This window comes from Bradyrhizobium sp. ISRA430 (genome assembly GCF_029909975.1).
Classification (GTDB): Bacteria; Pseudomonadota; Alphaproteobacteria; order Rhizobiales; family Xanthobacteraceae; genus Bradyrhizobium.
On the sequence record NZ_CP094516.1, the window covers coordinates 4358672 to 4584444 of the forward strand.

Sequence of the window (225773 nt, forward strand, 5' to 3'; positions counted from 1 at the left end):
CCTTCTTCGGGCTCATAGTCGGTTACCTCGTCGTCAACGGTATAAGCCTGCACATTCTCGCATCCGCACGAGAACGCGGTTTTCTCAATTGGACCGGAATGCACGCCAATGAGGTCGGCCTCATGGCGAATTTGGGGTTTGCGACCCTGCTTTACACGGCGGCCGCCACCGTCCAACCACTGCCGCGCCTGACGCTCTTTGCATGCGCCGTTGCCGCCGCCACGACAGCGGCCCTGACCTTTTCTCGAGGCGCTTTTTTCGGCCTTGCCATCATCGTTGGCTATTATCTGTTCAGCCGGCGCCGCGCAGGCCAGTTTGTTCTTGCGCTGTCGATCATCGTCGGTGTCGCCTTGATATTGCCCGACGCATTCGTCGAACGGGCGACGACGGGGTTCGCCACGGAGGATACTCAAGCAATCACGGCCGGTCGCCTCGACACAATCTGGCGCCCACTATTGCCAACGTTCTGGGAAGCGCCGATTCTCGGGCATGGCCTCAGTTCGACCCCGTGGGCCACTCCCAATCTCCGCGGAACCATGCTGCCGGTCGGACACCCCCATAGCGCCTATCTCGGCGTTCTTCTTGATCTGGGGATGGTGGGTGTCCCAGTCGTCGCAGCTTTCTTCTGGTCGGCTTGGGCCATGTTCAGGTGCCTCGCGAAGAACCATGCCGATCCCCTATGGCGTGGGGTTTTCGAAGGAGGCGCCGTTTGCCTGATATGCCTCGCCGTCCAGGGATTAACGGATGACCGATTTGTACCGACCTACCCGCAGGCGGCTCTTTGGTTGTGTTACGGGCTCGCCCTCGGCCAAGCCCAGTCAACCTGTTCGACTGAAAGAACGCATCCATGAAGGTATGTTTCGTCGGTCTTGAAAACCTCCCGGTCCTTGCCCCCGAATACAATCACCATGGTATTGGCGGGGAGGAGGTCCAACAGACGCTACTCGCGAAAGCACTCGCCGCTCGTGGATACCAGGTTTCCATGGTCGTTGGGGATTACGGTCAGTCCGACGCGGCCTCCTGGCACTGCGTCACCACCTACAAGGCATATCGCGCGGATGCGGGTCTTCCGGTACTTCGTTTTGTTTATCCCCGTTGGACCGCAACTTGGGCGGCGTTGATGCGGGCCGATGCCGACGTCTACTATACGAGTTGTGCCGGGATGCGTGTCGGCTTGGTCGCGATGTTTTGTCGTCGGCATGGACGCGGTCTCGTCCACCGACTGGCATCCGACGTAGATACCGATCCGGAGAAGGTGCTGATACGCTACGCACGGGACAAGAAACTCTACGAATACGGATTAAGGAGGGCTGATAGCGTCCTTTGCCAACACGCCGGCCAGCAACGCGCGCTCTTGGAAAATTACGGATTGACGAGCGTGGTCGCTGACATGCTGGTGGATCCGCCGGATCGGCAGCTGGATCGTGATCAGCGCGACTTGGAAATTCTTTGGGTCAGCAACCTGCATGGCCTCAAGCGACCCGAGCTCGCGATCGAGTTGGCGCGTCGCATGCCCTCTCGTCATATACACATGGTTGGCGGTCCACAACCGGGTTTCTCTGATCTGTACATTAAGATCGAGTCTGCTGCGAAGAGACTGCCGAACCTGACGTTTTGCGGTCGCGTACCTTATCACGACGTAGGTGACCTCTATGACCGCGCCAAAATTTTCGTCAATACCTCGGACACGGAGGGTTTTCCCAATTCCTTTCTTCAGTCCTGGCGTCGCGGCATTCCGGTAATATCATTTTTTGATCCTGATGGACTTATCAAGCGCGAAGGCCTTGGTGCCTCGCCCCAATCCATCGATGAGATGGCTTACATTGCCGACTACTTGATTGCCGATGAAACAGAATGGCGAAAGGCGTCCGAGCGATGCAGGAGCTATATGGACCGGATGCACGGCGATCACGTGGTGCTGAAGCCCTATGTCGCTGCAATCGAGGAAGCGGTTTGCCGAAGGAAGAAATGACGCGCGTCGAGCGAACCGGCGTGGCGTAGCGGCGACGCGAGCGAGCCGATGACGCATCTGTTGTGTCGGCTGCGTTCGCAACCGGCAACGCTTGCGCGCGATTAGACTCCTGATCGAGGGCGATGTATGCAGGAGAGATGGCATGCATGCGCGTAATGCGCGTCAGCGCGTCCATGGCCTCATTTCCTTATGCCCGATGCGCAGGAAGCACGAAAGCCTGCTGGACGAGGCGCACAGAGGGGAGGCGCGTGGCATGACGTCAGGGATTCGCCGCAAGGCAGGTTTTCTGGCCGGTGCAGGGCTGCTCGAGTATGCTCTGCAAATGGCGCTGCCGGTCATCCTGGTCCGCTACCTGACCAAGCAGGAGTTTGGAGACTACCGCCTGATGTGGTTGGTCGCCACGACAGGGTTGATCCTGTTTCCCCTTTTTCTGCCGCAGTCCCTGTTTTATTTCCTGCCGCGCGCTGCTCCCGGAACCCGGCCCAAGCTGGTGGGAAATACATTCGTAAGCCTGTTCGCGCTCGGCGGTCTCGCGATCCTCTTGCTTCTGGTGCTGATGCCCGTCTTGCCTGGCTCGATCGCGGGCTTGCAGCGCCACTCGCCGCTTGTGCAGATTTTCGCCGGCACCTGGATATTGGCGTCGATTCTCGACGTGCTGCCGAACGCGGATGGAAGAGCGGAGTGGCAGGCCTGCGCAACGGTCGTCCTTGCGACACTCAGGCTGGCCGCATTGTCTGGTTTGGCAGTCGCGTCCGGCGATGTGGGCTGGGTTCTGGTGGCCATGTGCGGCGTGGCTATGGTGAAGGTCGGAATAGCGCTCGGCTACGCCCTGTTTGCTGCGCAGGAAACGGGACTCGGATTCGACGGGGGGCTCGCACGCTTGCAATTGAATTATTCGTTGCCGTTTGCTGTCGCGCAAGGGCTTTTCGCTTTGCGCGTACAGGCCGACCAATGGATCGTGGCGGCGAATTTTTCGAACACGGCCTTTGCACTTATCTCGATTGCGTCGATGGTTCTGCTCGTCGGAGGATTGATCCGCCAGCCTCTGAATAATGCTCTTCTGCCCAATATCAGTTCCTTGCTAGGCGAAGGCAAGCTTGATGACGCCTGCGCGCTGATACAGAAAGGATACCTCGTGCTGGGACTTATGCTGCCCCCAGTCCTCGGATTGCTGATCTCGACCGCGGACGAGCTCGTGGAAGTTATATATACGCGCGAGTATCTGGGGGCGGTGCCGCTCATGCGGATTTATCTCTTGGGACAGGTGGCAACCGTCTTCGCGGCGGGCCATTTGCTTCAGGTATTTAGATTCGGCGGGCAGGCTGCAATGATCGGCGCAATATCTCTTGTGGCATCGATTGCTTTGAGTATTCTTGGTCTCCAGTTTTTCGGACTTGGCGGCGCGGTAGCAGGAAGCACCACAAGCCTTGTTCTTTTGGAGTGCTGGGCCTTGAACAAGGTCGCCAAAGCACTGCAAACCAGCATCGCTCAAATGATACGGCTCGATCAGACTTGGAGAGTCATCGTTGTGGTCGCAGTCGGTGTGCTCGTCGTCCACGTCCTCTGCTCCGGACTGGACGCATCCGTCTTTCTGCGTCTCTTCGTGAAGTCTTTGGTCTTTGTGATTGCCGTGCTGCTTGGGCTTGCGCTCACGAACATGCATCGGTCGCTCCTATCTTTCCTTCCTGAGCGGGACCAACGGAGGAAGCATGATCCTCTTTCAACTCGCTAGAAGCATGCAGCGTCACAATATTCGCGGCGGCAGCTTTCTAATGAGGCAATTAGCCGTATTCGGATTGTTGCGTCGGACTACGCAATATGACCTTGGAGGCGTCAGATTCAGCGTGCCGCTTCATAAGCTCACCTGGGATAGGAAAGATGTATTTGATTACGAAAGGCGGTTTATCGAAGCATTCCGGCAAGCGATCGCACCACTTGAAAAAGCAACGCTCATTGATTGCGGGGCGGATATCGGCACGTTTTCTACGCTTGTCTCCCTCAATTCCAAAATAGCCCGGATCATTGCGTTCGAACCGAATGCCGATGTCACCGATATTCTCAGAGACAATCTCTCTCGGCTGCCGCTCGCGTCTGAGGTAATCGGAAAGGCGGTCAGTAATTTTGTTGGCCGAGGATACTTAGAAAGACCATTTTATGATCCACATGATCACGCTCGTTTCTTGCAGCCGGGAGATGGGCCGATCTCCGTTACCAAAATCGATGCCCTGAATATCCGTGGCGATATCGCCGTTAAAATTGACATTGAGGGTGGTGAGCTTGAGGCGCTCCAGGGAGCGAAGGACACGATCGTCGCTGCAAGACGCTGTGTCATAGCATTCGAGGCTCACCCGATGGTCTCGAAGCGAATCGGCCGCGATCCGGTCGAATGTCTTCGGCTCTTGGCCTCGCTCAGGCCCTTCCGATTTCTGGTCTCCGAAACGGGAACATCGCCTCCTCTGTCAGAACCTCTCATGCGGCCGGGTCAAACTGAAGTCTGGAACGTGATCGCAACATCTTCCCTAAATTAACCTAGCAAATTGTCGGCCCAAGCGGCTTTGAAATTTCAAAAAACACTACACCCACTTACTGGCGGCGGTCGAGCGATCCCAGTCCCGCTACAGCCTAATGGTTCCGAATATCGAACAAGAGTTGCTGCACGGTTGCGCGCTCGTGTTAGGGCGCCCAAGCAAACTTCCATGGTGATGAAGATGAAGGACAAAGAGGCATAGCGCAGTGTTCACCAGCCCACCGACCTATCAGGATGGTGCTTAGCCGATGGAGGGCCGTTCCTCATGCGCTTGGCCCGTTTCATTATAGGCGCCGCAACGTATATTAACGGTCGAATACAAGGTTGCGTCCAAATGGCGGAAGATAGGGATCGGGGAGAAATGCCACTGCGTATTGCTATGAGGCGTTTGCCATGAGGTGTGGCTGAAGCACGTGACGCTGCTCTGGGCCAACGGCATGCGTACCATTCCCGATACGGTTGCCGAGCTAGGGCCGGGAGATTCGCTAGGGACCGGACTGGATATTGTGACCCAGCCTCGGGGAACTATGGCAGAAAACGACCGGGCGGAGGCGGCGAATTCGTGTGCGGTTCTGACGCTTGCTGCCAACCGCCTCCCCCCGGGACGCCGAGACCGTTGCGTTGCGGAACACCAGGGTGTCCCGGCATTGTTCGGACGGCGGGAGATGGACCTGTGGGAAAACTGGGGGCCGCTGTGATGATTTTCCTCAAATTCTGGGAGAACTGATGCGGCGCTTCGCTGAGCGGACAGACCGCGGGCAATGGGCGCTATTCCCAGAATGCTTGATGACGAGGCCAGAAATCGACAGGTCCACTCTCAAATTGAGATCGCGCGGGACGGATAGGCAAGTCAATATGAGCTGTCCTTTGTGGAACTTACGAGCGTATAATTGTGGGGAGCCGGGTGACGGAGAGCCGAATGTCCTCAGATGGGCGGCCACATGTGGCTGTTGTCGTGCCCCAAAATCGAGCGTGGATCTGGCATCGTAGGCTTATTTCGATACTTCAAGCCAGTTTTGAGGTGGATGTTTATACGAGCCCACACGCTCCAAGCTATCCGCCCTCCCTGAGATTATGGATGCGCGTCGAGGCCCACCTTGAAGAACTTGACCTCGTCAAGATGACAAGCATCTTAGGAAAACCGTGGCCGGACATTGCAAATAGTGCGTACTCACTCATCATAAATCTGTCCGAAGCGCCAATACTGGCCGCGTCAACTCCAATTCTCGAGCCTCGCTTTGATGAGTCCGCTGATAGTATCAGTCTGTTTGTTTCTTTGCTTAATCGTAAGAGTCCGTACCTGTCGATCTGTCTGGCGCGGAAGGTCGAGCCAACAGTCGCTTCCTATTTGGCGATAGAAAATCGAGCGGAATTAACTCGAGGGCTTCAGCTCTGCTTTGCGCGCCTTCTGGCACTTACGGAACGAGCGATTTATCATTTGTCGAAAGGCACACAGCCCGCCGTACCATCCAGACCAGCGAGTGCCGACCAAACCTTTTCCAAAGTGCTGGTCCTGCGCTTTGCGTTTCGGTTTTTCTTGGCGAAAGCCCTGGATTTTGTCTTAGGAGGGCTGAAACGGCGCGAGCATTGGTCTGTTGGACTCTTGTGGTCCGATAAGTGGGAAATCCCAAACGGGATCCCTCTGCATAAGTTTATAACGGTGCTTGACGATCGGCGGCGCTACTACGCTGATCCGTTCGTGTTCAGCAGTGAGGGCCAGAAGTGGCTGTTTGTCGAGGAGTTTAACTATCAAACCGGTAAGGGTATCATTTCTTGCATGCCGGTATCGACCGGACATAAGCAGACCACTCCTCAACCAACGTTAGTGCGTCCCTATCACCTATCCTATCCTTTCGTCTTTCGGCACGATGAAGTCATTTACATGCTACCTGAGACGGGGGGTAATCGCACAGTGGAGCTCTACCGAGCTCGATCGTTTCCATTCGATTGGGTTCTTCACCAAGTTCTTATCCGAGACGTTGATGTGTACGATGCGACGCTATTGCGGCACCAAGAGAGGTGGTGGATATTTGCTGCGATTGCACACAGAGATGGTTCGTCGCAAGACGAGCTTGGAATTTTTTACAGCGAACATTTAGAAGGGCCTTGGCGAGCGCACGAACTAAATCCCGTAAAATCAGATTGTCGATCGTCTCGTCCGGCAGGTCAGTTTGTCATATATGGCGACCGGCTCCTGCGACCTGCACAGGATTGCGAGAGCGGTTACGGGTCTGCTCTCGTGTGGTTAGAAATCGAAGAGCTTACCACAGACCGATTCAAAGAAAGAGAGATCGCCAGATGGCCAGGAAATGCCGCACTGGCGGATGGCATCCATACTGTTAATTTCGACCAAGAGCTTGGCGCAATTGACAGGAGACAAGCTGTTTGGAAATTCCCCTTTTTTTGGTCTTCACGTTAGGTGACTGAGCATCTGGCGCCTATTCTGGCGAGCCAAATGATGTCCCATTCGCGCATGCACGAGCAAAGGACTGCTTGCCCATCAGGCGGCAGAATGGCGAGTGCTAGCTGGTGCGCGACTGATGAAGCGCCGGCGCCGCTCCGATGACAAGGCTCTAGGCATTCTCGAAGATTGGGTCGGTTCGGCGCAGGCGATCGCCAGCGCCGCCTAGGCGACAATAACGTCCGGTGTTATCTCAGGTAGATTTGCGGATGTGCCCGCGTCCGCGCCACCCGCTCCCAGCGGGTCAAGGGCATCTCCGCGCCGATCGCGATCTGCGAATACGCACCGATCTGAGCGTTGTGCTACCAGGCGTTGTTGCCACGACCAGCTAACCGCTCACCGGCGCCTTCTTTATCGCCGGCGGCTAACCCCAAAGAGTTGGCCGAGGCCGTCCTGCGAGGATTAGGGTTTGTAGCCGGCAAGGTTTCGCGACCTATCAAGACGGGCCATATATAGCCATGTGGCAGCAGGGGAACGGGGTTGTGTTCGGAACCAGGCTGTGGCTCGCCGCAGCCGTCCTCGCGGCGACGTGGAGTCTTTTGGTGGCCATGTCCCTTCAGGAGGGGCCGGACCGGACCACGCGGGCGAACCAGGAGGTGGACGGCGGCGCGTCCGCATTGCGCAAGTCGATGTTGCACGATCAGGCGGCGCCGGTGGAGCGGGATCTAGCGGCGATGGGCCGCAACGTCGAACCGCAGACGGCCACGGCCACGAGGACCGTTGACGAGGTCAGCCCAGCAAAACAGCAGGAGAACGCAGGCTTGGCGGAGTTGCAAAACTCCTTGCAGCGGGAACGCGACCGCGCGAGCCGGCTGGAGCACGATCTTGCAGTGGCGCGGAGCGATGTCGCGACGCAGACCTCGCTGGCGGCCAAAGCGGGTGCTGACGCAGACGAACTGAAGAAGATGGCGGACGCAGGCGCGGATTTGCGCAAATCGCTGCAGCAGGAACACGACCGCGCGAGCCGGTTAGAGCAGGATCTTGCGGCAGCGCGGCGCGATGTCGAGACGCAGACCGCGCTCGCAGTCAAGGCGGGGGCCGAAGCAAGCCAACTGAAGAAGACAGTGGACGCACGCGCGGATTTGCGCAAATCGCTGCGGCACGAACGCGACCGCGCAAGCCGACTGGAGCAGGACCTCGCGGCGGCACGGCGTGATATCGCGACGCAGACCGCGCTCGCGGCTAAGGCGGGGGCCGAAGCAAGCCAACTGAAGAAGACGGCAGATGCAGGCGCGGATTTGCGCAAATCGCTGCGGCACGAACACGACCGCGCAAGCCGACTGGAGCAGGACCTCGCGGCAGCGCGGCGCGATGTCGAGACGCAGACCGCGCTCGCGACTAAGGCGGGCGAGGAAGCCGCGACGTTCAAACAAGCGGCGGAAAAAAGCTCCGCGGAGCTGAGGCAATCGCTCCAGCAGGAGCACGACAAGTCGGAGGCGCTGACACAGGAGCTCTCGACAGCGCGAACAAAGATATATGCCTACGAGGCTCAAGCGCGTCAGGCCAGCGATCAGGCCGCAGAAAGCGGCACAGCGGATTTGCGCAAATCGCTGCAGCAGGAACACGACCGCGCGAGCGGGTTGGAGCAGGACCTCGCGGCAGCGCAGCGCGATGTCGAGACGCAGACTGCGCTCGCGACCAAGGCGGGCCAGGAAGCCGCGACGTTCAAACAGGCGGCGGAAAAAAGCTCCGCGGAGCTGAAGCAATCGCTCCAGCAGGAGCACGATAAGTCGGAGGCGCTGACACAGGAGCTCTCGACGGCGCAAACAAAGATATACGCCTACGAGGCTCAAGCGCGTCAGGCAAGCGATCAGGCTGCAGAAAGTGGCACGGCGGATTTGCGCAAATCGCTGCAACAGGAACACGACCGCGCGAGCGGGTTAGAGCAGAATCTCGCAGCAGCGCGGCGTGATGTCGAGATGCATACCGCGCTCGCGACCAAGGCGGAAGCCGAAGCAAGCCAGCTGATGAAGACGGCGGACGCAGGCGCAGCGGAGTTGCCCAAATCCCTGCTGGAGCGCGATCTGGCGTCGGCACGAAGCAATGCGTCAGCGCCTTCGATTGTCGGCGTCGATCAGCTCAGCACGCAATACGAGGCGGAAGCAGCAAAGCCGATGGGAGCAGAGCAGCCAGCCGTCGCCAACACACGCGTCGACGCCCAGCCTACGGCCGAGGATGCCGCGAAAATCGCGAGGCTGCTTGCGCACGCGCACGTGCTGCTTGGTCGTGGCGACATCGGCTCAGCGCGAATTGTGCTTCAGCGCGCCGCCGAAATGGGCAGTGCCCAGGCAAACTTCACGCTCGCGGAAACCTATGACCCACTCATTCTTTCCAAATGGGGAACATCTGGGACGCGCGGCGACGCAAATATGGCGCTTGATCTCTATGCCAGAGCTCTGGCCGGTGGAGTCAAGGAAGCGCAGGAGCGGTCCGACGCGCTGCATCGATAGCGCAAGCCGGAAGAGCGCGGGCCCGATGTATGGCGTCGCGAGTGCGTCGTGGGTCTATAAGTTGGCCGATGAATAGGCTCGTGTGATGGTGCCCGCTTATGGTCGCAGCTTTGGCTGCGCTGTTCTTGGCCATTCCGCCTTCCCTGGTGGATGCGCAAGCGAAAAATGTTCGCCCCATAGCCGATCGCAGCGGCATGATCGCGCGGTCTGTGCGCCATCGGCTTGTTTCGGCGAGCGCGGCACGCGATGTCCGCCACGGCAGCGGTGGTGCTAGCGTCAATCTGCAGACGCTCCAAGGGAGCGCCTCTTTCGAGCAATCGTCAGTCTCTGCAGGCGAGCGTAAAATGCTTGTGCCCTTCGGGCTGTCCAGCCCCCTGCTTCAAGCCCGGAGGAGCAGGCGGCCCACCATATGTATACGCGTTGGTGGGGCCGCTGCTCGCTTCGGGAGACCGAACGATTGGCCATGATGGATCGCTCCAGATTGGTCTTACGCATGTGGAGGGGCAGAGACCACAGGTCGTCGCCACCCATCGCGAGGATAGCATTGTCCAACTGTAGGAGAACGCATGTTCGACGCCGAAACGACTGCGCTATTCACAGCAGTGCTTGAGGAAGTATGCGAGAATATTTCCGTGTATGAGACCGGCGCCAGAGCGCACGTCGCTTCCAAGATCCTCGAAACTGCGGCAAACGGTCAACTCTCAATAAATGTCTTGAAGGCAGCGGGCCAGAAGCCCTGAACGCGCCTACGATGTGACGCTGACTACTCTTCCGAGCACTAGCCGTCGCTGGCAGGCGCCCTTTCTCGCGCAAGCTCTGGAGGCAGGTTCACCGCGTCCTCGGTCATGGATGGTTCCTCGAATCGGGTTGGTGTCGCAACCCAAACCTTACCGATGAATCATCGGTGACCACTCGCAACGTCGCTCGCTACAGCGCGATGTGGGACTCGCGTCGCGAGCGGCTTTGCGGATTAAGGTGGAGAACCGCAGCCTCCCCTGCGATGGAGCGGAGCTCTCACGGTCGACGGCTCGGCACACTGCCCCCGCCGAAACGTGTGCCGAGCCTAGCCAGTCTTTCGCTGGTCGAATTCCCGACCGGCTGACATCGATATTGTCACAACCATGCGGTTCTGAAAATTGCGTGGCGGCAACACTCGCGAATTATCAGAACGCACATGGCGGGTAGCTTCGGCTCGAACGAATGGCGCCATGCATCGGCCGCTATCAGGCCCGAATCTCAGTTGTAAGCTCGGCGGGTCGGGGTTTTCGATCGATTTCCAGCGCTGCTGCGAATGAAGCTCCGTCTCCCGCTCCATCGCTATTCAGCCCCCAGCCCCAGATGGAGCGGGGTCTTGAGCGCGCAAACGTTGCGGTCTTCGACCAACAGGCCTGGGACGCGGCTACCACCTAAATCCGCGGCCATCAGGAGCACTGTACGGATGTCCCCTTGCCGTGCTGGAAGATTTCGAGATGAAATCATCCAAGCCGAAGGAATGGACTGATCTCGAACGTAGGAAGCTTTCGGCGATGATACGCCTGCGGTTCGTTGCGTCTGAAATTGCCGCCGCTCTCCGCCGGCATACTGGCTCAGTAAGGCGGATGGCGCGAGAGATGGGGTTGACGTTGAAGAAATGACGGCAAGCTTTCCCCGCACCGTCGATAAGCCCGAGAATTCGGCCCTCGGCAGACCTCGCGGCCGACCGTAAGCGCTCCTTACTTGTGACGAGATGTTCCCTCTTGACTCAGCTCGCCCTCAGTTCTGGCTATGCGGGTCGCGTCTGTCGGCCGGACGAGATCCGGCTCTGGACTCAAGCCGTGTCTCGTTCCCCGTGTTTCCAATCAGCGCAGAACGGCACTCCAGGTAGCTTTAGATCCCATAGTATTCGCGGTACCATTTGACGAACTTGCGGATCCCCTCCTCGGCGCTGGTCGATGGTCGAAAACCAATGTCCCGCGTCAGATCATCGATGTCAGCGTACGTCGCCGGGACATCGCCGGGCTGCATCGGAAGCATTTCCTTCACGGCAACACGACCCAGCTCCTCCTCGAGCAAGGAAACGACGTGCATGAGCTGCTCGGGCGTGTTGTTCCCGATGTTATAGATCTTCCAGGGCGCGGCGCTGCGTGAGGGATCCGGAGCGTTCGTCGGAGCCTGCTGCCCCGGCGCGGGCGGCCGATCGATCAGCCGGACGATGGCCTCCACGACGTCGTCGATGTAGGTGAAGTCACGCGACATTTGCCCGTGATTGAACAGCTTGATCGACCTGCCCTCCACGATCGCCTTTGCGAATATGAACAACGCCATGTCGGGCCGCCCCCACGGTCCATACACCGTGAAGAACCGCAGGCCGGTGGTCGGCAGCGAGAAGAGATGGCTGTAGGCATGAGCCATCAACTCATTCGCTTTCTTGGAAGCCGCGTAAATGCTGATCGGGTGATCGACGTTGTCGCGGACCGAGAACGGCAGCTTCTTGTTCGAGCCATACACAGAGGATGACGAAGCGTAGAGAAGGTGCCGACATTGGGTATGCCGACAGCCCTCAAGGACGTTCATGAAGCCTTGCAGGTTCGCGTCGACATAAGCGTGCGGGTTCTCCAGAGAATATCGCACGCCGGCTTGCGCCGCCAAATGCACGACGTGGGAAAAGCGGGATTCGGCAAAGAATGGAGCGATGGCCTCGCGATCGGCGAGATCCTTCCTGATAAAGCGGAAGGACGGAAACTCCCGCAGCACACGGAGGCGCCCTTCCTTCAGCGTCGGATCATAATAGTCATTGACGACATCGAGACCAACGACGTCCCGACCGGCCGACGCAAGCCGGTGTACGACGTGAAACCCTATGAAGCCGGCGGCACCGGTCACCAGAATCTTTTGATCAGTCATTGCGCCTGTTATCTGCTCAGGAGCTAAAGTCGCCAGAGTTCTATCTCGGCCGGCTTGCTCGCCCGCTCCAGCCGGGACTTGACGTCCAGGACTAGACCTTGTCCCTCTTTCAGGAGCGTCTGCAAGAATGGCCAGCCCAAATTGATGAAAGTGTCGTGCGCGACGGCGAGAACAACCGCGTCGGCCGGCTGCTGCTCTTTGTGATCGGAGAGTTCAATTCCATACTCGTCGAAGGCTTCGATGCGGTCCGCCCAGGGATCGCGGACCTGAACCTTGATGCCGAACGATTCCAGTTCGCGCACGATATCGATAACCTTGGAGTTGCGTAGATCCGGCAAGTTCTCCTTGAACGTCACGCCCAACACGGTGACAACGCCGCCGCGGGATCCTCTCTTCAGAAGACGCCGAACACACTCTCGCGCAATCCGTGCGCCCATGTCATCATTGATGCGCCGTCCCGCGAGGATGACTTGAGGATGGTACTTCGCTATCTCGGCACGATAGGTCAGATAATAGGGGTCGACCCCGATGCAGTGCCCGCCGACCAGGCCGGGCTGAAACGGGAGGAAATTCCACTTCGTGCGGGCAGCCGCCAGCACATCGCCGGTATCAAGATCAAGCGCATGAAAGATCTGCGAGAGCTCATTCATGAAGGCGATGTTGAGATCTCGTTGTGTATTCTCGATCACCTTGGCCGCTTCAGCGACCTTGATCGAAGGCGCCTGGTAGATGCCGGCCCTGACGACCGCGCCATAGACCTCGGCGACGATCCTGAGCGACTTGGCGTCTTGCGCAGATACCACCTTTTGGATGGTTTCGAAGCGGTGTTCCTTGTCTCCGGGATTGATCCGCTCGGGGGAATATCCGACGTGGAAATCAACGCTGGCCTTGAGACCGGAGGCACGTTCGAGAACCGGCACGCATTCCTCTTCGGTTGCACCGGGATAGACCGTCGACTCGTAAACGACGATGTCTCCCTTCTTCAATGCGCCACCGACGGACCTCGATGCACTCAACAGCGCGCGGAGATCGGGCTTGTTTGCGCCATCAATCGGAGTCGGAACCGTAACGATGAAAAAGTCGGCCGCGGCCAGATCACCCGGCTGGTCAGTGTATTCAATCCGGGCGGCATGCAGATCAGCCATCTCGATTTCGCGCGTCCGGTCCTGACCTCGACGCAACTCGGCGATCCGCTCCGCGTTGATGTCGAATCCGATGACGCGATATCCGGCCCGACCAAACGCCACCGCCACTGGAAGCCCGACGTAGCCGAGGCCTATGACGCCAATGTTTCGGATAGTTGGCAAACCTGTCCGCTCCCAGAACTGCGCTGCAACGTCTCGTTAGCTAGGAAGCACCTCAATTCCACTTCGAGAAATAGCTGATCAGCTGATAGGCGTTTCTCAAACTTCCAAATCGAAATTGGTAAAGAGCCGGAATTGATACCTCCGGAGCCACTCGAATGATATCGCGGCTGAACCGTCCCTTTCTCTGTAGGAGAATTCTGAACCGCTTAAGCATCTCCTCGCTGGATAGACCTTTGGTTCTCTTGCGGGCCGCGATGATGGCCTGCGCTTTCGCGAACAGCTCAGGACTGATCACCGGCTCGAAGGCACCGACTTTTCGGATCCACCGTTCGGGCGGGCCCGGCTTACACTGCTCTCGAGGACGAAACGAGTTCCGATTATAGACGATGTTGCCAGATTGATAAAGGTATCGTGCCGCGATGCCGCGGCGCTTCAGGACGACGATGACGTCCGCCATCTCCTCCGCCCCAATCATCCGATCGTCCCTTACCCTCTCTCCGGACACCCACATGCCTTCAACCGCAACGTGAACCTCCTCCGAATGAATGGACACCTGTAGTAGGCTCTGAGAGCCCGGAGTTGTCGAATGGAAGTGGTCAACGTCGGTCGTTCACGGCCGACTACAAGCGCTAGGCCGTTGAACTGGTGGTCTCGAGTGGTCGATCGATCCGGGTGGTCGCCAAGGAGCTCGGTCTGCACGATTCGGTATTGCGACGCTGGGTCGACAAGTTCCGGCAGGTGGCCGGCATCGGCGACGTGGCGCCCTATCATGCAGGCAACGCCGATGTCGGCGGACCAGGCTTCGGAGATCGCCAGGCTGCGCCAGGAGAACGAACGGCTGCGCATGCAGCGCGATATTTTAAAAAAGTCGATCGCGATCTTTGCCGGAACCCGGACATGAGCTTCCGCTTCATCGAGGACCATCGCGACAGCTATCCGGTGCGGTTGAACGTACCGTGCTCGAGGTCTCGCGATTACGCCGGGCGCGAGCGCCCGGAGAGCGCCGTACAACCTCCAATGCTGTGCTGCAGGCCGAGATCCGGCAGCTCCATCGCGAGAGCGGCCAGCGCTATGGTAGTCCTCGGGTCCACGCCGTCTTGCGGACGCAGGGACCAGCCGTGGCCGGATCGAACGGCTGATGCGACACGGCATGGCATTCGGGCGATCATGGCGCCGCCACGTCGGGTCCGCACCGTCACGATCTGCCGGTCGCGCCGAACCTGATCGCGCGCGACGTCACTGCCGCAAACCCAAACCGGGTCTGGCTTGCCGATATCACCTACATCCCGACAGCCGAGGGCTGGCTGTACTTGGCGGCCGTCATGGACCTCTTCAGCCGCAAGATCGTCCGTTGGGCGATGCGCCATCACATGTGGGTCGAACTCGTTTCCTCCGCGCTATCGATGGCGCTCCGCCAGCAGCGACCCGCTGCTGGATTGATCCATCATTCCGATCGCGACGTGCAGTACGCTTCACACAAATATCGCGCGGCCCTTGCCGTCGCCGGCATCAGCGCATCCATGATGCCGCAAGGCCGACTGCTACGACAGTGCGCCGATGGAGAGCTTCTTCTACACCCTTAAGACTGAGTTCGTCCGTCATCGCCAGTATCAGACCCGTGCCGAAGCCCAGCGTGATATCTTCGCCTTCATCCAGGGCTTCTACAATCGAACCAGGCTCCATTCCGCCATCGGATATATCCCTCAGATCGAGATGGAGCTAAAAGCCGCCTAAACCAGTCCACTTTTTTCGGGGGAAGATCATGTTGCATACTAGCGCAGGAATTCCGATGGGCCCTAAATTTCTAATGGAGGCACGACCTGAATTTCAAACGGCCCCAAGTGGGGGCCGCCAACCCGCTTGATGCGGGTTTTCCTCCAGCAGTTGGGGGGCACCTTTCGGCTGGGGGCCTCAAACAGACGCTTTGCCAAGCTGATTGTTCCCTACCCTCGTTCAGACAACGCGTTCCGGGCAGTGAGCGCCTCGAGGCAACCCCGCGAACAAGACACTCGCAACAACGCCGCCTGTTTGAAATTCCGACACGGCGCTGCTCCAGCCCGGGGGTGACCGCAAAATCCCGGTGAGGATTAGTCTGAATGGCTTACGCGAAGATTCAGTGGCCAGCGTGGTTGAGGCGGCCTTTATGAGTAGCGCAGGACGCCTACGTCATATCCATCCACAAAATGCTCACGTCGTTCACTCCACCTGAAGTCAGCGAACGCTTCGGGATCGCCGGTATGTTTTCGCCATAGGATACCGAGCCCGTTCAAATTTAAAGTGTAAATGGCTATTTGCGCTGACGTGCTCGGTGCGCTTCTCTGCGGACTATGACCACCAAGTTTCACGAGCACCTGTTTTTCAATACGATACCCGTGTCGGCTGACCGGTACTCCTAACTAAGCACATCACGCCGATCGTCGGCGAGGGCTTCCGACCGTCTGCTCGCGGACGTGCGCTGGAGACCGGGTTCGTCAATGGCGCGTCTTCCTTGGCTCGCCTTCAACTTCCTCGATGATCCCCTGTGCTCCAAGCGCGATTGGGGTGGTTCTCACACACCCACCCAAGGCCGCGACAGATCGGACAATTCGGGTCATTCAATGCGGGACTTCTCCTTCAGGTCGCGAATGCGGATTTCAGCCTCTTCTCGTGAGGTGACGATCTCTGACTCATCCGGCACGCGTGCTTCTTGCTGAGTCTCTTGAGCTCGGCGAGCTGTTCTTCCGTGAGCTTGTCCATCTTCAACTCCGCAATGGCCTCGACAAGATCGACCTTCCTCATCGAGCTACATCGGAGAAAACGCTTCTAGGAACGCCGCGCTCAGCCCCTTGAAGGAGCTTGCCCTTAGTAAGCCTTCGGATGTGATCTCCCGGTACTCGGCATAGTACTTCGGTTCGACCCATGTCGCCTTCGGCTTCTTAATCGGCTTCGTGAGCTTGGACTTCGGGCTCACCACCGCATCAAGGGCATTCCTAAATTGACGGGAGGTGGTCCGGCTCCAGCCCGTACCGACCTTTCCCATGTTGCGCAGTTCGTTCCCTTCTTTCTTGCCGAGGTAGAGCGCGGCAACGCCTGTGGGATCTTTGATGAAGCCGACGACGGAAACTTCTCACGCTTGACCGTCTTCACCCTGAGCCAGGCTTCAGTCCTCTCGGAACGGTACGGAACGTCGGCGCGCTTGGAGATAATGCCTTCAAAATTGAGCTTGTTGGCATGCTCGAAGAGCGCCTGACCGTCGCCTCTAGGTGCTCGCTGTAAAGTACAGGCGGTTTTAAGTCGTAATCGTCAAACAGCTTCTTGAGCTGCCGCTTGCGCTCTATCTGAGGCGTTTTGCGAAGGTCCTTGCCATCGATCTATACGAATCAAAGGCGTAATACAACAAGCGATCTTGGTCCCCTCGGGCGAGTTCTGCTTGCAATTCGGCGAGTCGGCTCGGCCTTCGTGGACAACAACGACCTCGCCGTCGATGATCGCCTGAACGGGTAGGTCGAAGGCACCGGCAATGTTGGAGAAGCGCTTGATCCAATTGAGCCGGTTGCGGGTGAATGCCTTGCCGGTGTTCGCCGTCAATATGGAGTTGGATACGGTAACCGTCGTATTTGATTTTGTGGAGCCAGTTCGCGCCCGAAGGTGCTTTGCTCCTAAGCGTGGCGAGCTGAGGCTTGATGAAGCCCGGCATCGCAGGTGCTTTGGTAACCTCGCCACTTATGCAACTCACAGAGCGCCCGCCGTCAGGGGCGACGGCGGGCAGTCTACAATACGAGACACAATGCACCGCCGCAAAAGCGAATCTCTTATTCGATCACTTCAGTGGCGCGCGCAAGAGCGCGCCGACGATGTGGCGCTGAGAACTCCTGCACACCCATGTGTGCGCCGGTTTGGAACGATGGCTCCATCCGCGATTTCCAGCGCAGCGCAGCTTGAGATTCAGACCGGCTGATCGCTCAACGGGAAAGCCCCGCGTCATCGCGGGCTTTTGGGTGGGCCGGAGGCACGGTGAGGCCGAGCGCCTTGGCGGAGGTTTATAACCGGCTCGTAGCCGGTGATATCTGTACCGGAAGCTCGGACGGCTTCTCGCCTCTTAAAATGCGATCCACGTAGGTGGCGGCACGCCGAAACTGATCGACAAAGTTGGGTCCATAGGAGATGAGTCCGCTATAGGGTACGAAGAAGTGGCTTTCGAAATAGACCGCAAGGCAGATTGCATCGGGCAGCCATCGTATAATCAGATCGCGATGCACTACTGCGAGTGGCGTCCCAGTCACGATCAAACCGCCATCCGGGGAACGGGCGAAGGCTTCAATAGCGCGTTCAATCGCGGTTGCCTCGTCTAAGTTGACGGCACTTACCTGCATGCCGATGGCTGGCGCCGCGGATTGGATAAAAGCGTACTGACCGGCCCCGGCGGTTGTGTTGGGATCCCGAAGGACCGCAGCTCGCGTCACGTATGGCGCGATCTCCTTGAGCAATTCCAACCATTTACCGGACAAGTCGTACTCGAACTATGAACCCAGTAGCATTGCCACCCGGGCGCGAAAGACTTTGGACAAAGCCAGCGCCGACGGGATCAGGAACTGTTACGAACACCACTGGAATGATGTGAGTTGCTGCGAGCGTAGGCCCGGCGGACGCGCTGCCACTAGCCAGGATGACATCCGGAGCGAGAGTGGCTAGTTCTGTTGCATATTTTCGCGCGTCGGCGGCACGTCCTGCCGACCAGCGGGCGTCGATATGCACGTTCCGGCCATCGACCCAACCCAATTGTAGGAGCCTTGCATGAACGCTGCATGCTGAGCCCGAGCGTCCAAATCGTCTCGGGCTAGTCCCGAGAGCACGCCGATGCGTCGTATTCTGTCGGCCTGCTGTGCGCGCGCGGCGTGCGGCCCCGCAGCGGCGCCGAATAGAGTGACAAAGTCCCGTCGCCTCATTAGTGGTGCCTGCCAACGGCAGATAGCCTATCACACCGTCAACTGGGGCCCTCATGTGCAAATCGGTAAATTCGGACGCCGACGTCTCAGGATGAGTCAAGAGCGCTGGTCTGAGCCTTGGCCAGGGACTTCAGGTTCCAACCTCAAATCCCGACTTCCCCAGCACCTCGGAAGCTGTAGCGAAGGGCCAACGCCGGACTGGACATCTTGGCCGCGCATGGTCGATCCTCGCCGCGGGCGACATAGCACGTTCGTGTGAGAACCCGATGAAGCGGACTATGATCTCCCTGCGGCTGAGGTGGGCCCCAATCCTAGTGTTGGTCGCATTGGCCGTGTTTGCGATCGTTGCTGTTCGCTCCGTCCGGGAGCCAGTTCTGCGAGCCGCTGGGTGGGCCCTCGTCGTAAACGAGGCGGTCGCGTCCGCCGACATCATCGTCCTATCAATCGATTCCGGTGGCGCTGGGTCGCTCGAAGCGGCTGACCTCGTGCAAAGCGGCATTTCAAAGCGCGTCGCGGTTTTTGTGGAGCTTCCAAATGAGGTAGAAGTAGAGTTCAGCCGCCGGGGACTGCCTTACGAGGATCCGGGGGCAAGGCAAATTCGCCAACTAAGATCGCTTGGCGTGACGGATGTCGTGCGAATATCCAGAGTCGATGGAACCGAAGGTGAAGGCGGGGTTCTTCCGCAATGGTGCGACGAGCATCAGTTCCGATCCATCGTGTTTGTGGCAACTAAGGATCACTCGCGACGATCGCGGCGAGTGATCAACCGAGTCATGAAAGGCCATCCGACACGTGTCGCGGTCAAACCCGCGCGTTACACAAACTTTGACCCCGACCGATGGTGGAAAACACGCAACGGCATCCGGATAGAAATCATCGAGCTTCAGAAACTCTTGTTCGACATCGTGCTGCACCCAATGTCATTTTGACATCGCGCCGTTCTTAGGGGCGCCTGGCGATAGCGATAGCCTTAGCCGCGCTTAGGCGGCATCTTAGCGGCTCAAAAGATCATTTTGGTCTGTGCTGAAGTCTGCTTCGCTGCTGCAACAACGGATTCTGGCTGATTTCGGTGCGCATCCGGCGACGGCCCTGGTTAACGAGATCAATCCGAAAGCAGAGTTGATCGACGTTATCGCCGGATTGCGATGAGATGCCAGGTCGGTTGGCATTGCACCTGAGAAATCGGAATCGGCGGTTCGTGGGGGCTGGCTCCAGAGGGGATGATCAGCGAGCACTGATCCTCTACGATTGCGAAGTCACCGTCATGGCCGAGGAAAACCTGTAATGACCAGGGACGAAGTGAGGGAGGCGCTTGAGGCGCTTGCCGAAGAGAACCACAAGATAATGAGGCGCGCGGCCATCGAAGCCGATCGCCGCTACGCTGAGGCCGCCAAAAAAGAGGGAGTGGCTAGAGCGCCAGCGGATAGCGACGGGCAGCCAGAACCTTAGATGCCATTGATCAACAGATCTCCGACCACTTCATAGATCTGTGGAGCTGTCTTACGCCGCGTGAGCGGCGTTCTGAAGCTGCCAATTCCATGGCATGAGTTCGTGGATGCGCTTGGCAGGGTGATCCGGTAGGCGCCAGCACGTCGGCGAGCCAAGCCTCCGGGTCGATGTTATTGGGTTTGGCGGTGGCGATGAGGCTGTAGATGGCAGCCGCACGCCGTCCGGTCCAATTTTTCGCCCCACGGCGACCGCCCGTAGCTCACGCTCGGCAGCATTGTTAAAGGGCATGATGCTGTCGACGCCTCGTTTCCGGGTTAGTTTGCCAAGGCCGGGATAGGGGCGTCTGGAGCATGAAACGGTGGCAGGCCGTCCTGTCCATGAGCTGCGAGCTCGCGTTGTTACTTGGCCGCCCCCTACGACTTGCCCGGCTGCGCTGTGAGCGCGGATCCGTAGATGTCGTGCAAGCCCCACTGGCTCCGAAACAAAGGAGAACCAAGCATGAGAATCGTCGGCATGGACATCCATCGATCCTTCGCCCAGGTCGCTATTCTGGAGGACGGTGTGATAACCCGACAACTCCGCGTAGATCTTGTCCACGATAGACTTGTCGCGTTCGCCAAAACACTCAGCCGAGAGGATGAAGTGGTCATCGAGGTGACGGGCAACAGCGCGGCGGTCGAACGTCTTCTGCGCCCGCATGTTAAGCGCGTCGCGGTCGCCAACCCGAGGCTTGTTCGAGCGATCGCCTATGCGCGGATCAAAACGGATAAGATCGATGCTGAAACCCTGGCAAAGTTGCATGCTGCCGGTTTCTTGCCTGAGGTCTGGGTTGCCGACGAGGATACCTACGGCCGCCGGCGCCAGATAGCGGAGCGCGCTGGCGTCTTGGCGCAGATCGTCAGAATTAAGGGACGCATGAAGGCAATCCTACATGCCAATCTCATACCGCCCTACAAAGGCCACCTCTTCGGCAAGTCCGGGCAACGTTGGCTCGAGAGTCTGCCTCTTCCACCGGAAGAATATGCGATGCTCCAGCGTCTGATCGCGGAACTCGAACGCGTGACAAAACAGCTGTTGGAGATCGACAAAGTCGTGGCGCAAGAGGCTCTGGATGATCCACGGGCCCTCAAGCTGATGACGATTCCCGGCGTGAGTTCGGTCGTTGCTTCGACTGTGCTGGCTTCGATCGGCGACATCGCACGCTTCCCGTCACCGGATAAGCTAAGCAGCTACTTCGGTTTGACCCGTCGGATTCGACAATCGGGAGAGCACCCGGCAAGGCATGGTCGCATCTCGAAACAGGGTAATCGTGACGCCCGCAAGATGCTGGTTGAAGCGGCCTGGTCAGCCAAGACGGCGCCAGGGCCGCTGCGGGCCTTCTTCAACCGCATTCAGAGGAAGCATGGGCCTGGAGTCGCGGCCGTCGCAACGGCACGTAAGCTCGCAGTGATGATCTGGCACATCCTGACGACCGGGAAAGATTATGCTTACGCGCGCCCAGCGTTTACAGCGATGAAACTCCGGAAGGTGGCACTCAAGGCTGGAGCGCCCCGTGCCTATGGCAAGGCTGGCCCGGGTCGGGACTACTGGATCAAGGATCTCCGCGAGCGGGAAGCTGGCTACGTCGCACGCGTCGAGCAGGCGTACGAGCGGATGGTGGCGGCCTGGAAGGAGAAGCCAAAAAAAGTTGTCATGAACTGACGGGAGGAAGCGGCTAAATGTGTCCCGCTTTGGCGCGAGCTACGGTTGCATTGAGCGCTGGCGCTACCCGCCCTAGGCCCCCGGAAGGACCCGAGGAATTGCTGGCAGCAACAGCGCCCCCTGCGGTGTTCATACGAACACCTTCACGTCCTTTTCGTGCGTCCCCGCCATCAGAACCGCCTCAAGATAATCCCGGTCCAGGCACTCCCTTGTCACGATCTTAAACCGGTCAGCAATGATCTCTTGCTCGTTGCGATCATCCTTAAGCGCACGCACATCGCACTTATTGATAGTTGCGGTGAGTAACTATCCATCCCCGTAGTCCTGCCACTTGCCGGCGAACCACTCCGCGGTCTCGCGAACCAGACCGTAAGATGGACGAAAGCGGTCAACTCGGCGAGAGATGAATGCTTTGACCTTGGAGACCTCGGGCTGGCTCATGGCATCGAGTTCGCCGAGCTCGACGCACCACACGCCGCCCACCTGCATCGCGGCATCTTTGCTGCCAAGGTCGCTGATGTCGTCCGTGAACCACGGATCGAACAGTGCCTTAATGGCCGTGGATTTCTTCAGCCCCCGTTCGCTCTCCAAGCTCGTCACCGTATCTACTTTACAGCCGGGATCGAAGATCCGAGCGACAGACTGATCCTCATGTTGCGGCCGACCAGCTTCGTGTACTCAGTCTGCTCCGAACCGAAATAAGTCGAGAACATCGTGTCGAGCCGAAACACGCCGTCATGTTCAATGTGATCGAGACAATCCTGCACGGGATGGAAGCTGCGATCACGGGCCACCAACTCGACCGCTTGTGCAGTCACAGCCGGCGACACGGTAATGATCTCCATGGTCTGCAATCAGTGCGTGACAACGAGATTATCCTGTTCGGTCTACGGCGCGGTTGGAAATTCGCAGCATCGATGAACGGCTGCCGCGGCGGCACGTCAATGAGCATCATTTGATGCGAAAACCAGCATTCCTTGCCAGCGTTGCTCCCCGCGCAGCGCGAGCGCTGCATTGGCGAACAGCGGCTTGGGGAAGTCGTTCTTGGCGCGGATCAATTCATGGCCGCTCGCAATCAATTCTCGATAGCGCTTAGCAGATACACGCGATGTTCGGATGCGGGCTCCGTGGAATGAGGCCAAGGCGTTGCAGCGGCCTGTGCCGGATGAGGCTGCTCAGGATCGTGATGCGCGGTGCGGATAAAGGAAGATCGGGCGGCGGCATAGGAGAAGGAACAACCCTCTTAAGTCCGAATTGGCTCATTGGATCATAAGTAAAATCGGCTGACGGGTCCCCTTTGTGCCTTCTGCCCAAGACGGGACCCGCGCTCCGGGAGAATTCATTGTGGCTTACCCTACAGAAGAGCAGATACGGAAACGCGCGTTCGAACTGTGGGAGCTGGCGGGCAAACCCGAAGGACGCGAGGACGAGTTCTGGCGCCAAGCGCAGAGAGAATTGCAGGACGCAGAGGAGCGTTGTGACCCAAACAAAGGTGCCGACATTTGACGCGAGATGACGCTAATGCGCTGGTGTGTGTAGCGAAAACCTAGACCCGGACGTAGTGGTGATGGAGTCCGCCCAGGATGGGGAACGATTTGATGCTCCCGGTCCGCTGAATCGGGCGAGAGACCGGCGCATCTTTATCCAATGATCGATGCGTTCTGACGTCGTTGTAATAGCGCGCGTAGGATCGAAGGATTCGACGTAGATGGGCCTCGCCGAAAACGACGATACGATCCAAGCACTCGCAGCGGATTGACCCGATCAGCCGTTCGGCATAGCCATTCTGCCAAGGTGAGACCGGTGCAGTAGGCTTGTCCCGAATGCCCATGGCACGCAATCGACGAGTGACGATTCCGCCATAAATGCGGTCGCGGTCTCGGATCATGTAGCCCGGCCCGCATCCCAAGAAATGCCTCCGTGATCTGACGGGCATCCGCCGTCGGATTATTTGTGACGTTGATCCAGATGAGGTCTCTGCGGGCTTTTTAGAAAGCTGGCCCGAGCCTCGCTTGTCTAAATTTGGTTGGTGAAGGATTCAGACTGCGAGGGACTCAAGGATTAGATTACCCAGACGTGAGGCCCGGGAGCCGCTACCAATTTGCTACAACCATCACGCATCCGACGCTAACGTCCGCGCTGTCTCTCATATGCGATTGTTTTTGAAAGGCTTTCTGGTAGCGGGGGAGGGACTCGAACCCCCGACCCCAGGATTATGATTCCCGTGCTCTAACCAGCTGAGCTACCCCGCCACAGGGCTCGCGCGGCCGAAACGGCCGATCTCGCGAACGCGCGGCATATAAGGAAGGGGATTGCGGGCTGTCAAGCAATCCGCCTGCGCCAGGGCTTCCGCCTTGGCTAAAGCTTCGGCGGACAAGTCGGGCGGGCCAATTCGGCCTTTTGGGCACTGAATCCGTCATGCCCGGGCTTGTCCCGGCCATCCAGGCCTTCATCCAAGGCCAGAGAACGTCATGCCCGGGACAAGCCCGGGCATGACGAGATTTTCGGATGGGGAACGGGCCCTATTTCGGCCTCACGTTCGGGTCGCCGCCGGGGCTGCCGGGGGGCGGGATCACCGGAGTGTTGCCGCCGTCAGGCGCAGGGGCGTGCATTTCGGGGTCGACGCCGGAGGGCGGGCAGATCACGCCCTCGGATTTGGCCAGCTTGTCGCCGAGCGGTTCCCTGGCCTGACCGGTGGTGGTGCCGTCGGGCTTGGCCGGGCTTTGCAGCCGGTCCTGGGGCGTGCAGTCGGTGACGTGCTGCGGTGACGGCGGCGCGGTCTGCTGCGGCGGCGTCGCCGGTGCTGGCGGTGCCTGCGCGATCGCGGCGCCGGAGGCGGCGATCGCAAGGCTTGCCAGGATGAATGTCGATGTCGTGCGCATAGAATGGAAACGCGCCAAGCTTGGCGCGCGTTCCTCCCTGGCACGATCACGATTTGCGGTAGCGGATCAGCGAAAAGTGCCCCATCGGCGGCATCGGCCGCCGCTCGGCGAGCGTGATGCCGCCGTGCCGTGCGGCCCAGTTGACGAGGCGGGCCCACGGGAATTCCGGACGCCAGCCGAGCCGGCGTGCGACCGGCGCAAAGGCAAGTTCGAACAGTTTTCGCGGCCCCGTCTCGGCGCCGATGTGGTTGACGAGGATCAGCTCGCCGCCGTGCCTGAGAACGCGCACGAACTCGTCAAGCGTGCCTTCGGGATCGGGCACGGCGGTGATGACGTATTGCGCGACCACCGCGTCGAAAAAGCCGTCGGGGAACGCGAGGTTCTTCGCGTCCATCACCGAGAGCACCTCGACATTGGAGAGCCCGAGCGCGCGCACGCGTGCCTGCGCTTTGCGCAGCATCGGCTCGGAGATGTCGACGCCGCAGATTCTCGTCGTGCGCGAGTAATCCGACAGCGACAGGCCGGTGCCGACGCCGACGTCGAGGATGCGGCCGCCGATCCGGTCGGCCTCCGCGATGGTCGACTGCCGCCCGGCGTCGAACACCTTGCCGAACACGAGATCGTAGACGGGCGCCCAGCGGCCATAGGCCTTCTCGACCCCGGCCCGCGAGATATCTGCTGCCATGCCCCCTGCCCTAAGAATATTTAGCCGCGTACCGCTTCCACCAGCGGCCTCACCGCGCTTGTCGCGACCTTCGCGGCGGCGCTTTGAATAAAGCCACCGCCGAGCACGCGCGCCTGCCCCGAAGGCGCGTCATAGAATACGCAGGCCTGGCCCGGCGAAACGCCCTCTTCGCCGGCGACCAGCTCGACCTCGTAATAGCCGTTGCCGCCGCGCAGCCAGGCCGGCTGCGGCGCACGGGTCGAGCGCACGCGCACGAACATCTCGAGGCCGCCGCCGATGGCGCGGTCGATATCGCCGTCGCCGATCCAGTTGACGTCGCGCAGCACGATGCGGTGCATCTTCAAGGCATCGCGCGGGCCGACCACGACGCGCCGGTTGGCCGCATCCAGCCGCACCACGAACAGCGGCGCGCCGGAGGCGATGCCGAGGCCGCGGCGCTGGCCGACGGTGAAGTTGGCGATGCCGTGATGCTGGCCGAGCACGCGGCCGTCGAGATCGACGATGTCGCCGGGATCCATCGCATTCGGCCGCAAGCGGGTGATGATGTCGGTATAGCGGCCCGTCGGCACGAAGCAGATGTCCTGGCTGTCGTGCTTGTCGGCAACCGCCAGCCCAAAGCGGCGCGCAAGCTCGCGCGTCTCGGTCTTGGCCATATTGCCGAGCGGGAAGCGTAAGTAATCGAGCTGCTCGCGTGTGGTCGCGAACAGGAAGTAGCTCTGGTCGCGCTCGGGATCCGCCGCGCAGGTCAGCGCGCGGGAGCCGTCCGCGAGGCGATGCGAGGCGACATAATGGCCTGTGGCGAGCGCGGTCGCCCCTAACTCGCGCGCAGTCCTGAGGAGGTCGCGGAACTTGACCGAACGGTTGCACTCGATGCACGGCACCGGCGTCTCGCCGAGCGCGTAGCTATCGGCGAAATTGTCGATGACGGACTCGCGAAAACGGTCCTCGTAGTCGAGCACGTAATGGGGAATCCCGAGCTTGGCGGCGACGTCGCGGGCGTCGTGGATGTCCTGGCCGGCGCAGCAGGCGCCCTTGCGATGGGTCGCCGCGCCATGGTCGTAGAGCTGCAGCGTGATGCCGACGACGTCGTAGCCTTCCGCCTTCAACAGCGCAGCCGTCGTCGAGGAATCGACGCCGCCCGACATGGCGACGACAACCCTGGTATCCTGCGGACGGCCTTCGAGATCCAGACTGTTGAGCATGGCTTAACGGCTGTTGAATGCGAGTGCGGCGGCTGGTGTTTCCGCGAGATTCTATTGGCTTTGGTCGGGACACCCGCGATCCCGGGGAACTCTGGTTCCCCTGGGAACGGCTTGCCCGGTCGAAAGCGGCTGAGAGCTACCCTTTAATATAGGCCGCATTCCGGTGAAGCAATCGCGCGCGGGAGCCGCTTTAAGGCAATTCTTGCCGGGGAGGCAGAAATGGCGGGGTTATTGGGGACCTGATGGAGCGACCAGAACTCCGACAACATATTGATATTATTGTATAAATCACTATTGCGCCGGACTGGCCCGCTCCTTGCTCACCCCTCATCCGAAGATGTTTGCAAGGGGTCGCCTGTGGTTGGTGTGACGTCAGATGTAGTTGCCAGCGTGCCTGTGCCGAGCGCGCCACAAAGGCCTGCCCGCTCGCAGAGCTCGCAAGACGCGTCCGCGAACGACTCCTTCGGCGCGCTGGTGGACAGCAACACACAGGCGATCAGCAACAACGCGTCGTCGCAGGCGCAGGACGCCGCGCCGCGCCGCTCCGAACAGGCGTCGTCATCCTCCGACAAGGGCTCGCGCGACACCTCCGCGACCGACCAGTCCACGCAGAGCAAGGCGAGCGACAATGCGGATTCATCGCCGCCGACGCACGACGATACCTCCGCCGCCAAGGCCAGCGACAAGCCCAAGGACAAGGCGGATACAACCAAAGCCTCCGGAAAGTCCGAGGCGAGCAAGGGCGACAAGAGCGACGATACCGACACCCTCGCCGCCGCCGTCGATGCCGCAACCGCCACGCAGCCGGACGCGACGCAGGCAGCCACGCCGGATCCGAACGCGATCGTCATTGCCGCGCCCATGGTCCCGACCGACCCGAACGCGGCGGCGAGCCAAGCCGGCAACGCTTCCGATTCGCCGCTGACGATCGCCGCTGCCGGCCTCGCCGCCAGCGCCTCGACCGCGGCGCAGATCGCAGGCCCCAAGACCGATACGGCCACGGCGAGCGACAAGAGCGCCAAGACCGCGGGTGCAACCGTGAGCGCGGACACCTCGGCGACGCTCGCGGATGCTGCCACCGGTGCGACCGACGCGACGGCGAGCGATGCCAAGACGAGCGGTGTACAGTTCGTGGCAATCGAACAGGGCACGCCAAAAACCTCATTCAAGGCCGCTGCGACCGCGCAGGCACAGACCGACGTCTCGAATATCGGTCAGGACGCGGGCAAGACGGGCGCCACCAGCGCACAAAATCCCGCGACGGCGACGAATCCCAACGCGGCCGCGCATCCGCAGGCCGCCAAGCCGCAGGCCGACGCCGGCGTGACCGATGCGAAGGCCGGCGCGTCCGACCGCACCGCCGACGCAACGCCGGGCGTGCCCACCACACACGCCCACGCCAGCGCACAGGCCAACGTCACTCCGACCGACACCAGCGCGCAGGCCGCATCGACCGTGCAGGCGCCGCTGACCACGACGACCTCGTCCGCGACCGCCTCCACCGCAACGCTCACCGCGACTGCAGCAACTGCGACCGCCGTGCCGATCAGCGGCCTGCCGATCGAGATCGCCGCCGCCGCGCGCGCCGGCAAGACGCGCTTTGACATCAGCCTCGATCCGGCCGAGCTCGGCCGCATCGACGTGCGCATCAATGTCGACCGCAACGGTCAGGTCACCTCGCATCTCACCGTCGAGAAGCCGGAGACGCTGTCGATGCTGCGGCAGGACGCGCCGCAATTGCAGCGCGCGCTCGACGATGCGGGCCTGAAGACCGGCAGCAACGGCCTGTCGTTCAGCCTGCGCGACCAGAATGCATCCAGCCAGAACTCCGGCAACAACAACGACAATGGCGGCAATGCCCGCCGGCTGATCATCAGCGACGAGGACGCAGCTCCTGCCGCGCCCGTGGGACGCAGCTATGGCCGCATGCTCGGTTCGAGCAGCGGCGTCGACATCAGAGTGTGAGGAGTATTCGACATGACCACCACGAATGCCGCCACCGCCCCTTCGGTCGTTTCCGGTACGACCCAGACGTCATCGTCGTCGTCCTCGTCGAACTCCCTGAGCTCGACGACGGGATCGACGCTGGCCGGCAACTTCCAGACCTTCCTGACGCTGCTGACCACGCAGCTCCAGAACCAGAACCCACTCGATCCGCTCGACACCAACCAGTTCACCCAGCAGCTCGTGCAGTTCGCCGGCGTCGAGCAGCAGCTCAAGACCAACGACTCGCTCGCCACCCTCGTCAGCCTGCAGCAGACCACGCAGGCAACCCAGGCACTCGGCTTCGTCGGCAAGACCGCGGTGGTCGACGGCACGACCGCGACGATGAAGAGCTCGTCCGCGACATGGCACCTCAACGTGCCGACCAGCGCGACAGTCGACATCTCGATCGCCAATTCCAGCGGCCAGACCGTCTTCACCGGCAAATACACCGCCGGCGCCGGCAGCGACATTCCGTTCACCTGGAACGGCCAGGGCAATGACGGCACGCAGTGGCCCGACGGCAAGTACACGATTACGGCGACCGGCAAGGACATCGCGAACAACAATGTCGGCATCGCCGCGCAGGTCCAGGGCACGGTCTCATCCGTCGACCTGACCCAATCGCCGCCGCTGCTGACCATCGACGGCAACAGCTACACGGTCAGCCAGGTCAAGAGCATCGTCGGCAGCAGCAACTGAGGCGACGCGCCGCTGCCGCACATTCAATGTCGTCCTGGCGAAGGCCAGGACCCATAACCCCAGGGAGTGGTTGTGGCGCGAAGCAGTAGCCCCGAGTCTTCGTAAGAACTACTCCCTGTGTGGTTATGAGTCCCGGGCGCGTGCTGCGCACGCCCCGGGACGACGATTGAGAGCCTCGCGACATCACGCGCGGGCCTTGTTTGTTAGTAAAGTATTTACCTTCTGCCCGCCCGGCCGGCCCGAACCATGCGCTCCGCCTGCCGGGCCGGCCGCGTTCCCGTCCGTTTCAACGAGAATTGTATTGAAGCCTTAGGCTTAGCCAATTTTTAAGCCGGGCGGCGTAGGGTTACGGCGTGAGTTCAGTGGTTGAGAGTTTGTGAGTACGCCATGACAGAACCCCATCGCCCGAGGGTAAAATACGTCATCGGGCCGGACGGCAGTCCGCTGACGATCGCGGATCTGCCCGCACCCGGCACCAAACGCTGGGTCATCCGCCGCAAGGCCGAAGTCGTCGCCGCTGTGCGTGGCGGACTTCTGTCCCTTGAGGAGGCCTGCAGCCGTTACACCTTGACGGTCGACGAATTCCTCTCCTGGCAGTTTTCCATTGACCAGCATGGTCTGGCGGGCCTTCGCACCACCCGCATCCAGCAATATCGCCAGTAAGCGATCCGGAAATTTGCGGCTTTTGACAAAAATCGGCCTCGCCCCGCGAGGTCGATTTTTTTCATGTCGCCACTTTTGTCCGACCTCTTAATCTTCGTTAACCATATCGAAACCATCACCTAGGCAATAATTGCCCAGTCGACCGCTCGGGAATGCGGATCGAATCTGTCGGGGCGGTTGCTTGCAAGGTCTGGTTGACTTCCTGAAGGGTCTGGGCGCGGCGCGATTCGCGGCGATGATTGCAGTCACCGCCGCGCTCATTGGCTTTTTCGCCTTCGTCATCATGCGCGTCACCACGCCGCAGATGACGACGCTGTTCACCGATCTCAGCGTCGAGGATTCCTCGAGCATTATCAAGGATCTGGAACGCCAGGGCATCCAGTTCGAGCTGCGCAATGAAGGCAGCATCATCATGGTGCCCAAGGACAAGGTCACCCGGCTGCGGATGAAGCTCGCCGAAGGCGGCCTGCCCAAGGGTGGCGGCGTCGGCTACGAGGTGTTCGACAAGTCGGATGCGCTCGGCACCACCAGCTTCGTCCAGAACATCAATCACCTGCGCGCGCTGGAAGGCGAGCTCGCCCGTACCATCCGCGCCATCGATCGCATCCAGGCGGCCCGCGTCCATCTCGTGCTGCCCGAGCGTCCGCTGTTCTCGCGCGAGGCGCCGGAGCCGTCCGCCTCGATCGTGCTGCGGGTGCGCGGCGCGCTCGAAGCGCAGCAGATCCGCGCCATCCGCCACCTCGTCGCCTCCGCGGTGAACGGGCTGAAGCCGCAGCGGGTCTCGATCGTCGACGAATCCGGCCAACTCCTGGCCGACGGCGCCGCCACCGATGCGGATCAGACCGTCGGCGACGAGCGCCGCGCCGCCTTCGAGAAGCGGATGCGCAAGCAGGTCGAGGACATCGTGTCCTCCGTGGTCGGTTCGGGGCGCGCCCGTGTGCAGCTCTCCGCCGATTTCGACTTCAACAAGATCACCCAGACCTCGGACAAGTTCGATCCGGAAGGGCGCGTGCTGCGCTCGAGCCAGACCCGCGAGGAATCGAGCCTCACCGCCGACAATAACGGCCAGGTCACCGTCAACAACGAGCTGCCGGGCAACCAGCAGAACAGCGGCGCTACGGCGAAGGACCAGAGCAAGAAGACCGAAGAGACCAACAATTACGAGATCTCCCGCACCACCAAGACCGAGGTGACGGAAGCCGGCCGCGTCAACCGCATCTCGGTCGCGGTGCTGGTCGACGGCATCTACTCCAAGAACGAGAAGGGCGAGCTCGTCTACCAGGACCGCACCAAGGAGCAGCTCGACCGCATCGCCACTTTGGTCCGCTCGGCGATCGGCTTCGACCAGAGGCGCGGCGACCAGGTCGAGGTCGTCAACCTGCGCTTTGCCGATGCGCCCTCCACCGCCCCGATCGGCGAACCCGGCGGCTTCCTCGGCATGCTGCAGTTCACCAAGGACGACGTGATGTACTTCGTCGAGCTCGGCGTGATGATGCTGCTCGGCCTCGTCGTGATGTTCATGGTGATCCGTCCGCTGGTCAAACGCATCCTGGCCTCCGACGAAGTCGCTGCCGCCATCAGCGGCGTGCTCGCCGGCCCCGCCGGTGACGAGGCAGCGCCGACCGCGGGCGGCCAGGCGCTGCTGCCGGGCGGCAGCGCCACCGCGAGCGCGATCGATGTCGCCACGATCCAGGGCCAGGTCCACGCCCAGTCCGTTCATCGCGTCGGCGAGCTCGCCGAGCGCAATCCCAACGAAACCGTCGCCATCATCCGCCAGTGGCTGACCGAACCCGCGAAATGATCCGAGTGAATTGACATGGCCGCCTCCTTGCAAAACGCCAACTCGCAAGACATCACCAGCGTGATCTCGACGCTGGGTGCCCGCGCCGGCAGCCGTGCGGGCGGCCCTGCGACTGCGCAATTGCCGGGACCGCGGCGCGCCGCGATCCTGATGCTGGCGCTGGGCGAGCAGTATGGCGGCAAGATCTGGTCGCTGCTCGACGACGAGGAGGTGCGCCAGCTCTCGCTGGAGATGTCGACGCTCGGCACCGTCGAGGTCGACACGGTCGAGGACATGCTGCTCGAATTCGTCTCGCGCATGTCGGCATCGGGCGCGCTAATGGGCAATTTCGACGCCACCGAGCGGCTGCTGCAGCAGTACCTGCCGCCGGAGCGCGTCAACGGCATCATGGACGAGATCCGCGGCCCTGCGGGGCGCAACATGTGGGAGAAGCTCTCCAACGTGCAGGAAGAGGTTCTCGCCAACTACCTGAAGAACGAATATCCGCAGACCATTGCGGTCGTGCTGTCGAAGCTGAAGCCGGAGCACGCCGCGCGCGTGCTCGGCATCCTGCCCGAGGAGCTCGCGCTCGACGTCGTCGGTCGCATGCTGAAGATGGAGGCGGTGCAGAAGGAGGTGATTGAGAGTGTCGAGAAGACGCTGCGCACCGAATTCATGTCCAACCTGTCGCAGACCCGCCGCCGCGACGCCCACGAGGTGATGGCCGAGATCTTCAACAATTTCGACCGCCAGACCGAAACCCGCTTCATCACCTCGCTGGAAGAGGAAAACCGGGAATCGGCCGAGCGCATCAAGGCGCTGATGTTCACCTTCGACGATCTCGTGAAGCTCGATTCCGGCTCGGCCCAGACATTGATGCGCAACGTCGACAAGGACAAGCTCGGCGTCGCGCTCAAGAGCGCCAACGAGGATGTCCGCAACTTCTTCTTCGGTAACATGTCCTCCCGCGCAGCCAAGATGCTCCAGGACGACATGGCGGCGATGGGCCCGGTCCGGCTGCGCGACGTCGACGAGGCGCAGGCGCTGCTGGTCAACCTCGCCAAAGACCTCGCCGCCAAGGGCGAGATCATGCTGACCAAGAACCGCGCCGACGACGAGCTGGTGTACTGATGGCGGCACCCGCGAAATTCCTGTTCGACACCGACTTCGCCGCGCCCGACCGGACGCGGGAGAAGGCCGCGTCGGCCGCCGAGATCGCCCAGAAGGTCGCGGAAGCCGAGGCGCGCGCCTACCAGGACGGCTTCGCCGCCGGTCAGCGCGAGGCCAAGGCGGAGAGCGACCGCCGCGTCGCGCTCGCGATGGAAGAGATCAACATCGCGATCAGGAACATCGCCTCCGGCATCGGCAGCATCGAGGCCAGGATGGAGACCGAGGCGGTCGACGTCGCGGTGGCCGTGGCGCGCAAGCTGTGCGCCGAGCTGGTCGCGGCCGAGCCGCTCGGCGAGATCATGGCGGTGGTGCGCGACTGCTTCTCGCACCTGGTCGCGACGCCGCATCTCGTCGTCCGCATTAACGACGCGCTCTACGACAGCGCACGCGAGAAGATCGAACGGCTCGCCAAGCAGAGCGGTTTCGAAGGGCGGCTGGTGATACTGGCCGAGCCCGAGATTGCGACCGGCGACTGCCGGATCGAATGGGCCGATGGCGGCGTCGTGCTGGACCGCGGTGCCATCGCGGCCAAGGTCGACGAACTGGCCGGACGCTATATCGCGTCCCGCAGGGGGAATTAAACCATGAGCGACACCGACGGACAGGTCCCGCTGCCCGATCTCAACGGCCCGATGGCGCCGGCCGGCGCCGATGTCGGCTACAACGAGGACGAATACGCGGCCCGCGTCGCCGCCGACCTCGAGGCGGTGTTCGACGTGCCGGTGCAGGTTTCGGCCGTGCTCGGCCGCTCCAAGATGGATGTCGGCGAGCTGCTGAAGCTCGGGCCCGGCACCGTGCTCGAGCTCGACCGCCGCGTCGGCGAGGCCATCGATATCTACGTCAACAACCGCCTAGTCGCCCGCGGCGAGGTGGTGCTGGTCGAAGATAAGCTCGGCGTGACTATGACCGAAATCATCAAGACCGAACGAGGTTGATTGTTTTGAGCATGATCCCTTCGGAACACGGACACGCCCTTTTCCGGATCATGCTGCAGCGAAAATCGCAGGGAATAGCGCGCGGCAGCGCGGACAGACGGACAGGAGACTGACATGCGGCTTCTCATCGTTGGCACACTGAAGGGCCAGCTCACCACCGCAACCAAGATCGCGATGGAGAACGGCGCCACCGTGACCCACGCCGAGGATCACGAGCAGGCCATGCGCGTCCTGCGCGGCGGCAAGGGCGCCGACCTGCTGCTGGTCGATGTGGCCCTCGACATCCGCGACCTCGTGATGCGGCTCGAGGCCGAGCACATCCACGCTCCGATCGTCGCTTGCGGCATCACCAACGACGCCCGCGCCGCGGTCGCCGCGATCCATGCCGGGGCCAAGGAATACATTCCGCTGCCGCCGGAGCCCGAGCTGATCGCCGCGGTGCTTGCAGCGGTCGCCAACGATTCCCGCGAACTCGTCTACCGCGACGACGCCATGGCGCGTGTGATCAAGCTCGCCCAGCAGATCGCCGGCTCCGACGCCTCGGTGATGATCACCGGCGAATCCGGCACCGGCAAGGAAGTACTGGCCCGTTACGTCCACATGCGCTCGGCGCGCGCCAAGCGTCCGTTCATCTCGATCAACTGCGCCGCGATCCCCGAGCATCTCCTGGAGTCCGAACTGTTCGGACACGAGAAGGGCGCCTTCACCGGCGCGGTCGCGCGCCGCATCGGCAAGTTCGAGGAGGCGACAGGCGGCACGCTGCTGCTCGACGAAATCTCCGAGATGGACGTCCGCCTGCAGTCGAAGCTGCTGCGCGCCATTCAGGAGCGCGTGATCGACCGCGTCGGCGGCACCCGGCCGGTGCCGGTCGACATCCGCATCATCGCGACCTCGAACCGCAATCTGGCGGAGGCGGTGCGCGAAGGCACCTTCCGCGAGGATCTCCTGTTCCGCCTCAACGTCGTCAACCTGAAGATCCCGCCGCTGCGGGAGCGTCCGGCCGACATTCTCGAACTCGCCCAGCATTTCGTGAAGAAATATGCGGACGCCAACGGCGTGCCGCTGCGCCCGATCTCGGCGGACGCGCGCCGCGTGCTCTCCACCAACCGCTGGCAGGGCAACGTCCGCGAGCTCGAAAACACCATGCACCGCGCGGTGCTGATGGCGCAGGGCGACGAGATCGGGGCTGATGCCATCATTACGCCGGACGGCGACCGCCTCGACATCGCCAGGACCGCGCCCGCCGTGGCCCATGCGACGATGGCGGCCGAGCAGGTGACGCGGGCGCTGGTGGGACGCACGGTGGCCGACGTCGAGCGCGACCTGATCCTGGAGACGCTGAAGCACTGCCTCGGCAACCGGACCCATGCCGCCAACATCCTCGGCATCTCCATCCGCACGCTGCGCAACAAGCTCAACGAATACGCCGACGGCGGCATCCCGATCCCGCCCGCCGGCACGCCCGGCGAATATCCGCGCATGCCCATGGTGGGGGCGTGAGGCGGCTACAGCGAATATTCTAAGCTGCGAATGCCCGGGCCCAAGTCCCGGGCATTCTTATTGTGGGCGACCACATCGGCCACACCCACGGTGTCGTCCTGACGAAAGCCAGGACAACGTTGGAGGAGCATTGTGCGTCCAAACCCGCGGATCGACAGCATAGCCGAGCCGCATTCGGCGACTAGGTCGGGCGCGAGGGACACCCTATAAGCGCAGGCGAGAACCACGCGAGGTGACAATGTCTGAGGCTCGAATCACGGAATGGCTGGCGTCGCAGCGGCAGGCGATGATCGATCTGTTGCGCGACGTCGTGAACATCGATTCCGGATCCTACGACAAGGAAGGTGTCGATGCGGTCGGCGCGCGGTTCGAGCGGCATTTTTCCGAGCACGGCATTTCCACCTGGCGGGAAAGCCACGGCACGTTCGGCGATGCGATCCATGCAGAGGTCGCCAAACCCGGCAGCAACGAGAAGCCGGTGCTGTTGATGGGCCATCGCGACACGGTCTTCTCCAAGGGCGAGGCCACACGGCGCCCGTTCACGATTCGGGACAAGCGCGCCTACGGTCCCGGCGTCGCCGACATGAAAGCCGGCCTCGTCATGAATGTGTTCGTGGCCGCGGCCTTCCAGAAATTCGGCGGCAGCCCGCATCCGATCAAGGTGCTGATCACCTCTGACGAGGAGATCGCCTCGCCCTCGTCGCGCCCGGTGATCGAGCGCGAGGGACGCGCCGCGCGCGCGGTCTACAATTCCGAGCCGGGCCGTCCGACCGGCAATATCGTCACCAGCCGCAAGGGCGGCATCTTCATGCATTTCGGCATCACCGGCAAAGCCGCGCACTCCGGCGCCAACTTCGCCGCCGGCGTCAGCGCGATCGGCGAGCTCGCGCACAAGATCGTCCAGATCCACGCGCTGACCGATCTCACCAAGGGCATCACGCTGAATGTCGGCCTGGTCGCTGGCGGCCAGTCCGTCAACACCACGGCGCCTTATGCGGAAGGCCAGATCGACCTGCGCTACATCGATCCTGCCGATCGTGCCAAGGTGATGGCCGAGATCGAACGGATCATGGCCACGCCTTACGTGCCCGGCACCAGCGCCGTGCTGACGGTCAAGGGCGAATTCCTGCCGGCGGTTCAGAGCGAGGACTCCAAGGCGCTGTTCGAAGGCTACCAGGCGGCGGCGAGAGAGGTCGGCCTCACCACGCTGCAGGGCGAGTTCTCCGGCGGCTGCGCCGATTCCGGTTTTACGGCGGCGGTCGGCACGCCGACCATCTGCGGCCTCGGGCCGGTGGGCGGCCTTGCGCATACGCCGGAGGAATATCTCGAGCTGGACAGCATCGTCCCGCGCGCGCAGGCGCTGGCGCTGGCGATTTTGCGGAGTTGAGTTCGTAGGGTGGTAACCCACCTCTTTGGTTTCCGCCGAAATAGACAGTGGTGGGTTACGCCTTCCGCCTTCGCTCGTGGAGCTACGGCGGACGTGGTCGGCTAACCCACCCTACGAGATCACGAATAACTCGGCGCGTCCGGCTTGCGGAAGATGTGGATAGGGTCGCCGGGAATGATGGGCTGGCCGCGGAAGGTCGCATAGGCATAGAGCGCGAGATAGGCGATCGCCAGCGCGCCGATGGCGTAGAAGGCCCAGGTCGCCACGCGCTTCATCGTTCCGCTCCCATGCCTTCCAGCGGGAAGGCTTAAGGCAGCGCTTCTAGAGCGATGACGGGGAAAAGGCCAGCCTTGCTCCGGTGATCAAATGCCGCGCCGGCCGCGCGCGGGAACGCTGACGTCAGCAAGCTTTGCCGCGTCCTCGTCGTGATCGACCGCCACATATTGGCCGTGCCAATAGGCCAGCGCGGCGCTGCGGGTGGAGCTCCTGATGTGCCTGACACGGCCGATGACGATGCCGTGCGAGTGCCGTTCGAGGATCTCCTCGACTTCGCAATCAAATGCCGACAATGCGCCGGCCAGCAGCGGAACCCCCGAGACGCCCGTCACCCACTGGGCGCCGGCGAAGCGATCGGCGCCCTTCAGCCCGCCCTTGCCGGCGAAGCGTTCGGCGATGTCGAGCTGGTCGGCATTGAGAATGTTTACACCGAAGGCACCGTGACGCCGGATCAGCGGGAACGAGGACGCGTCGCGATTGATGCTGACGAGCAGCGTCGGCGGATCGACCGTGAGCGAGGTCACCGAGGTCACCGTCATGCCGGTGACGTCCTTCCCGCGTCCGGCGGTGATGACGCTGACGCCGCCGGTGAGGTGGCGCATGGCGCCGCGGAAATCGGCGAACGAGACGGGAGTTTCGGTCATGAGATCGCGGGGAACTACATTCATGGCATGCTCCCCGAAGCGGGGTCTCCGTACATTTAGGTACGATCGTCCGCCGACAAAAGGTGGTTCAGGATCGAGCCTTCGAGGCCCGCAAGCTCGACCGAGCCACGCTGGCGCGGCCGGGCTGCGTTAACCAAGACGTCATGGGCAATGCGGCCCTCCTCGATCACCAGCACCCGATCGGCCAGCGCGACCGCTTCCGAGACGTCATGGGTGACCAGGATCGCGGTAAAGCCCTGATCGCGCCAGACGCGCTCCAAAAGCCGCTGCATCGAGATGCGGGTCAGCGCATCGAGTGCGCCGAGCGGCTCGTCGAAGGCGAGTACGCGCGGACGCGAGACGAGCGCGCGCGCCAGCGCGACGCGCTGCTTCTGTCCACCCGACAGCACCGAGGGCCACTGGCCACGCTTATCGGCAAGCCCGACCTCGCCCAGTGCCTTCTCGGCCCGCGGCTGCGCGTCGATGGAGGCGCGGTCGCGGCCGAGGCCGACCTCGACATTGGCGAGCACGCGCGCCCACGGCAGCAGCCGCGGCTCCTGGAACATCACGCGGATGTCTTCGGGCCGAATTTCATCGCCGAAGCTGATGCTGCCGGCGTCGATTGTCTCCAGGCCGGCAATCAGGCGCAGCAGCGTGCTCTTGCCGCAGCCGCTCTTTCCCACGATCGCGACGAACTGGCCGGCGGGAATATGCAGGTCGATGTCGCGCAACACTTCATTTTCGCCGAAGGATTTGCGCAAACCGCGGATGCTGAGCGGCAGGCCGCTCGCATGCGCCGGCCGCTCCTCGCGTGCGACGCGGGCCGTTGGTGCGAAATTGGCGCGGCTTGCGAGTTCGGTTTCGGGAAGGGAGGTACGAAGGGCTGTCTGCATGTCACTCTCAACGTTTCTGGGAGGCAGGGTGCCAGGCGAGCGTCAGACGCTCCAGCACGCGGGAGGCGCTGTCGGCGAGCTTGCCGAGCAGGGCGTAGATCAGGATCGACAGCACGACGACATCGATCAGCATGAACTCGCGCGCCTGCATCGCCATGTAGCCGAGGCCCGAGGAGGCTGCGATCGTCTCGGCAACGATCAGGGTCAGCCACATGATGCCGAGCGCGAAGCGGATGCCGACGAAGATCGAGGGCAGTGCGCCCGGGAAGATCACCCGGCGGAACAACTCGCCGTCGGTCATGCCGTAGATGCGGCCCATCTCGATGAGCTGGGGGTCGACGGTGCGGATCCCGTGCAACGTGTTGAGGTAGACCGGGAAGAACACCCCCAACGCCACGAGGAACAGCTTTGCGCTCTCGTCGATGCCGAACCAGAGGATGACGAGCGGGATCAGCGCCAGATGAGGCACGTTGCGCACCATCTGCAGCGTGGTGTCGGTGAGCTTTGCCGAGAGCTGCGACAGGCCGTTGGCAAGGCCAAAGGCGAAGCCGATGCTGCCGCCGATCAGAAAGCCGATCGAGGCGCGCCAGAACGAGACCCAGATGTTGCGGACGAGCTCGCCGGAGAGCAGCAGCTTCCACCCCGCCAGCACGACGTCGCTCGGCGCCGGCAACACCCGCGTCGGCACGAAGCCGGTGACGCTGGCCGCCTGCCAGATCGCGATGATGCCGAGCGGCGCGATCCATTGGATCAGGCCGCCCGCGCGCGGCAGGCGAACGCCACGCGGAAGCGAGATACTGTCGATGAGGCTCATGATTGCGATGCCTGTTTGTGCGGCCGGTAATCGTTGCCGATGGTCTCGCCGAACGGACCGTTGTTGGGATGCAGCCGCGTCACATTGCTGCCGTGCTCGAGCGAAAGCAGCGGGAAGACCAGCTCGGCGAAGCGATAGGCCTCTTCGAGATGCGGGTAGCCCGACATGATGAAGGTATCGATGCCGATCTCCTGATACTCCTTGATGCGCGCAGCCACCGTCTGGGCGTCACCGACCAGGGCCGTGCCGGCGCCGCCGCGCACCAGGCCGACGCCGGCCCACAGGTTCGGGCCGATCTCGAGCTTGTCGCGCTTGCCGCCGTGGAGCTGCGCCATGCGTTGCTGGCCGACGGAATCCATGCGCGCAAAGTTCTTCTGCGCCGCCGCGATGGTCTCGTCGCTGACATGCTTGATCAGCTCGTTGGCCGCCCGCCATGCAGCCTCGTTGGTCTCGCGGACGACAACGTGAAGGCGGATGCCGAAGGAGAGCTTGCGGCCGCGGGGGGCTGCAACTTCCCTCACCTTCGCGATCTTCTCGGCGACCTGCGCTGGCGGCTCGCCCCAGGTGAGGTACTTGTCGACAGTGTCGACGGCAACGTCGATGCCGGCATCCGATGAGCCGCCGAAATAGAGCGGCGGCCGCGGCGACTGCACGGGGTGAAACAGCAGCCGCCCATCCTCGATCCGGATGTGCTTGCCTTCGACATTCACCGTCTTGCCCGCGAGCAGGTCGCTATAGACGTTCAGGAATTCCCGGGTGACCTCGTAGCGCTCGTCATGGGGCAGGAAGATGCCGTCGCCCTTGTTCTCGACGGGATCGCCGCCGGTGACGACGTTGATCAGCAGCCGGCCGTTTGTGATGCGGTCGAGCGTCGACGTCATGCGCGCGGCGACGCTCGGCGATTGCAGCCCGGGCCTGACCGCCACGAGATAGCGCAGACGCTCGGTGAACGGCGCGACGCTGGAGGCGACGATCCAGGAATCCTCGCAGCTTCGCCCCGTCGGCAGCAGCACGCCGAAATAGCCGAGCTGGTCGGCGGCCTGCGCGATCTGGCGAAGGTAGTTGAAGTTGACCTCGCGTCCGCCGGTCGCAGTGCCGAGATAACGGCCGTCGCCGTGGGTCGGCAGGAACCAGAGGATGTCAGCGTCAGCTTGCTTGCTCATGCTCTTGCTCATGATCCTGGCCTCCGCGCCACGTCGGAAATCTTGATTGCTTTCGGGATCAGGTTGAGCGCGAGGAATGCGTCGGCAACCTGCTGTTGATCGGCGACGACCGTATCCGTGATCGGCCTGATGCCGTAGGACTGGCGCTTGAGCGCCACCTCGACCACGGGCACCGACAGTCCGATGGACGGGGCGAGCTGCTCGGCGACGGCATGGATGTCGCCTTTGGCCCAGTCGTCGACCGCGCTCAGCTCGGCGAGCACGGCGTCGACGATCTTCGGGCCCGCCTCGAGGAATTTCTTCGAGGAGAAATAGAACTGGTAGTTCGAGACGATGTTGCTGCCGTCGGTGAGCGTGCGCGCACCAGTTGCGGCTTCCGCCGCCGCCTGGAACGGATCCCAAATCACCCAGGCATCGACCGCGCCGCGCTCGAAGGCGGCGCGCGCATCGGCCGGCGCCAGAAACACCGGCTCGATTTCCGAATATTTGACGCCCGCCTGCTCCAGCGCCTTGACCAGGAGATAGTGGACGTTCGAACCCTTGTTCAGCGCCACCTTCTTGCCCCTGAGATCGGCGACCGATTTCAGCGGACTGTCCTTCGGCACCAGGATCGCCTCACCCTTCGGCGCCGGCGGCTCATAGGCGACATACTGAATCGGCGCGCCGGCGGCCTGCGCGAAGATCGGCGGCGCTTCGCCGGTGTTGCCGAAATCGATCGCGCCGACATTGAGCGCTTCAAGCAGCGGCGGGCCCGACGGAAATTCGGTCCACACCACCTTGTAGCCTTCGGCCGCGAGCTTCGGCTCCAGCGTGCCTTTGCTCTTCAACAGCACCAGCTTGCCGTATTTCTGATAACCGATGCGAACGACCTTGTCCCGGCCGAAGGACGTGCCGACCGCGGCGGCGACGATGCCGATCGACAGGACGATAGCCGCGATCAGACGCTGGATGATACGCCTCATGTTCAAACCCTTGTGCGTGGGAAGGCTGGTCGGCACGATCAGGTCGCCGTGCTGCGCCAGACGATGTCACGGATCGCGATCGGCTTCGGGATCAGGCCGAGCTTGTAGAAGCGATCGGCAACGCCCTGCTGGGTCGCAACGATGTCGTCGGTGACGGGGCCGACCACGAAGGCCGAGCGGTTGGCGGCGATGGTCTGGATGTCCAAGGGGATGCCGGTCACAGCGGCCAGCGATTTCGCGACCTCGTCACGGTGCTGTTCGGCCCATTTTGCGGTCGCGGTCGTCACGTCGACGATTTGTTGCAGGATGGGCCCGTGATTCTTCGCGAAATCGCGGTTGGCGATGTAGAAGGAATTGGTCTTGGTGACCTCGCGCGCATTGATCAGGATGCGGCCGTTCTGCTTGGTCTCGCCGATCGCGAAGTAGGGATCCCAGATCGCCCAGGCGTCGATGCTGCCATTGGCAAAGGCGGGGCCGGCGTCCGGCGGCGCCAGATACACCGGCGTGATGTCGGCATAGGTGAGACCAGCCTTCTCCAGCGTCTGCACGACGATGTTGTGGGCGCTGGAGCCCTTGGTGAAGCCGATGCGCTTGCCTTTCAGCTCAGCGATCGAGCGGATCGGCGAATCCCTCGGCACCAGGATGCCCTGGCCGTTGGTGATGGGCTGGCCTGCGGCATAAACCATCGCGGCGCCCGCAGCCTGGGCGAACACCGGTGGGGAATCGCCGACCGCGCCATAATCGACGCCGCCGACATTCATCGCCTCCATCATCGGCGGACCCGAGGAGAACTCGACCCATTTCACCTCAACGCCTTGCGGGGCGAAATGTCTTTCCAATGCGGCCTGCTGGCGCGTGATGACCAGCACGCCGTTCTTCTGGTAGCCGATACGAATTTCCTTCACGGCGCCTTGCGCCTTCGTGCGCGAGGCGAACGCAGCGATAGCTGCTGTTCCGACAGATAGCTTGAGAAAGTCCCGACGTTGCATTCAACACTCCCGGCCGCGCGCGGCCGTCATTCATTCGCATTGCGAGAATGATGGTGTGGCTTGGCGAAGGTGTCGAGACGCGCGGAAAAATAGCGATGCGCGCACTGCGCACGCGGCTGCGCGCATGACTAATGTTTCAAGCGGCGGAGCGAATGCAGAGAGAAATTTTCTGCACGCGAATGTGACGGTCGCGCGCATTGCACGAGCGCGTCATGGGAGCGCTTGGAATCACGAAGAAACCAGTTCGGCCCGAGGGTCCGGGCGACCGGATTACAAAAATATCGAAAACAACCCCATGCAAAGTAGCCGATGGGCCGTCTGCTCATGGCATACGCATTTTCCGAAGCCGTTTGACACGTCGGGCAAAACACCAGCATGATGTCATCATGCCGCGTGGAGTGGGGTCCGCTCTCGCCGCGCCTCGTGATGGTCGGCATAGTACTGCCTCATCAACCGTCGTCATTCCCCGCGAAAGCGGGGAATCCAGTATTCCAGAGACGTTAAACGTTCCACACGACTGCCGCGGCGTACTGGATCGCCCGCCCCAGTGCGCAAGTGCGCACTAGGCGGGCGATGACAGCAAGACTGTGGCGAGCGCGTGCCTCAGTCCCGTTGTTGCGAGCGCAGATCCCTTTGCGACCTACTGCAGCCATCTCACCGGCAGATTGAGCAGGCCGCGGAAGGCCCAGCCGCCGATGCGCACGGGTTCGTCGCCTGAGATCTCGATCCAGCTGGCGCGTGCGAACACGGTCGGCAGCGCGACGTCCGCGATCATGGCACGCGAGGCCCAGGCGCCGGCGCAGAAGTGAGGGCCGGCGCCGAAGGCCACGCTCTTGGAGACGTCTCGTCGCACGTCGAACTGGTCGGCGCGCTCGAAATGCTTCTCGTCGCGGTTGGCCGAACCGAACATCAGGAACACGCGCTCATCTAGCTCGAACGACACGTCGCGGATGGTCCACGGCTTCGCGATGCGCCGCGGCGACATGCCGATCGGCGAGATCCAGCGGGCATATTCCTCGAAGGCCTGGAGCCAAGACACCTCGCCCTTGCGCACGAGATCGAGCTGCTCGGGATGGGTCAGCAGCGCCCAGACCGTGCCGGCGATCGCCTTGCGCGGTTCGTTCTGGCCGCCGGAGATCGCGAGCTTGACGTTGGCGCGCACGCTCTCCATCGGCATGCCCGATGCGAGGAGGAAGCCGAGCAGACTCTGGTCGGGATGCTTGCGCATCACAGGCAGCATGTCGTCGATCGCGGCATCGATGCCGGCGGTCGCCGCATGGCAGCGCGCCTCGACCGCGGGATCGCCGGTGTAGTTGGCGATGCCCTCGATCATGCCTTGCGACCAGGCATCCATCTCGGCAAAGCCGATATTGGTAAGGCCGGTGATCGACTTCAGGCATTCGCCGGAGAACGGCAGCGCGAAGTCGGCCATGAAGTCGATCCGTGCGCCCGGCTCGATCCTATCCATGATGCGGTCGGCATGAGCCTGGAACTGCGCGGTCCAGTGCGCCTTCACCGTCCTCGGCGACACCGCGGGAAAGAACGCGCGCCGCTCGACCTGATGCGCCTCGCCGTCCTTGCGCATCATGTTGTGGCCCATCAGCCTGTTCATGAGCCCCTGCGGCTGATGCGAGGAGAACACGTCGATCTGCTTCTCGGAAATCGAGATGTCGTCGCGGCTCACCAGCAGCGTCGAGCCGAGCTGCGGCACGAAGGCGATCGGCGCCTCCTGTCGCATCCTCGCGAGCATCGGATAGGGATCGGCCCAGAACGAGGCCGGGTCGATGTCGATGCGCGGCGCGGTGCTCAAGGCGGTCTCCCCTGGATCGTTGTATCCTTAAGGCCAGACTATCGCACTGCGGCGCCGCAGTCTGTCCCTAGCGATAGGGACAGGCGGAATTGGGACGTGTGTTCATAAGTCCGAGGACGGAGGGCTGAGTTACTGGGCCTCGGCGATCTTCGGTCCGGATGACAGCATCTGCGCGTTAGCCGCCAAGGGCCGCTTCGACGGCGATGCAGGGTCCGGCAACCGGAAAGCGGCGTCGGGCGGCGCTCCCTGGGACGGTCGACGGGCAGCGGCTGCCGGAAGCACGATCACTTTCGCTCCGACTTTCACCCGCTCATAAAGGTCTGTGACGTCCTCATTGGTCAGCCGGATACAGCCGGACGAAACCCGCTTCCCGATCGTATCGGGGTTGTTGGTGCCGTGAATTCGATATTCGGTCTCGCCGAGATACATCGCCCGAGCGCCGAGCGGGTTGGTGGGACCGCCTGCCATAAACCGCGGCAGATAAGGCTGACGCGAGACCATCTCCACAGGCGGATGCCAATCCGGCCATTCTGCTTTACGGGCCACAGTCTGCTCACCGGACCATGTGAAACCTTCGCGGCCAACACCGATGCCGTAACGCATCGCTTGCCTGTCGTTCAAAACGAAATAAAGGAATGTGTTTCCGGTATCGATGATCACGGTGCCCGGCGCCTGGTGGCTGGCGTAGTCAACCACCTGCCGGACAAATGCGCCGGGAACGCCAGCACCGGCTTTTGGCGGTTCGACCAGAGGCGCCGGGGCCGGAATGGGAGCCGGAACTGGCGCTGATGCACGAACTGGAGTTGACACGTAAACCGGAGTTGACGACGCCTGGGCTTGTAGCGCGGACGGTTTTCGGTTCGGTTGCACGCTCGGGCGAGCCAGCAAACTGTACCCCACGATGGCGACGGCCACGGCGCCAATTGCAACTCTCGCGGCCATTGGTATTGCGAGCGTCTCTGCCTTTCGACGTTTGGCCCGCTTACTCATGTCTTTCCCCAAGATCACTATGCCCGGAAGAGGTACCCAGCAAAATTTAAGAAACTTCGAAGCGATTTCGCTCAGACGGGAACCGTTAGCGGTGGTTAACGCCGAACTCTTGTTCGGCAACATAAAAATTGCGAGTACCGCTTGATATTGAGGTAGCGACGTGGACGACGCGCTTCTCCTCGCGGAACGCGTCGAGGTCCGAATCGCCCGGCGGAGCGAACACGCTCCGACCTTGACCCGCTCTCAGTCCGACAGCCGACATTCTGGGGCCTGAGACGGAAGACTGCTAAGGGCCAGAAGGGGACCTACCGATCAGTCCTGGCCGATCGTTTCCTCGCGATCGATTTGCCGAAATGACAGCTCGGGTCGCCATTTCGTCAGACCAGATCGGTTCTTCATCTTCGCAGCAGCGCGAACCCGATATTCGGTCCGAGCTGCTGCGTGTAAGCGAGGTTGATCCACAGCATTGCCAACGGCTCAAGGTAGCGACTCATGGCCAGTGGGCCGGTGTCGATCGGGTCGAAACCGAGGTCTGCGACAAGCGCCATGACGATCTGCTTGGCGGGCGTATCGTCGCCGGCGAGTGCCATCATCAGCTTTCCACCGGGATAGTTGCTGTCTGCCATGTTGCGGGAGCCCGTGGTGCTGAATGCTTTGACGACGCGCGCGCTCGGCGCAAGCCGCGCTACGGTCTCGCCGCCTGAATCGCCAAATCCGATCGCAAGCTCCCTTCCGGATTTGAGAGGATCGGTCGTGTCGATCAACACTTTGCCGGCGACGTCACCCAGCGATCTTATCGTCGCCTCGACGGCGGCCCAGGGGACCGCGAGCACAATCACATCGGTACTGGTTGCAGCATCGTTCAGGAGGACAACGCCAAAACCCTGCTCTCTTAGCTCTGCGGCTTTGTCGCCGGCCACGTCGCGCGTCGCGAACGTCACGCGATGGCCGGTCTTGAGCCATCCGCCCGCCAGCGCACGGCCTACATTGCCCGAACCGGCAATCGTGATGTGCATGGTGTGCTCCCGTGCGATTCTGCCGAACATATACTGTCGTGTGCGGGCAAGAGCTACATCGGCTTAGGGTCAAAAGGCGACGATCCTGGCCGGCGGGCTGCCTATCCGCTGTGCTTTCGGAAGGAGGTATCGCGGACTTAGAATCCCCTCAGTTCAGGCCATGAGGCCCAGCGAGCAGGCTCAGCACGATCGAGAATAGTTCGTTCTGCGAGGAGATGCCGAGCCGCTCATAGGCACGCTTGCGGTAGGTCAGGGTCGAGTGCAGGCTGATGCCCAGTCCTTGCGAGATCGCCTCGGAGCTGAAGCCGAGGAGGATGCGGCGGCAGACCTCCCGCTCCCGCGGCGTGAGGCTGGCGAGCGGCGCGCACGTCGCAAACAACGTGGCAAGGGCCTGGTCCGGCGTTGCCGTCGTGCCGTGCTGGAAATGGCGCGCCACGCTCGCGCCGATCGCCGGTGAGATGGTCTCAAGACGCGCGAGCTGCGCCGCGCTGAAGCGGCCCTGGGACGCGATGCGATAGAAATTGACATAGAAGCAGGTGTCGTCGACCCAGATCGCGGTCGCACATTTGTCGACGATCCCGGAATCGTTGAAAAAGATCTTGCGGTAACGCGCGCCATACATGCGCGGCGCAAAGGACGGCAGCACGATCGGCGCGCTTTCCTCGCCTTCGAACAGCGCATCGCGATTGGGATCGGATTCGTGGAACTGGCCGGCATAGGCCGCGCCGAGGTCGCCGCCGATCGGGATGTTGCCGGCATCGAGCAGGCAGCGCGCCGCGCCCGTGCGCGTCAGCGCAAACACCATGCAATGGCCGACCCCGGCCTGCCGGCGCAGCGTGTCGATGAGGATCCTTGGAAAATCGGGGCGGCCGATGGCGAGCACCGCCGGCGTAACATCGCCAGCCGCCGGATTTGCGGGCACCGCCTGAGACCGCATTGCTTTCCTCCGCCAAACATTCTTTTGGCTGAAGATACCAGCAAGGGCGGCGCATCGGAAGGCGTCGCCCTCACCTGCCGCGTGGGTCCCGGCGCTGCGCTGCTGAGCCGGGGCCCATGCCGCTAGACGCGCCCTACCCAGCCGCCACTTTCGCCGGCGCGACGTTGATGGCGAGCTTGCCGTAGCGGTCGGTGAAGGCCTCTGTGTCGATTTCCTCGAGCTTGATCGCGCCGCTCATCACGCCCTGCTTCCAAGTGGCTTGCTCCGGGTCGTTCTGGAACTCCGGCATCACCTCGCGGGCGAACAACTCGAGCGATTCGCAGATGTGCTCGTGGCTGTTCTTGCCGGCCTGGTTGAGCAGGATCACCTGGTCGATATGCGAGGTCTGGAAACGCTTGAGCTTCTTGCGGATCGTCTCGGGCGAGCCGATCAGGCCGCCGCGCAGCGCGGCCTCCTGCGCCTCCGGATTGTCGCGCTTCCACTTGTTGTACTCGTCCCACATGTTGACGGTGCCGGGCGCGGGACGTTGGCGGTTCTGTGAGGCACCATAGAAGCGCAGCGCGAACTGGAAGAAGGTGGCGCCATCGGCGCGGGCACGTGCCTCCTCGTCCGTCTTGGCGCACATGAAGAACGACACCAGCGCCATGTTCGGGTTGATCTCGTAGTCGGCAAGCTTGTGCAGCCGCTTGGTCATGGCGTTGTAATAGGCATGCACCCAGGCATGCGCGGCATCGGCGCTGACGAACTGGAAGCCCAGGGCGCCGAAGCCATGGCGGCCGGCGCGCTCGATGGTCGGCAGTTGCGAGCACGCCATCCACAGCGGCGGATGCGGCTTCTGCACCGGTTTGGGCACGACGTTGCGCAAGGGGATGTCGAAATACTTGCCGTGATGCTCGCTGCCGCCGTCCTTGAACATTGGGAAGATCGCGCGCACGGCCTCCTCGAACACCTCCTTCTTGGACTCCATGTCGCGGGCGAACGGCTCGAGCTCGGTGATGGATGCGCTCTCGCCCATGCCGAATTCGCAGCGGCCGTTCGAGAGCAGATCGAGCACCGCGACTCGCTCGGCGACGCGCGCGGGATGGTTGGTGGTGAGCTGGAGGATGCCATGACCGAGCCTGATCCTCTGCGTGCGCTGGCTGGCGGCGGCGAGGAAGGACTCCGGCGAGGGCGAGTGCGAATATTCCTCGAGGAAGTGATGTTCGACGACCCAGGCGTGGTCGTAGCCGAGGCTGTCGGCGAGTTCCATCTGCGAGAGTGCGTTCTGGTAGAGCCTGAGCTCGTCGCCCGCCACCCACGGCCGTGGCAGTTGCAGCTCGTAGAAGATGCCGAACTTCATGACGCAGCTCTCCCAAGATTATTTTTGTTGCCGGCATTCTAGAGAACGAGCGAGCGCTGTCCATGCCGGTGCAATTCCGCCGCACGGGACGCTCGCACTTGCTCAATTTGGTCTGACAACGTTCAATCCAGCCCAACAACTTTAAGTAAACGATTGGAACCGGCAACCACTTAGGTGGTGCAATCAGCCTTGATCCATGTCAAGGTTGGCAACGCTCGGCTTGCCTAATCTGAGACTCTGCAAGGTAACGGCCCGGATGCCGTCCAGATTCTCATCACTGCAAGAGAGACCGAATATGTCGGCCCCTGGCGACGACACGACTGGGCGTTTGCGCCGCCGGCGCATGGAAATCTTTGCGTTCCTGTTCCTGACCGCGGTCGTGATGCCCGTCCTCGCAGTGGGAACGGTCGGCTCCTACGGCCTCGCCGTCTGGATCTACCAGATGTTCGCAGGGCCTCCCGGCCCGCCGCCCCCGCATTGAATTCCCCAAGCGAAAGACAGGCATCATGGCCCACATGACCCTCAACCGCCGCGCATTGATCACCGGCCGGGTGCTCACTGCCGAGCGCATCGTGCCGCCGCCGGGCGGCGAGATTGCCAGCATTTTGGTGCAGGCGCGCCCCGACCACCTCGCCGAGCTCGAGGCCGAAATCACTGCGCTCCCCGGCTGCGAGATCCACGGCCGCGATGCGCGCGGCAAGCTTGTCGTGGTGACCGAAGCACCCGACGCCGGCAGCCTCGGCACAATCCTCAACACCATCCAATCGCTGCCGCACGTCTACTCCGCGGCACTCGTCTTTCACGCCATCGAAACGGTTTAAGGCCGGGAGAGCCATCATGACGTCGCCCAAGCTCGACCGCCGCCAGATGCTGAAGCTCGAGGCCGCCGCAATCGCGGCCGCCGCCGCAGGAATGCCGGCGCCAGCTCTCGCCGCCAATCTCGTCTCCGAGCGCGACGCATCCGAATTGAAATGGGATAAGGCCGCCTGCCGCTTCTGCGGCACCGGCTGCTCGGTGATGGTCGCGACCAAGGACAACCGCGTCGTCGCCACCCATGGCGACATCAAGGCCGAGGTCAGTCGCGGCCTCAACTGCGTCAAGGGCTACTTCCTCTCCAAGATCATGTACGGCCACGACCGGCTGACGCAGCCGATGCTGCGCAAGACGAACGGCAAGTACGACAAGAACGGCGACTTCACGCCCGTCTCGTGGGACGAAGCCTTCGACATCATGGCCGAGAAGTGGAAGGACACGCTGAAAAAGCGCGGCCCGAGCGGCGTCGGCATGTTCGGCTCCGGCCAGTGGACGATCTGGGAAGGCTACGCTGCCTCGAAACTCTACAAGGCCGGCTTCCGCAGCAACAACATCGATCCCAATGCGCGCCACTGCATGGCCTCGGCGGTCGCCGGCATGATGCGCACCTTCGGCATCGACGAGCCGGCCGGCTGCTATGACGACATCGAAGCCACCGACGCCTTCGTGCTGTGGGGCTCCAACATGGCGGAGATGCACCCGATCCTGTGGACGCGCGTGGCCGACCGCCGGCTGTCCGCGCCGCATGTCCGTGTCGCCGTGCTCTCGACCTTCGAGCACCGCTCGTTCGACCTCGCCGATATCGGCATGGTGTTCGTGCCGCAGACCGATCTCTACATCCTCAACGCGATCGCCAACCACATCATCAAGACCGGCCGCGTCAACAAGGACTTCGTCGCCGCGCATACCGTGTTCAGGCGTGGCCAGACCGACATCGGTTATGGCCTGCGGCCCGACCATCCGCTGCAGAAGAAGGCGACCGGTGCGGCCAAGGCCAACGACTCCACCGAGATGAGCTACGAGGAGTTCGCAAAATTCGTGTCGGACTACACGCTGGAGAAAGCGGCAAAGATGTCCGGCGTGCCGCTCAATCGCCTCGAGGCGCTCGCCGAGCTCTATGCCGATCCCAAGACCAAGGTGGTCTCGTTCTGGACGATGGGGTTCAACCAGCACACCCGCGGCGTCTGGTGCAACAACCTCGTCTACAACATCCATCTGTTGACCGGAAAGATCTCGTCGGCCGGCAACAGCCCGTTCTCGCTGACGGGCCAGCCCTCGGCCTGCGGCACCGCGCGCGAGGTCGGCACCTTCTCGCACCGCCTGCCGGCCGACATGGTCGTCACCAACAAGGAGCACCGCGACAAGGCGGAGCACATCTGGAAGCTGCCCGAGGGCACCATTCCCGACAAGCCCGGCTATCACGCCGTGCTGCAAAGCCGGATGCTGCGCGACGGTCTGCTCAACGCCTATTGGGTACAGGTCAACAACAACCTGCAGGCAGGTCCCAACATCAACGAGGAGACCTATCCTGGCTTCCGCAACCCCGACAACTTCATCGTGGTCTCGGATGCCTATCCGACGGTGACGGCGCTCGCCGCCGACCTCATCCTGCCGACCGCGATGTGGGTGGAGAAGGAAGGCGCCTATGGCAATGCCGAGCGACGCACCCAGTTCTGGCACCAGCTCGTCACGGCACCGGGCGAATCCAAATCCGATCTCTGGCAGCTCATGGAGTTCTCCAAGCGCTTCAAGATCGAGGAGGTGTGGCCCGAGGAGCTGATCGTCAAGAAGCCGGACTATCGCGGCAAGACGCTGTTCGACGTGCTGTACAGGAACGGGCAGGTCGACAAATTTCCGACCTCCGAGATCGAGGAAGGCTACGCCAACGACGAATCCAAAGCGTTCGGCTTCTACGTGCAGAAAGGCCTGTTCGAGGAATACGCCTCCTTCGGCCGCGGCCACGGCCACGACCTCGCGCCGTTCGAGAGCTATCACCGCGAGCGCGGCCTGCGCTGGCCGGTGGTCAACGGCCAGGAGACGAAGTGGCGCTTCCGCGAGGGCAGCGATCCCTACGTCAAGCAGGGCACCGACGTGCAGTTCTACGGCTACCCGGACGGCAAGGCGCGCATCTTCGCGCTTCCTTTCGAGCCCGCGGCGGAATCGCCTGATAACGACTATCCCTACTGGCTCTCGACCGGCCGCGTGCTGGAGCACTGGCACTCCGGCACCATGACGCGCCGCGTGCCCGAGCTCTACAAGGCGTTCCCCGAAGCCGTGTGCTTCATGCATCCCGACGACGCCCAGGACGCAAAACTCCGCCGCGGCGACGAGGTGAAGGTGGTCTCGCGCCGCGGCTATATCCGAGCCCGCGTCGAGACCCGGGGCCGCGACCGGCCGCCGCGCGGATTGGTGTTCGTGCCGTGGTTCGACGAGTCCAAGCTGATCAACAAGGTGACGCTGGACGCCACTGATCCGATCTCGCTGCAAACCGATTTCAAGAAATGCGCCGTGCGCATCGAGCGGGTGTGACCATGCTGAAGCGAAGTGGAATTGTCCTGCTGGCGCTCGCGATTGCCGCGGGCGCAAGCGCGCTGACCGCGCAGACGGTGACCTCCGGCCTGCGCGGCCCTGCACCGCTCAACGACGAGGGTCCGGCGCCGCCGATGCTGCCGAACCGCAACACGTCCGAGAAGGAGGCGCGCAACTATCCGGAGCAGCCGCCGGTGATCCCGCACTCGATCGACGGCTACCAGATCGACCTCAACAGCAATAAATGCCTGTCCTGCCATGCACGCTCGCGCACGTCGGAGTCGCAGGCGCCGATGGTCTCCATCACGCACTTCATGGATCGCGACGGCCAGTTCCTCGCCTCGATCTCGCCGCGGCGCTTCTTCTGCACGGAGTGTCATGTGCCGCAGAACACTGCCACTCCGCCCGTCAGCAACGACTTCGTCGACATCGACACGCTGCTGTCGCGCGCAAGCCCCGGTGGCCGTCGATGACAACGGCCGCCGACGAACCCAATGCAAAGCCGGAGGCAAAGCGGAGCTTCCTCGCGCGGAGCTGGGATTTTGCGCTCGAACTCTGGCAGGTGCTGATCCGGCCGAGCTCGGTGTTCGGGCTCGGCGTGCTCGTGCTCGCCGGCTTCGCGGCGGGCGTGATCTTCTGGGGCGGCTTCAACACCGCGCTCGAATTGACCAACACCGAAAAATTCTGCACGAGCTGCCATGAGATGCGCGACAACGTCTTCGCCGAGCTGAAGTCGACCATCCACTTCACCAACCGCTCCGGCGTGCGCGCGACCTGCCCGGACTGCCACGTCCCGCATAACTGGACCGACAAGATCGCGCGCAAGATGCAGGCCTCCAAGGAGGTCTGGGGCAAGATTTTCGGTACGATCGACACCCGTGAGAAGTTCCTGGACCACCGGCTCGAGCTCGCGGCGCATGAATGGGCGCGCTTCAAGGCCAACGACTCCCTGGAGTGCCGCAACTGCCACAGCGCCGATTCCATGGACATCACGAAGCAATCGCCGCGGGCTTCGGTCGCGCACCAGCGCTTCCTGTTCACGGGCGAGAAGACCTGCATCGACTGCCACAAGGGCATCGCCCATCACCTGCCGGACATGCGCGGCGTTCCCGGCTGGCAGTAAGGTCCGCCGGAAGCAGGATTTGCGCCGCTTGAACCGGCGGTGCGAATGGTTAGTTTTGAGGGATCGCGAATCGCTTCGATTTCGCCCTCCTTCAAGACAAAAATGGCGACTTTCACCCCGCATCAGGATGCCGCGCTAAAAGCCGTTGGCGATTGGCTCAAGGCCAAGCCCGGCCGAGGCGGCACGCCGCCGATCTTCCGCCTGTTCGGCTTTGCCGGCACCGGCAAGACCACGCTGGCGCGGCACATTGCCGACGGCGTCGACGGCGAGGTGAAGTTCGCCGCCTTCACCGGCAAGGCCGCGCTGGTCATGCGCAACAAGGGCTGCGACAACGCCTCGACCATTCACTCGCTGATCTACCGCGCCCGCGAATCCGGCGAAGAGCAGCCGAGCTTCGAACTCTGGGACGACGCGCCCGCATCCAAGGCCAAGCTGATCGTGATCGACGAATGCTCGATGGTCGATGCCGAGCTCGGGCGCGACCTGATGTCGTTCGACTGCCCGCTGCTGGTGTTAGGTGATCCCGCGCAGCTTCCACCGATCCAGGGCGGCGGCTTCTTCACCAACACCGAGCCCGACGCAATGCTGACCGAGGTGCACCGCCAGGCTCAGGACGATCCGATCGTGCGGATGTCAATGGACGTTCGCGAGGGCCGCGAGCTCGAAATCGGCCGCCATGGCGAGAGCGAGGTGGTGTCGCGGAAAGAACTCGATCCCGACCGCGTCATGAGCGCCGACCAGATCCTGGTCGGCCGCAACAACACCCGCCGCGCCTACAACATGCGGGTGCGGCAGCGGCAGAACATCGAGGACCAGTTTCCCGTTGCCGGCGACAAGCTGGTGTGCCTGCGCAACAACCGCAAGAAGGGCTTGTTCAACGGCGGCCTGTGGCGCGTAAAGTCGCGCAATACCTCGCGCTCCAAATCGCGCATCCTCAGCATGCGGTTGTCGCCGGACGAAGACTTTGGACACAAGGTGACGAAGGTCTCCGTACGCGCCGACTGCTTCGAAGGCGGCATCGAGCAGATCGCCTGGGAGCAGCGCAAGCCCTATGACGAGTTCGACTACGGCTACGTGCTGACCGTGCACAAGTCGCAGGGCTCGCAATGGGACGACGTCGTGCTGTTCGACGAGAGCTTTGCGTTTCAAGACAGCCGGGCGCGATGGCTGTACACGGGCATCACGCGCGCGGCGAAGCGGTTGAGCGTGGTGGTGTGACGCTGCCGTAGGGTGGGCAAAGGCGCGAAGCGCCGTGCCCACCGTCCATCCAATGTGCCAACACATGGCGGGCACGCTTCGCTTTGCCCACCCTCCGGCTGCGGCGCTTGCGGCAAGGTCGCAGTCTCAAACTGGACAAGCGAAGCGCAGATCCAGGAACCATAACCAGGAGATTAGGTTTGGCGAAGACTCGGGGTTATCAGCTCGCGCCGCAACTTCTCCTGGGGTTATGGGCCTTCGCCGGGACGACACCGGATGTGGGCTCCTATCCGGCCGATTTCACGGACTCGTGTCCGCACTGATGTAACAAGCGTCCGGCCTGCCCGTATCTTCGGTGATTGAAAACGCCGCCGGGCCGGCTGTTCGCCCGACGTCAACGGTCCTAGACTGTCAGACCTTCCGCAAGAGGATATGCCATGCGCCGACCCGCACTCCTGTCCCTGCTCGCCGCCACCACCGCATTGACGCTGGCCTTTGCCATGCCGTCGAGGGCCGCGGAAGACGCGGTCGTGATCCCCGCCCCCACCGTGGATGCAACATCCGCGAGCGGCATCCAGACCGCCGTTGTCGCCGGCGGCTGCTTCTGGGGCGTGCAGGGCGTGTTCCAGCACACCGCGGGTGTCGTCAACGCCGTCTCCGGCTATGCCGGCGGCACCAAGGCGACCGCCGACTACCAGACCGTCTCGACCGGCACGACTGGGCACGCCGAGTCAGTCGAGATCAAGTACGACCCGAAGAAGATCTCCTATGGCAAGATCCTCCAGATCTACTTCTCGGTGGTGCACGACCCGACCCAGCTCAACCGCCAGGGCCCCGATGTCGGCACGCAGTATCGCTCGGCGATCTTCACGACCTCCGACGAGCAGAAGAAGGTCGCGGAGGCCTATATCGCCCAGCTCAACGACGCCAAGGTGTTCAGGAAACCGATCGTCACCAAGGTCGGCGCGCTGGAGGCGTTCTATCCGGCGGAAGCCTATCACCAGGACTATCTGACCCTGCACCCGCACCAGCCCTACATCGCCTATAACGACATCCCGAAGGTCGAGAACCTGAAAAAGCTGTTCGCGGATAACTATATCGAGAAGCCGACGCTGGTGAATTCCAGCAAGGCCACCAACTGATCGTCACTCACGTAAGTCAACGGGAGAGCCATGCCCGACGCCAAGACGAAAGCCACAGAAGACAAGGTCATCAAGAGCGAGGAGCAGTGGCGGCGCGAATTGTCGCCGATGCAGTACGCCGTACTGCGCGAAAAGGCGACCGAGCGTCCCTTCTCGGGCGAATATGAGCACGAGCATCGTCCCGGCACCTACGTCTGCGCCGGCTGCGGCAACGTGCTGTTCGAATCCGATGCCAAGTTCGATTCCGGCTGCGGCTGGCCGAGCTTCACCCAGCCCGCGGTCGAGAGCCATATCGACGAGGAGCGGGATACGAGCCACGGGATGATCCGCACCGAAGTGCTGTGCTCCAAGTGCGCCGGCCATCTCGGCCACGTCTTCCCCGACGGTCCGGGACCGACGGGGCTGCGCTACTGCATCAACTCCGCGGCGCTGAAGCTCAAGCCGCGATGAGGTCTCGCCCCGCCATTGGCGGTTCCGCGATGGAACCCGATGGCGGGATGTGCTTTTCTCTCCTGGCGGTGCGGCCGATTAGCGCAGCCCGGCGGCCGCCAGGGAGGATGCCATGACGCTTGGGACCATCCTGATCATCCTTGTGATCATCTATCTCGTCGGCGGCCTGTGGGGCCGGATCGGCGGCTATGGCTATGGCATGGGCCATTCCGGCATGGGGATTGGCGGCCTCGTGCTGGTGGTGCTGGTCGTGCTGCTGCTTCTTGGCAAAATTTAATCCAAGCAAGCCATTGATATTGTTATATTTATTTTGGATGCGGAGCTGGCATGCGCAGATTCATCATCTCCGTTCGCAGGGGTCGCAATTCTGTCAAATCGGCCTATATTAGAGAACGAGAATGACATGCACGGCGGGCTCGCCCGATTGCGGCCTTCGCCCTCTCAAACCCCACGCGCTTAAAGCCCCAGAGAAGATCACGAGGTCTTTGACCATGCGTCCAATGCGTCCGTTCAACTTCAACACCTCCGCCGAGCTGTTTCCTGCCGCGATCCGCAAGAAGAAGCGTGCAGGCTTCACCTATCGGCGCTTCGGCACCGCGGCGGAAGCCGTGCGCTTTGCGATCGAGGAGTTGCCGACGGATTCGTTGAACGGCGCCTATCTCCAGGTTGAGGAAGCCCGGTTCGACCAGAATGGCATCCGCTCGCTCTATGAGAGCGAGGCCTTCCCTCTGCCGCGCCGTCGCAAGTCGGCAGCAAACGCCGACGCCGACGCGGCGTAAGTTTCTTCGCAAGCCTCCGATGTGCGCTCAAAGCGCGATGGCCGAAAGGTCGTCGCGCTTTTTGTGTTTTGAGCCTCACATCCGAGGCTGCTTGTCGAGCCAGCGGCGCAACAGGCGCACGTTGCGCATGTTGGCGCGGAACATGACGTCGAAGGCGTCGCCCGCGAACGGGACCATGCCGACCACGCCGTCGACCGCGACATTGCCGAGCATGCGCGCGGTGATGTACCAGGGCGCGCCCAGCGCACGCGCCTCGCGCACCAGCCACAGCGAGATCGCGGTGGTGATGATATCGCCGACAACGGGGATCAGCCCGATCAGGCCGTCGATGCCATAGCGGATGTTGGTGCCGGGCAGAATGAAGGCGATGTCGAGCAGCTTTGCGATCGCCTCGAGCCGCGCCAGCCGCTGCTCCCGCGTCAGATTGCCGAACGGGTTGGCTTGACCGAATTCGAAGCGAAACTCGCGAAAGCCCTGCTCCAGAGTTTCGGGCCGGATCTCATGCCCCTCCTCGTCGATGATCGGCCCGCGCGCCTCGGCGCCTGAGAAAGTCGCGCGCGAGGTGCGCCCCGGCCGGGGACCGCGCCTTACAAGACTATCATCGTCGGACATGGTCATCGCCTGATGGAAACGCGCTCGTGCGGCCAGGGTTGCGGCGGCGCGTCCAAGGGCCGCGCGCTCAGGTTGGCGCCGCCGCCGGCTGCGGCTCTTCGACGAATCTGTGCACGAGCCAGGACGACACCGCCGCCGGCACGAAGCCGACCAGGCCGTACAGGACGAACTGCACGGCGCCCGAGTCCGGTCCGCGCGAGCTGTAAGTCAGCGAGGCCAGGATGAAGGCGAACAGGCCGACCAGCAGAATGCGCAGCACCGGACCGATCCGCCTGACGTGGATCAGGATGTCGTCCACCGCGCCGATCATCAGCGACGGCAGGAAGCCGAACAGGTAGCTGTATTGCAGGGTCTTGAAGAACACCACGAACAGCTTGCCGATCTCGCCGAGACTGGTCTGCGCCCAGTAGCCGGACTGATAGGTCGTCGTCAGCAAGAGCAGGAACCCGCCCAGGAACGGACCGACGAGCGCAAAGATCACATAGCGTTTCATCAAATACCCCTCACTCTGCGCACTTTATAACAGCGGGGCGGCGAACTTGGATAGCGGGGGTTGCAAGATGCGCCTCGCGCCCGCCGGCCCCGCACTCCGGCAAGGGGGAACAACTGGCAAGCGGACGAGTTCTGACAGGACCTGAAATTCGCGCCTCCTGGCAGATTGGGACCCGCCGATGCCCCGGAAACTCCTCCTGACGATGATTGCGATGATGGCCTCGAGCGGCTTGTCGAGCGCGCCGGCGCTCGCGCAAGGTCATGCCGGGACGCCGCAGGAGCAAAACGCCTGCTCGCGTGATGCCTCGCGTCTCTGCCGCAAGGACCTCGGCAATGACAATGCGGTGCAGAGCTGCCTGCAGGCCAACCGGAGCAGGCTGTCGAGGTCTTGCCGCAAGGTGTTCGAGAGCCACGGCATGTGAGGATACGGCCCTCCCCCGAAGATCGGAGACTTCAGCCATGCTGCGCGACGAAGAGCTTTCGATCCTGCGGGACATTAGTCAGTCCGTCGCCTTTGCCGACGATAGGCACGGCAAGATCGGACAATTGATCGCCGACGGCTATGTGATGAAGGACGGCGATCTGTTCGAGCTTACCGCGAAGGGCGTTACTGCGATCGAAGAACACGCCGCGGCGCTCGCGGAGAACGAAGCGGAGCAAGCATCCGCGCCATCCTATCGCCTCGTCTGACGCCGCACGCCGCGTTCTGCGTGACGAACGCGCAACAATTGCGAATTCCTTTTCATCCGCCATTGCAGCTTCGTGACAATCGCGCATACTTCGCTCGGGCGGCGCAGCACTTTCGATTCGAACACCAGAAGTAATCGAGCGACCACATGCCAGGACAGGTTTCCCGGCGTGACGGCTGTGACGTGCGGCAGAGCAAACCGCGTGCGGCGCCCCAAAAACAAAGCAATCAACGCCTTGCGGAACTTGGGGACGCATCAGCCATGACACGCTACCAATCGATTGCCACGCTCGTGGCCTTCGCCACCACTGCCATCGCATTCCAGACCTCACCCGGTCTCGCCTTCTCACCCGAAGCGCAACAGATGTGTTCGGGCGATGCCATGCGGCTTTGTTCCAGCGAGATTCCCGACATCCCGCGGATCACCGCCTGCATGGTGAGGAACAAGGCGCATGTCAGCCCAGGCTGCCGCGCCGTGATGGACCGCGAGCACGCCGCCGCCGCGGCCGCACGCAAGCGGGAAGCCGCGGCGCAATAAGACCCGATCGATTTCGATTGGATCGCCGCTAACGAGGGTGGCTCGCCTTACCCTTACCTCTCCCGTCGGGAGAGGTCGGATCGCATCGAAAGATGCGATCCGGGTGAGAGGTTGAGGTCTCACTGAGCGCTGCGGCCCCTCGCCCGGATTGCACTGGACGATGCTTCGCATCGCCATGCGCGATCCGACCTCTCCCCCGCTGGGGAGAGGTGAAGACCGACCTACGCTGCGGCTGAGATTTAATCCAACCACGCCTTGATTCAGGCGCGACTTGCTACTCGCCCCATTGCGCGAACGCGTCGTTGAAGGCGCGCTCGCCCGGGGCGCCCTTCTCGATCGCGATGATGGCGCGGCGCTGGTTGGCATAGACCAGCGGCACGTCGAACCAGGAGCGTTCCTTCAGGAGCTGGATGTTGCGCGTGCGGTCGGCATCGACATTGGAGAGGCCGACTAGGAAGAAGCCGTCGGTGACCTTGACCGCCAGCCCTGCGAGCGGGGTGCCGCGCGCCTGCTCGTTCGACTTCATCAGGATGCCGGGAACGTTGGAGACGCTGCCACCGGGGAAATCCTGCGGCAGGATGAAGGTCAGTTCCGCGGTGTGGCTCGCCGGCAGCGACGAATCGGTGTTGCGGCGGAACGACATCGTCATCTTGAACTTGCGATCGGGAATTTCGATGTCGGCGCGCACGGCGACATCGGCCTTCTGGTTGCCGGACGCCTTGATCGGCTCGAGCCGCCACACCACCGAGCCGACATATTGCTTACCCTTGGGATCGGACGGATCCTCGTCATAGAGCACAACCTTCTGCGCCACCGGCGCGACCGGCTGGTCGCTCGCCGACGGCTGGCCGACGCGATCCGGGATCTTCGGCTTGCTCTGCGGCTGGGAGGTATCCTTCGGCGCCTCCACGACCTGGGTGGGCGACGACTTGAACAGCCCGCTCGCGATCTGGACCAGCGGCTTGCCCCAGAGGATGCCGGCGCCGACCAGGATCAGCACGATGCCGACGGCGATCGCGCTCTTGAACGGGAAGGCCGAGCGGGAGCGGACGCGCTTCTTGACGTCGCGATCGGGCGCGACGCGCGAGCGCGACGACGGCGGCTGCGGCGCGTAGCGCTCGGCCTCCTCGAGCGATTCATCGTAGGAATAAGGCGCGTCCTGCTCGCCGGCGCGGTTCTCCAGGCTCGGTTCGAGCCGGTCGAATTCCGGCGAGGGCGAGGGCACGTTGGCGTAGGTGCGGCGCGCGGCACGGTTGGCCTGCGCGGCGGCGCCGCCGAGATCGTTGACATCAGCGGTGATGTCGCGGAAGCCGCGCACGCCCGGCGACTGCGGCGGCGGCGGCCCGGCTTCCGGCCCGCGGCGTGCGGCACGGTCACGCGGAGCCTCCGGCATTGGCGACGGCGGACCCGGCTGGCGCGGCGCGTCGAAACGCGGGGCGCGCGCGTGACGCTGGGTGTCGCGGTCGTCCTGATCATCGCCGCCGAGTGGCGGGCGATCGTTGCGCGGCGGCGGCACCGCCGGACGGGCGCGCGGCGGGCCAGCCGGTGAAGCCGCGGGCGGATTGCCCTCGGCGGTGCGGGCACTGGCCCGGCGGAAGGCATCGCCGCTGCCGCCACGCCCACCGCTGGCGCCGCCAGGGCGGGACGCTTCGCGCGCGCGCTGGGCAGCCTCTGATTCGACCTTGCGCACGGCCTCTTCGAGCGACAGCCGTTCGCGGGTGATCTCCGATTCGGACAGCGGCGGCTGCACGCTGCGGAGCTGGGCGATCAAGGCCGTGCGCGCCCGCTCATAGAGCGCACGACGGCTTTCGCCGGGAGCGTTGGGGTCCAGGGCGGCAATAGCGCGGGCGATCAGCGGATAGTAATCAGCCATTTCAACTCAACTATACGCACGTCCCGGTAAGATATCGTTAAGCCTCAAACGGATTTTGCACCAGGATAGTATCTTCGCGTTCGGGGCTCGTGGAAAGCAGCGCGACCGGGCATCCCACCAATTCCTCGATCCGGCGGACATATTTAATGGCCTGGGCCGGCAGGTCCGCCCACGACCGTGCATTGGCGGTCGGCTCTTTCCAGCCTTCGATCGTCTCGTAGATCGGCTCGACCCGGGCCTGGGCGCCCTCGCCGGCCGGGAAATGGTCGATCTCCTTGCCGTCGAGGCGATAGCCGGTGCAGACCTCGATCGTGTCGAAGCCGTCCAGAATGTCGAGCTTGGTCAGCGCCAAACCGTTGATGCCGCAGGTGCGGACGGCCTGGCGGACCAGCACGGCGTCGAACCAGCCGCAACGGCGCGGACGGCCGGTATTGGTGCCGAACTCGCGGCCGCGCTCGCCGATCCTGCGGCCGGTCTCGTTGTCCTGCTCGGTCGGGAACGGGCCCTGGCCGACCCGGGTGGTGTAGGCCTTGCACAGACCCAGGACATAGCCGACCGCGCCGGGCCCGAGGCCGGCGCCGGTCGCGGCCTGCGCCGCCACCGTGTTGGACGAGGTCACGTAAGGATAGGTGCCGTGATCGACGTCGAGCAGGGCTCCCTGCGCCCCCTCGAACAGCATGCGCTTGCCCTCGCGCCGCTTGATGTCGAGCAGCCGCCACACCGTCTCGGCATAGGGCAGAAGCTGCGGCGCCAGCGCGCTGAGCTCGCGCAGGATCTCCTTGCCGTCGAACTCCGGCAGATTGAGGCCGCGGCGCAGCGCATTATGGTGCGCCAGCAGGCGGTCGATCTTGTGCGGGAGCGTGTCGAGGTCGGCGAGGTCCATCAGGCGGATGGCGCGGCGGCCGACCTTGTCCTCATAGGCGGGGCCGATGCCGCGGCGGGTGGTGCCGATCGCGGTGGCCACGTTGGCGGATTCGCGATGCGCGTCGAGCTCGCGGTGCAGCGGCAGGATCAGGGTCACGTTCTCGGCGATGCGCAGATTGTCCGGAGAGACCGCGACACCCTGGGCCCGGAGCTTGGTCACCTCGTCGAGGAAGGCCTGCGCGTCGAACACGACGCCGTTGCCGATCACCGACAGCTTGTGCTCGCGCAGCACGCCCGAGGGCAGCAGCGCGAGCTTGTAGGTCACGCCGTTGATGACCAGCGTATGGCCGGCGTTATGGCCGCCCTGGAAGCGGACGACGATGTCGGCCTGCTCAGACAACCAATCGACGATCTTGCCTTTTCCTTCGTCGCCCCACTGGGCGCCGACGACGACAACATTGGCCATTCGCGGGTAATCCCTTTGAAGATTTTAGATGCGCCCAGCCCAATCCACGGCCGGGGCCGCTCGCACGCGAGGCAGCCAACCGGATAAAGGAAGCAGCCTCTCTAAGCAAGCAAGAAGGCGGCTTTTTCGAGATCCTAAACGCTATTTAAGCCTTTGATATCCCCGGAAAATCCGGAGGCCCTCCGGAGCCTCCCGCCGACCCCGACCAAAGCGCTAGATGCAGCATCTACCGCTGCATGGTCGCGATGCATCCCGCCCCCATTGATGCAACCTCGATTTCCGTGTCTTTGGACGGAGCCGGGGTTGCGAACCGGCCCGGACAGCGCCGGGCCGGCGGCCCCGGCGCCATCCACGCGGGGCCATAACAATCGCAATGTCCGCCACCGGCCAGACCACGGGCACTGAGGCGTCCGGTCACAACTGGATCGCCAACCAGCCTTATCTCCTCCTCAGCATCACCGCGCTGTGCTGGGCCGGCAATGCCATCGTCGGGCGGCTCGCGGCCGGCCATATCCCGCCGGTGACGCTGTCGTTCCTGCGCTGGTCTTTCGCCTTCCTGCTGGTGCTGCCGTTCGCCTGGAAGCATCTCGTTCAGGACTGGCCCGCGATCCGGAGCAAGCTCGGGCTGATGATCGTGCTGTCGATCACCGGCATCGGCGCCTTCAACACGCTGCAATATTGGGCGCTGGAGCACACCCAGGCGCTCAACACGCTGCTGTTGCAATCGGCCGCACCGCTGGTCGTGGCGCTGTGGTCGCTGATCATCCTCGGCATCCGCCTCACCGCCGCACAGGCCTTCGGCGTGCTGCTCTCGATGTGCGGCGTGCTGATGATCCTGCTGCACGGCGACTTCACCACGCTGTCGAACGTCGAGTTCAACAAGGGCGATCTGATCTTCATCGTCGCGCTGATCTTCTTCGCGCTCTATTCGGTGCTGACGTTGAAGCGGCCGGCGATGCACGGACTGTCGTTCCTCGCCTTCACCTTCGGCGCCGGTGCCGCCTGCCTGGTGCCGCTGGAGATCTGGGAGCTGTTCGCACGTCCCGTGATGAAGCTCGACGGACCGAACCTGCTGACGCTGTTCTACGTCGCCGTCTTTCCCTCGACGCTCGCTTATCTCTGCTTCAACCGCGGGGTACGCCTGATCGGGGCCAACCGCGCTGCCCCGTTCTTCCACGTGGTGCCGGTGTTCGGCTCGATCATGGCGATGGCGTTCCTCGGCGAACGCCCGCAGACCTTCCACTTCATCGGCTTCGCGCTGGTGCTGTCCGGCGTGTTCGTAGCTTCGCGCAAGCAGGCCACTTAAGACCGCTTTCAGATATAGCGCGCGGCGCCCATGCAGAGCGCGGTGATGCCGAGCAGCCCCGCCGCCACGCGCTGTGCGGTCGCGATGCGCGCACGCATAGCCGCTGGATCGCCGGCGCCGCGGCGCAAGGTTAGGACCGCGCGGGGGCCGATCGCCGCCTGCACGCCGACCGCGATCAGCGCACAAGCCGAGCCAAGCGCGAGCACCTGCTCGGTCGTGCCGAAGTTGCCGGCGTGAACGAGGTGGCCAAGATAGCCGCCGGTCAAAATCGCAATCATCGCCGCACCGAGTTGCGGAAAGACGAGCTGCTCGCCGGCGGCGCCGCCGATGCGCGCCAGCGCAAAGCTTGATCCGGCCCAGAACACGGACGACAAGACATGAAGCGACAGAGCGATCACGAGGGCAGTCTGCATGGCAAGCTCCAAACCGGCTTCTAAATTGGATTTACAATATGTATAGTCAATGCGTCAAGATGAAGGCAGGGCAATGCCGAAACGCAGCTATGTGAGCCCGGCACGAGCGTCGGCGGCGGCGGAGACGCGCGAGCGCATCATCGCGGCCGGCGCACGGCTGTTGCGGAAGGATGCCAGCATCGCGAACTTCTCGCTCGACGTGGTCGCGAAGGAGGCCGGTGTCACGCGGCTGACCGTCTACAACCAGTTCGGGTCGCGTCGCGGACTGCTAGAGGCCGTGTTCGACGACATCGCACGCCAGGGCGGGCTGTTCGAGCTCGCTGAGGTGATGACGATGGCGGACCCGCGGAACGCGCTCGACCGCATCGTCACGATCTTCTGCACCTTCTGGGCTCACGACCCCGCCATCGGCGGGCTGAATCAAGCGATCGCGACCGATCCCGAGTTCGGCGCGGCCCTGGTCGCGCGCAACGAGCGCCGGCGGGAGCTGCTGACCGGGCTTGTCACGCGCATCACGGAGAAACGCGCGGTCAAGCGAGCCGTGCAGGACGCGGTCGACCTGATCTTCGTGCTGACGAGCTATCCAACTTTTGCGGCGCTGAGCCCGCAGCGCTCGACCGCGGAGGTCTGCCGCTTGTTGCAGACGGCGTGCCACGCGGCCATCGACGCGTTGACGCCGGAGGCGCGTGGAGGTGCGGAGCGGAGGAAGTAAGAGTCACCACGACGGCGCCTTCCTCTTCCTTCTCCCTTCTTTAAGGTGGCGCGAACGAAGTTCGCGCGGGGAAGCGATGGCAGCGATCAACAAACGATTTCCTTGTTAAATCAATTACTTGCCAGACATGATCGCGCAGGACGTCGGATAGCGACCTAAGCCGCTTTGCGACGTTTCTGTTAATAGAGCGGTTCCCGATCAGGTTGGTTCGTATCCAGCGGCTGCGAAGTAGTTGGCGCATTCGCGCGGCGTGAAGCGATCGAGGCAGCGTCCGATTGCGTTCCACAAGCCTTCGACGGTGCGCTCGGCGGCCCTGCGCAGCAGCGCTTTCAGCTTGGCGAAGGCGTTCTCGATGGGATTGAGGTCGGGACTGTAGGGCGGGAGATAGAGGAGCTTTGCGCCGGCAGCCTCGATCGCTGCGCGCACGCCTGCGCCCTTGTGGCTGCCGAGATTGTCCATGACGACGATATCTCCTTCCCGCAATTCTGGAACGAGCACCTGGTCCACATAAGCCTGGAAGGCGAGCCCGTTGATCGGCCCATCGAGAACCATCGGCGCGACCATGCCCGACAGGCGCAGGCCTGCAACAAAGGTCGTTGTCTTCCAGTGGCCGTGCGGAATGGAGGCCCGCAGCCGCTCGCCGCGGGGCGCACGCCCGCGCGGGCGTGCCATGTTGGTTGACGCCCATGTCTCGTCAATGAAGATGAGCTTGTCAGGATCGAGGCCAATCTGGCCGTCGACCCACTCTTCTCGCTTCTTCAGGACGTCCGGCCGCTCTTGCTCAGTGGCGTATACAGTCTTTTTTTGAGCGTGATCTTGCGACGCTGGAAGAAGCGCGACAACGCGGAGACGCTGAAAGCGTGTCCATCGGCGGCGAGCGCCGCCTTCAGTTCCTCCAATGTGCTGTCGGGCTTGGCCGCAATCAGCGCGAGGATGCGTTCAGCTTGCGCTTCGATCGCCTGCGAGCGTCGATCGCCGCCCTGTGGCTTCGGCGTCACTTCGCCCGTCTCGCGCGCTTGCGCCATCCAGCGGATCGCACTCGACACGCCCACTCGAAAGTGCGCAGCGGCCTCCCGACACGACATGCCGCCCGCAACGGCGGCAACCACACGCTTGCGGAGATCAATCGAAAGAGGTGGCGCCATGCCCGCCGGCCTCCTTCGCCAGCAGGCAGTTTGAATCAGAACCGGCGTGATTTGGGAATCTTGAGGGTTCTGTGAGGTCGCGTGGCAGGCGCGAGCCGCGCGCTCTGTCGTGCGTGCGACCTCATAGAAGCCGGATTGAACGAAGCTGCGGAGTTGTGGGCGCTATGGGAATAGTGCAGCGGGTGCGGCTGCTGGGAAGGCGCTCCTGTGGTCGCCGCGCGTCGGCGAGACATTCATCGGATGTGAGCAGCCCGTTTGATAGGGCCAAGGGCGCGATCCAGCGAGCGACTTGCTGCGCTGGGATGCGTTGCCGAACGATTGGCGTGGTGTTCGGTGACGAGCGCGGCCGCGGCGACTTCGGACGTTGCCACCGCGAAGGTGATCACAGAGGAGGTGGATGGTGCAGGCGCTGGTCATGACGTATCACAACGAAACGGATGGTCGCGGGCGCAGGCTCGCGGGACGACATCGACGCGCCGCATGGTGCCGCCACAATGCGGGCAGACGGGGATCTTCCATTTGGTGAGGGGATCGTCGCCGGCTTCTTGATCAGTCGGAGGGTTGCGGACAGTAAGGAGTTGACGGCAGAAGGCGATTTTATCGCTGCGTCCGCCATTGGCGAGGAAACCATAGTGGCGGATGCGGTGGAAGCCGTCCGGCAGGGTGTGCAGGAGAAAGCGACGAATGAACTCATCGGCATTAAGCGTCATCACTTTGGCTTTGCGATTCTGCCGATAGTCCTTCCAGGAAAAGCTGACCTTGCCGTCGGCAAGCGAGATCAGCCGGCTGTTGGCGATGGCGACGCGATGCGTATAGCGGCCGAGATAAGCCAGCACCTGTTCGGGGCCGCCGAATGGCGGCTTGGCATAGACGACCCAGTCGGTCCGTCGGAGTTGAGCGAGGCGTTGGGTGAACGCGGCGGGATCCGCCAGATGCGCGAGATCGCCAAAGAAACCCAACTGGCCAGCCGCGAAGGCAGCTTGCAGCTCTTGCAGAAACAGGCGGCGGAACAACCGGGAGAGGACGCGTACTGGCAGGAAGAAGCCGGGCCGGCAAGCGACCCAGCGTGTGCCGTCGAGCGAGGGTCCACCGCCGGGCACGACGCAGTGGAGATGCGGATGGTGTTGCAGGGTCTGGCCCCAGGTGTGGAGGACGGCGGTCACGCCGAGCTGAGCGCCGAGATGCTTGGGGTCGGCCGCGATGGTGGCGAGCGTCTCGGCCGCGCAGCGGAACAGGATGGCGTAGACGACGGCCTTGTTCTGGAAGGCGATCTCTCCGGCGGGGGCCGGCAGGGTGAAGACGACGTGGAAATACGGTACGGGAAGGAGTTCGGCTTGCCGTTCGGCGAGCCATTGCGCGCGCGCCGCGCCCTGGCACTTCGGGCAATGCCGATTGCGACAGGAGTTGTAGGCAATGCGTGTGGCGCCGCAGTCATCGCACTGCTCGACGTGGCCGCCGAGCACAGCCGTCCGGCATGCCGTGATCGCGCCCATGACGCGCCGCTCGACGCGGCCCAGATGCTCGGCACGGGCTTGCCGAAACGCTTCGCCGTGGCGGCGGAAGATATCCGCCACTTCCAGAACCGGAGCCATCAGGTCCGCTCAGCCGGGCGGCACGACCTCCAGGCGGAGCCGGTCAAGCGGACTTGGCGTATTGCTGATGGTCTTGGTGGCGACTTGGGTATAGCGCGCCGTGCTGGCCAGACTGGCATGACCGAGCAGCACCTGGATGATGCGCACGTCGGCCCCGTTCTCCAGGAGATGGGTCGCGAATGTGTGCCGCAGCGTATGCACTGTCACCGACTTGCTCAAGCCGGCCGCAGCGCAGGCTGAACGGCAGGCGGCGTGCAGCACGTTGGGGACGAGCGGACGCTCGTCGTCTCGGCCGGGAAACAGCCATCGCTTTGGCCGAGTGAGCCGCCAATACGTCCGCAGAATCCTCAAAAGCTGCGGCGAGAGCATAACGTAACGGTCCTTGCCGCCCTTGCCGTGCTCGACCCGGATCAACATCCGTTGGCTATCAATGTCGACAACCTTCAAGAGGACCACTTCCGATACGCGCAAGCCTGCGGCATAGACGGTGGTCAGCGCGGTACGGCTCTTGAGGCTTGGGATTGCTTCCAGGAAGCGCACGACCTCGTCGGCGCTCAGCACGACCGGCAGTTTGCGCGGTTTACGCGCATAGGCGATGCGCTCCGGAACGGTGTCATGACCAAGGGTCACACCGTAGAAGAACCGCAGTGCGCAAACGATCTGGTTCAGCGCCGGCCAGGACATCCCCGTCGCAACCAGATGAACCTGGAAGGCACGGATATCCTCCAGGTCGAGGCGGTCAGGAGAACGACCGAAATATCGGCTCAACTTCGCTACGGCGTTGAGGTAGGATTGCTGCGTCGCCGGTGACAGATTGCGGACCGTCATGTCCTCGATCATGCGGCGGCGAAGTGGGCTGATCTCAGCCATCGGAAAACCTCCTGTCTAAAGGGTTGGGCTTCGAAAACCCGCAATCCTCTCAGACAGGAGGCAATCCTTGCTACGCCTCCCTACATGCCGCGCCAGCGGCTTCGTTCAATCCCTAACGATTCAATTTGGTCGGGAACCGCTCTAGCGGCCACCGCGCAAGACCTAAACGGATTGATTCAATTGTTGCAGACACGCCATAGTTGCGCGCTAATGGCGACTCAAATCCCTGCCCCCTATTACATTGCTTACATTGATGAGGCGGGCGACGCAGGACTGAAGGCTGTGCGCCCCATCGATCCGGTTGGCGCCACGGAATGGCTGTGCCTTGGTGCGGTGCTTATCAGAGCAAAGCATGAGTCCGAGGTGCAGAACTGGGTTCGAACAATCCTGTCCAAGATCGGAAGTAAGCGCAGTGATCTTCATTATAGGCATTTGTCGGCCGCTCAAAAGCGGACCGCGCTAGAGATGATCGCTCAGCTTCCCATTCGTGGATTCGTGCTTGCATCGAACAAAAAGAACATGCGCCGCTATCGTAATGAACGAGCGGAGCACGCCGGTGCGCAGCAATGGTTTTACAACTACTGTCTTCGTCTACTTCTGGAACGCGTAACAGACTTCTGTCATCGGCACGCCACTAAGGATCGAGCAAACAATCGCTTCGTGAAGATCATGTATAGCGAGCGGAGCATCCATTCCTAATGGCCTTAAGATCGGACACAGCACCGGCGACTTAAGATACTCGATCAATTTGGGCCTGAAGCTTCGAAATGCGGGCAAAATCCCTATTATTGCTCCGTACCTGCGCATCAAAGGGTCGTTCTGGGGCGTCGCTAACAACGTGTCGGATATTGTAAGGCCTCGCGCCGCGGCGGAAGAAATGATCGGCTTTTACGCAACGCGTGATACTCTCATTCACGTAGGCGACGAGATGACGCTTGCCGAACGGAGTACGGGTTTAGATTTTCGCTATACTGGCCAGCGGGACCTTCCATCAGCGATTGCCTTGCTTCGGAAGGATGGCTCCGAACAGAACTATCGGATGCTTCCTTTTGGCGAGATGACGACCCCGCTTAGAGACGCGACGGATCGGCTGGTCGAGGCTTCTGGTGTTTATGGCGCGGAAAACGCCCCGGTGACACCATTCAAGCTAACTATAGATAAACAGTCGTTGCTCGACCTTTTCTGTCGTGACGCAGGTATTGCAGCCCAGCTTTCTCAGCAAGCCTGACCTTATGCAACGCTGCAACCAAGTCGCTGTCCTCGCGCTGTTCCGCGGGATCACATACCGAGAAATTCGTGTGCGGAGAAAGCCCCGTCTCGCCGCTATCGCGGCGAGCCACCCTCTCCCACAAGGGGAGAGGGAAAAGACCGTGCCGTACGACAATAACCTGAATATCGCGCGTCAACGCACCTTGAACTTGCTGTACGCCTCGTTCGTCGCAATGATCACATGCTCGGCGCAGGCGTTGCGGCGGTGCGGGTCGGCCTCTGCCTCGTAGGCTTGTGACGTCATCATGTCGAGGAAGGCCGCGACTGACGGATAGTAAACCAGTGCGACGAAATCCCAGCCATTGCCCTGGTGGGGGCCGAGCGCAATGGCCTTTGCCTCGCCGGTCCAGAGCAGCGTGCCGCCGCGCGCCTTGATCATCGGCACGGTGATTGCGCTGTAGCGCAAGTAGGCGTCCCAGCCGGACCCGTCACCGTCGCGCGAGCGCGCGTTGAAGCGCATCAGGTTCAGCATCACCACCGGGGCATGTCGATCGAGCTGCTCCAGGCCTTCGATGTTCAACATATTAACCGCCAATGACACCTCCTCAGGTCTGCTTGCATTGTAGCATTGCGGCCGCGTGACTTGTGCTGCAACGAGAATCCGGCGCAAGCTCGCATCGAACGCCAATGACGATTGCTTCGCCCGCGCCACCGGCCTCGAATCCGGCCAGTTGGCTCAATAATCAGCCTTACCTGTTGTTGAGCCTGAGCTCGCTGTTCTGGGCCGGCAACATCGTGCTCGCGCGCCATGTCGGCGCGCATGTGCCGCCGCTGACGGTGACCACGATCCGCTGGTTCGGCGTGTTCCTGATCCTCTTGCCGTTCGCCTGGCCGCATCTCAAGCGCGACTGGCCAAGCTTGCGCAAGAGCCTGCCGCTGATGCTGTTTTTGTCGCTGGTCGGCTTCGCCTTCAACAACGCGATCTCCTACTGGGCCATGCAATACACGGAGGCGCTGAACGCGCTGCTGATCCAGTCGGCCGGACCGCTGTTCGTGGCGCTGTGGTCGCTGGTGCTGTTCGGGGTGCGGCTGACGGGTGCGCAGCTTGCCGGCATCGCGATCTCGCTCGCAGGGGTGCTGATCATCATCCTGCGCGGCGACCTGTCGGCGCTCGCAGGCATCAGCTTCAACCGCGGCGACATCATGTTCGCGTCCTCGCTGGTTGCCTTCGGGATCTACTCCGCCTTCATCCCGCGCCGGCCGAAGATCCACCAGCTCTCGTTCCTGTCTTTCACCACCTGCTGCGGCGCGACGATGCTGCTGCCCACGGCGGTTTGGGAAGCCTGGAGCGGCAACGTCCTGCAATTCGATGCGCTGACGCTGGCGACACTGGCCTACATCCTGATCTTCCCCTCGACGCTCGCCTATCTCTTCTTCAACCGCGGCGTGGCGCTGATCGGACCGAACCGCGCCGCGCCGTTCTTCCATCTGGTGCCGGTGTTCGGTTCGGCGATGGCCATCCTCTTGCTCGGCGAGAAGCTCCAGCCCTTTCACCTGATCGGCTATGCGCTGGTGCTCGCGGGCGTCGTGATCGCGTCGCGGCAGGGCTCCGCGGTGAAGTAATTCCGCGCCGCGGATGCGGGGCAAGTCGCGTGTCCCGGACGCGGCGCGGCATGCAATGACGCGACGCTGAGCCGGGACCGAGATTGCCGCAAGTATGGGCCCCGGTTCAGCAGCGCATCACGCCGCGAAGGGCGCACTGCGCCGCGCCGGGGCACGAGACCTGGCGACAAACTCACACCTTCCGATTTCAACGAGGAGACGCTAGGTTCCCGGCCAACGAAAAAGAGGGAACGTCCAGACATGCTGTCATCGCTGATTTCTGTCATCCGCACCGCCGGCGCTGCTGCGCTGTGTCTTGCCGCCGCATCTGCCGCGCAGGCCGACACTTATCCCAGCCGCAACATCACGCTGGTGCTGCCGTTCGCGGCCGGCAGCGGCACCGATACGACGACGCGGCTGATCTCCCAGCATCTGTCGCAGGCGCTCGGCGTCGGCATCGTCATCGAGAACAAGGCGGGCGCCAATGGCATGATCGCCGCGACCTATGTCGCGCGCGCTGCACCGGACGGCTACACGCTGCTGGTGACCACCAACACCACGCATTCGGCCAATCCCTACCTGCTGAAGAGCCTGACCTACGATCCCGTGAAGGACTTCACCCCGATCGCGCGCACCGGGGACCTGCCCTTCATGCTGGTCATCAATCCGGAAGTGCCAGCCAAGAGCGTCGGCGAGCTCGTCGCCTATGGCAAGGCCAATCCGGGCAAGCTGAGCTACGCCTCGGGCTCGTCTTCGGCGATCGTGTCGGGCGCAACCTTTGCGCATAATGCCGGGCTCGACCTGCTGCACGTGCCCTACAAGAGTTCGCCGCCGGCGCTCAACGACGTCATGGGCGGCCGCGTCTCGATGATGTTCGTCGACATTCTCACCGGCCTTCCCCACGTCAACGGCAACGCGCTCAAGGCGCTCGCCGTCACCACCAAGGACCGCTCGCCGCTGGTGCCGAATCTGCCCTCGATGCAGGAGGCCGGGGTGCCGGACTTCGACATCTCGTCATGGCAGGGCTATTTCGGCCCGGCCGGCATGCCGAAGGAGATCGTGACCCGGCTCAACGCCGAGATCAGGAAGATCATCGAGAAGCCGGAGATCAAGGCCCAGCTTGCGACCCTCGGCATGGATGCCTTCTCCGGCACGCCGGAAGAGCTCGGCACCTTCGTGGGCGAGCAGCTCGTGCTGTGGGAAAAGCTGATCAAGAACGCGGGGATCGAGAAGCAGTGAGGGCGGCCACCTACTCCGCCATCGCCCGGCTTGACCGGGCGATCCAGTACTCCGAGACGGTCGTGATTGAATCGATAAGCCGCGGCTACCGCATGCCCCGCCTTCGCGGGGCATGACCGAAGTGCTTACGCCGCCCGCACCTTGGCGAGGAAGCCGTCGACCGCGCTGCGCAGCGCACCGGACTGGTTGTCCAACTCGCGGGCGTTGGAGAGCACGTCGGTGGCCGCGCTGCCCGTCGCCTCCGCAGCCGAGGTGACGCTGCCGATATGGGCGTTGATCTCGCTCGAGCCGGCCGCGACCGACTGGATGTTGCGGGCGATCTCGCGCGTGGCCTCGCCCTGCTGCTCGATGGATGCCGAAATGCCGGCGGTGATCTCGCTCATCTCGGCGATGGTCTGGGTGATGCCGGCGATGGCGGACACTGCGTCGCTGGTCGAGGTCTGCATCGCCGCGACCTGGGCCGAGATTTCCTCGGTCGCCTTGGCGGTCTGGTTGGCGAGCGCCTTGACCTCGGAGGCGACGACCGCGAAGCCGCGACCGGATTCGCCGGCACGCGCCGCCTCGATGGTGGCGTTGAGCGCCAAGAGGTTGGTCTGCGCCGCGATCGAGTGAATCAGCTTGACCACCTCGCCGATCTTCTCGGCGCCGGAGGAGAGCACCTGCACTGTGGCGTTGGTGCGCTCGGCATCGCTGACGGCCTTGCTCGCAACTTCCGTGGACCGCGTCACCTGGCGGGAGATTTCCGCGACCGAACTCGACAATTCTTCGGCGGCGGCCGCAACCGTGCCGACATTGCCGGAAGCCTTTTGCGAAGCCGCACCGACGGTCGCGGCCCGCGCGCTGGCGTCGCTCGCGGTGGCGGTCATCGACTGCGCCGTGGTCTGCATGCCGGCCGCGGCCGAGGAGACCGAGCGGACGATGCCGTTGACGCTGCGTTCGAAGTCGCTGGCGATATCTTCCATCGCGCTGCGTCGTTCCGCCGCGGCGCGCTCTTTGGCCTGAGCCTCGGTCTGCTCGAGGTCGCGGATGCGAATCGCGTTGTCCTTGAAGATCTGGACGGTCGACGCCATCGCGCCAACCTCGTCGCCGCGGCCGACGCCGGGGATGTCGCCCTCGAGCTTGCCGTCGACAAGCTCCTTCATGCGCGTGCCGAGCAGCGCCAGCGGATGACTGATGCTGCGGCCGAGCAGCCAGGCGACGCTGCCGGCGACGATCACGATGCCGAGCACGGAGAGGCCGAGCAGCCAGTAGACCGGCCCCATCTTCTCGTCGATGTCGTCGAGATAGGCGCCGGTGCCGAGATACATCTCGAAACCGGGGACCGCGACGGCGTAGCCGAGCTTGCGGATCGGCTTCTCCTGGCCGGGCTTCACATATTCATAGAAGAGAAGGATATCGCCGTGGGCCTTGACGCCATCCATGATCTCACGGGAGAGCTTTCGCCCGTTGGTCTCGACGTCCATGCGGTTGGCGCCGATCTGCTTCGGATCGGGCGCGAGCTGCGTGATGCCGTCATAGGTGGTGCCGAACAGATATCCGGAGCCCTTGTCGTAGGTCATCGCATTGCCGTAACGGCGGAGTTCCGCGAGCGCGGCATCCTTCGTCATTTCGCCGGCGTTGACCCGCTTCATCAAGGTTGCCGCGTAGTTGCGGGCCAGCTCGACGATGGCCTTGGTCTGATCGATGCGCGCATGCACCATCTCGCGCTTCATCAGATAACCGGCGAGAACCCCGGAGATGCACAGACCGAACAAGGTGACGCCGACAAGAATGCCGAGCTTGGGGGCGATCTTCAGATTGCTCAACTTCACGGGAGGCTCCGAGGCAAAAGGGATACGGCACGCGAGTGAATCGATACAAATTGAATCAACTTCTAGGGCGAGACCAATTAGCAACCTGTTACGGGCAGCTCCGTAGAAGCCCGGATCGTGAGTGGAAAACCGACCGTTTCCACCGCCTCCAGCAACCGGGAATTGTACGCGATCGCCGCGATTTCGCGTAAAAGACGCAAAGGCCCGTCACGGGTGCGGGCCACAACAAGAACCGACAAACCAAATCGGGAGCAGGGAATGCCGAAATACAGGGTGGTGACGCCGAAGGGCGCGAGCTTCACGGTCGCCGGCAGCGATTATTCGTACGAGCGCGAGGCGCTCGATCCGATCGACGCCGAGATCGTCGAGGCGCCGGCCAACGAGGCCGAGTTCATTGCAGCCGCAAAGACCGCCGACGCCATCTATGCCAAGGGCATGCCGATCACCAAGACCGTCATCGACGCACTGGAGAACTGCAAGGTCATCACGCTCGGCTCGGTCGGAGTCGACAGCGTCGACGTGAAGGCCGCAACAGCGCGCGGCATTCCCGTCACCAACATCCCCGACACCTTCATCGAGGAAGTTGCCGACCACGCCATGATGCTGCTGCTCGCCGGCTTCCGCCGCCTGGTCGAGCAGGACCGGATGGTGCGCACCGGCCGCTGGGCCGAGGGCAGGCCTGCGCTGCTCAAGATCCCGCGGCTGATGGGCCAGACGCTCGGCTTCATCTCCTTCGGCCGCGTGGCGCGTGCAGTTGCGAAACGCGCAGCTCCCTTCGGCCTGCGCATGATGGCCTACGATCCCTTCATCCAGGAAACGCTGATGTACGATCACGGCGTGATGCCGGCGACGCTGAACGAGGTGTTGTCGCAATCCGACTTCGTCTCGATGCACGCGCCGGCTCGGCCCGAGGTGCATCACATGCTGACCGAGAAGCATTTTCGCCAGATGAAGAAGGGCTCCATCTTCATCAACACCGGCCGCGGCGCCACCGTGGACGAGGAAAGCCTGATCAAGGCGTTGCAGGAGGGGTGGATCGCGCACGCCGCGCTCGACGTGCTGGAGAAGGAGCCGCCGTCGCACAACAATCCCCTGCTCGACATGGAGAACGTGACCCTGACCGCCCATGTCGCCTCGGCCTCGGCACGCTTCGACGAAGCGCGCAAGCGCCGCGTGGGCTACGAATTGTCACTGGTGCTTCAGGGCATGTGGCCGGTAAGCTGCGTCAATCCGTCGGTGCTGCAAGACACCGCGCTCCGCCGCTGGCAGCCTGTCAGCATGGACCGCGGGCCGAACAGCTAGGCGGCCGGCGCAAAAACGCGCCGAAAGACCGGAAGACCCTTCACCGGCGATCAACGCCGGGAAGGGAGATAACAGGGAGGAACTGATGAGGAACGACCTCACACGTCGTGACGCCTTGGCGCTGGGCCTGTCCGCTGCGGCGCTCGCCGCAACCGGTGCTGCGGCGCAAACAACACCATCTCCGATCAAAGCCGCCGATGTTCCGGCGCCGAAGCTGCCGGTCGAGAAGGGCGCAACCTTGCGCATGCTGCGCCCGGTCCGCTTCGTGCAGCCGGACGAGGACGTATTCCGCGCCAACGCCAAGCGCTTCACCGACGCGACTGGCGTCGAGGTGAAGGTCGACTTCGTCGGCTGGGAAGACATCGCCCAGCAGACCGCGGTGACCGCGAACTCCGGCGCCGGCCCGGACATCATCATCGGCTTCTCCGACGCGCCGCATATCTATGTCGACAAGCTGATCGAGCTCACCGACGTCGCCGACTATCTTGGCAAGCGCTACGGCGGCTGGCTGCCGCTGGCGCAGAAGTACGGCATGAAGAGCAAGAGCGAGTCCTGGATCGGACTGCCGTTCGGCGCCACTGCCGGTCCCCTGATCTACCGCAAGTCGATCCTGCAATCGGTCGGCTTCGACAAGGTTCCGGAGGATCACGCCGGCGTTGTCGACCTCTGCCGCAAGCTGCACAAGGCCGGCAAGCCGGCCGGCTTCGCGCTCGGCAATGCCAAGGGCGACGGCAACGGCTTCGCCAACTGGGCGCTGTGGTCGCACAATGCCTCGCTGCTCGACGAGGATGGCAAGGTCGTCATCAACAGCAAGGAGACGATCGCCGCGCTGAACTGGGTCAAGGAGCTGTACCCGACCTTCATCGCCGGCACGCCGTCATGGAACGACGTCAGCAACAATCGTGCTTACTCGTCGGAGGAGATCTCGCTGACTGCCAACGGCGTCTCGCTGTACTTCTCGCTGAAGAACGATCCGGCGACCCGTGCCATTGCGGAGGACAGCGAGCATCAGTTGCTGCCGAAGGGCAACGCGAAGATCTCGCCGATGGCGGGTCTGACGCTGAACGCGATGGTGTTCAAGCACAGCCCGTATCCCAACGCGGCCAAGGCGTTCCTGCAGTTCATGCTGGAGAAGGACCAGTATGAGCCGTGGCTCAACGCCAACTCCGGCTACTGGGCCCAGCCGCTGGCCGCCTACGCCGAGGCCAAGGTCTGGACCGAAGATCCAAAGGTCGCGATCTTCAAGAACACGATGAACAGCACCTATTACGATGGCTACAAGGGGCCGATCTCCTCGGCGACCGGCGCCGTCAGCGCCGATTACGTGCTGGTGCAGATGTGTGCCTCCGTCGCGACCGGCGCGGCGACGCCGGAACAGGCGGCCGCCGAGGCGGAGCGCCGCTGCAAGCGGTACTTCCGGCGGTGACAGCGCACTAGCTGTTCTCCGTCATTCCGGGGCAATGCGACGGGACCGCGCGAGCGCGGCCCGGAGCATCGAACCCGGAAGCTCGAGATTCTCTGGTGCGCGATTGCGCACCAGAGTTCGGCGCTTCGCCGCCCCGGAATGACAGTCTCAAGCAGGACACACCCGAATGTCCGTGACCACACTCTCCTCTCCTGCCCTCGCGCTGCGGCAGCCGTCGTGGCTGGTGCGGCTGTTCGACTACAAGCCGTTCCTGATCGTGATGTGCCTCGCGCCCGCGATCGGGCTGCTCGCCGTCTTCCTCACCTATCCCCTCGGCCTCGGCATCTGGCTCGCCTTCACCGACACCACGATCGGACGGCGCGGCGTCTATGTCGGCCTCGAGAACTTCCAGTATCTGCTCACCGATCCCCTGTGGTGGAGCGCGGTGTTCTACAGCGTGTTCTATACGGCGGTGGCGACCTTCGGGAAGTTCGCGCTCGGCTTCTGGCTGGCGCTGCTGCTCAACAACCAGTTTCCGTTCAAGAGCCTGCTCCGCGCCATCGTGCTGTTGCCCTGGATCGTGCCGACCGTGCTCTCGGCGCTGGCGTTCTGGTGGATCTACGATCCGCAGTTCTCGATCATCTCCTATCTCCTGGTCGACGTGCTGCATTGGCGCTCGAGCAACATCGACTTCCTCGGATCGGCCTGGCCGGCGCGCTTCTCGCTGATCGCCGCCAACATCTGGCGCGGCATTCCCTTCGTCGCGATCTCGTTGCTGGCCGGCCTGCAGACCATCTCGCCATCGCTCTACGAGGCCGCGATGCTCGACGGCGCCAGCGCCTGGCAGCGCTTCCGCTACATCACCTTCCCGATGATGATGCCGATCCTCGCCATCGTCATGACCTTCTCGATCATCTTCACCTTTACCGACTTCCAGCTCGTCTATGCCATCACCCGCGGCGGGCCGGTGAACTCGACGCACCTCCTGGCCACCCTCGCCTTCCAGCGCGGCATCGCCGGCGGCGAGCTCGGCGAGGGTGCGGCGATCGCGGTCTCGATGATCCCGTTCCTGGTGTTCGCGACGCTGTTCTCCTATTTCGGTCTCGCACGCCGCAAATGGCAGCAGGGAGAGGGCAATGACTGACACCGCCGCGCAACCGTCCGCCGTCGGCAACGCCGCGCCCGACACCATGGCCTGGGATTCCGGGCTGCGGCGGCTGATGATGATCTACCTGCCGCTCGGCTGCTTCGTGCTGATCCTCTTGTTTCCGTTCTACTGGATGGCGATCACGTCGTTCAAGCCGAACGCGGAGCTGATGAACTACAGGGATCACAACCCGTTCTGGATCTCCTCGCCGACACTCGCCCACATCAAGCATCTGTTGTTCGACACCGCCTATCCGCGCTGGTTGAAGACGACGATGCTGGTCGCGATCGGCTCGACCACGCTGTCCCTGATCGCCAGCACGCTCGCGGCCTACGCCATCGAGCGCTTGCGCTTCCGCGGCAGCCCCTATGTCGGCCTCGGCATCTATCTCGCCTATCTGGTGCCGCCGTCGATCTTGTTCATTCCGCTCGCCACCGTCGTGGTGCAGTTCGGCCTGTTCGACAGCCCGATGGCGCTGATCCTGGTCTATCCGACCTTCCTGGTGCCGTTCTGCACCTGGCTCCTGATCGGCTATTTCAAGTCGATCCCCTACGAGCTCGAGGAATGCGCGCTGGTCGACGGCGCCACAAGGCTACAGATCCTGCGGCGGATCACGCTGCCGCTCGCCGTGCCCGGCCTGATCTCGGCCGGCATCTTCTCCTTCACCCTGTCCTGGAACGAGTTCATCTACGCCCTCGCCTTCATCCAGAGCGGCGCGAACAAGACCGTGCCGGTCGCGATCCTGACCGAGCTCGTCACCGGCGACGTCTATCAGTGGGGCGCGCTGATGGCGGGATCGCTGCTCGGCTCGCTGCCGGTTGCGATCTTCTACTCGCTGTTTGTGGACTACTACGTGTCCTCGCTGACCGGCGCGGTAAAGGAGTAGCAAACGCCTGCGGCGTTTGGTCCGCCTTCACACTACTGCAATACGCGATCCGCATAAGACGGCCTCCGTCAACAGGAGACGCACATGCGCGCGACCTTTCTCGCTTCCGTCGCAACCATCCTTCTCGCCGCGAGCCCCGCGCTCGCGCAGAACGAAGGCGAATTCCCCGCCAAGCTCGCCGGCCACGTGGTGATGCCGGCCGAATCGTTCATCGACGCGCCGGCGGATGCGCCGGCCGATCTCAAGACCTCCGGCAAATACACCACGGGCAAGCGCGTCGACGCGCTCGGCACCGTGATGGGCAAGTCCTATGAGCGGCCGACCGGCGTGTCGCTGCCGTTCAAGGGCCAGCCGCTGCAGGGCCATTCCGGCATCAAGTCGATGGGTGACGGCACTTTCTGGGTCATCACCGACAACGGCATGGGCGCGCGCGCCAACTCGCCGGATTCGATGCTGTACCTGAACCGCTACAAAATGGATTGGGCCAGCGGCAAGATCGAGCGGCTTGAGACGGTGTTCCTGCACGATCCCGACAAAAAGGTGCCGTTCCGCATCATGCATGAGGACACGCAGAAGCGCTACCTCACCGGCTCCGACTTCGACACCGAAGGTTTTCAGATCATCGGCGATGCCTTCTGGATCGGCGACGAGTTCGGCCCCTACATCCTGAAGGCCGACAAGACCGGCAAGATCCTCGGCGTGTTCGAGACCGTCGCCGACGGCAAGCCGGTGCGCTCGCCCGATCACTGGGCGGTGCAGACGCCGGGCGCGCCGGGCGCGACCTACACCAATGTCAATCTGCGCCGCTCCAAGGGTTTTGAGGGCTTTGCCTCCTCCAAGGACGGCAAGTTCCTCTATGGCCTGCTCGAGGGCCCGCTGTGGGAGGCCGACAAGAAGGATTGGGAGAAGGTCGACGGCAAGGAAGCCTCGCGCATCCTCGAATTCGACGTCGCCGCGGAGAAGTTCACCGGCCGCTACTGGCAGTATGTGTTCGAGCAGAACGGCAACGCCATCGGCGACTTCAACATGATCGATCCGAGCGCCGGCCTCGTCATCGAGCGCGACAACGGCGAAGGCACGCCCGACAAGGCCTGTCCGCAAGGCGCCCGCGGCGAGAACTGCTTTCCTGACGTCGCCAAGTTCAAACGCATCTACAAGATCGAGCTGTCGGACGCCAACGTCGGCAAGCCCGTGCGCAAGATCGGCTATGTCGATCTCTTGAAGATCAGGGATCCCGACAAGCAGGCTAAGAAGCCGCTCAACGACGGCGTCTACACCTTCCCGTTCTTCACCATCGAGAACGTCGACCGCGTCGACGAGACCCACATCATCGTCGGCAACGACAACAACCTGCCGTTCTCGTCGAGCCGCGATCCCAACAAGGCCGACGACGACGAGTTCATGCTGCTCGAGGTCGCCGACTTCCTGAAGGCGAAGTAAGGCGGTTACTCTCTCCAACCGTCATCGCCCTTGACCGGGCGATCCAGTACGCCGAGACGCCTGTGTGATACGGAAATGCCTCGGCGTACTGGATGCCCCGCCTTCGCGGGGCATGACAGCGGAAAGAGCTACCCGCACTGTGAATTCCGCTGGACTCTATCCCGCCGGCACGATCACCATGCCCTTGTCCTTCGGCCAGCGGATGCGCCAGGCGAAGTTGATGTCCTTGATCTCGCCGGGCTTGGCTTCGAACGACCATTCCAGCACGCCGCGCCTGTCGCGGATATTGCTTGCGGTCGGCGGCGTGGTCGAAGGCAGCATCTCGACGACGATGTCCTCGTTCTCGCTGACCGGCAATTGATCCTCGATCGCGACGTGAATCGGGAAATCATGACCGTTGCGGATGGTGGTCTTGAACGCGCGTTCGTCGGTCTTCGACGTCGTGACGAGCAGGCCGGCCGAGCCTTCGTTGCGCTTGAGCACCGCGCGCTCGATCTTGACCTTGTCGTCGGCGCCGAAGCCGAGCCGCACGGTCTCGTCCTTGGCGGAGGCCGAGATCTTGCCGCGGCCGACGAAGATGCCGTCGCGATAGATCGCGACCTTGCCAGGCAATAGCGTCGCCTCATCGGTCTGCTTGAAGCTGGCTTCGAGGAAGGCGGTTGGATCCAGCACCGGCGCGGCGCGCACCGCGAGATCGGCGGGCACCGTCATCGAGGCGATACGCAGGCTCTTGGTGCCCTCCGCGGCGCCGAGGCTGACGCGCCCCGGAATCTTGAAGGTCGCCTGGAAGTCGCCGATCTCGGCCACCGCCTGCTGCTCGTCGGCGCGCTCGGGCGCCTCGGCGGCTTTGGACATAGGTTCGAATTGCGCCGAACGCTGGCGGAAGCTCGGCGCGGCCCGCGCCAGGTCCGAGGCCGTGCCCAGGGCCAGCGGCTTCGGCACTTGCGGATACTGCGCGATCAGTGAGTTCAGCTCCGGCGCGCTGCCGCCGCGGCCGATGCGGACGGTGGAGACGCCGAGCGCGACATTGGACCAGTCCTCGCCGGTCGATTGCGTGACTTCGGCGCGGCGGACCAGCTCCAACTGCGGCTTGCGATCCTTGGCGCCGGTGTCGAGGCGCGCATCATAAAGCGGCGCCCAACGCGCGCTGCGCACGGCGTAGGTCACCCGTAGCGTCGCCTTGGTTGCGGCCGCTGCGGCAACGTCGATCCGCACCTCGAGCTTGCTCGGCGGCTTGGCGGAGCGCTCGGCTTCGAGTTGCGCGATCTGGCGATCGATCTCGCGCTGCTTTCGCGCGGCGTCACGGATCGCGGTGTCGGCGGTGGCGATCTCCTCGGCCACTGCAGCAAAAGCCGCGCGCCATTCCGTGATCGGACGAGCCTCGCCCTTGTCGCCGAGACCGGCCGGCGAGGCTTCGGCAAAGTGCTGGGCGAACTTGCGCCGGGCGGTGGCCGCATCGATCGACCCTTGCAGGTCGGCGCGCTGATCCTTGAGGTCTTCGATGCGCTTGTCGAGCTCCGGCAGGTTGACGGGTGGCGCCGCGCGAGGCGGCCGCGCATCGATGGTGCCGATGGTGAGCTTCGCCCCCGCTTCGCCCTCGACCCGCAGCGAAGACGGATCGAGCGAGAGCGGAAAGTCCTTGGCGACCAGCGTGCTATCACCGGAAGAGAGGTCCAGTGTGATGACGCGGGTGACGCTCGCGCCATCGGGGTAAACGGTGACGGTATCGATGGCCGATGTGGCGTTCACGTCGGCGGCCCAGGCCGGCAATGCGGCCGCTGTGGTCAAAAGGACCAGGCTCGTCGTCGCCAGACACTTCATAATCGTGCGCATGAAATTCCCTCCTGCCATCACGCGCCGCCAGCCGGACGCGTGATAAGTGCCACGCCATCGTTGTGAGACGCGGCGGGGGAGGAACCGGTTCGATTGGGGCTTCCGTGGGGCAGCGCTGCGGCAGGCCCGTGACCGCGGAACGCGTCTCCGCGTCTTTAGCTTTGATTAACCGTACCCTGGCCGTAGATGCGGCGGAGCAGATCGGTCACGTTCCTGGCGCCGGCCTTTCTGAGGATGGTGGCGCGGTAGCCCTCGACCGTGCGCGCGCTCAGTTGCATCCGGCGAGCGATCTCCTTGTTGGTCAAGCCGGCGGCGAGATGCTCGAGCACGTCGCTTTCGCGCTCGGTCAGAGGCTCGCACCCGGCCAGCCAGCGCTGACGGTTCGGCGTCGGCGGTACAAATTCGTCGATCGCAGCATCGATCCGCTCGACGATGTCATGCGTGCGGAACGGCTTCTCGATGAAGTCGAACGCGCCGCTCTTGATTGCGTCAACCGCCATGGCGATGCTGCCGTTCGCCGACGTCACCAGCACCGGCGCCATGCAATTCTCCTCGCGCAAGCGCTTGAGCACGTCGAGGCCGGAGCGATCGGACGGCATCTCCAGGAGCACGCAGGCTGGCATCCGCGCCTTCGCTTCCGACAGCAGGGACGCGCCGTCGGCAAAGCAGATCACGTCATACGCATTCTGCTGAAGCGCGAGTGAGAGTTGTTCACGCAATGCCGCATCGGTGTCGATGACGAATACCTCACCCCTGGAAAGCACGTTCCCTAGCATGATCCCGATCCAGCAATGTCTTGGTCAAATGGTCCGAGACGGCGGCCGGCGTTATCGCCCCGCCCCCGTCATGAGCACGGCATTTCCGCCGGTGCTTCGGTTTTCCCTTATGTATGTTCCAGCGGGTTCCCCGATTTGACGGACCGGGACAGAAAATTTACATTTCGGGACATCTGCGGGAATGGCTGGCAGGAACGGTTCGCATGACCGACCTCATTCGCAGCGCAGGCCTGACCTATTACCCGGAGGTCGCCCGGTCGGTGGGGCTCGACCCCAGGCAGATGATGCGCAAGGTCCGCCTTCCGCTGGCCTGCCTCGACAAGCCCGATATTCCCATTGCTGTCTCGGGGCTCCGTCGCCTGCTCGAACTGTCGGCAGACGTATCCGGTGCCGAGGATTTCGGCTTGCGCCTCGCCGAACGTGGCGGCCTGACCAATTTCGGCTCCGTCGGCCTGATCGTGCGCGAGCAGGCCACGATCGGCGATGCGATCGACGCATTCTCGCGGTTCATCCACGTCCATCACGACGGCATGAAGCTCGACGTCGTGCGCAACAGGACGACCGTGACCGTCACGCTGCATTTGCGTGGCCGGCAGCCGAGCGCCTCGCGCCAGTCCATCGACATGGCACTGGGCAGCATCCACCGCATCATCCAGTCGCTGTTCGGTCATGACTGGCGCCCGCAGGAAGTGCATCTGCACTATCCGCCGCCTCGCGACCGCCAGCGCTACCGCGAATTCTTCGGCTGCCCCGTGACCTTCAACGCCGGCGACGATGCGATCCTGCTGTCGGCCCACGACATGGACCGCCGGATCCCGAGCGCGCATCCGCTGATCGCGAGCTATCTGCGCAAGCGGATCGAGGCGATCGAGATGCGGCCCGCTAGCTGGGAGCAGAAGGTCGACGAAGTCGTGCGCACCCTGCTCGCCAGCGGCGACTGCACCGTCGAACGCGTGGCGGAGCACCTCGCCTGCACCCGCCGCACCATCCACCGCCGCCTCGCCGAAGCCGGAACCAGCTTCTCGGCCATCCTGGACGCGCGCCGCGCCGAGCTCGTGATCCAGTTGATCGAGGCCCCCGGCCGGCCGCTGTCGGCGATCGCCACACAGCTCGGCTTCTCCGCGCAAAGCGCCATGGCGCGCTGGTTCCGGAGCCGCTTCGGCTGCACCATCACCGAATGGCGCAGGGGCGTGCGGCCGCAGGCCTCAACGGCGACGGCGGCCTAAGTCAGCGCGCCGGCGCGACCGCGTACACTATAGCTAGCGCACGCAATCGGCTGCCGAGCAGCAGCGGACCGAACGCAATGGCAAAGCCGAGGAAGGCGGCGACCCAGCCGCAGGCGGCAACATGCAGCAGTACGTCGCCATGCGCCGGCCATACCGCCGCGGCGATCCGCGCCACCGCCGCGATGATGATCGCGACATAGATCGCCTGCGTCGCCCACGAGGCCGTCAGTGCCTGCCCGGTATGGCCGAGGCTCGCGCGGGTCATCACCGCGAGCGTCATGACACCGGCCGCGCCCGCCATCCAGGCGTGGATGCCGGCACTCGGCGGCAGGGCGCCGAAGGCGGCCGCCGCGTGCAGCAGAAAGCCGAGCGGGACGAAGACGTAACCGACATGCAGGATCAGGAGCAGCCGCTCGCGCGAGGTGCGGTCGCCGGCCCAGCGCGCAAGCCGCACCAGGTGCAAGCTGCCGACGACCATCATCGCAACACCGGTGACGGTGCTGAGCGGCGCCACGATCCACGCGATCAGCGCCAGCGCGCTGCATCCGATCACGGCGCCGTCGAAGCGGCCGAACGGCACTGGCAGGCGGCCGGGATTGACCTTGACCAGCCAGTTGCGGGTGAAGCTCGGGATGATGCGGCCGCCGATCAGCGAGATCAACAGCACGACCACCGAGATGCCGACGCGGATGCTGACATCGGCCGCGCCCTCGACATGCGCTTCGAGATGAAAGGCGACGTTGCCGGCGAGCAGCATGAGCACGAGCATCACCACCGGCAGGTTGCGCCAATTACCGCCGGCGATGATCTCACGGGTTGCGGCGGCGACGACCAGAGCCAGGAACGCGGCATCGACCGCGAGTGCAAAGGCCCAGCCGAGCTCGGCCGACAGGGTCATCGCCACGCGTCCGGCGAGCCAGACCACCACCAGCGCGCCCAAGGATCGACCCCGGATCGGCAGCCGCCCGGTCCAGTTCGGGATCGCCGTGAACAGGAACCCCGTGATCACCGCCGGCAGGAAACCATAGAGCATTTCGTGGACATGCCAGTCGCGCGGCGCAAAGGCCGATGTCAACGACACTTCGCCATAGAACATCGGCAGCCAGACCAGGATCGACAGCGCGGCCTGGATCGCGGCCAGAAGAAAGAAGGGGCGGAAACTATTCGCGAACAGCGGCCAGCCTTGCGAATTGCGGGATCGGGCGCCAGCCATGGGGCAACTCCAGGGAGATCAGATCGTTGTCAGGAAAAATATCGCCACCCGGCCGGCCGGTTTTGCGCTATCGCAAACTGTCGGACGATTGGAGGTGCCATCACACTCCGGAACACCGCGCATTGGAGGCGGGATGGCCAAGGTCGATACGTCGCTGGTTGCACATTTGCCGCTGTTTGCGGGCTTCAAAGCCGAGGAGCTCGAGGAGATCCTTCGCGAGGCCCGCTCGGCTCGCTACCCGAAGAACAGCGCCATCTTCGAGCAGGGCGCGGACGCGCACGCTTTCTTCCTGTTGCTGCACGGCCATGTCCGTGCCGCCAAGACCACGCCGACGGGCGAACAGATCGTGGTGCGCTATGTCGCGCCCGGCGAGACTTTCGGGCTCGCAATGGCGATCGGGCTCGCGCAATATCCGGCGACCGCGACCGCCGTCGACGACAGCGTTGTGCTGATCTGGCCGACCGCCGCCTGGCCGCGGCTGGTGGAGCGGTTTCCATCGCTTGCCGGCAGCACATTGCGGACCGTCGGATCGCGCCTTCAGGAAAGCCATACCCGTATCCTGGAAATATCGACCCAGCAGGTCGAGCAGCGCGTCGCGCACGCACTGCTGCGGTTGGCAAAGCAATCGGGCAAGAAACTCGACCATGGCATCGAGATCGATTTCCCGATCAGCCGCCAGGACATCGCACAGATGACCGGCACGACGCTGCATACGGTCAGCCGCATCCTGAGCGGCTGGGAGAGCCAGGGCCTCGTCGAGAGCGGCCGCCAGCGCATCATCCTGCGCGACCCGCACAGGATCGTCGTGTTGGCGGAACGGAATCCGGACAGCGGGCCGGCGTGAGGGTTGACCTCTCCCCGCATCCACCTTTCGCTGAAGCTTCGGCGGACAAGAGCGGGGCGAGGTCTGTCCTTACGCCGGCACGCACTCGCACAGCGCAGCCAGGAACTTGTCGCGGTCGATGCCGTGCTCGCGGCAGGCATCATCAACCGTGTGGAACGTTGCGATCGGACAGCCGACACAAGCCATCCTGAAGGCAAGAAACACCCGGATCGTGTGCGGCGCCGTACGCATGATGTCATCGACCAGATCGTCGGATCGGAAAGGCATGGACAACTCCGTTCCGAAACGACGATAGCGGAGGCGGCGGAGGTATCTTTGTCGAAGCGCAAGCTGGCGGAGGCTTCTCTCCCTCTCCCCGTTCTTACGGGGAGAGGGTCGGGGTGAGGGGCTGCTTCCGCATTCACGACAAGAGCTGGGCTCGCGGAGAGTCCCCCTCACCCGGAATTCAAGCTGGCGCTTGAATTCCGACCTCTCCCCGCAAGCGGGGCGAGGTGACTTTAAACCGCCCTGCTGTGCAACTGCTTCGCTGCATCGAGATGCGCGTCGAACGCGGCGGCGACGCTGCGGACCAGGAAGCGCGCATCCCGGGCGACGGCGAGACGGTCGCCGTCGAGGCTCACGACACCGTCGGAGACCAGCGACTTCAGCCGTGGTGCCGACTTCAGCATCGCTTCGGGCGCGGCGCCGTGGCGCGCGCAGATCGCGCCAAGATCGACACCGAACTCGCACATGATGCGCTCGATGATGTCGGCGCGCAGCCGATCGTCGTCGGTGAGCCCATAGCCCCTCGCGGTGGCGAAGCGGCCGGCGGCGATGCTTTGCGAATAGGCGCCGATCTGCACCTCGTTCTGGACATAGCCCTGCGGCAGATGTCCGATCGCGCTTGCGCCGAAGCCGAGCAAGACCTCGCTTGTGTCGGTGGTGTAGCCCTGAAAATTGCGGCGCAGCGTCTGCTTCCTGAAGGCTACGGCCATGGAGTCGTCGGCCTTGGCAAAATGGTCGAGCCCGATCTGCACATAGCCGGCCTCCTTCAACGCGGTGGCGATCGCGCAGGCCTGGTCGTGGCGCGCCAGGCCATCAGGCAAGGCGCTCTCATTGATCATGCGCTGGTGCTTCTTGAAATCAGGCACATGGGCATAGCCGAACACCGAGAAGCGCTCGGGTGCGAGCGTCAGCGCGCGCCGCACCGTATCGAGGCAGGAGGCAACGGTCTGATGCGGCAGCCCGTAGATGAGATCGAAATTGATTCCCTTGATTCCGGCCCGCCTCAGCATGTTGACGACTGAAGCGGTCTGCTCGAAGCTCTGCACCCGGTTGATCGCGCGCTGCACGACCGGGTCAAAACTCTGCACCCCGAGGCTGGCGCGGTTGACGCCGGAGAGCCGTAGCGCCTCCGCCATGTCGGCAGTCAGCGTCCGCGGGTCGATCTCGACCGCGATCTCGGCCGAAGGCAGCACGAAGAACGCTGTTCGCATCGTCGCCATCAGCTCGACAAAGGCGTCCGGCGCCATGATCGTCGGCGTGCCGCCGCCGAAATGGAGATGCTCGACCTTGATGCGGCGGCCAACCTTTTCGGCCACCAGCTCGATCTCGCTGCGGAGCATGCGCTGGTAGGCAGCGATGAGACCGTCGCGACGCACGATCTGCGTGTGGCAGCCGCAATACCAGCACATCTCGCGGCAGAACGGCACGTGCAGATAGAGCGAGGCGCTGGCGTTGGTCGGAATTTCGGCCAGCCATGTCGCATAGGCGTCTGCGCCGATGGCACGCGAAAAATGTGGAGCGGTCGGATAGCTCGTGTAGCGCGGCAGATGTTCCTCGCCGTAGCTCGCTGCGAGATCGATTCTCATCTCTTACCCACTCGCAAAATGCCGCCGCAGACGGGCGCGGCAAGTTCAGGAATGCATTCAGCTAGCCCTGATTTGAGGAACTGACCTTGCGCTCGCTCAAAGTCGAACCGCCGGAATACGGCCAGTGTGACGTTCAACCACATATCCCTTTCGGAGATGACGCCATGGCGCCGTTCGCGCTCGAACTCGTTCTCTGGCTGCTCGGCCTTCGCGGTCATATCCCGCGCTTCGACGACTTCCGCCCCGTGCCGGCAGCGCCCCCGAGCGGCACCGGCCATTTGATGCGCGTGCTGGCGATCATGGTTTCGATCATCGCAGCGCTGTCGCTTGCGGTCTGGGGGACGGTCTGGTTGGCGATCCGGCTGCTCTAGCGCCCGCGCGTCCAGACATTCGCAACCGTACGCAACTGAACATGCCAACGATTTGCTGCTGGCCCGACTGATGGCGCGCTGCGTGTCGTCGTGCCGTTCGCGTTACCGATGCTGCTCGGCAAGCCTCTTAGGCATCTTCACGGAGGCGAATTCGGAAAAAGTTTGTTGCAGCGCAAATCATCTTGCGGTGATCGGCGCACACTGCATCCCGTCATCAAAACCATTTCAGATGAAGGATGCTTCCGATGTTCACCCGCAGAGCCGCATTGATCAGCGCCGCCGCGACCGCCCTGATGCTGGCAGCGCCCGCCCTCGCCGCGAACGATCTCAAGCTGCCGCGGCAGAAGGTTGAGCTGGTCGCACCGCCCTTCGTGCACGCACATGAGCAGGCCACCACGCAAGGTCCCAAGATCATGGAGTTCACGCTCACGATCCAGGAGAAGAAGGTCGTCATCGACGAGAAGGGCACCACCTTCCAAGCGATGACCTTCAACGGTTCGATGCCGGGTCCGCTGATGGTCGTGCATGAGGGCGACTATGTCGAAGTGACGCTGGTCAATCCCTCGACCAACACTATGCCGCACAACATCGACTTCCATTCCGCGACCGGGGCACTCGGTGGCGGCGCGCTCACCCTCGTCAACCCCGGCGAGCAGGTGGTGCTGCGCTGGAAGGCGACCAAGACCGGGGTGTTCGTCTATCACTGCGCCCCGGGCGGCCCGATGATCCCCTGGCACGTCGTCTCCGGCATGAACGGCGCCGTGATGGTGCTGCCGCGCGACGGTCTCAACGACGGCAAGGGCCACGCGCTGAAATACGACAAGGTCTACTACATCGGCGAGCAGGATATGTACGTGCCGCGTGACGAGAAGGGCAACTTCAAGTCCTACGAGTCGCCCGGCGAGGCCTACACCGACACCGAAGAGGTGATGAAGAAGTTGACCCCGACCCACGTGGTGTTCAACGGCAAGGTCGGCGCGCTCACCGGCAAGAATGCGTTGACCGCGAATGTCGGCGAGAACGTGTTGATCGTGCATTCGCAGGCCAACCGCGACAGCCGTCCGCATCTGATCGGCGGCCATGGCGACTATGTCTGGGAGACCGGGAAATTCTCCAACGCGCCGGAGACCGGGCTCGAGACCTGGTTCATTCGCGGCGGCTCGGCCGGCGCTGCGATGTACAGATTTCTGCAGCCCGGCGTCTACGCCTACGTCACGCACAATCTGATCGAGGCGGCCGACCTCGGTGCCACCGCGCACTTCAAGGTCGAGGGCAAGTGGAACGATGATCTGATGATGCAGGTGAAGGCGCCTGCGGACATCCCGGCTCCCAACACCAACTAGAGCATGAAGGGGCCGGCTCGCCGGCCCTTTCTTCTTTCGGGGGACCACCATGCTGCTCGCATTCAAGCTGAAACTGATGCTCGCCTGCGCCGCCGGACTCGTCGCGCCCGTGGCCGTCGCGCCCTTGGTCACGGAGGTCGCCACACCAGGCGGGTTCACGGCGCCCGCGATCGTCGAGATCGCACGGGGCCACCTCTCCTATCGCGCCGCCGGTGATTTCACGCGCGGCGGCCGGCAGGCGGAAGCGCCGCTGCGCGACGTCCGCTTTGCAAAGCCGCTCGCGATCATGCGACAGCAGGTGTCATCCGCCGACTACCAGCTCTGCGTGCGGGACGGCGCGTGCCGTGCGCTCGACCGCGGCGTCCTGGTCGCGCCCGATCGCCCCGCAGTGCAGGTGAGCTGGCACGATGCGCAAGCCTATGCCGCCTGGCTGTCGCGCAGGACCGGCACGACGTGGCGGCTGCCGAGCGACGAGGAGTGGGCCTATGCGGCGGGCAGCAGGTTCAGGGACGACGGCCTGCCCGTCGATGCGAGCGATCCGTCAAAACGCTGGATCAGCCGCTATGAGCGCGAGTCCGATCGTGACCTTTCCGACACGACGGCCTATCCGTTCGGCCGCTTCGGCGTCAATGAGCACGGCCTCGCCGATCTTGCCGGCAATGTCTGGGAGTGGACCTCGACATGCTTCGTGCGCTCGCGGGTCGACGAGAGCGGCAAGCCCGCGCGAGAGACCGTGAACTGCGGCGTGCGCGTCGTCGAAGGCGCCCACCGCGCCTACGTCACCGACTTCATCCGCGACGCCCGTGCCGGCGGCTGCGCCCAAGGCGTGCCGCCGGCCAATCTCGGCTTCCGCCTGGTGCGCGAGGAGAGGTCGTGGATCGCGGGCGTGTCGGCGCGGCTCGGCAAGGTGTGGACGGCGCGGTCGTAACGTGTCCGCGCGTTGAAGCGTGAGTTGGAGGAGTGACACAGGCGCCTCACACTCCGTCATTGCGAGCGCAGCGAAGCAATCCAGAATCTTTCCGCGGAGACAACCTGGATTGCTTCGCTGCGCTCGCAATGACGAGATCGGGGGACGTGCATGCCCCGCTCTCGGTGTCATCGCCCGCGAAAGCGGGCGATCCAGTATTGCAGAGGTGGCGACGAATACGGATAAGCCGCGGCGTGCTGGATGCCCCGGTCAAGCCGGGGCATGACAGTGTCAAATGTGGAGACCGCGCGCGAACATTCGAAAGCCCGGTGCACCGATCAAAGCCTCGAAGGCGGGATCACGCCTCTCTTCCGCGGAGACAAATCCGGCCTTGCTGTAGCATCGCTCGGCCGCGTCGTTGCCGATAAGGAACGAAATGGTTGCCCGCGCAAAGCCAGCCGCTCTGCCGGTGTCCAGTGCACGCGCAATCAGCGCCTGCACCAGGCCGCGGCCGCGATAAGCGGGATCGGTCGCGACGTACTCGATCATCCAGTCGCCCTCGCCGCCCTGCACCCAGCAACCCCGAACATAGGCGCCGCGCTGTCGGATGGCTTCGAGCTCGGACGCGGCGAGCCCGGTCGCGGCGGCAACCTCCTCGATCGCGCGCCAGGCCGCAGGTCCCGTGCCGGCCGCAGGCAGCGCGCACAGCGCGGCGGCCGGCTTGCCGTCGACTTCAGCGATGAGGAATTGTGAGACGTGCCAGATCGACACCGCACGCGCGACTGCGATGCGTGCCATGAAATCGAGGCACTGCGCTTCGGGCCACCCGAGCGCGACGTCGAACCAGCCGCGCGGCCGATAGCCGCGCTGCGCCGACAGGATGGTTCTTGCGATGAAATCGGCGTCGTCGGGACGCGCAGACCGTATCGTCATACGCGCCCCATGACCGGTTGCCTTACATATTCTTCAGCGCGACGCGGAATTCCGCCTCGGTCTTGGCCTTGACCTCGTCGAGCGAAACGCCATCGGCGAGCTCGATCAGGGCCATGCCGCCGTCGCCGTGCTTGTCGATGGTGAAGACGGCAAGATCGGTGACGACCATGTCGACGACGCGCTCGCCGGTCAGCGGCAGGTTGCACTTCTTCAGGAGCTTCGGACCGTCCTTGGCGGAATGCTCCATCACCACGACGACGCGCTTGACGCCGGCGACGAGGTCCATCGCGCCGCCCATGCCTTTCACCATCTTGCCGGGGATCATCCAGTTGGCGAGGTCGCCGTTCTGGGCCACCTGCATGGCGCCGAGGATGGAGAGATCCATGTGGCCGCCGCGGATCATGCCGAAGGAGTCCGCGCTGGAGAAATAGGCGGTCGAGGGCAGCTCGCTCACGGTCTGCTTGCCGGCGTTGATGAGGTCCGCATCGACCTCGTCCTCATACGGGAACGGACCCATGCCGAGCATGCCGTTCTCGCTCTGGAGGCTGACATCCATCCCATCCGGGATGTAGTTCGAGACCAGCGTCGGAATGCCGATGCCGAGATTGACGTAATAGCCGTCACGCAATTCCTTCGCGGCGCGCGCGGCCATCTGTTCACGGGTCCAGGCCATGTCGTTCTCCTGATCTTAAGCTGCCGGGCGCGGGCGGGTGTTGCGGAATTCGATGCGCTTCTTGGCGGTGCCGACCTCGACGATGCGCTTCACGAAAATGCCGGGCGTGTGGATGTGGTCGGGATTGAGCTCGCCGGCCGGAACCAGATGCTCGACCTCGGCCACCGTGATCTTCGCGGCGGTCGCCATCATCGGGTTAAAGTTGCGCGCGGTCTTGCGGTAGATGAGGTTGCCGGCGGTATCGCCCTTCCAGGCGTGCACGATTGCGAGGTCGGCGAACAGGCCGCGCTCCATCAGATACTTCTCGCCGTCGAACTCCTTCACTTCCTTGCCTTCGGCGATCAGCGTGCCGACGCCGGTCTTGGTGTAGAACGCCGGGATGCCCGCACCGCCCGCGCGAATGCGCTCGGCGAGCGTGCCCTGCGGATTGAATTCGAGTTCCAGCTCGCCGGCGAGGAATTGCTGGGCGAACAGCTTGTTCTCGCCGACATAGGACGAGATCATCTTCTTGATCTGCCGGGTCTCCAGCAGGCGGCTGAGCCCGATCCCGTCGACGCCGGCATTGTTGGAGACCACTGTGAGGCCCTTGACGCCGGACTCGCGGATCGCGTCCGACAGCTCCTCGGCGATGCCGCAGAGACCGAAGCCGCCGGACATGATCATCATGCCGTCTTTCAGAATGCCGTCGAGGGCCGACTTCGCGTCGGGATAGACCTTGTTCATGCAGGAAACCTTCGGCTTGGAGGCGTCGCGCGCCCTTCATTCGCGGCGATTATTAGGCGAAATGGTCCGAGGCCGTCAATCATACGGGGTTCTCCGCCCCGCCGGTGGGTGATAGAAGCTGCCCACGCCGTGGGCATAACCAGTCCGCGGCCTTGAAAGCGACAAGAAAACCCATCAAGTTGCGGGGGTTGGGCGTGGGCGCGCAGGTTACCCGGCGCACCTTTCCGGCTCCAACGACCAACCCGATCAGGATATGCCATTGACCATGGCCCAAGGAATGAAGCGCCTCGGGACGCCGATCGCGGCGCTGCTCGGCGTCGCGCTGATCGCCCTGATCGCGACCTCATGGCTCATCAACCGCGACACGCTGCGCAGGGCGGTTGAGGCACAGATCCGCGACGTCACCGGGCTCGAGCTCACTGTCGCAGGTGCGATCGATATCTCGATCCTGCCGGCAAGCTACATTTCCTTCCACGACGTCGGCCTCAAGGGCGGCGGCACCAGCGATCCCGCACTTCATGTCGACGTGCTCACCGCCAATTTGCGGCTGCTGCCCCTGCTGCTGCAACGGTTCGAGATCGCCGACCTGATGCTGCTGCGGCCGCATATCCATGTCAGCCTCAAGCCGGACGGCGAGAGCAACTGGACGCCCTTCATCCAGACCATTGCGCGCACGATGAAACCCGGCGCCGACAACCAGGTCTCGTTCTCCGAGATCAGGATCCAGGACGGCGTGCTCAATTACGAGGACGTTGCGACCCACGCCACCGAGAAGCTCGAGGACATCGACCTGTCGCTGGCCTGGCCGTCGATCTCGCGGTCCTTTGCCGCCACCGGTCAGTTCGACTGGCGCGGCGAGCGCGTCGACGGCTCGATCAGCTTCGCCGATTTCGTCGCGGCGCTCTCCGGCGATCGCTCGGGGTTGAAGGCGCGCATCGCCAGCGCCCCGCTCAAGCTCGCCTTCGACGGCAGCGTCGCCAACCGCACCAGCCCGATGATGGAGGGCACCCTCACCATCGACAGCCCGTCCTTGCGCAACGCGCTGCGCTGGACCGGCCAGCCGCAGCCCGGCAGCGGCGGCTTCGGCCGCTTCGCGCTGAAAGCGCGGGCCAATGTCGTGGGCGCCTCGATCGCGCTCACCAACGTCAATGTCGAACTCGACGGTAACGTCGCCGAGGGCGTGATGACCTACGCCAATAATGGCCGGCAGACGCTCCAGGCGACGCTGGCCGCCGACGCACTCGACTTCACGCCCTACATCTCGACCTTCCGCCTGCTGGCGAGTGGCGCGCGCGACTGGAACAGGCAGCTCTTCGATCTCAACGGCCTGTCGAGCACCGATCTCGACATGCGCCTGTCGGCCGCGCGGTTGACGGTCGGACCGTCGAAGCTCGGCCGTACCGCGATCGGCGCGAACCTGCGCAACGGCACGCTGGCGCTCTCGGTCGGCGAAGCGCAGGTCTATGGCGGCATCGCCAGAGGCTCGTTTGGGATTGCACGATCCGACACCGTCGCCGACGTCAAGGCGCAATTCCAGTTCACCGATGTCGACCTTCAGGCCTGCACCTCCGAGCTGTTCGGCATCAACAAGCTGTCCGGCCGCGGCAACATCAACGTGTCGCTCGTCGCCTCCGGTTCGAGCCCGTTCGGTCTCGCCCAGTCGCTCGACGGCACTGCCACCGTGGTCGGGCACGACGGCGCGATCTCGGGCTTCAATGCCGAGCAGCTCCTGAAGCGGCTGGAGCGGCGGCCGCTGTCTGGCGGCGGCAATTTCCGCAACGGCTCGACGCCTTATAACAATCTCACCATCGCGGTGAAGTTCGCCGACGGGATCGCCACCGCCGAGGACATCCGCGTCGAAGGACCTTCGGCCAAGATCACGCTGGCCGGTACAGCCTCGGTCCCGACGCGCGAGTACGACATGAAGGGTGTGGCGAGCCTCAACACCTCCTCCGGCTTTGAGCTGCCCTTCGTGGTGCAGGGCCCCTGGGACGATCCCCTGATCTTCCCCGACCCGGAGAGCCTGATCCGCCGCTCGCCGGCGTCGGCTCCCCTGCTCGACATGCTGAAGGAGCGCAAGACCGGCGACGCCGTTCGCTCCGCAATCGAGCGCATCACCGGCGGAAAGCACCCGGCACCGGAGGGCTCGCCCACGGCGGACAACGGCAAGGCCGGCGCCAAGTCGAACTGAAACCAAATCGAACTGAAAATGCCGATCGACCTGTCGCGATCTGATCAACGCGAAATGATCCGGGCGAATTGATGCGGCGTTTGGATCGATGCGCGGCTGACGCATCTCCACAGCCCTTCACCCCAGACCTAGGTTGGACAAGAAGCCGCTAGATCGGCTAATGCCCATGCGCTAGTGTTTTAGCTAACCGGTTAAAAGGCCGGTCGTTTGAGGGAGAAAAACGTGAGATCCAGGGTTATTGGCGCATTTTCACTCGCGGTCGCTGCGGTCGGGCTGTTTGCCGCCACCGCACCCGCCTTTGCGCAGCAGAAGACGATCACCGTTTGGTGGGGCAAGGGTTTCTATCGATCTGAAGACGACGCGCTGATCGAGGCCATCAAGAAGTTTGAAGCGAAGACCGGCATCAAGGTCGAATTGTCGCAGTACGCGATTCAGGACATGATTCCGAAGACGGTGGCCGCGCTCGATGCCGGCACCGTGCCGGATATCGCCTATTCCGACTCTTATGACGTGCAGGCGCAGGGCAAGTGGGCCTACGAGGGCAAGCTCGAGGATCTGTCCGATGTCATGGAGCCGATCAAGGACAGGTTCGCGCCGAACACGCTGGAAGCGTCGATCCTCTACAACGACGTCACCAAGAAGAAGGCCTATTACGGCTTCCCGCTGAAGCAGCAGAGCATGCACGTCCAGATCTGGGGCGACATGCTGGAGAAGGCCGGCTTCAAGCAGAGTGACATCCCGACCGACTGGACCGGCTACTGGTCGTTCTGGTGCGACAAGGTGCAGCCCGCCATCCGCAAGGCGACCAGCCAGCGCATCTACGGCGTCGGCCAGCCGATGGGCGTGGAATCGACCGATGCCTTCCAGTCGTTCTACACCTTCATGGACGCCTACCATGTCAAGCTGGTCGACGACGACGGCAAGCTGCTGGTCGACGATCCCAAGGTCCGCGACGGCCTGATCAAGGCGCTGAAGGACTACACCGACACCTACATCAAGGGCTGCACTCCGCCCTCCTCAACGACCTGGAAGGATCCGGACAACAACGTCGCCTTCCACAACAAGACGATCGTGATGACGCACAACTTCACGATCTCGATCGCGGCGAAGTGGTACGAGGACTCCCAGAATCAGGCGCTCACGCCCGAGCAGCGCGAAGCCGGCAAGAAGGCCTATGAGCAGGACATCATCACCGCGTCCTTCCCGAAGGCGCCGGATGGATCGACGATCAAGTACCGCTCGGACGTCAAAACGGGCCTGATCTTCACCGCGGCCAAGAACAAGGCCGAGGCGAAGCAGTTCCTCAGCTTCCTGCTCCAGGAAGAGAACGTCCGTCCCTACATCGAGGGCGCGCTCGGCCGCTGGTTCCCGGTGACGAAGGAAAGCCAGGCAAGCCCGTTCTGGCAGGCCGACAAGCACCGCAAGGCGGTCTATAACCAGTTCATGGGCGGCACCGCGCCGTTCGACTTCACCAAGAACTGGAAGTTCACGATCCTGAACAACGAGAACGTCTGGGCCAAGGCGATGAATCGGGTGGTGAGCGAGAAGGTGCCGGTCGACAAGGCCGTCGACGAACTGATCGCCCGCATCAAGCAGGTGGCAGGCTAAATCATCCTCACCTCTCCTTGCCTCTCGCGGGGAGAGGTGCAAGACCATCACCGGCCGCCTAGTGCGGCCGGCAGTCCGTTCTAAAGAGTTCGAAAGAATGGCGATCACGCTCTCTGGCGATCAAACGATACCTTCAGCGCCCTTGTCGTCGCGGCTGACCCCGGCGCAGGTCTGGGGCATCGTGCTGCTCGCGCCCTATCTGCTCGTCTTCCTCGCCTTTGTCGTCTATCCCGTCGGCTACGGGCTGTGGCTGGCACGCGCGCCGGAAAACTATGTCGCGCTCTACAACGACCCGATCTTCGCGCGCGCCGCGGTCAACACGCTGATCTTCCTTGTCATCGGCATCAACATCAAGATGCTGATCGCGCTGTTCCTGTCCGGCTTCTTCGCCCAGCAGCGCACCTGGATCAAATGGCTCTCGGTGATCTTCATCCTGCCCTGGGCGGTGCCGTCGATCCCGACCATCCTGTCGGTTCGCTTCATGCTCAATCCCGAGTGGGGCATGGTCAACCATTTCATCTTCACCCTCACCGGTGACGACGGCCCGAACTGGCTGAACGATCCGACGGTGGCGCTGACTATGGCGATCGCCGTCCACATCTGGAAGTCGCTGCCGTTCTGGACGCTGATCCTGATCACCGGCCGCCTTGCGATCTCGCATGACCTGTTCGAGGCCGCCGAGGTCGACGGTGCGAGCTGGTGGCAGAAATTCCGCTACATCACCTGGCCGTCGATGCAGACACTCTACGTCACCTGCACGCTGCTCTCGATGATCTGGACGCTCGGCGATTTCAACAGCGTCTACCTGCTCACCGGCGGCGGGCCGGCCGACCTGACCCACGTGCTGTCAACGCTCGGCATCCGCTATCTCCGGCTCGATCAGCTCTCGCTGGCGATGGCCTCCATCGTCTGCGCGATGCCGTTCGTGCTGCCGCTCGTGTACTTCATGATGAAACGGTTGTCGCGATGAAGCTCCCTACCTTACGCGAAGTCGCGACCGAAGCGCGGCTATTGCTGATCGGCATTCCCGTCTTCCTTTGGACGATGATCCCGATCTACCACATGTTCCTGTTCGCGATCTCACCGAAGGAGGACGCGTTCTCGGGCAAGCTGTGGCCGGATCATCCGACGCTGCACAACTTCTCGATCGTGTTCAACCAGCAGCACTATTTCCTGCGCGACTTCTATGTGCAGTTCTGGAATTCGACGCTGATCGCGGCCGCCGTCGGCGTGCTGACGCTGTTCATCGCCACCGCCGCGGCGTTCTCGATCTCGCGGCTGCGCGTGCCCGGCGGGCGCGTGGTGATGAACCTGGCGCTCTTCACTTACTTCATCCCGGCGGCGTTCCTCGCCGTGCCGATGTACCGCACCATGGGCAATTACGGCCTGCTCAACAATCACTGGTCGCTGATCCTGGCGATGGTGACGATTGCCTCGCCCTACGCGATCTGGGTGCTCAAGCAGGCCTCCGACAAGCTCCCGGTCGAGCTCGATGAAGCCGCGGTGATGGACGGTGCCACCACGCTGCAGATCTTCCGCCTGGTCTACCTGCCGCTGATGATGCCCTCGCTGGTCGCGATCGGCACCTACGCGGTGCTGCTCGCCTGGAACGAATATCTCTACGCGTTCCTGCTGCTGTCGAACGACCGCGAGATCACGCTCCCCGTCGCGCTCGGCAACTTCCTCGCCGCCGACGACTCGCCCTGGGAGCTGTTGATGACCACCGGCTTCATCTACGCGCTGCCTCCAGCCGCGATCTACTACGCCTTCCGCCGCTACATGGTTGGCGGGCTGACGGCGGGCGCGGTGAAGTCGTAGGGCATTCGCAACGTCATTCCGGGGCGCGCCCCTTGGCGCGTCCCCGGAATGACCACTTAGAGCGGCGCCGCGCTCTCGCCTTGCGAGCTCGACAATTTCGAGGCGAGCGAGGCGATGACGATGACCACCGCGATTACGCCGATCACCAGCGTGCAGATAGCGTTGATCTCGGGCTTCACGCCAAGCCGCACCTCCGAATAGATCCGGATCGGCAGCGTTGCCGAGCCGGGACCGGTGGTGAAGCTCGCGATCACGAGGTCGTCGAGCGACAGCGTGAAGGCCAGCATCCAGCCCGCGACGATCGCGGGCGCGATCAGCGGCAGGGTGACGGACACGAAGGCGCGCACCGGATCGCAGCCGAGATCCATCGCTGCCTCCTCCAGAGAGCGATCGAGCGAACCAAGGCGGGACTGCACCACCACCGCGACGAAGCACATCGTCAGCGTGGTGTGGGCGATCGTCACCGTCCAGAAGCCGCGCTCGGCGTTGAGCGCCACGAACAGCAGCAACAGCGACAGTCCGGTGATCACCTCCGGCATCACCAGCGGTGCATAGAGCATGCCGGAGAACAGGGTGCGGCCGCGAAAGCGCTCACCGCGCGATAGCGCCACCGCGGCGAGCGTTCCGAGTAGCGTGGCAATCGTCGCCGAACCGACCGCGACGCGCAGGCTCATCCACGCCGCCTCGATCATGGCGCGGTCGTTGAAGAACTCGCGGTACCAGCGCAGCGACCAGCCGCCCCACACCGTCACCAGCCGCGAGGCGTTGAAGGAATAGATGACGAGGATGAGGATCGGCAAGTAAAGGAACGCCAATCCCAGCGCGAGCGAGGCGATGTTGAAGCGGGAAAGACGGGAGGGCTTGCGCATCTCACCGCTCCTCCAACTGCCGCCGCTGCAGCCGCTCGTACAGCAACAGCGGCGCCAGCAGCACGATCAGAAGCACGATGGCCGCGGCGGAAGCGACCGGCCAGTCCTTGTTGGTGAAGAACTCGAGCCACAGTGTCTGGCCGATCATCAGCGAGTTGGAGCCGGCCAGAAGATCCGGAATGACGAACTCGCCGACGATCGGGATGAAGCACAGGAGTACACCGGCGCCGACGCCGGGCAGCGACAGCGGAAAGGTGACGAGCCAGAACACTTTTAGCGGCGGGGCGCCGAGATCGGCGGCGGCCTCCTCCAGCGCCGCCTCCATCTTGGCGAGCGTGGCATAGAGCGGCAGGATCATGAACGGCAAGTAGGAATAGACGATGCCGAGATACATCGCGCTGTCGGTGGAAAGCCACACCACGGGCTCACTGACCAGATGCAGCGCCAGCAGGATCTGATTGAGCAGGCCGTCATGCTGCAAGATGTTGATCCAGGCGTAGATGCGGATCAGGAACGAGGTCCAGAACGGCACAATCACCAGCACCATCGCCACCGCCTGCCAACGCCGCGGCAGCCGTGCCATGCCGTAGGCGACGGGATAGCCGATCAGGAGCAGGAGCGCGGTCGCGGTGGCAGCAACGGTGAGGCTGCGCACATAGGCGAACACATAGATCTCGTCGGAGACGAGCAGCTTGAAATTATCGATCGACAGCGCGGCGAACGCGGTCTTGATTGCCGTCCAGCCCGCGGTGAGGTCGAACACGGGCTCGTAAGGCGGCTGCGCGATCGCCGTCTGCGACAGGCTGATCTTCAGCACGAAGCCGAACGGGACCAGGAAGAACAGCGCCATCCAGACATAGGGCGCGATCGCGGCAAACCGCGCCGGCCGGGCGAAGATGCGGCGCGCGCTCATCGGTCGAGCACCATGCAGTCATCGGGGCTGAACCAGGCAACGACGTGCTGGTTGAGGCTATAGGCATCGACGTCGAGACGCGCTGAGTTGGTCACCGAGGACCGCACCATGCCGCCGCCGTCGAGCTTCACCTTGTAGGTGGTAGAGCCGCCGAGATAGCAGATGTCAGCGATCACGCCGTCGAGCTGGTTGATTGCCGATGCCTCGCCCACCGGGGCGCGGCGCGACAGCTTGACCTTTTCGGGGCGGATCGCCACCGACAATCTGGTGCCATCGATCGGCTCGCGCGGCTCGGCCGTCACCAGCGTGCCGGCGTCGTCGGTGGCAATGACCAGACGATGACCATCGCGCAGTTTGAGCTCGCCGCCGAACAGGTTGATGTCGCCGACGAACTCCGCGATCCAGCGGGAGCGCGGAGTCTCGTAGAGCTCGCGCGGGCCTGCGACCTGATCGAGCCGGCCGGCATTCATCACGCCGATCCGGCTCGCCATCGTCATCGCCTCCTCCTGGTCGTGGGTGACGATGATGAAGGTCATGCCGAGCCGGCGCTGGAGCTCCATCAATTCGCCTTGCGTACTCTCGCGCAGCTTCTTGTCGAGCGCGGCGAGCGGCTCGTCGAGCAGCAGAAGCTGCGGTCGGCGTGCCAACGCGCGCGCCAGCGCCACGCGCTGGCGTTGGCCGCCGGAGAGCTGGTCGGGCTTGCGCGCCTCCATCCCTTCGAGCTTCACCAGCGCGACCATCTCCGCCACGCGGGCGGCGATGTCGGCGCGCGCCATGCCGGCGCGCTTCAGGCCGAAGGCGATGTTGTCGCGCACGGAAAGATGCGGAAACAGCGCGTAGTTCTGGAACATCATGTTGATCGGGCGCTCGTGCGGCAGCGCCTGCGCGATGTCCTTGTCACCGAGGAGGATGCGTCCCTCGTCCGGCGCCTCGAAGCCGGCGAGCATGCGCAGCAGCGTGGTCTTGCCGCAGCCGCTGGGACCAAGCAGGGCGAAAAATTCGCCGGCCTTGATGTCGAGCGACACGCCATCCACGGCTCGGAACGTGCCGAACGTCTTGGCGACGCCCTCGATGCGCAGCAATGGCCGGCCGGCCGCCGGCTGCACCTCTCCGCTGGCCGCGACCGCCACGACTTCTGTTCCAGGCACTTCTTCAGACATGTTCCTCGCCAACCCCGATGCCGCCGCACGCTAGCGGCGGATCGGCCTTTGCTCAACCGGTTCGAAATGTCACATGGCGTTGGCCATAAACGCGGCGAGCGCGTCGCGATCGGCCGGAGGCATGGTCAGGCCGAGCTTGGAGCGACGCCACAGGATGTCGTCGGGGAAGCGCGCCCATTCGTGGCTCATCAGATAGCGCACCTCCGCAGCCGTCAGTTCGGGACCAAAGGCGAGGCCGAGTTCGTCGCGGCTCTTGGCTTCGCCAAGCACCGCCGGCAATCGCGTGCCATAGGCCGCGACCAGCCGCTGCGCCTCTGGCTCGGCAAGAAACCGCCAGCGGTCGCGCGCAATGTCGACCTCGGTGTCGAAGCGGTGCCAGGCAAAGTCTCCGCCCGGGAGCGCGGCGCCGGCCGTCCAACGTGGCGACATCGGATAGAACGGCGTCAGCTTCGTCACGGCCCGCTCGGCGCGCAGCCGCGAGGTTGTGACGTCGCCGCCGAACAACGTGATCAACGGCGCCTTGCGGCGGCGCGCGTGGAACAGCGTCGTCCCGTCGCGCCCGCGCACGGAGGCCAGCGTCAGGTTGACGCCGGAGATGGTTCGCACCACGTCGGTCGGCGTGACCCGCTCGCGAAAATAGCGGCTTACCGCCTCGCACAGATAGGTGACGTCGGCGCCTCGTATCGCCACGATTGCAGGATCGCCCGTGAAGGCGTGCGTGACCGTGCCGATCAGCGTGAACTCGCGTTCGAAGGGGCTCGCGAAGATCAGCCGCCCGTCGCTGTTCTGAAACACATAGACGTTGTCGGACTCGAACAGCCGCGGCACGACAATCTGACTCATCTGCATCGCCGCCATGGGGGGCGACGGCTGGCGCAGCACGGTCTCCGCAACGAGCGGCGTCCAGCCGCCGGAGGCATTGGCGAGCGCGCGCGCCGTGATCACCCGGCGGTTGCCGCGATCGACCACTGCGAGCCGCCAGACGTCGGTTCTATCAGCGCGCACGCAGCGCACCCCGGTCCGGATCGCAGCGCCGCGCTCGGCTGCGTCCAGTGCCGTGAGCACCACCAGCCTGGAATCATCGACCACGCAGTCCGAATAATCGAAGGCGGTGCCGAACGGACGCTTCAGCGCGTTGCCGACCGGATGGTGGGTAATGTCGAGGGTCGTCGATCGCGGCAGGCCACTGCGATCGGCAAGGCTGTCATAGAGGAACAGGCCGGCGCGCAGCAGCCAGGGCGGCCGCTCGTCGGAATGCGCGGGGATCACGAAGCGCATCGGCCGGACCAGATGCGGCGCAATGGACAGCCAGATCCTGCGTTCGGCGAGCGCCCGGCGCACGCGCCAGAAGCCCCGACGTTCCAGCACCGACAGATCGCCATGGATCAGACGCGGCGTCGCCGACGATGCGGCGCCGCCCAGATCGCCCTGCTCGAACAGGATGACGCGCAGGCCGCGGCCGGCAGCATCGCGCGCGATACTGACACCGTTGAGGCCGCCGCCGATGATCGCGAGGTCGTAATCCGCCATGAAACCGTCGAGAGGGAGCGAAGCAAGCGTCCGCCCACCACTAGCCGGTCTTGAGTGCAAGCTCCATTGTCTCGGCACGTCCGATCAGGCCGGCATACTGCTCGATCGGCTTGGGCTTGCCGAGCAGATAGCCCTGCACGCCGTCGCATCCCTCCCTGGCGAGGAATGCGAGTTGTTCGACGGTCTCGACGCCTTCGGCGATGATCGACATTTCCAGGCCGTGGCCGAGATCGATCACGGCGCGGACGATCGCCGCCGATTGCGGGTTACGTCCGAGGTTGATGACGAAGGCGCGGTCGATCTTGATCTTGTCGAACGGGAACGCCTGGAGATAGCTCAGCGAGGAGTAGCCGCTGCCGAAATCGTCCATGGAGATGCGTACGCCGAGCGCCTTCAGCCGACGTAGCAGCGCAAGGCCCCGGTCGAAATCCTCGATCAGAACACCCTCGGTGATTTCGAGCTCCAGCCGACCGGGCGCAAGGCCCGTCTCAAGCAGAATGGAATGGACGAGCCCAACCACGTCGCCGTGCATGAACTGCGCCGGCGACAGGTTGACCGCGACCTGGAGCGGCTTCGGCCATGACGCCGCCTCGCGGCAGACCTCGCGCAGGATCCATTCGCCCATCTCGACGATCAGGCCGCTTTCCTCCGCGATCGGGATGAACTCCGCCGGCGAGACCTGACCTCGCATCGGATGCTGCCATCGCGCCAGCGCCTCGAACCCGATGATCTCGGTCTCGGCGACGCTGTTGCCCGCAATGCCCTGCGGCTGGAACGCCAGCGACAGTTCTCCGTTCTTGATCGCCTTCGACAGGTCCTGGTGCAGCACGCGGCGGTCGCGGATCTGCTGGTCCATCTCGGGCTGGTAGAGGCTGATCGAGCCGCGCGACTTCTGCTTGGCACGGAATAGCGCCGCGCCGGCGTTGGCGAGCAGCGAGGCGCCGTCCGCGCCATTGTGCGGGAAGATCGACATGCCGGTGGTGACACCGGCGCGGACCGCGCGGCCGTCGATGTGGAATTCCTGGGCCAAGGCGTCGCCGAGCTGCCGGGCCAGCGCAAGCCCGGTGTCCGGCTGCTTGCCGTCGATGATCAGGCCGAACTCGTCGCCGGACAGGCGCGCCACCACGCCGCCGCGCGCGGCATCCTGGAGCCGCTGGGCCACCTCGACCAGGAGCTTGTCGCCGACAGCATGGCCAAAGACGTCGTTGACCTCTTTCAGCCCGTCGAGGTCGATGCAAAGCACGGCGAACTCCTCGCCAGTGCCCTCACAGGCCTCGATCATCTGGGTCAGCGCCTGAAGGAACGCGGCGCGGTTCGGCAGGTCGGTGAGGCCGTCGTGATAGGCCATATGCGCCATCCGCGACTCGGTCTGGCGGCGGTCGGTGACGTCCTCGTGGGTCTTGATCAGATATTGCGGCTCGCCGGAATCATTGAGCACGGTGGCGCGGCGGGTCAGGAACAGCCGCAGGCCGTCCTTGGTGGAGATCGGATGCTCCTCGGTGATCATCCCGCGCTTCTTGATCGCCGCCTCGTCGCGCGCGATGATCAGCTTCGCCTCTTTGGCGTTGAAAATGTCGGCGGCGGTCAGACCCGTGGCTTCCTCGCGCTTGCGGTTGAGGATTGTTTCCGCGCTGCGATTGGCAAGCAGGTAGCGCCCGTCCTTGACCTGCTCCACGATCAGCGCCACCGGGATGTTGTCGACCACGAGGTCGAGGAATTTCTTGGCGCTCTCCAGCTCCTGCGACAGCGAGCGCCGGTCGGTGATATCCTCGAACACCACCAGCAGGAATTCCGGCTGATTGCTCTCGTTGCGGACCACGATCCGGATCGAGGCCACCATGCGCCGCGCCGCACCGCGCTCGACCTCGAACTGGTTGCGGAACTGTCCGTCGCTCGCTTCGAGCGCCGCCCGGTCGGTGGCCTCGATGGTGGCCGCCGAGGCGGGCGCGAACAGCTCGCTCGCATTCTTGCCGACGACCTGGTCCCGCGAGAAGCCCCAGAACCGCTCATAGGCGCTGTTCGCGAAGATGTAGCGGCCGTCCTCGATGTTCTTCGCGGCCACGCAGGCGGGCACGTTGTCCAGCACTGTTTCCAGGAACTGCTTGGTGGACGCGAGTTGCCGCGACAGCTTGCGCTGCTCGCTGACGTCGAGATGCGTAGCCACCGAGCCGCCGTTCGGAAGCACGAAGTACTTCACGAGGATGGCGCGCCCGTCCGGCAATTCGGTGATCAGGCCGTTCGGGCTGGACGCATTCTCATAGAACTCGTCGTCGGAAACACCGAGGACCCCGCGGTCGCGCCGCAGCTTGAGAATGTCGTTCCCGGTCATGTTGGCCCAGAGGTCCGAGCGCGATAGGCCGTAGATATCGAGGTAGCGGTCGTTGCAGAACATGATGCGCTGCTGCGCATCCGTCATCACCACGCCCTGGTTGAGATTGTTCATGGCGGAGGAGACGAACGCGTTACGGCGCAACTGCGACCGCTTGGCCCGGCGCAACGCCGAATGGATCCATAGTGCGATCGCGGCCAGGAAGGTGCAGACGGCAATGCCCCCGATCAGGGCCTCCCAGACCACACTGGGATCGAGCCTGCCGATATAGCTCGGCGGAGCGAATTGGTCGGACAGTGCAAAAGCGCGTGCAGGCGCAGCCGCGCAGGCCAGGCACACCGCGGCCTGCACAGGAATCAGTATCGTGCTGCCCGCGTGCCAGTTCTTGTCAGCCATCAGCCACCCGCGATTTCCACTGCGGATTGTCTGGCTTCACGGGTTTGGATCGGGTAAACGCCTGTACGCGCGACAGAAAAATGTGACGTGAAATACGGCAATTGCCCTGACATGATAAATGCTTCCTTAACGGAAGGCGGCCTTGTGGCCCGTTTTCCAGGCAAACAGGCCCTCGCGCCATCGGCGTTTCCAGCAAAAGCTCTGCACTTCCATGGATAGGGTCGACTGCGTCGTCATCGGAGCGGGCGTCGTCGGGCTCGCGGTCGCCCGACGGCTCGCCCAGGCCGGGCGCGAGGTGATCGTGCTCGAGGAAGCGGAGGCCATCGGCACCGTCACGTCCTCGCGCAACAGCGAGGTTATCCATGCCGGCATCTACTACCGCGCCGGGAGCTGGATGGCCCGCATGTGCGTCAGCGGCAAGCACGCGCTCTACCGTTACTGCGCCGAGCGCGGCATCCCGCACAAAAACTGCGGCAAGCTGATCGTTGCGACCACTCCGAAAGAGACCGAGAAGCTGCAATCGATCAAGGCCCACGCCGAAGCCAACGGCGTCCTCGACATGCAGTTGCTCGCGGGCGAGGCCGCCCGCGCACTTGAGCCGGCGCTCGCTTGCGATGCCGCGCTGCTCTCGCCTTCGACGGGCATCATCGACAGCCACGCCTACATGCTCTCGCTGCGGGGCGAGGCCGAGGCGGCCGGCGCGGCCTTTGCGTTTCACACGCCGCTGATCCGGGCCAAGGCCTCGGGCGGTGTCATCGAGATCGATGCCGGCGGCGACGCTCCGATGACGCTGCAATGCGCCTTGCTCGTCAACGCCGCCGGCCTCGCGGCGACCACAGTTGCGCGCCACATTGACGGAATGCCGCTGGAACGGATTCCGCCGGCCTATCTCGCCAAGGGAAATTACTTTAGCTGCAGCGCCAGGGCGCCGTTCTCGCACCTGATCTATCCGGTGCCCGAGCCAGGCGGACTCGGCGTGCATCTGACGCTGGACATGGCAGGCCAGGCGCGGTTCGGTCCGGACGTCGAATGGATCGAGACGGTCGACTACGCGGTCGACCCGTCGCGCGCCGAGCGCTTCTATCCGGCCATTCGCGAATACTGGCCGACGCTGCCTGACGGCGCGTTGATGCCGAGCTATTCAGGCATCCGTCCGAAGATCGTGCCGCCGGCGGTCGCCACGCAGGATTTCCTGATGCAGGGCCCGCGCGATCATGGCGTCGAGGGCCTGATCAATCTGTTCGGCATCGAATCGCCGGGATTGACGTCATCGCTTGCGATCGCGGATCACGTCGCCGCACTCGCAGGAATCTAAATCGCGCGCAATGATGATTGCGCGGTGGTCCTCACCGCAGGGACGAGCGCAACCGCGCTCATCCCTGCATGAAGGGATACGGTCAACTCTACGCTGTGTACGGGGATGACTAGTGAAGCGTGTCGTCCGAGTTGTGCTTCAACCGCTCGATCTGGTCCTTGACCATCAGCTTCCGGCGCTTCAACTCAACAATTTGCAGGTCGTCTGTTGAAAGGTGCACGAGTGCTTCGTGCAATTCGTTTTCGAGAAGTTTGTGTTTCCGCTCCAATTCAACCAGATGTGCCTGAATTGTCATTCGAAACCTCCTCGGTAGGGTTGAACCTTAGGATTCGATCCGGACGGCGAAGTGTACATCAGCGATTCCTTCTGTCGATGATTATCCGTTGTCGCACCGTCATTTTTGAAAATTCATATGTAATGAAGCGTGAGTACGGAACCGCCCCGGAAAAACCCGTGATATCAATGCGCTCGTCCAGTGCCGCAGCGATCTACTGCACCATGTTGCAAGAGAACGGTGCGTGACGACCGAGATCGCTTGCGATCACGCCGCGCAAGGACGATAATTTCCACAGGACGTCCACAGCCTTGTCTTAGCGCTCATCGGGTTTTTCGGCCACCGCAGATCATGACCAATGAAAATGAGCGCGAGCTCGAAGCCGAGCTCGCCCGGTTGCAGCAGGAACACCGAGATCTCGATGCGGCGATCGATGCGCTGCATCAATCGCCCGCCCCCGACCTATTGCGGTTGCAGCGCCTCAAGAAGCGCAAGCTGTTGTTACGCGACCGGATCGCGTTCATCGAAGACCAGATCACGCCCGACATTATCGCCTGATCGCGACGCGCCTTTCGTGGCGGCTCGCCTTCAAAAGCGCCGGCCATGTCTCCGAACCAATTGGTCTGCGAACATCTGGCGCGCAGCGCGGGATTCCGCTTGACTCACTTGGAACAAAAAGAGAACATTTGGGAGCCAACCGCCCCAGGAAAACACCCAATGCCAGCACCCCTTTTCGACAACAGTCACTATGAACAAGCCTGCGATCAGGCGATCGCGATGTGCGACGGCAACCTGCGCAGCACCATCAAGGCGCTGATCATGGCCAACGAATATCTGGAGGCGGAGCTCGAGGAATTGCAGGCGGCGATTTCGGCCGGCTGCATCCCCGAGACCTCGCGCGGCGAGATGCGGAGCAAGAGCAGCGCCGCCTGATGCCACCATCCGGAGCAACGCCATGTCGGATATCACCTACTACGTTGCAATGCCCTTCCTGATCGATGCCAGCGGATCGCCGGTCGCAGGCACCGCGGAGGAATGCCAGAATTCGGCGGCCGCCCTGCGGCGCGCCGAAATCCTGGCGCGCAGCGCAGGCCACATCGGCGCGATCGCGTTCAGCCGCAGCGGCGATCCCATGACCGGCGAGTTCGGCGACCCCAAGCTGCTGCGGAAATTCGGCAGCGTGCCGGAAGACCTCGGCGCCCTTTAGATCAGGTGCTGACCAGCCCGATCCGCGGCTCGTGGTGACGTTGGCTCGTGCCGCCGATGCGCCTTGCGTACATACATCGCGGCGTCGGCCTCTTCCAGCACACGGCCGGCATCGGACTGCGGCCCGAGCAGCGCCACGCCGGCGGACGCGCCCGCGTTCACACGCTGGCCGCGGAAGACGAACGACAGCTCGTCGATCGCCTGCTCAAAGGTCGCGGCCTTTGCCTTGGCGTCGGTTTCGCTGAGATTCCACAGCAGCAGCGCAAATTCGTCGCCACCGAGACGGCCGACCACATCGGACGCGCGCACCTGGCGCGTCAGTGTGGCGGCGATCACCTTGAGGACCTCGTCACCCGCGGCGTGGCCGAAGGAGTCGTTGATCGGCTTCAGCCGGTCGACATCGAGCACAATCAGCGCGCCGCTGGCGCGGTAGCGCTTCATGTAGGCGATGGCGCGCTGGAGCTCGCGCTCGAAGCCGCGCCGATTGGGAATTTCGAGCAGGAAGTCCGTATCGGCCACCGCCTCGAGTTCCGCCACCCGCTGCAGGGCCTCCTTGAGCTTGGTCCGCAGGCTGCGGATCGTCGCCTTGGCGCCGTCGCCGGCCGGCACGCGACGCCGCGCCAGCCCGGCCGGACGCTTGGCCGCGGTCTTGAACCGGCTCCCGCTGGTCTTTCGGCCCTTTTTGGCCTTCGCAGCGATAGCCCTTTTTGGTTTCTTCATGGGCATCCTGCTCAATGAAGGCTTGCGGGGATTCACCAAGACAGGATAGTGCATTCCCTTCTCCTTGCCACCGCCTTGCGAGCCGCCGGCCGGAACCGATAATCTGGCCTATGTTTCTGTATTCCCGAGCACAATTGACGTCATGACCGCGCCGATCGCCATCATCATGGGAAGCCAGTCGGACTGGGAGACAATGCGGCATGCCGCCGACACGCTCGCAGCGCTCGGCGTTGCCTGCGAGAGCCACATCGTCTCCGCGCATCGAACCCCGGATCGGCTGTTCGCCTTCGCCAAGGGCGCCAAGGCCGCAGGCTTCAAGGTCATCATCGCCGGCGCCGGTGGCGCAGCCCATTTGCCCGGCATGGCGGCGGCGCTAACGGAACTCCCCGTCTTCGGCGTCCCCGTCGAATCCAGGACCCTCAAGGGGCTCGACTCGCTCTACTCGATCGTCCAGATGCCGGCGGGCATCCCGGTCGGCACCCTGGCGATCGGCAAGGCGGGCGCGATCAATGCGGCGCTGCTCGCGGCCGCCGTGCTGGCATTGTCCGATCCGGCGCTGTCGAACCGCCTGGCCGCCTGGCGCAAGGCGCAGACCGAGGCGGTTGCCGAGCGACCGGAGGACAAGGCGTGACTGACACCAATCGGGTGAAGCTGAAGCCCGGCGACACCATCGGAATCCTCGGCGGCGGACAACTCGGCCGGATGCTGGCCATGGCCGCGGCGCGGCTGGGCCTGCGCTGCCAAGTGTTCTCTCCCGATCCCGATTCCCCGGCCTTCGACGTTGTGCTGAACGCGACTTGCGCCGAATATGCCGATGTCGAAGCGCTGGAGTTGTTCGCCAGCGACGTCGACGTCATCACTTATGAATTCGAGAACGTGCCGGCCGCCGCCGCAATGGTGCTGGACGCGCGCCGCCCCGTGCTGCCGAACCGCAAGATCCTCGAGACCACACAGGACCGGCTTGCCGAGAAGGATTTCGTGACGCGGCTCGGGATCGGCACGGCGCCCTATGCCGACGTCACCTCGGTCACTTCGCTGCGTGAGGCCATCGTCAGGATCGGGCTGCCGGCGGTGCTGAAGACCCGCCGCTTCGGCTACGACGGCAAGGGCCAGGCCATCATCCGCGAGGGCGACGACATCGCCAAGGTGTGGACCAGCCTCGGCACCAAGCAGGCGATCCTGGAGGCCTTCGTGCCGTTCGAGCGCGAGATTTCCGTGATCGCCGCGCGCTCGGCCGCGGGCCAGGTCGAATGCTTCGACGTGACCGAGAACGAGCACCGCGATCACATCCTCAAAGTGTCCCGCGCGCCGGCGCCGATTCCGGATTCGCTCGCGGATGAGGCACGCGGCATCGCCAGCAGGATCGCGAGCGCGCTCGACTATGTCGGTGTTCTCGCGGTCGAGATGTTCGTGCTCGCCAACGGCACCGGGCCAAAAGTGCTGGTCAACGAGATCGCCCCGCGCGTGCACAATTCCGGTCACTGGACGCTCGACGGCGCTTCGGTCTCACAGTTCGAGCAGCACATCCGTGCCATTGCCGGCTGGCCGCTCGGCAAGCCGGTGCGCCACGGTGAGGTCGTCACCATGACCAATCTGATCGGCGACGAGATCAGCGATTACGAGAAGTGGCTGACCGTCCCGGGCGCGACCGTCCACCTCTACGGCAAGGGCGCGCCGCGCCCCGGCCGCAAGATGGGCCACGTCACCGAGGTTCGACCGGCACGAGGCAAGTGACGGGATCGCGGCGCGTGCCTGCGATCACGCCGTCTTCACGCCTGCGACGACGCCCGTCGGCTCCTCGCTCAGCCAGCGATAGATCACACCGCCCAGCGCGCCGCCGATCAGTGGAGCGACCCAGAACAGCCAGAGCTGTGCCATCGCCCAACCGCCGACGAACAGAGCAGGCCCTGTGCTGCGCGCCGGGTTCACCGACGTGTTGGTGACGGGAATGCTGACGAGATGGATCATCACCAGCGCAAGCCCGATCGCGAGCGGCGCGAAGCCCGCGGGCGCGCGGCCGTGGGTGGCTCCCATGATGATGAACAGAAACATCATGGTCATCACCACCTCGGTGATGAAACATACGACCATGCTGTAATGACCGGGCGAGTGCGCATCATAGCCGTTGGAGGCGAAGCCCTTGCCGACGTCGAATCCGGCAGCGCCGCTCGCGATCACATAGAGAAGCGCGGCGGCCACGATTGCGCCCGCCACCTGTGCAATCACGTAAGGAAGGATCTGCCCGGCCGGAAAACGTCCGCCGGCAGCCAGGCCGACCGTGACGGCCGGGTTGAGGTGGCAGCCGGAGATGTGGCCGATGGCATAGGCCATGGTGACCACGCTCAGTCCGAATGCCAGAGAGACGCCGACCAGGCCGATTCCGACCTGCGGAAAGCCGGCTGCGATCACTGCACTCCCGCAACCTGCGAATGTGAGCCAGAAGGTGCCGATAGCCTCGGCGGCGTATTTTTTCATGTCCATGTGGCGTTTCCCCTGATTTCCAAGATTTCCGGAGCAAAGCTCCGGCTGCCGCCCCGTCCTTGGCGCCAAATCTCCCAAATCGGGGCCGCACAAGGGCACTTTCGCCTCATTTAGTGGCCGAACTTGGCCCGAAATGCTGGTTCGCAGGTGGACATCTCACCTTTTGTCTGATACATCCGCGCGCTCAAGGTTAAGGGCCGGGCGTTTTGCCACCCCCTTTGACTTACCAGAATTCAAATCCGATCCACTGAAGAGGATGCCGCGTGCAGGTTCTCGTTCGCGATAACAATGTTGATCAAGCCCTCAAGGCGCTGAAGAAGAAGATGCAGCGCGAGGGTATTTTCCGCGAGATGAAGCTCCGCGGCCATTACGAAAAGCCCTCCGAGAAGAAGGCCCGCGAAAAGGCTGAAGCCGTGCGCCGCGCGCGCAAGCTCGCCCGCAAGAAGCTGCAGCGCGAAGGCCTGTTGCCGATGAAGCCGAAGCCGGTGTTCGGCGCAGGTCCCGGTGGCGACCGCGGTGCTGGCGGCCGTGGTGGTCCGGGCGCCGGTCGCGGACCGCGCTGATTTTCCTGATCTGCACGACTGAGTTTTCGATGACGCGGGCCCCGGGCCCGCGTTATTAGTTTGTAGCGGTGCCTTTCCTGGGACGGGGCACTACAGATGCGGCACCAGCGCGAGCGAACCGTAGATGGCTTCCCCTTTCCCCGAGCGCCTGTTGGCGCGGTCGCGCCACGTATGGCGGCAGCCGCTCATGCTGGCTTTAGTGGGAATCATACTGTCCGGCTGCTCCTTCGATCTGGGATCGCTGATGCCTGAGAAGGACAAGCCGCAGGAGGCGCCCAAGGCGGCAGCCACCGACAGCGCCGTCAGTGCCGGCAATGTCAGCGAGGCTCAGGCCCACACCGCGAAAGGCCAGGCTCTGGCGAAGTCCGGAGAGACGGCTGCCGCACTCGACGAGTTCAATCGGGCGGTCGCGCTCGATCCCTATAACGCGCAGGCGCTCTATGGCCGCGCCCTGATCTACCAGGGCAACAACGAGCACGATTTCGCGATCGCCGATTTCGGCGCGGCGAGCGGGCTCAACCCGCAAAAGGCCGAGCCGCTGCTCGGCCGCGCCGTCAGCTATCTCGCGCTCGGCAAGGTCAAGGAGGCGGCAGCCGACCTCGATGAGGCGTCCGAGGCTGATCCGCACAATGCCCAGGTCTGGACGACGAGGGGGCAGGCCTACGAGCGGCTGGGTGACAAGGCCAAGGCTGCAGCGTCCTACACCAAGGCGGTCGCGCTTCGGCCGCGCGACGACGCCGCGCGCAGCGGCCTTGCCCGCGTCGGTGGCTGACAGGCCAGGCGCGGTGCTGGCGCCTTAATCCGGGGTGACGCCCTTCGGCAGGACGGCGTGGAACATCGACTTCATGCCAGACAGCATGTCGTCGGCAACATTGGTCTTGGGCCGCGGGCCAGCGGACCCGCCCGCGTCGGCACGCAAATCGAGCGGCGGCGGAAGCATCGGCACGGGAATATCAGCCGGCGGGGTCAGCCTGTTGGGATCGTCGTTGCCGACCGACGCCGTGTAGGGCGGGTTCGCCGACGACTGACCGTTGCCATAGGTTTCGCCTGATGGCGTCGACACCGTGATCGGCGGCGGCAGCGGCCGCACGGCCGATGGTCCCGCGGTGACTACCCGCGGCGTCTCCTGCGCCCGGGGCGCCTCGATCGCGTGGGCCGACTCCTGCGCCGCGGGCTCAGCCGACTTGTTCTCGGCCGACCTGCTCTCAGGCGATTTGCGCAGGCGCTCGATGGCGGCGCGCGCAAGATCGTTGGCATCCGGGGTTGCAGCCGTCGAGGCGGCCGCCGGAGCCGAATTGGCCTCGACGACCGGCGCGGCCGCAGCGGGAGCGCTAGCGGCGGGGGTGGACTTGGCGACGGCCTTCTCACGCGCCGACGGACGGCCGCGGACGTTTGTGGAGGCGGTCTCGGCGGGCGCTACATCCGCAGGCTTGGCATCTGCGGCCTTGGCATCCGCAGCCTTGGTCTCGGCCGGCCGATCGGCGGGTTTGTCGGCGGGCTTCTCAGCCGCCGGCTTGTCCGTCACGGATTTCTCGGAAATGCCCTTGGCCTTGACGCCCGGTGCGGGGAGATTGGCGACGTTGGCAGGTTTACCGTCCTTGCCGGGCTGGGCGGGCGCAATGGCCGCCGCGGGGGTGTCGGGGGCAGGCTTGGCGTTGATGTAATGATTAACGATGTACGCCCCGATGATCGTCGCGAGCACCGAGGGGAAAATATCCATCGAAATTTTAGCGAGGTATTTCAGCATTCCGGCCACTCCCCGCGCGATCTGATGCGGGAACTTTGGGGCATAGTAAGGGATCAACTGCGACGGATCGATGGCAATTGGTGAACGGGACTTACGGCTTCAGCTCGATCTCAAGGAACACGATCTCGGTTGCGGTTTCGTTAAGCACGTCGTGCTCGACACCCGCCTTGCGGAAGTAGGACTTCCCCGCCGCGAGCTGCGCCTTGGAGCGCCCGCCATCGGGCGCGACGATGGTCATTTCGCCGGCGACGACGGGAACGATCACGTAGTCCATCCCGTGGACGTGGTGCCCGGTCGCACTGCCCGGCGCCAGCCGCCACTCGGTCACCCGGACCTGCTCGTTGTCGATCTGGACCTCGGATTTGGCGGCAAGCATCGGAATTCTCCAGTGGCATGATCCGGAAAAGTGGGCAGCGGCTTTCGCGACAAACGCGGAACACGTTTGCGCGGAGATCATGCCCAAACAACAAACTGAAGCGCGATGAAGATTTATCCCAATCTCATCGCGCTTCAGGGCACGAAGACCATGAAGACGTAGACGGCAAATACCACCAGATGGACCAGTCCGAACAGGACGTTGGTCCGACCGGTCCCGAATGTCAGCATGCTCAGCAAAAATGTGAGGAACAGCAACGCCGTGTTCTGCGGGTTCAGGCCCAGCACGAGCGGCTGATCGAAGGCATAGGTGGCGAGCCCGACCGCCGGAATGGTCAGCCCGATGGTCGCAAGCGAGGAGCCGAGCGCCAAATTGATGCTCTTCTGGAGGTCGTTCTTGCGCGCCGCCGCGATGGCGGAGACGCCTTCCGGCATCAGGATCAGGAGCGCAACCAGAAGGCCCGCAAACGCGGGCGGAGCGCCGATCATGCCGGCGACGGCATCGACGACGAGCGAGAATTTCTTGGCGAGGAGAACGACGGTCAAGAGCGAGATCAGGAGCAGCACCAGGCTGAGCGCCAGCATCTTGCCCGACAGATGGCTCCCGCCACCATCGTCGTCCCCGGTCTGATTGATGAAATAGTCGCGGTGCAGGACGGTCTGCGTATAGAGGAATACGCCGTACAGTACGATCGTCACGAGGTCGACGAAGCCGAGCTGAAGCGCCGAGTAGAACGGGCCCGGCGTGGTCAGCGTGTAGTTGGGCATGATCAGCGTGATGGTCGCGAGCGCAATCAATCCGCTGAGATAGACGTTGGCGCCGGAGACCTGAAAGCCCTGCTCGCGGTAGCGCAGGCCGCCGATGAAGACACAGAGGCCGACCAGGCCGTTGCAGACGATCATCACGACCGCGAAAACCGTATCGCGCGCGAGTTCGGGCGCCGGCTTGTCGCCCAGCATGATCGTCGTGATCAGCGCGACCTCGATGATGGTGACCGACAGCGTGAGCAGCAGCGTACCGAAGGGCTCGCCGATCCGCTCCGCGATCACCTCGGAATGATGGACGGCCGCGAACACCGTGCCGAACAGGATCACCAGAAGGACGATCGCAAACACGAAGCCCCCGGCCGACAGCATGAAGCCGTAGCCGGTCGCGGTGACGATCAGGAACAACAGCACCGCCAGGGCGGGGAAAATCCATGACGACCGCGGCATCGGTCCGTGAGCGCTCATATAGACAAATCCTTAAATCGAGCCGGTGCGATTATGCGCGAGAAGATCGCGCGCGTCAGCCCTTAGCTGCCATTGATGAATTGTCGCGCGATCTCCATGGCCCCGAAGGCATCGAGATCGTTGTGTCCGCCACCGGAAAGTCGGACGAGGCGCTTGGGCTCGTGGGCGAGCGCGAACAGCCGCACCCCAAACTCGATCGGGATAGTCGGATCGTCTGTACCATGCATGATCAGAAGCGGCGCGGTAACGCGGGCGATGCGCTCGTCCGAGCGAAACTGGTCGCGCATCAACAAGCGGGCCGGCACGAACCGGTAGAGCGAGGCCGCGACGTCGGCCATCGACGTGTAAGGCGCCTCCAGGATCAATTTGCCGATCGTGTGCTCGGATGCGACCGCAATCGCCACGCCGGTCCCGAGCGAGAAGCCCCAGGCGACGATCCGCTCCGCGGCGTAGCGCGCGGTCGCGAAGGCGTAAGCGGCCGCCGCGTCACGCAGCAGGCCCTGCTCGCTCGGCGCACCACTCGAGCCGGCATAGCCGCGATAGGACAGCGCGACGAGACCACTGCCGTCGGCCGTCATGGCCTTGAAGCGACTGACAAGACCGGCGAGATAATCGCCATTGCCGTGAAAATAGAGGATCACGGGACGGCCGGGCTTGGCAGGCACGTGCCAGACGATCACCTTCTCGCCGTCCGACGTGGCCAGGAGGTGCTCCTCGGCCAGTGAAAATCCTGCGGCGGCCGGCGCCGTCCGTTCGACGGTCGGGATCGGAAACAGCATCTCGCGCTGCTTCGCATAGAGCAGGACGAGACCGGCGACATAGCCGGCCGCAGCGAGGATGGCGATCCACTTGATGAAGGTCATGCAGGCGACACGAGGCTGAGGCCCAATCCTTCGGCGGGACATCGCGAACGACGCAGCCTCGTCCGAAAGGGCCCGCCACAGGCCTCAAGGCTTGCGACGACTTCGCAGCAATTTCAGGACATCCGGCCGGATGCTCGCCGGAATGTCGCGGCAGCCGCATGCCGCCTTATGGGCCGCATGCCACGCGATGCGCTGCTCTCGCGTGGCCTTGGGCGGCATGCGATGGGACCGGTGCCACTCCTTGTTCAGGGCCACCGGTCCGCCTCTCTCGGTGCTACATCGCCTTGACGATGTTCTCGGTGACCTTCTTGGCGTCGCCGAGCAGCATCATAGTGTTGTCGCGATAGAACAGCGGATTGTCGATGCCGGCATAGCCGGACGCGAGCGAGCGCTTGATGAACATCACCGTGCCGGCCTTCCAGACCTGGAGCACCGGCATGCCGTAGATCGGCGAGGTCTTGTCCTCCTCGGCCGCGGGGTTGGTGACGTCGTTGGCGCCGATCACGAAGGCGATGTCGGCCTGCGCGAATTCGGAGTTGATGTCCTCGAGCTCGAACACCTCGTCATAGGGCACGTTGGCTTCGGCGAGCAGCACGTTCATGTGACCGGGCATGCGGCCCGCGACCGGATGGATGGCGTACTTCACCTCGACGCCTTCCTTCTTCAGCATGTCGGCCATTTCGCGCAGCGCGTGCTGGGCCTGCGCCACCGCCATGCCGTAGCCGGGCACGATGATGACCTTGGAGGCGTTCTTCATGATGAAGGCCGCATCGTCGGCCGAACCGAGCTTGGCAGGCTTCTGCTCGCCCGTGCCGCCGCCAGCAGCCGCAGTCTCGCCGCCGAAGCCGCCGAGGATGACCGAGATGAAGGACCGGTTCATCGCGTGGCACATGATGTAGGACAGGATCGCACCACTCGATCCGACCAGCGCACCGGTGATGATCAGCGCGGAATTGCCGAGCGTGAAGCCGATACCCGCCGCAGCCCAGCCCGAATAGGAGTTCAGCATCGAGATCACGACCGGCATGTCGGCGCCACCGATCGGGATGATCATGAGCACGCCGAGCGCCAGCGCGAGGATGACGTTCAGCCAGAAGAACACGACGCTGCCGGTGACGACGAGGCCGATGATGCAGGCGACCAGCGCAACCGCGAGCGCGATGTTGATGAGATGCCGCGCCGGCAGGATGATCGGGGCGCCGCTCATGCGCGCGGACAGCTTCAGGAACGCGATCACCGAGCCGGTGAAGGTCAGCGCGCCGATGGCGACGCCGAGCGACATTTCGACCAGGCTCTGGGTGTGGATGTTGCCGGGCGTGCCGATGTCGAAGGCCTCGGGCGCATAGAACGCGCCGGCAGCGACCAGCACCGCGGCCATGCCGACCAGCGAGTGGAAGGCGGCGACCAGCTCCGGCATCGAGGTCATCGGCACGCGGCGCGCGATCACCGCGCCGATCGCTGCACCGATGGCGATGCCGACGATGACGAGCAGCCAGGCGAGGCCGTCCGCCGGCGGATGGTTGGCGAGCGTCGTGGCGACCGCGATCGCCATGCCGATCATGCCGAGAAGATTGCCGCGGCGCGATGTCGCCGGGCTCGACAGTCCCCGCAGCGACAGGATGAACAGCACACCCGCCACGAGATACAACAATGCAGAGAGATTAGCGTTCATCTCAGGTCCCCATTATCCCATCAGCCCGAGGTGGCCGCTTACTTCGACTTCTTCTTGTACATCGCCAGCATGCGCTGGGTGACAAGGAAGCCGCCGAAGATATTGATGCAGGCGAAGATCAGCGCGATGAAACCGAAGCCCCGCGCCCAGCCTGACCCGCTCGATACATTCGCAACACCGCCCGCGAGCAGTGCGCCGACCACGATCACCGAGGAGATTGCGTTGGTGACCGACATCAGCGGCGTATGCAGCGCGGGGGTCACCGACCACACCACGAAATAGCCGACGAAGACGGCGAGGACGAAAATCGACAGCCGGAAGATGAAGGGATCGACGACCTGTGCAACATGCTCCATGACGGCTCTCCTTAGGCTTTCGGCTGGAAGTTCGGGTGGATGACGGCGCCGTCCTTGGTCAGCGCGGTCGCCTTGACGAGCTCGTCGTCCCAGTTCACGGCCAGCTTCTTCTCTTTCTTGTCGACCATAGTCTCGATGAAGGAGAACAGGTTGCGCGCATAGAGGCTGGAGGCCGAGGCCGCGACGCGGCCGGCGACGTTGGTGTAGCCGACGATCTTGATGCCATCGAGGTCGACGACCTCACCGGCTTTGGCGCCCTCGACATTGCCGCCGCGCTCGACCGCGAGATCGACCAGCACCGAACCCGGCTTCATCGACTTGACCATCTCGCCTGAGATGAGCTTCGGCGCCGGGCGTCCCGGAATCAGCGCCGTCGTGATGACGATGTCCTGCTTCTTGATGTGCTCGGCGGTGAGCGCGGCCTGCTTGGCCTGGTACCCCTTCGACATCTCCTTGGCGTAGCCGCCGGCGGTCTGCGCGTTCTTGAACTCCTCGTCCTCGACCGCGAGGAACTTTGCGCCGAGCGATTCGACCTGCTCCTTGGTCGCGGGCCGCACGTCGGTGGCGGTGACGACGGCACCGAGGCGGCGCGCAGTCGCGATCGCCTGGAGGCCGGCAACGCCGACGCCCATCACGAACACCTTCGCCGCGGGCACGGTGCCGGCAGCCGTCATCATCATCGGGAAGGCGCGGCCGAAGGCTTCAGCGCCCTCGATCACGGCGCGGTAGCCGGCGAGATTCGCCTGCGAGGACAGCACGTCCATCACCTGCGCGCGCGTGATGCGCGGCATCAATTCCATCGCGAAGGCGGCGATGCCGGCATCGGCCATCGCCTTCAGCGCTGCATCGTTGCCGTAAGGGTCCATGATGGCGATGACGAGCGCGCCGCGCTTGTACTGGGCGAGCTCCGATGCTTCCGGCCGCTTCACCTTGATGATGATATCGGCATCCTTCAGCGCATCGGCGCTGACGGTAGCGCCCACTGCGGTGAATTCGGAATCCGGAAGGCCCGATTTGAGGCCGGCGCCCGGCTCGACGGCAACCTCGGCGCCCAGCGCCTTGAACTTCTTCACCGTATCAGGCGAAGCGGCGACCCGCGGCTCTGACGGATCGATTTCCTTGGCAACGGCGATCTTCATAGGTCCTCCGGCGGGCGCGGGACAGCGCACGCACAAAAAAGTAGCGTTACTCCCGCGACGTTGGATACCGGTTTTGATACCGGCTTGGATGCAAATATTGTGGGCAGCCGCCGCCGCTGGCGTAGGCAGCTACCGAAGAAGGATCAGGTGAGGAAGATCGCCATCAGGATCACGATGAGCGCGACCGAGGCCGTGCCGTACTTCACCAATTTGATGAAGCCCTCATAGGTCTGCTCGTGCGCAACGTAGTCGTTGCCGTCGGCGGTGGTGTACGCCACTTCGCTATGTTCAGCCATGGATGTCCCCAGTCGAAAGTCCAATTCTTCGCTGGCAATACCGCAATAAACCGGACAGGGCAACGGCGCGGAGGCGCGGTTTTCCTGCAAATAGGCTCATTCGGAATCCCAATTGTCGCGGATCCAGCGCGTGAGGCTCCGCTCGCTGACTTCGCCTGCGGCGAGTGAGAGGATGATGATTGCAGCTTCCGCGGGATCGGGACTGAAGGCCGCGCTGTTCTTACCCAAGAACACCATCATCGCCATAAAAGCGATGCGCTTGTTTCCATCGACGAATGCAGGGTTTTTTGCGAGGCCGAATGCATAGGCTGCGGCGAGCTCGTCCAGTGGCGCCTGCTCATAGCGCCATTTGTTGATCGGCCGCTCCAACGCCGAGCGCAACATGCCTTCGTCGCGCAATCCTGGCGCACCGCCGAAACGGCGAAGCTGTCGACTGTGAATGGCGACAGCTTGCTCGTACGCAATCCAAAGCGGTTCCTGAGGCTCGCTCATGCGAGTGAGCCAACTATTTTGCAATCGCTGCTAGCGTGTCGCGATATTTGTCCATGATCTCGTCGGCGATTTCCATCGTCCGCTCGAAGTCAGGATCGTAGGGCAGTGCCTGGAAGCCGCCACCCGGCAACTCCACGATGTGCAGTTGCTGCCCGCGCTTGAGGTCGAGGCGCTGCATCAGCTCGCGCGGCAACAACAGCCCATCCGAATTGCCGATCTTCTTGATCTCGATCTTCATGGCCGTCTCACCGTAGATAGATGGCGTTATACATCTGTATAACGCCATCCGCGGCAGCAGTTCAACAGGTGTTTTACTACATCCTGCCTACAATTGAGGCATCTCCGCGCTCAGCCCATCGCCTCCAGCTCGTCGATCATGCCGGCAATGACCGAGAGCCCGCCGTCCCAGAATTTCGGGTCCTTGGCGTCGAGCCCGAAGGGGCGGAGCAGCTCGGAATAATGCTTGGTGCCGCCGGCGGCGAGCATGTCGAGATAGCGCTCGGCAAAGCCCTCGGCGGCGTTCTCGTAGACGGCGTAGAGCGAGTTCACGAGGCAATCGCCGAACGCATAGGCATAGACGTAGAACGGCGAGTGGATGAAATGCGGGATGTACATCCAGTAGTTCTCATAGCCCGCCTTGATCTCGATCGCCGGTCCGAGGCTCTCGCCCTGCACCGACAGCCAGATCTCGCCAAGCCGCGTCGCGGTGAGCTCGCCGTTCTTGCGTTCGGTATGCACGGCGCGCTCGAACGAATAGAACGCGATCTGCCGCACCACCGTGTTGATCATGTCCTCGACCTTGCCGGCGAGCATCGCCTGGCGCTGCTTCGCACTCTTGGTCTGCGCGAGCAGCCGCTTGAAGGTCAGCATTTCCCCGAACACGCTTGCGGTTTCCGCGAGCGTCAACGGCGTCGGCGCCATCAGCGCGCCGTTCTTGGCCGCCAGCACCTGGTGCACGCCATGGCCGAGCTCATGGGCGAGCGTCATCACGTCGCGCGGCTTGCCCTGGTAGTTCATCAGCACGTAAGGGTGCGCCGACGGCGTGGTCGGATGCGAGAAGGCGCCGGGCGCCTTGCCCGGACGCACCGGCGCATCGATCCAGCGGTCGGCGAAGAAGCGCTCGGCGATCTCGGCCATTGTCGGCGAGAAGCCGCGATAGGCAGTGAGCACCATGTTCCGCGCGTCCGGCCAGGCGATGGTGTCGGTCGCGGCAAAGGGCAGCGGCGCGTTGCGGTCCCAATAGGCGAGCCGCTTCTTCTTGAACCAGCGCGCCTTCAGCGCGTAGTAGCGATGCGACAGCTTCGGATAGGCCGCGCGCACAGAAGCGACCAGCGCATCGACCACCTCGCGCTCGACGCGGTTGTTCAGATGGCGGGAATCCGCGACGTCCTGGAAGCCGCGCCAGCGGTCGGCGATGTCCTTGTCCTTGGCGAGCGTATTGGTGATCAGCGCAAAGGTGCGCTCATTGGCCTTGAACGTCTTTGCCAGCGCTTCGGCGGCGGTCTTGCGCTTGGCGCCGTCGCGGTCCTGCAACAGGTTCAGCGTCGGCTCGATCGCGAGCTCCTTGGAGCCGACCTTGAAGCGCAGGCCCGAGATGGTTTGGTCGAACAGCCTGTTCCAGGCGGAATACCCGGTCTGCGCCTTCTCCAGAAAGAGCTGCTCCAGCTTGTCCTCGAGCTGGTACGGCTTCTCCTTGCGCAGGTCCTCGATCCACGGACGGTAATGCGCGAGCTCGGCGGTTTGCATCGCGCGGGTCAAAAGATCGTCATCGATGCGGTTGAGCTCGAGCGCGAAAAACAACAGATGCGTGGACGCCGCTGTCAGCCGTTCGGAGACGTCGCCGTAAAACTTTGAAATCTTGGGATCAACGCTGTCGCCGGCGTGGACGAGCCCAGCATAGGAGCCGAGACGGCCGGCGAGATCATCGATCGCCTCATAGCGTCGCACGGCCTCGGCGAGCCATTTTCCGCCATCTTCGTTTGCTGTCCCTGTCGCGAGCTTGCCCTTGTAGTCCGTCTCAAACGCGACGCAATCGGCGTCCATCTTCTCGAGATCGCGCGCCACTTCCGGCGCATCGATCCCGGAATAGAGATCGGCGAGGTTCCACTCCGGAAGCTTGCCGGTTTTGCTCGCCGGCTTTCTGGAGGACTTTGCTTTGGCGGCGTTTTTTTTGGTGTTCGGCTTGCGGAGAGCGGACGTGCTAAGAGCAGACTTGCTAAGTGCAGATTTGGAGCGCGAAGTCATTGTGCTGGAAACCTGTGTTCAACGATCGCAGAGATCATCAAGGTTTAAGAGTGCGTTAATCGGCTTCGGCCAGAGTGACCCGATTCGAGACAGATAGTTGTAGCGTGCGGGGAACACCATGGCTGCCAGTATTTTGATCGCCGACGACGACGCCGTAGCGCGCCGTCTGGTCGAGAACATGGTGCAGAAATGCGGCTATGAGACGGTCGTCGTGGACTCCGGCGATGCCGCAATCGCCGCCCTCACCGCGCCCGACGCGCCGGCCATCGACGCCGTGATCCTCGATCTCGTGATGCCCGGCCTCGACGGCATGGGCGTGCTGGCCAAGATCCGCGAGGCGGGGCTCAGCGTCCCCGTGATCGTGCAGACCGCCCATGGCGGCATCGACAACGTGATCTCGGCGATGCGCGCAGGCGCGGCCGATTTCGTGGTCAAGCCGGTCGGCATGGAGCGGCTTCAGGTTTCCTTGCGCAATGCGCTCAACGCCTCCGCACTCAAGGGCGAATTGCAGCGCATCCGCCACAGCCGCGAGGGACGCTTGACCTTCTCCGACATCGTCACGCGTGCCGAGGCGATGACGCCGGTGATGCGCGCCGCGCAGAAGGCGGCGGGCTCCTCGATCCCCGTGCTGATCGAAGGCGAGTCCGGCGTCGGCAAGGAGATGTTCGCGCGTGCCATCCATGGAAGCGGCGAGCGCAAGGCAAAGCCGTTCGTCGCGGTCAATTGCGGCGCTATCCCTGACAATCTCGTCGAGTCGATCCTGTTCGGTCACGAGAAGGGCGCCTTCACCGGCGCGACCGAACGGCACATGGGCAAGTTCGTCGAGGCCCATGGCGGCACGCTGTTTCTGGACGAGGTCAGCGAGCTGCCGCTGACCGCGCAGGTCAAGCTGCTGCGTGCGCTCCAGGAAGGTGCGGTGGAGGCGGTCGGCGGCCGCAAGCCCGTCAAGGTCGACGTCCGCATCATCTCCGCAACCAACCGCAGGCTTCTGGAGCGGGTGAAGCAGGGCCACTTCCGCGAGGACCTGTTCTATCGCCTGCACGTGCTGCCGCTGACGATCCCGGCGCTGCGCGCGCGGCGCGAGGACATCCCGCATCTGCTTCGTCATTTCCTGGCGCGGTTTGCTGCCGAGGAGAACCGCGCGATTACCGGCATCAGCGGCGAGGCGGTGGCGCACCTGGCGCAGCTCGATTGGCCCGGCAACATTCGTCAGCTCGAGAACGCCGTCTATCGCGCAGTGGTGATGAGCGAGGGCGACCAGCTCGGCCTCGGCGATTTCCCGCTGCTCAGCTCGCATCCGCATCCCGGGACGGAGATTCCGACCGCGCCGCTGATGCTCGAGCCGATTGCGGCGCCCACAATGGTATCGGGTAGCGAAATACCGATCGCCCCCCTGCCGTCGGCAGGCGCTCTTGCCATGTTGACCTCGACCGGCGACGTGCGGCCGCTCGAGGACATGGAGAACGAGATCATCCGATTCGCGATCTCGCATTATCGCGGACAGATGTCGGAGGTGGCCCGCCGCCTCAAAATCGGCCGCTCCACGCTTTACCGCAAACTCGACGAAGCCGGCGTGTCCGGACATGGCGGGAAAAGCGGAGAGGAGACGCACTAGGCCGCGCTGTGAACCGCGGTTTGCCTGACGCTCCGAGATGAGCGCAAGCCCTTTGGTTTACGGCATTTTCGACTGCGGCGTGAACCGTGACTTGGAAGTGACAGACAAAGGGAAAAGCGCGTGGCAGAGGCGCACAATCCGTTGCAAAGAGGCTTCCTTGAAGTCAGTTTGTCGTGAGTTGTCCCGGGTAGCGCTGGCTGCAAAATCGGGGCCTGTATATCGTCGGCGTATGAAGCGTTGCGTGCAGGCGTGCAACTTGCGAGAGGCCGGCGCGGTTAGCCGAAGCTGAAAAGACGATAACGAAGCTGTTCCATGAGGGACAGTTCGCCCGAGGGGTGTGACACAATGCTTGACTGTTCGAACCACCGTCGAGGCTTTGACCGCGTGCTGATGACGGTCGCGGCAACCTTCCTCACGGTGTCGGCCACTTCGGCACTGGCGCAGGATCAGGCGCGCAGCAGTGCTGCCGAGCTCGCGATCGAAGCCGCAATCCCGCGCCCCGAACCGGCAAACGTCCCGCCCCCCACCGCCGCCGACATCAAGCTCGACACCACGGCAGCGGTTCAGGACCCCGCCAAGGACGCAATGAAAGAGCCGACAAAAGCGGAAGCTGCTCCGGAGCCTGACAAGGTCGAGACCAAGCCCTCCGACGTCGCCACCACGCCGGCAGCCGACGCGCCGAAGAGCGAGACGGCCAAGACCGAGCCGACCAAATCTGAGCCGACCAAATCTGAACCTGCCAAATCTGACACCGCGACGGCAGTGCCGACCGCTCCCGCAGCACCTGCAGCCGCCGCAGCGGCCCCGGCCGAACCGCCGAAGGAGATCGCCAAGGAGCCCGCCGCCGAGCCGGTGAAGGCCGCGAGCAACGTGCCCGCCGCCGACCAGCCGGTCGCCGACAAGCTCAAGGACATGATCGGCACCAAATCTTCGCGTTATTTCGATCGCAAGAACGAGCGTGCCGCCGTCGAGAAGTTTTACGGCGCGCGCGAGTTCGCGCCGGTCTGGACGCAAGCAGGCAGCTTGACCGCCGCGGGCAAGGGCGTGATTGCGCGGCTGAAGGATGCAGCCTCCGACGGCCTCAATCCCGCCGATTACCCTGTGCCGGATTTCGCCGCCGCCACGACGCCCGATGCGCTCGCCGAAGCCGAGCTGAAGCTCACCGCCAGCATGCTCGACTATGCGCGTCAGGCGCAGAGCGGCCGGATGCACTGGTCGCAGGTCAGCGCCGATATCCTCTATCCCGAGCACCCGGTCGACCCGAACGAGGTACTGACCAAGGTCACGACCGCGGCCGACGCGTCCGCCGCGCTCGACAGCTACAACCCGCCGCAGAAGCTCTACAAGGAGTTGAAGGCGAAGCTCGCGCAGCTCCGCGGCCAGGGCGAAGGCCCGATGATCGAGATCGGCGACGGCCCCGCGCTGAAATACACCCCGGCCCGCGGCAAGAAGCAGGCCGAGGTCGTGGTGGAAGATCCGCGGGTGCCGCAGCTCCGCGCCAAGCTCGGCATTACCGAGAACGCCAACGATGCGCGCTACGACGCGACGGTTGCCGAAGCCGTGCGCAAATTCCAGGACGGCGCCGAGCTCAAGGCCACCGGCATCCTCGACGACAGGACTGTCAAGGCGCTGAACAGCCCGAAGCGCGACAGGCAGATCGACACGGTGCTGGTGAACATGGAGCGCTGGCGCTGGTTGCCGCGCGACCTTGGCGTCCCGTCGCTCGGCGACGCCTATGTCATCCTCAACATCCCCGACTACACTCTGAAGGTGATGCAGCGCGGCCAGCAGGTCTGGACCACCCGCGTCGTCACCGGCAAGCCGGGCCAGCATGCGACCCCGCTGCTCAGCGAGACGATGAAGTACATCACGGTCAACCCGACCTGGAACGTGCCGCCGTCGATCGTCTACAACGAATACCTGCCGGCGCTTCAGCAGGACCCGACCGTGCTCCAGCGCATGGGCCTGCGCCTCGAGCAGAACCGCGACGGCTCCGTGCATATCTCGCAGCCGCCCGGTGAAGCCAACGCACTCGGCCGCGTCCGCTTCAACTTCCCGAACAAATTCCTGGTCTATCAGCACGACACGCCGGACAAGTACCTGTTCGCCAAGGAGGAGCGCGCCTTCAGCCACGGCTGCATGCGCGTGCAGAATCCGGATCAGTACGCCTCCGTGCTGCTCAACATCACGATGCCGAACGAGCACTACACGCCCGAGCGCATCCGCAGCATGTACGGCTCGAGCGAGATCGATCTGAAATTCCCGACGCCGATCCCGGTCAACATCACCTACCAGACTGCGTTCGTGGATGACGCCGGCAAGCTGCAATTCCGCAGGGACGTCTATGGCCGCGATGCGACCATGATCAACATCCTGAAGAACAGCCGCGGCAAGGACCTCGAGAGCGTCGTCGCACATTCTCAGCCGAGCTATTCGCGCCCGGCGACGACGCTGCCGTCCGGCGTGGCGATCGCCAACAATGGCGGCGGCTTTGGCGGCTTCTCCTCGTCCGGCCCCTCGTTCTTCGAGCGCCTGTTCGGGGCGCCGACCCCGCCGCCGGCTCCGGTCGGCCGCAGGTCGCAGCGGGTGTTTACCCGCTGAGGCCATTCTCAGCCGCTTATTCCTTCGAATTTTGCAACAGAATCGGCGATCCCGTCCCCTGGTCGGGATCGCTTAACGTTAACCATTCTCTCACCCGAGGCCGGTCAGCCGGCGTTTTTTCGCCACAGTCAACCGCTTAGGTTTGTATTCAGACTTGGTTTGGGGGCGGGAAGGTACACCTCGAATTAACCTTCTCGCTTTAAGAAAGCGTTCATCCTCTTTCGCGCGCTAGCGGGGTTGGCGGGAGAGTCCATTTGAACGCTCGTCGACTGGGTGGGCTCATACGTGCTGGCTGGTTTCGCACGCAAAATTTCTGCGGTGTCGTTGTCCCATGCGGGAGTGAAGGCCGGATCCAGGATCGGCCTCGCCGCGCTGCTGCTGCTTGCCGCCGCCGGATCGGTTCATGACGCGGCGGCGCTGAACGAGACCCGCACGCTCTCCTTCCACCACACCCATTCCGGTGAAGATCTCACCGTCACCTTCAAGCGCGACGGGCGCTATGACGAGGCTGCGCTGAAGCAGCTCAATCACTTCCTGCGCGACTGGCGCACCCAGGACGAGACGGTCATGGACCGTCACCTCTTCGACATCCTCTGGGAAGTCTATCGCGACGTCGACGCCAAACAGCCGATCCAGATCATCTCCTCCTACCGCTCCCCCGCCACCAACGCCATGCTCCGCCGCCGCTCTTCGGGCGTCGCGCGCTTCAGCCAGCACATGCTGGGACATGCAATGGACTTCTACATTCCGGGCGTGCCGCTGGAGCAGATCCGCTTTGCCGGCCTGCGCCTGCAGCGCGGCGGCGTCGGCTTCTATCCGACCTCCGGCTCGCCCTTCGTGCATCTCGACACCGGCAGCATCCGGCATTGGCCGCGCATGACGCATGATCAGCTCGCGCGCGTCTTCCCGGACGGCCGCACGGTCCATGTGCCCGCCGACGGCACGCCGCTGAAGGGCTATGAGCTTGCCAAGGCGGACATCGAGCGGCGCGGCAATGGCGACGACGCCGCGACCGGCGGCAAGTTGAACTTCTTCGCTGCCCTGTTCAGGAGCAAGTCGGCTCCCAGCAGCGAAGAGGATGACGAAGGCGCCCACGCCGCGAGCGCGAAGCCGACGGCCCCGACCGTGGTCGCCGCCGCGAAGCCGGCCGATCCAGTGCCGACGCCGCGCGCCAAACCGCAAGCTGCTGCAACGCTCCAGCTCGCCTCGGCCGATGCGCAGATCGTTGCGCCGGCCAAGCCGAAGCCCGCACCCGTCGCCGACAAGCCGGCTGACGCCAAGCCGACCGACAAGCCGGAGACGCCGGCCGACATCATCAATGCCCGCGGCTTCTGGGATACGCCGGCAACGCCGCAGCAGGCGACGCCAGCCCAGGTCGCCGCGCTGAAGGCGCGCCAGGCGCTCGCCGCCGCCACCGATCCGCAGCCGACCGCGAGCGTCTCCTCATCCGCCTATGAGGCTCTGGCCTATGCGCCGGGCGACGCCTCCCAGGTTGACCACGCCAAGGTCGTCGCCGCCTCGGCACCGATCCCGCGCCCAGGCCGTCCGGTCTCCCGCAACCTCGCCCAGGCCACTGAAATCAACACGGTTGTGGCCAAGGGGTCCCAGGGCGCGATCGCGACCTCAGCCCGCCTCTCCGCCGCCAAGGGCGAGAGCCTGTGGCTCAAGATCGTGATGCTGTCGCCAAGCGCGAGCCGCGCAATGTCGGTGACGCTGATGGGCGAGATCGATATGGCTGCTATGCGCGCCTACTTCGTCAAGCCGCAAGCCGTGATCGCGATGGGCTTCACCGACGATCCAATGCAGGGCATGTCCTGCGACAGCTTTTCGGGAAGCGCGACGGCGAAGTTCGAGATGACGTCGTTCGTCATGCGCACGGCCGCACTGCGCTAAGGCCCGTCCGACTTTCGCTGTTTTCACAATTTCAGTTTGGTGGCCCGGATTTCGCTTCGCTCCATCCGGGCTACACGTTGCTTGCAATGGCGGAGGCCGGACGCCTCAGAGCATCCCCAGCGCCTGCATGTAGGTCTCGAGGATCGTCTCGGCCTCGGCGCGCTCGTTCGGGTCCTGCTTGCGCAGGCGCACGATGGTGCGCAGTGCCTTCACGTCGAAGCCGTTGCCCTTGCTCTCGGCGTAGACGTCACGGATGTCGTCGGAGATCGCCTTCTTCTCTTCCTCCAGACGCTCGATGCGCTCGATGATGGATTTGAGCTGGTCTTTTGCAAATTTCGTCGCGGGCTCGTCGTCGCGGACGGCGGCGGAGGTGGCCATCTTGTACTCCCAATGGAACTGGCAAAACGAGGTGACGCCGGCATCGTCACCGCGCGTGCTGCTTGACCCTTAGGGTTGGCGGCCGTTGCGTTCAAGGCAACAACACAATCGTCCACAGCGCGCCCACACCTTCCTGCGGGAGGATAAAGAAAGCTGTTGTGCTGTGCGCGACTCAGGCCACGGGCTCAGTGCCCGGGATGGACTTTCTTCATCGCCTCAAGCTGCTCCGGCGTGGCCGTGCCCTGGTACTTCGACTTCCAGGTCTCGTACGGCATGCCGTAGATGGCCTCGCGGCTCTCGTCCTTGCTGAGGGCCACCCCTTGCGCGTCGGCCGCATCCTTGAGCCAGTTGGAGAGGCAATTGCGGCAGAAGCCCGCCAGATTCATCAGATCGATGTTCTGGACGTCGGTCCGCGTCCGCAGATGCTCGACCAGGCGCCGGAAGGCGGCGGCCTCGAGCTCCGTTCTGGTTTTGTCGTCGATTGCCATAGCTGGATCCCTTGGCTCTGACCCGGTGGTTGGCTCATCCTTACGGGATCAGGTGGGGTCCTGTCACAGATTTTGCCATATCGCGGCGCAAACGGGCCGCCGAGGAGGTTCAGTACAGTAGCTCCGCCCCCTCTACGCGAAATCGTCAACCATCTGATATAGCTTCCGCGACAATGATCGCCGAATCTCCCCGTTCACCCCTCCGCCTGCTCGCCCGGTTGGTCCCGGTGCTGGCGGTTGCCCTGCTGTGCCTCTGGAGCAGCCCGGCATCGGCCGATTTCCGCCTGTGCAACAACACCGCAAGCCGGGTCGGTATCGCACTCGGCTACAAGGACGCCGATGGCTGGACCACCGAGGGCTGGTGGAACATCTCGTCCCGCTCCTGCGAGACGCTACTGCGGGGAACGCTGGTCGCCCGCTACTACTACATCTATGCGATCGACTACGACCGCGGCGGCGAGTGGTCCGGGCAGGCCTTCATGTGCTCGCGCGACAAGGAATTCACCATCCGCGGCACGGAGGATTGTCTGGCGCGCGGCTACGATCGGACCGGCTTCTTCGAGGTCGACACCGGCGAGCAGCGGGCCTGGACGGTGCAGCTCACCGACGCCAACGAGCAGCCCTCGCAGCAGCGGGTGCCGGGTCTGCCCGGACCAGTTGGCCCGGGCGGCGGCGTTCCGGGTTTGCCCAATAGCCCGCCGGGTGCTACGCCCCCGGGCTCGCCTGGTCTTCCGCCAGGTGCCCCTCCCCCGCCTGGGAATAAGCCATGAGGCGTCTTCGCCGTATCAAGATTCTCGCGACCCTCGGACCCGCCTCTTCAGACCTCGCGATGATCCGCCGGCTGTTCGAGGCCGGCGCCGACCTTTTCCGCATCAACATGAGCCACACCCCGCACGACAAGATGCGGGAGCTGGTGGCGACCATCCGTAACGTCGAGAGCAGCTACGGCCGGCCGATCGGCATCCTGGTCGACCTCCAGGGCCCGAAGCTCAGGCTCGGCGCCTTCGCCGACGGCTCGGTCCAGCTCCAGAACGGCCAGACCTTCACGCTGGATTCCGACAAGGCGCCAGGCGATTCCACGCGCGTCCATCTCCCCCATCCGGAGATCCTCGCCGCATTGCGGCCGGGGCATGCGCTCCTGCTCGATGACGGCAAGGTGCGGCTGATCGCGGAGGAAACCTCCAAAGAGCATGCGGTGACGCGTGTCGTGGTCGGCGGCAAGATGTCCGACCGCAAGGGCGTCAGCCTGCCCGATACGGACCTGGCGGTCTCGGCGATGACGCCGAAGGACCGTGCCGATCTCGAGGCGGCGCTCGTCACCGGCGTCGACTGGATCGCGCTGTCCTTCGTGCAGCGCGCCGATGACGTGATCGAGGCCAAGAAGATGATCCGCGGCCGCGCCGCCGTGATGGCCAAGATCGAGAAGCCGCAGGCCATCGACCGCCTCGCCGACATCATCGAGGCCTCCGACGCGCTGATGGTGGCGCGCGGAGACCTCGGCGTCGAGCTGCCGCTGGAGCGTGTGCCGAGCCTGCAGAAGCAGATGACGCGCATGGCGCGCCGCGCCGGCAAGCCGGTGGTGATCGCAACCCAGATGCTGGAATCGATGATCCAGGCGCCGGTGCCGACCCGCGCCGAAGTCTCGGACGTCGCCACCGCCGTCTATGAAGGCGCCGACGCCATCATGCTGTCGGCGGAATCGGCCGCCGGCAAATTCCCGGTCGAGGCCGTCTCGACCATGAACCGCATCGGCGAGGAGGTCGAGCGCGACCCGACCTATCTTTCGGTGGTCGCGGCGCAGCGCCCGTCGCCCGAGGCGACCGCAGGCGATGCCATTGCAGATGCTGCACGGCAGATCGCCGAGACGCTCGACCTGCCGGCGCTGATCTGCTGGACCAGCTCAGGCTCGACCGCCGTGCGCGTTGCGCGCGAACGGCCGAAGCCGCCGATCGTGGCAATCACGCCGAACATCACGGCCGGACGCCGGCTGGCGGTTGTCTGGGGCGTGCATTGCGTGGTCGCTGAGGATGCGCGCGACCAGGACGACATGGTGAGCCGCGCCGGCCAGATCGCGTTTCGGGATGGATTCGTCCGCGCCGGTCAGCGCGTGATCATCGTCGCCGGCGTGCCGCTCGGCATCCCCGGCACCACCAACATGGTGCGCATCGCCTCGGTTGGCCCCGAGGGCGAGGCGAATATGTGAGGCTCCTATGATTCCGGGGCGCGCGCGGAATGCGCGGGCGAACCCGGAATCTGGAGATTGCGGCGCATCTCCGGCGACGCTGGCCTGAGCCCAGCAAAAATATCGAAAACAACCCCATGCAAAGTAGCCGATGGCTGCTGGCGTGAGGCCTTGAGCGTGCTGCCGCTTTTCGAAAAGTAGCGCCTAAACAATGACTTAAGCGCAACGAGGTCTCATCCCGCTTCGATCACGCGTTGGCCTTGGTCAAGCCCCCACCAGCGCCTTCGTGGTCGGCAGCAGCGTCTGCTGCACCACGAGGCCGCGGGCGCGGGCGTCCATCACGCCGACCGCGCGCAGCGCGAGCAGCGTGACGGTCTGCACCGCGTCGCGCAGCTTTGCGGGATCTTCGAGATTGTCGGGGGCGAGCGGCCCGACCAGGGCCTCATGCAGCGCGCCGAGCAGCGCGGTCGCGGCAAGCGCGGTGTCCTGCGCCGGCAGATGACCGGCGCGCACGGCGGCTTCGATCCGGGCGGCGATCTCGCCCGCGATCTCGCGCCGGCTGGCTAGCCGGGAGGCGCTGACATCGACGTCGACCGGCTCGGCCAGGATGCCCCAGGCCAGCCGGCGCTGGGACAGGGTATGGACGGCAACCGTGGTGACGGCCGCCGCCAGCGCCGACGACGGGCCCGGCGCGGCGTCGGCTGCCCGGCGGATCGCGGCGAGCTCGTCGCGGGAGACCTCGGCGATCAATTCGGAGATCAGGTCGGCCTTGGAGGGGAAGTAGCGATAGACGGTGCCGGCCGCGACACTGGCCCGGACCGCGACCGGCGCGATCTGCACCGCCGCCATCCCGCCTTCCGCCGCCGCCTCGCGCGCCGCCGCGAGAATGGCGCTGCGCCGGGCCGCTAGGCGCTTAACCACTTGATGCGTCCGCCGATAAACCATGGCGCGCTTCCTGTCCCACCCACGCCGGCCGCACGCCCTGCGCCCGAACGCTTCGTCACCGATTTTCGCTGCAAATCGCCCCCAAGAACTGAACAACTATTCAGAGCGAATGACAAGAACCAAATGCGTGCCCCCGCAATCCACGCAAGACGGCCTGTACGACGAAAATGCAGCGGATCTCTTGGCGAAGGGCTAACCACGATTCTTACCGTCATCTTAAAGCGCGTTCGCGACTGTACGGCGTCAAATCTGGTGCAGCATGGTCGATACGGACGCCCGGACCGCCTGGCAGCTCTTCCACGTGAACTGGCTTCCCATCGCAGCCATGGGCAGCCTGCTCGCGCTCGGCCTGGCCTTCACCGGACTTCGGCTCGAGCCGATCGCCTTCGGCGTGACATTGGCGATCGCGGCCGTGCTGCTTGCGGTCGCCTATCGTCATCGCATGACGAAGGGCGAGCTCGCCGATCCGAAGCTGGTGTTTTCGATCGGCACGATCGGGCAAGTGATCCTCACCTGCGCCATCGTGGGACCGCTCAGCTACGTCGCGGCCAAGATGGGCTGGCCGCTGCAGGACCATGCGCTGCTTGCGATCGATCGCGCGCTTGGCATGGATCCCGAACCGATCGCACGCTATGTCAACGATCATCCCTGGCTCGCCGACGGCCTGTCGCGCTGCTACGGACTGATCAAATGGCCGCTGCTCGGCATTCCCGTCGTGCTGGCGCTGACCGCGCGCTATGTGCGCCTGCAACTGTTCGTGCTCGCCATGAATCTTGCGCTCGCGATCACCATCGCGATCTCGGCCGTCGTGCCGGCGATCGGCACCTATTACGGACTGCAATTGGCGGCCGCCCACTTCCCTGACGTCAACACGGCGATCTATGCCGGTCAGTTGCACGACATGCTGGCCTTGCGCGACGGAAGCCTGCGCGAGCTCGAACTGTTCAAGCTCTCCGGTATTGTCTCGTTCCCGAGCTTTCACGCCGCATCGGCCGTGCTCTACATGTGGGCGCTGTGGCCGGTGCGCGGCATCGGCGGCATTGCAGCCGCGCTCAACCTGCTGATGATCGCCGCCACGCCGGTGATCGGCGCGCACTACATGATCGACGTCTTCGGCGGCATTGCGCTCGCCGCAGCGTCGATTCTAGCCGCGAAACTCTATCTCGAACGGTTCGGCCGCTCACCGCAGGCTTCCGCACCGTCTGCTGCATCGCCGGTCTGGCGGCCCAGCCTCGCGGAATAGTGCGGCCATAGGTCGGCCCATTGCCGGCGGCCGCGGCATATCGAACGCGTCGACCAAAAGAAAAGAGCCCCGTCCAGGACGAGGCTCTTTCGATTTCCAGTTCGTCTGGCCTTACTTGAGGCTGGACGAGATCGCGCCGAACTTGGTGTTCAACGTGGTGCCAAGCTGATTGACGACGGTGATGATCGCCAGCGCGATGCCGGCAGCGATCAGGCCGTATTCAATGGCGGTGGCGCCGGATTCATCCTTCACGAAGCGCGCAACGAGGTTCTTCATAGACTGCTCCAAAGAGTACACAAGGCTACAACTAGTCTGGTCTCTCGGCTTCCCAGCGCCGTCCGACCATGGAACCGACTGTAAATGCAAAGAATTGCGCCGCAGTTAATTCGACCGCGTAAACACAGGGCGGTTTGCGTGTATTCGCCGATGGTAAATCGAAATTGAAAACGATCGGTTAAATCGTCGACGACGCGAGCGGGGTGCGCCGATTTACCCGAAGTTATGACCGCCATGGTCCAATGCCTTGCGCCCGGCCAACCGGACAAGAACACGCAGGACGACGAGGCGGCATGTCCCTCTCCTTCACCAACAGCATCGCGGTGCAGAGCCGCGCGCGAGCGCTGCTGCCGCTGAGCGTCGGCGCCGGCGCCTACCTCTTCTTCCTCTACGTCGGCAACACGCTGCTCCAGGATTCCGACTCGTTCTGGCAGATCAAGATCGGGCAATGGATCCTCGATCATCAGGCGCTGCCCTATACCGATTTCTATTCCTTCACGCGCCCTGGCGCGCCCTGGATCTCGACATCGTGGCTGTCGCAGGTGCTTTTCGCGCTGTCCTACGCGCACTGGGAATGGGCCGGCCCCGTGATCATCACCACGCTTGCGGTGGCATTGTCGGCTGCGATCTTCGTGTATCTGCTCGATGCGCATCTCGAGATCCCGCGCGCGGTACTGTTCGCGATGCTGGCGGTCGTGCTGTCGCTGCATCACATTCTGGCGCGGCCACACATCCTGGCACTGCCCGTCATGATCGCCTGGGCCGGCATGCTGATGACGGCGGCCGATCGCAAGGGCACACCATCCTGGTATTGGCTGCCGCTGATGTCGCTGTGGTCCAACCTGCATGGCGGCTTCGTGCTGGGCCTCGCGCTGATCGGCCCGATGGCGCTGGAGGCGATCTGGACGCTCGATTCCGGCAAGCAGGTGCGGCTGTTGCTGCGGTGGTTCCTGTTCGGCGTCGCCGCGCTGGCCGCGGCTTGCGTCACGCCCTATGGCTGGCGCACGCTGCTCGGCGCGACGAATATCCTCGATCTCGGCGAGCTGCTGTCGATCATCTCGGAATGGATGCCGCCGAACTTCGCTTCGTTCGGCACGTTCGAAGGCGCCGTACTGGGCCTCATCGGGCTCGGTCTGTTCTGTGGGCTCACGCTCTCCCTGCCGCGCATTCTATTGATCCTGCTGCTGACCTGGATGGCGCTGACCCATGTCAGGAACATCGAGGCCTTTGCCTTCCTGGTGCCACTGGTGCTGGCCAAGCCGCTCGGTGAGCAGTCGCCGCGGTCCCGGCCGGATTCACTGATTGGTGAGACCCGGCCGGCCCGCTACGTGACCGTAACAGGCGCGCTGATGATCGTGGGCGCAGCCTGGACCTCGACCTCGATCTACATGTCGCATCATCGCTTCAACTTCACCATGAGGCAGACGCCGGTCGCCGCGGTCGACCTGCTGGAGCAGCGCAAGGCGCAGCGCATCTTCAACGCCTATCAGTTCGGCGGCTATTTGATCTCGCGCGACATCCCGGTGTTCGTCGACGGGCGCGCCGAGCTCTATGGCGAGCGTTTCGTGATGGACTTCTTCAAGGCGGTGGAGGTCAAGAAGCTCGACAACCTGACCCGGCTGCTCGACGAGTACAAGATCGACGCCACGCTGTTGGTCGCGGACGCGCCGGCGGCCCAGGTGCTGGATCACATCAAGGGCTGGAAGCGGCTCTATGCGGACGACATCGCCGTGATCCATGTGCGCGACAACGGGGAAGCCGCGACCGCGACGTCGTCGAAGTGAGGACGTAGCTCCGGGGTACGCACACGTAAAATGAGATGCCCGCTTCAAAAGCGTGAAGCAGACTCGACCAAGGCACTCCGGCTGTGTCGCCGGTTGGCCCTGAGCCGACGTGCAGCGAAAGCCCGGCATATCTGCTATCAAAGACGAAGCGACCAAGTACTTATCAGTAGCCCCAGACTTCCGCTTCCGCCGCTCAGCGGGCCACGAACACAGATTGTTCGACTTCGAAGCCCTCAGATTTCGCAGCCGGTTGAATTCAAAGCCTTACGTAAGCCACCAAACGCCTTGAGCCGACAGGGTTCGCTATCGCTGGCGGCCTTTGAAGGCTGGACAATCGCGGTTCGCTTGACAACGGTTGCCTTCGGCTTCGACTTGGGGCCTGCAGCGGTAGTGACCTTCTTCGGATTGTGCCGATGACGGGCGATCGGGCTCGGAGGCTCCGAAGAACCGATACTGGCGTCTTCCGGCGGAGCAATGCGTTGGTCGACCGAAGCAAGCTGTGCTGGCCTCTCGCTGCTCACAGCGACGACTTCAAGGCGATCAGCCTTTGCCAATACGCCATGTGAATCGGAAATGCCGGCGTCTGGCTCAGCAAGGGGCTGGACGATCGCGACTGCGCTGCGCTGTGGAGTTCTGAACTCCATTGCCGACAGCACGCCTACACACAACGGGATAAGCAGGCCCAACAACACCATTCTCAGCATGATGCGCCTCTAACCTGAGTTAGTGCCGCTTAAAATTCTCCGCTCCAATGAGGCAACTTGTCGGCGGCTAGCTACCCACGCACGGATCATTTGCCGACAGGGTTAACGTCGGCGATGCCTCCCAAACGTACCGAGACTGCGCGCTGCCCATGTCGGTTTTTCGGGAGTAGACCGGATCTGGTTCAGGTCATGGCAGGAGGTCCGTTAGCGCCCCACAGCCGACGAGCTGAACTCTCGCCGCGAGAATAACAGTTGTCTAGCTTTGGGTGAACGGTAAGGCCACTTTCGACATTTCTGCAACGCCCGCTTTGCGAAGCCCGGCCAGCAACCGATCGAGACAAGCTGCGTCGAAAACGATGTAATCCCGCCGCACCTGCGCGATTGAAAAATCTGGCCGGTGTCTTCGCGTCTCGCGACTCTCCTGCTCCGCGCCTGTGTGGTCGCCGAGATGGCCGAGTGCCGACGTGATGATCATGTGCGGCGCCCACGTGTCGAATGAGTGGATGGATTCACGGGCGAGTTCAACCGCTTTAGCATCATTGCCTAGATAGAGATAACCGACGGCGAGGACGTTGAGGTACTGACGTGCGCTCGGCGCGAATGGACTCAACCGGAGCGCCCGTTCGGCCTGTCGAATACCTTCGTCGCAGCGGCCAGATTGGATCAGGAGCCGGCCAAGGATCGCATAGGCGTGCGCAAAGCTCGGATTGAGTGCGATCGCTCGCTTCGCCGCATCGATCGCGGATTCTGGTTGGCGACTGAAAGTCAGGCCCCAGGCCAACGCCAGATGCGATAGAGCGTCCCGGTCGTCGAGCAAGACGGCGCGGCGGGCACGGTTGAGAATGTCTTTCGGGTCATGTATCGCGTAGCAGAAGAAAAGATCCTCCGCCTGACTCCACGCGATTGCGGCGTGTGCGGGCGCGAAACTGGGGTGGAGCGCGAGCGAACGTTCGAGCAGCCGGCGCGCCTCGGCATTGCCGTCCCGCGTGCGTTGCGCGATCAACGCCATACCGCGATGGAACAGCTCCCAAGCGCCGAGGTTTTCCGGCGGCGTGGCCTTGGTCCGGTCGTATTCGGCGCGGCCCAGTTCCGGCTCGATCTGTCCGGCGATTTCCCGAGCTATCTCGTCTTGGATAGCAAAGATATCGTCGAGCTTGCGGTCGAACCGCTCGGCCCAGACGTGATTGCCGGTACTACAGTCGAGGAGTTGGGCAGAAATCCGGACGCGTCCGGCATCCCTGCGGACACTGCCTTCGACGACATAGCGTACGCCGAGCGTCGCCGCGATCTCGCGTACGTCAGGGAGCTCGCGCTTGTAACGGAGCGTCGCATTGCGCGCGATCACGAAAAATTGCCGGATGCGGCTGAGCGCCGTGATGAGGTCCTCCGTGATCCCGTCGATGAAGAAGTCCTGTTCGGCGTCGTCCGACATGTTGGTGAACGGTAGGACCGCTATCGACGGCCGATCCGGGAGTGCCATTGTTGTGGCTGAGGGGTCGGACGACCTCTCAACAGGCAAGGAATCGGTGACAGCAGGGCCCTTCTCCACCTCGCCAACGAACCGAACCCCCTTTCGCGCGACGGTGCGGATCAGTCGTTGTTGGTCGCCGTCGTCGCCGATAGCACGGCGCGCTGCATTGATGCGGCTGATCAACGTCGATTCAGAGACGAGGCGGCCGTTCCAGACGGCCTCCAGTAGATCGTCCTTGGTGACGACTCGGTGACGGTTCTCGATCAGATAGACCAGGAGGTCGAATACCTGCGGCTGCACCGGCACAGAGCTTTCGCCGTGCCGAAGCTCGCGCCGGTCGGTATCCAACACACACTTCTCGAAGTGGAGGCGCACGCTATCGCTCTCCGGCAGGCGGCTCCGGGCCGCTGTGAGCATATCAATGGAAAGAGCATGAAAAATCAATGCGGCTTCAAGGCCAATCTCCCGCTCCGAAACTAATCTGGCTGCGCTCCATACCTCATCGGGAGACCCCACCATGAACCAGCAAATCCAGTCGAAGGACTACAACGCGACGGTATCTGTAACGCCGGACGCTATCATGCAGCTCGGCTTCGCCTTTTGGGGTTCAAAGACGCTGCTGAGCGCAGTCGAACTCGGGCTGTTCACTTTGCTCGCCGACGGGCCGCTCAGCGCGGACGCCTTGACAACCCGGCTGAAGCTTCATCCACGCAGCGTACGCGATTTCCTCGATGCGCTGGTGTCGCTCGGACAGCTCGAACGTAACGATGGCCTCTACTCCAACACGCCGGCCGGCGCGCAATTTCTCGATCGACGCAAACCAACCTATGTCGGCGGAATCCTCGAAATGGCGAACGCGCGGCTCTATCCATTCTGGAGTGCGTTGACCGATGCGTTGCGTACCGGGGAACCGCAGAACGAGGCGAAGCAGGGCCGCGACCTGTTCGATGAGATATACCGCAACCCAGCGATCCTCTCAGACTTCCTCAAGGCGATGACGGGATTGAGCCTCGGCGCCGCGCACGCCATTGCAGAGAAATTTCCTTGGGCTGACTACAAGAGCTTCGCCGACATCGGCACCGCAGAGGGCGGCCTTGCAGTCGAGCTTGCTCGGGCACATCCCCATCTCTCTGGCATAGGCTTCGATCTGCCGGTGGTGAGGCCGCATTTCGACGCCTACGCGGCGCAGCACGGTCTCTCGGCTCGGCTTTCGTTCCACGCCGGTGACTTCTTCGCAGAGGCGATGCCCGCTGCGGATGTGCTGATCATGGGGCATATCCTGCACGACTGGAGCCTCGAGAAAAAACGGACGCTGATCCGCAAAGCCTACGATGCCCTGCCGTTCGGTGGTGCGCTGATCGTCTACGATCCGATCATCGACGATGACCGTCGGCGCAATGCCTTTGGATTACTGATGAGCCTGAACATGCTGATTGAGACCCGCGAGGGCTTTGACTTCACAGGCGCAGAGTGCGTGGATTGGTTCAAGGAGGCAGGCTTTACAGAGATACGCGTCGAACCGCTGGGCGGCCCAGACTCGATGGTGACTGGCGTCAAGTGAGAGAGACTTGCGGCGGCTTATGCTGCGACTGCTCACGGCAGCTCATGGCCCCGAAGGCGACATGCCGCCTTCACCGCGTTACACCACCATCAGGTCCTTGCCGACAATGATCTCGCCCTTGAAGTACTTCGCCACTGGGGCACGCCAGGTCTCATCGTCGATGCTGTCGCTGGCCGGAGTAAGGTGCGATAGCACGAGTGTTTTGACACCTGCGTCCTGGGCAATGCGGCCGACATCTTCGGAGGGTGTGTGGTCCGCCTTCATATGCGCCATGAATGCGTCGAACGTCACCGGCCAACCCTGAGCAATCCGTGCCCTTATGGCTGTCTCGACGGCTGGCACGTACATAATTTCGTGAACCAGTACGTCGGCGCCTTTCGCCATTTTCGCCACGGCTTCGAGTGGTGCTGTGTCGCCGGAAAATGCAATCGAGCGGTCCTTGAAGTCGAAGCGATAGCCCAGCGCTGGCTTCACTGGCGGGTGCTCTACAAGGATGGCCGACACCTTGACGTTGTCATCCTGCGTTACCGGACCAGCGGCGGAGACCTCCTGGACGTTGACTGACGTCAGCGGCTTCATCCGAAAATCCTCAGCCCAAAAATCGACGGTTTGCTTATAGGCGCGCATGAAATCCTCGGTCATTTGCTTCAGCGGTGGCGGACCAAAAGCGCGCACGTCGAGCGGCAATCCCTGTATCCAGCCGACGATCAGCAGCGGACCGTATTCAATGTTATGATCGGGGTGATGGTGCGTGATGAAGATCGATTTCAGCGCGTGAAAGGGAATCCCAGTGCGGGCAAACTGGTTGGTAACACCCATCCCGCAATCGAGCTCATAGGCCGCGCCGTTGCTCAGCATCACGTGTGAAGTCATTTCTCGCGAGCGGCCCGGCACTGGACCAGCGGCGGTGCCGAGTAGCACCAGCTTAGTGCCCTTATCCTTCAGGGCGGCTTGCGCTTGTTGCGGGGACCAGTGGGCCCCGTTGGCTTGCGCGGTGCCTGGCTGGACTGTGGCGGCGAGCGCCGGCGCGGCCAAAAGGCCGGTCAGGAGGCTGCGACGTGAGAGGGCGGACAGCGATGGTGTGTCTTGCATGGCCTTGTCCTCCCGGTTCCCAATGTCCATGGTCCGCTGTCGCCTAATGTAGCTGAAGGGGCATGCTATCGACTGTTCGATGACCGCACAATTGTTTGACGCCCGCTCTTGGCACTGCAGTCATTTCTCGTGCGTACACAACTAGGTCGTTTTCAGGTCAAAACGGACATCGGACGGCGGGCAGGACTGGCTGGCTCAGTCGAGAATGACCATTAGCTGACCTTCAGCAGGTCTGCTTTTCGGCGGCCAGTGTAGCTCCGCCGCGGCGCGGCCGCTGATGACTTGCGCAGAAGTTCATAGAGTAACGCTGTCTGCCACAGTCGAACGTCGCCATGGCGTAACCTCGTTCCTCAAGACTTCGCTGTTGCGGGCATCTGACCGGGCTCGAATGGACCCGGCTCGAAGAAGCCCTCGATCGATTCGACCTTTGCGTAGTTCTCGGCGATGCTCTCGGGTGTCAGATGTGGATCGTAGAAGCCAGGTCCCATGACGATAGCGATACGTTGGATTACTCCAGCTTCCACGTTGTAGATCCTGTTCGTCTCCGAACAACTATCGCTCGCGAGCCAGACGATCGCTGGCGCAACAGCCGCAACCGGCATTGTGGCTTCGCTCTGCTTCAGCCAAGCGGGATCCGCAACCGCTGCTGGGTGCATCCTCGTGTACCCGGCTGGCGAAATGGTGTTCACGAGAATCCCATGCTCAGCACCTTCAATTGCAAGAATGCGCATCAATCCAACTACTGCGCACTTGGCCGCAGCGTAGGTGGCTTGGCCACGTAACCCAAACAGGCCGCTGACTGACGTCGTGAAGATGATCTTCCCGTGGCGCTGTGCGGCCATATACGGCCAGGCAGCCTTCACCGTGTTAACCGGCCCGCCGAGGTGCACCCGCCAATAGTGATCGAAATCGTCAAGGGTGGCGGCCTCGAATAGCTGGCTTCTGCAGATACCAGCGTTGTTCACGAGGAGGTCTATTCTCCCGAAATGCTCGATGGTCGTCGCGATCAGGTCACTGCCACCTTCAGGGGTGGAAACGTTGCTGTCATTCGCGATTGCCTCGCCTCCACGGGATCGAATGAAATCGGCCACCTGTTCCGCGATCGTGGAATCCTTCCCGAACCCCGATACGTCGGTCCCCAGGTCATTCACAACCACCCGGGCGCCGCGCTCGGCGAGAAGTTCGACGTATGCCCGCCCAAGCCCGCGACCTGCGCCAGTCACAACCGCGACCTTTCCCTCCAACGAAATTCGTTCTGTCATCTCGCTATCCTCCTTCCGGCAAGATTGAATGCGTCTGCGCGCAACCGTGACACCAACTGCCGGGGCGCTATGTCCCTTTGGCAAAGCCAGATTCACGTCCCCCGCAATCGACAATGCGTCCGTTTTCGGGAAGTTCGCTGATGTCCGCTTATGGCCCTGGACACGCGAGGGCGAGTTGACCTGCTTCGCTCCTGGGGCCGCAGCGGACGTGACATGCGTTCGCGGGCCGATCGGACTTATGAGTACACGCCCGAGCGCGTCGAACTGAGTTCAGGCTGTCTAGTTCAACGTCCCAATGAGAGAGTAAGGCGATCCGAGTTCCGGGCGTACACTGATTCAACCAAAGCCGATCCCGCATTGGCCATCAATTCCCGGTCTGCAATTCGCCGAAGCGCTCCCAGCTCCTGCCGTTGAAGCGCATGAACTGCATCTGGTCGACGGGGACGTGATCGGTCGGACTGGTGTTGACCTTGATGCCGGGCAGGAGCATCGGCAGTTCGAGGTCATGGATCGCGAACGCCTGCTTCAGGATGTTCTCGGTCGACAGATCGTCGCCGCAGGCTTTCAACACCGCCTCGAGCGCCATCGCGCTGTTGTAGGAGTTGACATAGTTGGTGTCGTGCTGGTCGGCCTCCGGCACGTACCTGGTCATGAATTCGCGCCAACCTTTGACGCCCGGATCGTCCTTCCAGGCGGGATCGTCGGGATCCTTCACATAGGCGGTCGATAGAATGCCGGTGCCGGCTTCCAGTCCCGCAGGCTCCATGACGGTTGAGACCCATACCGCGACATTGGACAGGAACGTCATCGGCCGCCAGCCGATCTCGAAGGATTTGCGGATCGCTTGCGCTGCGAATTTTGGCGTCGCCGCGATCACGAACACGTCCGCGCCTGACGCCTTCAGCTTCACGATCTGGGAATCGATGGTCGGGTCCTGGATCTCGTAAGTGGCGCTGGTGACGATGGCGTCGTATTTCTCGCCGAGCACGTCCTTGAGACCGGCGAGATAGTCGCGGCCGTAGTCGTCGTTCTGCGAGATCACCGCGAATTTCGCGTTGGGATTCTTGGCCAGCGCATAGCGCGCATAGAGGCGCGCCTCGTAGCGGAACGGCGCCTGCACGCCCATCGTCGCCTGCGGATATTGGCTGACGTCGGCGAATTTCGAGGCCCCGGAGCCGATGAAGAGCTGCGGCACGTTCTTGGCCTGGAGATACTTCGCGATCGCCGTGTTGTGGGCGGTGCCGATCGAGGAGAAGATCAAGGCGACCTCATCGCTCTCCACCAGCTTGCGCGTCTGCTCGACCGATTTCGGCGGCGCGTAGCTGTCGTCCAGCGAGATGAGATTGACCTTGCGGCCGTTGATGCCGCCCTTCTCGTTCAGCATCTTGAAATAGCCGACCTCGCCCTTGCCGAGCGCACCGAACGCCGAGACCGGCCCGCTATAGGGCATGGTCTGGCCTATCCTGATTTCGGTTGGGGTGACGCCGCGCATTTCGGCGGCGATCGACGGGGTCGTCCATGTCGGAAATGAAAATGTCAGGAACGAAACGGCGCCAAGCGCGCCCCATGCCGTCGCAAAGCGCATCGGCTTCCCCTCCCCTTTGTCTGGCGCGGTCGGGCCGCACCTTATTGGAGAGAAGCATGCCATGACGGCCGCTCGGGCGCCATTGCCAATTCCGCGCGCCGCAAGCCGACAGGACGCACCGCGAGACAACAAAAAACGCGGCGTTGCCGCCGCGTTTTTCCATTTGCTCTGGCCGTTCGCGGTTACGCCTGCGGCTGCGGCTCCAGGCCGGGATCCGGATCGGGCCGCGGGCGCGACTTGCCGGCCGGCGGCACGGCGGAAGCGCGCGGCGTGGTCGGCTCGAGCACGGACTCACGATTCGGCTTCTTGCCCTTGAGGAGGTCGACGATCTCCTCGCCGGTCAGCGTCTCGAACTCGAGCAAGCCCTTGGCGAGCGTCTCGAGGTCGGCATGCTTCTCGGTGAGGATGCGGGTGGCTTCCTTGTAGCCTTCCTCGACCAGGCGCTTGATTTCGGAGTCGATCTTCTGGACGGTGGCTTCAGAAGCGTTCTGCGTCCGCGACACCGACATGCCCAGGAAGACCTCGTCCTGGTTCTCGCCATAGGAGACCGTGCCGAGCTCTTCCGACAGGCCCCAGCGCGTCACCATCATGCGGGCAAGGCGCGTCGCCTGCTCGATGTCGGAGGCTGCACCCGAGGTCACCTTCTCGCGGCCGAAGATCAGCTCTTCGGCGACACGGCCGCCCATCATGATAGCGAGGCGCGAGGTCATCTGCTCCAGCGACATCGAGAGCTTGTCGCGCTCGGGTAGCTGCATGACCATGCCGAGCGCGCGGCCGCGCGGAATGATGGTCGCCTTGTGGATCGGATCGGTCGCCGGCACGTTCAGGCCGACGATGGCGTGGCCGCCTTCGTGATAGGCCGTGAGCAGCTTCTCTTCCTCGGTCATGACGAGCGACTTGCGCTCGGCGCCCATCATCACCTTGTCCTTGGCCTCTTCGAACTCGGCCTGCGTCACCATCCGCTTGTTGCGGCGGGCGGCGGTCAGCGCCGCCTCGTTGACGAGGTTCATCAGGTCGGCGCCGGAGAAGCCGGGCGTGCCGCGCGCGATGGTCTTGAGGTTGATATCGGGCGCGAGCGGCACCTTGCGCACATGAACCTTCAGGATCTGCTCGCGGCCGACGACGTCCGGATTGGGCACCACGACCTGGCGGTCGAAGCGGCCCGGACGCAGCAGCGCGGGATCGAGCACGTCAGGGCGGTTGGTCGCGGCGATCAGGATCACGCCTTCGTTCGCCTCGAAGCCGTCCATCTCGACCAGCAACTGGTTCAGCGTCTGCTCGCGCTCGTCATTGCCGCCGCCGAGACCGGCGCCGCGGTGACGACCGACGGCGTCGATTTCGTCGATGAAGATGATGCAGGGCGCGTTCTTCTTCGCCTGCTCGAACATGTCACGGACGCGGGATGCGCCGACGCCGACGAACATCTCGACGAAGTCGGAGCCTGAAATGGTGAAGAACGGCACGTTGGCTTCACCCGCGACCGCGCGCGCGATCAGCGTCTTGCCGGTGCCGGGAGGGCCGACCAGCAGGACGCCGCGCGGAATCCGGCCGCCGAGCCGCTGGAATTTGCCGGGGTCACGCAGGAATTCGACGATCTCCTGCAGGTCCTGCTTGGCCTCGTCGACGCCGGCGACGTCCTCGAAGGTGACGCGGCCATGCGCCTCGGTGAGCATCTTGGCGCGCGACTTGCCAAAGCCCATCGCCTTGCCGGCGCCGCCCTGCATCTGCCGCGACAGGAAGATCCACACGCCGATCAGGGCGATGAACGGCAGCCAGGAGACCAGCAGCGAGACGAACCACGGCACGTTGTCGCCCGGCGGCTTCGCCGTGATCTGGACCTTGCTGTCATAGAGGCGCTTGACCAGCGTCGGATCGTTCGGCGCATAGGTCTGGAAGCTCGAGCCGTTGGTGAAGGTGCCGTGAATCTCGGGGCCCTGGATCACGACGTCGCGCACATTGCCCCGGTCGACTTCGGTCAGGAGCTGCGAGAAGGCGATGTCCTGTGAGGCCGCGCGCTGGCCCGGATTCTGGAAGAGCGTGAACAACGCCAACAGCAGCAAAACAATGATGACCCAGAGGGCGAAATTGCGCAGATTGGCGTTCATCGATCTTCCTTCGTGGTCGCGCGGATCGCGGCCCTGATCCTTCGGGAGTTACTTGGCCCAGCTACTTTGGGCAATACGAGGAAATCCCCAAGGAATCCTCTCGGTTAGATGCATACAATTTAGGTGCCGCCCCGGTCGCTGCCAAGGGAACGAGATGGGACTATTTATCCCATCTTAGCCCGATTCCTGCTGAAATAATGGCACCAGATCGGGGGTTTTTCCTGCCTGGTTAAGGTGCGCTGACGATGGTGGCTCGATCGACCGGTGTCATGATCCGCCCGTTGATGCGTTCTTTGGGCGCCGGGCGGGTGCCGGCACGATGTGGATTCGTCCCCCGGCAAGGCTGATCAGGGCTCCCGCAAGCGTCTGCTTCAGGAGCGGTCGGCCGTTGGCGCGTGCATGGGCAGCCCCCGCGATCGATTGATCAAGCGCGGCCATGAGGGTTTCGACCTTGCCGAGTTCCGCCGGCCCCTCATGCCCGAGCGCGTTGATGGCGCGCAGCAAGAGCCGCAGCCGGACCTCCTCCGGCAGCGCGGCGAAGGCTGACGCCTCGAAGCTTTGCGCGGCCGGGTCATGCGGCGCAACGCCGCGATCCCGTAACTTGAGGAAACGCTCGGCACCATCGGTCAACACCTCCACTGCAGCATTGGCCCGGGCCAGCCGCGCTGCGAGCCGCGCCAGACCTCGGGCATCGCCGCCTTCGGCCGCGAGCTGCGGGAGAAGTGCGCGCAGCCGCGGACGTGTGAAGGTGGTGTCGCGATTGGTGGGATCGTCCGCGAAACTAATCTTGGCCCGCTTCAGTGTCGCGACGAGCCGCGACTTCGGAACGTCGAGCAGCGGGCGCGCCAGGATGATTCCGTCGCGCTCGGTGACGCGCCCCATCGCAGACAGTCCGGCGATTCCGCTCCCGCGCAACAGGCGCATGAGAAGCGTCTCCGCCTGATCATCGCGGGTGTGCGCAGTCAGCACATGGCTTGCGCCGGCCGCACGCGCGGCCCGCGCAAGCAGGCGATAGCGAGCTTCGCGCGCGGCGGCGGGCAGACCCGTCTTCGGTTTCGGGCCGGTCCAGCGCATGGTCCGGTGCGTCAATGCAAGCGCCGTCGCCAGCCGCTTGACCTCGCGCGCCTCGCGCGCCGCCTCCGGCCGCAAACCGTGATCGACAGTGACGGCGACGAGGCGCGGGCCGTGCGCGAGGCTGCGTTGCCAGCGCGCCGCAAGCCACATCAGCGCGACCGAATCCGGCCCGCCCGAAACCGCGAGCACGAGCGCGGGCGCGTTCTTCAGATCGGCGAAGAGCAGCTTCGCCGCACGGGCCGAGATCGGCAAATTGTCGTCGTCTGACATGACGCTGCCCAGCAATCGTCGGCGGATGGCCAGAGACTGTCTAGCGCAGCACCATCCGCCTTGTCAGCGCTTCAACGCCGCACGTCAGCACTTCACCCGCTTCTGTTCGCGGTCGACGGCGGCTTTGACGCCGGCGGAGGCGCGCGGATATTTGCGACCGACCTCGCCGAAGGCGGCGCAGGCGGCCTCCTTCTCCTTCAGCGCGGCAAGCGACTGACCGAGCCGCAACAGCGCATCCGGGGCTTTGCCGGACTTTTCGTATTTGGTGGTGACGGCGAGGAAAGATTCCGCCGCGTCGCGATATTGCTGACGCTGGAAATAGCTCTCGCCAAGCCAATACTGGGCATCCCCGAGCAGTGGGTCGCTCGGATATTTCTGCGCAAAATTCTTCATGGTCTGCTCGGCGAGCGCGTAGTCCTTGCGCTGCATGTAGCCTATGCCGAGGTCGAACTCGTCGCGCGGCGACTGTGAGGGCGGCTGCGTGGTGAGGCCGCCGCCGGCCGGTGCCGGATAGCCCTGCTGCGCCGGGGCCGAATAGCCCTGCTGCGGGTAGCGGCCGCCGGTGTTGGCGAGGTCGAGAGGCTCGCCCGCGCCGCGGCCGCCGGGCGCGCCGACTGGAGCCGTCGCCATCGGCTGCTGGCCGCCGCCGAGCGCGCGCGGCGCGCCCGGGGCATTCGGGTTCTGGTTCGGGTCAAATGCATCGCCGCGGCGGCGGACGCCGGGTGCTCCCGGGGGCGGCGCCTCCTGAACGATCGGAGCGGGCGCCGCGCCCTGCGGCTCATAAGCGGGCTGGGCAGCCTGCTGCTGGCGATAGACCGGCGCGGACTGAGCGGGCGGCACGGCCGCCACGCTGGGCTGGGCCGGCGCATGTCCGGGCGCGCCTTGCGCACCGCCCTCGAGCTGCCGGATGCGCTCTTCGAGCTGGCGGTTGCGATATTGCAGTTCCTCGTTCTGGCCGGTGAGCTGGCGAAGCTGGTTTTCCAGCCGCTCGATCCGCATCTCGGGGTCGGCATCCTCCGACTGCGCGAGGACGGGCGAGCACAAAGAGAGCAGCGCGGCGATCGCCACGGTGCCGGTAATGACCTGAAATCTGGATGACATCTTGCCCTGACGACGAAAGCGACGTGGCGCGCGGCGGATCACTCGCCGCGCCACACATTGAGAGAGGGAGTACGCCAAAACTGTGACTGCTACCAAGGGGTTTCTATGCGCCCCGTGAAACGAAACCGGCGCCCGAGGGGGCGCCGGCATAATCCATGTCGGAAGCTGAACAGCGCGTGACTGACCGTCAGGAGCTCGCGTTCAGCACGGTGACGGCGCGGCGGTTCTGCGACCAGCACGAGATGTCGTTACAGACCGCGACCGGCCGCTCCTTGCCGTAGGAGATGGTGCGCATGCGGTTCGGATCGATGCCGCGAGAGGCCAGGAACGAGCGCACCGACTGGGCGCGGCGGGCGCCGAGCGCGATGTTATACTCGCGGGTGCCGCGCTCGTCGGCATGACCTTCGATGGTGAAGGTGTAGCGCGGATAGGTCTGCAGCCACTGCGCCTGCTTCTCCAGCGTCACGATCGCCTGCGGGGTCAGATCGGTCTGGTCGCTTTCGAAGAACACGCGATCGCCCACGTTCACGACGAAATCCTGCTGGCTGCCGGGCGTCGCGGCGTTGGCCATCGCATCCGAAGCAAGGTTCTTGTTGGCGCAGGCGCCCATCGACAGCGCGACCGCAAGCACTGCAGCCAGCTTCAATCCCTGGAGGATACGCATAGGATGTTTCATTCCGGAGCCTCCACGCTCGCGTTTAGTCCACTGCTGTCCGGTCTACAGGGGGTTGGTTAAGCGAACGTTCCGTCAACCTTGATGGGACGTTGCTAAAGCCGGTCAAATGCCCCCAATCGGCGAAAAGCAACCGCGATGGTTAATGAGTTGTAAATGTGGCGCGAGGGTGAAGGCAAGGCGTCTCGGCCGGCAGAAGCGTCGGTTTTGCCGGGAGTCTGGCCCTTAAGCAACAGGCCGGGGAACCCCGGTGCCGTGCCTAGCGGGCGGAACCGACCCATGACGCTGCTGCGTCCGGGTTCCGAGAGGTGGCCAGCAGCACGGGCCGGGGCGCAGCCTGGCGCGAGCTGGAGCGCTCGAACAGCATGCGTCGTTCGAAGGCGCTGGAGCGCATGATGGGAAAGCGCGTCAAAATCCTTTCGCGCGTCCTCGGGAAATCCGATGCCATCAAGACCGCCTTCTTCGTAGGCCAGCCCGGAAACCCACGCGGTTCGGTCAGGGTCTCCGACAGGAAGACGCGGCGATAGAAGGCCTGGTGATCGACACGCACCATCGAAAGTCCGACGTCGGCGTTGAAATGTTCGCATGCCACGAAAGGCAGCCGCACAGTCAGATAAGGCAGTTCTGGGAAGCGCTGCTGCATTTCGGGATCGGCAACAAACCGGCACGGATCGACGAAAAGCTCGCCGCGATCGAGGCGAGGATGCAGGACATCGCCGAACACCTCGGTCGTGTAGGACATCCGCCATTCGGACGTCAGAACGTGAATGCGGACGGCGCTGCAGAGTTCGTCGTCAACATAGACCCCGAAATTCCAGACATTGGGCGCATCGTCGAAGCGGTCGGTCACGCGCTGCGATTCTGCCGGCAAGATCAGTCCAGCCCGCAGATAGGCCCGGTAGCGCATCAAGTAGAGGCGATCTCTGTCCTCCGGCGTCTCGATGAGCCGGTAGTCGATGCGGTCAAACAGTGCGGCTCCCCGCGGAAGGAGCGCCGTATGCGGTTCGGCTCCGGACTTCATCTCTTACCCCTACAACTCCAGGCAACTTCCGCGAGTGCGGGAACATTAATAGTTCCTTAATAGAATTGCAAAGGCTTCGAAGTGTTAGGGTTAACCTTTGCGGCTCCGTAGAATCGCGGAGAGAGCGCAGGCGAGAGCTCTGATGACGCTCCAGTCCTATCGGAGAAAGATCAGGCGATGGATCGCGATGAGACCAGGGCGATCTGATCCTCGGCAACACGGCGACCGTGCGAGGCGTTGAGCAATTGGCGGATCCGCACCGCCGGGATCGGTCGGCTGAACAGATAGCCCTGCCCTTCGCTCACCGTACCATCGGCGTTGATCAGCGCGAGTTGCTCGTTGGTCTCGATGCCCTCGACCACGACCGACATGCCGAGGTCGGCGGACAGTCGCGCCACGCCGCGCAGCAGCGTCAGCGGGCGGTCGGTGTCGATGCCCTCGAGGAAGGAGCGATCGATCTTCACTTTCTGCATCGGGAAGTTGTGCAGGTAGCTGAGGCTGGAATAGCCGGTGCCGAAATCGTCGAGCGAAATGCGCACGCCGAGCGCATGTAGCTGTGACAGGATGTCGTGGGTGAGCTGCGTATTGCGCAACAGCGAGGATTCGGTGATCTCGATCTCCAGGCGATGGGCCGGCAGGCCCGAGACCTCGAGCGCGTAGCGGATTTCACTCAGCACGTCGCGCTGGTGGAATTGCTGCGGCGAGAAGTTGACCGCGACGCTGACGCTTTCGGGCCACTTCATGCATTCCATGCAGGCCCGGCGCAGGATCCAGCGGCCAAGATCGACGATCAGGCCCATGTCCTCGGCGACGGGAATGATGTCGACCGGCGAAACCGTGCCTCGCACCGGATGATTCCAGCGCAGCAGCGCCTCGCAGGTGGTGATCCTGCCGGTCTTCAGATTGACCAGCGGCTGGTAGAACAGCTCGAACTCCTCGTTGGCGAGCGCCTTGCGCAGGTCGAGCTCGAGGATGCGGCGGGCTTCGACGGTCGCCGCCATCTCGTCGCGGAAGAAGCAGAAGGTGCCGCGGCCGTCGGCCTTGGCGCGATAGAGCGCCATGTCGGCGTTCTTGAGCAATGTGTCGGCGCTGACATCGCCTTCCGGCGAGGTCAGTGCGATGCCGACGCTGGCGCCGATCTCGACCAGGTGATTGTCGATGCGGTAGCGCTCGCTCAGCCGCTCGACGATGCGGCGGGCGAGCGCCGCGGCATCTTCGGCCGAGTGGATGTTCTGCTGGAAAACGACGAATTCGTCGCCGCCGAAGCGGGCGACGAAATCCTCGGGCCGCAGCATCTCGCGCAGACGGTTGGCGACCGCGCAGAGGAGCTGATCGCCGCAGGGATGGCCGAGCGTGTCGTTGACCTGCTTGAACTGGTCGAGGTCGACGAAGAGCAGCGCGGAGAGGCACTCGGCATTGTGCGCAATGGCCAGGAGCCGCTCGATCTCGTCGCGAAAGCTGACCCGGTTGGGCAGCGCCGTGAGTTCGTCATAGCGGGCGAGATGGCTGATCCTCGCCTCCGCGTTCTTGCGCTCGGTGATGTCCTCGAGCAGCACGACCGTGCCGCCATCCGCCATCGGCTGGAGCGTCCATGACAGCGTCCGCCCCCGCGCGAGATCGGGATCGTTGGTGACGATCTCTTTCATCCGCGCATCAGAGATCTCGTTGAGGATCAGGTTGCCGCTTTCCGCCGAGATCGAGGCAGAGTTCACACACGCCGTGATGATGTCGGCCACGCCGGCGCCGCTCTGCGCGAGGTCGCCGGACAGATCGGTCATTTCACCGAACCGATGATTCATCACCGCGAGCTGCCCGTCGGCGCGGAACATGCACAGACCGTGCGGCATGTTGTTCAATGCCGTGTCGAACTGGCTGGCAAGCGCCGCCTCGCGCTCGCGCGCCACCACCGCTCGCAGGAATATCCTGTGCAGATTGGCCGATAGCTGCACCACCGCTAGAAGAAAGGCGGCGGATATGACCGACATTGCAATGTAGTAAGGTGTGCCGTGCAGCGCCAACGCCACCACTGCTGGACCGAATATCAGCAGGGCTTGCAGACGAAATATCGTTTGCCGTCCGTAGGCCCTGCCCGCGCCGCCCGCGACGATTCCGGTGGTCACGGAAACAGCGATCATGTGGGCGACGGCGTCGCTGCTGCTCAACAGCGTGGTGGAGCACCACAGGCCGATTGCAGCAGCCTGGATCAGCGCCCCGACCTGATAGCGCCTCTGCCAGTACGCGGCCTGTTCGGCGGTAACGTTCGATTCGCGGGCTTGGTATCGATGTAGATCGAATGCCCGCACAGCTCCCGCCAGGATGAGGAGAGGGACGAATCCCCAGATCAAGGTCTGTCCCGTCTTCAGCGCGGTCAAGGTTGCAGCGAAGGCAGAGAAGACGATGCCGGTCAGCACCGTGCCAGGAGCCTCGTACAACGAATCGATCAGCGCTGCCGAGATGGTCGGCGAGGGCTGCCGCTGGTCCGGCTCTCCGCTCTGATCTGCAAGCTGCATCTGGCCCTGTACGCGCGTCCTGTTTGGAGCGCAGTTTTACTGAGCCGGAGTGAAGTCTTTCTGAGGGAACATCGTTAAAGTCGAGTGTTTCTGAACCTCAGGCGATTGAAATACATCAATCAGATCAAGCAACTGGGAAAATTTTACCGAGCACAGCCTAAACGAAAGATTGATGCGGGCAAACATCTCGCAAATCTTTGCGAAAAAGGCGCGCATTCGGAATCGCGCGCCAAGACGGAGCCCAGACCGCTAGCCTGAGGTCGAAGACAACAGCGGCGACCACGCCGGATCGGACGCGAAGCCCGGCGTCGGCACCTTCAGCTCGTTGCGGCCGGAAATGTCGACCGTGAACAGCGACGGGCCGGAGTTGCCGCCGGGATCGCGGAAGAACATCACGACTCGGCCGTTCGGCGCGAAGGTCGGGCCCTCATTGTGATAGCCGGAGGTGAGGATGCGCTCGCCGGAGCCGTCGGGCTTCATGATGCCGATCGCGAACTGGCCACCGCCCTGCTTGGTAAACGCGATGTAGTCGCCGCGCGGCGACCACACCGGCGTCGAATAGCTGCCGTTGGTGTCGTCTTTCGAGAATGAGATGCGCTGCGCCGGTCCGCCGCTCGCCGACATCACGTAGATCTGCGGCTTGCCGCCGCGGTCGGACTCGAAGCAGATGCGGGTGCCGTCGGGCGAATAGGACGGCGAGGTGTCGATCGCGGGCGTATCGGTGAGCCGCGTGGTCGAGCGCGAACGCAGATCCATCGCGAACAGGTTGGAGTTGCCGCCCTGTTGCAGGCTCATGATGACGCGCTGGCCGTCCGGCGAGAAGCGCGGTGCAAAGGTCATGCCGGGGAAGTTGCCGACGATTTCGCGCTGCCCGGTCTCGATGTTGTAGAGATAGACCCTCGGATCGCCCTGGCCGAACTCCATGTAGGTGATCTCTTGCGAGTTCGGCGAGAAGCGCGGCGTCAGCACGAGGTCCGAGCCGCGGGTCAGATAGCGCACATTGGCGCCGTCCTGGTCCATGATCGCGAGCCGCTTGACGCGCCGCTCCTTGGCGCCGGTCTCGTCCACGAACACCACGCGGCTGTCGAAATAGCCCTTGTCGCCGGTGAGACGCTCGTAGATCTGGTCGGAGATGATGTGGGCGATGCGGCGCCAATATTCCGGAGAGGTGAAATATTGCTGGCCGGTGAGCTGCTGGCCCGAGGCCACGTCCCATAGGCGGAATTCAGCCTTGAGCCGGCCGTCCGGCTGACGCGTCATGCGGCCGGTGACGAGGGCCTGCGCGTTGATCGTCTTCCAGTTCTGGAACTGGGGCGCGACGTCGATATTGCTGATGCGCTCGATGAAGGCGGCCTGGTCGATCGGATTGAACAGCCCCGAGCGCTTCAGATTGTTGGTGATGACCTGGGTGACGCCGTTGCCGACCTCACCATCGGACGGAGAGCCCGCCACGAAGTTGGTGATCGCGATCGGCATCGGTGCGACGTTGCCTTCGGTGATCTGCAGCTTGGTCTGCGCGACCAACTGCGAGGGAAGCAGCAGCCCGGCGGCGGCACCGGCGCCACCGATGAGAAGCTGACGGCGATCGATCGGCAAAGGCGACAACGGCAAAGACTTCACGGACATTGCGGGCTCTCAGACATTAGCTGCGGAACATCGTCTTCGGATCGAAATCGATATCCATGTATTTCCACTGATCGTAGGTTTCCTGGCGCAACATTGTGTAGGGCTGGCCCTGCAACACGGCGCGAACGGCAGCGTCAGCCGCCGCCTGATAGCGCGGCGAGGAGCCGGTCGAGACCACCTGCGGCGGCTGCGTCAGTCGTCGATCCGGTCCGAGGTGAATGCGCACGGTCACGAACAGCTCTTCGGGATGCTCGATGCCGGGCTGCACGTTCCACAGGCTCGCGAGCCGCGCGCGCATCGCGTCGAGCTCGGACTGCGACAGCGTCGCGGCCGTGCCGCGCGTCGTACCGAGCGAGGCCGAGGCGTTCAGCGACGCGCCTGTGATCGACTGCCGGGTCGGATCGCGCTTGTCGAGCAGCGCCGCGATCTTGGTCTGGTCGAAGGTTCGCTCCTGCTTCGGCTTCGGAGGCTGCGGCTGCGCCTGTGCGGGCTTGGTCTCCTGCTTCGGCGTTGGCTTCTTGGCCTCCTGCTTCTTGATCGCTTCGGCGATCGGATCTTCCTTGGCCTGATCGGGCTTCTTCTCAGCGGGCTTCTGCTCTTCCTTCGGCTTGTTCTCGGCGACGGGCTTCGGCGGATCGGGCTTCTTCTCGACCGGCTTCTCCACCGGCTTCGGCGGCGGCTCGGGCGCGGACGAGGTGATGATCTCTTTCTTTTCGGTCACCTTGCCGATGGCATCCTCGACGGGCTTGGGCTCGGCGACCTTCTCGACCATCGGCTTCGGGTTGTTCTTGTCGCCGGTCTTGATGCCTTGCGTGATCTTGGACAGTTGATCGGCGGAGATGATGTCGACCGGCAGCGATTCCGGCGGCGGCGCTTCCATCGAGCGCGACGAAAAGGTGACCATCCCCCACCCAAGCACGAGGACATGGAGGGCAATCGACGCAACGAGTGTCTTGTCGACCTTCACCTTCACGATCTTACGACCCCTGATCCGCCTCGGTGACGAGCGCCAGCTTCTTGAAGCCCGCACCGGACAACAGGCCCATCACCCTGGCCACTGTTCCGTAGTCCGCCTTCTTGTCGGCCCGCATGTAGATGCGCTCGTCCAAGCCCCCGCGCGCATCCGTGATCGCCTTCAACTTCGGCACCAGCTCGTTGATGTCGATCTCGGCGTCATTGATGAACACCTTGCCCTTGATGTCGACCGAGAGCTGGATCGGCTTCTGGTCGTTCTGCTCGAGGCTCTTGGCCTGGGTCTGCGGCAGGTCGAGCGGCACGCCGACCGTGAGCAGCGGCGCCGACACCATGAAGATGATGAGCAGCACCAGCATCACGTCGACCATCGGCGTGACGTTGATTTCGGCCATGACCGGCTTGCGCCGGCTGCGGCGGCCGCCGCCCCCGGACGAACTTGCAACGTTCATGCCCATCGTCTGGTGCTCACGCTCTGGCCCACACTATACCGTCCACTAGCCTCGCTCGTCGATCTGACGCGACAGGATGGCCGAGAATTCATCCGCAAAACCCTCGAGCCGCTGGGCCTGCCGGTTCACTTCGGAGGTGAATTTATTGTAGAAAATAGTGGCAGGAATGGCGGCGATAAGGCCGATTGCGGTCGCAAACAGCGCCTCGGCGATGCCCGGTGCCACCACCGCCAGCGAGGTGTTTTTCGACGCCGCGATCGATTGGAAGCTCGACATAATGCCCCAGACCGTGCCGAACAGGCCGACAAAGGGGCCGGCGGAGCCGACGGTGGCGAGCACCAGCAGCCTGCGCTCCAGCCGCTCGACCTCGCGCGCGATCGAGACGTTCATCACCTTGTCGATGCGCATCTGCAGGCCGGCGACCGAACGCGCATGGCTCTCGAACGAGCGCTTCCACTCGCGCATTGCCGCCACGAAGCAGGCCGCCATTGAATGCGTCGGCTTGGCCGACAGCGTACGATAGAGCTCCTCGATCGACTCGCCGGACCAGAACGCCTGCTCGAAGCGGTCCATCGAGCGGCGGGTGCGCGCGTAGAGGAATATCTTGTCGATGGCGATCGCCCAGACCCACACCGAGCAAGACAAAAGCCCCAGCATGACCCCTTTCACGATCCAGTGAGCCTGCCAGAACAGCGCGATCAGCGACACGTCGGCGGAAGCGGCAACCGGAAGGGCTGACTGAGCCACGTCGGCCGGATTCATAAGCAGTATCCTCTCAAGGCGATCGTTCCATATCCTCCGGGAGCAAAATGGCTGCCGGTTCCCCAACGCCGCGCGGGTCACGCGCAGCTCACAAGCCTGCGCAAAGCCTTGTCTTTTTGGATTGCAGCGGCCCGTCCAAAGCCGGCCGTCTGCTTTCCCTGCCAAGATGTCAAAACTAAGGGCCTCGACTAAGCCTTTGGGCGCGACCTACCGACTTTTACCAGACCCCGGCGATGGTTAATGCGGGGTTACCGCGGACGAATTTGGCTGCGGGAAAGAGAGGCCGGGCAAGCGGTTGGACGAGGAAGGTGGGGCGGCGCTGCCAGACGCGGAGCGAGGTCGGTTCCCTACCCCTGCGGGCCCTTGCGGGGGAGGGCCAGGGAGAGGGGTGCCACACGGAGACCGAGCTCAATTTCAAATTCTATCGTCAGGCGACCAGCAAGATCGTCGGCCTCTCGGAGCATGCCGCGATGTTCCTCGGCACGCTCTTTTAGCTGCACCGCCGACCGGCCGCGCCGGTCAGCCAGGCTGCCTCTTTGCGGCAGAAACGGAGGAACCAGCGCTCGGGCCGAAAATTGTTCCGGAAAGTCATTTTCGATGAGGTTTTGCCATGAGCATCAACCCGAAGACGACTGCTGCGATCGGCGAGCACCCGATCCATCCGATGATCATCCCGTTTCCTGTGGCGTTCCTGGTCGGCGCGCCAATCGCCGATCTGGTCTTTATTGCAACCGGCGACGGTTTCTGGGCCCGCGCCGCGATGTGGCTGGTCGGCGCCGGCATTGTCATGGCGCTGGTCGCCGCCATAGCCGGCTTTACGGACTTCTTGAGCGAGTCCCGGATCCGCAGCCTGAACGATGCCTGGTACCACATGGTCGGCAACCTTGCGGCGGTCGTGCTGGCGCTGATCAACTTCTATCTCCGCTATGCGCAAGGCGCCGAAGCCGCGATCAAGCCGTGGGGCGTGGTGCTGTCCCTGATCGTCGTCGGCATCCTCCTGTTCACGGGATGGAAGGGCTGGGGGATGGTGTACCGTCACCACGTCGCGGTGGTCGACGCGCCGGGCCAGACGAGTTCAGAACCGGTCACGCCGCAGCATGGTGGCGAGAGCCACCGGCACGCCGCCTGAATGGGACGGCTCGGACGCACGCAACGAGCGTCTCATGAAAACCAAACCGCCCGCCTGCGACATGCAGGCGGGCGGCTTGGGGCCATCAGGACTTTGGGGGCATGCGCCTGAAGGCTTTGAGAGGTCGGATCAGCCCTGCGGCGGCTGATCCGTCGGTGGCGGCGTCGGACGGGTCCGGTGCTGCGCCATGAACTGGTCGAACTCTTCCTTGTCCTTGGCGTGACGCAGACGGGTCAGGAAATCCTTGAACTCGCGCTGCTCCTCCTCGAGCCGCTGCAGCGTTTCGGCGCGGTACTCGTCGAAGGCGCGGTTGCCGGAGGACGGCGGGCCGAAGCCGAAGCCAAAGCCGCGGCGCTCCATGCGGTCGCGCATGCGATCCATCTTGTACTGCATCCGCTCCATCTTGTTCTGCCAGCGATCTTGGTGGCTCCAGCACGACATTCTTCTGCTCCCGAGTGTGAAAAAGAGAAGGGCAAGGCCGATCGGCCACCAGATGATGAAGCCCAGGATGGTCACGGCGATCCAGCCGGGATGCCAGGGCGTGTCGAGCATGTGGGGGCGGTCGTAGGGTTGTTCCGAGGGGCCGCGCCATCGATTGACATCAGCGGTGTAGGCCATTTCCCATCTCCATCACGGCACCAGCGCCGTTGTGAATGTAAATAACATTTACATAGCTAGACCATCCCGCGTTTTTGTCAAGCCGGCCGCCCGATAGGCACGCCGATTTATTTGAGCAACTTTATTTCGGCTTGCCCCAGGGACCCGAGGGTGTACCGGAGGGGGCCTCCGGTGGAATGGGCGGCGGCTCGGCGCCTTTCGCCGCGGAACGGCGGTCGGTCGGGAAGCCGAGACCGCGCAGATAGATCAGCACTTCGGCTTCGAGCAGTTCATCGGGCGACATCGGCAGCTTCCGCCGCGCGGCATCGCCGCGCGAGAACAGCGAAGCAACGCCATGCGACATCGACCAGATATGCAGCGCCATCATCATCGCCGGCGGGCGCGGCGCGCCGGGCGGCGTCAGTGCAGCGAGGCGCTCGGCGGCGGCACGGATGACGCCGAACGCGCGTTCGCCTGCGGCCATCAGCGCCGGATTGGCATCCGTGGGAAGGCCTGATTCGAACATCGCGGCATAGAAGGCCGGCTCCTCGCGCGCAAAGGCGAGATAGGCCTTGCCGACGCGCTCGAACGCGGTGATCGTATCGGGCCGTCCGTCGTCCCAGGCCGCGGACAGCCGCGCCTCGAACTGCTCGAAGCCGCGCTGCGCGATCGAGGACAACAGTTCGTCGCGATCGCGAAAATGCCGGTATGGGGCGGCCGCACTGACGCCGGCCATGCGTGCCGCATCGGCGAAGGTGAAGCCGGCCGCGCCCTTCTCGGCGATCAGCCCGAGCGCAGCCTGCAACAAGGCTTCCTTCAGATTGCCGTGGTGATAGCCGCGCTCGGCGCGGCGCTGCTCCTTGCGCCAGCTCATGTGAACGGCTTTTACATGAGCCGCGCGCGAAGGTCACTAGCGGGAACGGGGTGTGATTAACCCCGTATTTGCACGGTCATTCCGAGCCGACGCGATGGGCCCGCGAAGCGGCCCAGAGCACGAACCCCAATCCGCAATTGCGAATTGTGGAATCTCGAGATTCCGGGTTCGGCTCTGTCGAGCCGCCCCGGAATGACTTTCGATTGCTAGCCGCCCGGGATCGGCAGCACCGGCATGATCTCGACGCGCTCGCCCGGGAAGATCGCGAAGTGCGGATGGTTTTCGAACATCTTCGTCGCCGCTTCGTGGGACGCGGCACGGACCACGGTAAAAGCGCCCATCTCATTGGCGATGTCGGCGACGCCCGTCCCATCGACCTTCTTGGTCTTGCCGAGCGGGCCGCCCATCGCCTGGATTGCGCCCTGGTGCTTCTCGACCCAAGCCTTCCAGGCCGCCATGCCTTCCTGCTCTTTCGCCTTGCGCTCGGCTTCTGACATCGCATTCCATGCGGCCCATTTCGGGCTGTTCTTGCTGCCGAGGAAAACGGCGAGATAGGTGTCGGTGCTCATCGGTTGCTTCTCCCTTGGGTGGTGATGATGACGGAAGCCGCGGCGTCGGCCGCGGCGGGTCGTCAAAGCCAGCGGCGGCCTCCTGCACGTCCGGCGGGAAGTCGCTCATCTCCTGGACCTGGCGGATCTCGATAACCTCGTTCGGCGAAGCCGGACACTTCTTGGCCCAGGCGATCGCTTCCTCGCGCGAGGCGACCTCGATCATCCAGTAGCCGCCCAGGACTTCCTTGGCCTCAGTGAACGGGCCGTCGGTCACGATCGGCTCGCCGGTCGCAAACGACACGCGCGCACCCATCGACGGTGGATGCAGGCCATCCAGCGTGATCAGAACGCCCGCGTCCTTCAGCGCCTCGTTGTAGCGCATCATCGCGGCGACGCGTTCGGGATCGAGCTGCACGTCCGGCGGTGCGGTCTCGTAGCCGAGAGGGATCATCAGCATCATGAATCGCATGGAGATATCCTTTTGCGTGGTCATTCCGGGATGCGCCGCAAGGCGCAGGCCCGGAAATCCATTCATCGACAGGCCGGCCTGACCCGCGCTCCCCAATAAGACGAACGCCGTTCTACCGAACCGACAGGGGAACGAAAATTATTTCGGCGGTCATGGCCGGCCATCGGCGCGGCAGCGGAAAGTCTGTCCCTATCATCCTGAGCACTCGCATAGCGCCCCTCCGGCAGCGACTTCAGGATCGGCGCCGCACCGGGACCGATCGGCATGCCCTGAAACCTTTCTCCGCGGGATGAAAGCGAAGTAGAAGGGGCCAAGCGCCCGCGCGCGACCAACCTTTCGAACACAGGACAGATCAGCAAATGCCGCAAGCCCCACAAAAAGTCGCCCTCGTCACCGGAGCCGCGCGCGGCATCGGGCTTGCGACCGCGAAGAAATTCCTGGCCGAGGGCTGGCGCGTGGCGCTGCTCGACATCGAGGGCGAGCTGCTCGGCCGCGCCGCGGCCGAGATCGGCAGGTACGATGCGACACTGGCGCTGACCTGCGACGTCTCCAGCGCTGCCGGCCTCAGCGCGGCGATGAAGGCGATCGAGCAGGGTTTTGGCCGCCTCGATGCGCTCGTCAACAATGCCGGGATTGCGGTGTTCTCGCCCTTGATGGAGACGTCGGATGCCGATTGGGGCCGCGTGCTCGAGGTCAACCTCACCGGCCCCTTCCTCTGCACCAAGGCGGCGGTGCCCTTGATGCGCGATGGTAACGGCGGCGCCATCGTCAACATCACCTCGATCTCGGCGGTGCGCGCCTCGACGCTGCGTTCGGCCTACGGCACCAGCAAGGCGGGGCTCGCGCATTTGACGAAGCAGCTCGCCGTCGAGCTCGCCTCCCTCAATATCCGCGTCAATGCGGTGGCGCCGGGTCCCGTCGACACCGCGATGGCCAAGCAGGTGCACACGGCGGAGATCCGCGCCGACTATCACGATGCCATTCCGCTCAACCGTTACGGCCTGGAGGAGGAACTCGCCGAAGCGATCTTCTTCCTCTGCTCGGACCGCGCGAGTTACATCACCGGCCAAATTTTGGCCGTTGATGGCGGCTTCGATGCGGCCGGCATCGGTCTGCCGACGTTGCGCGGGCAGCGCCGCAACGGATGAGACTTGTAGGGGGTTAGCGCAGCGTAACCCACCGGTTCTGACGCCGCGGATGCAAAAGTGGTGGGTTACGCTTCGCTAACCCGCCCTACGAATCGAGCTCGTGGAGGCTTCATGCAACACGCTGGCTTTGTCGGGACTGCGATGCTCGCTGCAGCCCTGCTCGCCGCCGCGCCTGCCTCGGCAGAAGTCCGCATCATGCAAAGTCCCGGCGGACAGGTCGGCCCGTTCCTCGATCTGTTCGAGAAGGTACGCGAAAGCGGCGACCGCGTGGTGATCGACGGCCCCTGCCTGTCAGCCTGCACGCTGGTGCTGAGCATCGTGCCGGGCGAGCGCATCTGCGTCACCCGCCGCGCGGTGTTCGGCTTCCATGCGGCGCGTTCGGTGGATCAGCGCGGGCGTTTCTATGCCGAGCCAGAAGCATCAGAAGCCGTGCTGCAAGCCTATCCCGGCCCGGTGCGCGACTGGATCAGCCGTCACGGCGGACTGAGCTCGCGACTGTTGCTGTTGAAGGGGCGCGAGCTCGCGGCGATCTATCCGCGCTGTCGATAGCGTTTTGGCGACCGCTCCACCGGCTGCAGATCGCGCTCGTTATTTGTCGGAACCTCTGCGTAGGTTTTAGCGCGCCGCGCCGGCAGAATGCGTCACAACTGTGAACCGCGTCACACTAACGCCAAGTTGGATTGGCATACCTGAAACCACACGACACGGATGTCTTCGGAGATAGTCATGACCAGCATCAGCACCGACGGACATCCCAGTAAACAAGCTCAGCCCTCACAGTTGCGGACATGGAAGGAGCAGGCTGTCACCACTGCGTTCCTGATCACGAGCGCAGTCGTAACCGTTGGCTGGCTCTACGTGCTCGCAGAGGGAGCCTTGGCCGTCGTGAACTGGCTGTTCTCCTAGAAGAGAATCTGGATCATCGGAGCCAGCTTCATGCTGGCGCAGATGAGCATCCCCCACAGGGCAAAGTTGATTTGTAGCGCCGCCGCCATCGGTCGCTCCCCTCTTAAGTGACGTCCACCCCAGTTTGTGATTCTTTGAGACGAAGCTATCGATTTTGACGGGCAGTTTACAGCCCAATATTGCGCCAATTGTTGTGCGATGCAGTCCACCTCATTCCGCGATGCGCGCTCACGCAGAATGAGGCGAAAGCAAGAGTCACATTCGGCATGACCGATATATCTTTATCCTGCTCGGCCTTCGTGCCGCGCTCGCCGGATGCGCGACCGCGCCGACCTCGGTGCGTCGCCCAATCGCGCGGGACGGACTCGGCCAAGACCCGAACCGGACCGCCGTCGCAAGGCATCGCCAGGCGCACCTGCAGAGAGCGACTCCAATCCGAATCTTGAAGGGCGCCGCAGGAGGACGTCACCGGATTGATCCGCTGAAGCAGCGCGCGGTCAACCTATCGCGGTGAGGGCTTGCTTGTGCGCTCTCTCGCGCCGTTGGCGCGAGAGAGCGTGCTTGTCAGCGCGTCATCGGCGCGCGCTCACATTTGGGCTTACATCCCTTCCGGGCAGTTCACCATCCAGGGGATGCCGAAGCGATCGACGCACATGCCAAAGCCCTTGGCCCAGAACGTCTTGCTGAAGGGCATGGTGATCGTGCCGCCGTCGGCGAGTGCATTGAACTTGCGCTCGGCCTCCGCGGGATCTGCCAGGGTCAGCGAGATCGAGAAGCCCTGCGGCTTCTGCGCATGCTCGGGCGGCGCGTCGGAGGCCATCAACACGCTGCCGTCGGGCAACGACATGCGCGCGTGCATGATGGTCTTCTCGCGGCCGGGCGCCGCGGGCATGTCCGCCGGCGCCTCGGAGGCGCGCATCATCGCCTCGATCTTTCCGCCGAGCGCCTTGACGTAAAAGTTGAACGCCGCTTCGCAGGTGTCCTGATAGAACAGATAGGGATTGAGCATCGTTTCTCTCCTTGGCAGTGAAGCGTTACTTCTCGGTGAGCTTCTTCAGGCTGGCGAGGCCGGTCTCGAAATCCTTGCCGATCATGCGGTCCATGTTGATGAAGACCTGCATCAACTTGGACAGGAACGGTGCCGGACCATACATTGCCCATGTGACCAGTGTGACATCACCTTGCGGCACAAAGGTGAACTCCGCGGTGTTGTGACCTTCGAACGGCCGCTCGAAATCGAGCTTGATCCGAAGCTTTGACGGCGCGTTCGCCTCGAGGATTTCCATATGGCCGGCGCCGACATTGTTGTTGCCGTCCCAGGCATAGGTCGCGCCCTTACCTTCCGCAGTTCCGCCGAAGCTGCGCTTCATCGCGGGATCGCGGCCTTCATAGGGCGACCAGCCGGTCCAGCGATGAAAATCGGCAACCAGCGGATAGATCGCCTCGGCCGGCGCCTTCACGGCGAGCGAGCGCTCGACACGGAACATGTCGGGCTTGGTGAGCGCGAGGACGAGGACGGCGGCCAGGCCGACCGCGATCACGACCGCGAAAATGGCAACAGCTTTCAGCATGAATGACTCCCTTGGGTATGGGCTAAGGACGAATGACGCTGCGCGAGATCGACACGATGGACGGATCTTTTTTTGCGCTGCCCGCCCCACGTCATGGCCGGGCTAGTCCCGGCCATCCACGTTCTTGGCGCGGATGGAAAAGGCGTGGATGCCCGGGACAAGCCCGGGCATGACGGGCGGACGGGATCCGCTCTAATTCGCCTTCGCGCCTTGCTTGGAACTCCCACTGGTCCCCGTCGGCTGGCTGTCCCTGATCAGGCGATCGAGATGCATGCGGATGTGGGCGGCTTCCGCCGAGGTGTTGGCGAGCGCAATGGCGCGGTCGAAGGCGACGCGGGCCTCATCGTTGCGGCCGAGCTGCATCAGGAAGGCGCCGCGCACGCCGTAGAAATGGAAATAGTTGGCGAGCTTCGGCGCCAGCGGCTCGATCATGTCGAGCGCAGCCTGCGGCCCGCGCACCTTCGAGACCGCAACTGCGCGATTGAGCGTCACCACCGGCGAGGGCTGCACCAGTTCGAGCGCGCCATAGAGCAGGTCGATCTGCACCCAGTCGGTCTCCTCCGGAGTCGAAGCTCGCGCATGCAGCGCAGCGATCGCCGCCTGGATCTGGTAGGGGCCGCTGCGGCGGTGGCGCATCGCCTTGTCGATCAGCGCCAGCCCTTCCGCGATCATGGTGCCGTTCCACAGCGAGCGGTCCTGGTCTTCCAGCAGGATCAGCGAACCGTCTTCGGCAAAGCGCGCGGCACTGCGTGCATGCTGCAACAAGATCAGCGCCGTGAGCCCCATGATCTCCGGCTCGCTCTGGAATAGTCGCAGCAAGAGCCGCGCCAGCCGGATCGCTTCCTCGCACAGCGGCTTCCTGATCTCGGCGGTATCGCCGCTCGCCGAATAGCCTTCGTTGAAGATCAGGTAGATCATCGCCGCGACGCCGGCGAGCCGTTCCGAGCGCTCGACCGCGCCGGGCGCCTCGAACGGCACGCCGGCCTCTGCGACCTTGGCCTTGGCGCGCGTGATGCGCTGCTCCATCGCCGTTTCCGAGACCAGGAAAGCGCGCGCGATCTGCTTCACGGTGAGGCCGGAGACGATGCGCAAGGCCAGCGCGATCTGCTGCGTCGCCGGTAGCTGCGGATGGCAGCAGATGAACATCAGCCGCAGGATGTCGTCGCGGTAGTGCGAGCCGTCGAGCCGCTCGGCGAGCTCGCCTTCGGCATCGTCGAGATCGGAGATCGCCTGGTCGTCCTCCGGCAGCGGCTCCTGCTTGCGGGTACGCCGCACCTCGTCGATGGCGACGTTGCGGCCGACCATGATCAGCCAGGCGGCGGGATCGCGCGGCGGTCCGTTCTGCGGCCAGGTTTTCAGCGCACGCAGGCAGGCGTTCTGGAACGCCTCCTCGGCGGTGTCGAGATCGCGGAAATAGCGGAGCAGCGCGCCCACCGCCTGCGGTCGCGCCGAGGTCAGCGCGGTCTCGATCCAGGCGGCATCGGTCTCGCTCACGTCAGATTCCCTCCGGGCCTGAACACGCCCACGGGGCGCACCTCATAGGCGCCGCCGGGATTGGCCGCGCCAAGCTCGCGCGCGACGTCGAGCGCGTCGTCGAGATTCTTGCAGTCCACGATGTAGAAACCGAGCAACTGCTCCTTGGTTTCGGCATAGGGACCGTCGAGCACCAGCGGCGGATCTTCCTTGCGCAGCGTCGCGGCCGCAGTCGTCGGCAGCAGTCGGGCCACCGGCCCGAGCCGGCCCTGTTTGGTGAGCTTCTCCTGCACCACGGCGAGCTTTTTCATCACGGCCTCGTCCTGGTCCTTGCTCCAGGAACCGACGAAGTCCTCATCGTGATAGCAAAGGATGGCATAGAGCATGGTCGACACTTTCCTCGTCTTGTTCTGAAGACGAGCCAATATGCCCTGCCCCGACAGCGATGCGGAAATAATTTGCGAGAAAAATCCGCTGGTTCGTGCCAAGGAAGGCCTTCAAAAGCGGAACCCGATGAGACACCTGGAATGAGCAAAGGCACACTGGCCGTCCTGATCAACAGCAGGTCGCAGAACTGGCTGCCGGCGCGCTGGAAGACCCGGTTCGAGGCGGTCTGCGGCGGCCGCCGCGTCGCGCTGCTGCCCGACGCGGGGCTCGATCCGTCCGAGGTCCACTATGCCGCGGTGTGGAAGCCTGCACCGGGCGAGCTGGCCGCGTTTCCGAACCTGCGCGCAATCTTCAATCTGGGTGCCGGCGTCGATGCGGTGATGGCCGATCGCAGCCTGCCCGACGTGCCGCTGGTCCGCGTCGCCGTGCCCGATTTGACCAATCGCATGACAGAATATGCCGTGCTGCACGTGCTGATGCATCATCGCCAGGAGCTCTACTTGCGGCAATCACAGCGCGAGAAGCGCTGGGAGCCGAAATATCAGTGGCCGGCGAGCGCTATCACAGTCGGCATCATGGGATTGGGCACGCTGGGCGCGGATGCCGCCGTGGTGTTGCGGCGGCTCGGCTTTCGCGTCGCAGGCTGGAGCCGCAATCCGCGGGCCGTCGAGGGGGTCGAGTGCTTCCACGGCACCGCGCAGATCGACGCATTCCTGCGCGCGACCGACATCCTCGTCTGCCTGTTGCCGCTGACGCCGGAGACCCACGGCATCCTCAACCGCGACGTCTTTGCCAAGCTCAACCGCAACAGTCCGCTCGGAGCGCCCGTGCTGATCAATGCCGGCCGCGGCGGCCTGCAGAACGAGGCCGACATTCTGGCCTGCCTCGACGACGGCACGCTTGGCGCCGCCTCGCTCGACGTGTTCGTGCAGGAGCCGCTGCCGCAAGACAGCCGCTTCTGGACCCATCCGAAGCTGGTGCTGACCCCGCACAATGCGGCCGACACCGATGCGGAGGCGATCTCCGCCTACGTCGCCGAGCAGATCGCACGGTTCGAGGCCGGCGGCGTGCTGGAGAATGTGGTGGATCGCGGCCGGGGGTATTAGGGCCTGGCTGAAAGAAAACCGATCGCGCCGCATAGTCGGGCGTCGTCCCGGCGCAGGCCGGGATGACGGCTCAAGTTTTGGCGCCAGCCCCCACCATCACGTCGATCGCGCCCGCCACGATCGCTTCCAGCTCCTTGCGCGGCACGCGGGCGCGGGAGCGGATGGCGATCGAGTGGACGGTGGCGGAGGCGAGCTGCGCCAGCGCGGCCGGATCCGCCGTCTCGGGCAACTCGCCCTTCTCCTTCGCCCTCCGGAAACAATTGGCAAAGGCCTTGTCGAGCTCGGTGAGCCCGTCGAGCACCATGGCGCGAATCTCGGGATCGCCGACGGCTTCCGAGGCTGCGGTCACCACGGTGAAGCAGCCGCGCGGGCCGGTGTCGCCGGAAAGATAGATGTTCAGTGCCGAGGCGAAGATGCGCTCCAGCCGCTGGCGCAGCGGCATCTCCTCGCGAAAGATCGCCACCATCGAAGCGCGCGCGTCCTCGCGGTAGCGCTGATAGCTCTTGATGTAGAGCTCGCGCTTGTCGCCGAAGGCACCATAGAGACTCGGCCGGTTCATCCCGGTCGCTTGGCTGAGATCGTCGAGTGAGGTCGCCGCAAAGCCCTGCTTGCGGAACAGGTCGAGCGCCTTCCCGAGCGCCACGTCGGGCTCATAGGCGCGCGGCCGGCCGCGGCGCTTGGGCTGTCCGGGTGCCGCCATCGGCTCTTTCGATTTTTGTACCATTTCGCAAAATAATCCTTGACCCGACTTATATTATGCAAGACAGTACAAAAATCAATCTGGCCAGGTTGAGCGACATCCCAAGGAATTGCCCAAGGAGGCTACAGATGGACCTTTATTTCTCGCCCCTCGCCTGTTCGATGGCGACCCGCGTCGCGCTGTATGAAGCCGGCGCCGAGGCGAACTATCTCGAAGTCGATCCGCCGACCAAGAAGGTGCTGAACGACGACTCCGACTTTCGCGCCGTGAATCCGATCGGCCTCGTTCCCACGCTGCGCACCGACGAGGGCGTGGTGCTGACCGAGAACGCGGCGATCCTGCAATATGTCGCCGACCGCTTTCCGCAATCCGGCATCGGCACGGGACCCGGCATCGATCGCACGCGGCTGCATCAATGGCTCTGTTTCATCGGCACCGAGCTGCACAAGGGCCTGTTCGTGCCCGTGCTCGACCGCAAGGCGCCGCAAGAGGCCAAGGCCTACGTGCTGGAGAAGAACCTGTCGCGGCTCGACTATCTCGACAATTACCTGAAGGGCCGCGACTTCCTGCTCGATCATTTCAGCGTCGCCGACGCCTATCTCGTCACGGTCATCAACTGGACCATGGCGACACCACCGATCGAGCTCGCGAAATGGCCGAACGTGAAGGCCTATTACGAGCGCCTGCGCCAGCGTCCCTCGATCGCGAAGGCGATTGCGGAAGAGTTCGAGTTGTACAAGGCCGAGCAGGCGCGGAAGAAGGCGGCGGCTTAAGGCCAAAGCCAAATCTGATATTTCGCATATCAGCGACGTCGTGCCGGATCGGCCCGGACGGCGTCGTTCTCTTGAGCAATTCAGCTCCTCGGCGCTTGCAGCACGATCCCATAGCGACCGTATATCCGATCGATCGCGCCTTCGTTCCGCAGCCGTTCCAGCGCTCCGTCGATGGCTTCGCGCAACGCATCATCCGGGCGGACCATGCCGACGGCGACATTCCAGTTGAGATCGGCCACGCTCTCGTCGCGATCGAGAATCCGCAGGGGCTTGTCCGGATGCATCAGATTGAAATAGCTCGCCGCTGTGGGGGTGACCGCGGCGGCATCGATCTCATGGTTCGACACGGCGTCGAGGCTGTCGCTCTCGAAGCCGAAGGTCGATGTGGGCACGCGCCGCTGACCGATGATCATGGCTGCGACAGATCCGACCTGCACTCCCACCTTGGTAGCCTCGTTGAGGCTCTTGAACGAGGTGAGCGTGCTGGATGACGGTACCGCAAGCGCGACGCCCGTCCGATAATAGGGCTTGGAGATCCTCAAGCGGGTTTCGCCTTGCGCTTCGCGATCGGCAATGACGTCCAGAACAATGTCACAGCCGGCGCTACGCATTTGGTACTGCGTGATGGTCCAGTCGAGTCTCAGCGACACGCCGAGTTCGCGTGCCAGCGCCCGTCCCAACTCGACCTGAAAGCCGGGCGGATCGCCGGCCTTGCGCGCAAAGGGAAGCGAGTTGGGATGCGCGCATAGCCCGATCTCGCCGCTCGAGCGGATCGCGTCCAGGGTTCGCGCCTGCGCCGGTCCCGATAACCCGATGGCGGCACCGACGATGAGCGGGACAATTGCCTTCATTCCGCGTCCTCATTTGGATGGATCGGGTTTCGGCGGTTCAGCCCTCGCGCGGCTTGAGTTGCCGGATGTATGTGATGATCTGGTCGATCTGCGCGTCGCTGAAGGTTTCGCCGAATGCGGGCATCGCACCTGGCTTACCGTTCTTGATGCGGCTGCGAAGATAATCATCGTCGTGGGAGTTATTCATGAGCTGCGGCCCCTTGCCGGCCGCGCGCCCCCCATCGGAATGACACCAGCCACAGGTGGTTGCAAACAACTGCCCGACGTCGAACGTCTCCTTGTCCGGCGCAGGAGTGGCGGACTGCGCATGGACCGGCACGGGACATGCCAGCAAGACGGCCAGTGCCGCCGGCAGTAACGTCATTGTCCCCAAATTCGATTTCACGGGATACCGCTCCGTTTTCGCAAAGCCTCATCAGCCACTGAAATGCGTGGGGAGCGGGAGTGTCCCCGCTCCCCGACAGGTCATCCGAACGACCTATTTCAAGCTGTAGACGATCAGCGCGCCATCGTCGCGAGGCATGCTCTTGTAGACGCCGCCGAAGGTCGGCGCGTAATCGTCCGACGCCATGCCGCCAAAGCCCGCGGTCACCGCGATGTACTGCTTGCCGCCTGCGGAGTAGCTGATGATTCCGCCCTGATGGCCGGTGCCGTCAGAGTGATTCCACAGCTCGGTCCCGGATTCGGCATCGTAGGCATGAAGGATGCCGCGGGAGTCAGGCACGAACACGAGATTGCCAGCGGTCGACAGGACGCTCGCGAGCGGCGGTTCGGGGAAGCGGACTTCCCACTTCTTGGCGCCGGTCACCGGGTCGCGCGCGTCGAGGTGCCCATAAATCTCCCCGCCCGGAGGAGGCGCAATCTTGAAATCGGCCCCAATGTTGAGCTGTGCTTGCGGGGCGACTACCGGCGTCGTCTTCATGACCTCGAGGGTCATGCACCATTCCTGGCCGAGCTTGTAGTAGAGCCCCGTCTTCGGGTTGTAGGAGCCGGAATTGAAGCTGACGCCGCCGGAGATGTGCGGACACAGCGGCTCATTTACCTTTCCGGCCGTAAAGTCACGCCGGCCAACCAGTTCGCCGGTCTTGGGGTCGATGTTCTTCACAAAATTGCTGTTCTGGGTGATCCGCCAGACGTTCTTCAAACCGAGATTGCGGTCATAGACGAAGATGTAGCCGCTCTTGTTCGGATGAACTACGAGCTTCTGGCCGTCGCGCTCGAGCATCACGAACTCGCCGACGGCGCTGTCGAAGTCCCAGGCATCGTGCGGCAGTTCCTGATGGTAGAATTTCAGCTTGCCGGTATCGATATCGAGACCGATCACCGAACTCGTATAGAGATTGTCGCCGGGACGCGCACCTTGCGTCTTGTAGTCAGCGCCTGACCAATCGTAGAGCGGCGCCGGGTTTGCGGTGCCCCACAGGATGGTGTTGGTCTCTGAATCGTAGGTGCCCGGCATCCAGCCGCCACCACCGCCGGTGCGCCAGGAATCGCTACCCCAAGTCTTCATGGCCTCGTCGGTGCCAGCGACAGTCAGGAACTCCCACTTCTTCTTGCCGGTGGCGGCATCCACGGCGAAGATCGGGCCACGGCCCGGCCATTCACCACCTTGCGCGCCGATAATCACGCTCCCCTTCGCGTAAAGCGGCGCGCCGGTGAAGCCGACCGTGAGCTTCTGCGAATCGATCAGCTTGGTGTCCCAGAGGACTTTCCCCGTCTTCGCATCCAGCCCGATGAGACGGCCATCCATCGTACCGACGAAGACCTTGCCTTCACCGATAGCTACGCCGCGGTTGTAGGGCGAGTGGGTCTGTCGGCTGATCAGCGCCTCATCCAGCTCCGGAAAGTACGACCAGATCACCTCGCCCGTCGCGCCGTTCAGGGCAAAGACCCGGCTGTAAGAACCCGAGTAATAGAGCACGCCATCGGCGACGAGCGGCATTGACTGCAGGCCGCGCGTCGATCGTCCGGGAATGTGGATCCAGGCTACGCCCAGATTGCCGACGTTGTTTGCATTGATCTGCGCGAGCGGGCTGTAGTGATAGGATTTGTATGAACCGTGATAGGTGAGCCAATCGTTCTGACCGCCGGCCTCGATCCGGGCCGTATCCACGGTTTGAGCCAACGCCGCCGACGCCGCAAGCGTCGCACCGACAAGAACAGGTAAACCCGAGTTAAGCCACTGCTTCCTCATATGCACTTCCTCCCGCTTTCGTGTTTATTGATTGCGTGATGAGCGCCGCTGCGAGGGGCGTTTGCAGTTCAGTACGCGTCGATTGCTCTCCATCGGACATGATCTGCCAACAGATATCCCTCTCTCTCGGCGCCTATCGCCAAAGAAGCTACGTTCACTGGAGTGGTTGCTGTTGCACTTCTGCTCGCCGTTGAAGACTACGCCGGATCGTAAGGAGTGCAAAGACGGAATGCGCGCATGGTATGAATTTGACGCGCGCGGGCGAATTTTTTGAAACGGCAGTGGCACTGACCGTTTCGTTTAACCTGCAAATCTCAGGCCGAAGCGAGTTACCCGTAAAGCACTTTCGGCAGCACCGTGACGATGCCCGGCCACAACGTCAGCAGCAGCACGAAGCCCACCATAATGAGGAGATAGGGCAGCGTGACGCGCGCGATGTAGCCGAGGCCGTCTTCGGTCAGGCCCTGGATCACGAACAGGTTGAATCCGACGGGCGGGGTGATCTGCGCCATCTCGACGGCGAGCACCAGGAAGATCCCGAACCAGACCTCGTCGAAGCCGGCCCCCTTCACGATCGGCAATACGATCGGCAGCGTCATCACGATCATCGAGAAGCCATCGAGGAAGCAGCCGAGGATCAGATAGAAGACGATCAGCACGACGATCAGCATGAAGGGAGACAGGCCAAGACCCTTCACGAAGGCGGCCACGGCCTGCGGGATGCCGAGGAACGCCGCGGCGTTGCCAAGGATCGAGGCGCCGAGCACGATCAGGGCGATCATCGAGCAGGTGACGACGGAGCCGATCAGCACGTCGCGCATCACCTGCTGCGACATCGACCCTTGCGCCCAGGCGACGAGCGCGGCCCCGAGGACCCCGACGGCGGCGGCTTCCGACGGCGTCGCAAGCCCGCCATACATCGAGCCGAGCACGCAGGCGATCAGGAACAGCGCCGGAGCCAGGTCCTTCAGTGCGGCGAAGCGCTCGCTCCAGGGCACCTGCGAGAGCTTTGCCTCCGTCTCCGGCACCATCGTGCCGTTGAGCGTCGAGTGTAGCATCACCCAGGCCATGAAAGTGCCGGCCAGCAGCAGGCCGGGCAGCACGCCGGCCGTGAAGAGTTTCAGGATCGAAACGTCGCCGAGCACGCCGTAGATGATCATGATGTTGGACGGCGGGATCAGGAAGCCGAGCGTGCCGGCGCCGGCGAGCGAGCCGATCGCGATGTCGCGCGAATAGCCGCGGCGCAAGAGCTCGTTGAGCGACATGCGGCCGATCACCTGCGTCGTCGCGGCCGACGAGCCCGATATGGCGGCAAAGATGGTGCAGCCGATCACGTTCACATGCAGAAGGCGGCCCGGAAGAAGTCCCGCCCAGGGCGCGAGCCCCTGGAACAGCGAGCGCGACAAGCGGGTGCGGAACAGCAGCTCACCCATCAGGATGAACAGCGGCAGCGCCAGCAGCTCCTGCGTGGTCAGGATGTTCCAGGCGTATTGCGGCAGCAGCTTGTCGAGCGGGATCGAGCGGAACATCGCGAGCAACAGCGTCGCGGTCAGCGCGAGCGTCAGGCCGATCCACACCCCGCCCGCCAGGAGCGCGAACAGGATCACGAACAAGGCGACGACTTCGATGGTCATGAGATCCGGTGTCCGATGGCGGGCGAGGGAACGTTCACGGCGTGCTCATTCGACGGGCGAGGCCTTCATGCGGTGATCCTCCAGCGGAAGCCCCAGCGCGGCCTGGATCGCGCGCGCCAGGAACTGAAGCGTGAGCAGCAGCATGCCGAAGGTGACGATCGCCTGTGGAAACCACAGCGGGGTATCGCTCGAGGTCGAGACCTGGCCGCGCACGAAGGCACCCCAGGCGAACCTCGCCATGGCGGAGGTCAGGAACGCCATGAAGGCGAAGCCGGCGGCGGCGGAGAGAATTTCGATCGCACGCTGCACCGGCGCCGGCACGTTCTTGAGCAGCAGGACGACGCGAATGTGACCGCCGACGCGCAGCGTCATCGCGGCGCCGAAGGTGAAGGACGCCGCCATCAGATAAGAGGAGTACTCCCAGGCGATCGAGATCGTCGGCGGGAAGAACGGCAGGAAGTTCGAGAGGAAGCGCGTCGCGACCTCGCACAACATGAGGAAGGTCAACGTCAGCAGACAGCCGCCGCCGATCCAGCCGTCAAGCCGGCCGAGGCGATCGATGCCGTCGAGCAGCATCCGCAGCGGCGCCGGCGCCGCCGCGTTGAGACTTTGCGGAGCCGCGGGCGATACGCTGACCATGGCCCGGTCCTCAGCGCTTCATTTCGGCGAGATAGGCCCGCACCGGCTTATCGGCCGCAGGCACGCGCTTGAGGAAGGCGTCGAGCTGCGGCGCGGTCTTGCGGCGGATCTCCGCCATCATCGCATCCGAGACCGGCACCACCTCCATGCCGCCCTCCTTGAGACGGTTGAGACTGTCGACATCGGCCTTGAGCGAGTTCGCCCAGAAGTCCGGCTCCATCTTCGCGGCAATGCCGGCGACGAGTTGCTGTTGATCGCTGCTGAGCGTTTTCCAGGAATCGAGGTTGACGGTGAGCATCTGCGACGACCAGACATGATTGGTCGGGTAGATGTATTTCAGGAACTCCCAGAACTTGCCGTCGACGCCCGACACCGCCGAGGTGGAGACGCCGGCGACCGCGCCGGAGGCGAGCGCGGGGATAGTCTCGCCCCAGGGAATCATCACCGGCGCCATGCCGACCACGGCCAGCATGTCGACGGCGTTCTTGTCGGGCACGCGGATCTTGATGTTCTTCAGGCCGTCGACGTCGGCGACCTTCACCTTGAGGTGCAGATACTGCGTCGGCCACGGCACGATGTAGAGAATCTTCTGGTTGTTGCGCGCGGCGACCTTCTCGTATTCGGGCCGCACATATTTGTGCAGCACCTTCAATTCGTCCATCGAGCCGCAGAGGAAGGGAATGCTCTCGACGCCCATGAAGGGCTCATCGCCCACCTGCTGGATGTTGAGCACGTCGGCGAGCGGCACCAGACCGTCGCGCACCGCGCGCAGATGTTCGGGCCCCTTGAAGCCGAGCTGACCGCCCGCCTTCACGGTGATGTTCACCGCACCGCCGGTCTGCTTCTTGACCTCCCCGGCGAAGGCCATCGCGTTCTGGGTGTGGAAGTTGCCATCCGGCCAGACCGTCGACATGTCCCAGCTCACCGTCGCCGCCCGCGCGCGCGTCGAGATGTGACTTGTGGCGAGCAGCGTCGCTGCGCCCGCGGTGAACGTTCGTCGCGTGATCATTGGCCCCTCCGTTCGCTATCGCGCACTAAGCTTCAGCGCGTCACCGCGCGTACCCATAAACCGCAGCCGCATTGTCGGCAGACACGAGGCCGCTCTCGACATCGTCGTTGATGGCCGCCCGATCGCGCTTCCTGGGATCGCCGATCCCGGCGCCGCCGGGTGTCAGCACCACGAGGCGGTCGTCGGGCGGGACCTGCTGAAAGCCCTTGCCGCGCAGCTTTCGTCCGGACTTCAGGCCGACATAGCCGGCCTCGCCGTTGCCTCCGCCGTCACGGCCGCGCGGCGGATGATCGATGCGGTCGAAGGCTGCGAGGATATCGAACGGCGCATCGACGCCGCTGCCGACTTCGATGATCTGGCCGAGGCCGCCACGGGTGCGCCCTGCCCCGCCGGAATCGGGACGCAGCTCCTTGCGCCAGAAGATCAGCGGCGTCTGCGTCTCCGCGATCTCCACCGGCGTACCACGCACGCCGCTGGGATAGGCCGTGGCCGACAGCCCGTCCTTGCCGAAGCGAGCACCGGTGCCGCCATTGCTGGTCACCGCCATCGAGAACCCGTAGTTGCCGCCGGCGCCGGAGCGCGTCTGTCCTCGCACGTTGAGATTCCACAGGCACGAGGTGCCTTCCGCCGGCACGCGCTCGGGGATGATCTGGCGCAGGCAGCCGAACACCACGTCGGGCAGCATCTGGCCGATCACGTGGCGCGAGGCGACCGGCGCGGGCTTTGGCGCATTGAGGATCGCACCCGCCGGCGCCGACACCGTGAGCGGCGACAGCGAGCCGGCATTGTTCGGGATCTGCGAGGCAACGACGCAGCCGAGGCCGAACACCGTGTAGGCGGTCGTATAGGACAACGGCACGTTGATGCCGAACTTCGAGGCGGCCGAGGTGCCGTCGAAATCGACGTGAATGCCCGTATCCGAGATCGTCAGCGTCGCGGCCAGCGTCACCGGCGCATCATAGCCGTCGACGACCATGCTGTTGCGCCAGCTTCCCTTCGGGAGTTTTGCGATCTCGGCGAGCACGGCCTCGCGCGAGCGGTCGCAGATGTAGTCGCCGAGCGCATCGAGCGTATCGATGCCGAACTCCTCCATCATCTCGACCAGGCGCTCGCAGCCGACGTCGTTGCAGCCGGCGAGCGAATAGGTGTCGCCCTCGGTGTCGATCGGCAGCCGCGTGTTGGTGCGGATCATCGCCATCAGCGTCTCGTTGACGACGCCCTGGTCGATCAGCTTCAGCATGGGGATGTAGAGCCCCTCCATGAACACGTCGGTGGCGTCGGGGCCGAAGCCGATGCCGCCGATGTCCATCAGATGACTGGTGCAGGAGAAAAGCGCGACGACCTTGCCGTCCTTGAAGCAGGGCGTGGTGACGACGAAGTCGTTGAGATGACCGGTGCCCATCCAGGGATCGTTGGTGATGTAGGCGTCGCCCTCCTTCATCGTCTGAAGCGGGAAATGCGCGATGAAGTGCTTGACCGATTCCGCCATCGAATTGACGTGGCCGGGCGTGCCCGTCACCGCCTGCGCCAGCATCCGCCCCTTGAGATCGAACACGCCGGCCGAGAGGTCGCCGCATTCGCGCACGATCGGGCTGAACGCAGTGCGGAGCAGCACCTGCGCCTGCTCCTCGACCACGGCGATCAGCCGGTGCCACATGATCTGGAGATCGATCAGGCTCGCGCCGTTTGCGTTGCTCATGATCACGCCGCCTTTCGTTCCATGACGATGCTGCCGGCACCATCGATATGGGCATCAAAACTGGTCGACACGAAGGTCGAGGTCTCATCCTCAGCGATCACGGCGGGGCCCGCGACGGTCGCACCCGGCGCCATGTCCTCGCGACGATAGAGCGGAATCTCGATGACCTCCCCGGCCCGGCCGTCGAAGAACTTTCGGCTGCCGGACGCCTTGCCGGCGGGCCTGCGCGCCACCGCAGCGACCACCGGCGGATTGCGCGGCTCGGTGGTGGCAAGCACCGACCAGCTCAAGACCTCGATCGCAGCGCCCGGGATCGCCCGCTCGAACATCGCCGCATAATCGGTCTCGAACTTCTGGCGCAGGCCGGCGAGATCGGCCGCCGTCAGCCGCCGGTTCGGCAACTCGACCGCGATCTCGTGACCCTGGCCGACATAGCGCATGAAGGCGGCGCGGCGTTCGTGCACCGTGGCGCCAGCGGCTCCGGGCTCGACCAGGGCCCGCGCCTCGGTCGCCATTTCCTGGAGCAGATCCGACACCACGTCCGTATCGAAATCATCGAGCCGAACGTGACGGCTGCGCACGAGCTCATAGGCGATGGGCGCCGCCAGGAATCCGACGGCCGAACCGACGCCGGCGTTGGAGGGCACGATCACCCGGGAGACGCCGATCTTCTCGGCGACGCGCGCCGCATGCAGCGGCGCAGCGCCGCCGAACGCGATCAACGTGTGCTGGCCGACCACGACGCCGCGCTCGACCGCATGCACACGCGCCGCACTCGCCATGTTCTCGCAGACGACTTCGTGCACGGCATAGGCCGCGGTTTCCGCCGACAGGCCCAGTGGCTCGCCGACGTCACGCAGCAGCGCCTCCTTCGACAGCTCGGGGCTGAGCTTGATCGTGCCGGCCGCAAAGGCGTCGGGATCGATCATGCCGAGCGCAACGTCGGCATCGGTCACGGCGGGACGCTGTCCCCCGCGGCCGTAGCAGGCGGGCCCCGGCTCCGACGAGGCGCTCTCGGGCCCGACGGTGACGCGCTTCATGGCGTCGACATGGGCGATCGAGCCGCCGCCGGCGCCGATCTCCACCATCTCGATCACGGGGATGCGCACCGGCAGGCCCGAGCCTTTGAGGAAGCGCGCGGCGCGATCGACCTCGAACACGCGCGAGGTCTCGGGCTGATACTCCTCGATCAGGCAGATCTTTGCCGTGGTGCCGCCCATGTCGAAGGACAGCACCTTGCTTTCGCCGAGACGCGCCGCGATCTGCGCCGCGAAGATGGCGCCGCCGGCCGGCCCGGACTCGACGAGGCGTACCGGAAAACGCCGCGCCGTCTCGATCGAGGTGACGCCGCCGCCCGAGGTCACGAGATAGATGGCACCGCGGAACTGCTCGACTTGCAAGGCATCAGCCATGCGCGCGAGATAGCCATCGATCAAAGGCTGCACATAGGCGTTGGCAACGGCGGTCGAGGTGCGCTCATACTCACGGATCTCGGGACATACTGCCGACGACATCGTTACGGAGACGCCGGGCATCTCCTCCCCGATAATAGCGGCGGCGCGCCGCTCATGCTCGGGATTGGCGTAGGAGTGCAGGAAGGCGATCGCGATGCTCTCGACATTCTGCGCGCGCAATTTCGGCACGAGCGCGCGGACTGCGGCTTCATCGAGCGGCAGGCGGACGGCACCATGCGCGTCGACACGCTCTGGCACGGTGAAACGAAGGCTGCGCGGCGCGAGCGCCTTCGGCTTGTCGATCGAGAGGTCGTATTGATCGTAGCGGCTCTCGGTGCCGATATCGAGCACGTCGCGAAATCCTTCGGTCGCGATCAGCGCCGTCTTGGCGCCGCGCCGCTCGATGATGGCGTTGGTGGCGAGCGTGGTGCCGTGAATGAAGACGTCGATATCGCTAATATGCACGCACGCATCGGCGAGAATGAGACGCATCCCGTCCAGCACGGCCTGTTCGGGCCGCGCCGGCGTCGTCAGCACCTTGCGCGTCTTGCGATCCTGCCCCACGTCCAGCACGATGTCGGTGAACGTGCCTCCGATATCGACGGCAAGCCGCACCTCGGCTCCCTCAAGCATTCCAAAATTCTCCGTGCTGATCGTCAAGACTGGGGTCCAAAGCGCAGCAATTTCCATGCCAGCGACGGCCACGGCAACGCTGCGCCCGGCTATTCTGCTTGGCACCTATGCGATAGGCAAGGCGTGTTCGCGTCGCGCGCGTTCAGAGCAGGAATGCAAGCGCTGCTTCGCAGCGCTCCTCGACCTTGAGCGCGAGCAGATCGTCGGCGCGGGTGCGTCCGAGGTTGACCGCGGCGATCGGGATCTGGCGCCGCGCCGCCATCTGCACGAAGCGGAAGCCGGAATAGACCATCAGCGAGGAGCCGACGACCAGCATGGCGTCGGCCTGCTCCAGATGCTCCTGCGCGGTGGCAACAACGTCGCGCGGGACATTCTCGCCGAAGAACACCACGTCGGGCTTGAGGATGCCGCCGCAGGATTCGCAAGGCGGCACGACGAATAATGCAAAGTCCGCGTGATCGAGATCGGCGTCGCCGTCCGGCGCGTCTGCGGCGTCGGGCATCAGCCATTCGGCATTGGCGCGACCAAGCGCATCCTGAAACTCGTTGCGCGGCGTCTTCCGGCCGCAGCCCATGCAGCGGACCAGATCGAGCCGACCGTGCAGATCGATCACCTGCCGGTGACCCGCGGATTGGTGCAAGCGGTCGACGTTCTGGGTCAGGAGCATCTCGCACCGCCCGTTCGCTTCGAGCCGGGCCAGCGCAAGGTGCGCATCGTTCGGACGGGCCTGGCCGAACCGCCGCCATCCGATCAGGCTGCGTGCCCAGTAGCGCTGGCGCGTGCGCTCCTCGGTCATGAAGGCCTGGTAGTTGACCGGCTGGGTCCGCTTCCAGTTGCCGTGGCTGTCGCGATAGTCGGGGATGCCCGAATTGGTGCTGCAGCCGGCCCCGGTCAGCACGAACAGACGTTCGTGCCGGTCAACAAACTCTTCGAGCGGACGTTTTGCCATGGGCGCAGATGTAGTCTGCACTGAACGGTTTTGCCAGATGTGCTGCGGGCCGCTGAGCATCCGCAACGGTCCGAGCCGGGAATATACGAGAAATGCGGATCAAGTCGCTGACCGCAACCACTCCGAGAATGCGCGGATGGCCTTCGCGCGCGGATGGCCCGCCCTGCGGATCACATGGAAACTGTAGCCAGGCAAACTCAGCTTGAACGCCTTCACGAGCGCGCCGGCGGCGAGTTCGCGCGCCACCAGCACATCGCTGAAAATTCCGATTCCCTGCCCGGCGATCACCGCTTCGATCGCGTGCAATTCCTCACGGAAGCTCAAGTGCTGCATGTCCTTGAATTGGGGCACTTCGCGCCACCTCCGCTGAGCCGCGGCAAGCCATCTCTGCCATGTAGGCGGCTCACGATCGGCTGGCGACCAATAGGAGTGGATCAGAACGTGCTTTGCGAGGTCGGCAGGTCTTTTCAAGCGTCCCGTTTCGAGCAAGCGCGGATTGCAGACGGGCCAGAATGTATCACTGAAGAGATCATCGGCGATCCCGTCTGACGGCACCAGTCGGCTGGTCGCATAACGAATGGCGACATCGCCGTCCCCAGCGCGCAGATCGAGCACGCTGTCCGTGCCGATGACCTCCAGCGGCACATCGGGGTGCAACTTCCGCCAGGCGGGCAGGCGGGGCACGAGCCAGCGGCTGGCAAACGCGTTCGTTGTCGTTACGCGAAGAGGCTCTTGCTCGCCATCGCGCTTGATGGCGGCGATTGCCGCGGCAAACAACTCAATCCCATCGCGAATCGCGGGGAAGAGCCGTGCTCCTGCATCGGTCAGCGAAAGAGGCCGCGGTCGGCGGCGGAACAGAGCGCGGCCACAATACTGTTCGAGCAGCCCGATCTGGTGGCTGATCGCCGTTGGCGTCACGCCGAGTTCTGCCGCAGCCTTGTTAAAGCTTAAGTGGCGGGCGGCAGCTTCAAAAGCGCGGAGCTCGATCAGGGGCGGCAGCTTGTGCATGTGGCCAGTGTAGATGAAATCAATTCATCTTCACCTGAATTCTTCAAGTTTGCTCCGAGACAGCCTCCGATCGAAGCTGTGGCGAGTTGAACGGGGAGTGTGTCATGTCGCCCATCGCATCCGTCGCCAACGCTGCCGCCGACCTTGGTGCCTCCTTCGGAGGACAACTCCTCAAGCCTGGAGACGAGGGCTATGAGGAGGCGAGAAAGGTCCACAACGGGCTGGTCGACAAGCGGCCAGCATTGATTGCCAGATGCCGCAGTGCAGCCGACGTCATGGATGCGCTCGATCTTACGACAAAGCTCGGCCTCGAGGTTGCGGTCCGTGGCGGCGGTCATAATGTGGCGGGACGCGCAACCACCGACGGCGGGGTCATGATTGACCTGTCACCCATGAGGGCAGTCCACGTCGATGTTGTCGGACGAACGGTGCGGGCGCAGGGCGGGACCACCTGGGGTGAGCTCAACCGCGAGACCCAACTTCACGGCCTCGCGGTCACGGGCGGCGTGGTCTCCACCACAGGGATCGCCGGGCTCACCCTTGGTGGAGGGCTGGGCTGGGTGATGGGCAAGTACGGCCTGGCACTGGATAATTTACGAGCTGTCGAACTCGTCACCGCCGACGGCAAGGTTTTGCGCGCCAGCAAGCAAGAGGAGCCCGACCTGTTCTGGGCCGTCCGCGGCGGCGGCGGAAACTTCGGGATCGCCACCAGTCTGGAATACGACCTTCATCCAATAGGGCCAACGGTCACTGGCGGCCCGATCGTGCACCCTATCGAACGCTCGCGCGAGGTGCTCGAATTCTACCGGGCCAGCACGCGGTCGCTACCGGACGAGCACACTCTGTTCGCGACGCTGACACATGCGCCCGACGGGTCCGGCACCGACGTTGTCGCTCTGGTTACCTGCCATTGCGGCCCAGTCGCCGACGCCGAACAGGCGATGCGGCCGCTGAAGCAATTCGGTGCTCCAATCCTGGACGCTGTCGGGCCGATGCCGTACTGCCAGCTCAACAGCATGCTCGACGCCAACTACCCCAAAGGGGCCCTCAACTATTGGAAGTCGAACTTCCTTACGGAGTTAAGTGATGCTGCGATTGCGACCATGATCGAATGCTTCGCGCGGTGCCCGACCCCTATGGGGCAGCTCCTTCTTGAGCACATCCACGGCGCCGCGACCCGTGTCGCCGCAATTGATACGGCCTTTCCGCATCGGCAACAGGGCTACAATTTCTTGATACTCGCGCAATGGATGCAGGCGAGCGAGACGAGCCGCTGCATTGCCTGGGCACGTGAAACCTATCAAAGGATGCAGCCCTTCTTCGCCGCCGGCCGCTACGTCAACTATCTCGACGATGACGAGACGGCCGATTCCATCGCTGCCGCATATGGACCCAACTACCGACGTCTGCAGCGGATCAAGGCCAAGTTCGATCCGAAGAACGTCTTCCGCATGAACCAGAACATCCGGCCGCTGGCCTGATCATCAAGGGAGGGCTTTGGAGAATTTGAAGATGCCTGTCGTGTGCCGACTTGCCCGCATGGAGGACCTGGAGCGAGCCGACCAAATCGTCGTCGCGAGCATCAATGAACTCACCGAGCGACGGGGCTTCGGACAGATGGCATCTTCTCATCCCCCGAATTTCCAAGCGTTCTCGCTGAGGGACGACGCCGAAGGGCTGTGGGCCGCTGATGATGACGGAGAAATCATCGGCTTCGCGTGGAGTTGGGTTTGCGGTGAACTCTGGTTCCTGGCGCAGCTTTTCGTATCGCCCGATCGCCAGAGCGATGGCATCGGCAATCAGCTCTTAGGCAAGGCATTCGCTCACGCACAAATGCGTGGAGCATCCATCAAAGCGCTGATCACGTTTGCATTCAACAACGTGTCGCAGGGCCTCTACATCAGCCATGGACTATTCCCGCGCTGTCCGATCTACATGGTCAGCGTGCCTCGTGATCGCCTCGCGTTGCGGCTGGCTGAGCCGCGGTTCCACCTTGAACCTCTCACGGCCAAGACGGCCAGGTTCGATGAACTGGCACGCATCGATGTCAGCGCTCTCGGCGTCTCCAGAGAGAAACATCATCGATATCTGCTGGGCGACAGCGCGACGAGCGGGTTCATCATCCACGCTGGCAGCGGGTGCGTGGGGTATGTCTATATTTCCGACGGGCACATTGGCCCGCTTGCAGTCGGCTGTCCCGGCGCAATGGGCGGCGCATTTGCTGCGGCGTTATCATTCGCGGCGCGGAGCAACGCTCAAACGATTTCGGCTTTCTTGCCGGGTGCGAGCGAGCCAGCCCTCAAGGCGGCGATAGACCACGGGATGCGCATCACGTTCCCGATGCTGCTGATGTCGAGCCGACAATTCGGAAATTGGAACAGCTATCTTCCGCGCAATCCGGGGTTCATGTAGTCCGGCGCAATTGAGTACATGCCTAGCTCGCCCAGTTCTCGCGAAATTCGGGAAACAGTGTCAGACCTCCGCAGGCGTAGATGGTCTGCCCGGTGATATAGCTCGCCTCATCCGAGGCGAGGAAGGCGAACACGGCGGCGATCTCTTCCGGCGTCCCCACGCGCCCGAGCGGGATGTGGCTGGCGACGACGCCGCGCTTTTCGGGATCGCCGGTCCAGGCGGCGTTGATCGGCGTGTCGATCGCGCCGGGCCCGACCGCGTTGACGCGGATGCCGCGCGCGGCGAATTCCAGCGCCAGCGTGCGCGTCAGATTGGCCATGCCGCCCTTGCTGATCGAATAGGCGAGATAGCCGGGCTTGGGGATGATCTGGTGGACGCTTGAGCAATTGATGATGGTGCCGCCTCCGCCGCGCCCGACGAAATGCGCGAGCGCCTTCTGCGCGCAGAGCACGGCGCCGTTCAGGTTGACGTCGATGATGCGGCGATAGGTTTCGACATCGAGCGCATCGCTCGGCGATTCCCGCTGGAATCCGGCATTGTTGACGAGGCAATCAAGGCGCTTCCACCGTGCCAAAATCGTCTCGAACATCGCGGCGATGTCCTGTTCATTGCCGACGTCGGCCTTGACGATGAAGTGATCGAGCTTGCCATGGCCACGATCGCTCGACGCCGTCCGTGCGGCCGCGAGCGTCTCCTCGGCCCTGCCGGCATGATCGAAATAGTTGATGGCGACGGTCGCGCCTTCCTGGGCGAGGCGGATGGCGACCGCGCGACCGATGCCCTGGGAGGCGCCGGTCACCAGCGCATATTGACCGACAAGGCGCGAGGGAAGTTGGGGTGAACGATCGGTTTGTGGCATGAGTTTTCTCCGGGACTCCTCATCATCGACGGAACGGGAATTTTGTTCCATCCCCGCAGCGCATCCCTGGGATTCATTCCGCGCGCCGCGCCAGCGGCGAGGAGAGGATCTGATAAAGGATGATGGCACCGAAGGTCGCGGTGCCGATGCCGCCCATCGCAAATGCGCCGAATTTGAGCGTGAGATCGCCGGCGCCGGCCGTCAGCGCGACGGCAACGGTGATCAGATTGGCGGGATTTGCGAAGTCGACCTTGTTCTCGACCCAGATCCGGCCCGCCATCGCGGCGATCAATCCGAACAGCACGATCGAGAGGCCACCGATCACGGGTCCCGGAATCGAGAGAATGAGCGCGCCGAATTTCGGCGAGAAGCCGAGCAGGATCGACACCGTGGCCGCAAAGGCAAACAGCAGCGTCGAATAGACCTTCGTAGCCGCCATGACGCCGATGTTCTCGGCGTAGGTGGTGACGCCGGTGCCGCCGCCGCAGGCGGACACAATCGTGGCGAGGCTGTCGCCGAGCAGCGCGCGGCCGAGGAAATCGTCGAGGCTCCGACCCGTCATCGCGCCGATGGCCTTGATGTGACCGAGGTTCTCGGCGACGAGGATGATCGCGACCGGTGCGATCAGGACAATCGCATCGGCATGGAAGCTCGGGGCCGTGAAGTTCGGCAGGCCGAGCCACGGCGCGGCCGAGAGCTGTGTGAAGTCGATCGGCTTGCCGAAGCCGAGGCCGTTCGCGAACAGCAAGTACAAGAGATATCCGCCGATCGCGCCGAGGATGATCGGCAGGCGGCGCCACAGGCCCGGAGCGGCAACGGCAACCACGCCGATCATCAGCACGGTCGCAAGCCCGATCCAGGTGTCGAACGCGCTGGCGCTCACTGCCTTCACCGCGACCGGCGCGAGGTTGAGGCCGATCGCAGCGACCACGGCGCCGGTGACAGCCGGCGGTAGCAGCCGCTCGACCCAGCCAACCCCAGACCACATCACGATCAGCGCGATCAGGCCGTACAGCACCCCGGCTCCGACGATGCCGCCGAGCGCAACGGACAGGTTCGGGTTCGGCCCTTGCCCGGCATAGCCGGTGGCGGCGATGACGACGGCGATGAACGCGAAGCTCGAGCCGAGATAGCTCGGCACGCGCCCTGCGACGATGACGAAGAAGATCAGCGTGCCGATGCCGGAGAACAGGACCGCAACATTGGGGTCGAACCCCATCAGCAACGGCGCGATGATCGTTGAACCCGACATTGCGACGCAATGCTGGAGACCGGAGACGATCGTCTGGCCCCAAGGCAAACGCTCCTCGGGCATGATCACGCCGGAGGTCTTCAGTCTCCAACGTGGAAAATAGCCTTGCGCCTGCTCTTCCGAGCCCGTTGTAGTCGACATGTTTCCCCCAAGTGCGACTCAAGTGCAGTGCAACGATCAACCTTCGCGCGAACCGACAAAAATGTGATTGTCGCTTCAGCGGCGGTCATCACATGATATCGATCATGCACGATCGATGCGTTCCGGGCACACATGATGACACAAGTTGCAATCCAGCCAGCCGTCCATCGCCGTCACCAGCCCTGGTACCGCATCCTCTACGTTCAGGTCCTGATCGCAATCGTGCTCGGGGTGCTGATCGGCTACTTCTATCCCGATCTCGGCAAGGCGCTGAAGCCGCTCGGCGACGGCTTCATCGCGCTGATCAAGATGATGATCGCGCCGGTGATCTTCTGCACCGTGGTGCACGGCATCTCCTCGATGGGTGACCTCAAGCGCGTCGGCCGGGTCGGGCTGAAGGCGCTGATCTATTTCGAGACCGTCTCCACCGTCGCGCTGGCGGTCGGCCTGCTCGTCGGCGAGGTGCTCCAGCCCGGACACGGCTTCAACATCGACCCGGCCACGATCGATCCGAAATCGGTTGCGACCTACGTCACGAAGGCCAAGGAAGAGGGCATCGTTGCCCATCTGATGGCGATCATCCCCGACAGTTATCTCGGCGCGATCGCGCGCGGTGACCTGTTGCAGGTGCTCCTGATCTCGATTCTCTCCGGCTTCGCGATCGCCTTCCTTGGCAAGGCCGGCGAGCCGATCGCGGAGGCAATCGACAAGGCCGCGAAGATGTTCTTCGGCATCATCCGCATCATCGTGCGCGTGGCGCCGATCGGCGCCTTCGGCGCGATGGCGTTCACCGTCGGCGCCTACGGCCTCGGCTCGCTGCTCAACCTCGCCGCCCTGATCGGCACGTTTTACCTGACCAGCATCCTGTTCGTGCTGATCGTGCTCGGCGCGATCGCGCGGCTCGCCGGCTTCTCGATCGTGCGCTTCATCGCCTACATCAAGGACGAGCTCCTGATCGTGCTCGGCACCTCGTCGTCGGAGACGGTGCTGCCGCAGATGATCCAGAAGATGGAACATCTCGGCGCCTCGCGCTCGGTGGTCGGCCTCGTCATTCCGACCGGCTACAGCTTCAACCTCGACGGCACCAACATCTACATGACGCTGGCGACGCTGTTCTTAGCGCAGGCCACCAATACCCATCTCACGATCTGGCAGGAGCTCGGCATCCTCGGCATCGCCATGATCACATCGAAGGGCGCCTCGGGCGTGACCGGCGCCGGCTTCATCACGCTCACCGCCACGCTCTCGATCGTGCCGGACATCCCGATCCAGTCGATCGCGATCCTGGTCGGCATCGACAAGTTCATGAGCGAATGCCGCGCGCTGACCAACCTGATCGGCAATGGCGTCGCCTGCGTCGTCATCAGCCTCTCCGAGGGCGAACTCGACCGCGACGCGCTGCACGAGACCATGGCTCATCCGCTGGAGATGGGCGAGGCGTTGGAGCCGGGCGGCGGCAGGTGAGACGCAGGCCCCGCGAACACAACTCTACGGAGTTCCAACGCGGTATTTTCCCGGAGTAGAAAATTGATGAGATGCGCGTCACAACAGACGCGTTGTGATCACCGGTTGATACTAAGTTTTTCCGCCCGACGCGCTGGGGGCAGAGCGTCGGGCTTTTGTAGTCGTTGCGAAGAATGACACCGCGCCCTCCAAGGCGAGGGCGCCGGACCTGATCAGCCCTTCAGCGCGGTCACGACCACCTCGATCAGTGCGCCGCCGCCGAGATCGGCGACGCCGACGGTGGCACGCGCCGGCAGATTGTCGCCGAAGAACTCGGTCCAGGCCGCATCCATCTCCTTCTTCTTGGAGAGATCGGTGACGAAGATCGAGGCGCTGACGACGCGCGAGGCGTCGGTGCCGGCCTCTTTCAGATAGCCGGCGATCTTGCCGAGGATGTTGCGGGTCTGCTCGCCCATCGAGACCGAGGTGTCGTCGGCGATCGTGCCGCCGACGAAGACGAAGCCGCCTGCTTCGACCGCGCGGTGCATGATGGGCGTGCGGATGCTGCGGGTAATGCTCATGATATCCTCTTCTTAGAGCAGGGAAGGATGGAAGCGGTCGATGCCGAGATCGCCGATGCGGGTCTGGGTGCCGCCGTTCACGATCAGCTCCGCCATGACGGCGCCGGCGCCGGGGCCGAGCTGGAAGCCGTGCAGCGAGAAGCCGAACTGGTGGTAGAGGCCCTTGTGTCGCGCGCTCGGCCCGAACACGGGCAAATCGTCCTTCATCTTCGCCTCGATGCCGGCCCAGGCGCGCATGATGGTCGCGCTGCGCATCACCGGAAACAGCTCGAATACGGTGCGGGCGCTGACGGCGAGGCTCTTCCAGTCCAGCACCGTCTCGTTACGGTCCTGATAGGGCGTTGCCAGATGGCCGCCACCGATCAGCACGGTGCCGTTCTTGAACTGCTTGAAGGACAATTTGCGGCCGCGCAGGATCACGACCGGATCGATGAAGTGCGGCACGCGCGAGGTGATCATCAGCATCGGCGCCACGGTCTCGACCGGAACGGGTTCGCCGAGCGCCGCCGCAATCCGGCCGGCCCAGGCGCCGGCCGCATTGACCAGCACCGGCGCGGCATAGCTTTCAGTGCCGGCATCGACGCGCCAGAGGCCGTCGCTGTGCCGGATGTTGCTCGCGGCTACACCCTCGCGCACGATGGCGCCAAGTTGCTCCGCCTTGCGCCGGAACGCCGTCGTCGCCTGCGCCGGATTGGCCGCACCGTCGCGGCGCGAGACCACGCCGCCGGGGCACGTGTCGGCCACGGCAGGCACCAGCCGCCGCAGCTCGGCCGCATCGATCAACTCCTCATGGGTGAAGCCGAGTGCATTGAGCTCGGCAACGCGCGCGCGGCAGGTCGAAAGCTCGTCCTCGTTCTCCGCGACCAGGACCTGACCATGGCTCTCGAAACTGCAATCGTCATCGACGAGCTCGGCGATCTTCTCCCAGATTCCCATGGATCGGATCGAAAGCGGGATTTCGGGGATGTGACGCGCGAGCTGACGGACGCCGCCGGCGTTGACGCCCGAGGCGTGCCGGCCCGCATAGTCCTTCTCGATCAGCACCGGCTTCATACCGGCAAGGCACAGATGCAGCGCGGTCGAGCATCCGTGGATGCCGCCGCCGACGACGATCGCATCCACGTTTTTGGTCATCCGCGCACCACCGCCTTGACGTCGGCCTCGCTCTTCGGAACGGCGGCGAGCTCGGCGAGCGTGATCGGTTTGACCGGCGCGCGCAGGCGGTAATAGCCGATCTCCTGCGGGCTCTTAGCCCGAGCCTGCGCCATCAGTTCGGTGACGGTGAGGCCGCAGAGCCGGCCCTGGCATGGTCCCATGCCGGTGCGGCGATAGGCCTTGAGCTGATTGGGCCCCGTCGCGCCGATCGCGACCGCGTCGAGGATGTCCTTTGCCGTCACCTCCTCGCAGCGACACACGATGGTGTCTCCTGACGGAATCCGGAACTGCGGCGCCGGGCGGAACAGCGTGTCGAGGAAGGCGCGGCCACGCTCCGCTTTGGCGAGATCAGAGCGCAACGCCGCCATCGGCGCGAGCTTCGCCGCGGCCGCCGGCGCCAGCGCGTCCACGGCGGCGCGCGCCGCGATGCGGCCGCGCACCACGGCCGCGGTCGCGCCGCCGATGCCGGCGCCGTCGCCGGCGACCGCGATGCCCGCAATCGATGAGTTGCCGCTCCGATCGAGCACCGGCGACCAGCACAATTGCAGCTCGTCCCAGCGATGCTCGACGCCGGCCGCCATCGCGAGATTGACATTGGGCACGACGCCCTGGTGCAGCAGCAGCAGGTCGGCGGGAATGGTCTCGCGCTTGCCACCGGCGACATAGCTCACGTTCGCGAGTTGCCCGTCGCCGGCCGCGGCCAGCTCCGTGACGCCGGAGACGACCCGGACCTTCGCCCGCACCTCCCGCATCATCGAAAGGCCTTTTGCGAAGTACGGCGAGGTCAGGAAGGCGAACGCATGAGGCAGCGCCGCGAAGTAATTGCCGCGTTCGGTGGTGTCGAGGATGCGATCGACACGGCCGCCGAGACGCAGGATCTGCGCGGCGAGCAGCCAGAGCAGGGGCCCCTGCCCCGCGATCACCGTGCGGCCATCCGGCACCAGCGCCGACGACTTCAGCATGGTCTGCGCGGCACCAGCGGTCATCACGCCCGGCAGCGTCCAGCCGGCAATCGGGAACGGCCGCTCCAGCGCGCCCGTCGCGAGGATCACCCGCCGCGCCCTAGGGAAGGCCGAGGCGCCGCCGATGGAGACGCCAATCTCGAGATTGCGGTCGAGGCTCCAGACCGTCGCGCGCTGGATAACTTCCGCGTTGCTCGCGCGCAGCGCCCGCACGAGATCGGCGCCGACCCAGTAGTCGGCGCCGAGCTGATCGCGGGTGGTCACCGGCGTCGAGGCGATGGCGCGAAACACCTGGCCGCCGGGGCCGATATTCTCGTCGAGCAGCAGGGTCGACAGGCCGGCCTCGGCGGATGTCGCAGCGGCGGCGAGACCGGCGGGTCCCGCTCCGATCACCACGACGTCATAGCTCTCGCGCTTGGGGGCCGTGGTCATTTTCCGATCTCCCGCTTGCCCTTCTGGATCTCGATCTGCATGCCCTCAACAACCGGCACGAGGCAGCCCTGGCGGTTGCCGACGCCGTCGATGGTGACGAGGCAGTCGAAACACACACCCATCATGCAGTAGGGCAGCCGCGGCGCGCCGCTCACAGCGGTCGTGCGGCGCACGTCGCGTCCCGAGGCCAGCAACGCGGCGGAGACGGTGTCGCCCTGTCGCGCCGCGATGGCGACGCCATCGACGAAGACCTGCACTTGCGGTCGCGTGTCCTGTTCGGATCGTTTGAACATGGGGATGCCTCTTGGCTCCTTCAGTGGAATCTCTAATACCCGCTGTTGTTCGCCGCGCCCGCGCCGCCGAAGCGGCTGGCGGAGAACGCGCCGACCAGCTCCGGCTCGAGCGCGCCTTGCGCCACCATGCGCGCAACCTCGAAGGCGTGGTTGGAGGCGAGCGTCACGCCGGAATGGCAGCAGGCGACGAACGCGCCGGGATGCGTCTCCGACTGGTCGTAGATTGGAAAACCATCCTGCGGCATGACACGGATGCCGGCCCAGCTCCGGACCACGTTGAGCCGCGCCAGATGCGGAAACATCCGCTGCGCGCGATCGGCCATCACTGCGCTGATCGAATGCTTCAGCGCGCGTTCGTCGAGCTCGTCCTCCTTGCTGTCGCCGATCATCACTGTGCCCTCGTCGGTCTGGCGGATCGTGGTCAGCGGATGCGGCAGGAACGGCGCCGTCCGCTCGGTCACCACGATCTGGCCGCGGGTCGGGCCCATTGGGGCGTAGAGGCCGACCATCGGCGCCAGCGTCTGGTTGGCATTGCCGGCGGCCAGCACGACCTTGCCGGCACGGACCTCGCCCTGTGGCGTCGTCAGGCGGAATTCGCCGCCGCTCTTGGTGATCGCAGAGACCGGACGCTCCGGCAGGTAGTCGATGCCGAACGCCTTGAAGCCGGAGTGGAAAGCGCGAAACGTGCGCAGCGAATTGACATGACCGTCAAGCGGGCAATAGCTGCCGCCGGAGACCTCGGGGCCGATCAGCGGCAGCGCCTTCTTCACCTCGGACGCCGGCATCATCTCCATCTTGTAGTCGGCCGCGCCGGCCTGGTTGTGCATGCGCTTGACGAGCTCGGTGCGCTGGCCGAACTCGTCCTCGCCAAGCGTTAGATGAAAGCCGCCATTCTGCTGCAGGCACACGTCGAGCCCGGTCTGCTGCTTCAGCTCCGAAGCAAGCCGACTCCAGGCTTCCGAGGCACGCACGGTCCAGACCGTATAGGCCGGCATGCCGAGCCCTTTGCTCTGGACCCAGACCAGCGCGAAATTGGCGCGCGAGGCGCGCTTGGTGATGTCGCCCTCGTCGAGCACGACAACCGCCTTGCCGAGCCGGCCGAGGCCCCAGGCGATGGCGGATCCGAGCAATCCGCCGCCGACGACGGCGACGTCATAGTCCCTTTGCATGGGTTCTCCTATCGTCCCGTATCGCCCTTGCCGGCGAGCACGCGGTCGAGCCCGTAGAAGCGGTCGAGCAGGATGAGAGCGGTCATGGTGATCGCGATCACGCAGGCCGAGACCGACGTCACCAGCGGATCGATGTTGTCCTGGATGTAGAGGAACATGCGCACCGGCAGCGTCTCGGTGCCGGGCGCTGCGAGGAAGACGGTCATGGTCAGATCGTCGAAGGACTGGATGAAGGCGAGCGCCCAGCCGCTGATGACGCCGGGCAGGATCAGCGGCAGCGTCACGCGGCGGAACAGCGTCCAGCCGTTGGCACCGAGCGAGACCGCCGCCATCTCGACCGAAAGGTCCATGCCGGTCGCGGCCGCGAGCGTCAGCCGCAGCGCGAACGGAAACACGATGATGACATGCGCGATGATCAGCGCCGCAAAGCTGCCGCCCAGTCCAAACGAGGTGAAGAAGCGCAGGAAGGCGATGCCGAGCACGACATGCGGGATCATCAACGGCGACAAAAACAGCGCCGCGAGCCCGTCGCGGCCGCGAAAACGATAGCGCGCGATCGCGAGCGCCGCCGGCACAGCGAACAACAGCGCCACGAGGGAGGACAGCGCGCCGAGCCCGAGGCTGACCCAGAAAGCGTGGATGAATTCGGGATAGCTCGCGATCGTCCTGAACCAGCGCAGCGAGAAGCCGTTGGTCGGCAGCGACAGATAGCCCTCGGGCGTGAAGGCGACGAGACAGACGACCAGGATCGGCGCCACCATGACGATGACGAAGATGGTGTGGAAGATCAGCGCGAGCGGGCCGTTCCGTCTCATCGGAACACCTCGGCATAGCGCCGCTCGATCAGCGCATTGCTACCGACGACGATCAGGATCAGCGCGACCAGCAGCAATGTGGCCACCGCCGCACCCAGTGGCCAGTTCAGCGTGTTGAGGAACTCGTCATAGGCGAGCGTCGCGGCGACCTTGAGCCGGCGGCCGCCGATGATCGCGGGCGTCGCGAATGCGCTGGCCGACAGCGAGAACACGATGATCGCGCCCGACAGCACGCCCGGCATGATCTGCGGCATGATGATGCGGCGGATGATGGTGACAGGCCCCGCACCGAGCGACATCGCGGCGTTCTCGATCTGCGGATCGAGCCGCTGAAGCGCCGCCCATACCGACAGCACCATGAACGGCATCATCACATGCGCGAGCGCAACCACCATGCCGGTCTCGGTGAACATGAAGGGCAAGGGCGAGCGGATCAGCCCGAGCGACATCAGGAGCTTGTTGACGAGGCCGTTATTGCCGCCGAACAGCAGCGCCCAGCCAAGCGTGCGCGCCACCACCGAGATCAGGAGCGGCCCGAGGATGACGAGCAAGAAGAAGCTCTTCCAGCGCCCGCTCATGCGGTTGAGGATGTAGGCTTCTGGCGCACCCAACACGGCGGTGAGCAGCGTGGTCAGGATCGCGATCCGAAAGGTCCGCCAGAACATCTCAGCGTAGTAGGGATCGGTCGCGATCTCGTGCCAGTTCTTCAGAATGAAGACCGGTTCGATGCCCTTGTACTGGCCCCAGTCGTGGAACGACAGCATCACGGTCATCGCGAGCGGAATCAGCAATACGCCGACAAACAGCATCAAGGCCGGCGCCGTCAGCGCCCAGGGCGCGCGCGCACCGCGCTCCTGTGCGGCGCTCTGCGGAGCCGTGTCGGCGACCGCGCTCATGCAGCGGCTCCCGCACGCACGCTCATGTCTTCCGGTCGCCAGGCAAGTCGCACGGCGTCGCCTTCGGCCGGCTGCTTCTGGCCGTCATTCTGGCGGATCACGATTGCCGGGCCGCATTCGCTCTCGCACTGGAACAGCCAGTGATTGCCCTGGAAGATGCGGGTGACGACTTTCGCAGCGAGACCTGCATCGCCGAAACCGATCCGTTCAGGACGAACGCTGACGGTTACCGGACCGCTAAGTCCGGCCGGCGCCGGTACGCTCCAGGATCCCGCGACCAGTCGCGCAGGCGCACTGGCCCGATCGATCGTCGCGGCAAAGTCATTGGTCTTGCCGAGGAACTGCGAGACGAAAGCCGAGGCCGGCCGCTCATAGGTTTCCTGCGGCGTGCCGATCTGCTCGATCCGACCCTGGCTCATCACCACGATCCTGTCCGACAGCGACATCGCCTCGTTCTGGTCGTGGGTGACCAGGATCGTGGTGGTGCCCAGTGTGCGCTGGATCTGGCGCAGCTCGATCTGCATCTCCTCGCGCAGCTTGGCGTCGAGATTGGACAGCGGCTCGTCGAGCAGCAGCACGCTCGGCTTGATCACCAGCGCGCGGGCCAGCGCGACGCGCTGCTGCTGACCACCGGACATCCGGCGCGGATGGCGGTCTTCATAGCCGGCAAGGCCGACCATCGCGAGCGCGGCGCGGACGCGCTCGGCCCGCTCCGCCCGCGGCACGTTCCGCATCTCCAGACCGAAGGCGACGTTTTCCGCCGCGGTCATGTGCGGAAACAGCGCGTAGCTCTGGAACACGATGCCGAGCCCGCGCCTGGCCGGATGGACCGCGGTCAGGTCCTTGCCCTCGAGGCGAATCGCGCCGCGCGTGGGGTCGAGGAAGCCCGCAATCATCTGCAGGGTCGTGGTCTTGCCGCAGCCGGAAGGGCCAAGGAAGGAGATGAACTCCCCTTTGCCCACCGCGAGACTGAAGTCGTCGACGACAGTCTGCGCGCCGAAATGCTTGGCGACCCGATCGAGCTCGAGATAGGCCATGGCGCGGTCTCCGGTGCGAACGATCAGGTCAGCGCTCGACCTCGCGATTCCAGCGCTTGGTCCACTCTTCGCGCTTCTCGTTGATGACGGTCCAGTCCGGATTATAGAGCTTTGCCGCGCGCTCGCCGATCGGCGCCATCTTGCCGAGCTCCGGCGGCACGACGACCGATTTCAGCACCGGACCGTAGCCGTAATCCTTCAGCATCACGAGCTGGATTTTTGGGTCGAGCAGCATCTTGACGAAGCTCACCGCAAGCGGCGAGGCATTTGGCTTGGAGATTGGACAAGCCGTCGTCAGCAGCGTCGCCGCGCCTTCCTTCGGATAGATGAAATCGACCGGGAAGCCGGTATTGGCAAAGCTCTGCACGCGGCCCGTGCCCCACACCGCGATGACGGCTTGGCCGGACTGGAACAGCTCGGTCATCTTGCCCGGCGACGGCTCGTAGGCCAGTACGTTCGGATTGATGTCGGTCTTGAAGATCTTGAAGCCGGAATCGACATTGGACTCGCCGCCGCCATTCATCTTCGACAGCATCACCAGGGCCTCGAGGCCATAGGTGTTGTTGATCGGCGGGATGACGAGCTGCTTTGCGTATTTCGGATCCTTCAGATCGTTCCAGGAGGTCGGTGGCGCCCAGCCTTTCTCGGCAAAGGCCTTGGTGTTGTACATCAGGCCGGTCGCGACGATGCCGATCGCAACCGCACGATCGTCCTTGAAACGGGCGGTGTCGTAGAGATCGGCCGGCAGGCCGTCGAGCTTGCCGCAGAAACCGAGCTGGATCGCCTGGTACATCGGGCCGTCGTCGACGATCGCGACGTCGATCTGCTGGTTGCCCTTCTGCGCCTGGAGTTTTGCCAGCGTGTCGGTGGAGTTGCCGGCGACGTACTCGACCTTGACGCCGTTCTCCTTCTCGAAATTCGGGATCACCTCGTCGCGGATCGTCTTCTCGAACGAGCCGCCATAGCCGGCCACGTAGAGCGTCTTTTGCTGGGCCGCGACCATCGACGGGGCCGCGGCGAGCGCCGCGATGCCGACCGCTGTCAGAAGGCTGAGAGTCTTCATAAGGACCAATCTCCAATACCGGGATGAGGGACGTGTCGACGATCAGACGGCCGAAGCGCAGTCCGCGTTCCCCTCGGCGCAAATCCCGATTCCAACAGGGCTCCGGCCCCTGCCAAACGGGTTTTGGCGCGATCGGGAGGGTTTGGCCCCGATCTGCCGGAAAAACGGGCTGTCTCCAGCGCTGATGAAAAAGATCGCAGAGCTATACTTCCATCGTCCAATGAATAATGGCACCCTCTACATGCCGAAATGTTATGAAGAGAACGGGATGGCGCGGATCAATTCGCGGCAGGTGGAAGCCTTCCGCGCGATGATGCTGACCGGCAGCGTGACCGAGGCGGCGAAGCTGATGGTGGTGACGCAGCCTGCGGTAAGCCGGTTGCTGCGCGACTTCCAGGCGCTGCTGAAAATGGAGCTGTTCGAGCGGCGCGGCACCGGGCTGGTGCCGACCGCTGCGGCAACGGCGCTCTACACGGAAGTCGAGCGCTCCTTCGTCGGCCTCGAACGCATCACCGCGGCCGCCGAAGAAATTCGCGGCCGCCGCACCGGCTCATTGCGCATCGCCGCACTACCGGCGCTGTCGAACGGCTACCTGCCGCGGCTCGCCGGACATTTCTTGAAGGAGCGGCCCAACCTCAACCTCGCCTTCTTCGGCGTGATCTCGCCGATCGTGGTCGACTGGGTGCTGAACAATCAATGCGACATCGGCTTTGCCGAGGTGCCGATCGCCCATTCCGGCCTGCCGAGCCTGCGGCTGCCGCCATTGGCGCGCGTCGCGGTGCTGCCGACCGGACATCGCCTCGCCGAAAAGCAGGTGCTGGAGCCGCGCGACTTCGAGGGCGAGACATTCGTGTCGCTCTCGGCGGGCTCTGCGAGCCGGCATCTGATCGACCAGATCTTCCACCGCAGCGACGTCCGCCGCGTATTGCGGGTCGAAACCACACTGTCGGAGATCATGTGCGGCATGGTGTCGTCGGGACTTGGGGTTGCGATCTGCGATCCCTTCACGGCTGAAGAATTCTCCACCCGCGGCATCGTCGTGCGGCCCTTCCTGCCGCGCATCGACTTCGAATTCTCCGCCGTCTTTCCCGCGCAGCGCAGCCCCTCGCCGGTGGCGCTGGATTTCGTCGAGACCGTGCGCAAGTCACTCACCGCGTTCGACGAACAGCCCGCGCATGAGGCCGCGCTCAGCCGTTGAACGCGGCCTGCGCCTCGGGCAGGTCCCAGATCTTGCCGATCGCGACGCTGCCTGCTGCAGTGATCGCCTTCTCGTCGCCGCCGAGATAGCGGCCGGCATCGATCAGCAGGCGCCCGTCGACGATTACCTGATCGATATTGGCGCGGTTGGCGAGCGCGATCAGCGCGCGGCGCGGGTCGAACAGCGGTTGAAGATGCGGATGGGTGAGATCGACCACCGTGAGATCCGCGGTCGCGCCCGGCTCGATCCTGCCGAGATCCGGCCGCTTGATGACGTCGGCAGCGACGGCCGTGTTCGCCTCGATCAGTTCTGGCGAATTCGCGACATCGGCGCGCTGCGACGTCGTCTTGGAGATGAGTGAGGCGGCGTTGAGCTCGCCGAGCAGGTCCATGTTGTAGCCGTCGGTGCCGACCACGGTGCGCACGCCGTGCTCGGCGAAGCGGCTGAAGGCGGCGGTGATGCCGGCGCGCGCGAACACGCGCGGGCAGTTCAGCACGGTCGCGCCGCGCGCCGCCATCAGCTTCAGATCGTCATCGGTACTGGAAATGCAGTGTGCAGCCATAAGGTCGGGTGCAAGGAGCCCGAGCCAGTCTAGATATTGCGCCGGTGTGCGGCCACCATAGCGCTTGCCGATGATCTCGACCTCGGCCCGGCTTTGCGCCAGATGCGTCGTGATGGGCACGCCGAGCTCACGCGCACGTGCGGCGCAGGCCTTCAAGAGATCAGGGCCACAGGTATCGGTCGCATGCGGGCTCATCGCAAGGCCGATGCGCCCGTCGCCGCGACCGTTCCAGCGCTGATAGAGCGCATCCCACGTCGCCATGTCCGCCGCGCCGTCGTCGCCGGCATAGCAGACCACGCCGTCGGCCCTCGCCTTGGCGTCCGAGGTCGAGAATAGATAAGGCGCGCCATAGAAGCGGATGCCCATCTCCTCGGCGGCGTCGAACATTTCCGGTATAGAGTTGCGGAACGGCTCCATCACCGTGGTGGCGCCGCCCTTGAGAAGCTGGAGGATGCCGAGCCGCGCGACGGCCATGCGCTCCTCCCCAGTCAGCAGACCGGCACCGCGCTTGGTCAGCGGCAGGAGCACCGTGTAGACGATGCTCTGATTGTTGCGGCGGCCGTTGCCGTCCTCGGTGTGGCTGCGCGCCACCGCCTCGCTGAAGCAGTGATTGTGCAGGTTCAACAGGCCCGGCAGAACGAAGCGGCCGGGGCGGTCATGAACCTGATCAGCGCGAGGCCTGTCGCGCGTGACCGCGGCGATCTTGCTGCCTTCGACCAGAACCCAGTGGTCGCGCAGGACCTCCTGCGTACCGTCCTTGCGTGACAGCACATAGCTGCCGAAGATCGCGATCGTGCTCATGCGGGGCGTACGTTCCAGAAGACGGCGGTGCCGTCGAGAATGCCGGTAATGGCCTTGCGGTAGGCGGTCGGCTGCTTGTACAGGCCTACCGGGATATAGGGAATCTCCTCGAACGCCACCGCCTGGATCTGGCGGCAGATGCGCTGCTGCTCGGCGAGCTCGGAGGCAGCCAGCCACTCGCTGCGCAAGCCGCCCATCTTCTCGCTCGCATACCAGCCGGCGACCTTGCCCTCGCCGCGCAGATTGGTGTTGCCAGCAGGGTTGAGCCAGTCGATGCCCTGCCAGTTGGCGACCGCGGCACTCCAGCCGCCCTGCGCAAGCGGCTCCTTCTTGAGCTGCCGCTGCAAAATGACGGCAAAATCGAGCCCGGCATATTCGACATTCATGCCCGCTTTGCGCAAGCTGTCGACGGCGATCTCGCCGAGCGGTTTCTGTGCCAGCGAGTTGGTTGGAACGAGCAACACGATCTTCTCGCCATTGTAGCCGGCGGCCTTCAGATCGGCCCTGACCTTGGCGTAGTCGCGCGGCCCGCGAAACACGTCGAGACCGACCTCGCTCGCCATCGGCGTGCCAGGTGCGAAATAGCCGATCGGCGAGACCTGATAGGCCGGATCGGTGCCGGCGACGGCAGTCATGAAGGCGGACTGATCGATCGCACCTAACAGTGCGCGGCGGATGGCGGGATTGTCGAACGGTGGCTGCAGATGATTGAGGCGCAGCATGCAGGCGTAGCCTCTGGGATCGAGGATCCGGGTCTCGATGTCGCCGGCCGCCTGGATCACCGGCAGGAGATCGTGCGGTGTCGTCTCCTGCCAGTCCTGCTCGCCGGTTTGCAACGCGGCGACGCCGGTGCCGGCATCGGGCGTGGTGGTCCAGACCACGCGATCGTAATGCACGACCTTCGGCCCCGCCGTCCAATCCGGCTTGCCGTCGGTGCGCGGCTGGTAGCGCTCGAACCGGGCATAGGCGTTGCGCGCGCCCTGCACGCGCTCGTCGGCGAGATAGCGGAACGGACCGCTGCCGACGACCTCGGTCAGCGGCTTGAACGGATCCTGGCTCGCCAGCCGCTCCGGCATCATGAAGCAGGCGTTGATCGCGGCCTTGCCGAGTGCCTGCGGCAGCAACGGGAACGGACGCTTGAGACGGAAGCGGATGGTGCGGTCATCAGCGGCCGAGAGCTCGTCGGTCGCCCCCATCAGTTCGCCACCAAAGCCGTCGCGCGCGGCCCAGCGGCGGATGCTCGCGACGCAATCTCGGGCGAGCACGCGCTCGCCGTCGTGCCAGAACAGACCGTCGCGCAGGGTGAGGTCCCACTGGAGCCGATCACCGGAGATCACGTGGCCCGACACCATCTGCGGCGAGACCTGAAGCGATGAGCTCATGCCGTAGAGCGTGTCGTAGACCATGAAGCCGTGGTTTCGCGACACCTGCGCAGTCGAATAGACCGGATCGACGAAAGCAAGGTCGATCACCGGGATGAAGCGCAGCGTGGTCTGTTCCTCGGCTCGCAGGATGCCCGGCAGCGACAGGGCCGGCGCGGCGGCCGCGGCTTTGAGCAGGGAGCGGCGGGAGATCGGCATCGAACAAACTCCTAGGACGCGAAACGAGCGAGGCGGCCGATCGGTGCGCCCAGCACCTCGTCGTCGCGCATGACGGTGTGGCCGCGGATGATGGTTGCGACCGGCCAGCCGGCGATCTTCTTGCCGGCGAAGGGCGTCCAGCCGCATGGCGAGACGATCCAGGATTCCTCGATCGTGCGCTTCGCCGTCATGTCGACCAGGGTGAAGTCGGCATCGTAGCCGGCCGCCAGCCGCCCTTTGCCGACGAGGCCGTAGACGCGGGCGGGACCGGCCGCCATGAGATCGACGAGGCGCGACAGTGACAGCCGGCCGGCATTGACGTGATCGAGCATCACGGGGACGAGCGTCTGCACGCCGGTCAGCCCGGCCGGGCAATCCGGCCACGGCAGCTCCTTGGCCGCGCGCGCATGCGGCGCGTGATCGCTGCCGATGGTGTCGACGATGCCGTCGCGCAGCGCGGCCCAGCTTGCCTCGCGATGGCGTTCACCGCGGATCGGCGGGTTCATCACGCCAAAGCCCTTGAGCGTGTCGTAGCAGTCCGGCGCGACCTGCGTGAGGTGATTGACCAGCACCTCGACGGTCGCGACGTCGCGATAGTCGCGCAGGTAGCCCAGCTCCTCCGCCGTGGAGACGTGGAGGATGTGCGCGGGACGTCCGGTCTTGCGGGCCAGCGCCATCAGGCGGCGGGTGCCGAGAAAGGCGCATTCCTCGTCGCGCCATTCCATGTGAGAGCGATGTGGCATGCCGCGCGAAAACATCGGCTTGCGCGCCTGGAGGCGGTATTCGTCCTCGCTGTGGAAGGCGATGCGGCGGCGGCCGGCACGCATGACCTTCTCGAGATGCTCGTCGTCCTCGACCAGGAGCGATGCGGTCGAGGATCCCGCAAAGACCTTGATGGCGCAAACGCCGCTCTCGCTCTCGAGATGCGCGAGCTCGCCGATATTGGTCTTGGCGCCGGCGATGTAGAGGCCGATGTCGCAAAAACTCTGCTGTTCGGCGAAGCCGCGCTTCCAGTCGAGCTGCGCCTGGTCGGCGATCGGCGGGTTGGTGTTGGGCATGTCGAACAGCGTGGCGATGCCGCCCAGCACGGCGGCGCGGGTGCCCGTGCTCAGCGTCTCCACAGCGGGATCGCCTGGATCGCGTAAGTGGACGTGGCTGTCGATCAGGCCGGGCAGGACGTGGAGGCCACTCGCGTCGATCACATGATCTGCGGTATCGGACGCGCCTGCCGAGAGCGTCGCGATGCGTCCGCCGGAGACGCCGACATTGGCCGCCTCCTCGCCCCAAGGCGTAACGCAAGTGCCGTTCCTGATCAGAAGCTCAAAATGCATCGTCCACCTCTCACGCTGTCAGCAGAACCGCGCCAATCGCAGCCGCCACCGCCTGCTGCGCCGGCTCGACCACAGGCACGCCGATCGCCTCGGCAATGGCCGCACGATGCGAGGCCATGCCGGCGCACCCCATCACCACGACGTCTGCGCCGCGCTCGCTGACCAGCGCGCGTCCGGCTTCGATCAATCTGCCGCGAATGTCAGCGCCAGCCGTTTCGGCGGCGCTGGCGCCGACCGACCAGCTTCCGGCATAGCGGGTCTCAACGCCGATCTGGCGCACCATGCGCTGCTGGCGGCGGATGCTCGACGACGACAGCGCGATGACGCCGAAGCGCTCGCCGAGCGTCAGTGCGCGCAGGATGCCCCACTCGGCGATGCCCATCACCGGACGGCCGTCAGCCGCCTCGCGCACCGCATGCAGGCCGGGATCGCTAAAGCAGGCGAGCACGAAGGCATCGGCATCGTCGCGCGCGACGCGATTGACCAGCGGCATGACCACGCTGTCGGCGTCGCGCTGCGAGGTGATACTGGGTGGCCCTTCGGCAAGGCCCTCCACCGTGATCTCCGGCCCGCCGGCGATCCTGAGCGGCGCGACCGCGTCGTCGATGGCGGCCGTGACCGACGCCGACGAGTTCGGGTTGATGACCAGGATGCGGCGAGGGGTCATGGCGCAGCTCACCGGTTGTCCGCCTCATGGCGCAGGAAGTTGGCCGCGATCGCCTCGCCGGTCGTGATCCAGAGGTCCGGGCAGGATTTGGCGTAGGTCAAGAATTCGCGCAGTAGGCGCAACCGCATCGGGCGGCCGCTGCATTGCGGATGCAGCACCGTCGTCACCATGGCGCCCCAGTCCCGGACCTCGTCGAGCTCGTCCTTCCAGAGCGAGAGCACGTGCTCCCGAGGGAAGATCGAGCGCGGGCTGAAGCGGGCGGAGAGGCCGTGCATCCAGTCATCATAGCTCGCGGTGACCGGCAGCTCGATCGTGCCCGGCTTGCCGTCGGCGAGACGATGCCTGTAGGGCCGCACGTCATCGCGGAACGAAGAAGTGTAGACGATGCCGTGACGCACCAGCGCGGCGCGCAGCTCCTCGGTGAACTCGCCATACGGCGCACGATAGCCGATCGGCTTGACGCCGAGCCGGCGCTTCAGCGCCTCGAAACCCCGTTCCAGCTCCTCCTCGATCCAGGGATCACCGGGATCGGGCAAGAGATGGTGATAGCCGTGATGACCGATCTCATGGCCGGCTTTGAGAATGGATTCGGCCATGGCCGGGTGCGCATCGACCGACCATCCTGTGACGAAGAACGTCGCCTTGAGATCGAGCTGGTCGAGCAGCTCCAGCAGCTTCGGCGTGCCGACGCGCGCCTCATAGCCGCCATAGCTCATGGTGATCAGGCGCTGCGCATGCACGGCGTCCTTGCTGGTCCACGCGCTTTCCGCATCGACATCGAACGACAGGAACATCGCCGATGTATACGGCTTCGGCCAGGGATAGCTAGGTGCGGGATCCGCGGTGTTGGCCGGAACGAGCGGGATGCTCTGAAGTGCCTTACTGTCCAGCATTGATGGTTGCCTTCTCCAGTCCGTTATCGTTCAGTTTCCACTTGGCAAGCAGCGCGCGATAGGTACCGTCCGCGATCAGTGCGTCGACCGCCTCCACCATCGCCTGCTGAAGAGCCGCTTCCTTGACCGCCAGGGCAATGCCGGTGAATTGCTGCGCAATGGGCTCGCCGACCGTCGCATAGGCGCCGGGCTCGAGATCCATGATGTAGGGCAGCGTCTCGTTGCCCTGGGCGGCGGCATCGATGCGGCCCTGCCTGAGCTGGGTGCGGGCGTCGGCCGAGCCGTCGGTGCCGATGAACTGGATCGGGTTGCTCCCGCAGTTCTTCTCGCTCCACGCCGCGATCTGTGCCGGGAACATGGTGCGGCGGCTGGCGCCGACCTTCTTGCCGCAGAGCGCCGCCGCGTCCTTGAACTCCGCCTTGCGCGACTGCTGCACGAAGAACTGCGGACCGCTGCGCAAGTAATCGACGAAGGACGCGATCTCGTGCCGGCTCGCATAGTCCGTGAAGCCGGACAGAATCGCGTCCACCCGTCCCGTCGCGATCGACGGCATGAACTCGGCGAAACTGGTCTCCTGCCATTCGATCTTGACGCCGAGCTTGCGGCCCAGCGCTTCGCCGAGATCGATGTCGAATCCGGACAGCGCGTTGGTGGCGGGGTCGCGAAACTCCATCGGCGGATAGTTCGGCACCAGCGCGACCTTGATGCTGCCGCGCTTCGCGATCTCGGCAGGCAGCTCGCTCGCCGCCGCCGAGGCCGTCGTGGCACAAATCAGCGCCGCTACCACCAACATTCTCATCATCAACACGCCCCCTTCATATCACTGCAGAGAGAAAGGCCTTCGTGCGCGCCTCGCGCGGCGCGCCGAGCACGTCGGATGCCGTACCGGACTCGACGATCGTGCCCTGATCCATGTAGACGACGCGGTCGGCGACCTCGCGCGCAAAGCCGAGCTCGTGCGTCACCACCATCATGGTCATGCCGCTGCCCGCGAGCTCCTTCATCACCGCGAGCACCTCGCCGACGAGCTCCGGATCGAGCGCGCTGGTCGGCTCGTCGAACAGCATCAGCATCGGCTTCATGGCGAGCGCACGGGCGATCGCGACGCGCTGCTGCTGACCGCCGGAAAGCTGCGCCGGATACCACTCCGCCTTGGCCGCGAGCCCGACGCGCCTGAGCAGCTCGATCGCTTCAGCGCGCACCTCTTCTAGCTTGCGGCCCTGCACCTGAAGCGGGCCTTCGGTGATATTCTCCAGCGCGGTCTTGTGCGGGAACAGGTTGAAGCGCTGGAACACCATGCCGGTCTTCAGCCGCTGCCGCGCGATCTGCGGTTCGGTCAGGCGGTGCAGCCGGCCGCCCTGCTCGCGCACACCGAGCAGCTCGCCATCGAGCCAGATGCCGCCGCTGTCGATCGCCGTGAGCTGGTTGACGCAGCGGAGCAGCGTGGTCTTGCCCGAGCCGGAGGCGCCGATCAGGCACATCACCTCGCCGGCCCAGACGTCGAGCGAGACGCTTTTGAGAGCCTGAAACTCTCCAAAATTCTTGCTGACGGAGCGGATCGCGACGAGGGGTCTTGTCATCGGGCGAACTGCATTATGCCGCGGGCAAAGTGTCGCTCGAGCAGCATCTGAAGCGGCGTCAGGATGGAGACGACGAGCAGGTACCAAAGCCCGGCGACGATCAGGAGCTCGATCACGCGCGAATTGGCGTAGTAGATGTTTTCCGCGTTGTGCAACACCTCCGGATACTGGATGACGCTCGCAAGCGACGTCGCCTTCACCATGCCGATGAATTCGTTGCCGAGCGGCGGGATCACCACGCGCATCGCCTGCGGCAGGATGATCCGGCGCAGCGCGCGCAGCCGTCCCATGCCGATCGCCTGCGCCGCTTCATACTGGCCGATGTCGACCGACAGCATTCCGGCGCGCATCACCTCGGATGTGTAGGCACCCTGGTTGATGCCGAGCCCGAGCAGCGCCGCGAGGAACGGCGTCATGACGTCGACCGCACGCGCGGTCCACAGGCCGGGAATGCCGATGGTCGGAAACACCAGCGCGAGGTTGAACCACAACAGGAGTTGCAGGATCAGCGGCGTGCCACGGAACAGCCAGGTGTAGCCGGCGGCGACCGACTTCAGCACCGGATTGGGCGACAGCCGCATAATCGCAACGACGATGCCGAGCACGATGCCGAGCGTCATCGCCAGCACGGCCATCACCATGGTGTTGACGATGCCTTCGAGAATGACCTTTGCGGTCAGGAAGCGGCTGACATAGGACCATTCGATCTGGCCGCTCGCGAAGGCGCGGCCGATCGCGGCCAGCACGAGGACGATCAGGGCCGCGCCGAGCCAGCGAAACCAGTGCGGCTCGCGCGCGATCCGCATCCCGGACAGGTCGGGAAATCCCTGCGCGAGGGCGGACGCCGGCTTCATTGCGGGGCCGCATTCAGCATGGGCTGGGCCGCCGCGTTGGCGCCCAATCCCCATTTGTCGAGAATGGCCTTGTAGGAACCATCGGCGATCATCGCAGCGAGCTTCTCCGTCACAACCTCGCGCAAGGCCACATCGTCCTTGCGGAACATGATGCCCTGATAGCCTTTGGCGAAGGGTTCGCCGACGATGCGATATTTGCCGACCTCCTGCGATTGCGCGTAAGGCAGGGTCTCGCTGCCCTGCACGGCGGCATCGATGCGGCCTTGCTTGAGCTGGTTGCGAACGTCGATCGAGTTTTCACCCGGGACGTACTGGATCGCCGGCTTGCCCGCCGCCTCGCAATTCTGCTTGCTCCACTTCTCGATCTCGACCGGGAAGCTGGTGCTGCGCGTGGTGCCGACCTTCTTGCCGCAGAGATCGGCGGCGACTTTGGCCTCGCTCTCCGCCATCACGAAGAACTGCGGGCCGGTGGCCAGGTAATCGACGAAATCGGCGGTCTCCCGCCGCGAGGCGCGGTCCGAGATGCCGGAGATGATGAAATCGGCGCGCTTGGTCTGCAGCGAGGGGATCAGCTCGGCGAACGGCGTCTCGCTCCAGACGATCTTGAGACCGCCGAGCCGCTTGGCGAGTTCGTTCGCCAGATCGATGTCGAGCCCGACCAGCTCGCTGGTCGCGGGATCGCGATACTCCATCGGAGCGTAGGTCGAGTTGACCGTGAGCCGCAAGGTACCCGCCTTCTTGATCTCCGCCGGAAGCTCGGCCGCCTGCGCGCAAGTTGCAACGGCAAGCGCTGCCAGGGCGAGAGAAAGCGAAAGGCATGTCATGTCAGCTCCTTTGCCAACGCCGCGACCGGCCGTTTGGAATCAATCCGCGTCGAGAACGGCCGGCTCGATGACGCCGGCGCGTTCGGTGATCACCCTGTATTGCTCAGGCCGCCGGTGGGCGGCAAAATTGAACATCTTGTCCTTGCCCTGGCGGCAGAGGTCGAGATCGATGTCGGCGACGATCACTTCGTCGGCCAGCGTCTCCGCCTGCGCGACGATGCGGCCGTTGGGATCGACGATGCAGGAGCCGCCGATCAATCCGGAGCCGTCCTCTTCGCCGGCTTTGGCTACCGAGATCGCCCAGGTCGCGTTCATGTAGGCGTTGGCCTGCGTCACCAGGGTCGAATGGAAGGTGCGGAGTGCGGCGTCTTCGGTGACCCCGCCATTGGGATCATAGGCGGCGGAATTGTAGCCGATGCAGACGAGCTCGACGCCTTGCAGGCCGAGCACGCGCCAGGATTCCGGCCAGCGGCGGTCGTTGCAGATCATCATGCCCATGATGGCGTGGCCCCAAGCCGAGCCGGCGCGGAAGGCCGGAAAGCCGAGGTCACCGTATTCGAAATAGCGCTTCTCGAGCTGCTGGTAGCGCGCACCTGGCCGCGGCTCGACCGAGCCCGGCAGATGCACCTTGCGATAGCGGCCGAGCATGTCGCCGTCACGATCGACCAGGACAGCGCAATTGTAGCGGCGGCCGTCCGCCGTCTGCTCGGCGTAGCCCACATAGAAGCCGACGCGCAGGGCCCGCGCGCGCTCGAACAGCTTTGCCACGGCCGGGTTCGGCATGGCGCGCTCAAAATATTGGTCGAGCGCCGCACCTTCGAGCAGCCAGCGCGGAAAGAACGTCGTGAAGGCAAGCTCGGGAAACACCACAAGACTTGCACCGCGGCCAGCCGCTTCCTCCAGCAGCGCAAGCATGCGCCCGAGCGTATGCGCGCGCGTATCGGCCTTTTGCGTCGGCCCCATCTGGGCCGCGGCGGCGCGAAGAACACGAACCAAAACTGCCTCCAATCTATGCGCGCTGCCGCCTCGTTGGGCGAACGAACTGTTTGATACAGCGTGCAAATCTGCTGCCATTACGGGCAAGCAGGGCTGCAAAAGCAATTCGTTCTGCTATGATCTTTTGGCCCAGAGTATAATCGGCATTTATATGAACCTGCGTCAGCTCGAGATTCTGCGCGCCGTCATCCGCCATCGCACCACCGTGGCGGCAGCGGACGAATTGGCGCTGTCGCAGCCCGCGGTCAGCAACGCGTTGAAGACGATGGAAGCACAGGCGGGCTTTGCGCTGTTCGAGCGCGTCAACAACCGTCTGTTTCCGACCGCGGAAGCGATGGCACTGTACAAGGAGAGCGAGGCGATCTTCGCGCTGCATGCCAAGCTCGAGAACCGCGTGCGTGATTTGCGCGAGAACCGCTCCGGGCATCTGGCAATCGTCGCGACGCCGCCGCTTGCCTACAGCATCATCCCCTCCGCTTTGTCAGGCTTCCTGCGCCGCCGTCCGGAGACGCGGGTGTTCTTCGACGTCCGCCGCTATGAAGGCATCATCGAAGGCGTGCTCAGCCGCGTCGCCGAGCTCGGCTTTGCGCTCGGGCTGACGCATCACCCGGGAATCGCGCATGAGGTGGTCCACACCGGCGAGATGGTCTGCGTGCTGCCGCCGCAGCATCCGCTTGCCGATCAGCCGGTGATCTCGGCCTCGGATCTTTCCGGGCTACCCTTCATCGGGCTCGAGCGCGGCACGCGTCTCGGCGAAGCCGTGCGCGACAGCTTTGCCCGCGCCGGTGCACCGTTCCAGCCGACCGTCGAGGTGCGCTACTGCAACACGGCCTGCGTGCTCGCGGCCGCCGGCGTCGGCGCAGCGGTCGTCGATCCCTTCTCGCCGCGGCAAAACAGCGGCAGCGGCCTCGTCGTGCGCCCTTTCGCGCCGACCACCCACGCGGTCGCCTACATGCTGTGGTCGGAGGCAGAACCGCTGTCGAGGCTGGCAAAGGCCTTCCTCAACGAGGTCCGCAACGAGAGCAGGCTGCTGCAGAGCAAAATGCCACTCGCGGCGAAACCTGACTGAGCTTGCACGGTACGCACAATCTCATATCCGAGGGCACATGGCACGCATCACCATCATCGAGACGGGACACGTTCCCCGGAAATATCGCGAGCGTCACGGCTCGTTTCCGGACATGTTCGCGCGCATGGTCCGCGCCGCAGATCCCGCAAGCACGTTCGACGTCGTCAGCATCCCCGATGGCGAGGTCCTTCCCGATCCGGGCCAGGTGCAAGCTATCCTGATCACCGGTGCGGCGGCCGGCGTCTATGACGGGCTCGACTGGATCGCATCGCTCGAGGAATTCGTGCGCACCGCTCATGCGCACGGAACGCCGATGGTCGGCGTCTGCTTCGGCCATCAGCTCATCGCGCAAGCGCTGGGCGGCACCGTGCGCAAATCGGACAAGGGCTGGGGCATCGGCCGGCACGTCTACCAGGTGACACCGAACAACGGCGTTGTTGCAGGCGAGCGGCTCGCCATCGCCTGCTCACATCAGGATCAGGTGATCGAGGCTCCCAGCGATGCCCGCACGATCCTCTCATCCGACTTCACGCCGCATGCCGGCCTGCTCTACGCCAACGGCACCACGCTGTCGGTGCAGCCGCATCCAGAATTCGACGTGGATTTTGCCCATGTCTGCTGCGAATTGCGCGAAGGCAACGCACCGGATGCTGTCGTTGCCACGGCCAAGGCCTCGCTTGCCGAGCCGCTCGACAGCGCAAAGCTCGGCGCCGCGATCACGCGGTTTCTCGCGAGGCGCCGGGCATCTTCCTAATTCGCGCCGTGCCCCCGCACGGCACTCGTCCCTTCTCCCGTCGCCGTCGCGCACGGGTGGGCTGACTGTCACCAAATATCTGCGCACTCCGCCGGTTGCTCAGAACGCGCAAAAAGCCGCCGGTTGAGACCGCGGCGGCTCTTGCCGTTGGGCAACCGTGAACTGCTCGTCAGTAGCCACTCTTCGTGCTCGTGCCACTCTTCGTGCTCGCGCCGGTGGTTTGACCAGGAGCATATCCGGACGCACCCGGATGGCCCTTCTTGGAACCCATAGCATGCATCTTATGTCCCGGAGTGTATTTCGATGCTCCCGTGTGGACCTTCTTGGACCCCTTGGTTTGCATCTCCTGACCCGGCGCATTGCTTGAGGCACCTTGCGCAAACACGGCCGGCGCGGTCCCTATGAGGGCGATGGCAGAAACTGCAACAATGATTGTCCTCATTTTCTTCCTCCTCGAATAAGCACTCTGAGGAACGAATTGGAAACCGCGCCGTTCCAGAACGGCTACTCATTATTCTCATCGCCTTCCCTTCTCCCCTTGTTGTGGGAGAAGGTGGCATAGGCCTCCGGCCGCCGTTCTTACGAGAACGCCGAAGCGGAGCTTCGGCTATGGCGCGGGAGGAGGGTCTCTATCCGCGAGTTCAAATGCACCAGTGTAATGCGTGGAGAGAGACTCTCACCCGTCTCGCCGCTATGCGGCGAGCCATCCTATTTTGCGTCTTTAGAACGGATCGCTGCCCAGCCCCGGCACATCCGCAGGCCTCGGCCCCGGCGCCGGCCAGTGGAAGCGGCGATCCTTCTCCGCGATCGCGATGTCGTTGATCGAGGCTTCGCGGCGCTTCATCAGGCCGTGCTCATCGAACTCCCACTGCTCGTTGCCGTAGGAGCGGTACCACTGGCCGCCTGCATCGCGCCATTCGTACTGGAATCGCACCGCGATGCGATTGCCGTCGAAGGCCCAGAGGTCTTTGATCAGGCGATAGTCGAGCTCCTTGGCCCATTTGCGGGTGAGGAACGCGACGATGGCCTCGCGACCCTGAAAGGCCTCGGAGCGGTTGCGCCAGCGGCTGTCCTCGGTATAGGCGAGCGCGACACGCGCGGGATCGCGCGAATTCCAGGCGTCCTCGGCCATGCGGGCTTTTTGCGCGGCGGTCTCTCTCGTGAAGGGCGGAAGCGGCGGACGCGACATGGCGGCCTCATCGGGTTGACGGGAGCGCGAATCTATCGCCGCAGCGGCTGGTGTCGAGAGGCCATTGCCTATCGCCCGATCACGAAATCACATCGGCCTTCATCAGCGCGCGGATCGATTTCGGGATCGGCTGGGCGCGCCCGCCGCTGATGAAGGCGACCCGCACCTCGGCCTTGACCAGCACATCCTCGCCGCGCCTCACCTCCTGCGCCAGCATGATGGACGCGCCCTTCACCGCGATCGGCCAGGTCACGACGTCGAGGACGTCGTCCATCCGCGCGGGTTTGAGGAAGTCGAGGTGCATCGAGCGCACGACGAAGGCAAAGCCGGCCTCCTCCGTCTCGGGCTGATCGAACAATGCCTGCTGCTCGGCGCCCATCAGCCGCAGATGATTGGTGCGCCCGCGCTCCATGAAGCGCAGATAGTTGGCGTGATAAACGATGCCTGAAAAATCCGTATCTTCGTAATAGACGCGGACCTGCATGTGGTGGCGGCCGCCCCGGATCTCGCCGTCGAGATGAGCTGTCACGTCGCGAGCCTCTTCGCTTGTCGCTACCGGTCCGTTGTGCGCAAAAACGGCCGGTCGCGCAAGCGTGCGCTACACGATCGCCGGTCCCCGTCCCAGCGTCACCTCGACGATCTCGGGCGGGACACCGACCCGAACCGGCATGATGCTGCAACCGAGGCCGCCGGAGATGATGACGTCGCATTTCAGCCGAAAGTGGCCATAAGCGAGCCGCAGGCCATGCTGTGGCGGAACGGCCGGCGACCAGCCGAGCAGGCGGACCTGCCCGCCATGGGTGTGGCCGGACAGTTGCAGCGCGACCCGCGCTGGCACGCGAGGCGCGATGTTGGGCTCATGTGCAAGCAGGATCACCGGCGCGTCATCGGTCACTTTTGCAAGCGTCGCCGTGAGATCGTCGGCACCGAAGCGCACCGCGCCGCGGAAGCGCCGCGCCGGCAGAAAAGCGAGCTGATCGCCGAGGCCGGCGAGCCAGAACGGGCGGCCGTCCTTGGCCAAGCGCACGACGTCATTCTCGTAGACGGGAATGCCGGCCGCCTCCAACGCGCGATGCGCGACCGTCGGCCCGTGCCCTACGCGCTGCACGGTCTTGTCTTCCCAATAGTCGTGATTGCCCATGACGGCATGGACGCCGAGCGGCGCCTTGAGTCCTGACAGCACCGCTGCCCATTCGCTCGACGGAATGATGCGCGTCACGTGGTGAAGACCGGCGACATAGTCGCCGAGCAGCACGATGAGATCGGCATTCAGCGCGTTGGTGCGGTCGACGATGGCTTCGATCCGCTCCAGCGACATCCAGGGATCGCAGGCATGGATGTCCGCGATCACGGCGATCTTCAGCGGAAAATCCGCCGGCCATTGCCGCGGGGTCGGACGATAGCGGGTGACGCGAAGCCGCAGCACCGGCTCGACGCCGACACCGTAGGCGGCGGTCGACACGCCGAGGGCTGAGAGGCCGCCGATGGAACGGATGAGATGTCGCCGAGAGATCATGAAGGCCCGTCGTGATGCGGGCTCCTTGATGCGGTCCGATTGGAGCGGAATTGGGGTGCATTCGTGCAGACCATCTGCACCTTTGTGCAGACCGTCTGCGCAGAAGCCACCAGCGCTCGCGCCCGGCCAAGGCATCCAGTGACTGCGGCAGTCAGTCGTCCTCGGCCTGATCGGTGCCGAACAGGCCAAATTGCGCCGGATCGCGGTTGGGCTCGGTGAGGCCGAGATGGCGGAAGGCGTGCGAGGTGAGCAGGCGGCCGCGCGGGGTGCGCTGCAGATAACCGCACTGGATGAGATAAGGCTCGATGATGTCTTCGATCGCATCGCGCGGCTCGGACAGCGCCGCGGCCATCGTCTCCACGCCGACCGGGCCGCCGCCATAGTTCAGCGCGATGGTCGTGAGATAGCGGCGATCCATCGCATCGAGACCAGCGGCGTCGACCTCGAGCGCGCTGAGCGCGTGATCGGCGATCTTGCGGTCGATCCTGTCGGCATTCGCGGCCGAGGCAAAATCGCGCACGCGGCGCAACAGGCGGCCGGCGATGCGCGGCGTGCCGCGGGCGCGGCGCGCGATCTCGTTGGCACCGTCCGGGCTCATGCCGACATTGAGCACGCGCGCACCGCGGGTGACGATGCTTTCCAATTCCTCGATCGTGTAGAAATTGAGCCGGACCGGAATGCCGAAGCGATCGCGCAAGGGATTGGTGAGAAGGCCGGCGCGCGTGGTGGCGCCGACGAGGGTGAATTTCGACAGCTCGATCTTGACCGAGCGCGCCGCCGGGCCCTCGCCGATGATCAGGTCGAGCTGAAAGTCCTCCATCGCAGGATAGAGCACCTCTTCCACCGCAGGGCTCAGGCGATGAATCTCGTCGATGAAGAGCACGTCGCGCTCTTCGAGGTTGGTGAGGAGCGCGGCGAGATCGCCGGCCCTGGCGATCACGGGGCCTGATGTGGCGCGGAAGCCGACGCCGAGCTCCTTGGCCACGATCTGCGCCAACGTGGTCTTGCCGAGGCCGGGCGGGCCGACGAACAGCACATGGTCCAACGCTTCGCCGCGCTTCCGCGCCGCCTCGATGAACACCGAAAGATTCTTGCGCGCCTGCTTCTGGCCGACGAAATCGGTGAGCGACTGCGGACGCATCGCGGTGTCGCCGACATCGTCGCTGCGGCGCTCGGGCGAGACCATGCGGGAGGCTTTCGCGTCGCTCACTTCGCGAGCTCCTTCAGCCCGAGCCGGATCAACTGCGCCGTCTCGGCGCCTTCACCGGCACTGCGCGAGGCCGATGCGATGGCCGCGGCTGCCTGCGGCTGGCCGTAGCCGAGATTGACCAGCGCGGAGATCGCGTCCGCCACCGGGCGCGGCGCACGCTGGTCGTCGACGACGCCGGCGAGGTGTACGACGGCAGGATCGATATTGGCGAAGGCAGGCGCCTTGTCCTTCAATTCGGTGACGATGCGCTCGGCGACCTTCGGACCGACGCCCGGAGTGCGCGACACCGCGGCCTTGTCGCGCAGCGCGATCGCGTTGGCGAGATCGGCCGGCGACAGCGTACCGAGCACTGCGAGCGCAACCTTGGCGCCGACGCCTTGCACGGTCTGGAGCAGGCGAAACCATTCGCGCTCCTGGTCGGTGCGGAAGCCGAACAGCTTGATCTGATCCTCGCGGACATAGGTCTCGATCGACAGCACCGCGGCCTCACCCGGCGACGGCAGGTGCTGCAGCGTGCGCGTCGAGCAGTGCACCTGATAGCCGACACCGCCGACGTCGAGGATGACGAACTCCTCGCCGTAGGAATCGATCAGGCCCTTGAGCTTGCCGATCATATTCCCACCACTTTCAGCCTTAGCGCCGTGCTCTGGCGATGATGGGCGTGCGTGATGGCGATGGCGAGCGCGTCGGCGGCATCCGCTGACGGCGGCTCGGCTTTCGGCAGCAATATCTTCAGCATCATCGCGATCTGGTGTTTGTCGGCGTGACCGGCGCCGACCACCGTTTTCTTCACCTGGTTCGGCGCGTATTCGGCGACGGTGATACCGAACATCGCAGGCGCGAGCATGGCGACGCCGCGGGCCTGGCCGAGTTTCAGCGTCGCAACGCCATCCTTGTTGACGAACGTCTGCTCGACTGCAGCTTCCATCGGCTTGTGGTCGGACAAGACCGCGGCAAGCCCCTCATGGATCGCGAGCAGCCGGCTCGACAGCGGCAATCCCTCCGGCGGTTCCACCGAGCCGCAGGCGACATAGCCCAGACGATTGCCCTCAGCCTCGATCACGCCCCAGCCGGTACGGCGCAGGCCGGGGTCGATGCCGATGATACGGATGGGTTGGCGAATCGGGAGCGCGGTCATCGGCCAGTGATAGCGGCTGGCCGCCATGGGGGAAACAGAAACAGAACGGAAATAACAGGGGAAGTATGGTCTCGTGGTTGAGTGCCACCACAAGACATGCCGTCATACCCCGCTTCTCCGTATCCCTCTGGCGCCTCTGGAATACTGGTTCGCCCGCCTTCGCGGGCGATGAGCAGAGTGTGGGACGGGCGGACTGGCCTACCCGCCCATCTTCGCCATCAGCGCGTCCGAGACCTCGAAATTGGCGTAGACGTTCTGGACGTCGTCATGCTCGTTGAGCAGGTCCATCAGCTTGAGCAGTTTCTCGCCGGTCTCGTCGTCGACCGACACCGTGTTCTGCGGTTTCCAGATCAGCGCGGCCTTGCGCGGCTCGCCGAATTTGGCTTCCAGCGCCTTGGCAACGTCGCGATAGCTTTCGGTCGAGGCGTAGATCTCGTGGCCGCTCTCGCTTGAGATCACGTCGTCGGCGCCGGCCTCGATCGCGGCATCCAGCACCGCGTCGTCGGAGGCGACGCTGCGGTCGTATTCGATGATGCCGGTGCGGTCGAACATGAACGAGACCGAGCCGGTTTCGCCGAGGTTGCCGCCGGATTTGGTGAAGAAGGAGCGAATGTCGGAAGCGGCGCGGTTGCGATTGTCGGTCAGCGCCTCGACGATGACGGCGACGCCGCCCGGGCCATAGCCCTCGTAGCGGATCTCGTCATAATTCTCGCCGTCGCTGCCGATCGCCTTCTTGATGGCGCGCTCGATATTGTCCTTCGGCATGTTCTCCTGGCGTGCCGCGATCACGGCGGCGCGCAGGCGCGGGTTCATGTTGGGGTCGGGCGTCCCCAGCTTGGCCGCGACGGTGATTTCTCGCGCCAGCTTGCCGAAGATCTTCGATTTCTGCGCATCCTGCCGCCCCTTGCGGTGCATGATGTTCTTGAATTGGGAGTGTCCGGCCATGCGTGGTCTCTTCGAGTGGTCTCTTGGGGTCGTCCGCCAATGAGGGTGGGAAGCGCGGCCTTATAGGCCGCCAACCCACCGGAATGAAAGGGTCTCACATCCTTTAAGGTAATATCGTAGAGGGATCATGCCTAGAGGTGAGGCATCGTTAACCCTGACTTCATTCCAGCTTGCGAAAATAGCCTCCGCCCGTCCACCGACAAGAGTGACCCGATGGCGTTCGCATTTTTTCGGAAGCGTGTGCCGGATGTGGCCGCGGCAGCCGCACAGGCCGCTGAGCCCACCAGCGTCAGCGAACCGATCCAGACCGAGGGCGATTCGGCCCGGGAAATCCTGGAACTGCTGGAGCTCGAGCTCGGCGCCATGATTCGCCAGCTCGAACGTGCCGCCAATTCTGTCGCCGGTGGCGCGGAGGCAACCGCAGCGACACTTGCCACCATCCGTGCTCGCACGGATGCGCTGACCGGACGCACCAACGCCGCCCAGTCGACCGCATCCACCTTCGCTGAGGCCGCCGACAAGTTCACTCAGTCCGCGCTAGGAATCGGCGCGCAGGTCCGCGCGGCCGGCAAGCTCGCCGACGAGGCCAGCGCCGCGGCGCAGGAGGCCCGCGCCAATGTCGACCGCCTGCGCGAGTCCTCGGCCGCGATCGGCAACGTCGTCAACCTGATCGCGCAGATCGCGCGGCAGACGACGCTGCTCGCGCTCAACTCGACCATCGAGGCCGCGCGCGCCGGCGCGGCAGGGAAAGGCTTTGCGGTCGTCGCCACCGAGGTCAAGGCGCTCGCGGTGCAGACGCAGGGCGCGACCGAAGAGATCACCAGGAAGATCGACGCGCTGCAAAGGGACGCCGCCAGTTCTGCCGATGCGGTGCACCGCATCTCGCAGGCGATCGAAGCGATCCGCCCCGTGTTCGAGACCGTCGACGGCGCGGTGGCCGAGCAGAACGCGACCACCAGCGAGGTCTCCGACAACGCCGCCAGCGCGTCGCAATTCATCGTCGCGGTCGGCGAGAGCGCGGCCGAGATCGACGCCGCGACCAAGGCGGCCGAGACCCATGGCGAGAACGTCGCCAGCGCCGGCAAGGCCGTCACCACGTTCGCGCACAAGCTGAAGTCGCGCTGCGCGGTTCTGCTCAGGCAGAGCGAGCACGACGATCGTCGCAGGACCGAGCGGCTGCCCTGCCATCTCAAATTCGAAAGCGCACGCGGCGTGATGCCGGTCTACGAAATCGCGATGGACGGCGTGCTGATCGGCGGTGCCGACGCCGCAAGACTCGCGCTGCACGCGGTGATCGATGGCACGCTCGAAGGCGTCGGCGCCTGCCGCCTGCGCGTGACCGAGCAGTCCAAGGCCGGCGCCCGCGCGCAATTCGTCAGCCCTGCTGCTGTGCTAGCTGAGAAGATCGAGGACAGGCTGTGGTCGATCCATGAGGAGAATACCGAGTTCGTCACCCGCGCCATGGAAGCGGGCAACGCGCTGACGAAGATCTTCGAGCAAGCGATCGCGCGCGGCGATGTCAAGATCGACGACCTCTTCGACACCGACTATGCGGAAATCACCGGGACCAATCCGCAGCAATACCGCACGAAATATCTGGATTGGGCCGACCGCGCGCTGCCGCCGTTCCAGGAAGCCTTTCTCGCCAGGGAGCCGCGCATGGTGTTCTGCGCCATGGTCGATCGCAACGGCTTCCTGCCGGTGCACAACAATATCTACTCGCACCCGCAGCGGCCGGGCGACGTTGCCTGGAACACGGCCAACAGCCGCAACCGGCGCATCTTCAACGATCCGGCAGGGCTGGCCGCGGCGCGCAACTTGCGCTCGTACCTGATCCAGAGCTATGCGCGCGATATGGGGAACGGCAATACCGTGATGATGCGCGAGATCGACGTCCCGATCCGCGTGCAGGGCCGGCACTGGGGCGGATTCAGGACGGCCTACAAACTCTAGCGCATGATCCGAACAAGGCGGGCCGCGCCAGCGCAAAAAGTGTGGAGCGGCTTTCTCTCGCGATAAACGCGAAGCGGTTGCGCGGAGATCATGCTCAAACAAAACCTGGAGCGCGATAACGATTCATCGTGCCTGAGTGCACGCTCAGGCAAGACGCCGAAGCGCGAATCACCCATTACGTCGGAATTGACGCGAATCACCCTTTACGTCGGAATTGAAATGGGAATGCCGCGTGGGGCCGGCGAACGGCTCTGACTGGAGGACTCATCGAACATGTCCGTCGTACAACTTGCAGTCCTGGACACCGGATCCAATCGCACGCTGGCCGAACGACTGATCGACCAGCTTGCCGACCGCATCGGCGGTCTCGGCGTGGAACTCGCCGACATCGCCGGCAACGTCCAGGAAGTCGCAAGTCGCGTCGAGAACCAGTCGGAACGGTTTCATCACCTGCAGAAGACCGCCGAGACGATGGTCTCGGCCAATCACGACATCGCCAATGCGTCGCAGGCGGTGCAGTCGACCACCTCCGCAGCCGTCGGCGAGATCGCCCAGTCGCGCCATGCGGTCGAGACCGCGGTCAGCCATATCTCGGAGCTCGTCGCGGCTGTGGGGCGGATCGAGGCGCGGCTCAGCGCGGTCGGCGCGGCGCTGGCGCAGGTTGCGAAAGTGTCCGGCTCGATCGAGGCGATCGCGAAGCAGACCAACCTGCTCGCGCTCAACGCCACCATCGAAGCGGCGCGCGCCGGTAGCGCCGGCCGCGGCTTCGCGGTGGTCGCGAGCGAAGTGAAGAGTCTCGCCGAGGCGACCCGCCAGGCCACGCATCAGATCTCCGACACCGTGCGCGATCTCGACGGCCAGATCGAAGGTCTGATCGGCGAGAGCAGCGACGCCTCGCTGCGTGCGAAGACCGCCGGCGAAGGCGCCCAGCAGATCTCCGGCATCATCACCCGCGTGCAGCAGGGCTTTGCCTCCGTCGAAGCAGAGATCGACAGCGTCGCGCGTGCCGCGACCTCCAATCTCGGCCATTGCGACACCGTCATCAGCGAGCTCGATGAGCTCGCCAAGGGCGTCGACCTCTCCTCCCGCGATCTCAAATATGCCGACGAGCGGGTGGCGAAGCTGCTCGACATCTCCGAGGGCCTGATCGCGCTGATCGCCGACAGCGGCGTAGAGACGTCGGACGCGCCGCTGATCCGCGTCGTCGTCGACACCGCGAAACGGATCTCGGCCGAGTTCGAGGCCGCGATCGATCGCGGCGAGATCACGCTCGACCAGCTCATGGACGAGACCTATCGGGAGATTCCGGGCACCGATCCCAAGCAGTATCTCACCAACTACGTCGACTTCACCGATCGCGTGCTGCCCGCGATCCAGGATCCGATTCAGAAATCCGATTCTCGCATCGTGTTCTGCGTCGCCTGGGCCAAAGGCGGCTACCTGCCGACCCACAACCCGAACTACCGCCTGCCGCAGGGCAAGGACCCGGTCTGGAATAACGCCAATTGCCGCAACCGCCGCCTGTTCACCGATCGCGCGGTGAAGAAGGTCGCGGCCAACACCAAGCCTTTCCTGCTGCAGACCTACCGTCGCGACATGGGCGGCGGGCAGTTCGTGCTGATGAAGGACTTGTCCTCGCCGATCACAGTCTGCGGCAGGCACTGGGGCGCCTTCCGGATGGGATTCCGGCAGGGCTGAGAGCCATTCGGCACGCCTACACCGACGACGAGATGGGAGGGAGCAGACGGCGGAGTAACCTCGCCGCAAACGCCGCTGCCCTCCCTTCTCCCCCTGCGGGCCTGTTGCGTAATCCCACGACTGTGATTCTGTAGGGCAGAGCCCTGGAGGACTGACGATGGCGGTGAAGCAGACGGGGCAGCCGAGTTTTATTGAGGCGTGGCTGCCGAAGGGAGCCGGTGCCAATGCGGCGCTGGATCGGTTGTCGAGCTTGGTCAAATGGTACCGGTTCGAGAAGCTGATGGCGCATTTGCGGGATGAAGGAAGCCCTGGCCGCCCGGGCTATCCGGTGCTGGTGCTGTTTCGCGCGCTGCTGTTGCAGTCGCTCTATGGTCTTTCGGAGCGCGAGCTCGAGGAGGCGCTGGGGGACCGCTTGTCGTTCAAGCGCTTCGTGGGTCTCAGTCTCGAAGATGCGACGCCTGATCACACGGTCCTGAACCGCTTCCGGAACCAGCTTGTTGAGCAAGGGCTGCTGGACAAGCTGTTTGGTGAGCTCGATCGTCAGCTTGAGAATGCTGGTGTCATCCTGAAGCGCGGCACGATGCTGGATGCGACATTGATCCAGGCGGTGTCAGCGCCTCCGACGCAAGAACAGCCGTCGAAGGATCCCGATGCCCGGTTTGCCAAGCGGCAAGGCAAAAGCGGCTCGACCTTCGGTTACAAGGCTCACATGGGTGTCGATGAGGGCTCCGGCCTGATCCGGTCGGTGCTGACCACGCCCGCCAATATCAACGACACGACGCCTGCGGACGATCTGATCCGCGGCGACGAAGCCGTGGTGTGGGCCGATGCCGCCTATGACACCCATGCCAGGCGGGCCCGGCTGAAAGCTGAAGGCAAAAAGCCCCGCATCGCACGTCGTCCCAACAGGCATCACCCGGAGCTGCCGCCGAGGCTCAAACGCTACAACCTTCTCATCGCCCGACGACGGGCAACGGTGGAGACCACCTTCGCCACCCTCAAACGCCGCATGCGACTGACCTGCATCCGTTATGTCGGTCTTGCCAAAGCAAGCGGGCAAGTCCTGCTCGCCTCCATCGCGTTCAACATGAGGAAATGGGCTGCGATCACAGCCTGAGCCGCCCGCCGAGGGCACCAGCCGACCCCTTCGTCGGCCCGCTACCCCGGCAACCAGCTTCTCCCCTGACCTGTCTCGGCCTCAAAAGCCAGTAGCGCAACAGGCCCCCTGTGGGAGAAGGTGGCGCGAAGCGCCGGATGAGGGGTTGCTTCCCGCGAGTTCGAATGCGAAAGAGTCAAGCGCGGAGAGAGACCCCTCACCCGGCTTCGCGTTCCGCGAAGCCACCCTCTCCCACAAGGGGAGAGGGTGCACTGAATGTGTGGCGCCGCTGTTCAGCTCAACCAGAACCGCGGTGTCGCCGGCTCCAGCCTTCCGCCTGCACGCACCGGCGCGATCCGCAGCGCGAGCCCCGTCGCATCATCCGTCTCCACCGCGACGCCGCTGAGCGTCGCTACGCCCGCGGCCGGCTCGAACCTGCTTGATGGAATGCCCGACGTGAAGCGCCGCAGCGGCTCTTCCTTCTGCATGCCGATGATGGAATCGTAATCGCCGGTCATGCCGGCGTCGGTCATGTAGGCGGTGCCGCCGGCGAGGATCTGGTGATCGGCGGTCGGCACATGCGTGTGCGTGCCGACGACGAGGCTGGCGCGGCCGTCGCAGAAGAAGCCGATGCCCTGCTTCTCGCTGGTCGCCTCGCAATGGAAGTCGACGACGATGGCATCGGCCGCAACGCCGAGCGGGCAGGCACCGAGCTCGCGCTCGAGCGCGGCGAAGGGATCGTCGAACGGGGTCATGAAGACACGGCCGAGCGCGTTGACGACGAGCGCGTGCTTGCCGTTCTTGGTCTCGACCAGGGCGGCGCCGCGGCCGGGCGTGCCGCGCGGGTAGTTCGCGGGCCGCACCAGGCGCTCCGCGCGCTCGATGAACACCAGCGCCTCGCGCTGGTCCCAGGAATGGTTGCCGAGCGTCACCGCGTCGGCACCCGCATCGAGCAGCTCCTGGTAGATCGCCTCGGTGATGCCGAAGCCGCCGGCGGAGTTCTCGCCGTTGACGACGACGAAATCGAGCGACCAATCCTTGACCATGCCGGGAAGATATTCGGCAACTGCCGTACGCCCGGCGCGGCCGACGACATCACCCACGAAGAGAATGCGCAACTTCAGGACTCCGGAAATCGAACACGTCGGTTTCCGTTAGCACATAATCCAGCGCGACGTCGTGTGATAGTGCCGGAACCGCCTCGATCTCCTGCGCGGCGAAGGCGAGCCCGATGCCGATGATGTGCTTGGTCTTGCGCAAATGCGCGAAGGTGAAGTCGTAATGCCCCGCGCCATAGCCGATGCGATGGCCGAGGCGGTCGAACGCGGCGAGCGGCGTCAACATGATGTCCGGGACGACCTCGGCGGCCGCGGGCGACGGCTCGGGAATGCCGAGCGGCCCGAGCATCAGCCGATCGTTCGGATACCAGATTCGGAAGATCAGCGCTTGGCCGCGCGCGGTGACGCAAGGAAGCGCGAGCCGCGCACCTTGCTCGGCGAGCTTCACCATCAGCGGCGCGGGGTCGATCTCGCTACGGATTGGCGAATAGCCGGAGATGATGCTTCCAGGTGGCGGCGTGAACGGCAGGCCGCGCTTGGCGAGCTTTGCAGCGGCTGTGATGCGCTTCTTCTCGCTGAGCGCGTCGCGCTTGGCGAGGGCCTTGGCACGCAGTTCGGCTTTGGAGTTGGTCATGCGCTGGGTCCCGATGTCATCACCCGCCTTGTGCGCACTTGCGCACTGGGGCGGGTGATCCAGTATTCCAGAGGCGGTGATGCTCACACTCGAACGCCGCGGCGTACTGGATGCCCCGCTTTCGCGGGGCATGACACTGTACCTAACCGCCGCAGCTAGACGCGCAAATCTCGACAGGCACGAACCAGAAGGAAGCAAAAGCGCGAGGCCGCGGACGCCGTTGAAGCACTCGATCCCGGAGTTCCCTACGAAAGTAGGTGGGCACCATATGTCCGGGCCCACGGGCCCGGCCAGGGACAGTTCCCTAAAGGATCGATAAGGCCCCGGGGATATTATGGCTCCTGACGCGCGTCGCAGCCTCGCATCCGCAATCTAACAACGATACTGACGAATCGCCAGCCCAAGGGCAGCGAGCCCCCAATTAGCCGATCGCGATCCCACCGCCGACGGTCCGGTTCAGGACCTGGGTCGACTTCTCGATACGTTCGGCCGCGGCATTCAGCGCATTGACCACCGCGGTCTGAGTCATCCGGGCGCGCTCGACGGCGGCGTTGCGGAAATCCCGCAGCTCGTTCAATTCCTGCTCCATGGTGCGGATGCGGTTGCCCGCATCGACCAGTTCATCGCAGGCGGTCAGCGCCGCCATCACGGTGAGCCGAGCATCGCCGATCTCGCCGAATTTTCCGCGCAGCGACTGGATGCGCGTTTCCAGACCTTCGGCAAGTTTCAACAGCCGCACCTCCTGGCCTTCCTCGCAGGCCATGCGATATTGCCGGCCGTTGATGGTGACGTTGATGTGGCTCATCCATCCTCTCCGGTATCGAGCACCGAACGTATCGTGACGATCGCGGAGTCCAGCTTCTCCGAGATCTCGCGATTGGTGCGCTCGAGCTTGCGCGCCTTCACCAGCGCGCCGTCGAGTTCATCGGCCAATCGCGAGCGATCGGCGCCGAGCGCCTGGATGCGCGTCGCAAGTTCGTTCTCGTCGCGATCGGCATCGCGCCGCCGTTCGACTGCGCTTTCGAGCGCATCGAGCGCTGCCATGAGTCTGCGGGTCGCGATCTCGATCTCGACAGCAGACGATTCCGTCATGGCGGAACTGTTTGACACGCGATCGTTCATGCAGTCAGCGGCGGAACCTTGTGGCCTTTGTCCCCGGGGCCTGCCGTCCGGCAAAAGACTCGGTTCGGCAAGCGGTTACAAGCAGAAATTTACGTGGCAGGGAAGCGATGCGCAACGCCGCTGCGAAACTATGCACCGATAAGCAACTTTTGCGGCCAAACGGGCGTTTGATTGCCTTGGACTCCCGGAACCGAGATGCTATCCCCACCCTCGATCCCAGAGGCCGCCAGGCTCTTCCCATGCGGCTCCATGCCACCGCCAAGCACTTCATTTCAGACGGATTTTCAATATGACGCAGGTCGACCACACCCGTATGGCCAACGCGATCCGCGGGCTCTCGATGGATGCTGTCGAGAAGGCGAAATCGGGCCATCCCGGCCTGCCTATGGGCGCCGCCGACATCGCCACGGTGCTGTTTACACAGTTCCTGAAGTTCGACGCCGCCGCGCCGAACTGGCCCGACCGCGACCGCTTCGTGCTGTCGGCCGGCCACGGCTCGATGCTGCTCTATTCGCTGCTCTATCTCACCGGCAATGCCGACATGACGCTGGACCAGCTCAGGTACTTCCGTCAGCTCGGCTCGCTGACGCCGGGGCACCCCGAAAACTTCCACACCAAGGGCATCGAGACCACCACCGGCCCGCTCGGCCAGGGCATCTCGACCGCCGTCGGCATGGCGCTGGCCGAGAAGATGCTGGCCGCCGAGTTCGGCAAGAAGATCGTCGACCACCACACCTTCGTGCTCGCCTCCGACGGCGACCTGATGGAAGGCGTGTCGCAGGAAGCGATCGCGATGGCGGGACACTGGAAGCTCAACAAGCTGATCGTGCTCTACGACGACAACGGCATCTCGATCGACGGCCCGACCTCGATCTCCGATTCCGTCGACCAGGTGAAGCGCTTCAAATCGGCAGGCTGGGCCGCCGAGAAGATCGACGGCCAGGACCAGGCCGCGATCGCCGCCGCCATCACGCGCGCGAAGAAATCGAACAAGCCGACGCTGATCGCCTGCCGCACCACCATCGGCTACGGCGCGCCGCATAAGGCCGGCACCGCGAAGGCGCATGGCGAGGCGCTCGGCGCCGACGAGCTCAAGGCCGCCAAGGAGAATCTCGGCATCTCGCTCGAGCCGTTCTCTGTGCCGGACGACGTGCTGAAGGCGTGGCGCGAAGCCGGCAGCCGTGGCGCTGCCGCGCGCCAGGAATGGGAAGGCCGGCTCGGTGAGCTCGGCAGCCGCAAGCGCGCCGAGTTCGAGCGCCGCTTGCGCCATGAGCGCCCCGCCTCGCTCGCGAAGGCGCTGCGGGCGCACAAGAAGGAGCTCTTGGAGAAGCCGCTGACGGCCGCGACCCGCAAGTCCTCGGAAGCGGCGATCGAGGCGATTGCCGCCGCGATGCCGATGGAGTTTGTGGCGGGCTCGGCCGACCTCACCGGCTCCAACAACAACAAGGCGAAGTCGGCGACCGCGTTCTCCGCCAAGACGCCAAAGGGCCGCTTCATCCATTACGGCATCCGCGAGCACGGCATGGCCGCGGCACTGAACGGCATCTTCCTGCACGGCGGCTTTGCGCCGAACGGGGCAACCTTCCTGGTGTTCACCGACTATGCGCGGCCTGCGATGCGCATTGCCGCGTTGATGGGCGCCGGCGTCGTCTACGTGATGACGCACGACTCGATCGGTCTCGGCGAGGACGGCCCGACGCACCAGCCGGTCGAGCATCTCGCCGCGCTGCGCGCCATGCCGAACATGCGCGTGTTCCGTCCCTGCGACGCCATCGAGGTCGCCGAGTGCTGGGAGCTTGCGCTCAACCGTATCGACGGCCCGACGGTGCTGGCGCTGACGCGGCAGAACCTGCCGCAACTCCGCACCACCGCGCCGAACGAAAATCCCTGCCAGCACGGCGCCTACGAGCTGGTCGCCGCCGAGGGCGAAGCCAAGGCGACCCTGTTCGCCTCGGGCTCCGAGGTCGAGATCGCGGTTGCAGCCCAGAAGCAGCTCGCCGAACGAGGCATCCCGTCGCGGGTGGTCTCGGTACCCTCACTCGAGCTGTTGTTAGCGCAACCAGAGGCCAAGCGGGCGGCGATCATCGGCAATGCACCGGTCAAGGTCGCGATCGAGGCCGCGGTGCGCTGGGGCTGGGATGCCGTGATCGGCCAGGATGGCGAATTCGTCGGCATGCATTCCTTCGGCGCGAGCGCGCCGGCGAAGGACCTTTTCAAGCACTTCGGCATTACTGCCGAGGCTGCGGTTAACGCTGTGCTGAAGCGCGTTTCCTGAGAGTTGAGCTTGCCCTGAAAAAGGACTACGTAACTTCTCATATGATCACGCACCGCCCGGCCGAACCGGGCGTCCGCCCTAAAAAACCCTCGCCGGCGCGCTACGCGCGTCGCGCGGGATGACAAACGTCATTGAACGGTCATAAGGAGACGAAACATGGCAGTCCGCGTCGGAATCAACGGTTTTGGCCGTATCGGCCGCAACGTCCTGCGGGCTATCGCCGAGTCCGGCCGCAAGGATATCGAGGTCGTCGGCATCAACGATCTCGGCCCGGTCGAGACCAATGCCCACCTGCTCCGCTTCGACTCAGTCCATGGCCGTTTCCCCGGCACCGTCACCGTCGAGGGTGACTCGATCAACGTCGGTGGCCACAAGATCAAGGTGACCGCCGAGCGCGATCCCTCGAAGCTGCCCTGGAAGGATCTCGGCGTCGACATCGCGCTGGAATGCACCGGCATCTTCACCTCGAAGGACAAGGCCTCCGCGCATCTGACCGCTGGCGCCAAGCGCGTGCTGGTCTCCGCGCCCGCCGACGGCGCCGACGCCACCATCGTCTACGGCGTCAACCACGACACGCTGACCAAGGATCACCTGGTCGTCTCGAACGGCTCCTGCACCACCAACTGCCTTGCGCCGGTCGCCAAGGTGCTGAACGACCTCGTCGGCATCGAGACCGGCTTCATGACCACGATCCACGCCTACACCGGCGACCAGCCGACGCTGGACACGCTGCACAAGGATCTCTACCGCGGCCGCGCCGCGGCGATGTCGATGATCCCGACGTCGACCGGTGCTGCGAAGGCGATCGGCCTCGTGCTCCCCGAACTCAAGGGCAAGCTCGACGGCGTCGCGATCCGCGTGCCGACCCCGAACGTCTCGGTCGTCGACCTCAAGATCGTCGCCAAGCGCGCGACCGACGCCAAGGAAGTCAACGCGGCGATGAAGCGCGCGTCCGAGCAGCAGCTCAAGGGCATTCTCGGCTACACCACGGCGCCGAACGTCTCGATCGACTTCAACCATGATCCGCACTCCTCGACCTTCCACGAGGACCAGACCAAGGTGCAGAACGGCACGCTGGTGCGCGTGATGTCCTGGTACGACAACGAGTGGGGCTTCTCGAACCGCATGGCGGACACCGCCGTTGCGATGAGCAAGGTGCTGTAACGGAGGCGCAATGCTTCCGCACTGGATCGGCATCCCCGGCGCCATCGTGCTGATCGCGTTGATCGCATACGGTGTGCGCCAGGGGATGAAGATCACGACCCGGCAGGAAGGTGATCCGCCACAGCACCAGCCGCCGGGCCCGAATTAGCCCCGAAGTAAGCGAGTGATCAGGACATGGCCAGCTTCCGCACTCTCGACGACGTCGACGTGAAGGGCAAGCGCGTACTGCTGCGCGTCGATCTCAACGTGCCCATGGAGAACGGGCGCGTTACCGATGCAACGCGGCTCGAGCGCGTCGCGCCGACCATCACGGAGCTCTCGGACAAGGGCGGCAAGGTCATCCTGCTCGCGCATTTCGGCCGGCCGAAGGGACGCGACGCCAAGGAGTCGCTCAAGCCCGTCGCCGAGGCGCTGTCGCAGGTCGTGAAGAAGCCCGTCGCCTTCGCCGACGACTGCATCGGCGAGCCCGCGGCCACCGCCGTGGCGGCGCTGAAGGACGGCGACATCCTGTGCCTGGAAAACACCCGCTTCCACAAGGAAGAGGAAAAGAACGATCCTGCCTTCGTCGCAGAGCTCGCCAAGCTCGGCGACATCTGGGTCAACGACGCGTTCTCGGCGGCGCATCGCGCCCACGCCTCGACCGAAGGCCTCGGTCACAAGCTGCCGGCCCATGCCGGCCGCACCATGCAGGCCGAGCTCGAGGCGCTGGAGAAGGCGTTGGAAGCTCCCACCAAGCCGGTCATCGCGATCATCGGCGGCGCCAAGGTGTCGACCAAGATCGACCTGCTCGAAAACCTCGTCAACAAGGTCGACGCGCTCGTGATCGGCGGCGGCATGGCCAACACCTTCCTGCACGCGCAGGGCGTCGCAGTCGGCAAATCGCTGGCCGAGAAGGATCTCGCCGCCACCGCTCTACGCATCGTGGAGAAGGCTTCAGCGGCGAACTGCGCCATCATCCTTCCGGTCGATGCCACTGTCGCCTACCACTTCGCGGCCAATGCGCCGTCCCACGCCTACGGCCTCGACGCGATTCCGGCCGACGGCATGATCCTCGACGTCGGCCCGCAATCGATTGCGCGCATCCATGCCGCCATCGACGATGCCGCGACACTGGTCTGGAACGGACCGCTGGGTGCCTTCGAGCTGCAACCGTTCGACCGCGGCACCGTTGCGGCGGCCAAGCACGCCGCCGAGCGCACCAAGGACAAGAAGCTGATCTCGATCGCAGGCGG

The 225773-nt window shown here is 63.9% G+C and carries 219 protein-coding genes, 1 tRNA gene, 1 other RNA gene and 3 pseudogenes (2 of these 224 running past the window's edge); 89 read left to right on the plus strand and 135 right to left on the minus strand.

All coding sequences use genetic code 11. The features are described from left to right. The 7 genes from MTX21_RS20790 to MTX21_RS20820 all read left to right on the plus strand — a co-directional run. On the plus strand, positions 1-851 hold the 3' portion of the coding sequence (locus MTX21_RS20790; RefSeq protein WP_280971307.1) for an O-antigen ligase family protein. It extends 592 nt beyond the left edge of the window; the window shows 851 of its 1443 coding nt (coding positions 593-1443); its start codon lies off the left edge, out of view; its stop codon occupies positions 849-851. Then, positions 848-1972, plus strand: coding sequence for a glycosyltransferase family 4 protein (locus tag MTX21_RS20795; protein ID WP_280966571.1), 1125 nt, complete (start codon positions 848-850; stop codon positions 1970-1972). Before MTX21_RS20790 ends, MTX21_RS20795 begins: the two co-directional genes overlap by 4 nt. A 142-nt stretch (positions 1973-2114) precedes the next feature. Further along, the gene (locus tag MTX21_RS20800) at positions 2115-3704 is read left to right on the plus strand and encodes a lipopolysaccharide biosynthesis protein (RefSeq protein WP_280966572.1); all 1590 of its coding nucleotides are present in this window, start codon (positions 2115-2117) and stop codon (positions 3702-3704) included. Further along, positions 3682-4500 carry an FkbM family methyltransferase gene (locus MTX21_RS20805; protein ID WP_280966573.1) on the plus strand — a complete coding sequence of 273 codons (819 nt, stop codon included), beginning with the start codon at positions 3682-3684 and terminating at the stop codon, positions 4498-4500. Before MTX21_RS20800 ends, MTX21_RS20805 begins: the two co-directional genes overlap by 23 nt. Positions 4501-5577: 1077 nt before the next feature. Beyond that, positions 5578-6918, plus strand: a complete 1341-nt coding sequence (locus tag MTX21_RS20810; protein ID WP_280966574.1) for a hypothetical protein — start codon at positions 5578-5580, stop codon at positions 6916-6918. 584 nt (positions 6919-7502) lie between these two features. Continuing rightward, a complete protein-coding gene (locus MTX21_RS20815) occupies positions 7503-9410 on the plus strand; it encodes a hypothetical protein (RefSeq protein WP_280966575.1) in 1908 nt (635 codons plus the stop codon). A gap of 566 nt (positions 9411-9976) precedes the next feature. Then, the gene (locus MTX21_RS20820) at positions 9977-10150 is read left to right on the plus strand and encodes a hypothetical protein (protein ID WP_280966576.1); all 174 of its coding nucleotides are present in this window, start codon (positions 9977-9979) and stop codon (positions 10148-10150) included. A 1126-nt stretch (positions 10151-11276) separates the two neighbouring features. Here MTX21_RS20820 and MTX21_RS20825 read toward each other — a convergent pair. The 3 genes from MTX21_RS20825 to MTX21_RS20835 are packed head-to-tail and all read right to left on the minus strand — an operon-like array spanning position 11277 to position 14057. Next, a complete protein-coding gene (locus tag MTX21_RS20825) occupies positions 11277-12293 on the minus strand; it encodes an NAD-dependent epimerase (protein ID WP_280966577.1) in 1017 nt (338 codons plus the stop codon). A gap of 23 nt (positions 12294-12316) precedes the next feature. Continuing rightward, positions 12317-13600, minus strand: coding sequence for a nucleotide sugar dehydrogenase (locus MTX21_RS20830; RefSeq protein ID WP_280966578.1), 1284 nt, complete (start codon positions 13598-13600; stop codon positions 12317-12319). Between the two features lie 52 nt (positions 13601-13652). After that, positions 13653-14057: a recombinase family protein gene (locus MTX21_RS20835; protein ID WP_280966579.1), complete on the minus strand. Its 405-nt coding sequence runs from the start codon at positions 14055-14057 to the stop codon at positions 13653-13655. Between the two features lie 185 nt (positions 14058-14242). Between MTX21_RS20835 and MTX21_RS20840 the strand changes: the two are divergent. Then, a pseudogene (locus tag MTX21_RS20840) lies at positions 14243-15334 on the plus strand (IS3 family transposase). A gap of 879 nt (positions 15335-16213) precedes the next feature. Here MTX21_RS20840 and MTX21_RS20845 read toward each other — a convergent pair. The 4 genes from MTX21_RS20845 to MTX21_RS20860 all read right to left on the minus strand — a co-directional run bounded on the left by MTX21_RS20845 (position 16214) and on the right by MTX21_RS20860 (position 18087). Continuing rightward, positions 16214-16378 (minus strand): hypothetical protein, encoded by a 165-nt coding sequence (locus MTX21_RS20845; protein ID WP_280971308.1) that lies wholly within the window; start codon positions 16376-16378, stop codon positions 16214-16216. A gap of 4 nt (positions 16379-16382) precedes the next feature. After that, a complete protein-coding gene (locus MTX21_RS20850; RefSeq protein ID WP_280971412.1) occupies positions 16383-16685 on the minus strand; it encodes a hypothetical protein in 303 nt (100 codons plus the stop codon). A gap of 197 nt (positions 16686-16882) precedes the next feature. Next, a complete protein-coding gene (locus MTX21_RS20855; protein ID WP_280966581.1) occupies positions 16883-17167 on the minus strand; it encodes a hypothetical protein in 285 nt (94 codons plus the stop codon). A gap of 452 nt (positions 17168-17619) precedes the next feature. Then, positions 17620-18087, minus strand: coding sequence for an ABC transporter substrate binding protein (locus tag MTX21_RS20860; protein WP_280966582.1), 468 nt, complete (start codon positions 18085-18087; stop codon positions 17620-17622). 704 nt (positions 18088-18791) lie between these two features. Here MTX21_RS20860 and MTX21_RS20865 point away from each other — a divergent pair. Continuing rightward, positions 18792-19454, plus strand: a complete 663-nt coding sequence (locus MTX21_RS20865; RefSeq protein WP_280966583.1) for a hypothetical protein — start codon at positions 18792-18794, stop codon at positions 19452-19454. Positions 19455-19545: 91 nt separating this feature from the next. After that, positions 19546-19674, plus strand: a complete 129-nt coding sequence (locus tag MTX21_RS20870) for a hypothetical protein (RefSeq protein WP_280966584.1) — start codon at positions 19546-19548, stop codon at positions 19672-19674. 351 nt (positions 19675-20025) lie between these two features. On the opposite strand, the pseudogene MTX21_RS20875 reads toward MTX21_RS20870, so the two are convergent. Beyond that, positions 20026-20253, minus strand: a pseudogene (locus MTX21_RS20875) (transposase domain-containing protein); the annotation flags it as partial. Positions 20254-20487: 234 nt separating this feature from the next. On the opposite strand from MTX21_RS20875, the gene MTX21_RS20880 reads away from it, so the two are divergent. Then, entirely contained in the window at positions 20488-21675 is a 1188-nt protein-coding gene (locus MTX21_RS20880) for an IS110 family transposase (RefSeq protein WP_280971123.1), read from the plus strand. Positions 21676-21981: 306 nt separating this feature from the next. Here the strand turns inward: MTX21_RS20880 and MTX21_RS20885 are convergent, their stop codons facing one another. The 3 genes from MTX21_RS20885 to MTX21_RS20895 form a co-directional block, all read right to left on the minus strand. Continuing rightward, on the minus strand, positions 21982-22266 hold the full coding sequence (locus MTX21_RS20885; protein ID WP_280966585.1) for a VapE domain-containing protein: 285 nt from the start codon (positions 22264-22266) through the stop codon (positions 21982-21984). A gap of 14 nt (positions 22267-22280) precedes the next feature. Further along, on the minus strand, positions 22281-22520 hold the full coding sequence (locus tag MTX21_RS20890) for a hypothetical protein (RefSeq protein WP_280966586.1): 240 nt from the start codon (positions 22518-22520) through the stop codon (positions 22281-22283). Positions 22521-22616: 96 nt separating this feature from the next. After that, positions 22617-22817, minus strand: coding sequence for a hypothetical protein (locus tag MTX21_RS20895; protein ID WP_280971189.1), 201 nt, complete (start codon positions 22815-22817; stop codon positions 22617-22619). Positions 22818-23019: 202 nt separating this feature from the next. Between MTX21_RS20895 and MTX21_RS20900 the strand changes: the two genes are divergently transcribed. Continuing rightward, positions 23020-23181 (plus strand): DUF2934 domain-containing protein, encoded by a 162-nt coding sequence (locus MTX21_RS20900; protein WP_280966587.1) that lies wholly within the window; start codon positions 23020-23022, stop codon positions 23179-23181. A gap of 669 nt (positions 23182-23850) precedes the next feature. Here MTX21_RS20900 and MTX21_RS20905 read toward each other — a convergent pair. The 4 genes from MTX21_RS20905 to mnmA all read right to left on the minus strand — a co-directional run bounded on the left by MTX21_RS20905 (position 23851) and on the right by mnmA (position 26444). After that, positions 23851-23927, minus strand: a tRNA-Met gene (locus tag MTX21_RS20905). A 270-nt stretch (positions 23928-24197) separates the two neighbouring features. Continuing rightward, positions 24198-24557, minus strand: coding sequence for a hypothetical protein (locus MTX21_RS20910; RefSeq protein ID WP_280971124.1), 360 nt, complete (start codon positions 24555-24557; stop codon positions 24198-24200). 46 nt (positions 24558-24603) lie between these two features. Beyond that, the gene (locus MTX21_RS20915; protein ID WP_280966588.1) at positions 24604-25242 is read right to left on the minus strand and encodes a class I SAM-dependent methyltransferase; all 639 of its coding nucleotides are present in this window, start codon (positions 25240-25242) and stop codon (positions 24604-24606) included. A gap of 20 nt (positions 25243-25262) precedes the next feature. Beyond that, entirely contained in the window at positions 25263-26444 is a 1182-nt protein-coding gene (gene mnmA / locus MTX21_RS20920; RefSeq protein ID WP_280966589.1) for a tRNA 2-thiouridine(34) synthase MnmA, read from the minus strand. Between the two features lie 357 nt (positions 26445-26801). On the opposite strand from mnmA, the gene MTX21_RS20925 reads away from it, so the two are divergent. From MTX21_RS20925 to MTX21_RS20965, 9 genes are all read left to right on the plus strand, one after another. After that, on the plus strand, positions 26802-28409 hold the full coding sequence (locus MTX21_RS20925; RefSeq protein WP_280966590.1) for a flagellar hook-length control protein FliK: 1608 nt from the start codon (positions 26802-26804) through the stop codon (positions 28407-28409). A gap of 12 nt (positions 28410-28421) precedes the next feature. Beyond that, positions 28422-29129, plus strand: coding sequence for a flagellar hook capping FlgD N-terminal domain-containing protein (locus tag MTX21_RS20930; protein WP_280966591.1), 708 nt, complete (start codon positions 28422-28424; stop codon positions 29127-29129). Between the two features lie 387 nt (positions 29130-29516). Beyond that, positions 29517-29792 carry a DUF1153 domain-containing protein gene (locus MTX21_RS20935; RefSeq protein ID WP_002714638.1) on the plus strand — a complete coding sequence of 92 codons (276 nt, stop codon included), beginning with the start codon at positions 29517-29519 and terminating at the stop codon, positions 29790-29792. A gap of 181 nt (positions 29793-29973) precedes the next feature. Next, entirely contained in the window at positions 29974-31593 is a 1620-nt protein-coding gene (fliF, locus tag MTX21_RS20940; RefSeq protein WP_280966594.1) for a flagellar basal-body MS-ring/collar protein FliF, read from the plus strand. Positions 31594-31608: 15 nt separating this feature from the next. After that, positions 31609-32703 (plus strand): flagellar motor switch protein FliG, encoded by a 1095-nt coding sequence (fliG, locus tag MTX21_RS20945; RefSeq protein ID WP_280966595.1) that lies wholly within the window; start codon positions 31609-31611, stop codon positions 32701-32703. Beyond that, a complete protein-coding gene (locus tag MTX21_RS20950; protein ID WP_280966596.1) occupies positions 32703-33323 on the plus strand; it encodes a FliH/SctL family protein in 621 nt (206 codons plus the stop codon). Before fliG ends, MTX21_RS20950 begins: the two co-directional genes overlap by 1 nt. A gap of 3 nt (positions 33324-33326) precedes the next feature. After that, entirely contained in the window at positions 33327-33677 is a 351-nt protein-coding gene (gene fliN / locus MTX21_RS20955) for a flagellar motor switch protein FliN (RefSeq protein ID WP_280966597.1), read from the plus strand. Between the two features lie 114 nt (positions 33678-33791). Next, a complete protein-coding gene (locus MTX21_RS20960; RefSeq protein WP_280966598.1) occupies positions 33792-35177 on the plus strand; it encodes a sigma-54 dependent transcriptional regulator in 1386 nt (461 codons plus the stop codon). 238 nt (positions 35178-35415) lie between these two features. After that, positions 35416-36564 (plus strand): M20 family metallopeptidase, encoded by a 1149-nt coding sequence (locus MTX21_RS20965; RefSeq protein WP_280966599.1) that lies wholly within the window; start codon positions 35416-35418, stop codon positions 36562-36564. Between the two features lie 119 nt (positions 36565-36683). On the opposite strand, the gene MTX21_RS20970 is transcribed toward MTX21_RS20965, so the two are convergent. From MTX21_RS20970 to MTX21_RS21025, 12 genes are all read right to left on the minus strand, one after another. Next, a complete protein-coding gene (locus MTX21_RS20970) occupies positions 36684-36839 on the minus strand; it encodes a hypothetical protein (protein ID WP_280966600.1) in 156 nt (51 codons plus the stop codon). Positions 36840-36926: 87 nt separating this feature from the next. Next, positions 36927-37508 (minus strand): flavin reductase family protein, encoded by a 582-nt coding sequence (locus MTX21_RS20975; RefSeq protein ID WP_280966601.1) that lies wholly within the window; start codon positions 37506-37508, stop codon positions 36927-36929. A gap of 32 nt (positions 37509-37540) precedes the next feature. Continuing rightward, the gene (locus tag MTX21_RS20980; RefSeq protein ID WP_280966602.1) at positions 37541-38377 is read right to left on the minus strand and encodes an ATP-binding cassette domain-containing protein; all 837 of its coding nucleotides are present in this window, start codon (positions 38375-38377) and stop codon (positions 37541-37543) included. A 7-nt stretch (positions 38378-38384) separates the two neighbouring features. Continuing rightward, a complete protein-coding gene (ssuC, locus tag MTX21_RS20985; RefSeq protein ID WP_280966603.1) occupies positions 38385-39191 on the minus strand; it encodes an aliphatic sulfonate ABC transporter permease SsuC in 807 nt (268 codons plus the stop codon). Beyond that, entirely contained in the window at positions 39188-40354 is a 1167-nt protein-coding gene (gene ssuD, locus MTX21_RS20990; RefSeq protein ID WP_280966604.1) for an FMNH2-dependent alkanesulfonate monooxygenase, read from the minus strand. Before ssuD ends, ssuC begins: the two co-directional genes overlap by 4 nt. Before the next feature lie 8 nt (positions 40355-40362). Next, positions 40363-41316 carry a sulfonate ABC transporter substrate-binding protein gene (locus MTX21_RS20995; protein WP_280966605.1) on the minus strand — a complete coding sequence of 318 codons (954 nt, stop codon included), beginning with the start codon at positions 41314-41316 and terminating at the stop codon, positions 40363-40365. Positions 41317-41354: 38 nt separating this feature from the next. Continuing rightward, positions 41355-42305, minus strand: coding sequence for a sulfonate ABC transporter substrate-binding protein (locus MTX21_RS21000; protein ID WP_280966606.1), 951 nt, complete (start codon positions 42303-42305; stop codon positions 41355-41357). 640 nt (positions 42306-42945) lie between these two features. Continuing rightward, entirely contained in the window at positions 42946-44115 is a 1170-nt protein-coding gene (locus MTX21_RS21005; protein WP_280966607.1) for a cytochrome P450, read from the minus strand. Positions 44116-44244: 129 nt separating this feature from the next. Next, positions 44245-45105, minus strand: coding sequence for a L,D-transpeptidase (locus tag MTX21_RS21010; protein ID WP_280966608.1), 861 nt, complete (start codon positions 45103-45105; stop codon positions 44245-44247). A 395-nt stretch (positions 45106-45500) separates the two neighbouring features. Beyond that, the gene (locus MTX21_RS21015; protein ID WP_280966609.1) at positions 45501-46121 is read right to left on the minus strand and encodes an NADPH-dependent F420 reductase; all 621 of its coding nucleotides are present in this window, start codon (positions 46119-46121) and stop codon (positions 45501-45503) included. A gap of 148 nt (positions 46122-46269) precedes the next feature. Further along, positions 46270-47058, minus strand: coding sequence for a LuxR C-terminal-related transcriptional regulator (locus MTX21_RS21020; protein WP_280966610.1), 789 nt, complete (start codon positions 47056-47058; stop codon positions 46270-46272). 133 nt (positions 47059-47191) lie between these two features. Further along, positions 47192-48397, minus strand: coding sequence for an LLM class flavin-dependent oxidoreductase (locus tag MTX21_RS21025; RefSeq protein ID WP_280966611.1), 1206 nt, complete (start codon positions 48395-48397; stop codon positions 47192-47194). A 295-nt stretch (positions 48398-48692) separates the two neighbouring features. Here MTX21_RS21025 and napE point away from each other — a divergent pair, with 295 nt between their 5' ends. The 10 genes from napE to MTX21_RS21075 all read left to right on the plus strand — a co-directional run bounded on the left by napE (position 48693) and on the right by MTX21_RS21075 (position 56430). Further along, entirely contained in the window at positions 48693-48878 is a 186-nt protein-coding gene (gene napE, locus MTX21_RS21030; protein ID WP_027553314.1) for a periplasmic nitrate reductase, NapE protein, read from the plus strand. A 25-nt stretch (positions 48879-48903) separates the two neighbouring features. Next, positions 48904-49218 carry a chaperone NapD gene (locus MTX21_RS21035; RefSeq protein WP_280966612.1) on the plus strand — a complete coding sequence of 105 codons (315 nt, stop codon included), beginning with the start codon at positions 48904-48906 and terminating at the stop codon, positions 49216-49218. A 16-nt stretch (positions 49219-49234) separates the two neighbouring features. Next, entirely contained in the window at positions 49235-51739 is a 2505-nt protein-coding gene (gene napA / locus MTX21_RS21040; RefSeq protein ID WP_280966613.1) for a nitrate reductase catalytic subunit NapA, read from the plus strand. 2 nt (positions 51740-51741) lie between these two features. Beyond that, positions 51742-52212, plus strand: a complete 471-nt coding sequence (locus MTX21_RS21045) for a nitrate reductase cytochrome c-type subunit (RefSeq protein ID WP_280966614.1) — start codon at positions 51742-51744, stop codon at positions 52210-52212. Then, positions 52209-52862, plus strand: a complete 654-nt coding sequence (locus tag MTX21_RS21050) for a NapC/NirT family cytochrome c (RefSeq protein ID WP_280966615.1) — start codon at positions 52209-52211, stop codon at positions 52860-52862. The genes MTX21_RS21045 and MTX21_RS21050 overlap by 4 nt, the downstream gene beginning before the upstream one ends. Positions 52863-52964: 102 nt before the next feature. Continuing rightward, complete coding sequence (locus MTX21_RS21055) at positions 52965-54080, plus strand: ATP-dependent RecD-like DNA helicase (RefSeq protein ID WP_280966616.1); 1116 nt, start codon at positions 52965-52967, stop codon at positions 54078-54080. A gap of 416 nt (positions 54081-54496) precedes the next feature. Continuing rightward, positions 54497-55201, plus strand: coding sequence for a peptide-methionine (S)-S-oxide reductase MsrA (gene msrA, locus MTX21_RS21060; protein ID WP_280966617.1), 705 nt, complete (start codon positions 54497-54499; stop codon positions 55199-55201). A gap of 30 nt (positions 55202-55231) precedes the next feature. Then, positions 55232-55651: a peptide-methionine (R)-S-oxide reductase MsrB gene (msrB, locus tag MTX21_RS21065; RefSeq protein WP_280966618.1), complete on the plus strand. Its 420-nt coding sequence runs from the start codon at positions 55232-55234 to the stop codon at positions 55649-55651. A 112-nt stretch (positions 55652-55763) separates the two neighbouring features. Next, on the plus strand, positions 55764-55928 hold the full coding sequence (locus MTX21_RS21070; RefSeq protein ID WP_280966619.1) for a DUF3309 family protein: 165 nt from the start codon (positions 55764-55766) through the stop codon (positions 55926-55928). 214 nt (positions 55929-56142) lie between these two features. Then, the gene (locus MTX21_RS21075; RefSeq protein WP_280966620.1) at positions 56143-56430 is read left to right on the plus strand and encodes a hypothetical protein; all 288 of its coding nucleotides are present in this window, start codon (positions 56143-56145) and stop codon (positions 56428-56430) included. A gap of 75 nt (positions 56431-56505) precedes the next feature. Here MTX21_RS21075 and MTX21_RS21080 read toward each other — a convergent pair whose 3' ends face one another. Both MTX21_RS21080 and MTX21_RS21085 read right to left on the minus strand, forming a co-directional pair. Continuing rightward, positions 56506-57048 (minus strand): DUF4112 domain-containing protein, encoded by a 543-nt coding sequence (locus tag MTX21_RS21080; protein WP_280966621.1) that lies wholly within the window; start codon positions 57046-57048, stop codon positions 56506-56508. Between the two features lie 61 nt (positions 57049-57109). Continuing rightward, positions 57110-57535: a DUF5413 family protein gene (locus MTX21_RS21085; RefSeq protein ID WP_280966622.1), complete on the minus strand. Its 426-nt coding sequence runs from the start codon at positions 57533-57535 to the stop codon at positions 57110-57112. Positions 57536-57713: 178 nt separating this feature from the next. Here MTX21_RS21085 and MTX21_RS21090 point away from each other — a divergent pair, with 178 nt between their 5' ends. From MTX21_RS21090 to MTX21_RS21100, 3 genes are all read left to right on the plus strand, one after another. Continuing rightward, positions 57714-57956 (plus strand): hypothetical protein, encoded by a 243-nt coding sequence (locus MTX21_RS21090; RefSeq protein WP_280966623.1) that lies wholly within the window; start codon positions 57714-57716, stop codon positions 57954-57956. 37 nt (positions 57957-57993) lie between these two features. Further along, complete coding sequence (locus tag MTX21_RS21095; RefSeq protein ID WP_280966624.1) at positions 57994-58224, plus strand: hypothetical protein; 231 nt, start codon at positions 57994-57996, stop codon at positions 58222-58224. A 260-nt stretch (positions 58225-58484) separates the two neighbouring features. Beyond that, positions 58485-58760, plus strand: a complete 276-nt coding sequence (locus tag MTX21_RS21100; protein WP_341512242.1) for a hypothetical protein — start codon at positions 58485-58487, stop codon at positions 58758-58760. 274 nt (positions 58761-59034) lie between these two features. Here MTX21_RS21100 and MTX21_RS21105 read toward each other — a convergent pair whose 3' ends face one another. After that, a complete protein-coding gene (locus MTX21_RS21105) occupies positions 59035-60633 on the minus strand; it encodes a hypothetical protein (protein WP_280966625.1) in 1599 nt (532 codons plus the stop codon). Between the two features lie 37 nt (positions 60634-60670). Continuing rightward, the gene (locus tag MTX21_RS21110) at positions 60671-61963 is read right to left on the minus strand and encodes an adenylosuccinate synthase (RefSeq protein ID WP_280966626.1); all 1293 of its coding nucleotides are present in this window, start codon (positions 61961-61963) and stop codon (positions 60671-60673) included. A 373-nt stretch (positions 61964-62336) separates the two neighbouring features. Here MTX21_RS21110 and MTX21_RS21115 point away from each other — a divergent pair, with 373 nt between their 5' ends. Continuing rightward, positions 62337-63269 carry a DMT family transporter gene (locus MTX21_RS21115; RefSeq protein ID WP_280966627.1) on the plus strand — a complete coding sequence of 311 codons (933 nt, stop codon included), beginning with the start codon at positions 62337-62339 and terminating at the stop codon, positions 63267-63269. A gap of 8 nt (positions 63270-63277) precedes the next feature. Here the strand turns inward: MTX21_RS21115 and MTX21_RS21120 are convergent, their stop codons facing one another. Further along, positions 63278-63682: a hypothetical protein gene (locus MTX21_RS21120; RefSeq protein WP_280966628.1), complete on the minus strand. Its 405-nt coding sequence runs from the start codon at positions 63680-63682 to the stop codon at positions 63278-63280. A gap of 73 nt (positions 63683-63755) precedes the next feature. On the opposite strand from MTX21_RS21120, the gene MTX21_RS21125 reads away from it, so the two are divergent. Then, entirely contained in the window at positions 63756-64394 is a 639-nt protein-coding gene (locus tag MTX21_RS21125) for a TetR/AcrR family transcriptional regulator (protein WP_280966629.1), read from the plus strand. 198 nt (positions 64395-64592) lie between these two features. On the opposite strand, the gene MTX21_RS21130 is transcribed toward MTX21_RS21125, so the two are convergent. From MTX21_RS21130 to MTX21_RS21140, 3 genes are all read right to left on the minus strand, one after another. Next, positions 64593-65539, minus strand: a protein-coding gene (locus MTX21_RS21130) for an IS630 family transposase (RefSeq protein WP_280965490.1) whose coding sequence is annotated in 2 segments (ribosomal slippage) — positions 64593-65198 and positions 65201-65539 — 945 coding nt in all. Because the reading frame shifts where the segments join, the coding sequence is not laid out codon by codon here. 413 nt (positions 65540-65952) lie between these two features. Beyond that, the gene (locus MTX21_RS21135) at positions 65953-67134 is read right to left on the minus strand and encodes an IS91 family transposase (RefSeq protein ID WP_280970930.1); all 1182 of its coding nucleotides are present in this window, start codon (positions 67132-67134) and stop codon (positions 65953-65955) included. 6 nt (positions 67135-67140) lie between these two features. Then, positions 67141-68001, minus strand: a complete 861-nt coding sequence (locus MTX21_RS21140; protein WP_128943944.1) for a site-specific integrase — start codon at positions 67999-68001, stop codon at positions 67141-67143. Positions 68002-68211: 210 nt separating this feature from the next. On the opposite strand from MTX21_RS21140, the gene MTX21_RS21145 reads away from it, so the two are divergent. Together MTX21_RS21145 and MTX21_RS21150 are read left to right on the plus strand one after the other, a co-directional pair. Next, entirely contained in the window at positions 68212-68700 is a 489-nt protein-coding gene (locus tag MTX21_RS21145; RefSeq protein WP_280966630.1) for a DUF3800 domain-containing protein, read from the plus strand. Between the two features lie 49 nt (positions 68701-68749). Further along, positions 68750-69229, plus strand: a complete 480-nt coding sequence (locus MTX21_RS21150) for a hypothetical protein (RefSeq protein ID WP_280966631.1) — start codon at positions 68750-68752, stop codon at positions 69227-69229. Positions 69230-69403: 174 nt separating this feature from the next. Here MTX21_RS21150 and MTX21_RS21155 read toward each other — a convergent pair whose 3' ends face one another. Next, positions 69404-69805, minus strand: coding sequence for a DUF1330 domain-containing protein (locus tag MTX21_RS21155; RefSeq protein WP_280966632.1), 402 nt, complete (start codon positions 69803-69805; stop codon positions 69404-69406). 92 nt (positions 69806-69897) lie between these two features. Between MTX21_RS21155 and MTX21_RS21160 the strand changes: the two genes are divergently transcribed. Together MTX21_RS21160 and MTX21_RS21165 are read left to right on the plus strand one after the other, a co-directional pair. Continuing rightward, positions 69898-70833, plus strand: a complete 936-nt coding sequence (locus tag MTX21_RS21160; protein WP_280966633.1) for a DMT family transporter — start codon at positions 69898-69900, stop codon at positions 70831-70833. Positions 70834-71073: 240 nt separating this feature from the next. Beyond that, complete coding sequence (locus MTX21_RS21165; protein ID WP_280966634.1) at positions 71074-72051, plus strand: tripartite tricarboxylate transporter substrate binding protein; 978 nt, start codon at positions 71074-71076, stop codon at positions 72049-72051. A gap of 125 nt (positions 72052-72176) precedes the next feature. On the opposite strand, the gene MTX21_RS21170 is transcribed toward MTX21_RS21165, so the two are convergent. Then, positions 72177-73862, minus strand: coding sequence for a methyl-accepting chemotaxis protein (locus tag MTX21_RS21170; protein WP_280966635.1), 1686 nt, complete (start codon positions 73860-73862; stop codon positions 72177-72179). 258 nt (positions 73863-74120) lie between these two features. Between MTX21_RS21170 and MTX21_RS21175 the strand changes: the two genes are divergently transcribed. From MTX21_RS21175 to MTX21_RS21195, 5 genes are all read left to right on the plus strand, one after another. Next, complete coding sequence (locus tag MTX21_RS21175) at positions 74121-75164, plus strand: C-terminal binding protein (RefSeq protein ID WP_280966636.1); 1044 nt, start codon at positions 74121-74123, stop codon at positions 75162-75164. An 85-nt stretch (positions 75165-75249) separates the two neighbouring features. Beyond that, positions 75250-76590, plus strand: coding sequence for an extracellular solute-binding protein (locus MTX21_RS21180; protein ID WP_280966637.1), 1341 nt, complete (start codon positions 75250-75252; stop codon positions 76588-76590). Between the two features lie 166 nt (positions 76591-76756). Further along, entirely contained in the window at positions 76757-77713 is a 957-nt protein-coding gene (locus MTX21_RS21185; RefSeq protein ID WP_280966638.1) for a sugar ABC transporter permease, read from the plus strand. Further along, positions 77706-78602, plus strand: coding sequence for a carbohydrate ABC transporter permease (locus MTX21_RS21190; RefSeq protein ID WP_280966639.1), 897 nt, complete (start codon positions 77706-77708; stop codon positions 78600-78602). The genes MTX21_RS21185 and MTX21_RS21190 overlap by 8 nt, the downstream gene beginning before the upstream one ends. An 84-nt stretch (positions 78603-78686) precedes the next feature. Further along, positions 78687-80042, plus strand: a complete 1356-nt coding sequence (locus MTX21_RS21195; protein ID WP_280966640.1) for an esterase-like activity of phytase family protein — start codon at positions 78687-78689, stop codon at positions 80040-80042. Positions 80043-80198: 156 nt separating this feature from the next. Here the strand turns inward: MTX21_RS21195 and MTX21_RS21200 are convergent, their stop codons facing one another. Both MTX21_RS21200 and MTX21_RS21205 read right to left on the minus strand, forming a co-directional pair. Next, on the minus strand, positions 80199-81875 hold the full coding sequence (locus MTX21_RS21200) for a mucoidy inhibitor MuiA family protein (protein WP_280966641.1): 1677 nt from the start codon (positions 81873-81875) through the stop codon (positions 80199-80201). A gap of 155 nt (positions 81876-82030) precedes the next feature. Further along, positions 82031-82651: a response regulator gene (locus tag MTX21_RS21205; protein WP_280966642.1), complete on the minus strand. Its 621-nt coding sequence runs from the start codon at positions 82649-82651 to the stop codon at positions 82031-82033. 203 nt (positions 82652-82854) lie between these two features. On the opposite strand from MTX21_RS21205, the gene MTX21_RS21210 reads away from it, so the two are divergent. Beyond that, the gene (locus MTX21_RS21210; RefSeq protein WP_280966643.1) at positions 82855-83877 is read left to right on the plus strand and encodes an AraC family transcriptional regulator; all 1023 of its coding nucleotides are present in this window, start codon (positions 82855-82857) and stop codon (positions 83875-83877) included. Between the two features lies 1 nt (position 83878). On the opposite strand, the gene MTX21_RS21215 is transcribed toward MTX21_RS21210, so the two are convergent. Further along, positions 83879-85090: an NnrS family protein gene (locus MTX21_RS21215; protein ID WP_280966644.1), complete on the minus strand. Its 1212-nt coding sequence runs from the start codon at positions 85088-85090 to the stop codon at positions 83879-83881. A gap of 133 nt (positions 85091-85223) precedes the next feature. Here MTX21_RS21215 and MTX21_RS21220 point away from each other — a divergent pair, with 133 nt between their 5' ends. Next, positions 85224-85934, plus strand: coding sequence for a Crp/Fnr family transcriptional regulator (locus tag MTX21_RS21220; protein WP_280966645.1), 711 nt, complete (start codon positions 85224-85226; stop codon positions 85932-85934). A gap of 69 nt (positions 85935-86003) precedes the next feature. Here MTX21_RS21220 and MTX21_RS21225 read toward each other — a convergent pair whose 3' ends face one another. Both MTX21_RS21225 and hemN read right to left on the minus strand, forming a co-directional pair. Further along, a complete protein-coding gene (locus MTX21_RS21225) occupies positions 86004-86201 on the minus strand; it encodes a DUF1858 domain-containing protein (protein WP_270162734.1) in 198 nt (65 codons plus the stop codon). Positions 86202-86431: 230 nt separating this feature from the next. After that, positions 86432-87784, minus strand: a complete 1353-nt coding sequence (hemN, locus tag MTX21_RS21230) for an oxygen-independent coproporphyrinogen III oxidase (protein ID WP_280966646.1) — start codon at positions 87782-87784, stop codon at positions 86432-86434. 164 nt (positions 87785-87948) lie between these two features. Here hemN and MTX21_RS21235 point away from each other — a divergent pair, with 164 nt between their 5' ends. From MTX21_RS21235 to MTX21_RS21245, 3 genes are all read left to right on the plus strand, one after another. After that, on the plus strand, positions 87949-88155 hold the full coding sequence (locus MTX21_RS21235; protein WP_280966647.1) for a hypothetical protein: 207 nt from the start codon (positions 87949-87951) through the stop codon (positions 88153-88155). 245 nt (positions 88156-88400) lie between these two features. Continuing rightward, the gene (gene nirK / locus MTX21_RS21240) at positions 88401-89498 is read left to right on the plus strand and encodes a copper-containing nitrite reductase (RefSeq protein ID WP_280966648.1); all 1098 of its coding nucleotides are present in this window, start codon (positions 88401-88403) and stop codon (positions 89496-89498) included. 49 nt (positions 89499-89547) lie between these two features. After that, positions 89548-90426 (plus strand): SUMF1/EgtB/PvdO family nonheme iron enzyme, encoded by an 879-nt coding sequence (locus MTX21_RS21245; protein WP_280966649.1) that lies wholly within the window; start codon positions 89548-89550, stop codon positions 90424-90426. Between the two features lie 270 nt (positions 90427-90696). Here MTX21_RS21245 and MTX21_RS21250 read toward each other — a convergent pair whose 3' ends face one another. The 3 genes from MTX21_RS21250 to MTX21_RS21260 are packed head-to-tail and all read right to left on the minus strand — an operon-like array spanning position 90697 to position 92734. Then, complete coding sequence (locus MTX21_RS21250; RefSeq protein WP_280966650.1) at positions 90697-91338, minus strand: GNAT family N-acetyltransferase; 642 nt, start codon at positions 91336-91338, stop codon at positions 90697-90699. A 22-nt stretch (positions 91339-91360) separates the two neighbouring features. Further along, positions 91361-92011: a 3-oxoacid CoA-transferase subunit B gene (locus MTX21_RS21255; RefSeq protein ID WP_280966651.1), complete on the minus strand. Its 651-nt coding sequence runs from the start codon at positions 92009-92011 to the stop codon at positions 91361-91363. Between the two features lie 15 nt (positions 92012-92026). Next, positions 92027-92734, minus strand: coding sequence for a CoA transferase subunit A (locus MTX21_RS21260; protein WP_279372925.1), 708 nt, complete (start codon positions 92732-92734; stop codon positions 92027-92029). A gap of 265 nt (positions 92735-92999) precedes the next feature. On the opposite strand from MTX21_RS21260, the gene MTX21_RS21265 reads away from it, so the two are divergent. The 4 genes from MTX21_RS21265 (at position 93000) to MTX21_RS21280 (ending at position 98351) form a co-directional block, all read left to right on the plus strand. Further along, on the plus strand, positions 93000-94925 hold the full coding sequence (locus MTX21_RS21265) for an AsmA family protein (RefSeq protein ID WP_280971125.1): 1926 nt from the start codon (positions 93000-93002) through the stop codon (positions 94923-94925). A 222-nt stretch (positions 94926-95147) separates the two neighbouring features. Beyond that, entirely contained in the window at positions 95148-96533 is a 1386-nt protein-coding gene (locus tag MTX21_RS21270; RefSeq protein WP_280966652.1) for an ABC transporter substrate-binding protein, read from the plus strand. Positions 96534-96630: 97 nt separating this feature from the next. Then, positions 96631-97503 carry a sugar ABC transporter permease gene (locus MTX21_RS21275; RefSeq protein ID WP_280966653.1) on the plus strand — a complete coding sequence of 291 codons (873 nt, stop codon included), beginning with the start codon at positions 96631-96633 and terminating at the stop codon, positions 97501-97503. Further along, positions 97500-98351: a carbohydrate ABC transporter permease gene (locus MTX21_RS21280; RefSeq protein WP_280966654.1), complete on the plus strand. Its 852-nt coding sequence runs from the start codon at positions 97500-97502 to the stop codon at positions 98349-98351. Before MTX21_RS21275 ends, MTX21_RS21280 begins: the two co-directional genes overlap by 4 nt. A gap of 56 nt (positions 98352-98407) precedes the next feature. Here MTX21_RS21280 and MTX21_RS21285 read toward each other — a convergent pair whose 3' ends face one another. From MTX21_RS21285 to MTX21_RS21305, 5 genes are all read right to left on the minus strand, one after another. Then, positions 98408-99220: an ABC transporter permease subunit gene (locus MTX21_RS21285; protein ID WP_280966655.1), complete on the minus strand. Its 813-nt coding sequence runs from the start codon at positions 99218-99220 to the stop codon at positions 98408-98410. A 1-nt stretch (position 99221) separates the two neighbouring features. After that, on the minus strand, positions 99222-100133 hold the full coding sequence (locus MTX21_RS21290) for an ABC transporter permease subunit (protein ID WP_280966656.1): 912 nt from the start codon (positions 100131-100133) through the stop codon (positions 99222-99224). Next, positions 100130-101293 (minus strand): ABC transporter ATP-binding protein, encoded by a 1164-nt coding sequence (locus tag MTX21_RS21295; protein WP_280966657.1) that lies wholly within the window; start codon positions 101291-101293, stop codon positions 100130-100132. Before MTX21_RS21295 ends, MTX21_RS21290 begins: the two co-directional genes overlap by 4 nt. A gap of 69 nt (positions 101294-101362) precedes the next feature. Continuing rightward, positions 101363-102823 carry a glycerol-3-phosphate dehydrogenase gene (locus tag MTX21_RS21300; RefSeq protein ID WP_280966658.1) on the minus strand — a complete coding sequence of 487 codons (1461 nt, stop codon included), beginning with the start codon at positions 102821-102823 and terminating at the stop codon, positions 101363-101365. A gap of 40 nt (positions 102824-102863) precedes the next feature. Next, the gene (locus MTX21_RS21305) at positions 102864-105548 is read right to left on the minus strand and encodes an EAL domain-containing protein (RefSeq protein ID WP_280966659.1); all 2685 of its coding nucleotides are present in this window, start codon (positions 105546-105548) and stop codon (positions 102864-102866) included. Between the two features lie 211 nt (positions 105549-105759). Between MTX21_RS21305 and MTX21_RS21310 the strand changes: the two genes are divergently transcribed. Next, a complete protein-coding gene (locus tag MTX21_RS21310) occupies positions 105760-106863 on the plus strand; it encodes an NAD(P)/FAD-dependent oxidoreductase (protein WP_280966660.1) in 1104 nt (367 codons plus the stop codon). Positions 106864-106972: 109 nt separating this feature from the next. On the opposite strand, the gene MTX21_RS21315 is transcribed toward MTX21_RS21310, so the two are convergent. After that, positions 106973-107158, minus strand: coding sequence for a DUF465 domain-containing protein (locus MTX21_RS21315; protein WP_063701369.1), 186 nt, complete (start codon positions 107156-107158; stop codon positions 106973-106975). 330 nt (positions 107159-107488) lie between these two features. Between MTX21_RS21315 and MTX21_RS21320 the strand changes: the two genes are divergently transcribed. The 3 genes from MTX21_RS21320 (at position 107489) to MTX21_RS21330 (ending at position 108344) form a co-directional block, all read left to right on the plus strand. Beyond that, complete coding sequence (locus MTX21_RS21320; protein WP_280966661.1) at positions 107489-107695, plus strand: DUF465 domain-containing protein; 207 nt, start codon at positions 107489-107491, stop codon at positions 107693-107695. Positions 107696-107854: 159 nt separating this feature from the next. Then, a complete protein-coding gene (locus MTX21_RS21325; RefSeq protein WP_280966662.1) occupies positions 107855-108070 on the plus strand; it encodes a hypothetical protein in 216 nt (71 codons plus the stop codon). Between the two features lie 22 nt (positions 108071-108092). After that, positions 108093-108344: a hypothetical protein gene (locus MTX21_RS21330; RefSeq protein WP_280966663.1), complete on the plus strand. Its 252-nt coding sequence runs from the start codon at positions 108093-108095 to the stop codon at positions 108342-108344. Here the strand turns inward: MTX21_RS21330 and MTX21_RS21335 are convergent. Then, positions 108341-109063 (minus strand): GGDEF domain-containing protein, encoded by a 723-nt coding sequence (locus MTX21_RS21335; RefSeq protein ID WP_280966664.1) that lies wholly within the window; start codon positions 109061-109063, stop codon positions 108341-108343. The two genes, MTX21_RS21330 and MTX21_RS21335, sit on opposite strands and share 4 nt — an antisense overlap. A gap of 142 nt (positions 109064-109205) precedes the next feature. Between MTX21_RS21335 and purE the strand changes: the two genes are divergently transcribed. Beyond that, positions 109206-109694, plus strand: a complete 489-nt coding sequence (gene purE, locus MTX21_RS21340; RefSeq protein ID WP_280966665.1) for a 5-(carboxyamino)imidazole ribonucleotide mutase — start codon at positions 109206-109208, stop codon at positions 109692-109694. After that, positions 109691-110797 carry a 5-(carboxyamino)imidazole ribonucleotide synthase gene (locus MTX21_RS21345; protein WP_280966666.1) on the plus strand — a complete coding sequence of 369 codons (1107 nt, stop codon included), beginning with the start codon at positions 109691-109693 and terminating at the stop codon, positions 110795-110797. Before purE ends, MTX21_RS21345 begins: the two co-directional genes overlap by 4 nt. Before the next feature lie 24 nt (positions 110798-110821). Here MTX21_RS21345 and aqpZ read toward each other — a convergent pair whose 3' ends face one another. After that, positions 110822-111544, minus strand: coding sequence for an aquaporin Z (gene aqpZ / locus MTX21_RS21350; RefSeq protein WP_280966667.1), 723 nt, complete (start codon positions 111542-111544; stop codon positions 110822-110824). A gap of 263 nt (positions 111545-111807) precedes the next feature. On the opposite strand from aqpZ, the gene rpsU reads away from it, so the two are divergent. Then, positions 111808-112107, plus strand: coding sequence for a 30S ribosomal protein S21 (rpsU, locus tag MTX21_RS21355; protein ID WP_279372941.1), 300 nt, complete (start codon positions 111808-111810; stop codon positions 112105-112107). Positions 112108-112231: 124 nt separating this feature from the next. Continuing rightward, positions 112232-112879: a tetratricopeptide repeat protein gene (locus MTX21_RS21360; RefSeq protein ID WP_341511659.1), complete on the plus strand. Its 648-nt coding sequence runs from the start codon at positions 112232-112234 to the stop codon at positions 112877-112879. Between the two features lie 24 nt (positions 112880-112903). Here the strand turns inward: MTX21_RS21360 and MTX21_RS21365 are convergent, their stop codons facing one another. The 11 genes from MTX21_RS21365 to MTX21_RS21415 form a co-directional block, all read right to left on the minus strand. Beyond that, positions 112904-113854: a hypothetical protein gene (locus MTX21_RS21365; protein WP_280966669.1), complete on the minus strand. Its 951-nt coding sequence runs from the start codon at positions 113852-113854 to the stop codon at positions 112904-112906. A 91-nt stretch (positions 113855-113945) separates the two neighbouring features. After that, complete coding sequence (locus tag MTX21_RS21370) at positions 113946-114230, minus strand: cupin domain-containing protein (RefSeq protein WP_280966670.1); 285 nt, start codon at positions 114228-114230, stop codon at positions 113946-113948. A gap of 134 nt (positions 114231-114364) precedes the next feature. After that, on the minus strand, positions 114365-115462 hold the full coding sequence (locus MTX21_RS21375) for an ionic transporter y4hA (RefSeq protein ID WP_280966671.1): 1098 nt from the start codon (positions 115460-115462) through the stop codon (positions 114365-114367). Positions 115463-115524: 62 nt separating this feature from the next. Beyond that, entirely contained in the window at positions 115525-116325 is an 801-nt protein-coding gene (locus MTX21_RS21380; protein ID WP_280966672.1) for an alpha/beta hydrolase, read from the minus strand. Positions 116326-116599: 274 nt separating this feature from the next. Beyond that, positions 116600-117997: an NAD(P)(+) transhydrogenase (Re/Si-specific) subunit beta gene (locus tag MTX21_RS21385; protein ID WP_280966673.1), complete on the minus strand. Its 1398-nt coding sequence runs from the start codon at positions 117995-117997 to the stop codon at positions 116600-116602. Positions 117998-118035: 38 nt separating this feature from the next. Further along, complete coding sequence (locus MTX21_RS21390) at positions 118036-118353, minus strand: proton-translocating transhydrogenase family protein (RefSeq protein WP_280966674.1); 318 nt, start codon at positions 118351-118353, stop codon at positions 118036-118038. Between the two features lie 11 nt (positions 118354-118364). Beyond that, complete coding sequence (locus MTX21_RS21395; protein ID WP_280966675.1) at positions 118365-119492, minus strand: Re/Si-specific NAD(P)(+) transhydrogenase subunit alpha; 1128 nt, start codon at positions 119490-119492, stop codon at positions 118365-118367. Between the two features lie 143 nt (positions 119493-119635). Further along, a complete protein-coding gene (locus tag MTX21_RS21400; protein WP_280966676.1) occupies positions 119636-119788 on the minus strand; it encodes an aa3-type cytochrome c oxidase subunit IV in 153 nt (50 codons plus the stop codon). A gap of 96 nt (positions 119789-119884) precedes the next feature. After that, a complete protein-coding gene (locus MTX21_RS21405; protein ID WP_280966677.1) occupies positions 119885-120280 on the minus strand; it encodes a type II toxin-antitoxin system death-on-curing family toxin in 396 nt (131 codons plus the stop codon). Between the two features lie 13 nt (positions 120281-120293). Continuing rightward, entirely contained in the window at positions 120294-120518 is a 225-nt protein-coding gene (locus tag MTX21_RS21410) for an AbrB family transcriptional regulator (RefSeq protein WP_280966678.1), read from the minus strand. Between the two features lie 110 nt (positions 120519-120628). Continuing rightward, positions 120629-122524: a M3 family oligoendopeptidase gene (locus MTX21_RS21415; protein WP_280966679.1), complete on the minus strand. Its 1896-nt coding sequence runs from the start codon at positions 122522-122524 to the stop codon at positions 120629-120631. Between the two features lie 118 nt (positions 122525-122642). Here MTX21_RS21415 and MTX21_RS21420 point away from each other — a divergent pair, with 118 nt between their 5' ends. From MTX21_RS21420 to MTX21_RS21430, 3 genes are all read left to right on the plus strand, one after another. Further along, a complete protein-coding gene (locus tag MTX21_RS21420; protein WP_280966680.1) occupies positions 122643-124139 on the plus strand; it encodes a sigma-54 dependent transcriptional regulator in 1497 nt (498 codons plus the stop codon). A 345-nt stretch (positions 124140-124484) separates the two neighbouring features. Beyond that, positions 124485-126740, plus strand: coding sequence for a L,D-transpeptidase family protein (locus MTX21_RS21425; RefSeq protein ID WP_280966681.1), 2256 nt, complete (start codon positions 124485-124487; stop codon positions 126738-126740). A 273-nt stretch (positions 126741-127013) separates the two neighbouring features. Then, complete coding sequence (locus MTX21_RS21430; RefSeq protein WP_280966682.1) at positions 127014-128633, plus strand: DUF882 domain-containing protein; 1620 nt, start codon at positions 127014-127016, stop codon at positions 128631-128633. A 105-nt stretch (positions 128634-128738) separates the two neighbouring features. On the opposite strand, the gene MTX21_RS21435 is transcribed toward MTX21_RS21430, so the two are convergent. Beyond that, complete coding sequence (locus tag MTX21_RS21435) at positions 128739-129011, minus strand: DUF2312 domain-containing protein (protein WP_280966683.1); 273 nt, start codon at positions 129009-129011, stop codon at positions 128739-128741. Between the two features lie 185 nt (positions 129012-129196). Continuing rightward, positions 129197-129499, minus strand: coding sequence for a DUF1244 domain-containing protein (locus MTX21_RS21440; RefSeq protein WP_280966684.1), 303 nt, complete (start codon positions 129497-129499; stop codon positions 129197-129199). A 173-nt stretch (positions 129500-129672) separates the two neighbouring features. On the opposite strand from MTX21_RS21440, the gene MTX21_RS21445 reads away from it, so the two are divergent. Both MTX21_RS21445 and pyk read left to right on the plus strand, forming a co-directional pair. Further along, complete coding sequence (locus MTX21_RS21445; RefSeq protein WP_280966685.1) at positions 129673-130269, plus strand: DUF1036 domain-containing protein; 597 nt, start codon at positions 129673-129675, stop codon at positions 130267-130269. Continuing rightward, entirely contained in the window at positions 130266-131702 is a 1437-nt protein-coding gene (gene pyk / locus MTX21_RS21450; protein ID WP_280966686.1) for a pyruvate kinase, read from the plus strand. Before MTX21_RS21445 ends, pyk begins: the two co-directional genes overlap by 4 nt. A gap of 243 nt (positions 131703-131945) precedes the next feature. Here pyk and MTX21_RS21455 read toward each other — a convergent pair whose 3' ends face one another. Then, positions 131946-132626 carry a TetR/AcrR family transcriptional regulator gene (locus MTX21_RS21455; protein ID WP_280966687.1) on the minus strand — a complete coding sequence of 227 codons (681 nt, stop codon included), beginning with the start codon at positions 132624-132626 and terminating at the stop codon, positions 131946-131948. Between the two features lie 259 nt (positions 132627-132885). Here MTX21_RS21455 and MTX21_RS21460 point away from each other — a divergent pair, with 259 nt between their 5' ends. Continuing rightward, complete coding sequence (locus MTX21_RS21460) at positions 132886-133869, plus strand: phosphatase PAP2 family protein (protein WP_280966688.1); 984 nt, start codon at positions 132886-132888, stop codon at positions 133867-133869. 111 nt (positions 133870-133980) lie between these two features. Here the strand turns inward: MTX21_RS21460 and MTX21_RS21465 are convergent, their stop codons facing one another. Next, positions 133981-134145: a Flp family type IVb pilin gene (locus tag MTX21_RS21465; protein ID WP_280966689.1), complete on the minus strand. Its 165-nt coding sequence runs from the start codon at positions 134143-134145 to the stop codon at positions 133981-133983. A gap of 293 nt (positions 134146-134438) precedes the next feature. On the opposite strand from MTX21_RS21465, the gene MTX21_RS21470 reads away from it, so the two are divergent. Beyond that, entirely contained in the window at positions 134439-135929 is a 1491-nt protein-coding gene (locus tag MTX21_RS21470; RefSeq protein WP_280966690.1) for a hypothetical protein, read from the plus strand. A 233-nt stretch (positions 135930-136162) separates the two neighbouring features. On the opposite strand, the gene MTX21_RS21475 is transcribed toward MTX21_RS21470, so the two are convergent. Continuing rightward, positions 136163-136633 (minus strand): hypothetical protein, encoded by a 471-nt coding sequence (locus MTX21_RS21475; RefSeq protein WP_280966691.1) that lies wholly within the window; start codon positions 136631-136633, stop codon positions 136163-136165. Positions 136634-136889: 256 nt separating this feature from the next. Continuing rightward, positions 136890-138623 (minus strand): winged helix-turn-helix domain-containing protein, encoded by a 1734-nt coding sequence (locus MTX21_RS21480; protein ID WP_280966692.1) that lies wholly within the window; start codon positions 138621-138623, stop codon positions 136890-136892. Here MTX21_RS21480 and MTX21_RS21485 point away from each other — a divergent pair. Next, positions 138622-139665 (plus strand): methyltransferase, encoded by a 1044-nt coding sequence (locus MTX21_RS21485; protein ID WP_280966693.1) that lies wholly within the window; start codon positions 138622-138624, stop codon positions 139663-139665. The two genes, MTX21_RS21480 and MTX21_RS21485, sit on opposite strands and share 2 nt — an antisense overlap. 78 nt (positions 139666-139743) lie before the next feature. Here the strand turns inward: MTX21_RS21485 and MTX21_RS21490 are convergent, their stop codons facing one another. The 13 genes from MTX21_RS21490 to tolQ all read right to left on the minus strand — a co-directional run bounded on the left by MTX21_RS21490 (position 139744) and on the right by tolQ (position 156170). Further along, positions 139744-140757: an MBL fold metallo-hydrolase gene (locus MTX21_RS21490; RefSeq protein WP_280966694.1), complete on the minus strand. Its 1014-nt coding sequence runs from the start codon at positions 140755-140757 to the stop codon at positions 139744-139746. A gap of 350 nt (positions 140758-141107) precedes the next feature. Then, a complete protein-coding gene (locus tag MTX21_RS21495) occupies positions 141108-142019 on the minus strand; it encodes an SDR family NAD(P)-dependent oxidoreductase (RefSeq protein ID WP_280966695.1) in 912 nt (303 codons plus the stop codon). 364 nt (positions 142020-142383) lie between these two features. Next, the gene (locus tag MTX21_RS21500) at positions 142384-143604 is read right to left on the minus strand and encodes an ABC transporter substrate-binding protein (protein ID WP_280966696.1); all 1221 of its coding nucleotides are present in this window, start codon (positions 143602-143604) and stop codon (positions 142384-142386) included. A gap of 182 nt (positions 143605-143786) precedes the next feature. Further along, positions 143787-145709: an ATP-dependent zinc metalloprotease FtsH gene (gene ftsH / locus MTX21_RS21505; RefSeq protein WP_279372971.1), complete on the minus strand. Its 1923-nt coding sequence runs from the start codon at positions 145707-145709 to the stop codon at positions 143787-143789. 267 nt (positions 145710-145976) lie between these two features. Further along, on the minus strand, positions 145977-147053 hold the full coding sequence (tilS, locus tag MTX21_RS21510; protein WP_280966697.1) for a tRNA lysidine(34) synthetase TilS: 1077 nt from the start codon (positions 147051-147053) through the stop codon (positions 145977-145979). Positions 147054-147137: 84 nt separating this feature from the next. Continuing rightward, entirely contained in the window at positions 147138-148154 is a 1017-nt protein-coding gene (gene ybgF / locus MTX21_RS21515; RefSeq protein ID WP_280966698.1) for a tol-pal system protein YbgF, read from the minus strand. A gap of 187 nt (positions 148155-148341) precedes the next feature. Next, positions 148342-148830, minus strand: a complete 489-nt coding sequence (gene pal / locus MTX21_RS21520) for a peptidoglycan-associated lipoprotein Pal (RefSeq protein ID WP_279372974.1) — start codon at positions 148828-148830, stop codon at positions 148342-148344. A gap of 256 nt (positions 148831-149086) precedes the next feature. Continuing rightward, positions 149087-149848 carry a hypothetical protein gene (locus MTX21_RS21525; protein WP_280966699.1) on the minus strand — a complete coding sequence of 254 codons (762 nt, stop codon included), beginning with the start codon at positions 149846-149848 and terminating at the stop codon, positions 149087-149089. 170 nt (positions 149849-150018) lie between these two features. Beyond that, positions 150019-152358 (minus strand): EAL domain-containing protein, encoded by a 2340-nt coding sequence (locus MTX21_RS21530; RefSeq protein WP_280966700.1) that lies wholly within the window; start codon positions 152356-152358, stop codon positions 150019-150021. A gap of 249 nt (positions 152359-152607) precedes the next feature. Further along, positions 152608-153984 (minus strand): Tol-Pal system beta propeller repeat protein TolB, encoded by a 1377-nt coding sequence (gene tolB, locus MTX21_RS21535; protein WP_280966701.1) that lies wholly within the window; start codon positions 153982-153984, stop codon positions 152608-152610. A 16-nt stretch (positions 153985-154000) separates the two neighbouring features. After that, positions 154001-154951 (minus strand): protein TolA, encoded by a 951-nt coding sequence (locus MTX21_RS21540; protein ID WP_280971126.1) that lies wholly within the window; start codon positions 154949-154951, stop codon positions 154001-154003. A 10-nt stretch (positions 154952-154961) separates the two neighbouring features. Further along, complete coding sequence (gene tolR, locus MTX21_RS21545) at positions 154962-155414, minus strand: protein TolR (RefSeq protein ID WP_279372978.1); 453 nt, start codon at positions 155412-155414, stop codon at positions 154962-154964. A 39-nt stretch (positions 155415-155453) separates the two neighbouring features. Beyond that, positions 155454-156170 (minus strand): protein TolQ, encoded by a 717-nt coding sequence (gene tolQ / locus MTX21_RS21550; RefSeq protein ID WP_027553212.1) that lies wholly within the window; start codon positions 156168-156170, stop codon positions 155454-155456. Between the two features lie 610 nt (positions 156171-156780). On the opposite strand from tolQ, the gene MTX21_RS21555 reads away from it, so the two are divergent. Next, entirely contained in the window at positions 156781-157299 is a 519-nt protein-coding gene (locus tag MTX21_RS21555) for a DUF2231 domain-containing protein (protein ID WP_280966702.1), read from the plus strand. Between the two features lie 129 nt (positions 157300-157428). Here MTX21_RS21555 and MTX21_RS21560 read toward each other — a convergent pair whose 3' ends face one another. The 4 genes and pseudogenes from MTX21_RS21560 to MTX21_RS21575 form a co-directional block, all read right to left on the minus strand. After that, entirely contained in the window at positions 157429-157917 is a 489-nt protein-coding gene (locus MTX21_RS21560; RefSeq protein WP_280966703.1) for a DUF2852 domain-containing protein, read from the minus strand. A gap of 121 nt (positions 157918-158038) precedes the next feature. Then, entirely contained in the window at positions 158039-158770 is a 732-nt protein-coding gene (locus MTX21_RS21565) for a TetR/AcrR family transcriptional regulator (RefSeq protein WP_280966704.1), read from the minus strand. Between the two features lie 206 nt (positions 158771-158976). Then, positions 158977-159339: a YciI family protein gene (locus MTX21_RS21570; RefSeq protein WP_280966705.1), complete on the minus strand. Its 363-nt coding sequence runs from the start codon at positions 159337-159339 to the stop codon at positions 158977-158979. A gap of 61 nt (positions 159340-159400) precedes the next feature. Next, positions 159401-159790 (minus strand): annotated as a pseudogene (locus MTX21_RS21575) (YciI family protein); the annotation flags it as partial. Positions 159791-160149: 359 nt separating this feature from the next. Here MTX21_RS21575 and MTX21_RS21580 point away from each other — a divergent pair. From MTX21_RS21580 to MTX21_RS21590, 3 genes are all read left to right on the plus strand, one after another. Next, entirely contained in the window at positions 160150-160938 is a 789-nt protein-coding gene (locus MTX21_RS21580; protein ID WP_280966706.1) for an SDR family oxidoreductase, read from the plus strand. Between the two features lie 141 nt (positions 160939-161079). Beyond that, positions 161080-161487, plus strand: a complete 408-nt coding sequence (locus MTX21_RS21585) for a hypothetical protein (protein WP_280971127.1) — start codon at positions 161080-161082, stop codon at positions 161485-161487. A 177-nt stretch (positions 161488-161664) separates the two neighbouring features. Next, positions 161665-161844, plus strand: coding sequence for a hypothetical protein (locus MTX21_RS21590; protein WP_280966707.1), 180 nt, complete (start codon positions 161665-161667; stop codon positions 161842-161844). 598 nt (positions 161845-162442) lie between these two features. Here MTX21_RS21590 and MTX21_RS21595 read toward each other — a convergent pair. From MTX21_RS21595 to MTX21_RS21610, 4 genes are all read right to left on the minus strand, one after another. Beyond that, complete coding sequence (locus tag MTX21_RS21595; protein WP_280966708.1) at positions 162443-162853, minus strand: VOC family protein; 411 nt, start codon at positions 162851-162853, stop codon at positions 162443-162445. A 25-nt stretch (positions 162854-162878) separates the two neighbouring features. Next, entirely contained in the window at positions 162879-163415 is a 537-nt protein-coding gene (locus tag MTX21_RS21600) for an SRPBCC family protein (RefSeq protein ID WP_280966709.1), read from the minus strand. Positions 163416-163607: 192 nt separating this feature from the next. Continuing rightward, entirely contained in the window at positions 163608-164909 is a 1302-nt protein-coding gene (locus MTX21_RS21605) for an RNA polymerase sigma factor (protein WP_280966710.1), read from the minus strand. After that, on the minus strand, positions 164906-165274 hold the full coding sequence (locus tag MTX21_RS21610) for a YciI family protein (RefSeq protein WP_024337611.1): 369 nt from the start codon (positions 165272-165274) through the stop codon (positions 164906-164908). Before MTX21_RS21610 ends, MTX21_RS21605 begins: the two co-directional genes overlap by 4 nt. A gap of 141 nt (positions 165275-165415) precedes the next feature. Here MTX21_RS21610 and MTX21_RS21615 point away from each other — a divergent pair, with 141 nt between their 5' ends. After that, positions 165416-166381 (plus strand): glyoxylate/hydroxypyruvate reductase A, encoded by a 966-nt coding sequence (locus MTX21_RS21615; RefSeq protein WP_280966711.1) that lies wholly within the window; start codon positions 165416-165418, stop codon positions 166379-166381. 70 nt (positions 166382-166451) lie between these two features. Here the strand turns inward: MTX21_RS21615 and MTX21_RS21620 are convergent, their stop codons facing one another. Further along, positions 166452-167105: a TetR/AcrR family transcriptional regulator gene (locus MTX21_RS21620; RefSeq protein ID WP_280966712.1), complete on the minus strand. Its 654-nt coding sequence runs from the start codon at positions 167103-167105 to the stop codon at positions 166452-166454. 104 nt (positions 167106-167209) lie between these two features. Here MTX21_RS21620 and MTX21_RS21625 point away from each other — a divergent pair, with 104 nt between their 5' ends. Then, positions 167210-167854: a glutathione binding-like protein gene (locus MTX21_RS21625; protein WP_280966713.1), complete on the plus strand. Its 645-nt coding sequence runs from the start codon at positions 167210-167212 to the stop codon at positions 167852-167854. 80 nt (positions 167855-167934) lie between these two features. Here MTX21_RS21625 and MTX21_RS21630 read toward each other — a convergent pair whose 3' ends face one another. The 10 genes from MTX21_RS21630 to MTX21_RS21675 all read right to left on the minus strand — a co-directional run bounded on the left by MTX21_RS21630 (position 167935) and on the right by MTX21_RS21675 (position 179924). Next, the gene (locus tag MTX21_RS21630; RefSeq protein ID WP_280966714.1) at positions 167935-168705 is read right to left on the minus strand and encodes a transporter substrate-binding domain-containing protein; all 771 of its coding nucleotides are present in this window, start codon (positions 168703-168705) and stop codon (positions 167935-167937) included. Between the two features lie 37 nt (positions 168706-168742). Beyond that, a complete protein-coding gene (locus MTX21_RS21635; RefSeq protein ID WP_280966715.1) occupies positions 168743-169090 on the minus strand; it encodes a cytochrome c in 348 nt (115 codons plus the stop codon). Positions 169091-169183: 93 nt separating this feature from the next. Continuing rightward, positions 169184-170899, minus strand: a complete 1716-nt coding sequence (locus MTX21_RS21640; protein ID WP_280966716.1) for a PQQ-binding-like beta-propeller repeat protein — start codon at positions 170897-170899, stop codon at positions 169184-169186. A gap of 329 nt (positions 170900-171228) precedes the next feature. Further along, positions 171229-172533 carry a TRAP transporter large permease subunit gene (locus MTX21_RS21645; protein WP_280966717.1) on the minus strand — a complete coding sequence of 435 codons (1305 nt, stop codon included), beginning with the start codon at positions 172531-172533 and terminating at the stop codon, positions 171229-171231. A 45-nt stretch (positions 172534-172578) separates the two neighbouring features. After that, positions 172579-173172 (minus strand): TRAP transporter small permease, encoded by a 594-nt coding sequence (locus MTX21_RS21650; RefSeq protein WP_280966718.1) that lies wholly within the window; start codon positions 173170-173172, stop codon positions 172579-172581. A 10-nt stretch (positions 173173-173182) separates the two neighbouring features. Next, positions 173183-174181, minus strand: a complete 999-nt coding sequence (locus tag MTX21_RS21655; protein ID WP_280966719.1) for a TRAP transporter substrate-binding protein — start codon at positions 174179-174181, stop codon at positions 173183-173185. A gap of 40 nt (positions 174182-174221) precedes the next feature. Then, positions 174222-175880 carry a hydantoinase B/oxoprolinase family protein gene (locus MTX21_RS21660; protein WP_280966720.1) on the minus strand — a complete coding sequence of 553 codons (1659 nt, stop codon included), beginning with the start codon at positions 175878-175880 and terminating at the stop codon, positions 174222-174224. 2 nt (positions 175881-175882) lie between these two features. Continuing rightward, entirely contained in the window at positions 175883-177967 is a 2085-nt protein-coding gene (locus MTX21_RS21665; RefSeq protein WP_280966721.1) for a hydantoinase/oxoprolinase family protein, read from the minus strand. 142 nt (positions 177968-178109) lie between these two features. Then, positions 178110-178916 carry an NAD-dependent protein deacetylase gene (locus MTX21_RS21670; protein ID WP_280966722.1) on the minus strand — a complete coding sequence of 269 codons (807 nt, stop codon included), beginning with the start codon at positions 178914-178916 and terminating at the stop codon, positions 178110-178112. 99 nt (positions 178917-179015) lie between these two features. Further along, entirely contained in the window at positions 179016-179924 is a 909-nt protein-coding gene (locus MTX21_RS21675; protein WP_280966723.1) for a LysR substrate-binding domain-containing protein, read from the minus strand. Positions 179925-180028: 104 nt separating this feature from the next. Between MTX21_RS21675 and MTX21_RS21680 the strand changes: the two genes are divergently transcribed. Together MTX21_RS21680 and MTX21_RS21685 are read left to right on the plus strand one after the other, a co-directional pair. Continuing rightward, positions 180029-181405: an FAD-binding oxidoreductase gene (locus MTX21_RS21680; RefSeq protein ID WP_280966724.1), complete on the plus strand. Its 1377-nt coding sequence runs from the start codon at positions 180029-180031 to the stop codon at positions 181403-181405. A 31-nt stretch (positions 181406-181436) separates the two neighbouring features. Continuing rightward, positions 181437-182336, plus strand: coding sequence for a GNAT family N-acetyltransferase (locus MTX21_RS21685; protein WP_280966725.1), 900 nt, complete (start codon positions 181437-181439; stop codon positions 182334-182336). A gap of 22 nt (positions 182337-182358) precedes the next feature. Here MTX21_RS21685 and MTX21_RS21690 read toward each other — a convergent pair whose 3' ends face one another. Together MTX21_RS21690 and MTX21_RS21695 are read right to left on the minus strand one after the other, a co-directional pair. After that, positions 182359-183195 carry an SDR family oxidoreductase gene (locus tag MTX21_RS21690; protein ID WP_280966726.1) on the minus strand — a complete coding sequence of 279 codons (837 nt, stop codon included), beginning with the start codon at positions 183193-183195 and terminating at the stop codon, positions 182359-182361. Positions 183196-183268: 73 nt separating this feature from the next. After that, positions 183269-184588, minus strand: coding sequence for a solute carrier family 23 protein (locus MTX21_RS21695; RefSeq protein ID WP_280966727.1), 1320 nt, complete (start codon positions 184586-184588; stop codon positions 183269-183271). A gap of 135 nt (positions 184589-184723) precedes the next feature. Here MTX21_RS21695 and MTX21_RS21700 point away from each other — a divergent pair, with 135 nt between their 5' ends. Further along, the gene (locus tag MTX21_RS21700; protein WP_280966728.1) at positions 184724-186052 is read left to right on the plus strand and encodes a dicarboxylate/amino acid:cation symporter; all 1329 of its coding nucleotides are present in this window, start codon (positions 184724-184726) and stop codon (positions 186050-186052) included. A 212-nt stretch (positions 186053-186264) separates the two neighbouring features. Here the strand turns inward: MTX21_RS21700 and MTX21_RS21705 are convergent, their stop codons facing one another. Genes MTX21_RS21705 through MTX21_RS21745 form a run of 9 tightly spaced genes read right to left on the minus strand, consistent with a single transcriptional unit; the run spans position 186265 to position 194434 of the window. Then, the gene (locus MTX21_RS21705) at positions 186265-186612 is read right to left on the minus strand and encodes a RidA family protein (RefSeq protein ID WP_280966729.1); all 348 of its coding nucleotides are present in this window, start codon (positions 186610-186612) and stop codon (positions 186265-186267) included. A gap of 12 nt (positions 186613-186624) precedes the next feature. Next, positions 186625-187746: an FAD-dependent oxidoreductase gene (locus MTX21_RS21710; RefSeq protein ID WP_280966730.1), complete on the minus strand. Its 1122-nt coding sequence runs from the start codon at positions 187744-187746 to the stop codon at positions 186625-186627. After that, a complete protein-coding gene (locus MTX21_RS21715; protein WP_280966731.1) occupies positions 187743-189161 on the minus strand; it encodes an NAD(P)/FAD-dependent oxidoreductase in 1419 nt (472 codons plus the stop codon). Before MTX21_RS21715 ends, MTX21_RS21710 begins: the two co-directional genes overlap by 4 nt. After that, positions 189158-189454, minus strand: a complete 297-nt coding sequence (locus MTX21_RS21720) for a (2Fe-2S)-binding protein (RefSeq protein WP_280966732.1) — start codon at positions 189452-189454, stop codon at positions 189158-189160. Before MTX21_RS21720 ends, MTX21_RS21715 begins: the two co-directional genes overlap by 4 nt. A gap of 32 nt (positions 189455-189486) precedes the next feature. Beyond that, complete coding sequence (locus MTX21_RS21725) at positions 189487-190623, minus strand: FAD-dependent oxidoreductase (protein ID WP_280966733.1); 1137 nt, start codon at positions 190621-190623, stop codon at positions 189487-189489. Positions 190624-190631: 8 nt separating this feature from the next. After that, a complete protein-coding gene (locus MTX21_RS21730) occupies positions 190632-191438 on the minus strand; it encodes an ABC transporter permease (protein ID WP_280966734.1) in 807 nt (268 codons plus the stop codon). Then, a complete protein-coding gene (locus tag MTX21_RS21735) occupies positions 191435-192334 on the minus strand; it encodes an ABC transporter permease (protein ID WP_280966735.1) in 900 nt (299 codons plus the stop codon). Before MTX21_RS21735 ends, MTX21_RS21730 begins: the two co-directional genes overlap by 4 nt. Beyond that, positions 192331-193371: an ABC transporter ATP-binding protein gene (locus MTX21_RS21740; protein WP_280966736.1), complete on the minus strand. Its 1041-nt coding sequence runs from the start codon at positions 193369-193371 to the stop codon at positions 192331-192333. Before MTX21_RS21740 ends, MTX21_RS21735 begins: the two co-directional genes overlap by 4 nt. Before the next feature lie 28 nt (positions 193372-193399). Continuing rightward, positions 193400-194434, minus strand: a complete 1035-nt coding sequence (locus tag MTX21_RS21745) for an ABC transporter substrate-binding protein (RefSeq protein ID WP_280966737.1) — start codon at positions 194432-194434, stop codon at positions 193400-193402. Positions 194435-194702: 268 nt separating this feature from the next. Here MTX21_RS21745 and MTX21_RS21750 point away from each other — a divergent pair, with 268 nt between their 5' ends. Beyond that, on the plus strand, positions 194703-195632 hold the full coding sequence (locus tag MTX21_RS21750) for a LysR substrate-binding domain-containing protein (RefSeq protein ID WP_280966738.1): 930 nt from the start codon (positions 194703-194705) through the stop codon (positions 195630-195632). On the opposite strand, the gene MTX21_RS21755 is transcribed toward MTX21_RS21750, so the two are convergent. Genes MTX21_RS21755 through MTX21_RS21800 form a run of 10 tightly spaced genes read right to left on the minus strand, consistent with a single transcriptional unit; the run spans position 195622 to position 205720 of the window. Then, positions 195622-196995 carry an amidohydrolase family protein gene (locus MTX21_RS21755; protein WP_280966739.1) on the minus strand — a complete coding sequence of 458 codons (1374 nt, stop codon included), beginning with the start codon at positions 196993-196995 and terminating at the stop codon, positions 195622-195624. The genes MTX21_RS21750 and MTX21_RS21755 overlap by 11 nt on opposite strands. Next, on the minus strand, positions 196992-198575 hold the full coding sequence (locus tag MTX21_RS21760) for an ABC transporter substrate-binding protein (protein ID WP_280966740.1): 1584 nt from the start codon (positions 198573-198575) through the stop codon (positions 196992-196994). Before MTX21_RS21760 ends, MTX21_RS21755 begins: the two co-directional genes overlap by 4 nt. A gap of 11 nt (positions 198576-198586) precedes the next feature. Then, entirely contained in the window at positions 198587-199906 is a 1320-nt protein-coding gene (locus MTX21_RS21765) for a dihydroorotase (protein ID WP_280966741.1), read from the minus strand. Positions 199907-199916: 10 nt separating this feature from the next. Next, complete coding sequence (locus MTX21_RS21770) at positions 199917-200573, minus strand: aspartate/glutamate racemase family protein (RefSeq protein ID WP_280966742.1); 657 nt, start codon at positions 200571-200573, stop codon at positions 199917-199919. A gap of 8 nt (positions 200574-200581) precedes the next feature. Further along, entirely contained in the window at positions 200582-201466 is an 885-nt protein-coding gene (locus tag MTX21_RS21775) for a polysaccharide deacetylase (RefSeq protein ID WP_280966743.1), read from the minus strand. Continuing rightward, positions 201453-202268, minus strand: coding sequence for an ABC transporter substrate-binding protein (locus MTX21_RS21780; RefSeq protein ID WP_280966744.1), 816 nt, complete (start codon positions 202266-202268; stop codon positions 201453-201455). Before MTX21_RS21780 ends, MTX21_RS21775 begins: the two co-directional genes overlap by 14 nt. Before the next feature lie 13 nt (positions 202269-202281). After that, positions 202282-203046, minus strand: a complete 765-nt coding sequence (locus MTX21_RS21785) for an amino acid ABC transporter ATP-binding protein (RefSeq protein ID WP_280966745.1) — start codon at positions 203044-203046, stop codon at positions 202282-202284. Further along, entirely contained in the window at positions 203043-203900 is an 858-nt protein-coding gene (locus tag MTX21_RS21790) for an amino acid ABC transporter permease (protein WP_280966746.1), read from the minus strand. The genes MTX21_RS21785 and MTX21_RS21790 overlap by 4 nt, the downstream gene beginning before the upstream one ends. Next, on the minus strand, positions 203897-204724 hold the full coding sequence (locus MTX21_RS21795; protein ID WP_280966747.1) for an ABC transporter substrate-binding protein: 828 nt from the start codon (positions 204722-204724) through the stop codon (positions 203897-203899). The genes MTX21_RS21790 and MTX21_RS21795 overlap by 4 nt, the downstream gene beginning before the upstream one ends. A 39-nt stretch (positions 204725-204763) precedes the next feature. Beyond that, complete coding sequence (locus MTX21_RS21800) at positions 204764-205720, minus strand: N-carbamoyl-D-amino-acid hydrolase (RefSeq protein ID WP_280971309.1); 957 nt, start codon at positions 205718-205720, stop codon at positions 204764-204766. A 151-nt stretch (positions 205721-205871) separates the two neighbouring features. On the opposite strand from MTX21_RS21800, the gene MTX21_RS21805 reads away from it, so the two are divergent. Beyond that, the gene (locus MTX21_RS21805) at positions 205872-206789 is read left to right on the plus strand and encodes a LysR family transcriptional regulator (protein ID WP_280966748.1); all 918 of its coding nucleotides are present in this window, start codon (positions 205872-205874) and stop codon (positions 206787-206789) included. A 37-nt stretch (positions 206790-206826) separates the two neighbouring features. Beyond that, positions 206827-207543 (plus strand): type 1 glutamine amidotransferase, encoded by a 717-nt coding sequence (locus tag MTX21_RS21810; RefSeq protein WP_280966749.1) that lies wholly within the window; start codon positions 206827-206829, stop codon positions 207541-207543. Positions 207544-208264: 721 nt separating this feature from the next. On the opposite strand, the gene MTX21_RS21815 is transcribed toward MTX21_RS21810, so the two are convergent. The 7 genes from MTX21_RS21815 to MTX21_RS21845 form a co-directional block, all read right to left on the minus strand. After that, the gene (locus MTX21_RS21815) at positions 208265-208732 is read right to left on the minus strand and encodes a nuclear transport factor 2 family protein (protein WP_280966750.1); all 468 of its coding nucleotides are present in this window, start codon (positions 208730-208732) and stop codon (positions 208265-208267) included. A gap of 79 nt (positions 208733-208811) precedes the next feature. Beyond that, positions 208812-209261 (minus strand): tol-pal system-associated acyl-CoA thioesterase, encoded by a 450-nt coding sequence (ybgC, locus tag MTX21_RS21820; protein ID WP_280966751.1) that lies wholly within the window; start codon positions 209259-209261, stop codon positions 208812-208814. Positions 209262-209330: 69 nt separating this feature from the next. Further along, positions 209331-210248, minus strand: coding sequence for a metallophosphoesterase (locus MTX21_RS21825; protein ID WP_280966752.1), 918 nt, complete (start codon positions 210246-210248; stop codon positions 209331-209333). Between the two features lie 151 nt (positions 210249-210399). Beyond that, a complete protein-coding gene (gene ruvB, locus MTX21_RS21830; RefSeq protein ID WP_280971129.1) occupies positions 210400-211434 on the minus strand; it encodes a Holliday junction branch migration DNA helicase RuvB in 1035 nt (344 codons plus the stop codon). A 20-nt stretch (positions 211435-211454) separates the two neighbouring features. Beyond that, on the minus strand, positions 211455-212072 hold the full coding sequence (ruvA, locus tag MTX21_RS21835) for a Holliday junction branch migration protein RuvA (protein WP_280966753.1): 618 nt from the start codon (positions 212070-212072) through the stop codon (positions 211455-211457). Continuing rightward, positions 212069-212596 (minus strand): crossover junction endodeoxyribonuclease RuvC, encoded by a 528-nt coding sequence (ruvC, locus tag MTX21_RS21840; protein ID WP_280971130.1) that lies wholly within the window; start codon positions 212594-212596, stop codon positions 212069-212071. Before ruvC ends, ruvA begins: the two co-directional genes overlap by 4 nt. Positions 212597-212794: 198 nt before the next feature. Continuing rightward, a complete protein-coding gene (locus tag MTX21_RS21845; RefSeq protein WP_280966754.1) occupies positions 212795-213541 on the minus strand; it encodes a YebC/PmpR family DNA-binding transcriptional regulator in 747 nt (248 codons plus the stop codon). Positions 213542-213754: 213 nt separating this feature from the next. Here MTX21_RS21845 and MTX21_RS21850 point away from each other — a divergent pair, with 213 nt between their 5' ends. The 3 genes from MTX21_RS21850 to MTX21_RS21860 all read left to right on the plus strand — a co-directional run bounded on the left by MTX21_RS21850 (position 213755) and on the right by MTX21_RS21860 (position 218309). After that, positions 213755-215494: a methyl-accepting chemotaxis protein gene (locus MTX21_RS21850; protein ID WP_280966755.1), complete on the plus strand. Its 1740-nt coding sequence runs from the start codon at positions 213755-213757 to the stop codon at positions 215492-215494. Between the two features lie 273 nt (positions 215495-215767). Continuing rightward, on the plus strand, positions 215768-217192 hold the full coding sequence (locus tag MTX21_RS21855; protein WP_280966756.1) for a methyl-accepting chemotaxis protein: 1425 nt from the start codon (positions 215768-215770) through the stop codon (positions 217190-217192). Between the two features lie 157 nt (positions 217193-217349). Then, positions 217350-218309 (plus strand): IS5 family transposase, encoded by a 960-nt coding sequence (locus MTX21_RS21860; RefSeq protein ID WP_280964961.1) that lies wholly within the window; start codon positions 217350-217352, stop codon positions 218307-218309. 272 nt (positions 218310-218581) lie between these two features. Here the strand turns inward: MTX21_RS21860 and MTX21_RS21865 are convergent, their stop codons facing one another. The 5 genes from MTX21_RS21865 to MTX21_RS21885 all read right to left on the minus strand — a co-directional run bounded on the left by MTX21_RS21865 (position 218582) and on the right by MTX21_RS21885 (position 221102). Continuing rightward, complete coding sequence (locus tag MTX21_RS21865; protein WP_280966757.1) at positions 218582-219406, minus strand: TIGR00282 family metallophosphoesterase; 825 nt, start codon at positions 219404-219406, stop codon at positions 218582-218584. Further along, positions 219384-219980 carry a 5-formyltetrahydrofolate cyclo-ligase gene (locus MTX21_RS21870; RefSeq protein ID WP_280966758.1) on the minus strand — a complete coding sequence of 199 codons (597 nt, stop codon included), beginning with the start codon at positions 219978-219980 and terminating at the stop codon, positions 219384-219386. Before MTX21_RS21870 ends, MTX21_RS21865 begins: the two co-directional genes overlap by 23 nt. 201 nt (positions 219981-220181) lie before the next feature. Beyond that, a non-coding RNA gene (gene ssrS / locus MTX21_RS21875) (6S RNA) lies at positions 220182-220343 on the minus strand. Positions 220344-220401: 58 nt separating this feature from the next. Continuing rightward, complete coding sequence (locus MTX21_RS21880; RefSeq protein WP_279373040.1) at positions 220402-220785, minus strand: cell division protein ZapA; 384 nt, start codon at positions 220783-220785, stop codon at positions 220402-220404. Beyond that, positions 220782-221102, minus strand: coding sequence for a DUF4164 domain-containing protein (locus MTX21_RS21885; protein ID WP_027553872.1), 321 nt, complete (start codon positions 221100-221102; stop codon positions 220782-220784). The genes MTX21_RS21880 and MTX21_RS21885 overlap by 4 nt, the downstream gene beginning before the upstream one ends. A 289-nt stretch (positions 221103-221391) precedes the next feature. On the opposite strand from MTX21_RS21885, the gene tkt reads away from it, so the two are divergent. The 4 genes from tkt to MTX21_RS21905 all read left to right on the plus strand — a co-directional run. Next, entirely contained in the window at positions 221392-223377 is a 1986-nt protein-coding gene (gene tkt, locus MTX21_RS21890) for a transketolase (RefSeq protein ID WP_280966759.1), read from the plus strand. Between the two features lie 156 nt (positions 223378-223533). Next, complete coding sequence (gene gap, locus MTX21_RS21895; protein ID WP_280966760.1) at positions 223534-224541, plus strand: type I glyceraldehyde-3-phosphate dehydrogenase; 1008 nt, start codon at positions 223534-223536, stop codon at positions 224539-224541. A gap of 10 nt (positions 224542-224551) precedes the next feature. Further along, positions 224552-224689: a hypothetical protein gene (locus tag MTX21_RS21900; protein WP_280966761.1), complete on the plus strand. Its 138-nt coding sequence runs from the start codon at positions 224552-224554 to the stop codon at positions 224687-224689. 26 nt (positions 224690-224715) lie between these two features. Next, a protein-coding gene (locus MTX21_RS21905) for a phosphoglycerate kinase (RefSeq protein WP_280966762.1) crosses the window boundary here: on the plus strand, positions 224716-225773 show its 5' portion. The gene runs 136 nt beyond the window's last position; 1058 of the gene's 1194 nt are visible here — the first part of the coding sequence; the start codon lies at positions 224716-224718; the stop codon falls past the right edge of the window.

Bases quoted from the DNA above. Each gene is read 5' to 3' on its own strand.
- MTX21_RS20795 (WP_280966571.1), top strand. From the start codon at position 848: ATGAAGGTATGTTTCGTCGGTCTTGAAAACCTCCCGGTCCTTGCCCCC.
- MTX21_RS20800 (WP_280966572.1), top strand. From the start codon at position 2,115: ATGCATGCGCGTAATGCGCGTCAGCGCGTCCATGGCCTCATTTCCTTA.
- MTX21_RS20805 (WP_280966573.1), top strand. From the start codon at position 3,682: ATGATCCTCTTTCAACTCGCTAGAAGCATGCAGCGTCACAATATTCGC.
- MTX21_RS20810 (WP_280966574.1), top strand. From the start codon at position 5,578: ATGCGCGTCGAGGCCCACCTTGAAGAACTTGACCTCGTCAAGATGACA.
- MTX21_RS20820 (WP_280966576.1), top strand. From the start codon at position 9,977: ATGTTCGACGCCGAAACGACTGCGCTATTCACAGCAGTGCTTGAGGAA.
- MTX21_RS20825 (WP_280966577.1), bottom strand. From the start codon at position 12,293: ATGACTGATCAAAAGATTCTGGTGACCGGTGCCGCCGGCTTCATAGGG.
- MTX21_RS20835 (WP_280966579.1), bottom strand. From the start codon at position 14,057: ATGGCGGACGTCATCGTCGTCCTGAAGCGCCGCGGCATCGCGGCACGA.
- MTX21_RS20845 (WP_280971308.1), bottom strand. From the start codon at position 16,378: ATGAGGAAGGTCGATCTTGTCGAGGCCATTGCGGAGTTGAAGATGGAC.
- MTX21_RS20865 (WP_280966583.1), top strand. From the start codon at position 18,792: ATGAAGCGGACTATGATCTCCCTGCGGCTGAGGTGGGCCCCAATCCTA.
- MTX21_RS20880 (WP_280971123.1), top strand. From the start codon at position 20,488: ATGGACATCCATCGATCCTTCGCCCAGGTCGCTATTCTGGAGGACGGT.
- MTX21_RS20890 (WP_280966586.1), bottom strand. From the start codon at position 22,520: ATGGAGATCATTACCGTGTCGCCGGCTGTGACTGCACAAGCGGTCGAG.
- MTX21_RS20910 (WP_280971124.1), bottom strand. From the start codon at position 24,557: ATGCGCACGACATCGACATTCATCCTGGCAAGCCTTGCGATCGCCGCC.
- MTX21_RS20915 (WP_280966588.1), bottom strand. From the start codon at position 25,242: ATGGCAGCAGATATCTCGCGGGCCGGGGTCGAGAAGGCCTATGGCCGC.
- mnmA (WP_280966589.1), bottom strand. From the start codon at position 26,444: ATGCTCAACAGTCTGGATCTCGAAGGCCGTCCGCAGGATACCAGGGTT.
- MTX21_RS20930 (WP_280966591.1), top strand. From the start codon at position 28,422: ATGACCACCACGAATGCCGCCACCGCCCCTTCGGTCGTTTCCGGTACG.
- MTX21_RS20935 (WP_002714638.1), top strand. From the start codon at position 29,517: ATGACAGAACCCCATCGCCCGAGGGTAAAATACGTCATCGGGCCGGAC.
- fliG (WP_280966595.1), top strand. From the start codon at position 31,609: ATGGCCGCCTCCTTGCAAAACGCCAACTCGCAAGACATCACCAGCGTG.
- MTX21_RS20950 (WP_280966596.1), top strand. From the start codon at position 32,703: ATGGCGGCACCCGCGAAATTCCTGTTCGACACCGACTTCGCCGCGCCC.
- fliN (WP_280966597.1), top strand. From the start codon at position 33,327: ATGAGCGACACCGACGGACAGGTCCCGCTGCCCGATCTCAACGGCCCG.
- MTX21_RS20960 (WP_280966598.1), top strand. From the start codon at position 33,792: ATGCGGCTTCTCATCGTTGGCACACTGAAGGGCCAGCTCACCACCGCA.
- MTX21_RS20965 (WP_280966599.1), top strand. From the start codon at position 35,416: ATGTCTGAGGCTCGAATCACGGAATGGCTGGCGTCGCAGCGGCAGGCG.
- MTX21_RS20970 (WP_280966600.1), bottom strand. From the start codon at position 36,839: ATGAAGCGCGTGGCGACCTGGGCCTTCTACGCCATCGGCGCGCTGGCG.
- MTX21_RS20975 (WP_280966601.1), bottom strand. From the start codon at position 37,508: ATGAATGTAGTTCCCCGCGATCTCATGACCGAAACTCCCGTCTCGTTC.
- MTX21_RS20980 (WP_280966602.1), bottom strand. From the start codon at position 38,377: ATGCAGACAGCCCTTCGTACCTCCCTTCCCGAAACCGAACTCGCAAGC.
- ssuC (WP_280966603.1), bottom strand. From the start codon at position 39,191: ATGAGCCTCATCGACAGTATCTCGCTTCCGCGTGGCGTTCGCCTGCCG.
- ssuD (WP_280966604.1), bottom strand. From the start codon at position 40,354: ATGAGCAAGCAAGCTGACGCTGACATCCTCTGGTTCCTGCCGACCCAC.
- MTX21_RS20995 (WP_280966605.1), bottom strand. From the start codon at position 41,316: ATGAGGCGTATCATCCAGCGTCTGATCGCGGCTATCGTCCTGTCGATC.
- MTX21_RS21000 (WP_280966606.1), bottom strand. From the start codon at position 42,305: ATGCAACGTCGGGACTTTCTCAAGCTATCTGTCGGAACAGCAGCTATC.
- MTX21_RS21010 (WP_280966608.1), bottom strand. From the start codon at position 45,105: ATGAGTAAGCGGGCCAAACGTCGAAAGGCAGAGACGCTCGCAATACCA.
- MTX21_RS21015 (WP_280966609.1), bottom strand. From the start codon at position 46,121: ATGCACATCACGATTGCCGGTTCGGGCAATGTAGGCCGTGCGCTGGCG.
- MTX21_RS21020 (WP_280966610.1), bottom strand. From the start codon at position 47,058: ATGCGGTCTCAGGCGGTGCCCGCAAATCCGGCGGCTGGCGATGTTACG.
- MTX21_RS21025 (WP_280966611.1), bottom strand. From the start codon at position 48,397: ATGAAGTTCGGCATCTTCTACGAGCTGCAACTGCCACGGCCGTGGGTG.
- napE (WP_027553314.1), top strand. From the start codon at position 48,693: ATGTCGGCCCCTGGCGACGACACGACTGGGCGTTTGCGCCGCCGGCGC.
- MTX21_RS21035 (WP_280966612.1), top strand. From the start codon at position 48,904: ATGGCCCACATGACCCTCAACCGCCGCGCATTGATCACCGGCCGGGTG.
- napA (WP_280966613.1), top strand. From the start codon at position 49,235: ATGACGTCGCCCAAGCTCGACCGCCGCCAGATGCTGAAGCTCGAGGCC.
- MTX21_RS21045 (WP_280966614.1), top strand. From the start codon at position 51,742: ATGCTGAAGCGAAGTGGAATTGTCCTGCTGGCGCTCGCGATTGCCGCG.
- MTX21_RS21050 (WP_280966615.1), top strand. From the start codon at position 52,209: ATGACAACGGCCGCCGACGAACCCAATGCAAAGCCGGAGGCAAAGCGG.
- MTX21_RS21055 (WP_280966616.1), top strand. From the start codon at position 52,965: ATGGCGACTTTCACCCCGCATCAGGATGCCGCGCTAAAAGCCGTTGGC.
- msrA (WP_280966617.1), top strand. From the start codon at position 54,497: ATGCGCCGACCCGCACTCCTGTCCCTGCTCGCCGCCACCACCGCATTG.
- msrB (WP_280966618.1), top strand. From the start codon at position 55,232: ATGCCCGACGCCAAGACGAAAGCCACAGAAGACAAGGTCATCAAGAGC.
- MTX21_RS21070 (WP_280966619.1), top strand. From the start codon at position 55,764: ATGACGCTTGGGACCATCCTGATCATCCTTGTGATCATCTATCTCGTC.
- MTX21_RS21075 (WP_280966620.1), top strand. From the start codon at position 56,143: ATGCGTCCAATGCGTCCGTTCAACTTCAACACCTCCGCCGAGCTGTTT.
- MTX21_RS21080 (WP_280966621.1), bottom strand. From the start codon at position 57,048: ATGACCATGTCCGACGATGATAGTCTTGTAAGGCGCGGTCCCCGGCCG.
- MTX21_RS21085 (WP_280966622.1), bottom strand. From the start codon at position 57,535: ATGAAACGCTATGTGATCTTTGCGCTCGTCGGTCCGTTCCTGGGCGGG.
- MTX21_RS21090 (WP_280966623.1), top strand. From the start codon at position 57,714: ATGCCCCGGAAACTCCTCCTGACGATGATTGCGATGATGGCCTCGAGC.
- MTX21_RS21095 (WP_280966624.1), top strand. From the start codon at position 57,994: ATGCTGCGCGACGAAGAGCTTTCGATCCTGCGGGACATTAGTCAGTCC.
- MTX21_RS21100 (WP_341512242.1), top strand. From the start codon at position 58,485: ATGACACGCTACCAATCGATTGCCACGCTCGTGGCCTTCGCCACCACT.
- MTX21_RS21105 (WP_280966625.1), bottom strand. From the start codon at position 60,633: ATGGCTGATTACTATCCGCTGATCGCCCGCGCTATTGCCGCCCTGGAC.
- MTX21_RS21110 (WP_280966626.1), bottom strand. From the start codon at position 61,963: ATGGCCAATGTTGTCGTCGTCGGCGCCCAGTGGGGCGACGAAGGAAAA.
- MTX21_RS21115 (WP_280966627.1), top strand. From the start codon at position 62,337: ATGTCCGCCACCGGCCAGACCACGGGCACTGAGGCGTCCGGTCACAAC.
- MTX21_RS21120 (WP_280966628.1), bottom strand. From the start codon at position 63,682: ATGCAGACTGCCCTCGTGATCGCTCTGTCGCTTCATGTCTTGTCGTCC.
- MTX21_RS21125 (WP_280966629.1), top strand. From the start codon at position 63,756: ATGCCGAAACGCAGCTATGTGAGCCCGGCACGAGCGTCGGCGGCGGCG.
- MTX21_RS21140 (WP_128943944.1), bottom strand. From the start codon at position 68,001: ATGGCTGAGATCAGCCCACTTCGCCGCCGCATGATCGAGGACATGACG.
- MTX21_RS21145 (WP_280966630.1), top strand. From the start codon at position 68,212: ATGGCGACTCAAATCCCTGCCCCCTATTACATTGCTTACATTGATGAG.
- MTX21_RS21160 (WP_280966633.1), top strand. From the start codon at position 69,898: ATGACGATTGCTTCGCCCGCGCCACCGGCCTCGAATCCGGCCAGTTGG.
- MTX21_RS21165 (WP_280966634.1), top strand. From the start codon at position 71,074: ATGCTGTCATCGCTGATTTCTGTCATCCGCACCGCCGGCGCTGCTGCG.
- MTX21_RS21175 (WP_280966636.1), top strand. From the start codon at position 74,121: ATGCCGAAATACAGGGTGGTGACGCCGAAGGGCGCGAGCTTCACGGTC.
- MTX21_RS21180 (WP_280966637.1), top strand. From the start codon at position 75,250: ATGAGGAACGACCTCACACGTCGTGACGCCTTGGCGCTGGGCCTGTCC.
- MTX21_RS21185 (WP_280966638.1), top strand. From the start codon at position 76,757: ATGTCCGTGACCACACTCTCCTCTCCTGCCCTCGCGCTGCGGCAGCCG.
- MTX21_RS21190 (WP_280966639.1), top strand. From the start codon at position 77,706: ATGACTGACACCGCCGCGCAACCGTCCGCCGTCGGCAACGCCGCGCCC.
- MTX21_RS21195 (WP_280966640.1), top strand. From the start codon at position 78,687: ATGCGCGCGACCTTTCTCGCTTCCGTCGCAACCATCCTTCTCGCCGCG.
- MTX21_RS21200 (WP_280966641.1), bottom strand. From the start codon at position 81,875: ATGCGCACGATTATGAAGTGTCTGGCGACGACGAGCCTGGTCCTTTTG.
- MTX21_RS21205 (WP_280966642.1), bottom strand. From the start codon at position 82,651: ATGCTAGGGAACGTGCTTTCCAGGGGTGAGGTATTCGTCATCGACACC.
- MTX21_RS21210 (WP_280966643.1), top strand. From the start codon at position 82,855: ATGACCGACCTCATTCGCAGCGCAGGCCTGACCTATTACCCGGAGGTC.
- MTX21_RS21215 (WP_280966644.1), bottom strand. From the start codon at position 85,090: ATGGCTGGCGCCCGATCCCGCAATTCGCAAGGCTGGCCGCTGTTCGCG.
- MTX21_RS21220 (WP_280966645.1), top strand. From the start codon at position 85,224: ATGGCCAAGGTCGATACGTCGCTGGTTGCACATTTGCCGCTGTTTGCG.
- MTX21_RS21225 (WP_270162734.1), bottom strand. From the start codon at position 86,201: ATGCCTTTCCGATCCGACGATCTGGTCGATGACATCATGCGTACGGCG.
- hemN (WP_280966646.1), bottom strand. From the start codon at position 87,784: ATGAGAATCGATCTCGCAGCGAGCTACGGCGAGGAACATCTGCCGCGC.
- MTX21_RS21235 (WP_280966647.1), top strand. From the start codon at position 87,949: ATGGCGCCGTTCGCGCTCGAACTCGTTCTCTGGCTGCTCGGCCTTCGC.
- nirK (WP_280966648.1), top strand. From the start codon at position 88,401: ATGTTCACCCGCAGAGCCGCATTGATCAGCGCCGCCGCGACCGCCCTG.
- MTX21_RS21245 (WP_280966649.1), top strand. From the start codon at position 89,548: ATGCTGCTCGCATTCAAGCTGAAACTGATGCTCGCCTGCGCCGCCGGA.
- MTX21_RS21250 (WP_280966650.1), bottom strand. From the start codon at position 91,338: ATGACGATACGGTCTGCGCGTCCCGACGACGCCGATTTCATCGCAAGA.
- MTX21_RS21255 (WP_280966651.1), bottom strand. From the start codon at position 92,011: ATGGCCTGGACCCGTGAACAGATGGCCGCGCGCGCCGCGAAGGAATTG.
- MTX21_RS21260 (WP_279372925.1), bottom strand. From the start codon at position 92,734: ATGAACAAGGTCTATCCCGACGCGAAGTCGGCCCTCGACGGCATTCTG.
- MTX21_RS21265 (WP_280971125.1), top strand. From the start codon at position 93,000: ATGGCCCAAGGAATGAAGCGCCTCGGGACGCCGATCGCGGCGCTGCTC.
- MTX21_RS21275 (WP_280966653.1), top strand. From the start codon at position 96,631: ATGGCGATCACGCTCTCTGGCGATCAAACGATACCTTCAGCGCCCTTG.
- MTX21_RS21280 (WP_280966654.1), top strand. From the start codon at position 97,500: ATGAAGCTCCCTACCTTACGCGAAGTCGCGACCGAAGCGCGGCTATTG.
- MTX21_RS21285 (WP_280966655.1), bottom strand. From the start codon at position 99,220: ATGCGCAAGCCCTCCCGTCTTTCCCGCTTCAACATCGCCTCGCTCGCG.
- MTX21_RS21290 (WP_280966656.1), bottom strand. From the start codon at position 100,133: ATGAGCGCGCGCCGCATCTTCGCCCGGCCGGCGCGGTTTGCCGCGATC.
- MTX21_RS21295 (WP_280966657.1), bottom strand. From the start codon at position 101,293: ATGTCTGAAGAAGTGCCTGGAACAGAAGTCGTGGCGGTCGCGGCCAGC.
- MTX21_RS21300 (WP_280966658.1), bottom strand. From the start codon at position 102,823: ATGGCGGATTACGACCTCGCGATCATCGGCGGCGGCCTCAACGGTGTC.
- MTX21_RS21305 (WP_280966659.1), bottom strand. From the start codon at position 105,548: ATGGCTGACAAGAACTGGCACGCGGGCAGCACGATACTGATTCCTGTG.
- MTX21_RS21310 (WP_280966660.1), top strand. From the start codon at position 105,760: ATGGATAGGGTCGACTGCGTCGTCATCGGAGCGGGCGTCGTCGGGCTC.
- MTX21_RS21315 (WP_063701369.1), bottom strand. From the start codon at position 107,158: ATGACAATTCAGGCACATCTGGTTGAATTGGAGCGGAAACACAAACTT.
- MTX21_RS21320 (WP_280966661.1), top strand. From the start codon at position 107,489: ATGACCAATGAAAATGAGCGCGAGCTCGAAGCCGAGCTCGCCCGGTTG.
- MTX21_RS21325 (WP_280966662.1), top strand. From the start codon at position 107,855: ATGCCAGCACCCCTTTTCGACAACAGTCACTATGAACAAGCCTGCGAT.
- MTX21_RS21330 (WP_280966663.1), top strand. From the start codon at position 108,093: ATGTCGGATATCACCTACTACGTTGCAATGCCCTTCCTGATCGATGCC.
- MTX21_RS21335 (WP_280966664.1), bottom strand. From the start codon at position 109,063: ATGAAGAAACCAAAAAGGGCTATCGCTGCGAAGGCCAAAAAGGGCCGA.
- purE (WP_280966665.1), top strand. From the start codon at position 109,206: ATGACCGCGCCGATCGCCATCATCATGGGAAGCCAGTCGGACTGGGAG.
- aqpZ (WP_280966667.1), bottom strand. From the start codon at position 111,544: ATGGACATGAAAAAATACGCCGCCGAGGCTATCGGCACCTTCTGGCTC.
- MTX21_RS21360 (WP_341511659.1), top strand. From the start codon at position 112,232: ATGGCTTCCCCTTTCCCCGAGCGCCTGTTGGCGCGGTCGCGCCACGTA.
- MTX21_RS21365 (WP_280966669.1), bottom strand. From the start codon at position 113,854: ATGCTGAAATACCTCGCTAAAATTTCGATGGATATTTTCCCCTCGGTG.
- MTX21_RS21370 (WP_280966670.1), bottom strand. From the start codon at position 114,230: ATGCTTGCCGCCAAATCCGAGGTCCAGATCGACAACGAGCAGGTCCGG.
- MTX21_RS21375 (WP_280966671.1), bottom strand. From the start codon at position 115,462: ATGAGCGCTCACGGACCGATGCCGCGGTCGTCATGGATTTTCCCCGCC.
- MTX21_RS21380 (WP_280966672.1), bottom strand. From the start codon at position 116,325: ATGACCTTCATCAAGTGGATCGCCATCCTCGCTGCGGCCGGCTATGTC.
- MTX21_RS21385 (WP_280966673.1), bottom strand. From the start codon at position 117,997: ATGAACGCTAATCTCTCTGCATTGTTGTATCTCGTGGCGGGTGTGCTG.
- MTX21_RS21390 (WP_280966674.1), bottom strand. From the start codon at position 118,353: ATGGAGCATGTTGCACAGGTCGTCGATCCCTTCATCTTCCGGCTGTCG.
- MTX21_RS21395 (WP_280966675.1), bottom strand. From the start codon at position 119,492: ATGAAGATCGCCGTTGCCAAGGAAATCGATCCGTCAGAGCCGCGGGTC.
- MTX21_RS21400 (WP_280966676.1), bottom strand. From the start codon at position 119,788: ATGGCTGAACATAGCGAAGTGGCGTACACCACCGCCGACGGCAACGAC.
- MTX21_RS21405 (WP_280966677.1), bottom strand. From the start codon at position 120,280: ATGAGCGAGCCTCAGGAACCGCTTTGGATTGCGTACGAGCAAGCTGTC.
- MTX21_RS21410 (WP_280966678.1), bottom strand. From the start codon at position 120,518: ATGAAGATCGAGATCAAGAAGATCGGCAATTCGGATGGGCTGTTGTTG.
- MTX21_RS21415 (WP_280966679.1), bottom strand. From the start codon at position 122,524: ATGACTTCGCGCTCCAAATCTGCACTTAGCAAGTCTGCTCTTAGCACG.
- MTX21_RS21420 (WP_280966680.1), top strand. From the start codon at position 122,643: ATGGCTGCCAGTATTTTGATCGCCGACGACGACGCCGTAGCGCGCCGT.
- MTX21_RS21425 (WP_280966681.1), top strand. From the start codon at position 124,485: ATGCTTGACTGTTCGAACCACCGTCGAGGCTTTGACCGCGTGCTGATG.
- MTX21_RS21435 (WP_280966683.1), bottom strand. From the start codon at position 129,011: ATGGCCACCTCCGCCGCCGTCCGCGACGACGAGCCCGCGACGAAATTT.
- MTX21_RS21440 (WP_280966684.1), bottom strand. From the start codon at position 129,499: ATGGCAATCGACGACAAAACCAGAACGGAGCTCGAGGCCGCCGCCTTC.
- MTX21_RS21445 (WP_280966685.1), top strand. From the start codon at position 129,673: ATGATCGCCGAATCTCCCCGTTCACCCCTCCGCCTGCTCGCCCGGTTG.
- pyk (WP_280966686.1), top strand. From the start codon at position 130,266: ATGAGGCGTCTTCGCCGTATCAAGATTCTCGCGACCCTCGGACCCGCC.
- MTX21_RS21455 (WP_280966687.1), bottom strand. From the start codon at position 132,626: ATGGTTTATCGGCGGACGCATCAAGTGGTTAAGCGCCTAGCGGCCCGG.
- MTX21_RS21460 (WP_280966688.1), top strand. From the start codon at position 132,886: ATGGTCGATACGGACGCCCGGACCGCCTGGCAGCTCTTCCACGTGAAC.
- MTX21_RS21465 (WP_280966689.1), bottom strand. From the start codon at position 134,145: ATGAAGAACCTCGTTGCGCGCTTCGTGAAGGATGAATCCGGCGCCACC.
- MTX21_RS21470 (WP_280966690.1), top strand. From the start codon at position 134,439: ATGTCCCTCTCCTTCACCAACAGCATCGCGGTGCAGAGCCGCGCGCGA.
- MTX21_RS21475 (WP_280966691.1), bottom strand. From the start codon at position 136,633: ATGCTGAGAATGGTGTTGTTGGGCCTGCTTATCCCGTTGTGTGTAGGC.
- MTX21_RS21485 (WP_280966693.1), top strand. From the start codon at position 138,622: ATGAACCAGCAAATCCAGTCGAAGGACTACAACGCGACGGTATCTGTA.
- MTX21_RS21480 (WP_280966692.1), bottom strand. From the start codon at position 138,623: ATGGTGGGGTCTCCCGATGAGGTATGGAGCGCAGCCAGATTAGTTTCG.
- MTX21_RS21490 (WP_280966694.1), bottom strand. From the start codon at position 140,757: ATGCAAGACACACCATCGCTGTCCGCCCTCTCACGTCGCAGCCTCCTG.
- MTX21_RS21495 (WP_280966695.1), bottom strand. From the start codon at position 142,019: ATGACAGAACGAATTTCGTTGGAGGGAAAGGTCGCGGTTGTGACTGGC.
- MTX21_RS21500 (WP_280966696.1), bottom strand. From the start codon at position 143,604: ATGCGCTTTGCGACGGCATGGGGCGCGCTTGGCGCCGTTTCGTTCCTG.
- ftsH (WP_279372971.1), bottom strand. From the start codon at position 145,709: ATGAACGCCAATCTGCGCAATTTCGCCCTCTGGGTCATCATTGTTTTG.
- tilS (WP_280966697.1), bottom strand. From the start codon at position 147,053: ATGTCAGACGACGACAATTTGCCGATCTCGGCCCGTGCGGCGAAGCTG.
- ybgF (WP_280966698.1), bottom strand. From the start codon at position 148,154: ATGTCATCCAGATTTCAGGTCATTACCGGCACCGTGGCGATCGCCGCG.
- pal (WP_279372974.1), bottom strand. From the start codon at position 148,830: ATGAAACATCCTATGCGTATCCTCCAGGGATTGAAGCTGGCTGCAGTG.
- MTX21_RS21525 (WP_280966699.1), bottom strand. From the start codon at position 149,848: ATGAAGTCCGGAGCCGAACCGCATACGGCGCTCCTTCCGCGGGGAGCC.
- MTX21_RS21530 (WP_280966700.1), bottom strand. From the start codon at position 152,358: ATGCAGCTTGCAGATCAGAGCGGAGAGCCGGACCAGCGGCAGCCCTCG.
- tolB (WP_280966701.1), bottom strand. From the start codon at position 153,984: ATGTCCGTGAAGTCTTTGCCGTTGTCGCCTTTGCCGATCGATCGCCGT.
- tolR (WP_279372978.1), bottom strand. From the start codon at position 155,414: ATGGGCATGAACGTTGCAAGTTCGTCCGGGGGCGGCGGCCGCCGCAGC.
- tolQ (WP_027553212.1), bottom strand. From the start codon at position 156,170: ATGAATCCGGCCGACGTGGCTCAGTCAGCCCTTCCGGTTGCCGCTTCC.
- MTX21_RS21555 (WP_280966702.1), top strand. From the start codon at position 156,781: ATGAGCATCAACCCGAAGACGACTGCTGCGATCGGCGAGCACCCGATC.
- MTX21_RS21560 (WP_280966703.1), bottom strand. From the start codon at position 157,917: ATGGCCTACACCGCTGATGTCAATCGATGGCGCGGCCCCTCGGAACAA.
- MTX21_RS21565 (WP_280966704.1), bottom strand. From the start codon at position 158,770: ATGAGCTGGCGCAAGGAGCAGCGCCGCGCCGAGCGCGGCTATCACCAC.
- MTX21_RS21570 (WP_280966705.1), bottom strand. From the start codon at position 159,339: ATGAGCACCGACACCTATCTCGCCGTTTTCCTCGGCAGCAAGAACAGC.
- MTX21_RS21580 (WP_280966706.1), top strand. From the start codon at position 160,150: ATGCCGCAAGCCCCACAAAAAGTCGCCCTCGTCACCGGAGCCGCGCGC.
- MTX21_RS21585 (WP_280971127.1), top strand. From the start codon at position 161,080: ATGCTCGCTGCAGCCCTGCTCGCCGCCGCGCCTGCCTCGGCAGAAGTC.
- MTX21_RS21590 (WP_280966707.1), top strand. From the start codon at position 161,665: ATGACCAGCATCAGCACCGACGGACATCCCAGTAAACAAGCTCAGCCC.
- MTX21_RS21595 (WP_280966708.1), bottom strand. From the start codon at position 162,853: ATGCTCAATCCCTATCTGTTCTATCAGGACACCTGCGAAGCGGCGTTC.
- MTX21_RS21600 (WP_280966709.1), bottom strand. From the start codon at position 163,415: ATGCTGAAAGCTGTTGCCATTTTCGCGGTCGTGATCGCGGTCGGCCTG.
- MTX21_RS21610 (WP_024337611.1), bottom strand. From the start codon at position 165,274: ATGCTCTATGCCATCCTTTGCTATCACGATGAGGACTTCGTCGGTTCC.
- MTX21_RS21615 (WP_280966711.1), top strand. From the start codon at position 165,416: ATGAGCAAAGGCACACTGGCCGTCCTGATCAACAGCAGGTCGCAGAAC.
- MTX21_RS21620 (WP_280966712.1), bottom strand. From the start codon at position 167,105: ATGGTACAAAAATCGAAAGAGCCGATGGCGGCACCCGGACAGCCCAAG.
- MTX21_RS21625 (WP_280966713.1), top strand. From the start codon at position 167,210: ATGGACCTTTATTTCTCGCCCCTCGCCTGTTCGATGGCGACCCGCGTC.
- MTX21_RS21630 (WP_280966714.1), bottom strand. From the start codon at position 168,705: ATGAAGGCAATTGTCCCGCTCATCGTCGGTGCCGCCATCGGGTTATCG.
- MTX21_RS21640 (WP_280966716.1), bottom strand. From the start codon at position 170,899: ATGAGGAAGCAGTGGCTTAACTCGGGTTTACCTGTTCTTGTCGGTGCG.
- MTX21_RS21645 (WP_280966717.1), bottom strand. From the start codon at position 172,533: ATGACCATCGAAGTCGTCGCCTTGTTCGTGATCCTGTTCGCGCTCCTG.
- MTX21_RS21650 (WP_280966718.1), bottom strand. From the start codon at position 173,172: ATGGTCAGCGTATCGCCCGCGGCTCCGCAAAGTCTCAACGCGGCGGCG.
- MTX21_RS21655 (WP_280966719.1), bottom strand. From the start codon at position 174,181: ATGATCACGCGACGAACGTTCACCGCGGGCGCAGCGACGCTGCTCGCC.
- MTX21_RS21660 (WP_280966720.1), bottom strand. From the start codon at position 175,880: ATGAGCAACGCAAACGGCGCGAGCCTGATCGATCTCCAGATCATGTGG.
- MTX21_RS21665 (WP_280966721.1), bottom strand. From the start codon at position 177,967: ATGCTTGAGGGAGCCGAGGTGCGGCTTGCCGTCGATATCGGAGGCACG.
- MTX21_RS21670 (WP_280966722.1), bottom strand. From the start codon at position 178,916: ATGGCAAAACGTCCGCTCGAAGAGTTTGTTGACCGGCACGAACGTCTG.
- MTX21_RS21675 (WP_280966723.1), bottom strand. From the start codon at position 179,924: ATGCACAAGCTGCCGCCCCTGATCGAGCTCCGCGCTTTTGAAGCTGCC.
- MTX21_RS21680 (WP_280966724.1), top strand. From the start codon at position 180,029: ATGTCGCCCATCGCATCCGTCGCCAACGCTGCCGCCGACCTTGGTGCC.
- MTX21_RS21685 (WP_280966725.1), top strand. From the start codon at position 181,437: ATGCCTGTCGTGTGCCGACTTGCCCGCATGGAGGACCTGGAGCGAGCC.
- MTX21_RS21690 (WP_280966726.1), bottom strand. From the start codon at position 183,195: ATGCCACAAACCGATCGTTCACCCCAACTTCCCTCGCGCCTTGTCGGT.
- MTX21_RS21695 (WP_280966727.1), bottom strand. From the start codon at position 184,588: ATGTCGACTACAACGGGCTCGGAAGAGCAGGCGCAAGGCTATTTTCCA.
- MTX21_RS21700 (WP_280966728.1), top strand. From the start codon at position 184,724: ATGACACAAGTTGCAATCCAGCCAGCCGTCCATCGCCGTCACCAGCCC.
- MTX21_RS21705 (WP_280966729.1), bottom strand. From the start codon at position 186,612: ATGAGCATTACCCGCAGCATCCGCACGCCCATCATGCACCGCGCGGTC.
- MTX21_RS21710 (WP_280966730.1), bottom strand. From the start codon at position 187,746: ATGACCAAAAACGTGGATGCGATCGTCGTCGGCGGCGGCATCCACGGA.
- MTX21_RS21715 (WP_280966731.1), bottom strand. From the start codon at position 189,161: ATGACCACGGCCCCCAAGCGCGAGAGCTATGACGTCGTGGTGATCGGA.
- MTX21_RS21720 (WP_280966732.1), bottom strand. From the start codon at position 189,454: ATGTTCAAACGATCCGAACAGGACACGCGACCGCAAGTGCAGGTCTTC.
- MTX21_RS21725 (WP_280966733.1), bottom strand. From the start codon at position 190,623: ATGCAAAGGGACTATGACGTCGCCGTCGTCGGCGGCGGATTGCTCGGA.
- MTX21_RS21730 (WP_280966734.1), bottom strand. From the start codon at position 191,438: ATGAGACGGAACGGCCCGCTCGCGCTGATCTTCCACACCATCTTCGTC.
- MTX21_RS21735 (WP_280966735.1), bottom strand. From the start codon at position 192,334: ATGAGCGCGGTCGCCGACACGGCTCCGCAGAGCGCCGCACAGGAGCGC.
- MTX21_RS21740 (WP_280966736.1), bottom strand. From the start codon at position 193,371: ATGGCCTATCTCGAGCTCGATCGGGTCGCCAAGCATTTCGGCGCGCAG.
- MTX21_RS21745 (WP_280966737.1), bottom strand. From the start codon at position 194,434: ATGAAGACTCTCAGCCTTCTGACAGCGGTCGGCATCGCGGCGCTCGCC.
- MTX21_RS21750 (WP_280966738.1), top strand. From the start codon at position 194,703: ATGGCGCGGATCAATTCGCGGCAGGTGGAAGCCTTCCGCGCGATGATG.
- MTX21_RS21755 (WP_280966739.1), bottom strand. From the start codon at position 196,995: ATGAGCACGATCGCGATCTTCGGCAGCTATGTGCTGTCACGCAAGGAC.
- MTX21_RS21760 (WP_280966740.1), bottom strand. From the start codon at position 198,575: ATGCCGATCTCCCGCCGCTCCCTGCTCAAAGCCGCGGCCGCCGCGCCG.
- MTX21_RS21765 (WP_280966741.1), bottom strand. From the start codon at position 199,906: ATGCATTTTGAGCTTCTGATCAGGAACGGCACTTGCGTTACGCCTTGG.
- MTX21_RS21770 (WP_280966742.1), bottom strand. From the start codon at position 200,573: ATGACCCCTCGCCGCATCCTGGTCATCAACCCGAACTCGTCGGCGTCG.
- MTX21_RS21775 (WP_280966743.1), bottom strand. From the start codon at position 201,466: ATGCTGGACAGTAAGGCACTTCAGAGCATCCCGCTCGTTCCGGCCAAC.
- MTX21_RS21780 (WP_280966744.1), bottom strand. From the start codon at position 202,268: ATGATGAGAATGTTGGTGGTAGCGGCGCTGATTTGTGCCACGACGGCC.
- MTX21_RS21785 (WP_280966745.1), bottom strand. From the start codon at position 203,046: ATGACAAGACCCCTCGTCGCGATCCGCTCCGTCAGCAAGAATTTTGGA.
- MTX21_RS21790 (WP_280966746.1), bottom strand. From the start codon at position 203,900: ATGAAGCCGGCGTCCGCCCTCGCGCAGGGATTTCCCGACCTGTCCGGG.
- MTX21_RS21795 (WP_280966747.1), bottom strand. From the start codon at position 204,724: ATGACATGCCTTTCGCTTTCTCTCGCCCTGGCAGCGCTTGCCGTTGCA.
- MTX21_RS21805 (WP_280966748.1), top strand. From the start codon at position 205,872: ATGAACCTGCGTCAGCTCGAGATTCTGCGCGCCGTCATCCGCCATCGC.
- MTX21_RS21810 (WP_280966749.1), top strand. From the start codon at position 206,827: ATGGCACGCATCACCATCATCGAGACGGGACACGTTCCCCGGAAATAT.
- MTX21_RS21815 (WP_280966750.1), bottom strand. From the start codon at position 208,732: ATGTCGCGTCCGCCGCTTCCGCCCTTCACGAGAGAGACCGCCGCGCAA.
- MTX21_RS21825 (WP_280966752.1), bottom strand. From the start codon at position 210,248: ATGATCTCTCGGCGACATCTCATCCGTTCCATCGGCGGCCTCTCAGCC.
- ruvB (WP_280971129.1), bottom strand. From the start codon at position 211,434: ATGGTCTCGCCCGAGCGCCGCAGCGACGATGTCGGCGACACCGCGATG.
- ruvA (WP_280966753.1), bottom strand. From the start codon at position 212,072: ATGATCGGCAAGCTCAAGGGCCTGATCGATTCCTACGGCGAGGAGTTC.
- ruvC (WP_280971130.1), bottom strand. From the start codon at position 212,596: ATGACCGCGCTCCCGATTCGCCAACCCATCCGTATCATCGGCATCGAC.
- MTX21_RS21845 (WP_280966754.1), bottom strand. From the start codon at position 213,541: ATGGCCGGACACTCCCAATTCAAGAACATCATGCACCGCAAGGGGCGG.
- MTX21_RS21850 (WP_280966755.1), top strand. From the start codon at position 213,755: ATGGCGTTCGCATTTTTTCGGAAGCGTGTGCCGGATGTGGCCGCGGCA.
- MTX21_RS21855 (WP_280966756.1), top strand. From the start codon at position 215,768: ATGTCCGTCGTACAACTTGCAGTCCTGGACACCGGATCCAATCGCACG.
- MTX21_RS21860 (WP_280964961.1), top strand. From the start codon at position 217,350: ATGGCGGTGAAGCAGACGGGGCAGCCGAGTTTTATTGAGGCGTGGCTG.
- MTX21_RS21870 (WP_280966758.1), bottom strand. From the start codon at position 219,980: ATGACCAACTCCAAAGCCGAACTGCGTGCCAAGGCCCTCGCCAAGCGC.
- MTX21_RS21880 (WP_279373040.1), bottom strand. From the start codon at position 220,785: ATGAGCCACATCAACGTCACCATCAACGGCCGGCAATATCGCATGGCC.
- MTX21_RS21885 (WP_027553872.1), bottom strand. From the start codon at position 221,102: ATGAACGATCGCGTGTCAAACAGTTCCGCCATGACGGAATCGTCTGCT.
- tkt (WP_280966759.1), top strand. From the start codon at position 221,392: ATGACGCAGGTCGACCACACCCGTATGGCCAACGCGATCCGCGGGCTC.
- gap (WP_280966760.1), top strand. From the start codon at position 223,534: ATGGCAGTCCGCGTCGGAATCAACGGTTTTGGCCGTATCGGCCGCAAC.
- MTX21_RS21900 (WP_280966761.1), top strand. From the start codon at position 224,552: ATGCTTCCGCACTGGATCGGCATCCCCGGCGCCATCGTGCTGATCGCG.